This window comes from Chelatococcus sambhunathii, assembly GCF_001418005.1.
Lineage (GTDB): Bacteria > Pseudomonadota > Alphaproteobacteria > Rhizobiales > Beijerinckiaceae > Chelatococcus_A > Chelatococcus_A sambhunathii.
In genome coordinates this window covers 169508-393226 of sequence record NZ_LIOL01000002.1, presented here as the reverse complement: position 1 = coordinate 393226, position 223719 = coordinate 169508, and the positions used below count along the sequence as shown (strand labels likewise).

207 protein-coding genes, 1 tRNA gene and 3 pseudogenes (2 of these 211 only partly in view) are annotated in these 223719 nt (G+C 67.8%); 82 read left to right on the top strand and 129 right to left on the bottom strand.

The annotated features are described in order from the left end of the window. Positions 1-1123 carry the 3' portion of a Gfo/Idh/MocA family protein gene (locus ASC46_RS05400; RefSeq protein ID WP_055458260.1) on the top strand. Its footprint begins 53 nt before the window's first position, so the window shows 1123 of its 1176 coding nt (coding positions 54-1176); its start codon lies beyond the left edge, outside the window; the stop codon is at positions 1121-1123. Between the two features lie 31 nt (positions 1124-1154). Beyond that, the gene (locus tag ASC46_RS05395) at positions 1155-2153 is read left to right on the top strand and encodes a Gfo/Idh/MocA family protein (protein ID WP_055458259.1); all 999 of its coding nucleotides are present in this window, start codon (positions 1155-1157) and stop codon (positions 2151-2153) included. A 21-nt stretch (positions 2154-2174) separates the two neighbouring features. On the opposite strand, the gene ASC46_RS05390 is transcribed toward ASC46_RS05395, so the two are convergent. Beyond that, complete coding sequence (locus ASC46_RS05390) at positions 2175-3095, bottom strand: alpha/beta hydrolase family protein (RefSeq protein ID WP_055458258.1); 921 nt, start codon at positions 3093-3095, stop codon at positions 2175-2177. Positions 3096-3155: 60 nt separating this feature from the next. Between ASC46_RS05390 and ASC46_RS05385 the strand changes: the two genes are divergently transcribed. Further along, positions 3156-3824, top strand: coding sequence for a TetR/AcrR family transcriptional regulator (locus ASC46_RS05385; RefSeq protein ID WP_055458257.1), 669 nt, complete (start codon positions 3156-3158; stop codon positions 3822-3824). Positions 3825-4007: 183 nt separating this feature from the next. Beyond that, entirely contained in the window at positions 4008-4460 is a 453-nt protein-coding gene (locus ASC46_RS05380) for a pyridoxamine 5'-phosphate oxidase family protein (RefSeq protein WP_019404355.1), read from the top strand. A 23-nt stretch (positions 4461-4483) separates the two neighbouring features. On the opposite strand, the gene ASC46_RS05375 is transcribed toward ASC46_RS05380, so the two are convergent. The 11 genes from ASC46_RS05375 to ASC46_RS05330 form a co-directional block, all read right to left on the bottom strand. Next, positions 4484-4780: a hypothetical protein gene (locus tag ASC46_RS05375; protein ID WP_055458256.1), complete on the bottom strand. Its 297-nt coding sequence runs from the start codon at positions 4778-4780 to the stop codon at positions 4484-4486. Between the two features lie 128 nt (positions 4781-4908). Next, positions 4909-5691, bottom strand: a complete 783-nt coding sequence (gene soxA, locus ASC46_RS05370; protein WP_055458255.1) for a sulfur oxidation c-type cytochrome SoxA — start codon at positions 5689-5691, stop codon at positions 4909-4911. Next, the gene (gene soxZ, locus ASC46_RS05365) at positions 5688-6008 is read right to left on the bottom strand and encodes a thiosulfate oxidation carrier complex protein SoxZ (RefSeq protein WP_055458254.1); all 321 of its coding nucleotides are present in this window, start codon (positions 6006-6008) and stop codon (positions 5688-5690) included. Before soxZ ends, soxA begins: the two co-directional genes overlap by 4 nt. Continuing rightward, positions 6005-6478 (bottom strand): SoxY-related AACIE arm protein, encoded by a 474-nt coding sequence (locus ASC46_RS05360; RefSeq protein ID WP_055458253.1) that lies wholly within the window; start codon positions 6476-6478, stop codon positions 6005-6007. Before ASC46_RS05360 ends, soxZ begins: the two co-directional genes overlap by 4 nt. A 3-nt stretch (positions 6479-6481) precedes the next feature. After that, on the bottom strand, positions 6482-6922 hold the full coding sequence (soxX, locus tag ASC46_RS05355) for a sulfur oxidation c-type cytochrome SoxX (protein WP_245280473.1): 441 nt from the start codon (positions 6920-6922) through the stop codon (positions 6482-6484). Continuing rightward, on the bottom strand, positions 6919-8160 hold the full coding sequence (locus tag ASC46_RS05350; RefSeq protein ID WP_055458251.1) for an NAD(P)/FAD-dependent oxidoreductase: 1242 nt from the start codon (positions 8158-8160) through the stop codon (positions 6919-6921). Before ASC46_RS05350 ends, soxX begins: the two co-directional genes overlap by 4 nt. A 22-nt stretch (positions 8161-8182) precedes the next feature. Then, positions 8183-8473, bottom strand: coding sequence for a c-type cytochrome (locus ASC46_RS05345; RefSeq protein ID WP_055458491.1), 291 nt, complete (start codon positions 8471-8473; stop codon positions 8183-8185). Between the two features lie 39 nt (positions 8474-8512). Beyond that, entirely contained in the window at positions 8513-10678 is a 2166-nt protein-coding gene (locus ASC46_RS05340) for a xanthine dehydrogenase family protein molybdopterin-binding subunit (RefSeq protein ID WP_055458250.1), read from the bottom strand. 11 nt (positions 10679-10689) lie between these two features. Beyond that, positions 10690-11157: a (2Fe-2S)-binding protein gene (locus ASC46_RS05335; RefSeq protein WP_055458249.1), complete on the bottom strand. Its 468-nt coding sequence runs from the start codon at positions 11155-11157 to the stop codon at positions 10690-10692. Positions 11158-11237: 80 nt separating this feature from the next. Next, on the bottom strand, positions 11238-11402 hold the full coding sequence (locus ASC46_RS21200; RefSeq protein WP_019404345.1) for a hypothetical protein: 165 nt from the start codon (positions 11400-11402) through the stop codon (positions 11238-11240). A gap of 139 nt (positions 11403-11541) precedes the next feature. Further along, complete coding sequence (locus ASC46_RS05330) at positions 11542-11925, bottom strand: c-type cytochrome (protein ID WP_055458248.1); 384 nt, start codon at positions 11923-11925, stop codon at positions 11542-11544. Positions 11926-12257: 332 nt separating this feature from the next. On the opposite strand from ASC46_RS05330, the gene ASC46_RS05325 reads away from it, so the two are divergent. Together ASC46_RS05325 and ASC46_RS05320 are read left to right on the top strand one after the other, a co-directional pair. Beyond that, positions 12258-12980: a response regulator gene (locus tag ASC46_RS05325; protein WP_055458247.1), complete on the top strand. Its 723-nt coding sequence runs from the start codon at positions 12258-12260 to the stop codon at positions 12978-12980. Then, positions 12977-14398 (top strand): ATP-binding protein, encoded by a 1422-nt coding sequence (locus ASC46_RS05320; protein WP_055458246.1) that lies wholly within the window; start codon positions 12977-12979, stop codon positions 14396-14398. The genes ASC46_RS05325 and ASC46_RS05320 overlap by 4 nt, the downstream gene beginning before the upstream one ends. A gap of 11 nt (positions 14399-14409) precedes the next feature. Here the strand turns inward: ASC46_RS05320 and ASC46_RS05315 are convergent, their stop codons facing one another. After that, positions 14410-14904 carry an isoprenylcysteine carboxyl methyltransferase family protein gene (locus ASC46_RS05315; protein WP_055458245.1) on the bottom strand — a complete coding sequence of 165 codons (495 nt, stop codon included), beginning with the start codon at positions 14902-14904 and terminating at the stop codon, positions 14410-14412. Further along, positions 14901-15947 carry a type III polyketide synthase gene (locus ASC46_RS05310; protein WP_055458244.1) on the bottom strand — a complete coding sequence of 349 codons (1047 nt, stop codon included), beginning with the start codon at positions 15945-15947 and terminating at the stop codon, positions 14901-14903. The genes ASC46_RS05315 and ASC46_RS05310 overlap by 4 nt, the downstream gene beginning before the upstream one ends. Positions 15948-16286: 339 nt before the next feature. On the opposite strand from ASC46_RS05310, the pseudogene ASC46_RS05305 reads away from it, so the two are divergent. After that, positions 16287-16505 (top strand): annotated as a pseudogene (locus ASC46_RS05305) (hypothetical protein); the annotation flags it as partial. A 151-nt stretch (positions 16506-16656) separates the two neighbouring features. Further along, positions 16657-16995 carry a hypothetical protein gene (locus tag ASC46_RS05300; RefSeq protein WP_055458242.1) on the top strand — a complete coding sequence of 113 codons (339 nt, stop codon included), beginning with the start codon at positions 16657-16659 and terminating at the stop codon, positions 16993-16995. Here the strand turns inward: ASC46_RS05300 and ASC46_RS05295 are convergent. The 9 genes from ASC46_RS05295 to ASC46_RS05260 form a co-directional block, all read right to left on the bottom strand. After that, positions 16989-18797, bottom strand: a complete 1809-nt coding sequence (locus ASC46_RS05295) for a calcium-binding protein (RefSeq protein ID WP_055458241.1) — start codon at positions 18795-18797, stop codon at positions 16989-16991. The genes ASC46_RS05300 and ASC46_RS05295 overlap by 7 nt on opposite strands. Positions 18798-19207: 410 nt before the next feature. After that, a complete protein-coding gene (locus tag ASC46_RS05290) occupies positions 19208-19504 on the bottom strand; it encodes a copper-binding protein (protein ID WP_055458240.1) in 297 nt (98 codons plus the stop codon). Between the two features lie 26 nt (positions 19505-19530). Then, entirely contained in the window at positions 19531-20001 is a 471-nt protein-coding gene (locus ASC46_RS05285) for a cupredoxin domain-containing protein (RefSeq protein WP_055458239.1), read from the bottom strand. A 26-nt stretch (positions 20002-20027) separates the two neighbouring features. Beyond that, positions 20028-21413, bottom strand: coding sequence for a multicopper oxidase family protein (locus tag ASC46_RS05280; protein WP_055458238.1), 1386 nt, complete (start codon positions 21411-21413; stop codon positions 20028-20030). A gap of 14 nt (positions 21414-21427) precedes the next feature. Further along, positions 21428-22879: a TolC family protein gene (locus tag ASC46_RS05275; RefSeq protein ID WP_055458237.1), complete on the bottom strand. Its 1452-nt coding sequence runs from the start codon at positions 22877-22879 to the stop codon at positions 21428-21430. Beyond that, the gene (locus ASC46_RS20760; RefSeq protein ID WP_072249431.1) at positions 22876-23094 is read right to left on the bottom strand and encodes a hypothetical protein; all 219 of its coding nucleotides are present in this window, start codon (positions 23092-23094) and stop codon (positions 22876-22878) included. The genes ASC46_RS05275 and ASC46_RS20760 overlap by 4 nt, the downstream gene beginning before the upstream one ends. Before the next feature lie 160 nt (positions 23095-23254). Next, entirely contained in the window at positions 23255-23719 is a 465-nt protein-coding gene (locus tag ASC46_RS05270) for a hypothetical protein (protein ID WP_055458236.1), read from the bottom strand. 116 nt (positions 23720-23835) lie between these two features. Continuing rightward, positions 23836-24120, bottom strand: coding sequence for a heavy-metal-associated domain-containing protein (locus ASC46_RS05265; RefSeq protein ID WP_245280472.1), 285 nt, complete (start codon positions 24118-24120; stop codon positions 23836-23838). Between the two features lie 399 nt (positions 24121-24519). Further along, positions 24520-28269 (bottom strand): vitamin B12-dependent ribonucleotide reductase, encoded by a 3750-nt coding sequence (locus ASC46_RS05260; protein WP_055458235.1) that lies wholly within the window; start codon positions 28267-28269, stop codon positions 24520-24522. 828 nt (positions 28270-29097) lie between these two features. Here ASC46_RS05260 and ASC46_RS05255 point away from each other — a divergent pair. Both ASC46_RS05255 and ASC46_RS05250 read left to right on the top strand, forming a co-directional pair. Next, the gene (locus tag ASC46_RS05255) at positions 29098-29508 is read left to right on the top strand and encodes an NADH:ubiquinone oxidoreductase subunit NDUFA12 (RefSeq protein WP_055458234.1); all 411 of its coding nucleotides are present in this window, start codon (positions 29098-29100) and stop codon (positions 29506-29508) included. Positions 29509-29813: 305 nt separating this feature from the next. Beyond that, positions 29814-30245: pseudogene (locus ASC46_RS05250) on the top strand (DUF2155 domain-containing protein); the annotation flags it as partial. A 97-nt stretch (positions 30246-30342) separates the two neighbouring features. Here the strand turns inward: ASC46_RS05250 and aat are convergent. From aat to ASC46_RS05235, 3 genes are read right to left on the bottom strand one after another with little or no spacing between them, the layout of a single operon-like run. After that, positions 30343-31008 carry a leucyl/phenylalanyl-tRNA--protein transferase gene (gene aat, locus ASC46_RS05245; RefSeq protein ID WP_055458232.1) on the bottom strand — a complete coding sequence of 222 codons (666 nt, stop codon included), beginning with the start codon at positions 31006-31008 and terminating at the stop codon, positions 30343-30345. Between the two features lie 14 nt (positions 31009-31022). Further along, a complete protein-coding gene (gene mdoH, locus ASC46_RS05240; protein ID WP_096335335.1) occupies positions 31023-33176 on the bottom strand; it encodes a glucans biosynthesis glucosyltransferase MdoH in 2154 nt (717 codons plus the stop codon). Between the two features lie 23 nt (positions 33177-33199). Next, positions 33200-34792, bottom strand: coding sequence for an OpgD/OpgG family glucan biosynthesis protein (locus ASC46_RS05235; protein ID WP_055458231.1), 1593 nt, complete (start codon positions 34790-34792; stop codon positions 33200-33202). A gap of 239 nt (positions 34793-35031) precedes the next feature. Between ASC46_RS05235 and glmU the strand changes: the two genes are divergently transcribed. Together glmU and glmS are read left to right on the top strand one after the other, a co-directional pair. Further along, positions 35032-36411 carry a bifunctional UDP-N-acetylglucosamine diphosphorylase/glucosamine-1-phosphate N-acetyltransferase GlmU gene (gene glmU, locus ASC46_RS05230; protein WP_055458230.1) on the top strand — a complete coding sequence of 460 codons (1380 nt, stop codon included), beginning with the start codon at positions 35032-35034 and terminating at the stop codon, positions 36409-36411. Between the two features lie 138 nt (positions 36412-36549). Continuing rightward, complete coding sequence (gene glmS, locus ASC46_RS05225; RefSeq protein ID WP_055458229.1) at positions 36550-38376, top strand: glutamine--fructose-6-phosphate transaminase (isomerizing); 1827 nt, start codon at positions 36550-36552, stop codon at positions 38374-38376. 24 nt (positions 38377-38400) lie between these two features. Here the strand turns inward: glmS and ASC46_RS05220 are convergent, their stop codons facing one another. Next, entirely contained in the window at positions 38401-38847 is a 447-nt protein-coding gene (locus ASC46_RS05220; protein ID WP_245280471.1) for a YbaN family protein, read from the bottom strand. A gap of 153 nt (positions 38848-39000) precedes the next feature. Between ASC46_RS05220 and ASC46_RS05215 the strand changes: the two genes are divergently transcribed. After that, positions 39001-39780 (top strand): DUF502 domain-containing protein, encoded by a 780-nt coding sequence (locus ASC46_RS05215; protein ID WP_055458487.1) that lies wholly within the window; start codon positions 39001-39003, stop codon positions 39778-39780. A 2-nt stretch (positions 39781-39782) separates the two neighbouring features. Here the strand turns inward: ASC46_RS05215 and recG are convergent, their stop codons facing one another. Beyond that, positions 39783-41888, bottom strand: coding sequence for an ATP-dependent DNA helicase RecG (gene recG, locus ASC46_RS05210; protein ID WP_055458228.1), 2106 nt, complete (start codon positions 41886-41888; stop codon positions 39783-39785). A gap of 126 nt (positions 41889-42014) precedes the next feature. Between recG and ASC46_RS05205 the strand changes: the two genes are divergently transcribed. From ASC46_RS05205 to ASC46_RS05160, 10 genes are all read left to right on the top strand, one after another. Then, positions 42015-42311, top strand: a complete 297-nt coding sequence (locus tag ASC46_RS05205; protein ID WP_425349086.1) for an FAD assembly factor SdhE — start codon at positions 42015-42017, stop codon at positions 42309-42311. 68 nt (positions 42312-42379) lie between these two features. Then, positions 42380-45901, top strand: coding sequence for a transcription-repair coupling factor (mfd, locus tag ASC46_RS05200; RefSeq protein WP_245280470.1), 3522 nt, complete (start codon positions 42380-42382; stop codon positions 45899-45901). A 312-nt stretch (positions 45902-46213) separates the two neighbouring features. Continuing rightward, positions 46214-47470 carry an ROK family protein gene (locus tag ASC46_RS05195; RefSeq protein WP_055458226.1) on the top strand — a complete coding sequence of 419 codons (1257 nt, stop codon included), beginning with the start codon at positions 46214-46216 and terminating at the stop codon, positions 47468-47470. After that, complete coding sequence (locus ASC46_RS05190) at positions 47457-48989, top strand: sugar ABC transporter ATP-binding protein (protein WP_055458225.1); 1533 nt, start codon at positions 47457-47459, stop codon at positions 48987-48989. Before ASC46_RS05195 ends, ASC46_RS05190 begins: the two co-directional genes overlap by 14 nt. Positions 48990-49060: 71 nt before the next feature. Further along, a complete protein-coding gene (locus ASC46_RS05185; protein ID WP_425349095.1) occupies positions 49061-50032 on the top strand; it encodes an ABC transporter permease subunit in 972 nt (323 codons plus the stop codon). 80 nt (positions 50033-50112) lie between these two features. Beyond that, positions 50113-51045 carry an ABC transporter substrate-binding protein gene (locus ASC46_RS05180; RefSeq protein ID WP_055458223.1) on the top strand — a complete coding sequence of 311 codons (933 nt, stop codon included), beginning with the start codon at positions 50113-50115 and terminating at the stop codon, positions 51043-51045. 64 nt (positions 51046-51109) lie between these two features. After that, entirely contained in the window at positions 51110-52066 is a 957-nt protein-coding gene (locus ASC46_RS05175; RefSeq protein WP_055458222.1) for a carbohydrate kinase family protein, read from the top strand. Beyond that, complete coding sequence (gene zwf, locus ASC46_RS05170) at positions 52063-53544, top strand: glucose-6-phosphate dehydrogenase (RefSeq protein WP_055458221.1); 1482 nt, start codon at positions 52063-52065, stop codon at positions 53542-53544. The genes ASC46_RS05175 and zwf overlap by 4 nt, the downstream gene beginning before the upstream one ends. 25 nt (positions 53545-53569) lie before the next feature. After that, the gene (gene edd, locus ASC46_RS05165; RefSeq protein WP_055458220.1) at positions 53570-55390 is read left to right on the top strand and encodes a phosphogluconate dehydratase; all 1821 of its coding nucleotides are present in this window, start codon (positions 53570-53572) and stop codon (positions 55388-55390) included. A 56-nt stretch (positions 55391-55446) separates the two neighbouring features. After that, positions 55447-56163: a DUF1003 domain-containing protein gene (locus ASC46_RS05160; protein WP_245280469.1), complete on the top strand. Its 717-nt coding sequence runs from the start codon at positions 55447-55449 to the stop codon at positions 56161-56163. A 55-nt stretch (positions 56164-56218) separates the two neighbouring features. Here ASC46_RS05160 and xylB read toward each other — a convergent pair whose 3' ends face one another. The 5 genes from xylB to eda form a co-directional block, all read right to left on the bottom strand. Next, positions 56219-57688 (bottom strand): xylulokinase, encoded by a 1470-nt coding sequence (xylB, locus tag ASC46_RS05155; protein ID WP_055458219.1) that lies wholly within the window; start codon positions 57686-57688, stop codon positions 56219-56221. Between the two features lie 45 nt (positions 57689-57733). After that, positions 57734-58225, bottom strand: a complete 492-nt coding sequence (locus ASC46_RS05150) for a DUF192 domain-containing protein (RefSeq protein ID WP_055458218.1) — start codon at positions 58223-58225, stop codon at positions 57734-57736. Further along, positions 58206-58820 (bottom strand): cold-shock protein, encoded by a 615-nt coding sequence (locus tag ASC46_RS05145; protein ID WP_055458217.1) that lies wholly within the window; start codon positions 58818-58820, stop codon positions 58206-58208. Before ASC46_RS05145 ends, ASC46_RS05150 begins: the two co-directional genes overlap by 20 nt. Before the next feature lie 76 nt (positions 58821-58896). Further along, positions 58897-59700 (bottom strand): SIR2 family NAD-dependent protein deacylase, encoded by an 804-nt coding sequence (locus ASC46_RS05140; RefSeq protein ID WP_055458216.1) that lies wholly within the window; start codon positions 59698-59700, stop codon positions 58897-58899. A gap of 65 nt (positions 59701-59765) precedes the next feature. Then, a complete protein-coding gene (gene eda / locus ASC46_RS05135; RefSeq protein WP_055458215.1) occupies positions 59766-60410 on the bottom strand; it encodes a bifunctional 4-hydroxy-2-oxoglutarate aldolase/2-dehydro-3-deoxy-phosphogluconate aldolase in 645 nt (214 codons plus the stop codon). Positions 60411-60605: 195 nt separating this feature from the next. Between eda and ASC46_RS05130 the strand changes: the two genes are divergently transcribed. Beyond that, a complete protein-coding gene (locus ASC46_RS05130) occupies positions 60606-61619 on the top strand; it encodes a heparan-alpha-glucosaminide N-acetyltransferase (protein WP_082464729.1) in 1014 nt (337 codons plus the stop codon). A gap of 62 nt (positions 61620-61681) precedes the next feature. Here the strand turns inward: ASC46_RS05130 and ASC46_RS05125 are convergent, their stop codons facing one another. Next, complete coding sequence (locus ASC46_RS05125; RefSeq protein WP_055458213.1) at positions 61682-64087, bottom strand: Rne/Rng family ribonuclease; 2406 nt, start codon at positions 64085-64087, stop codon at positions 61682-61684. A 692-nt stretch (positions 64088-64779) separates the two neighbouring features. Between ASC46_RS05125 and ASC46_RS05120 the strand changes: the two genes are divergently transcribed. The 3 genes from ASC46_RS05120 (at position 64780) to prfB (ending at position 69884) form a co-directional block, all read left to right on the top strand. After that, the gene (locus tag ASC46_RS05120; protein WP_055458484.1) at positions 64780-66045 is read left to right on the top strand and encodes an N-acetylmuramoyl-L-alanine amidase; all 1266 of its coding nucleotides are present in this window, start codon (positions 64780-64782) and stop codon (positions 66043-66045) included. A gap of 169 nt (positions 66046-66214) precedes the next feature. Beyond that, on the top strand, positions 66215-68629 hold the full coding sequence (locus tag ASC46_RS05115; protein WP_055458212.1) for a penicillin-binding protein 1A: 2415 nt from the start codon (positions 66215-66217) through the stop codon (positions 68627-68629). A gap of 126 nt (positions 68630-68755) precedes the next feature. After that, positions 68756-69884, top strand: a protein-coding gene (gene prfB / locus ASC46_RS05110) for a peptide chain release factor 2 (RefSeq protein WP_096335199.1) whose coding sequence is annotated in 2 segments (ribosomal slippage) — positions 68756-68824 and positions 68826-69884 — 1128 coding nt in all. Because the reading frame shifts where the segments join, the coding sequence is not laid out codon by codon here. Here prfB and ASC46_RS05105 read toward each other — a convergent pair. After that, positions 69848-70963, bottom strand: coding sequence for a M23 family metallopeptidase (locus ASC46_RS05105; protein ID WP_141659655.1), 1116 nt, complete (start codon positions 70961-70963; stop codon positions 69848-69850). The two genes, prfB and ASC46_RS05105, sit on opposite strands and share 37 nt — an antisense overlap. A gap of 212 nt (positions 70964-71175) precedes the next feature. Then, entirely contained in the window at positions 71176-71637 is a 462-nt protein-coding gene (bcp, locus tag ASC46_RS05100) for a thioredoxin-dependent thiol peroxidase (protein WP_055458209.1), read from the bottom strand. A 254-nt stretch (positions 71638-71891) separates the two neighbouring features. Between bcp and ASC46_RS05095 the strand changes: the two genes are divergently transcribed. Continuing rightward, positions 71892-75332 carry a YhdP family protein gene (locus ASC46_RS05095; RefSeq protein ID WP_055458208.1) on the top strand — a complete coding sequence of 1147 codons (3441 nt, stop codon included), beginning with the start codon at positions 71892-71894 and terminating at the stop codon, positions 75330-75332. A gap of 126 nt (positions 75333-75458) precedes the next feature. On the opposite strand, the gene tyrS is transcribed toward ASC46_RS05095, so the two are convergent. Then, positions 75459-76712 (bottom strand): tyrosine--tRNA ligase, encoded by a 1254-nt coding sequence (gene tyrS, locus ASC46_RS05090; protein WP_055458207.1) that lies wholly within the window; start codon positions 76710-76712, stop codon positions 75459-75461. Positions 76713-76789: 77 nt separating this feature from the next. After that, positions 76790-77449, bottom strand: coding sequence for an alpha/beta hydrolase (locus ASC46_RS05085; RefSeq protein ID WP_055458206.1), 660 nt, complete (start codon positions 77447-77449; stop codon positions 76790-76792). Between the two features lie 260 nt (positions 77450-77709). Between ASC46_RS05085 and ASC46_RS05080 the strand changes: the two genes are divergently transcribed. The 9 genes from ASC46_RS05080 to ASC46_RS05040 all read left to right on the top strand — a co-directional run bounded on the left by ASC46_RS05080 (position 77710) and on the right by ASC46_RS05040 (position 85624). Next, positions 77710-78894, top strand: a complete 1185-nt coding sequence (locus ASC46_RS05080; protein WP_055458205.1) for a cysteine desulfurase family protein — start codon at positions 77710-77712, stop codon at positions 78892-78894. Between the two features lie 54 nt (positions 78895-78948). Next, positions 78949-80424, top strand: coding sequence for a Fe-S cluster assembly protein SufB (gene sufB / locus ASC46_RS05075; protein ID WP_055458204.1), 1476 nt, complete (start codon positions 78949-78951; stop codon positions 80422-80424). A 94-nt stretch (positions 80425-80518) separates the two neighbouring features. Then, positions 80519-81268, top strand: coding sequence for a Fe-S cluster assembly ATPase SufC (gene sufC, locus ASC46_RS05070; RefSeq protein ID WP_055458203.1), 750 nt, complete (start codon positions 80519-80521; stop codon positions 81266-81268). 10 nt (positions 81269-81278) lie between these two features. Next, positions 81279-82601, top strand: a complete 1323-nt coding sequence (gene sufD, locus ASC46_RS05065) for a Fe-S cluster assembly protein SufD (RefSeq protein ID WP_055458202.1) — start codon at positions 81279-81281, stop codon at positions 82599-82601. A gap of 87 nt (positions 82602-82688) precedes the next feature. After that, positions 82689-83933, top strand: coding sequence for a cysteine desulfurase (locus ASC46_RS05060; protein WP_055458201.1), 1245 nt, complete (start codon positions 82689-82691; stop codon positions 83931-83933). Positions 83934-83988: 55 nt separating this feature from the next. After that, complete coding sequence (locus ASC46_RS05055) at positions 83989-84327, top strand: SUF system Fe-S cluster assembly protein (RefSeq protein WP_055458483.1); 339 nt, start codon at positions 83989-83991, stop codon at positions 84325-84327. A 7-nt stretch (positions 84328-84334) separates the two neighbouring features. Next, positions 84335-84763 carry a VOC family protein gene (locus ASC46_RS05050; RefSeq protein ID WP_055458200.1) on the top strand — a complete coding sequence of 143 codons (429 nt, stop codon included), beginning with the start codon at positions 84335-84337 and terminating at the stop codon, positions 84761-84763. 159 nt (positions 84764-84922) lie between these two features. After that, positions 84923-85303: a HesB/IscA family protein gene (locus tag ASC46_RS05045; RefSeq protein WP_210165970.1), complete on the top strand. Its 381-nt coding sequence runs from the start codon at positions 84923-84925 to the stop codon at positions 85301-85303. Next, positions 85304-85624 carry a TfoX/Sxy family protein gene (locus tag ASC46_RS05040; RefSeq protein ID WP_071923821.1) on the top strand — a complete coding sequence of 107 codons (321 nt, stop codon included), beginning with the start codon at positions 85304-85306 and terminating at the stop codon, positions 85622-85624. Positions 85625-86466: 842 nt separating this feature from the next. On the opposite strand, the pseudogene ASC46_RS21680 reads toward ASC46_RS05040, so the two are convergent. Then, positions 86467-87909 (bottom strand): annotated as a pseudogene (locus tag ASC46_RS21680) (DEAD/DEAH box helicase); the annotation flags it as partial. 132 nt (positions 87910-88041) lie between these two features. Here ASC46_RS21680 and ASC46_RS05030 point away from each other — a divergent pair. Next, complete coding sequence (locus tag ASC46_RS05030; RefSeq protein WP_055458199.1) at positions 88042-88779, top strand: alpha/beta fold hydrolase; 738 nt, start codon at positions 88042-88044, stop codon at positions 88777-88779. Between the two features lie 11 nt (positions 88780-88790). Here the strand turns inward: ASC46_RS05030 and parE are convergent, their stop codons facing one another. Together parE and ASC46_RS05020 are read right to left on the bottom strand one after the other, a co-directional pair. Then, positions 88791-90851, bottom strand: coding sequence for a DNA topoisomerase IV subunit B (gene parE, locus ASC46_RS05025; protein WP_055458198.1), 2061 nt, complete (start codon positions 90849-90851; stop codon positions 88791-88793). Positions 90852-91003: 152 nt separating this feature from the next. Next, positions 91004-91423 carry a hypothetical protein gene (locus ASC46_RS05020; protein WP_055458197.1) on the bottom strand — a complete coding sequence of 140 codons (420 nt, stop codon included), beginning with the start codon at positions 91421-91423 and terminating at the stop codon, positions 91004-91006. Positions 91424-91555: 132 nt separating this feature from the next. Between ASC46_RS05020 and ASC46_RS05015 the strand changes: the two genes are divergently transcribed. Continuing rightward, a complete protein-coding gene (locus ASC46_RS05015; RefSeq protein ID WP_055458196.1) occupies positions 91556-91780 on the top strand; it encodes a hypothetical protein in 225 nt (74 codons plus the stop codon). Between the two features lie 28 nt (positions 91781-91808). On the opposite strand, the gene ASC46_RS05010 is transcribed toward ASC46_RS05015, so the two are convergent. After that, positions 91809-92408: a class I SAM-dependent DNA methyltransferase gene (locus ASC46_RS05010; RefSeq protein ID WP_055458195.1), complete on the bottom strand. Its 600-nt coding sequence runs from the start codon at positions 92406-92408 to the stop codon at positions 91809-91811. A gap of 130 nt (positions 92409-92538) precedes the next feature. Here ASC46_RS05010 and ASC46_RS05005 point away from each other — a divergent pair. After that, positions 92539-92628: transfer RNA gene (locus ASC46_RS05005), tRNA-Ser, on the top strand. A gap of 972 nt (positions 92629-93600) precedes the next feature. Here the strand turns inward: ASC46_RS05005 and ASC46_RS05000 are convergent. Then, the gene (locus ASC46_RS05000) at positions 93601-94305 is read right to left on the bottom strand and encodes a glutathione S-transferase family protein (protein WP_055458194.1); all 705 of its coding nucleotides are present in this window, start codon (positions 94303-94305) and stop codon (positions 93601-93603) included. Between the two features lie 107 nt (positions 94306-94412). On the opposite strand from ASC46_RS05000, the gene ASC46_RS04995 reads away from it, so the two are divergent. From ASC46_RS04995 to rimO, 5 genes are all read left to right on the top strand, one after another. After that, entirely contained in the window at positions 94413-94781 is a 369-nt protein-coding gene (locus tag ASC46_RS04995) for a winged helix-turn-helix transcriptional regulator (protein ID WP_055458193.1), read from the top strand. 133 nt (positions 94782-94914) lie between these two features. Continuing rightward, complete coding sequence (locus ASC46_RS04990; RefSeq protein ID WP_055458480.1) at positions 94915-95268, top strand: DUF1428 domain-containing protein; 354 nt, start codon at positions 94915-94917, stop codon at positions 95266-95268. 192 nt (positions 95269-95460) lie between these two features. Further along, positions 95461-96393: an SMP-30/gluconolactonase/LRE family protein gene (locus tag ASC46_RS04985; RefSeq protein ID WP_055458479.1), complete on the top strand. Its 933-nt coding sequence runs from the start codon at positions 95461-95463 to the stop codon at positions 96391-96393. Between the two features lie 19 nt (positions 96394-96412). Continuing rightward, positions 96413-97240 (top strand): glucose 1-dehydrogenase, encoded by an 828-nt coding sequence (locus ASC46_RS04980; RefSeq protein WP_055458192.1) that lies wholly within the window; start codon positions 96413-96415, stop codon positions 97238-97240. Positions 97241-97691: 451 nt separating this feature from the next. Then, positions 97692-99008: a 30S ribosomal protein S12 methylthiotransferase RimO gene (gene rimO / locus ASC46_RS04975; RefSeq protein ID WP_055458191.1), complete on the top strand. Its 1317-nt coding sequence runs from the start codon at positions 97692-97694 to the stop codon at positions 99006-99008. Positions 99009-99014: 6 nt separating this feature from the next. On the opposite strand, the gene ASC46_RS04970 is transcribed toward rimO, so the two are convergent. Continuing rightward, a complete protein-coding gene (locus ASC46_RS04970) occupies positions 99015-99626 on the bottom strand; it encodes a pyridoxamine 5'-phosphate oxidase family protein (protein ID WP_055458190.1) in 612 nt (203 codons plus the stop codon). A gap of 503 nt (positions 99627-100129) precedes the next feature. Between ASC46_RS04970 and ASC46_RS04965 the strand changes: the two genes are divergently transcribed. The 7 genes from ASC46_RS04965 (at position 100130) to ASC46_RS04935 (ending at position 107413) form a co-directional block, all read left to right on the top strand. Beyond that, positions 100130-101155 (top strand): septal ring lytic transglycosylase RlpA family protein, encoded by a 1026-nt coding sequence (locus ASC46_RS04965; RefSeq protein ID WP_342585596.1) that lies wholly within the window; start codon positions 100130-100132, stop codon positions 101153-101155. A gap of 70 nt (positions 101156-101225) precedes the next feature. Beyond that, positions 101226-102443, top strand: a complete 1218-nt coding sequence (locus ASC46_RS04960) for a D-alanyl-D-alanine carboxypeptidase family protein (protein ID WP_055458188.1) — start codon at positions 101226-101228, stop codon at positions 102441-102443. 9 nt (positions 102444-102452) lie between these two features. Further along, positions 102453-103139 carry a dTMP kinase gene (gene tmk, locus ASC46_RS04955; RefSeq protein WP_055458187.1) on the top strand — a complete coding sequence of 229 codons (687 nt, stop codon included), beginning with the start codon at positions 102453-102455 and terminating at the stop codon, positions 103137-103139. Then, positions 103129-104214, top strand: a complete 1086-nt coding sequence (locus ASC46_RS04950; RefSeq protein WP_082464702.1) for a DNA polymerase III subunit delta' — start codon at positions 103129-103131, stop codon at positions 104212-104214. Before tmk ends, ASC46_RS04950 begins: the two co-directional genes overlap by 11 nt. A 27-nt stretch (positions 104215-104241) precedes the next feature. Beyond that, positions 104242-105807, top strand: coding sequence for a methionine--tRNA ligase (gene metG / locus ASC46_RS04945; protein ID WP_055458186.1), 1566 nt, complete (start codon positions 104242-104244; stop codon positions 105805-105807). Continuing rightward, positions 105807-106610: a TatD family hydrolase gene (locus ASC46_RS04940; RefSeq protein ID WP_055458185.1), complete on the top strand. Its 804-nt coding sequence runs from the start codon at positions 105807-105809 to the stop codon at positions 106608-106610. Before metG ends, ASC46_RS04940 begins: the two co-directional genes overlap by 1 nt. Then, entirely contained in the window at positions 106607-107413 is an 807-nt protein-coding gene (locus ASC46_RS04935; protein ID WP_055458184.1) for an MBL fold metallo-hydrolase, read from the top strand. Before ASC46_RS04940 ends, ASC46_RS04935 begins: the two co-directional genes overlap by 4 nt. 13 nt (positions 107414-107426) lie before the next feature. Here the strand turns inward: ASC46_RS04935 and ASC46_RS21490 are convergent, their stop codons facing one another. The 9 genes from ASC46_RS21490 to ASC46_RS04895 form a co-directional block, all read right to left on the bottom strand. Then, positions 107427-107597, bottom strand: a complete 171-nt coding sequence (locus ASC46_RS21490) for a hypothetical protein (protein WP_169790085.1) — start codon at positions 107595-107597, stop codon at positions 107427-107429. A 130-nt stretch (positions 107598-107727) separates the two neighbouring features. Continuing rightward, complete coding sequence (locus ASC46_RS04930) at positions 107728-109920, bottom strand: malate synthase G (RefSeq protein ID WP_082464701.1); 2193 nt, start codon at positions 109918-109920, stop codon at positions 107728-107730. A 334-nt stretch (positions 109921-110254) separates the two neighbouring features. Then, positions 110255-111304: an ABC transporter substrate-binding protein gene (locus ASC46_RS04925; RefSeq protein WP_055458183.1), complete on the bottom strand. Its 1050-nt coding sequence runs from the start codon at positions 111302-111304 to the stop codon at positions 110255-110257. Positions 111305-111309: 5 nt separating this feature from the next. Further along, the gene (locus ASC46_RS04920) at positions 111310-112494 is read right to left on the bottom strand and encodes an NAD(P)/FAD-dependent oxidoreductase (protein ID WP_055458182.1); all 1185 of its coding nucleotides are present in this window, start codon (positions 112492-112494) and stop codon (positions 111310-111312) included. Further along, positions 112491-113864 (bottom strand): FAD/NAD(P)-dependent oxidoreductase, encoded by a 1374-nt coding sequence (locus ASC46_RS04915; protein ID WP_055458181.1) that lies wholly within the window; start codon positions 113862-113864, stop codon positions 112491-112493. The genes ASC46_RS04920 and ASC46_RS04915 overlap by 4 nt, the downstream gene beginning before the upstream one ends. Then, complete coding sequence (locus ASC46_RS04910) at positions 113861-114145, bottom strand: (2Fe-2S)-binding protein (protein ID WP_055458180.1); 285 nt, start codon at positions 114143-114145, stop codon at positions 113861-113863. Before ASC46_RS04910 ends, ASC46_RS04915 begins: the two co-directional genes overlap by 4 nt. Positions 114146-114153: 8 nt before the next feature. Next, entirely contained in the window at positions 114154-114948 is a 795-nt protein-coding gene (locus ASC46_RS04905; RefSeq protein ID WP_055458179.1) for an ABC transporter permease, read from the bottom strand. 4 nt (positions 114949-114952) lie between these two features. Next, entirely contained in the window at positions 114953-115804 is an 852-nt protein-coding gene (locus tag ASC46_RS04900) for an ABC transporter permease (RefSeq protein ID WP_055458178.1), read from the bottom strand. After that, a complete protein-coding gene (locus tag ASC46_RS04895) occupies positions 115801-116853 on the bottom strand; it encodes an ABC transporter ATP-binding protein (RefSeq protein ID WP_055458177.1) in 1053 nt (350 codons plus the stop codon). The genes ASC46_RS04900 and ASC46_RS04895 overlap by 4 nt, the downstream gene beginning before the upstream one ends. A gap of 155 nt (positions 116854-117008) precedes the next feature. Between ASC46_RS04895 and ASC46_RS04890 the strand changes: the two genes are divergently transcribed. Together ASC46_RS04890 and ASC46_RS04885 are read left to right on the top strand one after the other, a co-directional pair. Further along, on the top strand, positions 117009-117827 hold the full coding sequence (locus ASC46_RS04890) for an IclR family transcriptional regulator (RefSeq protein ID WP_055458476.1): 819 nt from the start codon (positions 117009-117011) through the stop codon (positions 117825-117827). A gap of 116 nt (positions 117828-117943) precedes the next feature. Then, positions 117944-118336, top strand: a complete 393-nt coding sequence (locus ASC46_RS04885) for a GFA family protein (RefSeq protein ID WP_055458176.1) — start codon at positions 117944-117946, stop codon at positions 118334-118336. 13 nt (positions 118337-118349) lie between these two features. Here the strand turns inward: ASC46_RS04885 and ASC46_RS04880 are convergent, their stop codons facing one another. From ASC46_RS04880 to ASC46_RS04850, 7 genes are all read right to left on the bottom strand, one after another. Beyond that, positions 118350-119711 (bottom strand): FGGY-family carbohydrate kinase, encoded by a 1362-nt coding sequence (locus tag ASC46_RS04880; protein WP_055458175.1) that lies wholly within the window; start codon positions 119709-119711, stop codon positions 118350-118352. Between the two features lie 3 nt (positions 119712-119714). Further along, the gene (gene rhaM, locus ASC46_RS04875; RefSeq protein WP_055458174.1) at positions 119715-120038 is read right to left on the bottom strand and encodes an L-rhamnose mutarotase; all 324 of its coding nucleotides are present in this window, start codon (positions 120036-120038) and stop codon (positions 119715-119717) included. Then, positions 120035-121075: an ABC transporter permease gene (locus tag ASC46_RS04870; protein WP_055458173.1), complete on the bottom strand. Its 1041-nt coding sequence runs from the start codon at positions 121073-121075 to the stop codon at positions 120035-120037. Before ASC46_RS04870 ends, rhaM begins: the two co-directional genes overlap by 4 nt. Beyond that, a complete protein-coding gene (locus ASC46_RS04865; protein WP_026015600.1) occupies positions 121072-122082 on the bottom strand; it encodes an ABC transporter permease in 1011 nt (336 codons plus the stop codon). The genes ASC46_RS04870 and ASC46_RS04865 overlap by 4 nt, the downstream gene beginning before the upstream one ends. Positions 122083-122262: 180 nt before the next feature. Beyond that, positions 122263-123780, bottom strand: a complete 1518-nt coding sequence (locus tag ASC46_RS04860; RefSeq protein WP_055458172.1) for a sugar ABC transporter ATP-binding protein — start codon at positions 123778-123780, stop codon at positions 122263-122265. A gap of 132 nt (positions 123781-123912) precedes the next feature. Continuing rightward, entirely contained in the window at positions 123913-124908 is a 996-nt protein-coding gene (gene rhaS / locus ASC46_RS04855) for a rhamnose ABC transporter substrate-binding protein (RefSeq protein WP_055458171.1), read from the bottom strand. Positions 124909-124946: 38 nt separating this feature from the next. Then, a complete protein-coding gene (locus ASC46_RS04850) occupies positions 124947-125759 on the bottom strand; it encodes a DeoR/GlpR family DNA-binding transcription regulator (protein ID WP_019404178.1) in 813 nt (270 codons plus the stop codon). A gap of 254 nt (positions 125760-126013) precedes the next feature. Between ASC46_RS04850 and ASC46_RS04845 the strand changes: the two genes are divergently transcribed. The 3 genes from ASC46_RS04845 (at position 126014) to yghX (ending at position 130647) form a co-directional block, all read left to right on the top strand. Further along, positions 126014-128110: a bifunctional rhamnulose-1-phosphate aldolase/short-chain dehydrogenase gene (locus ASC46_RS04845; protein ID WP_055458475.1), complete on the top strand. Its 2097-nt coding sequence runs from the start codon at positions 126014-126016 to the stop codon at positions 128108-128110. 133 nt (positions 128111-128243) lie between these two features. Beyond that, positions 128244-129539, top strand: coding sequence for an L-rhamnose catabolism isomerase (gene rhaI / locus ASC46_RS04840; RefSeq protein ID WP_055458170.1), 1296 nt, complete (start codon positions 128244-128246; stop codon positions 129537-129539). A gap of 223 nt (positions 129540-129762) precedes the next feature. Beyond that, the gene (yghX, locus tag ASC46_RS04835; protein WP_425349085.1) at positions 129763-130647 is read left to right on the top strand and encodes a YghX family hydrolase; all 885 of its coding nucleotides are present in this window, start codon (positions 129763-129765) and stop codon (positions 130645-130647) included. 98 nt (positions 130648-130745) lie between these two features. Here the strand turns inward: yghX and hmgA are convergent, their stop codons facing one another. Further along, complete coding sequence (hmgA, locus tag ASC46_RS04830) at positions 130746-132113, bottom strand: homogentisate 1,2-dioxygenase (protein ID WP_055458168.1); 1368 nt, start codon at positions 132111-132113, stop codon at positions 130746-130748. Positions 132114-132263: 150 nt separating this feature from the next. Between hmgA and ASC46_RS04825 the strand changes: the two genes are divergently transcribed. After that, entirely contained in the window at positions 132264-132689 is a 426-nt protein-coding gene (locus tag ASC46_RS04825) for a MarR family winged helix-turn-helix transcriptional regulator (protein WP_055458167.1), read from the top strand. 2 nt (positions 132690-132691) lie between these two features. Here ASC46_RS04825 and ASC46_RS04820 read toward each other — a convergent pair whose 3' ends face one another. The 7 genes from ASC46_RS04820 to ASC46_RS04790 all read right to left on the bottom strand — a co-directional run bounded on the left by ASC46_RS04820 (position 132692) and on the right by ASC46_RS04790 (position 138917). Continuing rightward, a complete protein-coding gene (locus ASC46_RS04820; RefSeq protein WP_055458166.1) occupies positions 132692-133183 on the bottom strand; it encodes a MarR family winged helix-turn-helix transcriptional regulator in 492 nt (163 codons plus the stop codon). 80 nt (positions 133184-133263) lie between these two features. Next, entirely contained in the window at positions 133264-134574 is a 1311-nt protein-coding gene (locus ASC46_RS04815; protein ID WP_055458165.1) for a TRAP transporter large permease, read from the bottom strand. Continuing rightward, positions 134571-135086 (bottom strand): TRAP transporter small permease, encoded by a 516-nt coding sequence (locus ASC46_RS04810; protein ID WP_245280468.1) that lies wholly within the window; start codon positions 135084-135086, stop codon positions 134571-134573. Before ASC46_RS04810 ends, ASC46_RS04815 begins: the two co-directional genes overlap by 4 nt. Continuing rightward, entirely contained in the window at positions 135083-136087 is a 1005-nt protein-coding gene (locus ASC46_RS04805; RefSeq protein ID WP_055458163.1) for a TRAP transporter substrate-binding protein, read from the bottom strand. Before ASC46_RS04805 ends, ASC46_RS04810 begins: the two co-directional genes overlap by 4 nt. Then, positions 136084-136761 carry a maleylacetoacetate isomerase gene (gene maiA, locus ASC46_RS04800; RefSeq protein ID WP_055458162.1) on the bottom strand — a complete coding sequence of 226 codons (678 nt, stop codon included), beginning with the start codon at positions 136759-136761 and terminating at the stop codon, positions 136084-136086. The genes ASC46_RS04805 and maiA overlap by 4 nt, the downstream gene beginning before the upstream one ends. 5 nt (positions 136762-136766) lie before the next feature. Beyond that, entirely contained in the window at positions 136767-137978 is a 1212-nt protein-coding gene (gene fahA, locus ASC46_RS04795) for a fumarylacetoacetase (protein WP_055458161.1), read from the bottom strand. A 201-nt stretch (positions 137979-138179) separates the two neighbouring features. Beyond that, the gene (locus ASC46_RS04790) at positions 138180-138917 is read right to left on the bottom strand and encodes a LuxR C-terminal-related transcriptional regulator (protein ID WP_055458160.1); all 738 of its coding nucleotides are present in this window, start codon (positions 138915-138917) and stop codon (positions 138180-138182) included. Positions 138918-139051: 134 nt separating this feature from the next. On the opposite strand from ASC46_RS04790, the gene ASC46_RS04785 reads away from it, so the two are divergent. From ASC46_RS04785 to ASC46_RS04775, 3 genes are read left to right on the top strand one after another with little or no spacing between them, the layout of a single operon-like run. Then, complete coding sequence (locus ASC46_RS04785) at positions 139052-140011, top strand: MBL fold metallo-hydrolase (RefSeq protein ID WP_055458474.1); 960 nt, start codon at positions 139052-139054, stop codon at positions 140009-140011. A 20-nt stretch (positions 140012-140031) separates the two neighbouring features. After that, entirely contained in the window at positions 140032-141633 is a 1602-nt protein-coding gene (locus tag ASC46_RS04780) for an FAD-dependent oxidoreductase (protein ID WP_055458159.1), read from the top strand. Continuing rightward, a complete protein-coding gene (locus tag ASC46_RS04775; protein ID WP_055458158.1) occupies positions 141621-141833 on the top strand; it encodes a DUF2783 domain-containing protein in 213 nt (70 codons plus the stop codon). The genes ASC46_RS04780 and ASC46_RS04775 overlap by 13 nt, the downstream gene beginning before the upstream one ends. Positions 141834-142058: 225 nt before the next feature. Here the strand turns inward: ASC46_RS04775 and ASC46_RS04770 are convergent, their stop codons facing one another. The 5 genes from ASC46_RS04770 to ku form a co-directional block, all read right to left on the bottom strand. Next, positions 142059-143135: a DNA topoisomerase IB gene (locus tag ASC46_RS04770; RefSeq protein ID WP_055458157.1), complete on the bottom strand. Its 1077-nt coding sequence runs from the start codon at positions 143133-143135 to the stop codon at positions 142059-142061. Between the two features lie 68 nt (positions 143136-143203). Then, on the bottom strand, positions 143204-143911 hold the full coding sequence (locus ASC46_RS20745) for a BON domain-containing protein (RefSeq protein ID WP_082464700.1): 708 nt from the start codon (positions 143909-143911) through the stop codon (positions 143204-143206). Positions 143912-144248: 337 nt separating this feature from the next. Continuing rightward, complete coding sequence (locus tag ASC46_RS04760) at positions 144249-144524, bottom strand: hypothetical protein (protein ID WP_055458156.1); 276 nt, start codon at positions 144522-144524, stop codon at positions 144249-144251. Between the two features lie 163 nt (positions 144525-144687). Beyond that, positions 144688-147228 carry a DNA ligase D gene (ligD, locus tag ASC46_RS04755; RefSeq protein ID WP_055458155.1) on the bottom strand — a complete coding sequence of 847 codons (2541 nt, stop codon included), beginning with the start codon at positions 147226-147228 and terminating at the stop codon, positions 144688-144690. A 7-nt stretch (positions 147229-147235) separates the two neighbouring features. Next, the gene (ku, locus tag ASC46_RS04750; protein WP_055458154.1) at positions 147236-148114 is read right to left on the bottom strand and encodes a non-homologous end joining protein Ku; all 879 of its coding nucleotides are present in this window, start codon (positions 148112-148114) and stop codon (positions 147236-147238) included. Positions 148115-148803: 689 nt separating this feature from the next. On the opposite strand from ku, the gene ASC46_RS04735 reads away from it, so the two are divergent. Then, positions 148804-148983 (top strand): hypothetical protein, encoded by a 180-nt coding sequence (locus ASC46_RS04735; protein ID WP_055458151.1) that lies wholly within the window; start codon positions 148804-148806, stop codon positions 148981-148983. A gap of 377 nt (positions 148984-149360) precedes the next feature. Next, on the top strand, positions 149361-149948 hold the full coding sequence (locus ASC46_RS04730) for a sigma-70 family RNA polymerase sigma factor (protein WP_055458150.1): 588 nt from the start codon (positions 149361-149363) through the stop codon (positions 149946-149948). 13 nt (positions 149949-149961) lie between these two features. On the opposite strand, the gene ASC46_RS04725 is transcribed toward ASC46_RS04730, so the two are convergent. The 6 genes from ASC46_RS04725 to ssb all read right to left on the bottom strand — a co-directional run bounded on the left by ASC46_RS04725 (position 149962) and on the right by ssb (position 155788). Continuing rightward, a complete protein-coding gene (locus ASC46_RS04725) occupies positions 149962-150378 on the bottom strand; it encodes a hypothetical protein (RefSeq protein WP_055458149.1) in 417 nt (138 codons plus the stop codon). A 12-nt stretch (positions 150379-150390) separates the two neighbouring features. After that, positions 150391-151233, bottom strand: coding sequence for a TIGR02587 family membrane protein (locus tag ASC46_RS04720; protein WP_055458148.1), 843 nt, complete (start codon positions 151231-151233; stop codon positions 150391-150393). Positions 151234-151426: 193 nt separating this feature from the next. Then, positions 151427-152437, bottom strand: coding sequence for a zinc-binding alcohol dehydrogenase family protein (locus ASC46_RS04715; RefSeq protein ID WP_055458147.1), 1011 nt, complete (start codon positions 152435-152437; stop codon positions 151427-151429). A 76-nt stretch (positions 152438-152513) separates the two neighbouring features. Further along, on the bottom strand, positions 152514-153908 hold the full coding sequence (locus ASC46_RS04710) for a globin-coupled sensor protein (RefSeq protein WP_055458146.1): 1395 nt from the start codon (positions 153906-153908) through the stop codon (positions 152514-152516). Between the two features lie 163 nt (positions 153909-154071). Then, positions 154072-155199: a M20 family metallopeptidase gene (locus ASC46_RS04705; RefSeq protein ID WP_055458145.1), complete on the bottom strand. Its 1128-nt coding sequence runs from the start codon at positions 155197-155199 to the stop codon at positions 154072-154074. Positions 155200-155284: 85 nt separating this feature from the next. Further along, the gene (ssb, locus tag ASC46_RS04700; protein WP_055458144.1) at positions 155285-155788 is read right to left on the bottom strand and encodes a single-stranded DNA-binding protein; all 504 of its coding nucleotides are present in this window, start codon (positions 155786-155788) and stop codon (positions 155285-155287) included. 415 nt (positions 155789-156203) lie between these two features. Here ssb and uvrA point away from each other — a divergent pair, with 415 nt between their 5' ends. The 3 genes from uvrA (at position 156204) to trmFO (ending at position 161053) form a co-directional block, all read left to right on the top strand. Continuing rightward, a complete protein-coding gene (uvrA, locus tag ASC46_RS04695; RefSeq protein ID WP_055458143.1) occupies positions 156204-159128 on the top strand; it encodes an excinuclease ABC subunit UvrA in 2925 nt (974 codons plus the stop codon). Positions 159129-159339: 211 nt separating this feature from the next. Continuing rightward, positions 159340-159495 carry a DUF1127 domain-containing protein gene (locus ASC46_RS20740; RefSeq protein WP_019401899.1) on the top strand — a complete coding sequence of 52 codons (156 nt, stop codon included), beginning with the start codon at positions 159340-159342 and terminating at the stop codon, positions 159493-159495. A gap of 142 nt (positions 159496-159637) precedes the next feature. After that, on the top strand, positions 159638-161053 hold the full coding sequence (gene trmFO, locus ASC46_RS04690; protein WP_055458142.1) for a methylenetetrahydrofolate--tRNA-(uracil(54)-C(5))-methyltransferase (FADH(2)-oxidizing) TrmFO: 1416 nt from the start codon (positions 159638-159640) through the stop codon (positions 161051-161053). Between the two features lie 63 nt (positions 161054-161116). Here the strand turns inward: trmFO and ASC46_RS04685 are convergent, their stop codons facing one another. From ASC46_RS04685 to yajC, 5 genes are all read right to left on the bottom strand, one after another. Next, entirely contained in the window at positions 161117-161959 is an 843-nt protein-coding gene (locus tag ASC46_RS04685) for a phytoene/squalene synthase family protein (protein WP_055458141.1), read from the bottom strand. 47 nt (positions 161960-162006) lie between these two features. After that, the gene (locus ASC46_RS04680; RefSeq protein WP_055458140.1) at positions 162007-162390 is read right to left on the bottom strand and encodes an Mth938-like domain-containing protein; all 384 of its coding nucleotides are present in this window, start codon (positions 162388-162390) and stop codon (positions 162007-162009) included. A 15-nt stretch (positions 162391-162405) separates the two neighbouring features. After that, on the bottom strand, positions 162406-163356 hold the full coding sequence (gene secF, locus ASC46_RS04675) for a protein translocase subunit SecF (RefSeq protein ID WP_055458139.1): 951 nt from the start codon (positions 163354-163356) through the stop codon (positions 162406-162408). Between the two features lie 26 nt (positions 163357-163382). Next, positions 163383-164993: a protein translocase subunit SecD gene (gene secD / locus ASC46_RS04670; protein ID WP_055458138.1), complete on the bottom strand. Its 1611-nt coding sequence runs from the start codon at positions 164991-164993 to the stop codon at positions 163383-163385. A 62-nt stretch (positions 164994-165055) separates the two neighbouring features. After that, positions 165056-165346 (bottom strand): preprotein translocase subunit YajC, encoded by a 291-nt coding sequence (yajC, locus tag ASC46_RS04665; protein WP_183316164.1) that lies wholly within the window; start codon positions 165344-165346, stop codon positions 165056-165058. 266 nt (positions 165347-165612) lie between these two features. On the opposite strand from yajC, the gene ASC46_RS04660 reads away from it, so the two are divergent. Beyond that, positions 165613-166518, top strand: coding sequence for an ATP-binding protein (locus ASC46_RS04660; RefSeq protein WP_055458136.1), 906 nt, complete (start codon positions 165613-165615; stop codon positions 166516-166518). A gap of 116 nt (positions 166519-166634) precedes the next feature. Here the strand turns inward: ASC46_RS04660 and ASC46_RS04655 are convergent, their stop codons facing one another. The 14 genes from ASC46_RS04655 to ASC46_RS04590 form a co-directional block, all read right to left on the bottom strand. Further along, the gene (locus tag ASC46_RS04655; RefSeq protein ID WP_055458135.1) at positions 166635-167810 is read right to left on the bottom strand and encodes a M23 family metallopeptidase; all 1176 of its coding nucleotides are present in this window, start codon (positions 167808-167810) and stop codon (positions 166635-166637) included. Positions 167811-167946: 136 nt separating this feature from the next. Continuing rightward, a complete protein-coding gene (locus ASC46_RS04650) occupies positions 167947-168648 on the bottom strand; it encodes a protein-L-isoaspartate O-methyltransferase family protein (RefSeq protein WP_082464698.1) in 702 nt (233 codons plus the stop codon). Continuing rightward, the gene (surE, locus tag ASC46_RS04645) at positions 168629-169390 is read right to left on the bottom strand and encodes a 5'/3'-nucleotidase SurE (protein WP_055458134.1); all 762 of its coding nucleotides are present in this window, start codon (positions 169388-169390) and stop codon (positions 168629-168631) included. The genes ASC46_RS04650 and surE overlap by 20 nt, the downstream gene beginning before the upstream one ends. 1 nt (position 169391) lies before the next feature. Further along, positions 169392-170675 carry a serine--tRNA ligase gene (gene serS, locus ASC46_RS04640; RefSeq protein WP_055458133.1) on the bottom strand — a complete coding sequence of 428 codons (1284 nt, stop codon included), beginning with the start codon at positions 170673-170675 and terminating at the stop codon, positions 169392-169394. A 55-nt stretch (positions 170676-170730) separates the two neighbouring features. Continuing rightward, on the bottom strand, positions 170731-171519 hold the full coding sequence (tatC, locus tag ASC46_RS04635) for a twin-arginine translocase subunit TatC (RefSeq protein ID WP_055458132.1): 789 nt from the start codon (positions 171517-171519) through the stop codon (positions 170731-170733). Continuing rightward, positions 171516-172172: a Sec-independent protein translocase protein TatB gene (gene tatB / locus ASC46_RS04630; protein WP_055458131.1), complete on the bottom strand. Its 657-nt coding sequence runs from the start codon at positions 172170-172172 to the stop codon at positions 171516-171518. The genes tatC and tatB overlap by 4 nt, the downstream gene beginning before the upstream one ends. Positions 172173-172255: 83 nt before the next feature. Then, entirely contained in the window at positions 172256-172507 is a 252-nt protein-coding gene (locus ASC46_RS04625; protein WP_055458130.1) for a twin-arginine translocase TatA/TatE family subunit, read from the bottom strand. A 71-nt stretch (positions 172508-172578) separates the two neighbouring features. After that, positions 172579-173700 (bottom strand): ABC transporter ATP-binding protein, encoded by a 1122-nt coding sequence (locus ASC46_RS04620; protein WP_210165969.1) that lies wholly within the window; start codon positions 173698-173700, stop codon positions 172579-172581. A gap of 10 nt (positions 173701-173710) precedes the next feature. Further along, the gene (gene scpB / locus ASC46_RS04615) at positions 173711-174415 is read right to left on the bottom strand and encodes an SMC-Scp complex subunit ScpB (protein WP_055458129.1); all 705 of its coding nucleotides are present in this window, start codon (positions 174413-174415) and stop codon (positions 173711-173713) included. Beyond that, positions 174412-175227 (bottom strand): segregation and condensation protein A, encoded by an 816-nt coding sequence (locus tag ASC46_RS04610; protein ID WP_055458128.1) that lies wholly within the window; start codon positions 175225-175227, stop codon positions 174412-174414. Before ASC46_RS04610 ends, scpB begins: the two co-directional genes overlap by 4 nt. A 36-nt stretch (positions 175228-175263) precedes the next feature. Next, positions 175264-176310 carry a beta-N-acetylhexosaminidase gene (gene nagZ, locus ASC46_RS04605; protein WP_096335326.1) on the bottom strand — a complete coding sequence of 349 codons (1047 nt, stop codon included), beginning with the start codon at positions 176308-176310 and terminating at the stop codon, positions 175264-175266. A 135-nt stretch (positions 176311-176445) separates the two neighbouring features. After that, positions 176446-177954, bottom strand: coding sequence for an SPOR domain-containing protein (locus ASC46_RS04600; RefSeq protein WP_055458127.1), 1509 nt, complete (start codon positions 177952-177954; stop codon positions 176446-176448). 128 nt (positions 177955-178082) lie between these two features. Beyond that, positions 178083-179843 (bottom strand): arginine--tRNA ligase, encoded by a 1761-nt coding sequence (gene argS / locus ASC46_RS04595; RefSeq protein ID WP_055458126.1) that lies wholly within the window; start codon positions 179841-179843, stop codon positions 178083-178085. Positions 179844-179902: 59 nt separating this feature from the next. Next, positions 179903-181111 carry a deoxyguanosinetriphosphate triphosphohydrolase gene (locus ASC46_RS04590; protein WP_055458125.1) on the bottom strand — a complete coding sequence of 403 codons (1209 nt, stop codon included), beginning with the start codon at positions 181109-181111 and terminating at the stop codon, positions 179903-179905. 98 nt (positions 181112-181209) lie between these two features. Between ASC46_RS04590 and erpA the strand changes: the two genes are divergently transcribed. After that, a complete protein-coding gene (gene erpA / locus ASC46_RS04585) occupies positions 181210-181536 on the top strand; it encodes an iron-sulfur cluster insertion protein ErpA (RefSeq protein ID WP_055458124.1) in 327 nt (108 codons plus the stop codon). Between the two features lie 136 nt (positions 181537-181672). Then, positions 181673-183694 carry a hypothetical protein gene (locus ASC46_RS04580; RefSeq protein ID WP_055458123.1) on the top strand — a complete coding sequence of 674 codons (2022 nt, stop codon included), beginning with the start codon at positions 181673-181675 and terminating at the stop codon, positions 183692-183694. A gap of 560 nt (positions 183695-184254) precedes the next feature. Here the strand turns inward: ASC46_RS04580 and ASC46_RS04575 are convergent. The 5 genes from ASC46_RS04575 to ASC46_RS04555 all read right to left on the bottom strand — a co-directional run bounded on the left by ASC46_RS04575 (position 184255) and on the right by ASC46_RS04555 (position 189223). Continuing rightward, entirely contained in the window at positions 184255-186558 is a 2304-nt protein-coding gene (locus tag ASC46_RS04575) for an NADP-dependent malic enzyme (protein ID WP_055458122.1), read from the bottom strand. A 43-nt stretch (positions 186559-186601) separates the two neighbouring features. Continuing rightward, on the bottom strand, positions 186602-187246 hold the full coding sequence (locus ASC46_RS04570; protein WP_055458121.1) for a class I SAM-dependent methyltransferase: 645 nt from the start codon (positions 187244-187246) through the stop codon (positions 186602-186604). Between the two features lie 63 nt (positions 187247-187309). Continuing rightward, positions 187310-187933, bottom strand: a complete 624-nt coding sequence (locus ASC46_RS04565) for a CatB-related O-acetyltransferase (protein WP_210165968.1) — start codon at positions 187931-187933, stop codon at positions 187310-187312. Between the two features lie 10 nt (positions 187934-187943). Beyond that, a complete protein-coding gene (locus ASC46_RS04560) occupies positions 187944-188822 on the bottom strand; it encodes a glycosyltransferase family 2 protein (protein WP_055458120.1) in 879 nt (292 codons plus the stop codon). A 140-nt stretch (positions 188823-188962) separates the two neighbouring features. After that, positions 188963-189223: a putative antibiotic biosynthesis monooxygenase gene (locus ASC46_RS04555; RefSeq protein ID WP_055458119.1), complete on the bottom strand. Its 261-nt coding sequence runs from the start codon at positions 189221-189223 to the stop codon at positions 188963-188965. A 123-nt stretch (positions 189224-189346) separates the two neighbouring features. On the opposite strand from ASC46_RS04555, the gene ASC46_RS04550 reads away from it, so the two are divergent. Further along, entirely contained in the window at positions 189347-190048 is a 702-nt protein-coding gene (locus ASC46_RS04550) for a TetR/AcrR family transcriptional regulator (protein WP_245280467.1), read from the top strand. A 1-nt stretch (position 190049) separates the two neighbouring features. On the opposite strand, the gene ASC46_RS04545 is transcribed toward ASC46_RS04550, so the two are convergent. Next, positions 190050-190463 carry a GFA family protein gene (locus ASC46_RS04545; RefSeq protein WP_055458118.1) on the bottom strand — a complete coding sequence of 138 codons (414 nt, stop codon included), beginning with the start codon at positions 190461-190463 and terminating at the stop codon, positions 190050-190052. Beyond that, positions 190453-191349 carry an NAD(P)-dependent oxidoreductase gene (locus ASC46_RS04540; RefSeq protein ID WP_072249429.1) on the bottom strand — a complete coding sequence of 299 codons (897 nt, stop codon included), beginning with the start codon at positions 191347-191349 and terminating at the stop codon, positions 190453-190455. The genes ASC46_RS04545 and ASC46_RS04540 overlap by 11 nt, the downstream gene beginning before the upstream one ends. Positions 191350-191475: 126 nt before the next feature. On the opposite strand from ASC46_RS04540, the gene ASC46_RS04535 reads away from it, so the two are divergent. Further along, positions 191476-191817, top strand: coding sequence for a winged helix-turn-helix transcriptional regulator (locus tag ASC46_RS04535; RefSeq protein WP_055458116.1), 342 nt, complete (start codon positions 191476-191478; stop codon positions 191815-191817). Between the two features lie 72 nt (positions 191818-191889). Here ASC46_RS04535 and aspS read toward each other — a convergent pair whose 3' ends face one another. Continuing rightward, positions 191890-193698 carry an aspartate--tRNA ligase gene (gene aspS / locus ASC46_RS04530; protein WP_055458115.1) on the bottom strand — a complete coding sequence of 603 codons (1809 nt, stop codon included), beginning with the start codon at positions 193696-193698 and terminating at the stop codon, positions 191890-191892. Positions 193699-193849: 151 nt separating this feature from the next. Here aspS and rnd point away from each other — a divergent pair, with 151 nt between their 5' ends. Further along, entirely contained in the window at positions 193850-194995 is a 1146-nt protein-coding gene (gene rnd, locus ASC46_RS04525; RefSeq protein ID WP_055458114.1) for a ribonuclease D, read from the top strand. Here the strand turns inward: rnd and ASC46_RS21190 are convergent, their stop codons facing one another. From ASC46_RS21190 to ASC46_RS04500, 6 genes are all read right to left on the bottom strand, one after another. Beyond that, entirely contained in the window at positions 194996-195160 is a 165-nt protein-coding gene (locus ASC46_RS21190; RefSeq protein ID WP_157672315.1) for a hypothetical protein, read from the bottom strand. Positions 195161-195287: 127 nt separating this feature from the next. Further along, positions 195288-196757 carry an exopolyphosphatase gene (gene ppx, locus ASC46_RS04520; RefSeq protein ID WP_096335163.1) on the bottom strand — a complete coding sequence of 490 codons (1470 nt, stop codon included), beginning with the start codon at positions 196755-196757 and terminating at the stop codon, positions 195288-195290. Between the two features lie 37 nt (positions 196758-196794). After that, on the bottom strand, positions 196795-199038 hold the full coding sequence (locus ASC46_RS04515) for an RNA degradosome polyphosphate kinase (RefSeq protein WP_072249428.1): 2244 nt from the start codon (positions 199036-199038) through the stop codon (positions 196795-196797). Between the two features lie 138 nt (positions 199039-199176). Next, positions 199177-199863 (bottom strand): P-loop NTPase family protein, encoded by a 687-nt coding sequence (locus ASC46_RS04510; RefSeq protein ID WP_055458112.1) that lies wholly within the window; start codon positions 199861-199863, stop codon positions 199177-199179. An 8-nt stretch (positions 199864-199871) separates the two neighbouring features. After that, complete coding sequence (locus ASC46_RS04505) at positions 199872-200966, bottom strand: AI-2E family transporter (protein WP_055458111.1); 1095 nt, start codon at positions 200964-200966, stop codon at positions 199872-199874. Positions 200967-201025: 59 nt separating this feature from the next. Continuing rightward, the gene (locus tag ASC46_RS04500; protein WP_055458110.1) at positions 201026-201556 is read right to left on the bottom strand and encodes a CDP-alcohol phosphatidyltransferase family protein; all 531 of its coding nucleotides are present in this window, start codon (positions 201554-201556) and stop codon (positions 201026-201028) included. A 163-nt stretch (positions 201557-201719) separates the two neighbouring features. On the opposite strand from ASC46_RS04500, the gene purM reads away from it, so the two are divergent. Next, positions 201720-202793 carry a phosphoribosylformylglycinamidine cyclo-ligase gene (purM, locus tag ASC46_RS04495; RefSeq protein WP_055458109.1) on the top strand — a complete coding sequence of 358 codons (1074 nt, stop codon included), beginning with the start codon at positions 201720-201722 and terminating at the stop codon, positions 202791-202793. Then, on the top strand, positions 202790-203470 hold the full coding sequence (purN, locus tag ASC46_RS04490) for a phosphoribosylglycinamide formyltransferase (protein WP_055458108.1): 681 nt from the start codon (positions 202790-202792) through the stop codon (positions 203468-203470). The genes purM and purN overlap by 4 nt, the downstream gene beginning before the upstream one ends. Before the next feature lie 237 nt (positions 203471-203707). Here the strand turns inward: purN and ASC46_RS04485 are convergent, their stop codons facing one another. The 3 genes from ASC46_RS04485 to ndk all read right to left on the bottom strand — a co-directional run bounded on the left by ASC46_RS04485 (position 203708) and on the right by ndk (position 206751). Then, positions 203708-204067, bottom strand: a complete 360-nt coding sequence (locus ASC46_RS04485; RefSeq protein WP_141659654.1) for a hypothetical protein — start codon at positions 204065-204067, stop codon at positions 203708-203710. Positions 204068-204092: 25 nt separating this feature from the next. Continuing rightward, positions 204093-206198 (bottom strand): molybdopterin-containing oxidoreductase family protein, encoded by a 2106-nt coding sequence (locus ASC46_RS04480; protein ID WP_055458106.1) that lies wholly within the window; start codon positions 206196-206198, stop codon positions 204093-204095. Positions 206199-206328: 130 nt separating this feature from the next. Beyond that, positions 206329-206751 carry a nucleoside-diphosphate kinase gene (gene ndk / locus ASC46_RS04475; RefSeq protein ID WP_055458105.1) on the bottom strand — a complete coding sequence of 141 codons (423 nt, stop codon included), beginning with the start codon at positions 206749-206751 and terminating at the stop codon, positions 206329-206331. 171 nt (positions 206752-206922) lie between these two features. Here ndk and ASC46_RS04470 point away from each other — a divergent pair, with 171 nt between their 5' ends. Continuing rightward, positions 206923-207378: a DUF2147 domain-containing protein gene (locus ASC46_RS04470; RefSeq protein ID WP_055458104.1), complete on the top strand. Its 456-nt coding sequence runs from the start codon at positions 206923-206925 to the stop codon at positions 207376-207378. Positions 207379-207487: 109 nt separating this feature from the next. Here ASC46_RS04470 and ASC46_RS04465 read toward each other — a convergent pair whose 3' ends face one another. Beyond that, on the bottom strand, positions 207488-208198 hold the full coding sequence (locus ASC46_RS04465) for a glutathione S-transferase N-terminal domain-containing protein (RefSeq protein WP_055458103.1): 711 nt from the start codon (positions 208196-208198) through the stop codon (positions 207488-207490). 317 nt (positions 208199-208515) lie between these two features. Between ASC46_RS04465 and ASC46_RS04460 the strand changes: the two genes are divergently transcribed. Next, positions 208516-208791 (top strand): hypothetical protein, encoded by a 276-nt coding sequence (locus ASC46_RS04460; RefSeq protein WP_055458102.1) that lies wholly within the window; start codon positions 208516-208518, stop codon positions 208789-208791. A 10-nt stretch (positions 208792-208801) separates the two neighbouring features. On the opposite strand, the gene ASC46_RS04455 is transcribed toward ASC46_RS04460, so the two are convergent. The 3 genes from ASC46_RS04455 to gatB form a co-directional block, all read right to left on the bottom strand. Continuing rightward, positions 208802-209260: a GNAT family N-acetyltransferase gene (locus ASC46_RS04455; RefSeq protein WP_055458101.1), complete on the bottom strand. Its 459-nt coding sequence runs from the start codon at positions 209258-209260 to the stop codon at positions 208802-208804. Positions 209261-209333: 73 nt separating this feature from the next. Beyond that, entirely contained in the window at positions 209334-210308 is a 975-nt protein-coding gene (locus ASC46_RS04450; protein WP_055458100.1) for a GNAT family N-acetyltransferase, read from the bottom strand. Continuing rightward, on the bottom strand, positions 210305-211789 hold the full coding sequence (gene gatB / locus ASC46_RS04445; protein WP_055458099.1) for an Asp-tRNA(Asn)/Glu-tRNA(Gln) amidotransferase subunit GatB: 1485 nt from the start codon (positions 211787-211789) through the stop codon (positions 210305-210307). Before gatB ends, ASC46_RS04450 begins: the two co-directional genes overlap by 4 nt. Positions 211790-212179: 390 nt before the next feature. On the opposite strand from gatB, the gene ASC46_RS04440 reads away from it, so the two are divergent. After that, on the top strand, positions 212180-212437 hold the full coding sequence (locus ASC46_RS04440) for a YjhX family toxin (RefSeq protein WP_055458098.1): 258 nt from the start codon (positions 212180-212182) through the stop codon (positions 212435-212437). 39 nt (positions 212438-212476) lie between these two features. Here ASC46_RS04440 and ASC46_RS04435 read toward each other — a convergent pair whose 3' ends face one another. The 5 genes from ASC46_RS04435 to ASC46_RS04415 form a co-directional block, all read right to left on the bottom strand. Next, positions 212477-212776 carry a chorismate mutase gene (locus tag ASC46_RS04435; RefSeq protein ID WP_055458468.1) on the bottom strand — a complete coding sequence of 100 codons (300 nt, stop codon included), beginning with the start codon at positions 212774-212776 and terminating at the stop codon, positions 212477-212479. 2 nt (positions 212777-212778) lie between these two features. Continuing rightward, positions 212779-214260 carry an Asp-tRNA(Asn)/Glu-tRNA(Gln) amidotransferase subunit GatA gene (gatA, locus tag ASC46_RS04430; RefSeq protein WP_055458097.1) on the bottom strand — a complete coding sequence of 494 codons (1482 nt, stop codon included), beginning with the start codon at positions 214258-214260 and terminating at the stop codon, positions 212779-212781. Positions 214261-214321: 61 nt separating this feature from the next. Then, positions 214322-214609 (bottom strand): Asp-tRNA(Asn)/Glu-tRNA(Gln) amidotransferase subunit GatC, encoded by a 288-nt coding sequence (gene gatC, locus ASC46_RS04425; RefSeq protein WP_055458096.1) that lies wholly within the window; start codon positions 214607-214609, stop codon positions 214322-214324. A 104-nt stretch (positions 214610-214713) separates the two neighbouring features. Then, positions 214714-215076, bottom strand: a complete 363-nt coding sequence (locus ASC46_RS04420; RefSeq protein ID WP_055458095.1) for a hypothetical protein — start codon at positions 215074-215076, stop codon at positions 214714-214716. Positions 215077-215224: 148 nt separating this feature from the next. Beyond that, positions 215225-215923, bottom strand: coding sequence for a metal-dependent hydrolase (locus ASC46_RS04415; RefSeq protein WP_055458094.1), 699 nt, complete (start codon positions 215921-215923; stop codon positions 215225-215227). A gap of 125 nt (positions 215924-216048) precedes the next feature. Between ASC46_RS04415 and ASC46_RS04410 the strand changes: the two genes are divergently transcribed. From ASC46_RS04410 to ASC46_RS21185, 3 genes are all read left to right on the top strand, one after another. After that, the gene (locus ASC46_RS04410) at positions 216049-216513 is read left to right on the top strand and encodes a hypothetical protein (RefSeq protein ID WP_055458093.1); all 465 of its coding nucleotides are present in this window, start codon (positions 216049-216051) and stop codon (positions 216511-216513) included. A 35-nt stretch (positions 216514-216548) separates the two neighbouring features. Next, on the top strand, positions 216549-217052 hold the full coding sequence (gene ruvX, locus ASC46_RS04405; protein WP_055458092.1) for a Holliday junction resolvase RuvX: 504 nt from the start codon (positions 216549-216551) through the stop codon (positions 217050-217052). Between the two features lie 157 nt (positions 217053-217209). Then, positions 217210-217488, top strand: a complete 279-nt coding sequence (locus ASC46_RS21185) for a hypothetical protein (RefSeq protein ID WP_141659653.1) — start codon at positions 217210-217212, stop codon at positions 217486-217488. Positions 217489-217500: 12 nt separating this feature from the next. On the opposite strand, the gene dprA is transcribed toward ASC46_RS21185, so the two are convergent. The 4 genes from dprA to ASC46_RS04385 form a co-directional block, all read right to left on the bottom strand. After that, positions 217501-218739: a DNA-processing protein DprA gene (gene dprA / locus ASC46_RS04400; protein ID WP_055458091.1), complete on the bottom strand. Its 1239-nt coding sequence runs from the start codon at positions 218737-218739 to the stop codon at positions 217501-217503. Positions 218740-218844: 105 nt separating this feature from the next. Continuing rightward, positions 218845-219459, bottom strand: a complete 615-nt coding sequence (gene plsY / locus ASC46_RS04395) for a glycerol-3-phosphate 1-O-acyltransferase PlsY (protein ID WP_055458090.1) — start codon at positions 219457-219459, stop codon at positions 218845-218847. Positions 219460-219544: 85 nt separating this feature from the next. Further along, positions 219545-220864 carry a dihydroorotase gene (locus tag ASC46_RS04390; RefSeq protein WP_055458089.1) on the bottom strand — a complete coding sequence of 440 codons (1320 nt, stop codon included), beginning with the start codon at positions 220862-220864 and terminating at the stop codon, positions 219545-219547. Positions 220865-220877: 13 nt separating this feature from the next. After that, the gene (locus ASC46_RS04385; protein ID WP_055458467.1) at positions 220878-221831 is read right to left on the bottom strand and encodes an aspartate carbamoyltransferase catalytic subunit; all 954 of its coding nucleotides are present in this window, start codon (positions 221829-221831) and stop codon (positions 220878-220880) included. Positions 221832-221978: 147 nt separating this feature from the next. Here ASC46_RS04385 and ASC46_RS20735 point away from each other — a divergent pair, with 147 nt between their 5' ends. Both ASC46_RS20735 and rpmG read left to right on the top strand, forming a co-directional pair. After that, positions 221979-222335 carry a DUF1236 domain-containing protein gene (locus ASC46_RS20735; protein ID WP_063185137.1) on the top strand — a complete coding sequence of 119 codons (357 nt, stop codon included), beginning with the start codon at positions 221979-221981 and terminating at the stop codon, positions 222333-222335. 232 nt (positions 222336-222567) lie between these two features. Continuing rightward, positions 222568-222735 (top strand): 50S ribosomal protein L33, encoded by a 168-nt coding sequence (rpmG, locus tag ASC46_RS04375; protein ID WP_055458087.1) that lies wholly within the window; start codon positions 222568-222570, stop codon positions 222733-222735. A 376-nt stretch (positions 222736-223111) separates the two neighbouring features. Here the strand turns inward: rpmG and ASC46_RS04370 are convergent, their stop codons facing one another. After that, positions 223112-223719: the 3' end of a PleD family two-component system response regulator gene (locus ASC46_RS04370; RefSeq protein ID WP_055458086.1), read on the bottom strand. 778 nt of this gene lie beyond the right edge of the window; only the last 608 of its 1386 coding nucleotides appear in the window; the start codon falls outside the window, past its right edge — the gene reads right to left on this strand; its stop codon occupies positions 223112-223114.

Genomic DNA, 223719 nt, shown 5'->3' with positions numbered 1-223719 from the left:
TCTGAAGAACATCCTCGCCTATCGCGGCCTCACCCTGCGCGCCTGCGCCGACATGCGGCCGGAGGTGGCGCAGGCGAAGGCCGCCTCCGCCGGCATCGAGGCGATGAGCGTGGACCAGCTCCTCGCCAGCGAGGATATCGACCTCGTCGTCAACCTCACCGTTCCCGCCGCCCATTTCGGCGTCTCGCTCGCGGCGCTCCAGGCCGGCAAGCACGTCTTCTCGGAAAAGCCGCTCGCGGTCGATTTCGAGCAGGGGCGCAAGCTCGTCGACGAAGCCGAGGCGCGGGGGCTCCTGCTCGGCTGTGCGCCCGACACCTTCCTCGGCGCGGGCGGGCGGCTCGCCCGCAAGCTGGTGGATGAAGGCGCGGTGGGGCGCATCCTGTCCGGCACCGCCTTCCTGATGTCGCACGGCATGGAGCACTGGCATCCGGACCCGGAGTTCTTCTTCAAGCCGGGCGGCGGGCCGATCCTCGACATGGCGCCCTATTACCTGTCGGCGCTCATCAATCTCATGGGGCCGGTGGCGCGGGTCTTCGCCATGGCGAGCATCGGCTTTCCCGAGCGGGTCGTGACGGCTGAATCGCCGCGCAAGGGCGAGCGCATCACCGTCGAGACGCCGACGAGCGTCATGGCGCTCATCGAATTCGCCTCCGGCGCCCAGGTGACCTTCACCATGAGCTGGGATGTGTGGAAGCACGGCCATCCCGCCATCGAGCTCTACGGCACGGAGGGCTCCATGCGCGTGCCGGACCCGAACTTCTTCGGAGGCGTAGTCGAGACCACCGAGCGGGGCGGCGAGTGGCGGGGCCACGATGCCGGCGCCCTGGCGCTCGGGGCACCCAACTGGCGCTCACCGAACTGGGCACCGGAGCTGCCGGACAGGGCGAACTACCGGGCGCTCGGCCTCGCCGATCTCGCCAGCGCCGCGCTCGCCGGCACGCCCCACCGCTCGACGGGACGGCTCGCGCTGCATGTGCTCGAGGTGATGCACCGCATCCTCGAATCCGCCGCGACCGGGCAGGCGATCGCCATCACCACGGCGCTGGACCGGCCGCCGGCCCTCGAGGAAGATGCCGCCGGCGCGCTGTGGAAGGGGCTGCCGGAGACGGCGAGCGCAGCCTGACGCGCGGGTGGCCAACAAGGGAGATGGGTCCGTGGAGCCTGTTCGCTGGGGCATCCTGAGCACGGCCAGGATCGGCCGGGAGAAGGTCGTGCCCGCCATGATGAAGAGCCCGTCATGCAAGGTGGTCGCGGTCGCTTCGCGCGATCTCGAGGCGGCCCGCGCCATGGCCTCGGCGCTCGGCATCGAGCGAGCCTACGGCTCCTACGAGGAGCTTCTGGCCGATCCGGAGATCGAGGCCGTCTACAACCCGCTGCCCAACCATCTGCACGTGCCGCTGACGCTCGCCGCGGCGGCGGCGGGCAAGCATGTGCTGTGCGAGAAGCCCATCGCGCTCGACGCCGCGGAGGCACGGCAGCTCGAGGCGGTGGCGGACAAGGTCCTCGTCGCCGAGGCCTTCATGATCCGCCATCACCCGCAGTGGCTCGCCGTGCACGACATGGTCCGCGCCGGCGAGATCGGCGAGCTACGCCTCGTCAACGTGCTCTTTTCCTATTTCAACGTCGACCCGGCCAATATCCGCAACATGCCGGAGATCGGCGGCGGCGCGCTCTACGACATCGGTTGCTATGCCGTTGTCAGCGGGCGCTTCCTGTTCGAGGCGGAGCCGCAGCGCGTCGTCAGCCTTCTCGAGCGCGACCCGACCTTCGGCACCGACCGTCTGTCGAGCGGCCTCGCCGATTTCGGCGGCGGACGCCAGCTCGTCTTCTCGGTCTCGACCCAGCTCGTGCCCTTCCAGCGCGTCGAGGTGCTCGGCACCAAGGGGCGCATCGAGATCCGCATTCCTTTCAATGCACCGCAGGGGGAGGGCACGCGCATCCTCGTCGACAGCGGCGCTGCGCATGACGATGCAGCGGCGCGTTTCGTGGCGATCGCGCCGTGCGACCAGTACACGCTGCAGGGCGAAGCCTTCTCCCGGGCCGTGCGGGGCGTCGCGCCGCTCGCGGCCGGCATCGAGGATGCCGTCACCAACATGCGCATCCTCGATGCGCTCTACCGGTCGGCGAAAAGCGGGGCCTGGGAAGGCGTCTGACGCGGGCTGGCAGCGCCCGGCTCAGACCGCGATGACGCGGCCGGGCCAGGGATTGCGGCCTTCGCGCAGCCACAGGAGCGTGTCGAGCCAGAAGCCCGAGGCGTGGCTGTCGTGGAACAGGCCGAAATGGCCGATGGCCTCGCGGCCGTAATCGGCGGGCGCGAGACGCACGGCGGTTCGTGCGGCGCCGGCATAATAGCCGAGCGCGCGGCGGATCGCCGGCACGGTGCCGAATTCGTCGTCCGCCATGGTGACGGCGAGGATAGGCGCCGTCACCGCCGCCATGCGGGCGAGGACGTCGGGCCGCTCGGACCGCGGATGGCTCAGCTCGAAACGCGGGCGGCGGAAGCTCCACTCGGTGGCAACGCCGGCCGGCAGGTCCTCCAGCCAGCCGAGGCGGCGGCCGGGGAAATAGCCGCAGGCGGCCGTCAGGGCCGGCATGGCGATATGCCATTTGAGGAACAGGGCCAGGCGCCGCTCCGGCGCATAATCGCCGCACCAGGCATATTGGGCGCCGACGGTCAGCATCCGGTCGATGAGCGGGGCGCTGCGCGCAAGGCCGGGCAGGAAGCCGCCGATGCTGTGGCCGACCACCATCAGCGGTCCCGTCCGCCGGCGGGCGTGCATCAGGCGAATGGCGGCATCCATGTCGCGCTCGCCCCAGTCGCGCCAGCGGTAGCCGCAGCCCTTCAGCTTCTGGGGCCGCGATGCGCCGATGCCGCGGTAGTCGTAGGTCAGCACCTCGAAGCCCTGCCCGGCGAGGAAGCGGGCATAGCGGTGGTAATAGCGCGCGAGGACACCCGTGGCCGGATTGATGATGACGCTTCCGGCGCTGTCCGCGCGCGCCGGCCAGAGGCGCGCGCCGAGCCGCACGCCGTCCGTGCAGACGATCTCGCAGGCCTCGCCGTCCTCGACAGAAGGAAAATGGGCTCGCTCGTTCATGCCGGGAGGATAGGGGGCGGGGCGCGTTGTGTATATTCACTGGCCGGTATACATTGGGCCATGGGCGAAAGGTCGGTGACGACGCGCGAGCGCATCATCAAGGCGGCGGTGAAGCTCTTCCACGGCGAAGGGATCCGCGCCGTCAGCGTCGATGCCGTCGCAGCGAAGGCCGGCGTCACCAAGCGCACGCTCTACTATCACTTCCGCAGCAAGGACAATCTGATCGCGGCCTATCTGGAGACCCGCGACCAGCCCAATCTCGTCGTGTTCAGGCAATGGTTCGACGAGGCCAAGGGCGATGTAGCCGACCGAGTGGAGGCGATCTTCCAGAACCTCGCCCGCTCGGCGCGCCACCCGAAGTGGAAGGGCTGCGGCTTCCTGCGCACGTCGGTGGAGCTCATCAACATGCCGGGCCACCCGGCCATCGTCGCCGGCCGGGCGCACAAGAAGCGGGTGGAGGACTGGCTGTGCGGCGTGTTCGTGGAGGCCGGCATCGAGGGACCGGATGCCCGGCAGCTCGCGCGGCAGGTCATCCTGCTCATCGACGGGGCCTTCTCCGTCGTGCTGCTCCACCGCGATCCCGGCTATATGGAGGCAGCCGGCGCGGCGGCGGCCAGCCTGGTTCGGGCAAGGCTCGCCACCGGCCGCGAGAAGGACAGGCCGAATGGCGCCCCGACGGCTACAGGAGACCAGGATAGCGAAGGCGACGCCCGCGACGAAGATGCTTGAAGAGGTGGGCATCGCCTTCACGCCGCACAGCTACGCCCACGATCCCTATGCCGAGTGCCCGCGTGGCGCGGGTGATCAGCTGATGCCGCGAGCCGCACGTTCCTGTTGATGCCGGTCAAGGCGGGAGGCGGCGCGGCCGTTACGCTCGTTCTCGCCGGTGCTCTTCAGCGCGGGAGGCGATCGATGGACGAAGCGATCAGGAAGACGATACTGGCCTTGCTCGACGAGCATCGCATCATGACGGTCGCCACGCTCAGGCCGGACGGCTGGCCCCAGGCGACGACGGTCGGCTATGTGAACGACGGCCTCACGCTCTATTTCCTCTGCGGACCCGACAGCCAGAAGGCGGCGAACCTCGCCGCCGACGACCGCGTGTCGCTGACGATCGACCACGACACGTCGGACCTGATGGCGATCTCGGGTCTCTCCATGGCGGCCCATGCCCATCCCGTGACGGATCGGGCCGAAGCCGAGAAGGTTCTCGGCCTCCTGCCGCTGAAATATCCCGAGCAGGGGCCATTGCCGTTTCCCATGCCGACGCCCGACGACGTGCGCATCTTCCGGCTGACGCCGACAGTCATCTCGGTGCTCGACTATTCCAGGGGCTTCGGGCACACGGACCTCGTCACCTGCTGACGGGGCCGGCGGGCGCAGTCTCCTCAGATCGTGAGCGGGGACCGGCCCTCGCACGACCATGACAGGAGTTCCTGCTTGTTCGGCGCCGGCCGCCAGCTCTCGTCGGTCTTGGCGGGGCCGAAGAAGCTCGCCGGCTCCGCGTGGGCCGGGCTCCAGTCGCTCTTGGGGCCCGCGAAGAGACCAACGACGAAGAGGACGGCGACGCTGAGGAGAACGAGCGTGTTGAGCACGGTGTCGACGGGATTGGCGGCGAGATGGTCGCTGATCTCGGACCAGCTCGCGAACGCCTCGTCGTCGTGAAAGGGCAGGCGGCTGCTCATGACGGCTCCTCGGTGATGAAGCGGCCGCATTGTCGGCGCCTGCCGTCGCAGAACTTTGCCCGTCAGGGGCCGATTTTGTCACAGGACGTGTCGGCTCCCGGGCTTGCGACATCTCGACAAACATTTCCTCAGGGGCGCACGCCCGGCGTCTCCAGGGGCAGGCCCGCCGCGCGCTCCATGAGATAGAGCTCGAGCTCGACGATCTCCGGCGCGCCGAAGGCGAAGGCTTCCGCGCGCACGCCGATCATACAGTTGCGCAGGCGCCGCTGCAGGGAGCCGACGGCCTGCCATTCCAGCCGGTAGAGCGGATAGGCCGTCGGGTGGCCCTGGGGCATGACGCTGCCGCCGAGCCGCTCGCCCGAGCGCGCGTCGTGGCAGGAGGCGCAGGAGAGGTCGAGCTGGCCGATGCGCCGTTCGTAGAGCCGGCGGCCGTTGTCGCGGAACGGGGCCAGCCGCTCGTCCTGCGGCGGGCTGATCGGCATGCCGCGCGACTGGTGGGCGACATAGGCCGTCAGCGCGATGAGTTCCGGGCTCTCGTGCGGCAGGGGCGATGCCTCCTGCCGCGTCCGGCGGCACTCGCCGATGCGGCCGGCAAGGTCGATGGGGCGTTCGCTTCTTTCGTCGAACGCAGGGTAGCGGGCGGCGACGCCGCGCATGCTTGTCGCCGCCTCGCCGTGGCAGCCGGCGCAGCTGCGCCCGTTCGCGCCTTCCGGGCGGTTCCACAGCTGTTCCCCGTCGAGGACGGCGAACATGCCGGGATTGCTCATGTCGTCCGCCTGCATGGCGCGGTTCTCGGGGCTCATGAAGTCGGCGCCCGAGCGCTTGTCGACCATGTCGCCGGCGGGCGCCGAGGAGCCGGCAAGGCAGGCGGCAAGGAGGCCGACGAGGAGACGCGGCGCGCGCCCCGTCATGTCACCGTGATCTCCGTCTCGGCCGTGCGCGTCTCGCCGTCATCGCCGGTCCAGGCGAAGGCGATGGTGCCGCTCTCGGTCGCAACCGCGGTGAAGGCGAGATAGGGATTGGCCGCGATCGCGGGGAAGAGGTCGGCGGAGAAGATCTCCTCGCCGTTCCAGGTGCAGACGAAGCGGTTGATGATATCGCGCGGGATCGCCTTGCCCATGGTGCCCGTGCGGAAGCCGGTCTCCATCGGATGGGCGAGCATGGCGCGGATCTCGACGATCTCGCCGCGGCGCGCCGTCTTCGGCGCATTGATGAGGGCGCGGGTCATAGGAGGTCCTCGACGCAGGCCGCCAACGTCACGATCACGTCGGCGCGATGCGACCAGAAGCTGCCGTCGCTCATCTCGGCGATGGCCGCCACGGTCTGGGAGGTGGCGAGGCGGATGCGCGTGGCGACTTCGGCTCGCCCCGTCCGTGGGCCGATGTGGAACACCGCGACATCCGCCTGCGGGTTCTTCTCGTTGAACAGGGCGATGCGCCGCACGTGGTCGGTCTCGCTCATCGGGCTCTCGACCTTGACCGAGAGACCGACCGCATTGCCGTTCTCGACGAGCGGCGGCACCGCGAGCTGCACCCGCCCAGTCTTCACGTCGGCACCGCCGGTGAAGGTGCGGATGGCCTCCTCCAGCGTCGGGCGGGCGCGGGCAGCGCGCGGCGCGACGAGCGTCAGGGCCAGCACGGCACTGCCGGCGACGAGATCGCGCCGGCGGAGGCCGCTGGTGGTCGCTTTGTCCCGCATGGCTCACTCCTTCAGCGTGACGAGGAAGGCGACGACGTCCTCGATCTCCTCGGCCGTCAGGATCGGCCGGTCGCGGAACGAGGCGGCGACCCGCGTGAGTCCGTCGGTGCGATAATAGGCCGGCATGATGCTGTCGGGGACGAGCCGTTTCATGTCGACGATGCGCAGGCGGATCTGCCCTTCGCTCAGGCGGCTGCCGGCGCCGGCGAGCGCCGGCGCCAGGGTTCCCTGCAGGTGCGGATCGGGCAGGGGAGCGGCATGGCAGAGCACGCACAGGCTCCTGTGCCGGTCCATGACGAGGCGCCGGCCGTTCTCCGCATCGCCGGGGCGGCCGGTGAGGGAGCGGGTGATGGCGTCCCCCTCCACCACGTAGGGCCGCAGCGGCTCGGCCGCCGCAGAGGGGGCGAGCATCGCAAGCACGCAGAGGCCGTTCCACCACCTCATCCGAAGACTTCGCCCGTGATGGTGTCGAACCAGGCTTCCGCATAGGCCGCCTCGCTGGCGCGGACATCGGCGGAGGCATCGAGCGGGCTCACGCCGCCGGCGCCCGCGACTTCGGCGAGAAGGCCCTCGCGCGGCTCGTAGACGCCGGCGATGGAGATGCCGTAGTCGGGCGCGGCGAGGCTGTAGCAGGTGTTGATGAGCTTCGGCGCAGCCGGCTGCCCGCCCGCAAGCAAGGTGGCAACGGCAGCGGCGCAGGCCTTGGCCTGGGCATTGGCCGAGAAGGCGGATTTCGGCATGGCGCCGGCGATGGCCGCATCGCCGATGACGTGGATGCCGGGCCGGAGCCGGGATTCGAAGGTGACGGAATCGATCGGGCACCAGCCGGTGCGGTCGGCGACGCCGGCGGCCGCGGCGATGGCGCCGGCGCGCTGGGGCGGGATGACGTTGGCGACGGCCGCCTGGTGGCTGCCGAACTCGGTCGTCAGCGTCTTCGTTGCGGCGTCGACCTCCGTCACCCGGCCGCCGAAGGACAGCGAGACCCATTCGATCAGGCCCGGATAGAGCTGCTCCCAGGCCTCCTCGAAGAGGCGCTGCTTGGAGAAGCTATCCTTGGCGTCGAGGATGAGGAGCTTGGAGCGTGGCTTGTGCGCCTTCAGGTAATGGGCGACGAGGCTCGCCCGCTCGTAGGGGCCGGGCGGACAGCGGAACGGATTGGCCGGCGCCGCGATGACGACGAGGCCGCCGTCGTCCATGGCTTCGAGCTGCCGGCGCAGCAGCGCCGTCTGCTCACCAGCCTGCCAGGCATGCGGCATCACCTCCGCGCCCGAGGCGCCATAGCCGGGGATCGCGTCGAGCATCAGGTCGATGCCGGGCGCGAGGATGAGGCGGTCGAAGGCGAGGCCGGAACCGTCGTCGAGCCGCAGCCGGCGGGCTTCGGCATCGATCGCGGTTGCGCTCGCGGCAACGACGTCGATGCCGTCGCGCTTCATGCCGTCATAGCCGAAATACTGGGCGTCGAGGTCGCGCAGGCCGGCGAGGACGGCGTTGCTGAATGGACAGGCGGTGTAGCGGGCCTTGGGTTCGACGAGCGTGACGCGGATATCCGCGCCCTGCCGTTTCAGCGCACGGGCCGCGCTCGCCCCCGCGAAGCCGCCGCCGACGACGGCCACATGGGGCGGGGCCTGGGCGAGAACGCGCGGGGCCGCGAGCGCGGCAGCGCCGGTGGCGAGCCCGGCCACAACGGTCCTGCGGCTGAGCGTGCTAAGGCCCGGCCGCGATCCACTCGGCGATGGCGCGCGCTTCCTCATCCGAAAAGCCCTTCGCAATTCGATCCATGACGGTGGCCGGCCGCTCGCCGTTGCGGAAGGCCGCCATGGCGTCCGCGATCTCGGCGGCGGGCCGGCCGGCAAGGCCCGGGACCGGGCCGTTGCCCGCGGGCGCGTGGCAGCCCGAACAGGCGGTGGCGCCGGCCGGTGCCGGCAGCGGCGCCCTCTGGGCCGCGTGGGGGCTTGCGGCCCAGAGGGCGGCGAGGAGGGCAAGCCCTCCACGCATCAGGCGGCGATGGCGCGTGGTGGCCACGGACGCCACCGCTCACACGAGCGAGTGGTTCTTCAGCGGCAACTGGCGGATGCGCTTGCCTGTGGCCGCGAAGATGGCGTTGAGCACGGCCGGCGCGGCGACCGCGATCGTCGGCTCGCCGACGCCGCCCCAGAAACCGCCGGAGGGCATGACGATGGTCTCCACCGCCGGCATGTCTGCCATGCGCATCACCTCGTAGGTGTCGAAGTTCTCCTGCTCGATGCGTCCGCCGTTCACGGTACATTCGCCATAGAGGCAGGCCGAGAGGCCGTAGACGAAGGAGCCTTCGACCTGGCGCTCGATCTGGGCCGGATTGACGGCGTGGCCGGGATCGGTCGCCGCGACGATGCGATGGATCCTGAGCCGGCCGTCCGTGACCGAGACCTCCGCCGCCGCCGCCACATAGCTGCCGAAGCCCATGATCTGGGCAAGGCCGCGGTGGCGACCCTCGGGCGCCGGCTCATCCCAGCCGATGCGCTCGGCCACCGCATTGAGCACGGCGAGATGCTTCGGATGGTTCGCCATCAGCTTGCGGCGGAAGGCGAGGGGGTCCTGCCCCGCCGCATGGGCGAGTTCGTCGAGGAAGCATTCGAGGTAGATGGCGTTCTGGTTCAGGTTGACGCCCCGCCAGAAGCCGGGTGGCACCGGCGGGTTGCGCATGGCGTGGTCGATGAGCAGGTTCGGGATGGTGTAGCCGAGATGCCCTTCCGGGCTGTCGACCGTGAGCCCCTGGAAGATGAGCGGATCCATACCGTCCTGCATGCGCTGGGGCATGACGGCCGCCAGGATCGATTGGCCCGAGATGCGCATGTGCAGCGCTGTCAGATTGCCATCGGCATCGAGCGCGCCGGTGAGCCTGCCCTGCGTGACGGGGTGGTAGCGCCCCTGCAGCATGTCCTCCTCGCGCGACCAGATGAGCTTCACCGGCGTGCCGGGGAACTCCTTGGCGATGTGGACGACCTGCGTGACGTAGTCCTGCATGCCGCGCCGGCCGAAGCCGCCGCCGAGGTGGATCTTGTAGACCTCGCACTGGTTGACCGGCAGGCCGGAGGCCTCGGCCGCCGCGGCGAGGCTCGCCTCGCCGTTCTGCGTCGGCACCCACACCTCGCATTTCTCGGGGGTGTAGAGAGCCGTGGCGTTCATCGGCTCCATGGTCGCGTGGTTCTGGTAGGGGAAGCCATAGACGGCCGAGACCATTCGCGCCGCGCCGGCAAGCGCCTCGCGCGCATTGCCGCGCTGGTGGCCGATAAAGGCCTCGTCCGCATCGAGCCCCTCTTCGAGCATGGCGGCGATGGTGGCGCTGGTGACGCCCGTGTTCGGGCCCTCGTCCCAGACGATCGGCAGGGCGTCGAGCGCCGTCTTGGCGCGCCACCAGGTGTCGGCGACGACAGCGAGCGCGGTCTCGCCAACCTGCACCACCTTGCGCACGCCGGGCATGTCGGCGACGGCCGCCGCGTCGAAGCTCTGGACTTTGCCACCGAAGACCGGGCAGGCCTTGATGGCGGCGTTCAGCATGCCGTCGAGCTGGAGATCGGTGCCGTAGATCTGCTTGCCGGTCAGCTTGTCGGCCGTGTCGAGCCGCGGCAGCGGCTGGCCGGCGATGGTCCAGTCCTTCGGGTCCTTCAGCGTCACCTCGGCGGGAGGCGTCATGCGGCCGGCCGCGTCCGCCACCTTGCCGTAGGTGGTCGAGCGGCCGCTCGCGGCATGGGTGATGGTGCCCTTGTCGGTCGTGCATTCGCCGGCCGGCACGCCCCAGTCGGCGGCTGCGGCGGCGATCAGCATCTGCCGGGCGGCGGCGCCGCCCTGGCGCACGTAGTCGTGCGATTCCCGGATGCCCCGGCTGCCGCCGGTCGAGAAGTTGCCCCAGACGCGGCTGCGGGCGAGGTTCTCGCCGGGCGTCGGATATTCGGTGGTCACCCGCGCCCAGTCGCAATCGAGCTCCTCGGCGACGAGCTGGGCGAGGCCGGTGAGGGTGCCCTGGCCCATCTCTGAGCGGGCGATGCGGATCACCACGGTCTCGTCCGGCTTCACCACCACCCAGGCGTTGATCTCGGGCGCGGCGTCGGCGGCGAGCGCTTTGCCGGGTAGGGGCAGGTGGAAGCCGAGGGAAAGGCCCCCGAGGGCGGCCGCAGAGCCGACGAGGAAATTGCGGCGCGATACGCTCTGAACGATCGTCATGGTTCGCCTCCTCAGCCGTTGCTCGTGGCGCTGCCGTCGGCCGCGGCCTTGATGGCGGCCCGCACGCGGTTGTAGGTGCCACAGCGGCAGATGTTGGTGATCTCGGCGTCGATGTCGGCGTCGGTCGGGCTCGGGTTCTGGGCGATGAGCGAGGCGGCGGCCATGATCATGCCCGCCTGGCAGTAGCCGCACTGCGGCACGTCGAGGGCGAGCCAGGCCTTCTGCACGGGGTGCGAGCCGTCGGGAGACAGGCCCTCGATGGTGACGATCTGCTGCTCGGGCTCGATCGCGCTCACCGGCATGACGCAGGAGCGGGTGGCGACGCCGTCGATATGGACCGTGCAGGCGCCGCACTGGGCAACGCCGCAGCCGTATTTGGTGCCGGTCAGCCCGGCCTGTTCCCTCAACACCCAGAGCAGGGGCGTATCGGGCTCGACGTCGATGTCACGCTGAGTGCCGTTGATGGTCAGGCGGGCCATGGAGGAACTCCTTCGGGCGAAAGGGCGGAGGGCGCCGGCACGCGCCGGTGGGCGACAAGCGCGTGCCGGCCGAGCCGCGATCAGCTCTTCTTGTCGGCCGTGGAGGCCGCGGCGGACTGGGCCGGCGCCTCCTTGTCCACGCCGGCGGACGCCTGCCAGGCGCAGCCCTGCCCCTGGGCAAGGGCTCCGGTGGCGAAGGCGGCGAGCCCGAGGGCGGCGACAGCCGCTGCGATGTGCTTCATCATGGGTTCCTCCAGGGTTGACGAGAGAAGCCTAGGGCGCAGCTGTCGCAGAACGTTGTCTCTGCCGACGGCTTTGTCGCGGCCTGTCACGGAATGGGCTCCTCGACACATTCCGTTACATTCAGCGGCCGCGTTCGCGGGTTCACTTCGCCGCCGGCAGGTCGCGCAGATAGGCGATGACGGCGGCGCGCTCGCTGTCGTTGCGCAGGGCGACCGTCATCGTGGTGCCGGGCACGCGCCCGCGCGGGTCCGCGAGATAGCTGTCGAGCGTGGCCTCGTCCCAGACGATGTCCGCCGCCTTGAGCGCCTGCGAATAGCGGGCGCCGTCGATGCTGCCCGCATCGCGGCCGAGGACGCCGGCGAGGTGCGGGCCGATGCGGTTCTGCCCGGGGTCGGTGCTGTGGCAGGAGGCGCAGCGGGTGCGGAACAGCCGCTCGCCGTCGGGGGCGGCCTGTTGCGCCGCGGCGGGAAGCGGCACGAGGAAAAAGGGAGTAAGGGTGGCGATGGCGATCCTTCGCGCGATCATCCGTTTCCTCTCGCGATTCATGCAGGTGCGCCCGGATACCGGGCTTGGGAGACGCGGCCGCGAGGGAAAGACTGGATGGCGGCCGCCGATCGATGGCCGCAGGATGGGCAGGGCTTGTCGCAGAACTTTGCCGCGGGCCCGCCCCTTTTGTCGCGAAATGTATCGCTGGCCACGGGTCGCAGGAGCTGCCCGGCACGCACAGCGGAGTGCCGGCTGATTGCTGCCGGCGCCTGGCCCGGATCCGCTGCCGGGCGCCTGCGGGTACATTCTGTTACACTTTTTTCGAGCGCGGCAGCAGCCGGCTAACGTATCTAGGGGGCGTGGAGCGCTCCATGGAACCGACACCGCACATCGCCGTCGTCGACGACCATCGCGACATCCGTGATCTCGTCGGCAAGTACCTCGCCCAGCACGGCTATCGCATCAGCGTGGCCGAGAACGCGACTGCGCTGCGCCGGCTGCTCGAACGCGGCGCGCCGGATCTTGTCGTGCTCGACATCATGATGCCGGGCGAGGACGGGCTCAGCGTCTGCCGGCATCTACGCAGCACCACCGACCTGCCGATCATCCTCCTCACGGCCATGGCAGAGGAGACGGACCGCATCATCGGCCTCGAGATCGGCGCCGACGACTATCTGACGAAGCCGTTCAACCCGCGCGAGCTGCTCGCCCGCATCAAGGCGGTGCTGCGGCGCGTCAACAGCCTGCCGCCGCAGCGGCGCGACCGGTTGCAGGCGCGCACGCTCCGTTTCGACCGGTGGGTCCTCAACGTCGGCCGGCGAGAGATCGTGGGCGAGGATGGCGTCGCGGTCGCCCTGAGCACGGCCGAGTTCCGCCTGCTCAAGGCTTTTCTCGATCATGTCGGCATGGTCTTGAGCCGTGACCAGCTGCTCGACCTCACCGTGGGACGCGCCGCGGAGAGCTTCGACCGCAGCATCGACAACCAGGTCAGCCGCCTGCGCAAGAAGATCGAGGCCGATCCGAAGAACCCTATGCTGATCAAGACCCATTGGGGGGGCGGCTACAGTTTCGCCGCCGAAGTGGAGGAGGCATGAGCCGCTTGTGGGCGCGCAGCCTCGCTGCCCAGATCATCGTCCTGATGCTGCTGGCGCTCGCCTTGTCGCAGGGGATCGGCTTCCTGATCTCCTGGGACGAGCGCAGCCAGGCGCTGAAGGCCGCGGCCAAGAGCGAGTTCCTGAGCCGTGCCGCCTCGCTCGCCCGCGTGCTCGAGGCAACGCCCGCTTCGCTCAAGGACGATATCCTGAGCGCCAGCGCCACGGCCTATACGCGCTTCTGGATCTCGGGCGACGAGCCGGCGGACACGCTCGCTTGGCAGCGCGACGCGCAGGTGCGGCTCGCCACGCCCTTGCCGACACTGATGCGCCGCCCGAAGGCGCTGCCGGCGCCGCAAGGCGTCGAGGAGGCGAGGGCGGGCAACATCGCCGCCATCGCCGCAGACGCGCCGGGCCCCTGGGTCAACCTGCCGGCCCATGCGTGGCCACTGTCGCGGCCGGCGAAGTTTCTCTATTTCGACGACGGCAATGGCATGGGGCTTGCCGTGGGGCTCGATACCGGCACCTGGCTCAACGCGGCCTACGCCAAGGCCATGCCGGGCTCGATCTGGACCTCGCAATCGATGGTCTCGCTCGCCATCACCGCCGGCGTGCTGTCGATCATCGCGATGTTCGTCGCGCGCGGCATCGCCCGGCCGATGCGCCGGCTCGCCGTTGCGGCGGAGGCTCTCGGGCGCGGGGAATCCGTGCCGCCGCTGCCGGAATCCGGGCCGGACGACATCCGCCAGACGGCGGTTGCCTTCAACCGCATGCAGGAGCGCCTGCAGCGCTTCGTCGAGGATCGCACGCGCATGCTCGCGGCCATCGGCCACGACCTGCGCACGCCTCTCACGTCGCTCAGGCTGCGCGCCGAATTCGTCTCCGACACCGAGGTGCAGGAGAAGATGCTGAACACGATCGGCGAGATGCAGACCATGACGGAGGCGACGCTCGCCTTCGCCCGCGAGGAGGCGACCGTCGAGGCGACGCGCACGGTCGATCTCTCGGCGCTGGTGGAAAGCCTGTGCGACGACCTCGCCGAGCTTGGCCAGGACGTCACCTTCGTCGACGGCGCGCGGATCCGCTATCGCTGCCGGCCCGACGCCCTGCGCCGCGCCATCCGCAACCTCGTCGAGAATGCCGTCCGCTACGGCGAGCGCGCGCGTGTCCACCTCGACCGCTCGGCCGAGAACATCGATATCGTCATCGAGGACGACGGGCCGGGCATCCCGCGCGAGGATGTCGAGCGCGTCTTCGCCCCCTTCTTCCGCATGGAGCGCTCGCGCAACCGCGAGACGGGCGGGGTCGGCCTCGGCCTGTCGATCGCCCGCGCCATCGCCCGCCATCACGGCGGTGACGTCGTGCTCACCAACCGCCAGCGCGGTCTCAGGGCGGTCATCAGCCTGCCGCGGGTCGGCTGAGGCAGCCGCCGTCAGGCGACCGAGCGCAGGGCGGCGTTCTCGGCCCGGATGCGGATGGCGAGAACGGCGGCGTTGAGCAGCGAGAAAACGAGCGCATACCAGCCGAGGCCAAAGACGAGCGGAAGTACGGCAATCTCGGCCGCGACCACCGCATAGTTCGGATGCGCCATGAAGCGGAAGGGCCCGGAGCGGACGAGCGGCTTCCCGGGGGGCAGGACGATGATGCGCGTCGTCCATCGCTCCCCGAGCGTCGCGATGATCCAGAGGCGCAGCCCCTGCAGGACAAGGAAGAGGGCAAGCAAGGGCAGTGCGACCGGGGCGTCGTGGGCGAGGAACCAGAGCCCCGCGAGCCAGGCGGCATGCAGCAGCACGATGAGCGGATAATGGCCGGCCGCGTGCTCCCGGCCGCCGCGGGCGAGGAGGCGGCGCGTGTTGCGCCGGGCGAGCCAGAGCTCTCCGAGCCGCTGGGCGGTGACGAGGGCGAGGATGATGATCGCCGGCGTCATGCGGCGCGCAGCGCGACGCAGCTTGCCGAAAAGCCCGGTCCCATGGAGGTGAGGGCGGCGCGCGACGGCAGGCCACGGGCGAGGATGCGCTCCAGCACGAAGAAGACGGTGGGGGCGGACATGTTGCCATAATCGGCGAGGACATCACGCTCCGCATCGAGGCTGCCGGGAGCGAGCCCGAGGGATGCTTCGAGCGCCGTGACAACCTTGGCGCCGCCCGGATGGCAAATGAATCGGTCGATGTCCGCAAGTGCCAGGCCGCCGCGCGCCAGGACGGCACCGATGGCGGCGGCGGCATTCTCCTCGGCGAAGGGCGGGATCGAGCGGTCGAAGATGACCCCGAGGCCCTCCGTCTCGACCTTCCAGCCCATGATGTCGAGCGTGTCCGGCCAGGTATGCTGGCCCGAGGCCTCGATGACAGCCAGGCCGTCCCGGTCCGCGGCGAGGACGCAGGCAGCCGCCCCGTCGCCGAAGAGGGCGGTGGCGACGATGTTTTCCTTCGTCAGCTTGTCGAGCCGGAAGGCGAGGCTGCAGAGCTCGACGGTCACCATGAGCACGATCTCGCCGGGGCGGGAGCCGGCAAGGCGTGCCGCCACCGATAGGCCCGAGGTGCCGCCGGCGCAGCCGAGACCGAAAAGTGGCACCCGTTCGATATCCGGCCGCAGCCCGAGCCGCCCGGCGACACGGGCCTCGAGCGTGGGCGTGGCGATGCCCGTCGAGGAGACGGTGACCACGGTGCCGACATCCTGTGGCGTGATTCCGGCCCTCGCGAGCGCGGTCGCCGCGGCTTCCACGAAAAGGTCGCAGGCCATGTCGAGATAGGCCGCATTACGCTCGGCCCAGCCGCGCGGTTCGAGGAACCACTGGAGGGGCCGCGTGACGTGGCGCTTGGTGATGCCCGCCGTGTGGAAGACTGCGGCGAGCGGCGCAAAGTCGGGCATCTGCGGGGCGAAGACCTCGCAGGCGGCGCGCGCGATCTCCTCCTGGGAGAGGGTGTAGGGCGGGACGGCGGTGGCGGTCGACAACAGGCTGACATTGGCCATGGCGGACTCCGGTCACCCGTTGCCGAGCGTTGATCGCGGCGAGGCTCGGCGCCTATTCGGCCGGATGTCCCTGGGGAGCTTCCCGGGAAGCTTACTGGGACAGCGCCGTGCGAGCCGGTGACGCCGACGGCCATCGCGAGGCAACCCGCGCGAATATAGACGTTCACGCCTGTCCGGACGAGGACGGCGAGATGGCCGGGGCCGCGCGCCCAGACGATGCATCCGACGTGCACGGCGCACCTCGGCAAGCTCCACCAGCCCGCAGCGCGGGCGAGGACCCCGATAACGCCACCGCCGACGAGCAGCCAATAGACCCTCGCGCCCAGAAGGGATCCTGGGTACATGGCCGACTACCTGATGCCGGTGAACCTCGACATCCCGCACCTGGAAGCGCATTTCGTCGACGAGGTCGACCCGCACGTCAATCCGCCCGGGGTCAAGGGGATCGGGGAGATCGCCTTCGTCGGCATGGCCCCGGCCATCGCCAATGCCATCTTCCACGCGACGGCATCCGTGCGCAACCTGCCGGTCCGCATCGAGGACGTTTTGGCCTCCTAGCGTGACAGGGGCCGGCATGCGCCGACCATGTCGGCTTCTTCAGGCGGCGGCGCTCCGGTTCCGCTCGGTAAAGAAAATGGCGCGCATTTGACTTGTTCTGCCGCCGGCAAAACGGCCTCCTAGGGTCAGCGGGCAAGCGGGAGGCGTGGCAATGCTGTTGACGATCAATATGCTGGACGGGGCCTTCAAGGGGGACATGCGACAGAAGATCGTCATCAAGGACCTCATCGCCCAGGTGATTGCGGCCCAGGCGCTGAGCGTGGCGGCCTACAGGCGCATCGAAGTGACGGTCGACAACGCACGCCAGCTGGTCGCGCTCGTGGCTGAAGAGCGGGTGTTCGAGACGCCGGAGATCGGCGAGGTCACCATCGGCCGACGGGCAGAGCAGATCCTGATGAACCTCGTCAGCCGGCCCCTGCCGACGAAGGTGCCGGTTCCGCCGGCGCGAGGACGCGGTGCCCCGACCGGCGGACCCGCCGGGAATCAATAGCCGAACAGGAAACCTCCGGCATCGAGGTCGGACAGCTCGATGCCGGCGATGAAGATGCCGCCATCGCCGAAGTCGATCGCCACGCCGCCGTCGACCTCGCGCGAGGCGGCGAGGACCTCGTCGACATTCGTGAGAGGTCCACCGAGGAAGCGGATCCGGTCGCTGCCGTCCTCGAAATCCTCGATGCGGTCGTAGCCGGTCTCGTTGCCGACGTAATTGAACACGTCCGCCCCGGTGCCGCCCCACAGCTGGTCGTCGCCGTCGCCGCCGTAAAAATGGTCGTTGCCGGCTTCACCATACAGCCGGTCATTGCCCGCTTCGCCGTCGAGGCGATCGCCCCCGGCGCCGCCATAGGCGACGTCATCGCCGTCGCCGAGGAGGAAATAGTCGCCCGTCAGCGTGACGCCGGCCAGGTTGCCGAGGCCGCTGTCGCCGTCGAGCCCGTAGACGGTATCGTTGCCGGATCCGGTCATGACGACGAGGTGCTCGAAACCGATCGCCGTCGCTCCGCCGGGGATGATGCCGGAGGCAACGTCGACGAGGAGGTCGTCGGTCGCATCGCGTTCGTCGATCATGAGCCGGTCGAAGCCCGTGCCGCCATCGAGGAAGTCGGCGCCGCCGCCGCCGCTGATGAAGTCGTTGCCCTCATGGCCGCGGATCACGTCGGCGCCCGGGGTGCCGATGAAGGAATCGCGGCCGGTCGAGCCTTCGATGGTCAGCTGCTCGAAACCGACCGCAGCTCCCGACTTGCCGACGCCGAGACTCGACAGGTAGATCTCGCCCGTATCGGCATTATGGGTGGCGCTGAAGCCGACGAACTCCCAATTGCCACCTGGGCCCGGCGCGAGCTGGGTCTGCGCGGCGCGGAAGTCGAGGACGAGGTGGTCGATGCCCTCGCCGCCGTCGGCGCGGCCTACACCGTTCAGCACCACGAGGTCGTCGCCGGTGCCGGCATTGATGTGATCGTAGCCCCAGCCGGTCCCGCCGATGATGACGTCGTTTCCGGCTCCACCGGACAGGCGGTTGGCGCCGGAATTGCCGGCAATGTAGTCGTCGTGCTCGGTGCCGTAGACGTTCTCGATGGAGATCAGCACGTCGCCCTGGGCATAGCCGCCGATCTGCGGGCCGCTGCGCGTCAGGTCGACGTTCACGCCCTTGGGCGAGCCGGTGTATTCCACCGTGTCGGAACCGCCGCGCCCGTCGATGATGTCGGCTCCGGCGCCGCCATTGATGACGTTGTCCCGGTTGTCGCCGGTCAGCCGGTCGTCATGGCTGGAGCCCGTCAGGTCCTCGATATTGTAAAGCATGTCGCCTTGGGCATCGCCGCCGATCTGCGGTCCCGGGCGGTCGAGGTTGACGTCGACGGCCTCAGGCGAGAAGGCGTAGCTCGCCCTGTCGCGCATGCCATCGCCGCCATCGATGATGTCCGCTCCAGCGCCGCCGCGCAGCGTGTTGTTCCCGGAATCGCCGATGAGGACGTCGTCGAAGCGCGAGCCGGTGATGTTCTCGATGCCGACAAGAACGTCGCCTGCGGCGTCGCCGGCGCTCCCCTGCGGTCCGGAGAGGCGCAGGTCGACCGTGACGCCGGCGAGCGAAGAGAGATAGACCGCCGTGTCGCGGCCGGCGCCGCCATCGAGCAGGTCGGCGCCGGGACCACCCCACAGGCGGTCGTTGCCATCCCCGCCGAAAAGGCTGTCGTCGCCGGCATAGCCGACGAGATCGTCATTGCCTCCAAGACCTTCAAGAACATCGGCAAACCTGGTTCCGTAAAGCCTGTCATCATCATCGGTTCCCACGGGCATGGCAGCCTCCTGTGCGGTGTGGCAGCGCAGGATTTCCGAAGGTTACATGGAAGGCAATACAAATATATGCTGTCGCTTTCGTTCGAAAATAACTCTACTTTACAACGGAATGATTGGTATGACCAATTCAAACATTTCCTGCGCATCTGTGTGCCGTTTACTCCTTAAGATGCACCCATGGCCTATGGCCTGAGCACTAACGAGGGGCTCCGGATTCGATTGCGGCCATGCCAGCCCCGCCTCGGTCGGGAACGCGCGACCATCAGCGTTCGCCGGCCGGATTGAAACTGCGCAAGGCGTCGCGCCGCCCGCGACTCGGGATCACTCGAAAGACACCACTCGCCCGGCATCCGCTCGACGACGTCTTCGCCGCGGAAAGGGGCGCGCCGGTAGCGCCCCTGATGGCGCGGTCACTTCGCCTGTTCGATCTTCGTGACGGTGATGCGGCCATTGATGCGGTCGGCCTCGAACCGGACCTTGTCGCCGACCTTGACGGTCTTGAGCATGGCGGGGTCGGCCACCACGAAGACCATGGTCATGGCATCCATGTCGAGGTTCTTGATCGGGCCGTGCTTGAGGGTGACCTTGTTCTGCGCCGGGTCGATCTTCGTCACCTGACCGTCGACAGGGGCAGCCTGCGCCAGCGCGAGGACAGGGGCGAGGGACAGGGACAGAAACGGGATTATGGCGATCGCGAATTTGCGCATCCTTGTCATCCTTCCTTCGGTTCTCGTCACTTGACGATGATCTTGCCGGTCATGCCGGCTTCGCGGTGGCCGGGAATGAGGCAGGAGAAGTCGAATTCGCCCGCCTTGGTGAACTTCCACACCATCTCGCCGGTCTTCCTGGGGGCGAGACGCCGGGCATTGGGATCCTCGTGCTCCATGTCAGGGTTCTTGCGCATCTCCTCGGCATGCTTGAGGTTTTCCGCGAGCGTCGCGACGACGATCTCGTGGTCGATCGCGCCGTTGTTGCGCAGCACGAACTTCACCTGCTCGCCCTTGCGCACCTCGATGGTGCGGGGCACGAACTCCATGCGGCCGTCAGCTTCGCGCATTGTCACCTGCACGATACGGGCGGGCTTCTTCGGATCGCCCGGCTGGCCGTAGGCGCGCTCGTCGCCACGGGAATGGCCGGCGTCGGCGAGCGCCGCGGCCGGTATGCAAAGGGCCGCAAGGGCGGCAAGGATCGTCTGGATCTTCATGTCTGCTCCGGGGTCGATGATCGGGGTCAGTGGTTGCCGTGGGAGGATGCGCCGCCGGGCTTCACGGCCCGGAATTCGGCAGCGCCTTCTGTCGGTGCGGGTGTGGCGCGCTCGGCACCGGGCGGCGCGCCCGTCCATTCGTAGGCGACGGTGCCGGGCGGGTGCTCGAACCAGCCCGGGTCCTTGTAGTCATCGCGCGCCAGCCCCTCGCGCACCTTCACCACCGAGAACATGCCGCCCATCTCGACGGCGCCGAACTGGGCGAAGCCCGTCATCATCGGCAGCGTGTTGTCGGGCAGCGGCATCTCCATCTCGCCCATGTCCGCCATGCCGGCCGTGCCCATGGGCATGTAGTCGGGCACGAGCTTCCTGATCTTCTTCGCCACCTCCCTCTTGTCGACGCCGATGAAGGTCCTGAGGTCGTGGCCCATGGCATTCATGGTGTGGTGCGACTTGTGGCAGTGGATGGCCCAGTCGCCCTCCTTGTCGGCGACGAAATCGAAGGCGCGCATCTGGCCCACCGCGCAGTCGATGGTCACCTCCGGCCAGGCGGCTTCCTCCGGCACCCAGCCGCCGTCCGTGCACGAGACCTTGAAGTCGTAGCCGTGCATGTGGATCGGGTGGTTGGTCATGGTGAGATTGCCGAAGCGGATGCGCACCTTGTCGCCCTTGGCCGCCACGATGTGGTCGATGCCGGGGAAGACGCGGCTGTTCCAGGTCCAGAGATTGAAGTCGGTCATCTCCGCCACCTTCGGCACATAGGCGCCCGGCTCGATGTCGTAGGCGGACATGAGGAAGACGAAGTCGCGGTCAACGCGGCGGAAGGCGGGATCCCGCGGGTGGACGACGAAGAAGCCCATCAGGCCCATGGCCATCTGCACCATCTCGTCGGCATGCGGGTGGTACATGAAGGTGCCGCTCTTCGTCAGCACGAACTCGTAGACGAAGGTCTTGCCCGGCTTGATGTGCGGCTGCGTCAGCCCGCCGACGCCGTCCATGCCGTTGGGCAGGATCTGTCCGTGCCAGTGGATCGTGGTGTGCTCGGGCAGCCTGTTGGTGACGAAGATGCGCACCTTGTCGCCTTCCACCGCCTCGATAGTCGGCCCGGGCGACTGGCCGTTGTACCCCCACAGATGCGCCACCATGCCCGGCGCGAGCTCGCGCACGACGGGCTCGGCGACGAGATGGAACTCCTTCCACTCGCCGTTCATGCGCCAGGGCAGCGTCCAGCCGTTGAGCGTGACGACCGGCTGGTAGTCCGGGCCGGTCGTCGGCACGAGCGGCGGCTGCGTCACCGCCTCCTTCATGGTGGGAGCCTCGGGGATGGAGGCGGCCGCGGCGCGGCCGGAGACGGCACCGGCGCTGACGAGCGCGGCCGAGGCACCGAGGAACGATCGACGGGAAACCGTCATGAGCTTTGCCTTTCTCAGTGTTCGCCGGCCTCGGCGGCCGCAAGCGCGACGGGGCCTTCTCCGGCTCCGCCGGAGGCGCCGCCGCCAATGATGGCGGTGTCGAAATCGACCGATGCGAGGAAGAAGTCGCGCCTGGCGCCGATCGCCGCGACGTTGCTGGCGATGCTCTCGCGCACGGTCGTCAAGAGCTCGAAGACGTCGATGAGCATGCCGTTGTATTGCAGCAGCGCCTCCTCGCTGACCGTCTTGCGCAGGGGCAGGATGCGGCTCTGATACTGGCGGGCGATGTCGTGGCGGCCGCGATAGGCGAGATAGGCCTCGCGCGCCTCGGACCGCACGTTGACGGCCTTCTCCAGCAGGCGGTTGACCGCCTGCATGTAGGTCTCGCGCGCCTGCCGCACCTTCACCTCGCCGAGGTCGAAGATGGGGATCTCGATCTCGAGCTCGAAGCCCTTCGGGTAGGCCTTCTCCTTGTGCCCGTCCTCGGTGACGCGCTCGTAGTTCCGCCGCAGGCTGCCATCGAGCATGGAAACGAAGCGCGTCGCCTCGCTCAGCCCGAGGCCCTTCGCCATGGCCTCGAGCTCGAGGCGGGCCGCGATGAGGTCGACGCGCCGGCGCACCGCCTCCTCCTCGACCTGTCTCGCCGTCCTCAGCCGCGGCAGGGGCGGCAGTTGCCCCGGCAGCCTGTAGTTGATGTCCGCGCCCCAGAGGCCGAGTTGGCGCGTCAGAGCTTCGCGCTGGGTCGCCGCCGCGAGGCGCGCCTCGGCCAGCTGGTTTGATATCTCCGCGTAGAAGGCGCCGGCCCGGGCCTGGTCGAGCTTGTTGGCGGCGCCCGTCTCGCCGAGCTTGCGGGTGAGGTCGGCGGCGGCGTCGGCCGAGGTGCGGGCCTCGTCGAGGAAAGCGACCGTCTGCCGCGCCGCGACAGTGCGATAATAGGCCCGCCGCGTCTCTGCCGCCATGCGGAAGGTCGCCTCGATGGCCCGCTGCCGGGCTGCCTCGAACTGGGTCTTCGCGATGTCGCTGCGCGCCGGCAGCGTGAGAAGCGCGAGGATATTGGCGACGAGGCGCCGTTCGATCTCGAGTTCGCCGCCCGTCGACAGGCGCTCGATGCCGATGACGGGGTTCGGCGGCAGGCTCGCCTGAACGAAGGCCGCTTCCGAGATGCCGAGAGTATTGTACGCCGCCTGCAGGCCACGGTTGTTGAGAAGCGCGACCTGCACGGCGCCATCTGCCGTCAGCGGCCGGGCGAGCAGTGCCTTGACGCGTTGCTGCGCCGCTGCGGCATCGGCTGCGGAGGCAATCTTGATCGTGTCCTTGCCGAGGTCGGCGGAGACCCGCGCCGCGACAGGCCCCATGCCGCCGTCTGGCGTGAAGGCGGCGCAGCCGCCGAGGGCGAAGGCGAGCGCGCCGGCCGCGGCGAGGCGCTTCATCGGCACGGCAGGATCGGGTTGGGCTACTGACGTCATTCGCTCCTCCCGCGGGGAGCGACGCTCTCGTTGCTCCTGGACCACGCCCGGGGTGCGACGGGCTGGTAATCGGCCGTGCCGGCCGTCACCGGCACGTAGCGCAGGGGCGGCACCCGCGCGCCGGGATCGGCCGGATCGGCACCCGCCGTGATGGGAGGGGGGCCGGAACATGCGGACAGGAGGACGGCGCAAGCCGTCGCAAAAAAGGCTTTCATGATTGGACCTCGGACAGGCCGACGAGGGCGCGGGTGGCGCGGGTGGCGCGGGCGCGCCACGAACCACTCGCTCAACGACAGCACGTGACACGGCTACCGGCGAAAGAGGTCGGCCAGGATCCGGGGAATGTGGTGGACCGCTTGTGGTCCGGTGCCGGAATCAGGCCGACGCTTGCGCGCTGCCCGATCGCGGCGGCCGCTCGAGGCGTGCCGCGAGGGCTTCCTTGATGCCGACGCGAAAGAAGGCCGGCTCGGTGGCGCCGACGATCCTGTGCGGAGACGACGTGCAAACGGCCGACGGTATGGCGAGATGACAGGCGAAGGCGCAGCAGTTCATGCCAGCGCCCTGGTGCCTCTCGGATTTGCACGAGCCATCGTTCGTGGCGGGGCAGGCCTGGCCGGCGGCCGGGCCGTGATCGCTGTCGGCATCCTGGCCATGGCCGTGATGAACGTGCGCATGCCGCGGCGTCTCCGCCACAGCGCCTCCTGCTGCAGGCATTTGTCCGGGCGTATTGGCATAGCCCCAGCCGACGCTCGTCGCCGAGAAGGCGAGGGCGGCGATGAGGATCACCAATCTGCGAAATGCTTGCAGCATCGGATGAACGATAAGTGCGATCTTGGTCATGGCAAGGCTGGACACTTCGTCCGACCGGAATTCTGGCGGCGGTGACGCGGTCGCCACAGCATATCAGGATTGAGGCGGCGGAGACGTGCGAGGCTCGCGACCGGGCAAGGACTGCCTCAGACCGTGGACGGGGTGTAGCCCGCCTTGATCACGAGCGCCTTGATCGCCGCGATGTCTGTTCCGCCTCGCACGGAAACGAGCTTGGAGGCCGGATCTACCGCAACCTGCGTCCCCGGCAGGCCCGTCTCGATCGCCTTGCTGATGGCAGCGGCACAGTGGCCGCACGTCATATCCTCCACCCGCAGGCTCAGGACCTCACGGCCGGGCTGCGGAACGACGTTTGTCTGCGACTGATGAGCATTGCACCCGCACATGGACTCGCTCTCCGTTTCAGGGACCATGCGCCATCTCTGCGCCTTCCCACCATGGGAAGGTCAAGAGCGCCTTTACCGGCCCGGCCGCAATTCTGGGTTAACGGTCATCCTCGTCGCCGTCGCCCGCGTCGCTGCCGCCCAACCAGCCGCCCATCGTCATATGGGCCATGCGGCGACGGCCGTTTCTCCACTATGGATGAATGAAAACCAGAACGCTCTCTCAAGCCGGAGGAAAATAGGGTCTCAGGTCGGTTCCACTGCCGACAGTTGCAGCCCCGACGCATGTGACCGCGGCGGACTGTTGCGTCAATGCGGCAATCTGAATGACAAATTTACAGCGTGGGGGGCGCTCATCGCGCCCCCCGACAGATCCGGAACTTTGGGTCCGAAAACGGAACCCCGAGGGTTCCACCAACCACCCACCGCTCACGAGCAACCCGTCGTGCCGCCGCACGTGTCGCATTTCATGCAAGTGCCGTTGCGGACGAGCGTGAAGTTACCGCATTCGGGGCAGGCTTCGCCCTCGTAGCCCTTCATGCGAGCTTCGGCGCGACGGTCAGCGAGGGAGCGCCCGGTGCCCGTCGCAGGCTGGGAGGGGGCGGCGAAGCCGAGCTCGGCCATCTGCGCCTCGCCCACGGTTTCCTCGTCCTCCTCGAAGGCGGGTTCGCCCTTCAGGGCCGTCGCGCCGGAGGCGAGAGCGACAACCGTGGAGCCACGGCCGGCAGTGGGAGCGGGGCGACTGTCGCCGCCACCGGCGATCGACAGGAAGTTCGTCGCCCGGCCGCGCACGAAGCCGCGCGAGACCACCTGCGGCGCCGTTGCCTGCGGGGCAGGGGCCTTGCCCTGGGCGACGCCGCCGCCGAGCACGTCGTGGCCGATCTCGCCCGGATCGATGTGGGCGAGGTCGTGGCGGCCGAGATAGGAAATGGCGAGCTCGCGGAAGACATAGTCGAGGATCGACGTCGCATTCTTGATCGACTGGTTGCCCTGCACGAAGCCGGCCGGCTCGAAGCGCGTGAAGGTGAACGCCTCGACATATTCCTCGAGCGGCACGCCGTACTGCAGGCCGAGCGACACGGCGATGGCGAAGTTGTTCATCATCGCCCGGAAGGCGGCGCCCTCCTTGTGCATGTCGATGAAGATCTCTCCGAGGCGACCGTCGGCATATTCGCCGGTGTGCAGATAGACCTTGTGGCCGCCGACGATGGCCTTCTGGGTATAGCCGGTGCGCCGGTCGGGCATCTTCTCGCGCTCGCGCACGCGCTCGACGCGCTCGATCACCTTCTCGACGATCCTTTCGGCCACCTGAGCCGCTCGCGCCACCGGAGCCTGGGCGACGAGCGTCTCGACCGCATCGTCCTCGTCCTCGTCCTCATCGGCGATGAGGGCAGCATTGAGGGGCTGTGACAGCTTGGAGCCGTCGCGGTAGAGGGCGTTGGCCTTCAGCGCCAGGCGCCAGGAGAGGAGATAGGCGCTCTTGCAGTCCTCGACCGTGGCATCGTTGGGCATGTTGATGGTCTTGGAGATGGCGCCCGAGATGAACGGCTGCGCCGCCGCCATCATGCGGATGTGGCTCTCTACCGAGAGGTAGCGCTTGCCGATGCGCCCGCACGGATTGGCGCAGTCGAAGACCGGATAGTGCTCCGCCTTCAGGTGCGGCGCGCCTTCGAGCGTCATCGCCCCGCAGACGTGGATGTTGGCGGCCTCGATCTCGGCCCTGGAGAAGCCGAGGAACGGCAGAAGCTCGAAAGCCGGATCGCTCAGCTTCTCGGCCGGCACCTTGAGTGTGTCGCGCAGGAAGTCCTCGCCGAGCGTCCACTTGTTGAAGACGAACTTGATGTCGAAGGCCGACTTCATGCCCGCCTCGACGGCAGCGATCTTCTCTTCCATGAAGCCCTTGGCACGCAGGGAGCCGTGATTTATGGCGGGCGCCTGGGCAATGGAGCCGTGGCCGACCGCATAGGCCTCGATCTCGGCGATCTCGGCCTCGGAATAGCCGAGAACGCGCAGGGCGTCGGGAACGGCGCGGTTGATGATCTTGAAATAGCCGCCGCCTGCGAGCTTTTTGAACTTCACGAGAGCGAAGTCGGGCTCGATGCCGGTGGTGTCGCAATCCATGACGAGGCCGATGGTGCCGGTCGGAGCGATCACGGTCGCCTGCGCGTTGCGGTAGCCGTGCTGCTCGCCAAGCTCGAGCGCCTTGTCCCAGGCGTGCTTGGCGCGGGTCACGAATTCCTCGCCCTGGGCGAGCCTCCCACATGAGGCGTGGTCGAGCGGCACCGGCGGCGTCGCCAGCTTCTCGTAGCCCTCGCTCTTGCCGTACGCCGCGCGGCGATGGTTGCGGATGACGCGCAGCATGTGCTGGGCGTTCTTCTTGTAGCCCGGAAAGGGCCCGAGCTCGCCCGCCATCTCGGCCGAGGTGGCGTAGGAGACGCCCGTCATGATGGCTGTCAGGGCGCCGCCGAGGGCGCGGCCCTCGTCGGAGTCATAGGACAGGCCCATGGTCATCAGGAGCCCGCCGATATTGGCATAGCCGAGGCCGAGCGTGCGGAACTCGTAGGACAGCTCCGCGATCTCCTTCGACGGGAACTGCGCCATCAGTACCGAGATCTCGAGCACGACGGTCCACAGCCGGCAGGCGTGCTCGTAGGAGCCGATGTCGAAGCGGCGCGAGGCACGGTCGTAGAACTGCAAGAGGTTCGCCGAGGCGAGGTTGCAGGCCGTGTCGTCGAGGAACATGTATTCCGAGCAGGGGTTCGAGGCGCGGATCGGTCCCGAAGCCGGACATGTGTGCCAGTCGTTGATGGTGGTGTGGAACTGGATGCCCGGATCGGCCGAGGCCCAGGCGGCATAGCCGATCTTCTCCCAGAGATCCCGGGCCTTCAGCGTCTTCGTGACGCGTCCGGTGAGGCGCGCTTTAAGCTGCCAGTCGCCGTCGGCCTCGACGGCAGTGAGAAATGCGTCGTCGACGCGGACAGAATTGTTGGAGTTCTGGCCGGCGACAGTCGCATAGGCCTCCGAATCCCAGTCGGTATCGTAGGTGTCGAAGGCGATGTCCGAATAGCCCTGGCGGGCGAACTGGATGACGCGCTTGATGTAGTTGTCGGGCACCATGGCGCGGCGGGCGAGCTTGATCTCGCGCTTGAGCGCCGGGTTCTTCTCCGGATCGAAGCATGCGTCACCCTCGGCCTCGCAGTTCACGCAGGCCTTCATCACGGCTTTCATATGCTTCTTGACGATCTTGGAGCCGGTGACGAGGCTCGCGACCTTCTGCTCCTCCTTCACCTTCCAGTCGATATAGGCCTCGATGTCGGGATGGTCGACGTCGACCACCACCATCTTGGCGGCGCGGCGCGTGGTGCCGCCCGACTTGATGGCGCCGGCCGCCCGGTCGCCGATCTTGAGGAAGGACATGAGGCCGGAGGACTTGCCGCCACCCGAGAGCTTCTCGCCCTCGCCGCGCAGGGCCGAGAAGTTGGAGCCGGTGCCGGAGCCGTATTTGAACAGGCGCGCCTCGCGAACCCACAGGTCCATTATGCCGCCCTCGTTGACGAGGTCGTCGGCGACGGACTGGATGAAGCAGGCGTGCGGCTGCGGGTGCTCGTAGGCCGACTTCGACTTCACCAGGCGGCCCGTGGTGTGGTCGACATAGTAGTGGCCCTGGCCCGGGCCGTCGATGCCATAGGCCCAGTGCAGGCCGGTGTTGAACCACTGCGGCGAGTTGGGCGCGACCATCTGGTTGGCGAGCATGTAGCGCAACTCGTCGAGGAAGGCGGAGGCGTCCTCTTCGCTCGAGAAATAGCCGCCCTTCCAGCCCCAGTAGGTCCAGCAGCCGGCAAGCCGGTCGAACACCTGAGTGGACGAGGTCTCCGAGCCGTAGCGCTCGTTCTCGGGCAGGGCGGCGAGGGCCTCATCATCTGGCACGGACCGCCAGAGGAAGGAGGGAACGTCGTTCTCCTCGAGCTTCTTCAGGCGCGCGGGCACGCCGGCCTTGCGGAAATATTTCTGCGCCAGCACGTCCGTCGCCACCTGACTCCAGGACGCGGGCACGCTGATGCCCTCGAGGCGAAAGACGACCGAGCCGTCGGGATTGCGGATCTCACTGGTCGCGAGCCGGAACTCGATGGTGGAATAAGGAGAATGGCCCGCCTTCGTGTATCGCCGCTCGATCCGCATTGTCGTCATCCCCATGAGCCGGGCGAAATCCGCCCTCGAAGCCGCCAACCGACGGCTCCCACCCGCAGCTCTGTTGTTGCCTCTAAACCTCGGGCAGGTTCGACCCGCCTCGATCGTGAACCGCCGCCGGCGACCGCATGTCCCGCGAGGGAAAAGACCGCTCCAGGGACGACCCGTGCGCCGCCCGGCTGCCTTCACCACCCCATGAGCGGTATTTGTTCCGGCCGGGTTTCGGCCGGTGCGACGCCGCCGCGACGTAACGCCTAAGCTAGTGCCAGAAAGCCTTATTCGTCAAGAATTAGTGCGAACAGGCCATCGCGCCCCCTATATCTTGTGACGAGGATGTGAACAACGGGGACGATGTGGTGCGTTCTGCGTAAGTATCGAAAACTGTGGCAGGATTTACCCCGCGTTGAAGTGATGCTTGAACGAGGCGCGGGTGCCGCAGCCACGCGCCGGGCGGCGATCAGCGCATGGCGGGGGCGGGCGACATGCATCTCAAGGGCGTTTATCGACGCAGCTTCCCGACCGGAAGTTGCGGCATGGCGGGAGCCTCAGTGGTGCTGAAAACAATGCCGGCCAACGAACGAATCGCGGTTGTGGGGTGAGGGGGAATGGCGCCGCCTCGCGCCGGCCGGTGTGAATGACTGCGAAGCTGGCCGGAGCAATGCCCTCTTGACGGACGGCCGGCACCAACGGCGGCGATTCTCCGCCGTCTCCTGCGGCAAGGCGTAGCTGGACATTGCGCGGCGAGACGGTCATATTCCGCGCGATTTCGCGGCGGCGCAGCCCGCGATCGCAGCCCATGCAACGAGATCGGGGTCAGCCTTGAAGACCTTCCTGCTTCAGTTCTTCACCTGGTGGAGCGGCCAGACGCTTGGCACGCGGTTCCATACCTGGCGCAATGGCGAATTCGTCGGCGAGGACGAGTTCGGGAACAAGTATTACCGGACCCGCGGCGGCAGGAAGGATCCGGCGCTCGGCATCGAGCGGCGCTGGGTCATCTACAACGGCGAAGCAGAAGCCTCAATGACCCCGCCCGGCTGGAATGGGTGGTTGCACCATACGGTGGACGTGCCGCCGACGCAGGAAGACTACAAGCCGCGCGACTGGCAGAAACCGCACAAGCCGAACTTCACCGGCACCCCGAAGGCTTACCGTCCCGCCGGCTCGACACTCGCGAGCGGCCGCCGGCCGCCGGCCACGGGCGACTATCAGGCGTGGTCGCCGGGCAGCTGAAGCGGCGGCGCATCCACAAGCTCGATTCTCTCATCCAGGGCCGCCATCGCGGCCCTGTTTCGTTTTTCCGGAAGCTTTTCTGGCGACGCCAGAGCACGGGGCGGCGCAGCGGGGCGCCGTCAGCGATCAGGAGCGCGAAACCGTCTGCCAGGTCGCGGCCATGCTTCGGACCAAACATCGCGGCTGCCGTCATTTTCTGTGCGCACGCCCTTTTTCCACCATCTCCGCCATGTTAACCGGGACACGGTGCCGAGAGGCAGTGGCGCCGGCGGGCACGCCGGTCTTCCGCGAACGAGGCTTGGTTGATGCGCTTGGCTGTGCCCCTCCTGTCCGCCCTGGTGCTGAGTACGCTGGCCGTCCCGCACGCCAGCGCAGACAAGATCAGCAACCCGACGGCTGTCTTCTCCGGCCTCGACAAGATCACGGGGCGCATCGTCTCGTTCGAGGTCGCCGTCGAGGAAACGGTGCAGTTCGGCGCCCTGCAGCTGACACCGCGCGTCTGCTACACGCGCCCCGACACCGAGACACCCAACACGACCGCTTTCATTGAGGTGGACGAGGTGACGGTAAACAACGAATACCGTCGCATTTTCACCGGCTGGGTGTTCGCGGCCTCGCCCGGCCTGCACGGCATCGAGCATCCGGTCTACGATGTCTGGCTGACGGGCTGCACCGGCGGCACCGAGATCATTCCCGATCCGCCCGCCCAGCCCGCGGCCGATGCCCCGGCGCCGGCGCGCGGCGGCTGAACCGCGCATGTGGTCCTGCCGCTCGACCCCATACCGGGGCTGCGACTGCCGCCCCCCGGTGGACGCGGCCGCCGCTGAAAAGCGGCTATCGGATTGCTGAGACGATGCAGCGGCCGAACTGATGGGCGTTGAGCGGAAGCCTGTCCCAGTCGGCTGCCGTGGTTATGCTCTTCTGCAACATCTGCAAGTACTTCTTCTTCGGCACCTCGGTCGCGCCGAACTGGCGCAGATGTTCGGTGACGAATTGTGTGTCGAGCAGCGTGAAGCCGCCGCTGCGCAGGCGCGCGACCAGATGGACGAGGGCGATCTTCGAGGCGTCGCGCGTGCGGTGGAACATGCTCTCGCCGAAGAACGCGCCGCCAAGCGCCACGCCGTAGAGTCCGCCAACCAGATTCCCGTCGTCCCACACCTCCACGGTGTGACAATGGCCGAGATCGAAGAGCTCGCCGTAGAGCGACCTGATGCGGCGGTTGATCCACGTGCGCTCGCGGCCCGGTGCCGCCGCGGCACAGCCAGCGATGACCGCTTCGAAGGCGCTGTCGATGCGGATCTCGTACCGGTCCGCGGCGACGCTCCGCGCGAGGCGGCGTGGCAAATGGAAGTCGTCGAGCGGCAGGATGCCACGCTCACGCGGCTCGACCCAGAACAGGCCCGGCTCGTCGGCGCTCTCGGCCATCGGGAATAGGCCGCAGGCGTAGGCCTTGAGCAGAAGCCCCGCCGTGATCTCGCCACTGCGCCCACCTTCGCTCATCGGTTGGGTGTCCGTTATTCCGCCGCCTCGTCGTAGGCCTGACGATCGGCCGGCGCCTCGCCCGGCAATCCGGCGAGCAGAGCCACCAACGCGCGGTCGTGCAACAGCACCATACGTTCCTTCGGCCGCAGCCAGGCTACAGCATCGTCGATGGACCGGGCGTCGACAAGCTTGGCCTGTGCCAGAGCGCGCTCCGCATCGATCGCACCGCGCCGGCGTGGTTCCGCGGGCGGCAGCATCGCCTCGTGCGCCGCCCGCAAGGCCGGGTCGGCATGAATGGCGCGCAGACCATCGGCCTCGTCGAAACCGTTCGCGGCGAGTTCCCTGGTGAGTTCGGCGGCGCGCAGCGCGATCGGCGGCGGCACCGCTTCCTCCGGTGTCAGCAGGAGGCCCCAGCGTTTGAGGGCGAGCCCCGCCGCCAGCGTGCCGCTGAGCCAGGAAAGAAGGATGGCGAGCACGAGACCGAGGATGGTCGGCGACATCCAGGCGAACAGCGAGGTCGAGATGAGGAAGGCCGAGACGCCCGTGACGATGCCGAGGAGCACATGCATGCGATGGCGGCGCACGATGTCGCGGAAGGGGACCGACCCGTCGTCCCGCCGCTGCGGCTGCCAGCCGGTGTCGCGCCCCGCGAGGATCTGGAACACCGCCCCGGACTGGATAAGCATCATCATCGGCGCCAGCATGGCCGACAGCAAGATCTCGATCAGGGCGGAAAGAACGAGCCGCAGGCCACCACCACTCGGGCGCCGGATGGAGCCCCTGAGCAGGGCGAGGGTGAGGCCGAAAACCTTCGGTGCCAGCAGCACGCCCATGGTCAGCGCGAAGAGCGCGAGCGCCCGCTCCGCGTCGAAACGTGGCCAGATCGGCGACAGGGCAAACTCGCTGGTGAAATATTCGGGCTTCACGTAGCGGGTCTGCAGCACGAGGACGAGGCCGACCACGAGTTGCATGAGCCAGAAGGGCGAGGCGAGATAGGACATGATGCCGGTCGCGAAATGCTGCCGGCTGGCGAGCTTCAGTCCCCGCGCACCGATGACGCGCATGTGCTGAAGATTGCCCTGGCACCAGCGGCGGTCGCGCGCGGCCACATCGATGAGCGAGGGTGGGCTCTCCTCGTAGCTGCCCTCCAGCTCCGGCAGCATGTAGACGGACCAGCCGGCGCGGCGGATGAGCGCCGCTTCGACGAAGTCATGGCTGAGAATGTGGCCACCGAACGGCGGCTTGCCCGGCAGGTCCGGCAAGCCGCAATGGGCCGCGAAGGCGGCGGTGCGGATGATTGCGTTGTGGCCCCAGTAGTTGCCGTCGCGCCCCATCCAGACCGCGAGGCCCTTGGCGATGACCGGACCGTAGATGCGCGCCGCGAACTGCTGCAGGCGCGCAAACAGCGTATTGCGGTTGATGACAAGTGGCAGGCTCTGGATGATGCCGGCATCCGGATCGGCTTCCATCGCCGCGGCAAGGCGCACGATGCAGTCGCCGGTCATCAGGCTGTCGGCGTCGAGCACCAGCATGTGATCGTAGCTGCCACCCCAGCGCGTCACGAAATCGGCGATATTGCCCGCCTTGCGGTGCGTATTCTTCGGCCGGTGGCGATAATAGAGGCGGGCATCGGGCCCGAGACGCTGGCGCAGGGCGAGGAAGGCCCGTTCCTCCGCGATCCAGACATCGGGATCGGTGGTGTCGGAAAGCAGAAAATAGTCGAAATGGGAACCAAGCCCGGTTTCCTCGATCGACTCGCGGATGGCCGCGACCGCGGCGAAGACCCGAGCGGTCGATTCGTTGTAGATCGGCATCACGACGGCGGTGCGCCGCGTGAGCGTCGTCGGTGCCTGCGAGGGACGCCGGCTCCACAGCAGGGCGATGAAACCGACGACGGCGGAACTGAAGGCCAGCGCGATCCACGAGAAATTAACGGAGAAGAGTGCGACCAGCACCCACTGCAGTACAGTGGTGCGGCTGACAGACACGACCTGAACCATCTCCCACACGCCATAGGCGGTGAGGGCGGCACCGCCGCCGAAGACGGCGAGCCGGGCGAGCCAGGGAACGGCAAAGCGCCGGATTGGCCGGCGCCGCTCCTTGCTCGGCTCGAAGCGCCGCAGCGATTGGGTCGGCATGGCGAGCGGCGCCTCGGGCGGCATCGCATCGGGAAGGATCGTCGTCATCGGGCGCGGATCAGCGTGGTCCGTCATGGCGTCCAACGATATAGCCACGTCTCGCTCGCGGCTTTGCCAGCCGCTTCCAGCAGCAGGCGCAGCTCGGAAGCCATCTCGTTTCCTGGATCAAGCTCGAAAGTCACGCGCAGTGTGCGCCTTTCCGGATAAGACCACAATCTGAGATCGAGAATCTGGCCGGGCGTAGCCGAAAGAGACGGCTTGATCTCGACAATGGCGGCAGGGTCGGCGAGGCGCTCGCCGACGAAGTCGATGGCGAAGCGCCGCCTGTTGCCGGAACCGCCACGGCCTGCGCGGGTATTGGCGACGGTGGCGAGCGGCGGGCGCTCCGGCGGCGTCCAGCACCAGAAGAGCCGATAGGAGATGCTCGCTTCCTCGCCGGCCTTGTAGGGCTCGGCCGGGCGCCAGTAGGCGATGACGTTGTCGTTGCGGTCCGAATCCGTCGGCACCTCGATGAGCTGCACGCTCCCCTTGCCCCATTCCCCGAAGGGTTCGAGCCACAGGCTCGGCCTCAGCTCGAAGCGACGCAGGTCGTCCTGGAAGGCCGAGAAGTCGCGATCGCGCTGCAACAGGCCGAAGCCGCGCGGGTTCTCGTCAATGAAGGCGGAGATCTGCAGCGTCTCGGGGTTGGACAGCGGGCGCCATATCCATTCGCCTTGGCCGTTCAGGATCTGCAGGCCCTTGACCTCGTAGGCGGCCACGCGCACGTCGTCAGCCGCGCCGTCGTTCGGCCCGAAGACATAGGTCGCGTTCATGGCGCCGATGCCGACGTGGTCGAGGTTCGTGCGGGGGAAGAGCGCCACTTCGACGTCGGTGATCGTCATGTCGCCGGGGCGCAGCGTGAAGCGCACTGCGCCGGCCGCACTCGGCGCATCGAGGAGCGCATGCACCGCGAGGCTGTCGGACCCGGGCGCGGGTCGCTCGATCCAGAAGGCGCGAAACAGCGGAAATTCCTCGCCGCGCGAGTCCGCCGGCTGCAATGCGAGTGTGCGCGCGGTAATGCCGTAGTTCTGGCCGGAGGCGATGGCGCGGAAGAAGGTCGCGCCCTGGAAGACGGCGACCTCGCGCTTGGGCTCGCGCCCGGAGCCGAAGAACACCTTAAAGCCAGAAAAATCCAGACTGCCGACATCGGCCGGCAGCTGCTGGGCGGCGCCGAACACGAAGCGGCTCGGATCATAGGCCACGCGGCGGATGGTGCCGTCCTCGACGACATAGATGGTCACCGCATTCGTGTAGATGAAGCCGCGATGCAGCGGCTCGATCGAGAAGCTGCGCCCTTCGCCGGCCCACACGCGCGCCGTCTCCCGCAGGCGGATGGCCGAATAGTCCTCGAAGGACAGGTTGGCCAGGGTGTCAGGAAGGGTCGTCGGTGGGGCGACGTAGGCCTTGCGCGCAATGGCGCTTGCCACCTCCGCCACGCGGGCGGGATTGAACGGCTGCCCCTCCGCCAGGACCGCCTCTATGGCCACCTGCGGAAAGGGCTTTTCCTGCGCGAGAACAGGCTTCGCCGGCAGGCCGAGCGCGGCCCCGCCGGCGAGACCAAGGCCGAGGCGCAATGCCTCCCGGCGATCAGGATGGCGGGAGGACGCGATGGAGCCGGAGGACATAGACGATTCGTTCGGCACTTTGGCAGACAACTCGACCTATTGGTGCGTTCGGGATACTGGTGTGAGCACCGGCGGCTTCTATCATGCTTTCGACGGCAGCGGCGAAATTTCGTTGAATCGCGAACAGCTTCCACGCCGAGCGCAGACACCTTTGACACTGGCAACGATTTGCGGTCGTAAAGAGGCCGAAATTGGGAAGCTGTCCGCTTCCACGCAGCGGATGAGATCCGGGAGATGGCATGGTGAAGGCATCGGATCCGGCGGCGGCACGTCGCTGCCTCGTCATCGTACTGGCCGCAGGAGAGGGTACGCGCATGAAATCGCGCACGCCCAAGGTTCTCCATGCGCTCGCCGGGCGCAGCCTCCTTGCCCACGTGCTCCACGCCGTCTCGGCGGCCGGGGCGGACGCGGTGTCCGTGGTCGTTGGCCCGGACCGCGACGACGTCGCCGCCGAGGCGCGCCGCGTGCGGGCCGATGCGACGATCCATGTCCAGGCACAGCGCCTGGGCACGGCCCATGCCGTGCTCGCAGCGCGCGACGAGATCGCGCAGGGCTATGACGACGTCCTCGTGGCCTTCGCCGACACGCCCCTCGTGACCGCAGAGACCTTCGGCCGCCTGCGGGCGGAGCTTGCCCGCGGCGCCGCCGTCGCCGTGCTCGGCTTCGAGGCCGCCGATCCCAACGGCTACGGGCGTCTTATCATCGAAGGCGAAGACCTCCTCGCCATCCGCGAACACAAGGACGCGAACGACGAGGAGCGGCGCGTCGGCCTGTGCAACGCGGGCCTGATGGCCCTTGACGGCGGCGAGGCGCTCGCGCTGCTCGACGCGATCGGCCAGGACAATGCCCAGCGGGAGTTCTACCTGACCGACGCGGTGGCGGTGGCGCGGGCGCGTGGCCTCAAGGCCCATGTCGTCGTTGCCGATGAAGCGGAAGTCCAGGGCATCAACGACCGCACCCAGCTTGCGCAGGCAGAGGCGACGCTGCAGGTGAGGCTGCGGCTTGCGGCGATGCGCGAGGGGGCGACGCTGCAGGCGCCGGAGACGGTCTTCCTCAGCGCCGACACACGCCTCGGCCGGGACGTGGTGGTGGAGCCGCATGTCGTCTTCGGGCCCGGCGCGATGGTGGAGGACGGGGCCGTCATCCACGCTTTCTCGCATCTCGAAGGGGCGCGGGTCCGCGCCGGCGCATCCGTCGGTCCCTATGCCCGCCTGCGTCCGGGCACCGATATCGGCGAGGGCGCGCGGGTCGGCAATTTCGTCGAGGTCAAGAACGCGACGCTCGGGGCCGGCGCCAAGGCCAATCATCTGAGCTATCTCGGCGATGCGACGATCGGCGCCAGGGCGAACATCGGCGCCGGCACCATCACCTGCAACTACGACGGCTTCCGCAAGCACCGCACGGAGGTCGGCGCCGGCGCCTTCGTCGGCTCCAATTCCTCCCTCGTCGCGCCGGTCACCATCGGAGATGGCGCCTTTGTCGGCTCCGGCTCGGTGGTGACCATGGACGTGCCGGCCGATGCGCTCGCTGTCGGCCGCGCGCGGCAGGTCACCAAGGACGGCTGGGCACAGAAATTCCGCGAAACGTTTAGTGGCGCTTCTACCAAAAAGACCGAATGAGGCGCATGCTCATCTGCGCCCTTACGTCACAAACGGATATCGAACGTGATTTGAACCTGCGCGTCGCGATCGGATACCACGTCGATCCGCCGTGATCGGCGATACGACTGTGCTGGCCTTTCGGGGAGTAGACCATCCATGTGCGGCATCGTGGGAATACTCGGGCGGCAGCCGGCCGCCCCGCTCGTGGTGGATGCGCTGAAGCGCCTCGAATACCGCGGCTACGACTCTGCCGGCGTCGCCACACTTGAGAACGGGCGGCTGGAGCGCCGCCGGGCCGAGGGCAAGTTGCGCAACCTCGAGGACAAGCTGGCGCGCTCGCCGCTGTCCGGTCCCGTCGGCATCGGCCACACCCGCTGGGCGACACATGGCCGCCCCAACGAAACCAACGCGCATCCGCATGCGACGGATCGTCTCGCCGTGGTCCACAACGGCATCATCGAGAATTTCCGCGCGCTCAAGGAGGAGCTGCAGGCCGGGGGCGTGGTCTTCGAGACCGAGACGGACACCGAGGTCGTCGCCCAGCTGGTGACGCGCGAGATGCGGGCGGGCAAGGCGCCGGCCGATGCTGTCGCCGCCGTCCTGCCGCAGCTGCGCGGCGCCTTCGCGCTCGCCTTCGTCTTCGCCGGCGAGGACGACCTTCTCATCGGTGCGCGCCACGGGGCGCCGCTCGCCATCGGCTATGGCGAAGGCGAGATGTATCTGGGCTCCGATGCGCTGGCACTGGCGCCGCTGACGGACGAGATCTCCTATCTCGACGATGGCGACTGGGCGGTGCTGTCGCACGACGGCGCCATCATCCGCGACGCTTCCGGCAAGGTGGTTCAGCGCGAGCGCCAGCGGTTCTCGCCAGGCGCCTTCATCGCTGACAAGGGCAACCACCGCCATTTCATGGCGAAGGAGATCCACGAGCAGCCGGAGGTGGTCGGCCGCACGGTCGCCCATTACGTCGACCTCGCGGCAGGTCGGGTGAAGATGCCGGCTGAACTCGCCGTCGATTTCCGCAAGGTGAACCGCATCGTCATCTCGGCCTGCGGCACGGCCTATTACGCGGGGCTCGTCGCGCGCTACTGGTTCGAGCGGCTGGCGCGCCTGCCGGTGGAGATCGACGTCGCCTCCGAGTTCCGCTACCGCGAGATGCCGCTGTTCGCGACGGACGTGGCGCTGTTCATCTCCCAGTCGGGCGAGACCGCCGACACGCTCGCCTCGCTGCGCTATGCCAAGGCGGGTGGTGCCTCGATCCTGTCCGTCGTCAACGTGCCAACCTCGACGATCGCCCGCGAAAGCACGGCCGTGCTGCCGACGCTCGCCGGCCCCGAGATCGGAGTGGCCTCGACCAAGGCCTTCACCTGCCAGCTCGCGGTGCTGCTGGCGCTGGCGATCGCCGCCGGGCGGGCGCGCGGCACCCTGAGCGAGCGGGACGAGGAGGGGCTCGTCTCCGCCCTCATCTCGGTGCCTGGCCTCATGGCCGAGGCGCTGAAGAGCGAGGCGGATATCGAGGGCCTGGCGCGCGAATTGTCCAAGGCGCGCGACGTGCTCTACCTCGGGCGCGGCATGGCCTATCCGCTCGCGCTCGAGGGCGCACTGAAGCTCAAGGAAATCTCCTACATCCATGCGGAGGGCTATGCCGCCGGCGAATTGAAGCACGGCCCCATCGCCCTCATCGACGAGACGGTGCCGGTCATTGTGTTGGCACCCAGCGATGCCGTCTTCGAGAAGACCGTGTCGAACATGCAGGAGGTGGCAGCGCGCGGCGGGCGCATCGTCCTCGTCGGCGAGGCGCATGCGGCACGCGAGGCGGCCGTGGAGACGATGGCGACCGTCGCCATGCCGGCCATGAACCCCATCATCGCGCCGCTGGTCTACGCCATACCGGCCCAGCTGATCGCCTATCACACGGCGCTCTTCATGGGGAAGGACGTGGACCAGCCGCGCAATCTCGCCAAGTCCGTGACCGTCGAATGAGCGCCGCGGGCTGTTGCCAGCCGCTCATACCTCCGCGACAGGCTCGGGCCGCGTGATGATATAGGCCGCCACGGCAATGAAGCAGGCGGCGGCCGCGATGCGGCCCACCATCGGCGCGGCCGAAGCCAGCACGATGCCGTAGCTGACGACGAGGCTGATACAGGCGATCCACTTCACCCGGCGGGGGATGGAGCCGTTCGCGCGCCAGGCGCGGACGGAGGGGCCAAGGTATCGGTGCTCGAGCAGCCATTGCTCGAAACGCGGTGAGGACCGGGCAAAGCATGCCGCCGCAAGAATGAGGAAGACCGTGCCCGGCAGGAGCGGGATGACGAGGCCGATGGCTCCGATGGGGACGAAGAGGCAGCCGAGCCCGAGATAGATGAAGCGCGCAGCCGGTGAGCGGGCCGCAATCCGCTGCCCCGCGTCGGTCGCCCTGCTGCGGCGATCCTGCTCGATCCTCCTGCCTTCCACGTGTCGTTCCGATTCGATTTGTCTGAAACGCCTGCGGTGATTGGCCTGCTTGCAAGGAAAATGGCAAAGCCCCATCAATTGTGAAAGGGCTTCGGGGTGGGGATGCGGCCGCATGACACGCCCCGGCAAGCCTCAGGGGACAGGTTGTATCGCATGGATGACAGGCACAAGCAGCCGGAGGATGACGAAACCGTTCCGACGGCGCATCAGATCGCCCAGGAGGTGGCCGCAGCCTCGGCCGTCCGGCCGCACACGGCCGGTTCCCGGTTGCGCAACTATTTCCTGACCGGCGTCGTCGTCGCCGGTCCGCTCGCCATCACGGCCTATATCGTCACCTGGATCATCGGCCTCATCGACGGCTGGGTGAAGCCGCTCATCCCCGCGGCCTACCTGCCGGACACCTATCTGCCCTTCGCCATCCCGGGCTTCGGTCTCGTCGTGGCCTTCATCGGCCTGACCCTGCTCGGTTTCCTGACGGCCAATCTCGTCGGGCGCTCGCTGCTCAATTTCGGCGAACGCATCCTGGCGCGCATGCCCGTGGTGCGCAGCCTCTACAAGGGCGTGAAGCAGGTCTTCGAGACGGTGTTCTCGGAGCAGGGCACCTCCTTCCGCTCCGTGGTGCTCATCCCCTATCCCTCGCGCGAGGTGTGGTCGATCGCCTTCCTCTCGGCGCCGCCGGCCAAAGCCATCGCCGAGCGCCTGCCGGATGCCGGCGACTATGTCGGCGTCTTCATGCCATGCACGCCCAATCCGACGACGGGGTTCTTCTTCTACCTGCCGCGCAAGGACGTCATCGAGGTTTCCCTGACGGTGGAGGAGGCGGCGAAGCTCATCATGTCCGGCGGCGTCATCCAGCCCGATAGTGCCAAGCCGGCGCCGGCGAAGGCGCTGCCGGCGCGCAAGCGCAAGGGGCTGGAGCCGGTTCAGCCTTAGTCTCAGCCGGCGCGCAGCAGGCGGATGGCCTCGTCGCGCTCGAAGAGATAGAGCAGCAGCCGCAAAGCCTCGCCGCGCGGGCTCCCGAGCCTGGGATCGCGCTCGATGACGAGCCGCGCATCGTCCCTGGCGGCGGCGATGAGGTCCGCATCGGTCTCGGTGCGCACCAGGCGGAAGTCGGGAGCGCCGGACTGGCGTGTGCCGAGGATCTCGCCCTCGCCGCGCAGCTTCAGGTCCTCCTCGGCGATGCGGAAGCCGTCCTCCGTCTCGCGCATGATCCTGAGGCGCGCCTCGGCCACCGGGCCGAGCGGCGCCTTGTAGAGGAGAAGGCAGGTGGAGGCGGCCGCCCCGCGGCCGATGCGCCCGCGCAGCTGGTGGAGCTGGGCGAGGCCGAATCGTTCCGCGTGCTCGATGACCATGACGGTCGCCTCGGGTACGTCGACGCCGACCTCGATGACCGTGGTGGCGACGAGAATCTTAAGGTCTCCCGCCGCGAAGCGCGCCATGACGGCGTCCTTCTCCCGTCCCGGCATCCTGCCGTGCAGGAGGCCGACGGCCTCGCTCCCGAAGACGGAGACGAGGCTCGCGTAGCGCTCCTCCGCCGCCGCGACGTCGAGCGTTTCCGATTCGGCGACGAGCGGGCAGACCCAATAGACGCGCGCGCCGCCGCGGATCGCCCGGCCGGTCGCGGCCACCACCTCGTCGAGCCGTTCGAGCGGTACGGTACGGGTGTCGATCGGCTTGCGGCCGACCGGCTTCTCCTTGAGGACCGACACGTCCATGTCGCCGAAATAGGTGAGCACCAGGGTGCGCGGGATGGGGGTCGCCGTCATGACAAGCACGTCGACGGCCACGCCCTTGGCGCCGAGGGCAAAGCGCTGGTGCACACCGAAGCGGTGCTGCTCGTCGACCACGGCCAGGCCGAGGTCCTGGAAGGCAACGTCTTCCTGGAACAGCGCATGGGTGCCGACCACGATGTCGAGCCCGCCCTCGGCAAGCGCCGCGAGCGTGCGCCGCCTTTCGGCGCCTTTGTCCCGGCCCGTGAAGAGGCCGAGCCGCAAACCGGCGGCTTCGGCGAGCGGCGCAAGGCGCTCGAAATGCTGGCGGGCGAGGATCTCCGTCGGCGCCATCATCGCCGCCTGCCGGCCGGCCTCGACGGCGCTCGCCATGGCCATCAGGGCAACGGCCGTCTTGCCGGAGCCGACGTCGCCCTGCAAGAGGCGCAGCATGCGCTGCGGCGCGGCGAGATCGCGGCGGATGTCGGCGATCGCCTGTTCCTGCGAGCCGGTGAGGGCGAAGGGCAGAGCCTCGCGCAGGCGGGCGACGAGGCGGCCATCGCCGACGTTCTCTCGCCCCGGTGCACGGCGCAGGCTCTTGCGCAGGAGCGCGAGGGCGAGCTGGGTCGCGAGCAGTTCGTCATAGGCGAGGCGGCGGCGGGCGGCACTGTCCGGCGCGAAGGCGGCCATGTCCTGCGGGGCGTGCAAGCGCTCGAGCGCGGTGCGGAAATCGGGAAAATCGTTGCGCGCCAGCCAGTTCTCATCCTGCCACTCGGGCAGTTCCGGCACGCGGGCGAGAGCGGCGCGGGCGACGCGGTTCACATACCGCGCCGTCAGGCCTTCGGTGAGGCCGTAGGTCGGCTCCACAACCGGCATGTCGGCAAGGCCGGCGGCATCGACGATGCGGTCGGGGTGGACCATCTGGCGCCGCCCGTCCCACAATTCGATCTTGCCAGAGACGAAGCGCTTCTCGCCGACGGGCAGCAGCTTGTCGAGCCGCCGCCGGTCGGCGTTGAAGAAGACGAGGGTGACGTCGCCCGTCTCGTCCTCCACGACGACGCGATAGGGCGCGCGCGAGCGGCCGGGCGGCGAGGGATGGTGCGAGACGACACGGACGGTGAGCGTCACGATCTCGCCGGGCACCGCCTCCGCCACGGTCGGTCGGGCGCGCCGATCGACGGCGCCATGGGGCAGGTGGAAGAGCAGGTCGAGCACGCGGGCGGGCTTGCCCGGCTCGCCCACGAGCCTGTCGAACAGCAGCCGCATGCGCGGGCCGACGCCGGGCAGCGAGGTCACTTCGGCGAAGAGTGGATCGAGGAGCGAGGGGCGCATCGCTGGGGCTGCTGGAGGTTCGAACGGAAATCGCGGGCGGGCTGACAGACATCCTGTCGGGCGCTATATACCCGCCCGAGCCTGGCGCGACGACTCTCGCGTGTTCGGCCGCGAAGGAGACAAACCGTGAACGACAATCAGCCGGACGACAGCGACCTCGCCATGCGCCGGCGGCGCATCCTCTACCGCGCCTGGCATCGCGGCATGCGCGAGATGGACCTGATCATGGGTCGCTTCGCCGATGCTCACTTGGCGCAGCTGGATGAAGAGGAGATCGCCGAGTTCGAGCGGCTGATCGAACTCGTCGACAAGGACCTCTTCTCCTGGATCAGCGGCAGCGAACCGGTACCGGCCGCCTACGACACGCCGCTCTTCCGCCGCATGCGGAACTTCCACGCAGACGGCGCACCCGCGCGATCATAAGGCTTGAGAACTCGCGGCGTTCCGACTGCTTCGGACAGTCGGCAGAGACATCCATCATCAGGGTTGCCATGCAGCTGAAACGCGCCATCGAGGCCCTGAAGCGGGCCGAAAGCCTCACCGTCGCGAGCGTGCCCGACGGGCTCGACGCCATCGTCGCGGCCGACCTCGCACGCGCCCTCGCCAAAGGCGAGGAAAGGGCGGCGACGCTCGTGCACGTGGCCCGAGACGGTCAGCGCATGGCCGCTATGGAAGCGGCGCTGTCCTTCGTCGCGCCGGAGATCGACGTCCTTTCCTTTCCCGCCTGGGACTGCCAGCCGTATGATCGGGTGTCGCCCAACGCCGCCGTAACCGCGCGACGCATGACGACGCTCGCCCGGCTCGCCCGCACGCGGGCCGGAGAGGACAAGCCGCGCATCCTCCTCACGACCGTCAACGCCATCCTGCAGCGCGTGCCGCCCATCGCCCGCATCGCCACCGAGACGCTCTCGGCCGCGCCCGGCAATGTCATGGACATGGAGGCGCTGGTCAGCTGGCTCGAGGTCAATGGCTTCCTGCGCACCGGCACCGTGCGTGACACGGGCGAATATGCGGTGCGCGGCGGCATCGTCGACCTCTATGCCCCTGGCATGCCGGAGCCGCTGCGCCTCGATTTCTTCGGCGACACGCTCGAATCGATCCGGGCCTTCGATCCCGAGACGCAGCGCACGACGCACCAGCTGCGCGCGCTCGACCTCGTGCCGATGAGCGAACTGCAGCTCACCACCGAGACGATGCGCCGCTTCCGCCAGGGCTATGTGGCGGCCTTCGGCACGGCGACGCGGGACGATACGCTCTACGAAGCGGTGAGCGAGGGGCGCCGCCATCCCGGTGTCGAACACTGGCTGCCGCTGTTCCACGACCATCTCGACACGCTGTTCACCTATCTGCCGGGCGTGCCCTTCGTCTTCGACGCGCTCGCCGACGACGCGGCGGGCGAGCGTCTCGCGCAGATCGCCGATTACTACGATGCCCGCAAGGCGGCCCTCGACCAGCCGGTCGTCGGTGGTGCGCCCTACAAGCCGCTGCCGCCGGATGCGCTCTACCTTGGTGTAAGCGAATGGGCACAACGAATTGAAAACGAATCGATTGTCCGCCTGACACCCTTCGCCCAGCCGGAGACGAGCGGACGGCTCGTGGTCGATGTCGGTGGCCGGCAGGGGCGCAGCTTTGCCGCCGAGCGGGCGGATGAGACGGTGAACGTCTTCGACGTCGCCGTGCGCCACGTGCGCGAGTTGCAGAAGGCGGGCAAGCACGTGGTGCTCGCCGCCTGGTCCGAGGGTTCGCGCGAGCGTCTTGGGCATGTGCTTGCCGACCATGGGCTGACGCAGGCGAAGCCGATTTCGCGCCTCGCCCATGTCTCGGCGCTTGCCCGCAACGAGGCGGCGCTCGCCGTCTGGGGACTGGAGCACGGCTTCGAGACCGATGACCTCGCCATCGTCGGCGAGCAGGACATCCTCGGCGACCGTCTCGTGCGCGCCAAGCGCAAGGCCAAGCGTGCGCAGGACTTCATCGCCGAGGTGTCGAGCCTCACGGCCGGCGATCTCGTGGTGCACGTCAACCACGGCATCGGCCGTTTCGTCGGGCTGAAGACCATCGACGCCGCCGGAGCGCCGCACGACTGCCTCGAGCTGCACTATGCCGGCGGCGACAAGCTGTTCCTGCCGGTGGAGAACATCGAGCTCCTGTCGCGCTACGGCTCGGAAGACACGGAGGCGGTGCTCGACAAGCTGGGCGGCGTCGCCTGGCAGGCGCGCAAGGCCAAGCTCAAGCAGCGCATCCGCGAGATGGCCGGGGCGCTGATCAAGATCGCGGCCGCGCGGGCGCTCAAGGAGGCGCCGCGCATTCAGCCGCCGGAAGGGCTCTACGACGAATTCTCGGCGCGCTTTCCCTACGACGAGACGGAGGACCAGCAGAACGCCATCGACGCGGTGCTCGACGACCTCGCCGCCGGGCGGCCCATGGACCGGCTCATCTGCGGCGATGTCGGCTTCGGCAAGACGGAAGTGGCGCTGCGCGCGGCCTTCGCGGTTGCCCTGTCGGGCCGCCAAGTGGCGGTCGTCGTGCCGACGACGCTGCTGGCGCGCCAGCACTACAAGGCCTTCGTCGAGCGTTTCCGGGGCCTGCCGGTCCGCATCGCCCAGGCGTCGCGCTTCGTCGCCGCGGGCGAGATAAAGAAGGTCAAGGAGGGGCTCGCCGACGGCACCGTCGACATCGTCGTCGGCACCCATGCCCTGCTCGGCAAGGCCATCCGCTTCAAGGACCTCGGCCTCATCGTCGTCGACGAGGAGCAGCACTTCGGCGTCGCCCACAAGGAGCGGCTGAAGGAGTTGCGCACCGAGGTGCACGTGCTGACTCTGTCGGCGACGCCCATTCCGCGCACGCTGCAACTCGCACTCACCGGCGTGCGTGAACTGTCGCTCATCGCGACGCCGCCGGTCGATCGCCTCGCCGTGCGCACCTTCATCACGCCCTTCGATCCGCTCGTCATCCGAGAGGCGCTGCTGCGCGAGCGCTACCGCGGCGGCCAGGCCTTCTACGTTTGCCCGCGCATCGAGGACCTCGCCGAGGTGAAGGCCTTCCTCGACGCCGAGGTGCCGGAGGCGCGCGTGGTCGTCGCCCACGGGCAGATGCCGGCCGGCCAGCTCGAAGACGCCATGACGGCCTTCTACGAGGGCAAGTTCGACATCCTGCTCTCGACGACCATCGTCGAATCGGGCCTCGACATTCCGCGCGCCAACACGCTCATCGTGCACCGGGCGGACATGTTCGGCCTTGCCCAGCTCTACCAGCTGCGCGGACGCGTTGGCCGCTCGAAGACGCGGGCCTATGCGCTCTTCACCGTGCCGGCCAACCGCTCGCTGACGGCCACGGCCGAGCGCCGGCTCAAGGTGCTGCAGTCGCTCGACACGCTCGGGGCCGGCTTCCAGCTTGCCAGCCACGACCTCGACATCCGCGGCGCGGGCAACCTCCTTGGCGAGGAGCAGTCGGGCCACATCAAGGAGGTCGGCTACGAGCTCTACCAGCAGATGTTGGAGGAGGCGGTGGCCCAGCTCAAGGCCGGGGTGACGGACGAGGAGGCCGAGGAGCAATGGTCGCCATCGATCACCATCGGCACCCCGGTGATGATCCCGGAGGGCTACGTGCCCGACCTGCAGCTGCGCCTCGGCCTCTACAAGCGCCTGTCGACGCTGGAGCGCGACGACGAGATCGACGCCTTCGGCGCCGAGCTCATCGACCGCTTCGGCCCGCTGCCGGAGGAAGTCGACCAACTCCTCAAGCTCGTCGCCATCAAGGCCCTGTGCCGGCGCGCGAATGTCGAGAAGGTCGAGGCGGGGCCGAAGGGTCTCATCGTCGCTTTCCGCGACAATTCCTTCGCCAATCCGGAAGGCCTCATCGCCTATGTCGCCGGCGAGGGCACGCTCGCCAAGGTGCGGCCGGACATGCGCATCGTCTTCATCCAGGACATGGACAGCGCCGAGGCGCGCCTGAAGGGCACGGCCCGCGTGCTGCGCGACCTCGTGCGCATCGCCGAACAGCGCAAGGCGGCGTGATTTTCGCAGCCGCAGAAAACCGGTCGCCGTCATGCCCGCGCCTGTCGCGGGCATCCACGTCTTGAGAAGAGCAGGGTTAAAAGCGCGGATGGCCGGGACGAGCCCGGCCATGACCAACTGGGAATGGGCGCAAAGATATCAGAGTAATCCATTGTCATATATAGATTTTGTCGCCTGTGCGGTCATTCCGCCCCGAGGCTCTCACCATCCTTTGCACGGCAAACTTGACAGCGGCGGCAGAACGCTCCTTAATAAGTCAACGTGATTTATAAAAAGGTCGCCAAAGCGGCCGGGGAACGACAGGGACGGGCCATGCGTGCCATGCGGGCCGGGCAGGGGACGAATTCCCTGCAGATCCGGCAGTACAACCAGCGTCTCGTCTTGCGCTGCCTGCGCCGTCTCGGCGAGGCGTCCAAGGCGGACCTTGCCCGCGCCGCGGACCTCACCAGCACGGCTGTCGGCCAGATCGTCGATGAACTCGACGCCCTCGGGCTCGTGGAGACCGTCGGCAAGCGCCACCGCGGCCAGCGCGGCCAGCCGGCGACGATTATGCGCCTCAACAGGGCAGGAGCCTACGGCATCGGTGTGCGGCTCGACCGCAGCCGCATCGAGACGGTGCTCGTCGACCTCGGCGGCCATCTCCTCGCCCAGTACACGCACGACATCGACTTGCCGTCGCCTGCCGTGGCGCTCGACATCGTCCAGCGCGACGTGGAGCAGTTGCGCGCCTTCTGCACGCCGGAGATGCGCGAGCGCATCACCGGCATCGGCATCGGCCGCCCCTACAATCTCGGCAGTTGGTTGCAGCAACTCGACCTCGTCGAGGTGCCCTCGCTGCACGAGTGGGACGAAACGGATTTCGCCGGCGACCTCGCCCGGGCCACGGGCCTCGCTACTGTGGAGGAGAACGACGGCGCTGCGGCGGCTATCGCCGAATTGTTCCACGGCCTCGGCCACGAGGCCGACAACTTCCTTTATCTTTTCATCGGGCCCTGCATCGGCGGCGGCCTCGCCATGGGCGGCGACTATCTGCGCGGCGAAACCGGAAACGCCGCCGACGTCGCGGTGATGCCCGCCGGGCCGAGCCGGCTGCCGTCGGCACCCCAAGGCCCGCATACGGATATTCTCCTGACGCGGGCCTCGCTCAATGCGCTCATCCGTCACCTGCGCCATCGCGGCGCGCATGTCACCGGCCTTGGCGACCTGCCGGGCGCGATGAACGGTCATCCCAAGGCGGTCGAGGAGTGGATGGACGACTGCGCCGATGCGCTGGCCGGGCCGCTGCTCGCCATGCGTGCCCTGCTCGACATCTCGCTCGTCGCCGTCGACAGCGACCTCGACCGGGTCTGGATCGACCGGCTGATCGCGCGGCTGGAGAAAGCGCTTGTGGCAGGTGTCGCCGAGGCGCGCACGCCGCCCGTCGTGCGGGCCGGGCACTTCGGCCCCTATGCCGGCGCGCTCGGTGCGGCGAGCCTGCCACTCTTCGTCCATTTCAGCCCGCGGACGGGCATCCTGACCGGCGAGGCAGCCGTCAGCGTCAAGGGAGGGAGCGAGCATGTATTCGCCTGAGCCCATTCTCGAAATGCGCGGCATCTCCAAGACCTTCCCGGGAGTCAAGGCGCTCAACGACGTCCAGCTGACGATCTATCCGGGCGAGATTCACGCGCTGATGGGCGAGAACGGCGCCGGCAAGTCGACACTCATGAAGGTGCTGTCCGGCGCCTATCAGGCGGATCCGGGAGGCGAGATCCGCATCGATGGCGAGCCCGTGGTGATCGACGGCCCGCTCGCCGCGAAGGCCTGCGGCATCGCCATCATCTACCAGGAGCTGGCGCTCGCCCCCAACCTGACGGTGGCCGAGAACATCCATCTCGGCATGGAGATTGGCCGCCGCGGCATGATCGACCGCCAGGCGATGGCCGAGGGCTGCGGCGAGATCCTCAAGCGCCTCGGCGCCACCTTCGGCCCGCGCACGCTGGTCGCGGACCTCTCGATCGCCGAGCGCCAGCTCGTCGAGATCGCTCGCGCGGTGCACGCCAGGTCGCGCATCCTCGTCATGGACGAGCCGACCACGGCGCTGTCCTCGCGCGAGACGGACCGGCTGTTCGCGCTCGTGCGCCAGCTGAGGGCCGAGGGGCTCGCCATCATCTACATCTCGCACCGCATGGCCGAGGTCTACGAATTGTCGGACCGGGTCTCGGTGCTGCGTGACGGCACCTATGTCGGCACGCTCGGCCGCGACGAGATCCGGCCGGAGACCATCGTGCGCATGATGGTGGGACGCGACCTGTCGTCCTTCTACAAGAAGGACCACGTGCCGGGCGTGCGCAACGCGCCCGTGCTCGAGGTGCGCAACGTGGGCGATGGCGCGCGCGTCAGGGGCTGTTCCTTCACGCTCCATGCCGGCGAGGTGCTCGGCCTTGCCGGCCTGGTCGGTGCGGGGCGGACGGAATTGGCTCGTCTCGTCTATGGCGCCGACACGCGCACGAGCGGGGAGATCGTCATCGCCGGCAAGCCGGCCGATATCCGCCGGCCGCAGGATGCCATCGACGCCGGGCTTGTCTATCTGACGGAGGACCGCAAGGCCCAGGGCGTCTTTCTCGACATGACGGTGGCCGAGAACCTGAACCTCGGGGTCATCGGCCGCGACGCCAGGGCGGGCATCCTCAACCGCGGCAAGGGCAGGTGGCGGGCGGCGAGGGCCATCAAGTCGCTCACCATCCGTGTCGCGAGCCCAGACGTGACGGTCGGCTCGCTCTCGGGCGGCAACCAGCAGAAGGTGCTGCTCTCGCGCCTCCTCGAGACGGAGCCCAAGGTACTCATCCTCGACGAACCGACGCGGGGCGTCGACATCGGCGCCAAGTCCGAAATCTACCGCATCATCGACCAGCTGGCGAAAACCGGCGTCGGCATCCTCGTCATCTCCTCGGAACTGCCCGAGATTGTCGGCATCGCCGACCGTGTCCTCGTCATGCGTGAGGGCGAGATCGCGGGCGAGGTCGGCGGGGAGACCGGCTACGCCATCACCCAGGAAAACATCATCGCGCTCGCAACCGGTGTTGACCGCTCGCTCATGGCGGCGGAATGAGCGACCAGACGAGAGGGAACGTCCCCATGTCCGCAGCCGAAGAAGCCGCGCTCGCCACACATCGGCGCATCATGTTGCAAGGGTTGTTGCGCACCGTCGGCATGCTGCCGGTGCTCGTCATCCTCTGCATCCTCATTCACGTGCTCACCCTCTATGTCACCGGGGAGGGGCGCTTCCTGACGGCGCAGAACCTGTCCATTGTCGCCCAGCAAGCGGCAATCAACACGGTGCTCGCCGCGGGCATGACCTTCGTCATCCTGACAGGCGGCATCGACCTGTCCGTCGGCTCGATACTCGCTGCCTCGGCGATGGTCGCCGTCATCGCCTCGCAGGACTTCGGCGTCCTCGGCGTGCCGGCCGCCATGGCCACCGGCCTCTTCTTCGGCCTCCTCAACGGCGCACTCATCGCCTTCGTGCGGCTGCCGCCCTTCATCGTCACGCTCGGCTCGCTCACGGCCGTACGCGGTGTTGCGCGCCTCCTCGGCAACGACACGACGGTGTTCAACCCGGAACTGCCCTTCGCCTTCATCGGCAACGGCTCGCTCGTCATCATTCCGGGCGTCCTCTCGATCCCGTGGCTCGCGGTCATCGCCATCGCGGTGATCCTCGCCTCCTGGTTCATCCTGCGGCGCACCGTGCTCGGCGTTCACATCTATGCCGTCGGCGGCAACGCCGATGCGGCGCGCCTGTCCGGCATCAAGGTCTGGGCCGTGCTGCTCTTCGTCTATGCCGTCTCCGGCCTCCTCGCCGGCCTTGGCGGAGCCATGTCGGCGGCGCGGCTCTATGCCGCCAACGGTCTGCAGCTCGGCCAGTCGTACGAGCTCGATGCCATCGCGGCGGTCATCCTCGGCGGCACGAGCTTCGTCGGCGGCATCGGCTCCATCTGGGGCACGCTCATCGGCGCGCTGATCATCGCCGTGCTGTCGAACGGCCTCATCCTGCTCGGCGTGTCCGACATCTGGCAGTTCATCATCAAGGGCCTCGTCATCATCGGTGCCGTGGCGCTCGACCGCTTCCGCCTGCAGGGCAGCGCCCGCACCTGACAGGCCGTCCGGCTCACGATCGGCGCCGTTCTGGTCCGGCGCCACGGACGCTCAACGACAGGACCAGGGAGGGAAATATCATGCTGAAACGCGTTCTGCTTGCCGGTGCCGCTCTCGCGCTCGCGACCTCCGTCGCCAGCGCCAAGGACCTCAAGGCGGTCGGCATCACGCTCGGCTCGCTCGGTAACCCGTTCTTCGTCACGCTGGCCAAGGGCGCCGAAGCCAAGGCCAAGGAGATCAACCCGGCCGTGCGCGTCACCGCGGTTTCGGCCGACTACGACCTCAACAAGCAGTTCACCCAGATCGACAATTTCATCGCCTCGGGCGTCGACCTCATCCTCCTCAATGCGGTCGATCCCAAGGCCATCGAGCCGGCGGTGAAGAAGGCGCAGGCAGCCGGCATCGTCGTGATGGCGGTGGACGTCGCAGCATCCGGCGCGGATGCGACAGTGCAGACCAACAATGTCCAAGCCGGCGAGATCGCCTGCCAATACATCGTCGACAAGCTCGGCGGCAAGGGCGACGTCATCATCCAGAACGGCCCGCAAGTTTCGGCCGTCATCGACCGTGTCAACGGCTGCAAGGCGGTGTTCGAGAAGGCACCGGGCATCAAGGTGCTGTCCTCGGATCAGGACGGCAAGGGCTCACGCGAGGGCGGCCTCAATGTCATGCAGGGGCATCTCACGCGCTTCCCGAAGATCGATGCCGTCTTCGCCATCAACGACCCGCAAGCGATCGGCACGGATCTCGCCGCCAAGCAGTTGAACCGCACGGGCATCGTCATCACGTCCGTGGACGGCGCGCCCGACATCGAGGCCGCCCTCAAGGGCAACACGATGGTCGAGGCCTCCGCCAGCCAGGATCCATATGCCATGGCGCAGCAGGCGGTCGAGGTTGGCTACGGCATCATGAACGGCAAGAAGCCGGAGCAGCCGATGGTGCTCATGCCCTCGACGCTCGTCACGCGCGACAACGTGAAGGACTACAAGGGCTGGTCGGCGCCGCGCAGCTGAGCCGTCTCACCCGGAGGCGGGCGCCGATAGCCGGCGCCCGCACAACAAGAGGCATGCCAGAGTCATGATTCTCGTTTGCGGCGAGGCGCTCGTCGATCTCTTCATCAAGGCGCGCGGTGCGGGGGGGCTCGATGCCGAAGCCGTCGTCGGTGGCTCGCCCTTCAACGTCGCGGTCGGCCTTGCGCGCCTCGGCTGCCCGGCCGCCTTCTGCGGCGCTATCGCCCGTGATCCACTTGGCGAGGAACTTGTCGCCACGCTGGTGCGCAACGGCATCGATGTCGCCCACGTGCGGCGCAGTGACCGGCCGACGACCTTGTCGGTGGCGACCGCGACCCAAGACGGCAGTGTGCATTACCGCTTCTATGGGGAGGAGGCGGCGGACCGCGACCTGCCGGCCGACGCGCTGCCGGACTGCAGCGGTTTTTCCGCCATCGCCGTCGGCTCCTACAGCCTCGGCGTGGAGCCGGTGGGTGCGACCATCGAGACGCTTCTGGCGCGCGAGGGCGCGCGCCGCGTCGTCAGCATCGATCCCAACCTGAGGCCGGACCTCATCAGCGACATGGGCGTCTGGCGGGAGCGCTTCGCACGGCTCGTCACCCATGCGACCATCGTCAAGGCGAGCGTCGAGGACATCGCCACTGCTTATGGTGAGGGGGTCGATGTCGACGAGATGGCAGCGTCCTGGCTCGCGGCAGGGGTGAAGCTCGTCGCGGTGACGCGGGGCGAGAAAGGCGCCAGCGCCTATCTCGCCGACGGCACCGTTCTCGACGTGCCGGCGCGGCCGATTCGGCTCGTCGATGCCGTCGGCGCGGGCGACACCTTCCATGCCGCGCTTCTTGCCTTCCTCGCCGGACGCGGCAAGCTCGACCGGCAGGCGATCGCGACGATCGACCACGAGACCGTCACGCAAGCGCTGCACTATGCCGTGAGCGCCGCCTCGATCACCTGCAGCCGACGCGGCGCCGATTTGCCCTCGCAGCAGGACGTGGAGGCAATTTTGCACGAAAGAACAATGGCATGACGAGCCGTGTTATTCCTGTTTCTCCGTTCGTGCTCGTGGTCTTCGGGGCAACGGGCGATCTCTCCCAGCGCAAGCTGCTGCCGGCGCTCTACCACCGCGACCAGGCCGGGCAGCTGCCGGACGAGGCACGGATCGTCGGCACCTCGCGCCGCAGCCTGAGCGAGGACGCGTTTCGTGCGCTGGCGAAGAAGGCGATCGAGGAACACGTCGCGGCGCGCGATATCGAACCCGTGGCGCTTGAGCGGTTCCTTGCCCGGTTAAGCTATGTCGCGGCAGATGCCGGCGGCAAGGAGGGCTGGGACGCCCTTGCTCGCGCCGCCGAGGCCGAAGAGCATTTCGTCCGCGTCTTCTATCTCGCGACCTCGCCCGATCTGTTCGGCCCGATCTGCGAGCGCATCGGCGCGCACGGCCTCGTCGACGGGCGCTCCCGTGTCGTGGTCGAGAAGCCGCTCGGCAAGGACCTTGCCTCGGCGCGGCGGCTGAACGAGGCCATCGGCCGCGTCTTCCCCGAGGAGAGCATCTACCGCATCGATCATTATCTCGGGAAAGAAACGGTCCAGAACCTGATGGCGCTGCGCTTCGCCAATGCGCTGTTCGAGCCGTTGTGGAACGCTGCGCACATCGACCATGTGCAGATCACGGTGGCCGAATCCCTCGGCGTCGAAGGGCGGGCGGGCTATTACGACACCGCCGGTGCCATGCGCGACATGGTGCAGAACCACATCCTGCAGTTGCTCTGCCTCGTCGCAATGGAGACGCCGACCTCGATCGCGGCCGATCCCGTCCGCGACGAGAAGCTCAAGGTTCTCAAGGCGCTGGTGCCGATCGGCCCGCACAATGCCGGTCAGCTCACGGTGCGCGGCCAGTACCGCGCCGGCGCGTCGGCCGGCGGCGCGGTGCCGGGCTATCTCGAGGAGCTCGGCGCCCATGTCAGCAACACGGAGACCTTCGTCGCCCTGAAGGCCGAGATCGCCAACTGGCGCTGGGCCGGCGTGCCGTTCTACCTGCGCACGGGCAAGAGGCTCGCCACGCGCGTATCGGAGATCGTCGTCACCTTCCGCGCCATTCCCCATTCGGTCTTCGATGCCGGCGCCGGGCCGATCACACCCAACCGCCTGGTCATCCGGCTGCAGCCGGACGAAGGCGTGAAGCTGTGGCTGATGATCAAGGATCCCGGCCCCGGCGGCATGCGCCTGCAGCACCTGCCGCTCGACATGAGCTTCGCCGAGGCCTTCGGCGTGCGCAATCCGGACGCCTACGAGCGCCTCATCCTCGACGTTGTGCGCGGCAACCAGACGCTGTTCATGCGCCGCGACGAGGTGGAGGCGGCCTGGACCTGGATCGACCCCATCATCGAGACCTGGCAGGAGACGCGCGACGCCCCCAAGTCCTACACGGCGGGCACGTGGGGCCCCTCCGCGTCGATCGCTCTCATCGAGCGCGACGGCCGCACCTGGTACGAAGACGGCGCGCTGTAGCGCAAGCGGATCAACGGAGATTGCCATGACCGTTCAAGCGCGCATCGGTGAAGTCACCGAACGCATCGCAAGGCGCAGCCGCGACGCGCGCACGCGCTATCTCGAACGCATCGCCGCCGCGGCCGAGGCCAAACCGCGGCGCGGCCATCTCGGCTGTGCCAATCTCGCGCACGGCTTTGCCGCCTGCGGGCCGCAGGACAAGGAGCGGCTCGCCGGCTCGGACGCGCCGAACCTCGGCATCGTCACCGCCTACAACGACATGCTCTCGGCGCACCAGCCGTTCGAGCGCTTCCCCGAGCTCATCCGCGCCGCCGTGCGCGAGGCGGGCGGCACTGCCCAGGTCGCCGGCGGCGTGCCGGCCATGTGCGACGGCGTCACCCAGGGCGAGGCCGGCATGGAACTGTCGCTGTTCTCGCGCGACGTCATCGCGCTGTCGACCGCGGTCGCCCTGTCGCACCAGATGTTCGACGCCGCCGTCTTCCTCGGCGTCTGCGACAAGATCGTGCCCGGGCTCGTCATCGGCGCCTTGTCCTTCGGCCATCTGCCGGCCGTCTTCGTGCCGGCGGGGCCGATGACCTCGGGCCTCTCCAACGACGAGAAGGCCAAGACCCGCCAGCTCTACGCCGAAGGCAAGGTGGGGCGCGACGCGCTGCTCGAATCCGAGATGAAGTCCTATCACGGGCCCGGCACCTGCACCTTCTACGGCACGGCCAATTCCAACCAGATGCTCATGGAGATCATGGGCCTGCACCTGCCCGGCGCGTCCTTCGTCAACCCGAACACCAGCCTGCGCGATGCCTTGACGCAGGCGGCCGCCAGGCGCGCCATCGCCATCACGGCGCTCGGCAACGAATACACGCCGGTCGGGCGCATCATCGACGAGAAGGCCGTGGTTAATGGCGTGGTCGGTCTGCACGCGACGGGCGGCTCGACCAACCACACCCTGCATCTTGTCGCCATGGCGGCGGCCGCCGGCATCACGCTCACCTGGGACGACTTCGCCGATCTCGCCGAGGTGACGCCGCTGCTGGCGCGCGTCTATCCGAACGGCAAGGCGGACGTGAACCATTTCCACGCCGCCGGCGGCATGGGCTTCCTCATTCGCGAGCTCCTCGGCGGCGGTCTGCTGCACCGGGACGTCACCACCGTCTGGGGCACGGGGCTCGACGGTTATCTTGTGGAGCCCGGCCTCGACGAGAACGGCGGCATCGCCTGGCGCGAAGCGGCGAGCGAGAGCGGCAACACCGACATCCTGCGCGGCGTCGGGGAGCCTTTCCAGCCCACGGGCGGGCTCAGGGTGCTGGATGGCCCGCTCGGCCGGGCCGTGATCAAGACCTCTGCGGTGGCGCCCGAGCGCCACGTGGTCGAGGCTCCGGCTCGGGTCTTCCACAGCCAGGAGGAACTGCAAGCCGCCTTCAGGGCGGGGGTGCTGACGGGCGACTTCGTCGCCGTGGTGCGTTACCAGGGGCCGAAGGCGAATGGCATGCCGGAGTTGCACAAGCTGACGCCGCCCCTCACCGTGCTGCAAGACCGCGGCCAGCGGGTCGCCCTCGTCACCGACGGGCGCATGTCGGGCGCTTCGGGCAAGGTGCCGGCTGCGATCCATGTCACGCCCGAAGCCGCTGACGGCGGCGCCATCGCAAGGATCCGCGACGGTGATATCATTCGTGTAGATGCCCTCAGCGGTCGCCTCGATGTTCTGGTCGATGCGACGGAGTTTGCAGCTCGCGCTCCGGTGGAGGCGGATCTGTCGGCCTCGCACGTCGGGGTCGGGCGGGAGCTTTTCGCCGGCTTCCGTCACCTGGTCGGCACAGCCGACAAGGGGGCAACCGTCTTCCCGGCTTGAGGGGACAGGCTGCGCACGGATAGTGTGACGGCGAATGGCTCCCGTGGAGGTGCAGCATGGCCGGGCGCAACGACCGCATGCGTGGGCAGGGGCTGCGGCGAGAACAGCGGGCGGCGAAGAAGGCCGACGCCGTGCCGCTCGACGTCGTCAGCCCCCAGTTGCTGCAGCGCGTGCTGCGCGAGCAGCCGCAGCTTGCCGAGACTGGTACCATCGATCGGCTGGACCTTGCGCGCCATCGCGCCGGCTATGTCGAGGACCTGCTCCGGCAGGAGCGGGGGGAGCTTTCGGATCTCGACCGGCGCGTCGCCGAAAGCATGACGAGCGAGACGACGCTTGCCGCCAATATCGAGCATGAATACAGCGGCCAGCGCACGTTTGGCGAGCGTATGGCCGACAATCTCGCACGCTTCGGCGGCAGCTGGACCTTCATCATCGTCTTCGGCATCATGCTCGCCGGCTGGATCACCATCAACGCGCGCTCGGCCGGCGGGGAAGCCTTCGATCCTTATCCCTTCATCCTGCTCAACCTGGTGCTGTCGTGCCTTGCCGCCGTGCAGGCGCCGATCATCATGATGAGCCAGAAGCGGCAGGAGGCGAAGGACCGGCTGCGGTCCCGCAACGACTATCTCATCAATCTCAAGGCCGAGCTCGAGATTCGCCACCTGCACGAGAAAATCGACCACCTTCTCACCCGGCAATGGCAGCGGCTGACCGAACTGCAGACACTGCAGATCGAGCTGATGGAGGAGATCAGCGCCCTTCGCCGCACATAGCCGGCCGCAGAGAAGATGGTTTAATTCGACCGCTCGATGCGCTGATAAATCTCATTTAATCCGTTCTGAATTCGCTCTTGAGCGCCTGATAGAGTCGCTTGAAACGCGCGAAGGCCGGCCGATAGGCCGCTGCGAGATTCCGGTCCGGCTCGATCATCTCAGCCACCGCCGGTGTCCGGCAAACGGCGGCCGGATCTTCGCCTGTCGTCGCGATCCGGGCGAGCCTGGCGGCGCCGAAGGCCGGGCCCTTCGCGCCACCGCTGTAGAGCGTGATGGGACGCTCGAGCGCGCTCGCCATCAGGCGCATCCAGAACCGGCTGCGCGAGCCGCCACCGATCGCGGCGACGGAGGCTGCGTGCGTCCCGGCATGGGCAAGGCATTCCTGCGCCTCGGCGAAGGAGAAGGCGACGCCTTCGAGCAACGCCTGGACCATTTCTTCGCGCGTCACGTCCGGCGCGAGGCCGAAGAACACGCCGCGGGCATGCGGATCGTTGTGCGGCGTGCGCTCGCCCGTGAGATAGGGAAGGAACAGGGGGCGGGCAGGGCGGCCCGAAAAGGCGGCTTCGGTGCGGGCAAGGAGAGCGCCGATATCGTCGGCTCCGAGGATCTTCGCCGCCCAGCCGAGCGCGCTCGCGCCGTTGAGCAGCGCCGCCATCTGGAACCAGCGGCCGGGCAGGGCGTGGCAGAAGGCATGCACATAGGCCTCCGGATAAGGCCGGAAGCTGCCGGTGGTGACGAAATACTGCCCCGAGGTGCCGAGCGAGAGGAAGGCATCGCCGTCATTGACGGCGCCAATGCCAATGCCTCCCGCTGCAGCATCGCCCGCGCCTCCGGCAACCGGCAGGCCGGCGGGCAGGCCGAGTGCCTGCGCCATAGTGGCCTGCAGGCTGCCGGCCAAGGCCGTGCCTTCGACGAGGCGCGGCATGTGCGCCCGCGTGAGGCCGGTCGCCGCAAGAATGTCGTCGGACCAGTCGCGCCGGGCTTCGTCGAGCCACAGCGTGCCGGCCGCGTCCGACATGTCGGTGACCGCCTCGCCCGTGAGCCGAAACCGAACATAGTCCTTGGGCAAAAGGATCCTGGCCACCCTGCGGAAGGTCTCGGGTTCGTTCGTTGCCAGCCACAGAAGCTTCGGCGCCGTGAAACCGGGCATGGCTGGCACTCCGGCGACGTGGCCAAGCGTCGGCAGGCGGCGGGCCAGCGCGGCGCATTCCGCATGGGCGCGACCGTCGTTCCAGAGGATGGCCGGGCGCAGCACATCGCCGGCCGCATCGAGCAGTACCGCCCCATGCATCTGGCCGGACAGGCCGAGGCCGCGGACAGCCGCGAAGGCGCGGGGTGCGGCGCACCGCAGCCGGCCCAGAACCGTTACCGTCGCCTGCCACCAGTCCTGCGGGTCCTGCTCGGCCCAGAGCGGGTGCGGACGCGCGATGGCGAGCGCCTCCTCCGCCTCGGCGAGGAGCGCTTCGTTCTCGCCGACCAGAACGGCCTTCACAGCCGATGTGCCGATGTCGATGCCGAGGTACATGCGTTCACCGGGCGCGGAACCGCCCGTCCTCGTCGCTGCCGCGTCCTACCGGCAGGAGAACAGCGGGTGTTCCACTTTATCCCCGGGCCTTGCACCGATACGCGCCGCCGTGCCGGCATTGAGCTCCAGCACCGACAGGACGGGCTCACCGGACGGCACGATGCGGGTCGACAGCGGTTCGGTGCGCTGGGCGATTCGCGCAATGGTGCCGTCGGCCCGGATAAACAGCATGTCGAGCGAGATATAGGTGTTCTTCATCCACATCGAGACCGGGGCTGCCTCGCCGAAGTCGAAGAGCATGCCGCGATCGGCCGGCAGGAACCGGCGGTTCATGAGGCCGATGGCCCGCTCCTCCGGCGTGCGCACAACCTCGACGGCGAAGGCGTGGCTGCCGCTCGCCGTCCGGATCGTCAGGTTCTCGAGGGATTGCGCCAACGCGGCCGTGGCCGAGGCGAGCCAAACGACAGCGGCCAGGCCGAGCCGAAGGCGCCGCCACGGGCTCTCGGCAGCACCGGCCTCAATGGGTGGCAGGCGCATGGCCCCCGTCCGCCGGGCGCACTTCTGCCGCCATGAGGCCCTTCGGCCCGTTGCCGAAGCGCACGAGCAGCTGCTGGCCGGGCTTCACCTCGGTGATGCCGAAGCGCCGCAGGGTTTCCATATGAATGAAGATGTCCGGGGTGCCTTCCCCGCGCGTGACGAAGCCGAAGCCGCGTAGCCGGTTAAACCACTTCACGGTGACGGCTTCGAGCGCGCTCGTCGGCACGACAGTGACGTGCGTGCGCGGCGGCGGCAGTTCGCTCGGATGCAGCGCCGTCGATTCGTCGAGCGAGATGATGCGCACCGCCTGCAGGCCACGTGCGCGGCGCGCCACCTCGCAGACCACGCGTGCACCTTCACTCGCGGTCTCGTAGCCCTCCCGCTTCAGGCATGTGACGTGCACCAGCACATCCGGCAGGCCGTTGTCGGGCACGATGAAGCCGAAGCCCTTGGCGACATCAAACCACTTGATGTGACCAGCGAGCTCGACGAGCGGCTCGGCCACCGTTTCCAGATCAGCACTGCCCGTCAGGCGCGCTTCAACGGCTGCGCCGACCTTGGAGCCGAAACCATTTGAAGAAAATTCGTCGGACATGAAACCACCAGCCGAATCGTAGAGAACGATTCCCCAGACAAGGATAACACTCACAGACGCAGCGCAAAGTCAGAATTCATGAATAATTAATGCTCCGCCCGGCGTCGCCGGACAGTTCGACGAGTCGCATGCAGATTGCGCCGATCTCGCCGTTGAAAACAAGGTCGGCAATGTCGTCGAGCGGTGTTGCCTCACGGTTGATGATGACGAGGCGAGCCCCATGCCGCTTCGCCAGCACCGGCAGACCCGCCGCCGGATGGACCAACAGCGACGAGCCGATGGCGATGAATAGATCGCTCGTGCGCGCCAGCGCCTGGGCCCGCTGCAGCGCCTGCTGCGGCAAGGCCTGACCGAAGGAGATGGTGGCGGATTTGACCATGCCGCCGCAATGCGGGCAGGTGGGCGGCAGCCCGCTCGCTTCGAAGACCGAGCGGATATCCGCCAGTTCCTGCCTCTCGGCACAGTCGAGGCAGGCTGCATAGGTTCCGTTGCCGTGAAGTTCGATCACCCGCTCCTCCGGCACGCCGGCGGCCTGCTGCAGGCCGTCGATGTTCTGGGTGATGATGGCCGGCGCCTTGCCAGCGGCGACGAGACCGGCAAGGAAATGATGCCCACGACCGGGAGTCGCACCCGCATAGAGATCGTCCATGGCGAACTTCCGCCGCCATGCCTCCCGCCGTGCCTCCGCACTCGCCAGGAAGGCATCGAAGGCAATGGGCCGGTTCGCGAGCCAGGGACTGCCCGGCGAGCGAAAATCGGGCACACCGCTCTCCGTCGAGATCCCCGCGCCGGTGAAGGGCGCGACGACCTCCGCCGAGGCCAGCCATTCGGCCAGAACCTCGAGATCCTCGTCGAGATTTGCAGGATCAGATGCAGTCATCGCCCACGGCCGCATTCACGCACGCGGGCTCATTGAAGCAGTCGGCGAGGGCAGCCGCAACCGGCTCAGGCTGCACGCAGTTCGTCGACCCTCCTGCGGGCCTTGGCGGCCTCGTCGCGGATCGCGGCCCAGTCGCCGGCCGAGACCGCCGCTGGCGGCGTCAGCCATGTCCCGCCGACGCACATCACCATCTTCTGGGAGAGGTAGTCGCCGAGATTGGCCGTGTTGACGCCGCCCGTCGGGCAGAAGACGACCTTGGGAAAGGGGCCGGCGAGCGCCTTGATCATGGCGATGCCGCCGGCCTGCTCGGCCGGGAAGAACTTCAGGGCCGTGCGGCCGCGCTCGCCCGCGCGCATCACTTCCGAGGCCGTGGCGACGCCGGGCAGCCAGGGCAGGCCGGCAGCCTTGGCCGCATCGTCCAGCGTCTCGCTGAACCCGGGGCTGACGACGGCCTTGGCGCCGGCATCGCGCACCTGAGCGAACTGGGCCGGCTGCACGACCGTGCCGGCAATGACGAACATCTGCGGGCATTCCCGGGCCACCGCCTCGATGGCGGCGAGGCCGGCCTCGGTGCGCAGCGTGAGCTCGATCACGTCGATGCCGCCGTCGAGGAGGGCGCGGGCCAGCGACACGGCGGCGGCCGCGTCCGGCACCGAGACGACCGGGATGACGCCGCAGGCCTTCATTCGCTCGATATGGATGTCGCTCATTGCTGGCTCCATGGCTCACCGGTCTTGCCCTTGCTTTTGACGCGAAGCGCAGACGGCCGCAAGTCCGTTTCAAACGATTTAGCAGAAAGGTTCGTCCGCGGCATTCACCGGTCGGCCCATTCTCGCTGAGGGCAAAAGGGGCTATGAGCGAGGAAACCCGCGCGGCAGATGCGCGAAGCAGCCGGAGGTGAATGCATGACGTCCGCCCGAGACGGGTCGTCCCTGTCCGCGACCTTGGAGGACGAGGCCTCCCCGGGCAACGCCGGCATCCATGGCCACGGCCGGCTTCTTGGCATCGACCTGGCGCGGGGCATCGCGCTCCTCGCCATGGCGGTCTATCACGGCGCATGGGACGCGAGCCATCTCGGTCTCACGAGCGTCGACGTCGTCAACGATCCAGGCTGGCGGCTCTTTGCCCGGGCCATCGCCGCCTCGTTCCTCCTGCTCGTCGGCTTCAGCCTCGTGCTCGCCCATGGAAGCAGGATTCGCTGGCAGGCCTTCCTGCGGCGGCTCGCGGTGATCGTCGCGGCGGCGGCGGCGATCACCATCGTGACCTTCTTCGCCTTTCCGCAGAGCTACATCTTCTTCGGCATCCTGCATTGCATCGCCCTCTCGAGCCTGCTTGCCCTGCCGTTCCTGCGGCTGCCGCCGGCCGTCGCTGCGGCCGCCGGCATCGCCGTCGTGGCGGCTCCGGGGCTCGTCGCATCGCCGCTGTTCGACCTGCCGGCGCTCGCCTTCGTCGGCCTCGGCACGCAGGTACCGGTGTCGAACGACTACGTGCCGCTCTTCCCGTGGTTCGGGCCGGTCCTGCTCGGCATGGCCGCCGGCCGCCTTGCGGTCGACCGAAATCTGACGGCATGGCTGCAGACCAGCCGGACGCCGGGCCTTGCCGGACGTCTCATTGCCTGGACAGGCCGGCACAGCCTGGCCTTCTATCTCGTTCACCAGCCCGTGCTGTTCGGCCTCATGTTCCTTGCCGCCCACGCACTCGGCATCACCCGCCAGCCCTCCGTGGCGGCAGGCTTCGTCCCCCAGTGCCGCGCGAGCTGCGAGCAGACCGGTGTCGCAGCGGCCGCGTGCAAGCGCTATTGCACCTGTGCCGACGCGGCGATCCGGCAAGAGCGTATCGATCTCGCGGACGCGTCGGCAGACACCCGGGGGCGTGTCACCGCCATCGTCAATCGCTGCCGGACAGGCGCGAGGCAGTAGCCAAGATGGCAGCGGCGGGCCTTGGCCCGCCGCTTCTTGATACCGACCCTTGCTCGTGGGGCTCAGCCACCGGTGAGGCTGGCCTTGGCGCGGGCCCACCAGCCCGTGCGCTTCGGCCGGTTGGCGTCCTCCTCCACCGGCTCCGGCTCGGCCGGCTTCTGCGGCGCCGGAGTGGGTGCCGCTTCCACGACGGGGAGGGGCTGCTCGGGCGGCACGGCCGCCGCTTGCTCTTCTACCGCATCGGCCGGAGACTCTGTCTCGGCCTCGACAGCAGCTTCCGCTGCGTTTCCGGCCTCGTCGGCCGCGCGCTTGCCCCGTGCGGGGCGGCGCGTGCGGCGTCGCTTGGCCGGCGCAGACCCCTCCGTCTCCTCGGCAGGTGTCTCGGTCGGCAGTCCGACGGCTGCTTCGGCCACGATCTGCGCGGGATCTTCGGTGCCGGCGGTCTGAGAACCCGATTCCTCATCGTCCTGAGATTCGAGCGCGGTCGCCGGCTCGGCACCGGCAGGCGCTGCCGCCTCGCGGCCCTCGCCACCGCGTCCACCGCGACGGCGACGGCGGCGGCGGCGGCGTTTGCCGTTACCGTCCTCGGTGCCATCCTGCGGGCCGCGGGCCTGCTGCGGCGCCTCCTCGGTCACCTCCTCGTCCTCGTCGGCGACCTCCGCCTCCTCCTCGATGGCCGGCGCGCTCTCGATGCGGATGCCTGTCGCAGGCGCGCGCGCTTCGCTGCGCAGGACGGCCTCGCCGCGCTCGATGGTGAAGTTCGTGGTGCCGGAAAGCGTATCGTCGCCGAAGATGGCGATTCCGACGTCGAAGCGGGTTTCGAGCTCACGCAGATGCACGCGCTTCTGATTGAGGATGTAAAGCGCAACTTCAGTCCGCGTCTTGACGACGACGTTGTGCGCGGCGCTCTTGAGCAGCGCCTCCTCGATGGAGCGCAGGATGTGCAACGCGACCGACGCCGTGGCGCGGACGAAGCCCGAGCCGCCGCAGTGGTGGCAGACTACGGTGGAACTTTCCAGCACGCCCGTGCGGATGCGTTGGCGCGACATCTCGAGCAGGCCGAAGGCCGATATGCGGCCGACCTGAATGCGAGCCCGGTCGTTCTTCAGGCACTCCTTCAGCTTCTTCTCGACGGCGCGGTTGTTGCGCTTTTCCTCCATGTCGATGAAGTCGATGACGATAAGGCCGGCAAGGTCGCGCAGGCGCAACTGGCGCGATATCTCCTCGGCCGCCTCCAGATTCGTCTTGAGCGCCGTGTCCTCGATGTTGTGCTCGCGCGTCGAGCGGCCCGAGTTCACGTCGATGGAGACGAGCGCTTCCGTCGGGTTGATGACGATGTAGCCGCCCGACTTCAGCGTGACCTGGTTGGAGAACATCGCGTCGAGCTGCGCCTCGACACCGAACTTGGCGAAAAGCGGCTGCGGATCCCTGTAGGGCTTCACGACCTTGGCATGGCTCGGCATGAGCATGCGCATGAAGTCCTTGGCCTCGCGATAGCCATCATCGCCGGAGACCTGAACCTCGTCGATGTCCTTGTTGTAGAGATCGCGGATGGCGCGCTTGATGAGCGAGCCTTCCTCATAGACAAGCGCCGGAGCGGTAGACTTCAGCGTCAGCTCGCGCACGCTCTCCCACATGCGTAGCAGATATTCGAAGTCCCGCTTGATCTCCGCCTTGGTGCGCGAAGCCCCCGCCGTGCGCAGGATGACGCCCATGCCCTCGGGCACATCGAGCTCCTGGGCGATGGTCTTGAGGCGCTTGCGGTCGGTGACGTTGGTGATCTTGCGCGAGATGCCGCCGCCGCGCGCGGTGTTGGGCATCAGCACAGAATAGCGCCCGGCGAGCGAGAGATAGGTCGTTAGCGCCGCGCCCTTGTTGCCGCGCTCTTCCTTGACCACCTGAACGAGCAATACCTGACGGCGCTTGATCACCTCCTGGATCTTGTACTGGCGACGCAGCGGACGGTGCCGGCGGTCCGGCACCTCCTCGCCGACGTCGGCGCCGCCGAGGTGCTCAATCACCTCTTCCTCGCCGTTCGCCTCAGCCCCTTCGCTGTCGTGGGCGGCTGCGCCGTCGTCCGCCCCGGGCTCGGCGCTCACGATCGCGTCGTCACCTTTGCGCGAGCGCTTGGCCTGGCGGCGGCGGGCGGCGCGCTCCTCGTCCTTTTCGGCCTCGCGCTCGGCCTGAGCCTCCTCGGCGAGCAAGGCCTGCCGATCGGCCACGGGAATCTGGTAATAGTCGGGATGGATCTCGCTGAAGGCGAGAAAGCCGTGACGATTGCCGCCGTACTCGACGAAGGCGGCCTGCAGGGACGGTTCGACCCGCGTGACTTTGGCGAGATAGATATTGCCGCGAAGCTGCTTGCGATTGGCGGATTCGAAGTCGAACTCTTCGACGCGGTTACCGCGGACGACCACCACCCGGGTTTCTTCCGGGTGGGAGGCGTCGATGAGCATCTTGTTTGCCATGTTGAACTCTCATACGGGCGACCTCCGGCGCATGCCGCTGGGCAATTCCGTGCGAAACAACGTCTGCTCCGCCAGCCGGAAGGCGGCAGGCGGCGTCCGTCGACAGGTCGCGGGCGCACCGCTGGATGCGGGCGCAGGGGGTGATGGGAATGCAGTGGTGTGGAAGAGCCGGAGCAGGCCGTACGAATATCCCCCGACCATCGCGCCGCGTCCTGCGGTCGGCGATGGAGCAAGCCGGGCGATCGCTGTCGGGCTGCCCATAGTCCTCCGATCCTTAGCCTCGAAACGCCGGCGTCGCGGAAAGAGCCGGGGCCGACGTGAAAGCGTTGCGGACGATACCGCAACGTGAATGACAACCGCCGCTCCGGCACGCCGCTTCAGGGCCGCGCCCGCCTGCCCATGGGGAGGGGGGACTGCCGCGGCACAGCCGCCCGGTTGAAAGAGGCGACCAACGGCGACGCCGAAAACAGAGTCGCCTTTTCATTACAGACGCATGCGGCTGTTTGGCAAGGGTCATGCGCGATTGTGGCAGGAAGGCCACGCATGGAATGCGAGCGTCGCTGCGCTGGTGAAGAAGTGTTAACCAAGGCCTTCCTATCTCTTAATGGATGGTTTCGTGAAGAATGGCGGTGGGACAGGGGCCGCTCCCAATGGCGCGCATCGGCATCGAGGCAGGCGGGAAGGGCAGGGCCATGAGGCACCGCGCCGCGCAGCCCTTCTTGGTCTGCCTGGCCGCCATCGGCCTGCTCCTCGCGCACCCGGCCACTGCCCGGGATTCTGCCCCCCAGGATGCCGTCGCGCAGGATCCTGCGACGCCCCCCGGAGCGGCCGTCGCCGTGGCTGCCGATGTCAGGGCCGAAGGCGCGGTGACCCGTCTCAGCCTGACCCTGTCGCGCCCCGTCGATGCCAAGGCCTTCCTGCTCGAGCGACCCGACCGGGTCATCGTCGACCTGCCCGAGGTGAATTTCCAACTGCCGGCCAATGCCGGCCGCAAGGGCGCGGGAGTCATCTCCTCCTATCGCTTCGGCCTCTTCGCGCCGGGCCGCTCGCGCATCGTCATCGATCTTGCGCAGCCGGCCCTCGTCGAGCGCATCGACAGCCGGGCCTTGGGAGAGGGCGCGCTGCTCGTCATCGAGCTGTCACGCACCGACCGGGCCAGCTACCGCAAGACGGCCCTCAAGCCGATGGTGGAGCCCGAACCGCTGCCTGCCAGCACGGCACAGCAGCCGGTTCCGCCCGTGGGCGACAAGCCACTGATCGTCATCGATCCCGGTCACGGCGGCGTCGACCCCGGCGCGATCGGCGTCAACGGCGTGGCCGAGAAGGACGTTGTCTTCGCCTTCGCCGAACGTTTCAGGCAGCGGTTGGAGGAGACGGGACGCTACAGGGTCATGCTGACGCGCACGAGCGACACCTTTGTCTCGCTCGGCGGGCGCTGGCGCATGGCCCAGAAGGCGGGGGCTTCGCTGTTCATCTCCATCCATGCCGACACGCTGTCCGACAGCAGCCGCGTTCGCGGGGCGACCATCTACACCGGCTCGGCCTTCGCCAGCGATGCCGAGGCCGAGCGCCTCGCCGCCAAGGAGAACCTGGCCGACCAGATCGCCGGCGTCGACGTGGTCGAGGATCCGAACGAGATTGCCGGCATCCTCGCCGAACTGACCAAGCGCGAGACGCGGGTCTTCTCGCTCGATTTTGCCAACAAGGTGGTGAACAGCCTGCGCGACGTCGTGGCGCTCAACAAGAACCCGCTACGCTCGGCCGGCTTCATCGTCCTCAAGGCGCCGGACATCCCCTCCGCGCTTATCGAACTCGGCTACCTGTCGAGCGCCAAGGACGCCGACCTCCTCGTGTCCGACGCCTGGCGCGACAAATCGAGCGCCGCGCTCGTGGAGGCCGTCGACCGCTTCTTTGCGACCCGCCTTGCGGCTCAGCCCGACGCCGCAGTTTCTCCATAGATGCGCGGGATAAGAACCGAATCGTTCGGCTTTCCGCCCCGTTCCCGCTTTCCGTTTCTGGTCACGTGGGGCCGGCTCATGTTAGGGAGGGAGCGCCGGCGCACCGGGGAACGACCACCGGCGCTGCTGCGGCGGCGGGAAGAAGCAACGGGCGACGGGCCTTCAACGGATGCGTTTGATAGTTCGCTTTCTTGGATTTCTGTTTGCTGCCGGGGCGATTCTTTTCGTCATCGGGGCTTCCATCGTCGGCTTCTTCGTCTGGAAATATTCCCAGGACCTGCCGGACCACAAGCAGCTCGCCAATTACGAGCCGCCGGTGATGACGCGCGTCCACGCCAGCGACGGCAGTCTGGTGGCCGAATATTCGCGCGAGAAGCGACTTTTCCTCCCCATCCAAGCCGTTCCCAATCTCGTCATCGAGGCCTTCCTGTCGGCTGAGGACAAGAACTTCTATCGGCACAACGGTGTCGATCCCGAAGGTATCGCCCGGGCGGTCGTTACCAATTTGCGCGCGTCCGGACGGCGCCAGCAGGGCGCCTCGACCATCACGCAGCAGGTCGCCAAGAACTTCCTGCTCACCAACGAGCAGACCTACGAGCGCAAGATCAAGGAAGCGCTGATCGCCCTGCGAATCGAGGCGGTCTATTCGAAGGACAAGATCCTCGAGCTCTATCTCAACGAGATCTACCTCGGCCTCGGCAACTACGGCATAGCGGCCGCCGCGCTGAACTATTTCGGCAAGTCGGTGCACGAACTGACGCTGCCGGAGATCGCCTATCTTGCGGCGCTGCCGAAGGCGCCGAACAACTATCACCCCTTCCGCCAGCGCGAGGCGGCCATCGAGCGGCGGAACTGGGTGCTCGACCGCATGCTCGACAACGGCTACATCACGCGCGCGGAGGCGGAGGCCGCCAAGCGCCAGCCGCTTGAGGTCAATCCCCGCACGCTCTCGCCCAACACCTATTCGGCCGGCTTCTTTGCCGAGGAGATCCGGCGCGAGATTGTCGAGCGCTACGGTGAGAAGGCGCTCTATGACGGCGGCCTGTCCGTGCGCTCGACCTTCGACCCGAAGATCCAGGCGATGGCGCGCAAGACCCTGGTGGACGGCCTCGTGCGCTACGACGAGGCGAGGGGGCTGCGTGATCCGGTCGACACGATCGACCTCGCCAGCGGTGAATGGGGGGCAGCCCTCGCGGACATTCCAGCGCTCGGAGACGTGCAGCCGTGGCGACTCGCCGTCGTGCTCGAGGTCAGCGACCGTGAGGCCACCATCGGGCTGCAGCCGGCACGCGAGATCTCGGGCAAGCTGTCGAGCGAGCGCCAAACCGGCAAGATCCTGCCGGACGGTATCAAGTGGACGCGCAAGGGCCGTCTCACGCAGGCGCTCAAGCCCGGCCATGTCGTCTATGTGGAACCCGTCGCCGACAAGCCCGGACAATATCGCTTGCGCCAGATCCCCGAGGTGTCCGGCGCCATGGTGGTGATGGACCCCAATACCGGGCGCGTCTTCGCCATGGTCGGCGGCTTCTCCTTCGACCAGAGCGAGTTCAACCGCGCAACGCAAGCGCTGCGCCAGCCGGGGTCCTCGTTCAAGCCATTTGTCTACGCGGCCGCGATCGACAATGGCTACACGCCGTCCTCCATCATCGTCGACGGTCCGATCGAGATCACGTCCGGCACCGAGGTCTGGCGGCCGAAGAACTATGACGGCAAGTCGACCGGACCGCACACCCTGCGCTATGGCATCGAGCGGTCGAAGAACCTGATGACCGTGCGCCTCGCGCGTGACGTCGGCATGCCGCTGATCGGCGAATACGCGAAGCGCTTCGGCATCTACGACGATCTTGCGCCCTACCTGCCGATGTCGCTGGGTGCCGGCGAGACCACCGTGCTGCGCATGACGACCGCCTATTCGATGTTCGTCAACGGCGGCAAGCGCATCAAGCCGACACTCATCGACCGCATCCAGGACCGGTGGGGCCACACCATCTACAAGCACGACGAGCGCATCTGCCAGGGATGCGACGCCGAGGAGTGGCGCAACCAGCCGGAGCCGCGGCTCATCGACAACCGGGAGCAGGTCATCGATCCGATGACCGCCTACCAGATGGTCTCGATCCTCGAAGGCGTCGTGCAGCGGGGCACCGCGACCGTGGTCAAGAGCGTCGGCAAGCCGCTTGCCGGCAAGACCGGCACGACGAACGAGGCCAAGGACGTCTGGTTCGTCGGTTTCTCGCCCGATCTGGCGGTGGGCATCTATCTCGGCTACGATCGTCCGCGCTCGCTCGGCAATTCGGCGACGGCCGGCCAGTATGCCGCGCCCATCTTCCGCGACTTCATGACGCTCGCGCTCGACGGCAAGCCGGCGACGCCATTCCGCGTGCCGCCGGGCATCAAACTCATCCGCGTCGATCTTGCCTCGGGCCAGCGCGCCGGATCAGGCGGACGCACCATCCTCGAAGCGTTCAAGCCCGGGACGGCGCCCCCGGACGGCTATCTTGTCGGCTACAGCGACACGGCCCCTGAAAGCTACGGCGCAGCCCCGCCCGCCGGCGTCGGCAGCGGTTCGGGCGGCCTCTATTGACGCCTGATCGATCCTTGTCGGCTTGCCCGGTTTACATCCGGGGCCGGGCTGGCTAAGAGCCTCCTGTGTCCGGCGTGAACGGCATGGCCGGGCCAATCTTCCATCGATTGCAGGACGAAGGCGGGCATGCGCGCCGAAATCGAGACGTTGGTTGATGCCGTCAAGCAGTCTGTCGGGCTGCTGAGGAGGCATCTTTGACTGGGATCAGGCCAAACGCCGGCTCGCCGAGCTGAACAGCCTCGCCGAGGATCCCTCGCTGTGGAACGACGCGGAAGCTGCGCAGAAGATCATGCGCGAACGCACCGCCCTCGAGGAGAACATCGCGGCCATCGAGCAGATCGAACGTGATCTTGCCGATGCCGTCGAACTCATCGCGCTCGGCGAGGCCGAAGGCGATGCTTCGGTCGTCGAGGAGGCGGAGGAGAGCATCCGGTCCCTGCAGGCGGAGGCCGCCAGGCGCCAGATCGAGGCCTTGCTGTCCGGCGAAGCGGACCAGAACGACACCTATATCGAGATCCACTCGGGCGCCGGCGGCACCGAGAGCCAGGACTGGGCGCAGATGCTCATGCGGATGTACATCCGCTGGGCCGAGCGGCGCCGGTTCAAGGTCGAGGTCATGGAAGTGACCGACGGTGAAGAGGCGGGCATCAAGTCGGCCACGCTCCTCATCAAGGGCCACAACGCCTATGGATGGGCGAAGACCGAATCGGGCGTCCACCGTCTCGTCCGTATCTCGCCGTTCGATTCGAATGCGCGTCGGCATACGAGCTTCGCCTCCGTCTGGGTCTATCCCGTCGTCGACGACCGTATCGATATCGCCGTCAACGAGTCGGAGTGTCGGATCGACACCTTCCGCGCTTCGGGCGCCGGTGGCCAGCACGTCAACACGACGGATTCGGCTGTCCGCATCACCCATATCCCGACCGGCATCGTCGTCGCGTGCCAGGCGGAACGGTCCCAACACAAGAACCGGGCTACCGCCTGGGCGATGCTGCGGGCCCGTCTTTACGAACTCGAACTGCAGAAGCGCGAGGAGAAGGCGATGGCTGAGGCGGCGTCGAAAACCGACATCGGCTGGGGCCATCAGATCCGCTCCTACGTGCTGCAACCCTACCAGCTGGTGAAGGACCTGCGCACGGGCGTCCAGTCGACGAACCCGCAGGAGGTTCTGGACGGCAGGCTCGATCCCTTCATCGAGGCGTCGCTCGCCCAGCGCGTCTATGGCGGCGAGGTGGAGGTCGAGGATATCGACTGAACGGGCGCGGGAGCCGGCCAGCGCATGCCGTGGAGGCGCGCGCCGGCTGCGATGAAGCGCTGCGGATCGACGGGATTGCCGTCGATCCGCGTTTCATAATGGATGTGCGGCCCCGTGGACCGACCCGTGCTGCCGGCGCGCCCCACGACGTCACCGGCGGCGATCGTATCGCCCTCCGTGACGGCGAAGGCGGAAAGGTGCGCATAGCGCGTCGTCACACCGCTGATGTGCTCGATCTCCACCATGTTGCCATAGCCGCCGCTGTAGCCTGCAAAGATGACGTTGCCTGCTCCTGTGGCGCGAACGGGCGCGCCGTAGGCGGCACGGAAGTCCAGGCCCGTGTGCAGGGCGGGCGCGCGCAGGAAAGGATCCATACGGATGCCGAAGGGGCTCGTCTCGTCCTCCTCCGCGGGCCGGCCGAGAGGCAGCCCGGCAACGACCTGCGCGGCGCGCGCGGAAAGGGTCAGGCTGTCTTTGATGCTATCCGCGAGACTACCGAAATGGAACGGCGCACCGGCCTGCGCCGGGACGTAGGGGCCGCCGACGCTCTCCGATGTCGCAGGACCAGGCAGGCGGGTGAGCGGCTCGGTCGGAAGGCCGACGGAGGCGACGATGTCGAGATAGCGGTCCAGCCGGTGCTGGGAGAGCGCAAGCATGGCGGAGAGGACCGACGTCTGCCGATGTGTCAGCCTCTCGAGTGCCTGGTCCATGCGGGCGAGGCGTTCCGCGACCGGCAGGTAGCGCAACGCGCCGAGCCGATCCCTCGCCGCCTCGCCGCGCCACGGCCGGTCTGTTGCGGACAAGGACGGCACTGGGCCGGCGCCTGCGGCGATCGGCAGTGCGATGCCGGTCGCCTGCTTCTGCAGCGCTTCGACCACCGATTGGCGGCGCTCGAGCTCGTCCTGGCGCTCAAGAACCTGCGCAACGCGCGCCTCCACGCGCTCCTGCTCGAGATATTGCCGGCTGGCGAGGAGGTCGACGTGCCGACGCACCGCTGCTATCTGATCCTCATAGGCGAGGGTGATGCGCTGGTGGCGCGCGAGGAGGCCGGCGACGACCTCGTCGCGAAAGAAGAGCATCCATGTCGCCGCGCCTGCCCAGGCGAGCACCGCCAAAAAGACGACAACAGCCGCGACCCGCAAATGGCCATGCGGCGTCCCGACATGACTTGGTTCGGAGCGACACTTCAGGCTGGGCAGAAAGAGGCGGTGTCGCAAGTCGAGGCTCTCCAGAGTGCCGGCACCCTGAAGATTAGGACCCGTTAGAGTTAAGCATTCGCAAACGGGCGCGTCTACAGTTCGCGTGCGGCCGCAAGGACGGTTTCCGCATGGCCGTCGACCTTCACCTGCCGCCAGACGCGGGCGATACGGCCGTCCGGTCCGATGAGGAAGGTGGTGCGCAGGATGCCCATGAACTTGCGGCCGTACATGGTCTTCTCGCCCCAGACGCCGTAGTCCTCGATCGCCTTGCGGTCCTCGTCGGAGGCGAGCGTGATCGCGAGATCGTGCTTGGCGCGGAACCTGTCGTGGCGGGCGACGCTGTCGGCGGAGATGCCGATGACATGCGTGTCGGTGGCCTCGAATTCCCGGCGCAGGCCATTGAAGGCAATGGCCTCCTTGGTGCAGCCGCTGGTGTCGTCCTTCGGATAGAAATAGACTACGACCTTCCTGCCGGCCAACGCCGACAGGCGCACTTCTGTGCCGCCAGCGCCGGGCAGGGTGAAATCGGGCGCCTTGTCGCCTTCCTGGACCATCGTCTCGCCTTCCTTTCGTCTGATTCTTTGCGCTAAGCCTTTCGTGAGGCGGCGAAGCGTCCGCCCGCCCGTCCACCGATTGCTTGCAGTGGAGCAGGCTGGTCGTTCTGTCCGCCTCGTCAAGGGCGGCACGGACAATGTCCACGCGATCACGAGGATGCCTATCCTTTTCGGCCGCGGCGGGACCGGGCCGGCGTTCCCGTGTCGCACGAATCGTGGGAGACGAATGGAACGCCCAAGGGGAACGGACCGGAGTGACCAAGCTGTTCGCCAGGAGACGTAACGAGGCCGGCGGCGGCGAAGGGCAGGTGCAACGTGCGCCCTCGCTCCGCCGCCGCAGAGCCCAGCGCGTGCTCATTGTGCTCGTCGCGCTCGTCCTCTTGCTCGTCGGCGGTCTTGCCGGGCGAATCGCCTGGTCGCCCGTCGAGATCGACGGATTGCCGGAGCGCATCGAAGCGGCGCTCTCGGAGCGCGTCGGCAGCGGCTGGAACGTCGGCATCGCCAGCGCCGCCATCGACTACACGCGCTATGGCCCGACCCTGCGCGTCTCCGGCATCGATATCCGCAATGCCGATGGCGCAAGCGTTCTGAAGGCACAGGCGGGCGAGATATCGGTCAGCGCCCTGGGGTTGATGGTCGGGCGGGTGAGCCCGAGTGCCGTTGTCTTCAGCGGGCTCGACCTGCGCCTCAACGTTTCGCCGACGGGTGAGCTGTCCTTCGCCGCGACCGACGAGGAGACCACCGTCTCGCCGGCGCAGCCGCAAGCGCAGCCTCCCGTGGTGGCGGAAGGGGCGGCGCAGGAGGATCTGCCGCTTGCGGCAGCCGTCGTCTCGCTCGTCGACCTCATCACCGACCGGGAGGGCCTCTTCGGCACGATCGACCATTTCGGCCTGAGCGATGCGCGGCTGACGATTGTCGATGCCCAGCGGCGGCCACGCGCGCGCTTCGCCGACGTGTCGCTGCAGTTCACCCGCGCCAAGGCGACACTGACCCATTTCAATTTCGGGCTGCGCGGCGAGCACGGGCCATGGAGCGTCTCGGGGGTCGTGCGCGGCGAGCAGAAGGGCGCCCGTCAGGCCCAGGTGCATCTGGCGCGCGCGCCGGTGTCGGACCTGCTCCTGTTCGGCGGGCTCAGCCATTCACTCGTGACGACGCGCATGCCGCTCTCGGGCGAGGTCTCGCTGTCGATCGATGGCGAAGGCCATCTCGAAGCGCTCGATGCGAGCTTGGCCGGCGACGCCGCCATCGTCTACATCGACGATCCGGACCAGCCGCCGATCGAGGTGGACGACATCGGCCTGCGCCTGAGCTGGAACCCCGCCACGCGGGCCTTCGATCTGCCCTCGGCATCCTTCACCGCAGGAGAGACCCGCATCAATCTCGCCGGCCGACTCTCCTCGGGCGAAGGGAAGGGGGTGCCATGGCGGCTTGAGCTTGCCGGCAAGGCTGCCGTGATCGAGCGCCTGACGGGCGACGAAGAGCCGCTCACCATCGATGACATCGCCGGCGAGATCGTCGGCGGGGAGGGCGGCGGTGTCATCGTGCGACGGTTCTCGGTGACCGGCGAGCGTCTGGCCGTCACGCTGTCCGGTAGCGCCGGCACGCCCGATGACCGCGGCGGCCTGCGCGTTGCGGTATCGAGCACGGAATCGGACGCTCGCGCACTTCTCAGGCTGTGGCCGGCCTTCGTCGCCTCCGGCGTCCGGCGCCACCTCATCGACAACCTGCAGGCCGGAACGGTCCATGATCTGTCGGTCAACGTCAATCTCGACGCCGAGGAACTCGCCGCCTCACGGCAGAAGAAGCCGCTGCCGCGCGAGACGGTCGATGTCCGGTTCCGGATGTCCGGCGCCGCGCTCCTGCCCGCGAAAGGCTTGCCGGTGCTGACGGATACGGCAGCGCGCGGAACCGTGGACGGCAACAGCGTCAGCATCTACCTGCCACGCTCCGAGGTATCCCTGGAAGGCGAGCGCAAGCTTTCCCTGTCGGAGGGCTTTTTTGCGGTCGATGATCTGCGCAAGCCGGCCCAGGCGCGCATCAGTCTGCGCATCCAAGGCGGTGCCGACGCGGTCCTCGCGCTCGCCCGCAGCGAGGCCGTGCGCGACCGGATGGCGATCGAACTCGACCCGGAGAAAGTGTCCGGCACTGCGGACATTCGCCTCGAACTGTCTCTCCCGCTCATCGACGAACTGACGATGCGTGACGTCACGGCGGAAGCGAGCGGCCAGTTGAGCAACCTTGTGGTGACCGGCATTGCGGGCGACAAGAGCATCGAGAAGGGCAGCTTCGCGCTCACGCTCGAAGGCGATCTCCTCACGCTCGACGGAGATGCGCGCCTCGCGGACCTGCCCGCGACCGTCTCGCTAAGGCAGCCCCTCACCGGAGCGGGCGGGCAGGCAGCCATCAAAGTCACCGCCGACGACGCGGCGCGTACGCGGCTCGGTTTCGATTTCGGGCGGAAGCTCACCGGCCCCATAACGGTTGCGGCCGACCTGTCGCTGAGCGAGGCGGCCAAGCGGCCGAAGAGCATCACCGTCGATCTCAGCAAGGCAGCGATCAACGAGCTGCTGCCCGGCTGGACGAAGGCCGCGGGGCGCGAGGCGGGCCTGTCGTTCGACCTGATCGAGAAGGGCGACGGCTATATCCTCGAGAAGTTCATGCTTGACGGCGCAGGCGCCTCGGCAAAGGGCGGCCGGGTCATCCTGCGCGGCGACGGCAGCTTCAGCGAGGCCGAGTTCTCGCAGATCAAACTGTCGCCGGGGGACGACGTGCGCCTGCAGGTAGCCCGTGCGCGGGACGGATTCAGGGTGACGGTGCGCGGCAACGTGCTTGATGCGCGGCCGTTCCTGCGCCAGGTTTTCGGCCGCGGCGGCGGAGACGACGCCACCGACGTCGATCTCGACGTCGCCGTGGACATCCTCGGCGGCTTCAACAACGAACTCGTCTCCAATGCGGCGCTGAAGCTCGCCATGCGCGGCGGCAACGTGTCCGGCCTCGCCTTCAACGGCTCGTTCGGCCGCTCGCCCGTCACGGCCTCCCTGTCACGCGGAAGCTCGGGCGAATCCTTCACCATCGTCCAGACGGCGGATGCGGGCGCCGCGCTGCGCTTCGTGGACATCTACCAGCGCATGGCCGGTGGTCAGCTCGTGCTGCAGCTACCACCGGCCAACGGCAGCGCAGCCGGCATCCTCAACATCCGGGACTTCTCGCTGGTGGACGAGCCGGCCCTGCGCCGCATCGTCTCGGCCCAGCCCCGCGAGGGCGAGCGGGTCACCATCAACGACGTGCCCTTCACCAAGCTCAAGGTGGACTTCACGCGCGCGAGCGGGCGCATCAACATGCGCGAGGCGGTGATCTGGGGGCCACAGGTCGGCATCAGCCTCGAGGGCCATCTCGACCTCGGCAACGAGACGCTCGACCTTTCCGGCACCTATGTGCCGGCCTATGCCCTCAACAACATCTTCAGCCAGTTGCCGGTGATCGGCCTGCTGCTCGGCGGCGGGCAATACGAGGGGCTCTTCGCCGTCAACTTCCGCGTGCGCGGCCCAATGGCGGGGCCGACCATGACCATCAACCCCCTGTCGGCCATCGCGCCCGGTTTCCTGCGCAAGTTCTTCGACGCGGGACGGGCAGACAGCGGGCAGGGCGGAGCGACCCCGCTTCCGCCAGCGCCGATCGGTCAGGGCCAGCGCTGAGTGGCGAGGGTCGGCAGCCTTCGGGCGGCTTTCACTGGCGTCAGACTGGATTTTTACGACGCCGGTCATCGCAGAAGGGGCCGACGATCATCATCGGCGACCGAAGAGCAGCCGCTCCGGACTGGCTCACTCAACCCGCAGCAGCACGTGCTTCTTCTTGCCGAGCGACAGCTTGACGACGCCGTCGGCCGTCAGGTTGCCGGCGTCGAGGACCGCCCGTTCGTCGCTCACGACCTCGTCGTTGACCTTGAGACCGCCGCCCTTGATCTGGCGCCGCGCCTCACTGGTGGAGGCGACGAGGCCGGCCTTGACGAAGGCGGCGAGCACGCCGAGCCCGGCCTGCAGCTCGGCCGCGGGCACGTCGATGCTCGGCAGGTTCTCGGCCAGCGCCCCTTCCTCGAAGGTCTTGCGTGCCGTCTCGGCCGCCGTCTCGGCCGCCGCGCGGCCGTGGACGAGCGCGGTGATCTCGGTGGCGAGGACCTTCTTGGCCTCGTTGAGCTCGGCGCCCTCGAGCCGCTCGAGCCGCGCGATCTCGTCGAGCGGCAGGTCCGTGAAGATCCTGAGGAAGCGGCCGACGTCGGCATCCTCCGAGTTGCGCCAGTACTGCCACAGCCCGTAGGGCGGCAGCATGTCCTCGTTGAGCCAGACGGCGCCGGCGGCCGACTTGCCCATCTTGGCGCCGGAGGCGGTGGTCAGCAGCGGGCAGGTGAGGGCGAAGACCTGGGTGGCGTCGACGCGGCGGGCGAGCTCGATGCCGTTGACGATGTTGCCCCACTGGTCGGAGCCGCCCATCTGCAGGCGGCAGCCGTAGCGGCGGCTGAGCTCCAGGAAGTCGTAGGCCTGGAGGATCATGTAGTTGAACTCGAGGAAGGAGAGCGGCTCCTCCTTGTCGAGGCGCGTCTTCACCGATTCGAAGCTCAGCATGCGGTTGACGGTGAAGTGCCGGCCGATGTCGCGCAGGAAGGGAATGTACTCGAGCTTGTCGAGCCATTCGGCATTGTCGACCATGATGGCGTCGCTCGGGCCGTCGCCGAAGGTGAGGAACTTCGAGAAGACCTTGCGGATGCCCTCCTTGTTGGCGGCGATCTGCGCATCGTCGAGCAGCGGGCGCGCCTCGTTGCGGAACGAGGGGTCGCCGATGCGCGTCGTGCCGCCGCCCATCAGCACGATGGGCTTGTGGCCGGCCTGCTGCAGGCGGCGCAGCATCATGATGTTGGTCATGTGCCCGACATGCAGGCTCGGCGCCGTCAGGTCATAGCCGATATAGGCGACGATCCGTTCCTTCACGGCGAGGTCGTCGAGCGCCTCGGCATCCGAGATCTGGTGGATGAGCCCGCGCGCGTCGAGCGTGCGCAGGAAATCGGAACGGTACGTCGTCATGTCGGTCAGTCTTGCGTTGGAATGGGACGGGGCGCCGTGAGGCGCCCCGCGATCTGAAGCCTGTTTGCGTCGTCGCGTCAGGCGGCATCTTCGTGCGGGGTGCCGATGCGCTTGTCGAGATAGGCATCGACCGTCTGCATCAGTTCCTCGATCTTGCCGTCGAAGAAGTGGTTGGCGCCGTCGATGACCGCGTGTTCCAACACGATGCCCTTCTGAGTCTTGACCTTCTCGATGACGCTGATGACGTCCTTCGCCGGCGCGACGCGATCCTCGGACCCGTGCACGAAGAGGCCCGAGGAGGGACAGGGCGCAAGGAAGGAGAAGTCGTAGCGATTGGCCATCGCCGCAATGGAGAGGAAGCCCTCGATCTCCGGCCGGCGCATGAGCAACTGCATGCCGATCCATGCCCCAAAGGACACGCCGGCGATCCAGCAGCTGCGCGCATCCGGATTGAGCGACTGCACCCAGTCGAGCGCCGCCGCCGCATCCGACAACTCACCGTGGCCGTGATCGAAGGAGCCCTGGCTGCGCCCGACACCACGGAAGTTGAAGCGCAGCACCGCAAACCCACGGTTCACATAGGTGTAGAACAGGCTGTACACGATCTGGTTGTTCATCGTGCCGCCGAACTGCGGATGCGGATGAAGAATGATCGCGATCGGCGCGCCCTTCTTCTTCGCAGGCTGGTAGCGGCCTTCGAGACGCCCGGCAGGGCCGTTGAAAATGACTTCAGGCATGATCCGGCACCGTTACCGCGATAAAGCCAGCGCCGCCGGAAGCCAAGCCAGTGGCCGTGCAAATCTTGACATGCCGGTCGCGCACTTCTAAATCACGGTTAGAACTGTTCTAAGAGCCAACTTTAGCGTGTATCGAGTTGCGTATGCAACCGTACGACGCGGATAGCGGCTCCGGTGATGTGGTCGCTCTTCTCTACCACATCAACAGGGGCAAAAAGCAAGGTTTGTGATCGGCAGGCGAGGAGGCCGGCGGAGACAGCATGGCGGGCATGCGTCATTACCTCGACTACAACGCCTCGGCGCCCCTGCGGCCGGCCGTGCGCGAGGTGGTCCTGCGTGCCTTCGAGGAGTTCGGCAATCCCTCGTCCGTGCATGCGGAAGGGCGCAGGGCTCACGCGCTGATCGAGGCGGCGCGGGAAGAGGTCGCGGCTCTTGCCGGCGCGCGCCCCCGCGATGTTGTCTTCACGAGCGGTGGCTCGGAGGCCAACAATACCGTGATGACGCCGTCGCTGCGACGCGAGCCATCCTTCACGACGCTGGCGCTCCATCTCATGGGCGCGGGCGAGCATGCGAGCGTCCTTTCGGGCAGCCGCTTCCCAGAGAATGCCCGCGAGACGATCCCCATCGACGGCAACGGCGTCGTGGATATCGATTTCATCGACGCGCGGCTGCGCCGCCTGGCGAACGAAAGTGGAGCGACGGCCCTCGTCAGCCTGCAGGCGGCCAACAGCGAGACCGGCGTCGTCCAACCGCTCGCCGGGGTGGCCGAGGTCGTGCATCGCCATGGCGGGCTGCTGCATGTCGACGCCGTGCAGGCGGCGGGCAAGCTGTCCGTCGACATGGCTGCCTGGGGCGCGGACGTTATCACCTTGTCCGCCCACAAGATCGGCGGGCCGAAGGGTGTCGGTGCCTTCGTCACCCGGCCCGGCGTCGAGGTACGCGAGCGGCTGGTTCGCGGCGGCGGCCAAGAGGGCGGCTACCGCGCCGGCACGGAGAATGTTGCGGGCATAGCAGGCTTCGGGAAGGCCTGCACGCTTGCGCGGGACGAACTTGCGGATTATGCCGCCTTGACGGGTGCCTTGCGCGACGGTCTCGAGGCCCGCCTTCGCCTGGTTGAGCCCGGGGTGGTGGTTTTCGGAGCCGGAGCATCGCGACTGCCGAACACGAGCGCCTTCGCAATCGACGGCCTGAAGGCGGAGACGTTGCTCATGATGCTCGATCTCGAGGGCATGGCCGTCTCGTCCGGTTCCGCCTGCTCGTCCGGTAAGGTGAGGCGCTCGCATGTGCTCACGGCGATGGGTATCGCGCCCTCGCTCGCCGAGGGGGCGCTGCGCGTGAGCTTCGGCTGGGGCTCGACCGAGGCGGACATGGAATCCTTTGCGACGGCCTTTCGGAAAGTGGTCGGCGCACTCATCTCTCGTCGCAAGGGGCTGAACGCCGCCTGAGGACGAGTAGGTCACCAACCCGCGGCCCTTGAAGCCGTGAGAGGAGGTCGTGCAATGCCTGCGGTGCAGGAAACGGTAGAACGTGTCAAGGCGATCGACGTCGAGCAGTACAAGTACGGCTTCGAGACGACGATCGAGATGGACAAGGCCCCCAAGGGCCTCAGCGAGGATATCGTCCGCCTCATTTCGTCCAAGAAGGGCGAACCGGAGTGGATGACGGAGTGGCGCCTCGAGGCGTTCCGCCGCTGGCAGACGATGCGCGAGCCCAAGTGGGCGCGCGTCAACTACCCGCCGATCGACTATCAGGAGCTCTACTACTATGCCGCGCCGAAGAAGAATCCGGCGCCGAAGTCGCTCGACGAGGTCGATCCGGAGATCCTCAAGACCTACGAGAAGCTCGGCATTCCGCTGCGCGAGCAGGAGATCCTCGCCGGCGTCGAGGGCGCTGGCTCGCGCGTGGCGGTCGACGCCGTGTTCGATTCCGTGTCGGTGGTGACGACCTTCAAGGAGGAGTTGAAGAAGGCCGGCGTTATCTTCTGCTCCATCTCCGAAGCGATCCGCGAATATCCGGATCTGGTGCGCAAGTACCTCGGCTCGGTCGTGCCGGTGTCGGACAACTTCTTCGCGACGCTCAACAGCGCCGTGTTCACGGACGGATCCTTCGTCTACGTACCGGAGGGCGTGCGCTGCCCGATGGAGCTGTCAACCTATTTCCGCATCAACGAGCGCAACACCGGCCAGTTCGAGCGCACGCTGATCATCGCGGACAAGGGCTCCTACGTCAGCTATCTCGAAGGCTGCACGGCGCCGGCACGTGACGAGAACCAGCTGCACGCGGCGGTGGTCGAGCTGATCGCGCTCGACGATGCGGAGATCAAGTACTCGACGGTCCAGAACTGGTATCCGGGCGACGCCGAGGGCAAGGGTGGTGTCTACAACTTCGTGACCAAACGCGGCGACTGCCGCGGCGCCAATTCGAAGATCTCGTGGACGCAGGTCGAGACGGGCTCGGCCATCACCTGGAAGTATCCATCCTGCATCCTGCGCGGCGACAACTCCCGCGGAGAGTTCTACTCGATCGCCATCTCCAACGGCTATCAGCAGGTCGACAGCGGCACCAAGATGATCCATCTCGGCAAGAACACGACGAGCCGGATCATCTCCAAGGGCATCGCCGCCGGACGCTCCGAGAACACCTATCGCGGGCTCGTCTCGGCACACCGCAAGGCGAGCGGGGCGCGCAACTTCACGAACTGCGATTCCCTGTTGATCGGCGACAAGTGCGGCGCGCACACGGTGCCTTACATCGAGTCGAAGAATGCCTCGGCGGTCTTCGAGCACGAGGCGACGACGTCGAAGATCTCGGACGACCAGATGTTTTACTGCCTGCAGCGGGGTCTCGACGAGGAGGAGGCGGTGGCGCTCATCGTCAACGGCTTCGTCAAGGATGTCCTGCAGCAGCTGCCGATGGAATTCGCGGTCGAGGCCCAGAAGCTCATATCCATCAGCCTCGAAGGCTCGGTGGGCTGACACGCAACGCAACCCGGGCCGGAAACAACGGGCGACGTGGAACGATCCTTCCCGCCCGCACCCCACCGGCGCCACGAACGGACGGAACAAAGACATGCTTCAGATCAACAACCTCGTCGTCGAAATCGAGGGCAAGCGCATCCTCAACGGGCTCGATCTTACCGTGAAGGCGGGCGAGGTCGCTGCCATCATGGGCCCGAACGGTTCGGGCAAGTCGACGCTGTCCTATGTCATCGCCGGCAAGGAGGAGTACGAGGTCCTCGACGGCGAGATCCTCGTCGACGGCGAGAACATCCTCGAGCTCGAGCCGAACGAGCGCGCGGCCAGGGGCGTGTTCCTCGCCTTCCAGTACCCGCTCGAGATCCCGGGCGTCTCGACCATGACCTTCCTCAAGGCGATCATGAACGCCCAGCGCAAGGCGCGCGAGGAGGCGGAACTGACGACGCCCGAGTTCATGAAGCGTGTCAGGGCCGCTGCCGAAAAGCTTCATATCGATCAGGAAATGCTGCGCCGCGGCCTCAACGTCGGTTTTTCGGGCGGCGAGAAGAAGCGCATGGAGATCCTGCAGATGGCTCTCCTTGAGCCGCGCTTCTGCATCCTCGACGAGACGGATTCGGGACTCGATATCGATGCGCTCAAGATCGTCGCCGAGGGCGTCAATACGCTGCGCGATCCGGCCCGCGCCTTCCTCGTCATCACCCACTACCAGCGCCTGCTCAACCACATCGTGCCCGACACGGTGCACGTGATGGCGAACGGCCGCATCGTGCGCTCCGGCGGCAAGGAGCTTGCCCTTGAGCTTGAGGCGAGCGGCTATGCGGATTACCGCGAGCAGGCGGCGTGAGGGCGGCACGATGGCTGAAGTCACACCGATCAGGACTGCCGCCGAGGTGGCACTCATAGAGCGTTTCGAAGGCCTTAAGAACAAGCTGCCGGGCTCGGGCGAGATCGCGCGCGGGCGCGACGAGGCCTTCGCCCTCATCGCCGCCGCCGGCCTTCCCAACCGGCGCGTGGAGGAGTGGAAGTACACCGATCTGCGCAACGCCGTGCGCGAGGCGGCCCCGCTTGCCGAGCGCCCCGCCGATGCGGCCGCGCTCGTCGACAAGGCCAGCGCCTTCGCCAAGGCCGATGCGGTGCGGCTGTCCTTCGCCAACGGCCATTTCGTGGCCGAGCGCTCGGACCTCGCCGCGCTGCCGGCCGGGATCGCGGTGACGCCGCTCGCGGCGGCGCTCGCCGAGGGACATCCGCTCCTCGCCGAGATGGGCAAGGTGGCGGTCGCCAAGGGCAACTTCGCCCTGGCACTGAACAGCGCCTTCATGATGGACGGCGCGCTCATCAGGGTTGCGGCCGGCACCGCCGTGGACAAGGCGCTTCACCTCAGGTTCGTCAACGGGGGCGCTAGCCCCTTCGCCACGGCGCCGCGCGTCGTGATCCTCGTCGAGGATGGCGCCTCGGTCACCGTCCACGAGAGCCACGAGGGCGTTGGCACGGCGGCCTACCAGGCCAATTCCGTGGTCGAAATCGTCGCCGGCAACGGCACGACGATCACCCATGCGCGCCTCAACGCCGAACAGGCCGATGCCATTGCGCTCTCGACGCTCGCCGTGACGCTGGGGGCCAAGGCGAAGCTGACCTCGCTCGGCGCGGTGACAGGCGGCAGCCTGTCACGGCATCAGGTGTTCCTTGCCTTCGCGGGCGAGCATTCCAGTCTGACTCTCGGCGGCGCGACCATGCTGCGCGGCCGCCAGCATGCGGACACGACGCTGGTCGTCGACCATGCGGTGCCGCATTGCGACAGCCGCGAGCTGTTCAAGACCGTGATCGACGGGGAGGCGACAGGCGTCTTCCAGGGCAAGATCATCGTGCGCCCGGATGCACAGAAGACCGACGGGCGCATGATGTCCGCCGCGCTGCTGCTCTCCGAGACGGCGACGATGAACAATAAGCCGGAGCTGGAGATCTTCGCCGACGACGTGCAGTGCGCCCATGGCGCCACCTGTGGCCAGCTCGACGAGGACCTCTTGTTCTACCTCACCGCCCGCGGCCTGCCGCGCGCGATGGCCGAGGCGCTCCTGGTGCAGGCCTTCCTCGGCGAAGCACTGGAACTCGTCGAGGACGAAGCCGTGCGCGAGGAACTCGTCGCGCGGGCGGAAGGCTGGCTCGGCGAGCGTGCGTGACAGACGGGCGCGGCGCAGGCCGCGCCCCTCACTCTTTCGAGGCGCCGACGTCCTGCGGCGGACGGAGCCAATGCGAGTGATGCGACCATGAACAGGATCGAACCGATCGGCACCCTGGACGTTGCGGCGGTGCGCCGCGAGTTCCCGATCCTCGCCCGCGAGGTCTACGGCAAGCCGCTCGTCTATCTCGACAGCGCCGCCTCGGCCCAGAAGCCCCGCGCGGTCATCGAGGCGATGACCTACAGCTTCGAGAACGCCTACGCCAACGTCCATCGTGGCCTGCACTACATGGCCAATGCGACGACCGAGGCCTTCGAGGATGCGCGCGAGGCGGTCCGCGGCTATCTCAATGCCGAGAGCACGGAGGAGATCGTCTTCACCCGCTCGGCGACGGAAGCCATCAATCTCGTCGCTGCCTCTTACGGACGCATGGCGGGGATCGGCGAGGGCGACGAGATCGTGATCTCCATCATGGAGCATCACTCCAACATTGTGCCGTGGCACTTCCACCGCGAGCGCAGCGGCGCCGTCATCAAATGGGCGCCGGTGGACGAGGAGGGCAACTTCCTCCTCGACGAATTCGAGAAGCTGCTCACCGAGCGCACGAAGATCGTCGCGATCACGCATATGTCGAACGTGCTCGGCACGGTGACGCCGGTGAAGGACATCGTGCGCATCGCCCATGCCCGCGGCATTCCCGTGCTCGTCGACGGCAGCCAGGGCGCCGTGCACCTGCCGGTTGACGTGCGCGACCTCGATGCCGACTTCTACGTCTTCACCGGGCACAAGGTGTACGGGCCGACGGGCATCGGCGTGCTCTACGGCAAGCGCAAGTGGCTCGAGGCAATGCCGCCGTTCAACGGCGGCGGCGAGATGATCGAGACCGTGACGACCGACACCGTCACCTACAACGCCCCGCCGCATCGCTTCGAGGCCGGTACGCCGCCGATCGTTGAGGCGATCGGCCTTGGTGCCGCGGTGCGCTTCGTCGAGAAGCTCGGGCGCACGGCGATCCTCGCCCATGAGGAGAGGCTGCGCGACTATGCCCATGAGCGGCTCGGCGCCCTGAACGCCCTGCGCATCATTGGCCGCGCGGCGCACAAGGGGGCCATCGTGTCCTTCGAGATGAAGGGGGCGCATGCACATGACGTCGCCACCGTCATCGATCGCGCCGGGGTTGCGGTTCGCGCAGGCACGCATTGCGCCATGCCGCTGCTCGCGCGCTTCGGGACGACGTCGACATGCCGCGCCTCATTTGCCCTGTACAATACGCTCGAGGAGGTCGATAACCTCGCCGACGCTTTGATGAAGGCCGAACGGCTGTTCGCCTGAGGAGGCATTCGTGACGCAAGCCGACAGCAGCGACGTGAAGCCGAACGCGCCCGAGATGGAGCTCGCCGACCAGTTGCCGCCCGACGAGGTGGACCGGCTGACCGACGACATCGTGGCGGCGCTGAAGACGGTGTACGACCCCGAGATCCCGGCCGACATCTACGAGCTCGGCCTGATCTATCGCGTCGATATCGATGACGGGCGCAATGTGACGATCGACATGACGCTGACGGCGCCGGGCTGCCCGGTAGCCGGCGAGATGCCGGGCTGGGTGGAGGGGGCGGTCGCGGCCGTGCCCGGCGTGCAGTCCGTCGTCGTCAACATGGTCTTCGATCCGCCGTGGGACCAGAGCCGCATGTCCGACGAGGCGCGCATCGCGCTCGACATGTGGTGAGGCCGATATGGCGGGCGAAGCAGAGCCGCGGATCACGGCGGTCGTCGAGACGGCGCTCTACGTGGACGATCTAGACCGGGCGCGCAGGTTCTACGAGAAAGTGCTGGGGCTCGAGGCTCAGGTAAGCGACCAGCGCTTCGCGGCCTATCCGCTCGGACCGGCGAGCGTCTTGCTGCTCTTCAAACGAGGCGAGACGCTGACGACCGTGACGCTTCCCGGCGGCACCATCCCGCCGCACGACGGGCAGGGGCCGCTCCACGTGGGCCTTGGTGTGCCTGCTGAACACTTGGCGGCCTGGGAAGCGCGGCTCGCGACTCACGGCGTCGCCATCGAAGGGCGGACGGAATGGCCGCGCGGCGGGCGCAGCATCTATTTCCGCGACCCGGACGGGCATCTCGTCGAACTGCTCACGCCCGGCGTCTGGACGGTCTACTGAGGCGCCTCGCCGCCATCCCGTCGAAGCAGGATGGGCGGTAGGCATGACGCCGGATGAGACCGGCGACGGGCGCCGTGCCCTCGACGTTGTGCCGCCCAATGACTATCTTTGGTGGGAATCTCGACCTCAGGGCCTTGAACCCTGCAAGGAGGAGCCGGAATGGGTGCAATTCGCTCCCTCAAGATCATGAGCATGAGCGACGCGGCCGCCGAGCGCGTCAAGGCGATCATCGCCAACGCCGACAGGCCGATCGTCGGCGTGCGCGTCGGCGTCAAGAACGGCGGCTGCGCCGGCATGGAATACACGATGGAATATGCCGAGGCGATCAAGCCCGGTGATGAGGTGATCGAGGACAATGGCGTCACCATCCTTGTGGATCCCAAGGCCGTCCTCTTCCTGCTCGGCACGCAGATGGACTACAAGGTCGACAAGCTGTCGGCTCAGTTCGTCTTCAACAATCCAAACCAGACCTCGGCCTGCGGATGCGGCGAATCCGTCGCCATCACCCCCGCGCGGCCGGAGCAACTCGCTGGCGCCTGATTGCGCGCCGCGGACGACATCGCCGAACTCTTCGCGCCTTTCCGCCCGGTCTGCATCAGGCGCATGTTCGGCGGTCTCGGCATCTATGCCGAAGGGAAGATGTTCGCGCTCGCGGTGGACGGCGAGGTCTATCTCAAGACGGACGCCGCCTTTGCCGAGGCCCTCAGGCATCTCGGCTCGCGGCCGTTCGCCTATGCGCGCAAGGACGGCCGGGTAGTGACCCTGTCCTACTGGCTGCTGCCGGACGCCGCCTATGACGAGCCGGACATGCTGGCGGATCTCTCCGCCCGTGCCTTGGGCATCGCCGGAGCGCAGCCTTAGCGCCGCGCTCCTGCATCGTACGCTCAGTCGCCCGCCTCGACGACCTCGGCCTTCTTGCTGCGCGGCTTCCTCGCAGCCGGCTTGCCGGCAGGCGCTTCCGCGTCCTTGGAAGCAGGCTTCTTGGCGGCAAGCTTTCTCGAAGCTGTCTTCTTCGCGTCCGTGGCCCCAGCCGCTGGTGCCTTCCTGGACGCCGTTTTGCCGGCAGGCGCGGCTTCGCTGGCCGCCTCTCCATCCGCAGCCTTGCGGGCGGCGGCCTTCTTCGGCTTGGCCGCCTCGGCCGGAGCCGCGGCGTCGGCCTTCTTCCGACGGGACGTTGTGGACGATCGCGCCGGAGCTTCGGCCGTCACCGCTTCAGCGGCGCCCGTGCGGGACGACTTTCGGCCGGCCGCCTTGGAAGGCGCGGGAGGCGCGGCTTCGGCTTCAGCTGCAGGCTCCGTCGTGGTCTTGCGGGCGCGCTTCTTCGGCGCCGGCTGCTCGTCCGCGACGTCCGGGCTCGCCGCAGCCTTGCGCGGCGCACGCTTGCGGGTCTTGCCAGCCGGATCAGCTTCCGTCGCCGGCTCCTCCTTCGCCATGCGACGCGAGGCGGCCTTGCGCGGGACAGGGGCTTCCTCGGGCTGCACGACCTCCGTCACGGGCGGCGCCAGCTCTTCGGCCTTACCGGGGGCTTCCGGCGTAGCGGAGGCCGGAACCTCGACCGGCTGCGCAGCCTCCGCCGCGGCGGGCCTGTCTTGCCTGCGGCCACGACGCCGGCGGCCCGACGTGCGCTCAGCCCTGGCTTCCGACACGGTCTCGACCGGCACCGCGGTCTCCTCGACCACCGGGGCAGCCGTGCCTTCGTCGTCGCTGCTGACCGAGATGACGACCGGCCGCAGGATGAAGCTCGGCACGTGCTCGCCGAAGCCGACGATCGTCTCGTCGTCCCTGTCGGCATAGCGCCGCTGTTGGTGCTGCCGATCGCCCCGCCGCTCTTCGGGACGCTGCGAGGGGCGTCCGTCCGGCGTGATCGGCGCGTGCTGCTGCGGAGCCTCGGCGGCTCGGCCGCGTTCGCCGCGTCCACGCCCCCTGTCACGGTCACGCTCGCGATCCCGGCCGCCCCGCCTGCCGCGGTGGCGATCGCCATCCTCCGGCGCATGGCCGACCGAGGCGATGAATTCGCTGAGGGTCGGCCCCTCCCAGGCAACAGTTTGGCCCGTCAGGGTTTCGATGGCGGCAAGGGCCTTCTCGTCGCCGGGGGCGACGATCGTGGTCGCATAGCCGGTGCGGCCGGCGCGGCCCGTGCGGCCGATGCGGTGCACGTAATCCTCGGCGTGATGGGGCACGTCGAAATTGAAGACGTGGCTCACGGCCGGAATGTCGAGGCCGCGCGCCGCGACGTCGCTCGCAACGAGCAGCTTGGTGCTGCCGTTACGGAAGCTGTCGAGCGCCTGCATGCGCGAGCGCTGGTCCATGTCGCCGTGCAGGGCGACGACGCTGAAACCGTGTCGCTCCAGCGAGCGCAGGACGATGGCCACGTCACGCTTGCGGTTGCAGAAGATGATCGCGTTCTGCAATTCGTCGCCGGCGCCGCGGATCAGCCGCCGCAGCGTCTCGCGCTTGTGGTGCGGCTCGCTGCCGGAGGCGACGAGGCGCTGGGTGATGGTCGCGGCCGTCGAGGCCGCGCGAGCCACTTCCACCTTCACGGGATTGTGCAGGAAGGTGTCCGTCAGGCGCTGGATCTCCGGCGGCATGGTGGCCGAGAAGAACAGGGTCTGGCGCGTGAAGGGGACGAGGCGGCAGATGCGCTCGATGTCCGGGATGAAGCCCATGTCGAGCATGCGGTCGGCCTCGTCGATGACGAGGATCTCGATGCCGGTGAGCAGCAGCTTGCCGCGCTCGAAATGGTCGAGCAGTCGTCCGGGCGTGGCGATCAGCACATCGACGCCCCGGGTGATCTTGGCGTCCTGATCGCCGAAGGAGACGCCGCCGATCAGCAGCGCCACCGACAGCTTGTGGTTGGTGCCGTACTTCTCGAAGCTCTCTTCCACCTGCGCCGCAAGCTCGCGCGTCGGCTCGAGGATGAGCGTGCGCGGCATGCGCGCCCGGGCCCGACCATGCTCCAGCAGCGTCAGCATCGGCAGCGTGAAAGCCGCCGTCTTGCCGGTGCCGGTCTGGGCGATGCCGAGGACGTCCCGGCGCTGCAACACATGCGGGATCGCTTTCGCCTGGATGGGAGTCGGCGTGTTGTAGCCTGCGGCCGCGACGGCTTGTTGAACCTTCTCGCTCAGGCCAAGATCAGAAAATGACATCGACGTCCGTGATTATGCGTCTGCGGATGGGGTTTAAGGCCAAGGGAGACCTCGTGACGCGTACGGCGCGTCAGTCGCCGCTCACTGCCCGCTACGCTTGCGCGGACCATAAGAGGATCACGGGCAAAGTCAATGTCGCAAAGGCCGGTTGTCGAACGATTGCATAGCATTGGCGGTGAGCCGCTGGTGCTTGTGCCTGGGCTCAACTGTACGGGGACGCTCTTCGCCCCGCAAATACGCGCTCTCTCCGGGAAACGCACCGTCACGGTGGCGGAAAACCGGCTCGACGACACGCTCGAAGGCATGGCACGACGCCTCCTCGCCGCAGCGCCGGAGCGCTTCGCCCTCGGCGGTCTGTCCATGGGCGGCTATGTGGCGCTTGCAGTCATGCGCCTGGCGCCTGAGCGCGTGACGCGGCTTGCATTGCTCGACACGACGGCGCGGCCGGACACCGAGGAAGCGAGCGCCAACCGTCGGCGCCTCATCGCGCTCGCGGAGCAGGGGCGCTTCGAGGAGGTGCATCCCGTGCTCTGGCAGCGCCTCGTCGCGCGGAGGCGGCTCGCGGACAAGCTTCTCGAAGGGGAGGTGCGGCGCATGATGGTCGAGACGGGCGCACAGGCCTTCATCCGCCAGCAGCGCGCCATCATGGCGCGGCCCGACGCGCGGCCCGACCTGCCGCTGATCACCGTACCGACGCTCGTTCTCGTCGGGGAGGAGGATGAGATCACGCCGCCATCGGTCGCAGAAGAGATGGCGACGGCCATCCCCGCGTCGTCGCTCGTCGTCGTGCCCGGCTGCGGTCATCTCTCGACGATGGAGCGGCCGGATGCGGTCAATGCGGCCCTCGCCGCCTGGCTGCAGCGCAACTGATCTTCCAGGGGTCAGATATCGAGTTCGCGCGCGAAAGCAGCGCGCTCCTGGATGAAGGCGAAGCGCGCCTCAGGCTTGTTGCCCATGAGCCGGTCGACTGTGTCCGTCGTGTCGCCTTTGGCCTCGGCCAGCACGACGACCTTGTAGAGGAGGCGCTTGGCCGGAGCCATGGTCGTCTCCTTGAGCTGCGCCGGCAGCATCTCGCCGAGGCCCTTGAAGCGCCCGATCTCGACCTTTTTGCCCCTGAACACGCTGTCCATCAGCTCCTGGCGATGGGCATCATCGCGGGCATAGACCGTCTTGCCGCCGTGCGTCAGCCGATAGAGGGGCGGCACGGCAAGATAGAGGTGGCCGTTGTCGATCAGCCGCGGCATCTGCTGCCAGAAGAAAGTGATGAGCAGCGATGCGATGTGGGCGCCGTCGACGTCGGCGTCCGTCATGATGATGATCTTTTCGTAGCGCAGGTCGTCGTCGCGGTAGTGCGAGCCGGTACCGCAGCCGAGCGCTTGCACGAGATCAGTGAGTTGCTGGTTCTGTGCCAGCTTTTCGCGGCCGGCCGAGGCGACGTTGAGGATCTTTCCGCGCAGCGGCAGGACGGCCTGGGTGGCGCGGTCGCGCGCCTGCTTGGCGCTGCCACCGGCCGAGTCGCCCTCGACGATGAAGAGCTCGGAGCCCGCCGCGCCGGCATTGGTGCAATCCGCGAGCTTGCCGGGCAGGCGTAGCTTGCGCGTCGCGGTCTTGCGCGCCACCTCCTTCTCGGCGCGGCGGCGCAGGCGCTCCTCGGCACGTTCGATGGTCCAGTCGAGAAGGCGTGAGGCCTGCTGGGGCGCTGCCGCCAGCCAGTGGTCGAAGGCATCGCGCACAGCGCCCTCGACGATGCGCGATGCTTCCAGCGTCGCCAGCTTGTCTTTCGTCTGGCCCTGGAATTCCGGCTCGCGGATGAAGACCGAGAGCATGCCGGCGCAGGTTGCCATCACGTCGTCGGTGGTAACCTGGCTGGCGCGCTTGGCCTGGCCGACACGCTCGGCATGGTCGCGCAGGCCGCGCAGCAGGGCCATGCGCAGGCCCGACTCATGCGTGCCCCCCTCAGGCGTGGGGATGGTGTTGCAATAGGAAGATACGAAGCCGTCGTCGCGTGACAGCCACGCCACCGCCCATTCGAGCGAGCCGTGCCCGCCCGGCTTGTCGACGCGGCCGGAGAAGATCTGGTCGCAGACAAGTTCGCTGCCGTCGATCTCGCGGGCGAGATAGTCCTTGAGGCCGCCGGGAAACTTGAAGGTCGCTTCGCTCGGCACGCCTTCCTGCTTCTCGGCGAGGGAGGGGGCGCAGCGCCAGCGGATCTCCACGCCGCCGAAGAGATAGGCCTTGGAGCGCGCCATCTTGAACAGGCGGCGCGGATTGAACGTCGCGCCTTCCTTGAAGATGGCCGCATCGGGCTTGAAGCGCACCGTGGTGCCGCGCCGGTTCTGCACCCGCCCGACGGTCTCCAGCGGCCCCATGGCGACGCCGCGCGCATAGACCTGGCGATAGAGCATCTGGCTGCGCGCCACCTCCACCTCGAGCCGCTCGGCCAGCGCGTTGACCACGGAGACGCCGACACCATGCAGGCCGCCGGAGGTTTCGTAGACCTTGGAGTCGAACTTGCCGCCTGCGTGCAGCGTCGTGAGGATGACCTCGAGCGCCGACTTCTCGGGGAACTTCGGGTGCGGATCGATGGGGATGCCGCGACCGTTGTCCGTCACGCGCAGGAAGCCGCTCTCCTCGAGCTCGACCTCGATGAAGGTCGCATGGCCGGCCACGGCCTCGTCCATTGCATTGTCGATAACCTCCGCGAAGAGGTGATGCAGTGCCTTCTCGTCCGTGCCGCCGATGTACATGCCGGGGCGCCGACGCACCGGCTCCAGCCCCTCGAGCACCTCGATGGAGGCGGCGGTGTAGCCGGCCTCGGTGGGCGTGCCGTTGGCACGGCCGGGCGAGGGCGCCTCGTCCACCGGGAGCTTCGCGGACGGGCGTGACTTGCGGGCCGCCACTGCGTTGCCGCCACCGCCGAACAGATCGCCCGAATCCGTCATTGCCGCCGTCCAAACCCTCGTGGAAAACCGATTCGCCCCGCCGGCAGTATCGCATGGCTGCCGCAGGGACGGGAACGGATCGGAAACACCACGTCGGCAGGGGCGCGGTCAAGGTTGTTTTTCCCAGAACGGCGCCAATCCCGCGGGGCCAGCTAGCCTGCGGCGGGATTCGCCGCCTCGCCGGCCGTGAAGACCACATAGGCGAAGAGCGCCATGGAAAACAGGGTCGCAAAGGACGCCAGGATCGCGACCGGCTCACCCCAGGGCAGCCCTAGGGCGATGCTGGGAAGGCCGACTGCGAACAGGATGAGCGCGCCGGTCGCCAACCCGTAATGGATCTTCGCCAGGCGGGTCGAAGCCGTTCCCAGCAGCGCGTAGAACAACCCGAACAGGAAGAGTGAGACCCAGCCGACGAGATTGATGTGCGCGTGCACGGTGCGGAAGGTGTGGTCGTGCGACGCGCCCATGAAGATGCCGAGGCTGAGGCCGGCCAGGCCGGCGACGACGGCGGTACGCAGGAACAGGCGCCCGACGGCTCGCGTCGGGGTCGTGGATGTGGTGCCGGCGATCATGGCTGTTGTCCCCTCGGTGCTGCCCGGTGACAGAATGACGCGCCGGCGGCCGTTTGGCCATGGGCGCGGGGGCGAGCGCCTTCAGGAAGCGTTAACCATGATGATCTCTCATGGCGACAGTCGGAGGGTGCCATGATCGCTGCCGCACTGCTCAAGGAGATGCACGAGGCCCACCTTGTCCGGGCCGCCGAGGCTGCCGGCCGCGCCTTCGGGCGCTGCTGCGACAGTGACGAGCCCTGGCTGCTCGCGCCGGACCCCGTCCCCGTCGTCTGGGGCCGGATCGTGGCTCCCGAGCCACGGCCGGAACCATTGAAGCATTCCGCCGTCCGCAGGCGCCCGGCTTCCAGGGCAGCCTGAAGCCATCCGCCGGCTTCGGCCGGACCGTTCAGCGCGCGGCGAGCCAGACGGTGTGGCCGCTGCAGAATGGATCGTCCACCACATGGTCGAGCACCCGGAAGCCGGCAGCGGCGAGGCGGGCCTCGTATTCCGCGCCGTCGAGGCTGGCGTGGTAGAGCGGCTCGCCCTCGAAGGTGCCGAGAACCTCGCCGCGCGCCGGGCCGCTCGTGAACATCAGCGCCGTGCCCTTGCGCGCATGCGCCGTGAAGACGCCGAACATGGCGCGCTTGTCGTCCGGCTGCAGGTGAAAGAAACGGTCACAGGCGAGAATGCCGCCGAATGTCCTGCCGAGGGCGAGGCAGCGCATGTCGGCGACGAGCCATTGCTGCGCAGGGAAGCGCGTGCGGCAGCGCCCGATGAGGCTCGGCGCGGAATCGACGCCGGTGACGGCGCAGCCGCTCGCCGCGGGATAGCAGGCCAGCGGCTCGCCCGCGCCGCAGCCGAGGTCGAGCACGCTCCGCTCCCCGCCGACGGCGGCGAGGCAGTGGTCGAGCCAGCCGCGCTCGAGGAGGCTGCGGCCGCGCGAGCGGTCGAAGGGGTGGGCATGGCGCTCGTAGAGGCTTGCGACAGCTTCGCCAGCATCGTCCATGCCGCCATCTTCCACGCCGCCCGCGGGCGGCAAGGCCGCGCCGGCGCGCCTTGCATGGATCGACCGACCCGGATGCGCCCTTGGCCCTTGTCAACGGCGGCCTCTGCCGTCAGAAGAATGCAGTCGGCGAGGATGGGTGGCCGAGTGGTTTAAGGCAGCGGTCTTGAAAACCGCCGTGCGGGCAACCGTACCGTGGGTTCGAATCCCACCCCATCCGCCAAATGACATTGATTTTATTGTCATTTTTCGGTTTTATGAAAATCCGGCTCACGGGCAACTATCAGGAACTCGGGCGGTAGGCTCCGGGCTTTATGCCCACGCTTGGCGGCGCGCACGGGTCTGACGATCACGCGGACGTGAACGGCCAGCGAGGCTCGCGGCGGACTCCTGAAAGCCTGCATCACCGAAAGTGCGGGCTGAACGAGATAGCGGATGCGGCGATTCACCGCCTAACTTCGCTACATGATCGGCTTTCCCGGCCCTGCGGCGCTGGGAAACTGCCAACCCATATGCGTCACGGTGTCGATGACGCTGCGAATCAATCCTACGACATGCCCCTGAACCTGCCTCAAACATGCAAGGTCAATTGCTGCATCAACTTTCTTTCGTTTGATTGATAGCGGCATGGACGCGCCGTTTACATCCGACATTCGCCATGAGACATGATAAAGCACGCTACGAATTAACGGTTAACTTCTTAATGTTTTCGCTCGGCTCGTCTATGTTTTCGGTTGCGGTATCCGGGGCTTATCGCGCGGCCCTTCCATAGTATTAAGCCAAATTCAAAATCTGATCCGTCAAGGATCGCTCAAGCTGCAGCAGCGAAGCTTTATAGGCCGTGTCTATTTCTTCGACGCCCTATTGTCGTGTTGCCGTAAACGCAAATATTTTTCCCCAATATTTCTTCCAGAAAGCTGAGTATGGTGATGGTGCGGCCAAGCTGTTCCCAAAACTGCGGCGAATGCCTATGTGTAGGGAACATGGGTGGCAAGTTAGCCCGATCAATAATTGCGCTTCACTTCGGCGTGGTTCATCCCAAGAACTTCCGAATCATTCGTCTTATCTTCCCTGAAACATGATACCTAAAAAACCCGCCAGCTTTTCTGGCTGGCGGGCAAGGAATGGCGTGCCCGATCGCGGGCAGGACCGGGCCGTAGACAGGGCGCCGCCTTTTCCCGGGCTGCGCGCTGGCCTACACGCCGAACCTCTCGATCACCTCGTCAAGCGGCATGTGGCCGAGGAGGGCGCCCGTGCCGGATGAGGCTTCGCCATTCTCCAGCTTCGTGGCGTGGATGACGGCGGGATCGCCTTCCAGCCGCTCGCGCAGGGCGGACAGCTTCGGCCAGCGTCCGCGGTCGGCGACTTTGTGGAAGTCGAGCCAGCGGGCGACGCCGACGAGGACGGCGTCCGCGAGGCTCGGCCGCTCACCGACGAGGAACGGGCCCTGCCCGATCATGCCTTCCAGCTTGTCGTGGCGCTCGATGACGGCGCGGCGGCCGAAGTCGCGCAGCGCCGTCTGCACGGCGGGGTCGGGATCTTCCATCTCGAGGGCGGCCCACAGCGGCGAGAAGGCGCCGGTAAAGCCCGTGTTCACGAAGGCCATCAGCTGGTGCATCCGGTCCGCCTCACGCGACAGGGGGGCGAAGCTGATGCGCCGGTCGCTATCCCGCGCCTCGAGCCAAGCGGCGATGGCCATGGTCTCCGTCAGCAACTCACCCTTGTCCGTGATGAAGACCGGGGTCTCATGGCGCGGATTGAGCCGGGCGTACGACGGCTCGCGCATGTCGCCGAGCATGTCCACCCGGCACAGCCGGTAGGGCTTGCCCAGCCATTCGAGCGCCGCGACAAGTCCCATGGAGCTTCCCGAGGGGAAGCCGTAAAGTAGGATCGGCTCCAAGATCGATCTCCCGTGATTTCTCGTGATCACGCTGCGCAGCGAGCCCGGACCCTACTCGACCAGTGAGCCGTGTAAATTACGCACTTTTTTGCAACCACGAGGCGCCGATGAAGGATCTTGTCTCCCGTTGCCCCATCGAGGAGGTGATGCAGGTGCTCAGCGGGCGCTGGCCGACCCTCCTGATCTACTACCTGAAGGATGGCACGAAGCGTTTCAGCGACCTGCGCCGGGACAACCCCACGATCTCGCACAAGATGCTGTCGTTCGAACTGCGCAAGCTCGAGGCGGCCGGCATCGTCAAGCGCACGGAGTTCGACGGCTATCCCCTGCGCGTCGAATATGACCTCACGCCCGCGGGGGAGAGGCTCGTGCCGCTGATCGATGCCCTCGGCGACTGGTGGGAGGCTGCCGCCGGCGCCGGCACGGAACCGGGCGCATCGAAAACCCGGAGCGTCGGCATGCTGCAAGGAGGGTAACGGCGGGCATCGCGCCCGACAATGCGCCGCCCACGTCCCTGACTTTGACAACGCCAGATTATGTTGATATCAACTGATTTATTGGTACGCTGCGGGCCGGATGGTCAGCGCTGCCACGAAGGAGGACATCGCGATGCCTTATGTGGAAGGATTCGTTGCGGCCGTGCCGGCCGAGAACAAGGAAATCTACCGCAAACATGCCGCGGAGGCGGCGGTGCTGTTCAAGGAGCTCGGCGCCACCCGTGTCGTCGAATGCTGGGGCGACGACGTGCCGGCGGGCAAGGTCACCGATTTCCGCCGGGCCGTGCAGGCCAAGGACAACGAGGTCGTGGTCTTCAGCTGGGTGGAATATCCCACGCGGGCGGCGCGCGATGCCGCCAATGAGAAGATCATGACGGATCCGCGCATGCGCGCCATGGGCGAGCAGATGCCTTTCGACGGCAAGCGTATGATCTTTGGCGGCTTTGAGGGGATCCTCGACAGCTAGCAGCTCATCTCCGGCCGCTCCTGCCTCCAAGTTCTGCCGGACGGAGCGGTCCGGAGCCGGCCTTGCATTCCGCCGGCAAGTCTCCCAATCTCGCCTCGTTCACGCCTCTTGCGTCCCGTGCGCCGATCGTCTGAGCCGATGGCGGGCCGGGCGCGCCTTCTCGAGAACAACGGCGATCGGGAGAAAATGCCCATGCTGAGCAATGATTTCGAGGTGATCGACCCGCGCTTCTTGCGCCTCGTCTTCGGCAATGTCCATCTCGAAAAGCTCTATACAGGATGCCGCTGGGCCGAGGGGCCGGCCTATTTCCCGGCGGGGCGCTATCTCATCTGGTCGGATATTCCCAACAACCGCATCATGCGCTGGGACGAGACGGACGGGTCCGTCTCCGTCTTCCGCCAACCGGCCCGAAACACCAACGGCCATACGGTGGACAGGGAAGGGCGCCTCGTTTCCTGCGAGCATCAGGGACGCTGCATCTCGCGCACCGAGCCGGACGGCTCCGTGCGGATCCTGGTCGACCGTTTCGAGGGCAAGCGGCTCAACTCGCCGAACGATGTGGTCGTGAAATCGGACGGCACGATCTGGTTCACGGACCCGACCTACGGCATCGATTCCGACTACGAGGGCGATGCGGCACCATCCGAGATCGGCGCATCATACGTCTATCGCTTCGATCCGGCGGACGGCACGATCGCTGCCGTGGCAACAGATTTCGTAAAGCCCAACGGCATCGCCTTCTCGCCGGATGAGCAGTTGCTCTATGTGGTCGACACCGGCGCGACCCACGTCGACGACGGTCCGCGTCACATCCGCCGCTTCAACGTTGGCGCGGGTGGGAGGCTCAGCGGCGGAGAGATCTTCGCCACCTGTAGCCACGGCCTCTTCGACGGCCTGCGCATCGACGTGCACGGCAATGTATGGACGAGCGCCGGCGACGGCGTCCATTGCTTTGACCCCGACGGCTCGCTTATCGGCAAGATCCGGGTACCGGAGGTGGTGGCCAATGTCTGCTTCGGCGGTCCTAAGCGTAACCGCCTCTTCATCTGCGGAACGACGTCGCTCTACGCGGTCTACCTCAACACGAGGGGCGCTTCCCGGCCCGGCGAGTCGCACGCGTTCTGACGCCAGGACCTGACGCATCATGACCTTTCACGCTCTCAATCCGCAGCGTCTCGAAGGGCGCACGGCCATCGTGACAGGCGGCGCGCGGGGCATTGGCCTCGCCGTCGCGCGCCGCTTCGCCGCCGAGGGAGCGACGGTCGCCGTCAACGACCTGGCGGATGCCGACGCGATGGCAGCAGCGCTGGCGGCGGTGCGGACCGCTGCGACGGATGCCGGGCACGGCGAGCGGCCGCATCTGGCACTTGCAGCGGACGTATCCCTGCCGCGCGCGGTCGACGCGATGGTCGAGGAGGCGGTCTCCGCCTGGGGGCATGTCGACATCCTCGTCAACAATGCCGGCATCCAGGCGCCGACGCCGGGGGACGCCTTCGAGGATGAACGGCTCGTGCGCATCCTCGCGGTCAACCTCGTCGGCGCGGCCAATTGCGCCCGCGCCGTGGCGCGTCATCTTCTCGCGCGCAAGGCTCCCGGCGCGATCATCAACACGACGAGCGTGCACGAGATCATCCCCAAGCCCGGCTATCTCGCCTATTCCATCAGCAAGGGCGGGCTCGCCAACCTGACGCGGACGCTGGCGCTGGAGTTCGCTGCCCGGGGGATCCGCGTCAATGCCGTCGGACCGGGCGCCACGGCGACCGAGCTGAACAGGGGCTGGGTCGAGGATCCGGCGTCGCGAGCGGCGGTCGAAAGTCACATCCCCATGGGTTTCGCCGCTGATGCCGATGATATGGCGCCCGTCTTCGCCTTTCTCGCCTCGGAGGAGGCCCGCTACATCACGGGTCAGACGATCTTTGCCTGCGGTGGCCTGACCCTTTATGCCGATTTCCAGCACAACTGGGCGTCGTAGCAGGTCGCAGAAGAATAAAATTGAATCGATCCTGAGGCACCGCGCAGTGCACGCGGGCGTTGCGAGGAAGCTGTCTTTCGGATGCGGTATTTTCGTGAGGCAAGAGCGGCGCGAATCTGTTATGAATATTGCATGTGATGAAGCCTTCGTCTGGCTGGCTGCTTCGGCAACGGGCCGATGTAGTCTTCTTCCACGCGGTCTTGGCAGGCTCCTCCCGAAGCCTTGAGCCCGGCAGTCAGGTACTGCCGGGCTTCTCTTGTGAAACCTTGCGGCATCAAGACCGTTGCGTCGGCGCCCTTTCCGTGCCAATCGAGGCCCCGGATTTTGGCTGGAGCCGTTTCAGGGTGGCGAAGGCCCGGCCCACGATCCGAGAATACGATCATTATCAAGGACATGATGCGTCGTCCGCGGCTCTCGTCGCGATGCCGGCGCTCAAGCGGTGGCGACAGGCATGGGCGAGCACGCTCCCAAGATCAGTTTCGTTTCCCTCGGCTGCCCGAAGGCGCTCGTCGATTCCGAGCGCATCGTCACGCGCCTCAGGGCCGAGGGCTATGAACTGACGAAGACGCACGAGGGCGCGGATGTCGTCATCGTCAACACCTGCGGTTTCCTCGATTCGGCCAAAGCGGAATCGCTCGGCGCCATCGGCGAGGCCATGGCCAAGAACGGCAAGGTCATCGTCACGGGCTGCATGGGCGCCGAGCCGGGCCAGATCCGCGATCAGTTCCCCGATGTCCTCGCCATCACCGGGCCGCAGCAATATGAGACCGTGGTCGATGCGGTGCACGAGGCTGTGCCGCCGGCGCATGATCCGTTCATCGATCTCGTCCCCGAGCAGGGCATCAAGTTCACGCCGCGCCACTATGCCTATCTGAAGATCTCCGAAGGCTGCAACAACCGCTGCACCTTCTGCATCATCCCGAAGCTGCGCGGCGACCTCGTCAGCCGTCCGGCCGCGGATGTGCTGCGGGAAGCCGAGCGCCTGGTGAAGGCCGGCGTGAAGGAACTGCTCGTCATTTCGCAGGACACGAGCGCCTATGGCCTCGATCTCAAATATGCGCCGAGCACCCATGGCGGCAGAGAGGTGAGGGCGCGTTTCCTCGACCTTTCGGCGGCCCTCGGCGAACTCGGCGTCTGGGTGCGACTGCACTATGTCTATCCCTATCCGCATGTCGACGAGGTCGTCGGCCTCATGGCGGAAGGCAAAGTGCTCCCCTACCTCGACATTCCTTTCCAGCACGCCGCCCCGGCGGTGCTGCGAAACATGCGCCGTCCGGCACATCAGGAGAAGACGCTCGACCGTATCCGCCGCTGGCGCGAGGAGTGCCCGGACCTTGCCATCCGCTCGACCTTCATCGTCGGCTTCCCGGGCGAGACGGACGAGGATTTCGACTTCCTGCTCGAATGGCTGCAGGAGGCCAAGCTCGACCGGGTCGGCTGCTTCCGCTACGAGCCGGTGACGGGGGCGCCCGCCAACGAGATCGCCGCGCCGGTGCCGGACGAGGTCAAGGAAGAGCGTTGGCACCGCTTCATGCAGGCCCAGGCCAAAGTCAGCGCCCAGCGCCTGAAGGGCCGCATCGGCCGGCGCATTCCCGTCATCATCGACGAGGCGGGACCAACGGTCGCCAAGGGGCGCTCCAAGTGGGATGCGCCGGAGATCGACGGCAATGTCTACGTCGCCTCGCGCCGTCCGCTGCGCATCGGCGACATCGTCACCGTGAAGGTCGAGCGCTCGGACGCCTACGACCTGCACGGCACCGCGGTCTGAGCCTTCTCACCACATCGATTGTCTGGCCCGCTCCGGCCAGGCCTTGTCGTATTCATCACCGCCGACACGGTCCTGCGACAGGGCGGCGAGGATGGCGCCCGGCGTTGGCAGCGCGTCCGGCGCCACGTGCCTGGACGGATCCCACAGGCCGGCGCGGATGATGGCGCGGGCGCACTGGAAATAGACCTCGCGCACCTCGATGACGACGACCGTCCGCGGCTGCTTTCCTTCGACGGCGAAGGAAGCGCGCAGAGTTTCGTCCACTGTCAGCCGGGCATGGCCATTGACGCGCAGCGTGTTGCCGGCACCGGGAATGAGGAAGAGCAGGGCCACGCGCGGGTCGCGCACGATGTTGCGCAGGGAATCGATGCGGTTGTTGCCGTGCCGGTCCGGCAGCATGAGGGTGCGCGGATCGTGGAGGCGCACGAAGCCGCGGCCGTCGCCGCGCGGCGAACAATCGAGCCCCTCCGGACCGACCGTCGCAAGGGCGACAAAGGGCGATGCCTCGATGAAGGCGGCATAATGGGGCGTGACATAATCGGTCACTTTGACGGTCGACGTCTCGCCGGGCTGTCCATAGATGGCCTCGAGTTCGGCGATGGTCACGATGGTCTTCATGAGGTCTCCCGGTTCGCCGATGCCCAAGACGGATGACGAGGCTATAGTCGATCAGACAGTCGCTACACGACAGCTTTACTGCTGAACGACGCGGCCGGCACGACACCCTGCAACGCACGACACGACGACAATGGGGCAGAGGCGCCGCAATTTCGTCGCATTCCGAAGGCTCGTTTCGCCTTCGGAATGTGGGTTGCACGTCGCATTGCAAGCTTGCTTTGTCGGATGTGAGGCCTTAACGCTCCATTCATCGGATTACAGCGACACTTCGGTGGTGTTCAAGTCCAAGGTCCGGCGCATCGGTCGCGCCCTTCCGACGGCAGCGTGCGGCCACCGACAGGCAAGAACGGAACGAGCCGATGCAGCAGATGGATCGTGCGACAACTGAGCTTGGCGCCACCAAAGCGAACGTTTCCCCGTCCATCTCATCGGCATTTTCCAGATCCGAAAGCTTCGACACGGGGCGGTCGCCCCTCCGCTTCGCGCTGCAGAGCGCTGGCATCGTGGTCTTGGCGCTCGGCCTCGCCAACTGCAGCAGCGCGACGCAGAAGGTGAACTCTGCCAAGATCGACCCGAAATACGGCGTCGCCCCCAGTCCGCGTGTCGTCGCCGACGGCAAGCCGGTCCCCAAGGGCGGTGGACGTGATCACACCGGCAAGCCCTACCAGGTGGCCGGCAAGACCTATGTCCCGAAGCTTAACGAGAAATACACGGCCACCGGCACGGCCTCCTGGTACGGCGCCGACTTCCACGGTCGTCTGACAGCGAATGGCGAGGTGTTCGACAAACACTCGATCGCCGCCGCCCATCCCACGCTGCCTCTGCCGAGCTACGTGCGCGTCACCAACCTTGCAAACAACCGATCGATGGTGGTGCGCGTCAACGATCGCGGCCCGTTCCACGGCGGCCGCATCATCGACGTCTCGCGCAGCGTCGCCGATGCGCTCGACTTCCGGCGTGCGGGCACGGCTCAGGTGAAGGTCGAATACGTGGGTCGGGCCTCGCTGCGCGGCAGCGACGACCGCAAACTGCTCGCCACCCTGCAGATCGATGGCCGGCCGGCCGTCGGCGGTGCCCCGACGGCGCCTGTGGCGACTCCTGTCATGGTCGCCTCGGCCGAACCGGCCCAGCCGGCGCCCCCGGTTGCCGCGCCGAGCATGGCTTATGCGCCTGCTGCGGCCGCGCCAGCGCCGGTCGCCACCGCCGCAAGCCGCGCCATTCCGATGCCCGTGCCACGGCCCGATTTCGGTCAGCAAGGCGTTGCGGTGGCTTCCGCGCCGCCTGCGCCGGCGGTTCACCTCCAGCGGGCGGAGGTCGCCACCATCGACGACCTCATCGACCTCAACACCATCCCCAACGCCGGCGTGCCGGTGGCGGTGGCCGTGCCGCCCGCCGGCAAGCCCGTCGTCGCCAGCCTCTTCTACGCGGCGCCGCAGAACGCCAACGCCCGCTTCGCGGCGGAGACCCCGTTCGCGCTCGTCAAGGAGCAGCGCTTCGTGTCGTTCCGCAAGGGAACGGCGGCCAACTGAGGGCAGCTTCGCCGCATCCGTTGATTTTGCGGCGCCGGCATCGCACATTCCCCCTCCATATGGGGGAGCGATGTCGGTTTCGTTGTCCGTATCGGGTCGCGGCCGGTGCATTTGCCGGCGTCTGTTTGCCGGCCTCGCGGCCTTTGCGTGGCTCGCCGTCGCAGCGGGAGCAGCCACGGCGCAGACTTTCCAGACCGCAGCCGATTTCGCCATCCTGATGGATGCGCGCACGCGCGGCATCCTGTTCGCCAAGGCGCCGGATGCACCGATGGTCCCGGCCAGCCTCGTCAAGATCATGACCGCAGCGGTGGTCTTCGAGGAGATCAAAGCCGGCCGGCTGTCGCTCGAGGACACATTCATCGTGTCCGAGAACGCCTGGCGACGCGGAGGTGCGCCGTCGGGCGGCTCGACCATGTTCGCCATCGTCAACAGCCGCGTCTCGGTCGCCGATCTGCTGCGCGGGCTCATTGTCCAGTCCGGCAACGACGCGGCCATTGCGCTGGCAGAGGGCATCGCCGGCACCGAGGAGAACTTTGCCCGCCTCATGAACGAGCGGGCGAGGGCGATCGGGCTGCGAAACAGCACGTTTCGCAACGCGACCGGCTATGCCGACCCCGAGCAGCGGACGACGGCGCGCGATCTTGCTCAACTCTCGCTCTACCTCGTCGAGAATTTCCCCGATCTTTACGCCATATTCGGCGAGCGGGAATTCACCTGGAACAAGATCCGTCAGCAGAACCGCAATCCGCTGCTCGCCATGGATATCGGTGCGGACGGGCTGAAGACAGGCAATCTCGCGGAATCCGGTTACGGACTGGTCGGTTCGGCGGTGCGCGACGGCCAGCGGCTGGTCGTCGTGCTCAACGGCCTGCCCAACGCGCGCGAGCGGGCCAACGAGGGGCGCAAACTGATCGACTGGGGCTTCAACAATTTCGAGACCCGCGAGCTCTTCAGGTCCGGCGAGGTGATCGACGAGGCCCAGGTCTACGGGGGCGCGAAGGGCCGCGTCCCGCTCCTCGCCCGAGAAGCGGTGCGCGTGCTGGTGCCGCGCGGCACAAGCGACCGCCTCGACGTGAAGGTCGTCTATCGCGGTCCGTTGCGGGCGCCGGTCGCCGCGGGGATGGAGGTCGGCCACCTGCGCGTCACGCGCGATGATGTCGACGCGCTCGTCGTCCCGCTATACACAGGCGAGGCGGTAGAGTCGGGCAGCCTGTCGCAGCGCGCCTTCGACGCGCTGTTTGAACTCAGCACCGGCGCCATTCGCGATGCGCTGAGCAAGCTATTGTAAGAGGCCGTCTTGCCGGGAGAAACGCGGTCGCGGGGCCGGTTCATCACCTTCGAAGGCGGCGAGGGGGCAGGCAAGTCCACCCAGGTGGAGCGCCTGCGCGGCCGCCTGTCGCAACACGGCATCGACGCCATCGCGACACGGGAGCCGGGCGGCGCGCCGCGGGCCGAGCGCATTCGCGACTTCCTGCTCGCCGGCAAGGCCAAGGCGCTCGGACCGGCGGCGGAAGCCATCCTTTTCTCGGCCGCCCGCAACGACCACCTTGAGACGACCATCCGCCCGGCACTGGCGCGCGGGCAATGGGTGCTGTGCGACCGCTTCTGCGATTCGACCCGCGCCTATCAGGGCGCGCTGGGCGATCTCGATCCGACCTTCCTCGCCCGCCTCGAGGAGGTCGTTGTCGGTCCCACGCGGCCGGACCTGACGTTCATTCTCGATCTACCCCCTGAATTAGGCCTCGCACGGGCCGATGCGCGCCGGCAGGCGCTCAGCGAGGCCACAGACCGCTTCGAGGCGGAGGACATTGGCTTTCATCAAGCGCTTCGCGCCGCCTTCCTCACGATAGCGCAGGAGGAGCCGGCGCGCTGCGTCGTCATCGACGCGAGCCGCGAGGCCGACGCCGTCGCGGCCGACATCTGGTCACATGTGGAAGCCCGGCTTCTCGGGGCCCCGGTCGGGGAGGCGGATGATGGCGCGTGAACCGGTGTCCACGCAGCAAGAAGGCGCCGAGCCGGACCGCTACGGCCTCACGCCGCACCCGCGCAAGCATTTCGATCTCGTTGGCCATGGCGAGGCCGAGCGCGCTTTTCTCGACGCCTGGCGGGCCGGCCGCCTGCACCATGCCTGGCTCATCGGCGGGCCGCGCGGCATCGGCAAGGCAACCTTCGCCTACAGGGCGGCGCGTTTCCTGCTCGCCAATCCCGATCCCGCCGTGGCGCCTGCGGTGCGGGACCTCGCCGTCGCGCCGGACCATCCGGTGGCGCGCAAGGTCGCGGCCCTGTCGCATCCCGACCTCGTCGTCCTGCGGCGGACGCCGGGCACCGACAAGAAAGGCCCGTCCAGCGTCATCGCTATCGAGTCCGTGCGCCGCGCCCTTGCCGTCTTCGGCTCCACCGCGGGGGCGGGGGGCTATCGCATCTGCATCGTCGACAGCGCCGAGGACCTCAATATCGCCAGCGCCAACGCGCTGCTCAAGGTCGTGGAGGAGCCGCCGCCGCGCTCGATCTTCCTCATCGTCACGCACAACCCCGGCCGCGTCATGGCCACGATCCGCTCGCGCTGCCGCAAGCTGGCGCTCGGAGAGCTGCTGCCGGACGAGATCGAGCGGGTGGTCGAGGGACTCGGGGCGCCCTGGGATGCGATCGAGCCCGGCCTCAGGGCGCGCGCGGCCGCCCTGGCACAGGGCTCGGTGCAAGGCGCGCTCGACCTCCTCGACGAGGAGCGCATCGCCGTCATCGAGCGGGTGCGGACCATGCTCGCCCGCCTGCCGGCGTTCGATATGGGCGAGGTGCTCGGTCTTGCCGAGACCTGCGCAGGCAGGGACGGCGAGGAGGCGTTTGCGGCCCTCATGGCGACCATCGACATGTTCGTCACGCAGACCATTCATGCCCGGGCGGGGGAAGGTGCAGCTCGCCTTGCGCCCTTGGTCGAGGTGTGGGAGAAGAGCCGCGGTGCGGCGCGTGAAGCGCAGGTGTTCCATCTCGACCGCCGCCCCCTGGTTCTGTCGATATTCAGCGACCTGGCAGGCGCCCTCCGTCACGGCGAAGCCGCCTGAGCCAGCGACATTCGGACACGATTGGGCATGGGCCATCCCGAGACCTTCTACATCACGACCGCCATCTCCTATCCGAATGGCGCGCCGCACATCGGCCACGCCTACGAGGCGGTGGCGGCCGACGCCATCGCCCGCTTCAAGCGGCTCGATGGCTACGACGTCTTCTTCATGACCGGCGTCGATGAGCACGGCCTCAAGATGACGCAGACGGCGGCGAAGGAAGGCATCGGCCCGCGCGAACTGTCCGACCGCAACACAGCGCTCTTCGAGAAGATGTGCGATACGCTCGCCGTCGCGCGCGACCGTTTCATCCGCACGACGGAACCTGCCCATTACGTGGCCTCGCAGGCACTGTGGAAGCGCATGGCGGATGCCGGCGACATCTATCTCGACACCTACGCGGGCTGGTACTCGGTCCGCGACGAGGCCTTCTACGACGAGAGCGAGACCACGCTGAACGCCGACGGCGTGCGCCTCGGCCCGCAAGGCACGCCGGTGGAATGGACGGAGGAGAAGACCTACTTCTTCCGCCTCTCGGCCTATCAGGACCGGCTCCTCGCGCTCTACGAGAGCAATCCCGACTTCATCGGCCCGGAAGGCCGGCGAAACGAGGTGATGAGCTTCGTCAGGGGCGGGCTGCAGGACCTCTCGATCTCGCGCACCACACTGACCTGGGGCGTGCCGGTGCCGGACGCGCCCGGCCACGTCATGTATGTGTGGGTCGACGCGCTCACCAACTACATCACCGGGCTCGGCTATCCCGACACCGAGGGCTCGCCGCGCTGGCGCTACTGGCCGGCGGACGTGCACATCATCGGCAAGGATATCGTGCGCTTCCACGCTGTCTACTGGCCTGCCTTCCTCATGTCGGCCGGGCTGCCTGTGCCGAAGCGCGTCTTCGGCCACGGCTTCCTGTTCAACCGCGGCGAGAAGATGTCGAAGTCGGTCGGCAATGTCATCGACCCCTTCGCGCTTGCCGGCACCTATGGCGTGGACCAGCTGCGCTACTTCTTCCTGCGCGAGGTGCCGTTCGGCCAGGACGGCAACTACAGCCATGAGGCCATCGTCAACCGCATCAACGCGGATCTCGCCAACGACCTCGGCAATCTCGCCCAGCGTTCCCTGTCGATGATCGCCAAGAACTGCGCCGGCAGGGTGCCCGAACCCGGCGCCTTCACCGCCGCGGACGAGGCGCTGCTCGGCGCAGCCGACGGGCTCCTCGCCAAGGCGCGGGCGGCAATGCAGAATTATGCCCTGCATACCGTTCTCGCCGACGTCTGGGCGGTGGTGAGCGAGGCGAATCGCTATTTCGCCGGCCAGGAACCCTGGGCGCTGCGCAAGAGCGATCCCACCCGCATGGCGACCGTGCTCTACGTGACGGCGGAGGTGCTGCGCAACGTCGCCATCCTCGCGCAGCCCGTCACGCCGACCGCCGCCGCGCGCCTGCTCGACCTTCTCGCCGTCGACGAAGATCGGCGTCGGTTCGACGCGCTCGGCCCCGCCGGTCGCCTTGTCGCGGGCAGCGTGCTGCCGGCCCCCGCGCCCATCTTCCCGCGTTTCGTGGAGGAGGAGCCGCAGGAGGCGAAGGCCTGATGCTGGTCGACAGTCACTGCCACCTCGACTTCCCGGATTTCGCCAGCGAGCTCGATGCCGTGGTGGCGCGGGCGCGTGCGGCCGGTGTCGGCCATCTCGTCACCATCTCGACGCGCGTCGGGCAGTTTCCCGCCTACGCGGCCCTTGCCGAGCGTTTTGCGGGCGTCTCCTGCACGGTCGGGACCCATCCGCACAATGCTGGCGAGGAGCCTGACGTCACGGCGGCCGAGCTCGTTGCGTTGTCGCGCCACCCGCGCTGCATCGCCATCGGCGAGGCGGGGCTCGACTACCACTACGATCGCAGCCCTCGGGACGTGCAGCAGGCGGTGTTCCGCACCCATATCGCTGCGGCGCGGGAGACGGGCCTGCCGCTCGTCATCCATGCGCGTGCCGCCGACGAGGACATGATCGCCATTCTCCGTGACGAGATGGGGAAGGGCGCATTCCAGGCCATCCTGCACTGCTTCTCGTCCGGGCCGGAGCTTGCCCGCGTCGGCGTCGAGCTCGGGCTCCATGTCTCCTTCTCCGGCATCCTGACCTTCAAGGGCTCGCAGGAGCTGCGCGACATCGCGGCGCGCGTGCCGCGCGAGCGGCTGCTCGTCGAGACGGATGCGCCCTATCTCGCCCCCGTTCCCAATCGCGGCAAGCGCAACGAGCCCGCCTTCGTTGTGCATACGGCCAAAGTGCTGGCCGAGGTGCACGGCGTGACGGCGGCCGAGATGGCCGCGATCACCACCGACAACTTCCGGCGCCTCTTCACCAAAGCCGATCTCGGCCAGGGGGCCGGGGAAAGCGCCGCATGACGCTGACCGTGACCATTCTCGGTTGCGGATCATCCGGCGGGGTGCCACGCGTCGGCATGGGATGGGGAGCCTGCGACCCTGCCGAGCCGCGCAACAGGCGCCGCCGCTGCTCGATTCTGGTCGAGAAGCGGCGCGAAGCGAGGGACGCGGCGACGACGGTGCTCGTCGACACCTCACCCGACCTGCGCGAGCAACTGCTCGACAGCGACGTGCGCCACCTCGATGCCGTCCTCTTCACGCACGAGCACGCCGACCATACCCACGGCATCGACGACCTGCGGCCGCTCGTCCTGACGATGCGCCGCTGCATCGACGTCTATCTCGACGAGCGCACCAGCGCGCAGGTGCGCACCCGGTTCGGCTATTGCTTCATCACGCCGCCCGGCAGCGACTATCCGCCCATCCTCGTCGAGCATCGCCTCACAAGCGGGCGCGAGGTGCACATCGACGGGCCGGGCGGCACGCTCGCTGCCTTGCCCTTTCGCATGGTACACGGGAATATCGACGCGCTCGGCTTCCGCTTCGGCGGGCTCGCCTATGCGAGCGACGTCAGCGCCATGCCGGAGGAGGCGAAGGCGCTGCTGCGCGGCCTCGACGTGCTGATCATCGACGCGCTGCGCTACACGCCGCACCCGAGCCATTTCAGCCTCGCAGAAGCGCTGGCGCTGATCGACGAGTTGGGGCCGCGGCGCGCCGTGCTCACCAATCTGCACACCGATCTCGACTACGCCACCCTGCGCCGGCAGGTTCCAGCCCATGTCGAGCCGGCCTATGACGGCATGACGATTACGACTTATGATTAAGAACAGTCTATAACTAGCTGCTCTTGCTATCTTTCTTATGCCTTGGTGTAGGCTGGGTCTGTGATGGCGGATCGCTGGCGGGGAAGGATTCCTCCAGCGCCTCGTCCAGCAGTTCGTCCTGATGCTGCTTCTTCTCAGCCTTGTCGCGCTCCTGCTCATTGCGGGTCTTGCGCGGATCGCCCATGCTTGGCTCCTTCGGTTTCGACGCAGTGCCAAAAGACCTCACTGGTCATATGGGAAGCAACGCCGCGCACCACCATGCGGTTCCGGCCGCACCCGCCCGGTAGCCCGGGCAGGCGGGGTGAGGGGATCGCTCAGGCCCGGTCCTTCTCCTTGCGCAGGCGGCGGAAGCGGTGAAGCAGCGGCTCGGTATAGCCGTTCGGCTGGCGCGTTCCCTCGAAGACGAGAGCGCAAGCCGCCTGGAAGGCCAGCGAAGCCTCGAAATCGGGTGCCATCGGTCGATAGGCGGGATCGCCCGCATTCTGACGGTCGACGACCGCCGCGAGCCGCTTCAAGGCCTCCATTACGTGATCGCGCGAGACAATGCCGTGGCGCAGCCAGTTGGCGAGATGCTGCGCCGAGATGCGCAGCGTGGCGCGGTCCTCCATCAGGCCGACGTCGTGAATGTCCGGTACCTTGGAGCAACCGACCCCCTGATCCACCCAGCGCACCACGTAGCCGAGAAGGCTCTGGACGTTCGTGTCGACCTCCTCTGCGATTTCTTCCGGCGACCAGTTCACGCGGTCGACCAGGGGCAGCGTGAGGAGATCCGACCGCCGGGCTTGGGGACGCTTGCGGATCTCCGCCTGCCGGGCGGCGACATCGACCGCCAGATAGTGGAGCGCGTGCAGGGTCGCCGCTGTGGGCGAGGGCACCCAGGCGGTGGTCGCGCCGGCGAGCGGATGGCTGAGCTTTTGCTCGAGCATGGCGTGCATCAGGTCGGGCATGGCCCACATGCCCTTGCCGATCTGGCCGTGGCCGTCGAGACCGACGGCAAGGCCGATATCGACATTGCCGTCCTCATACGCCTTGATCCAGGTGGATGCTTTCATGTCCGCCTTGCGGACCATGGGACCCGCCTCCATGGAGGTGTGAATCTCGTCACCCGTGCGGTCGAGGAAGCCCGTGTTGATGAAGCAGATGCGATCTCTGGCGGCGCGGATCGCAGCCTTGAGGTTGACGCTCGTGCGGCGCTCCTCATCCATCACACCCATCTTGAGCGTGTTGCGCGCAAGGCCCAGGGCATCCTCGAAGGCAGCGAAGAGTGCATCGGCGAAGGCAACCTCCTCGGGCCCATGCATCTTGGGCTTGACGATGTACATCTGGCCCTTGGCCGAATTCGCCCTCCGGCCAGCCGGGCCGATGTCGTGCAGGGCGATGGCCGCGGTCACCATGCCGTCGAGGATGCCTTCTGGGATCTCGCCGCCGTTGTCGTCCAGCACCGCATCCGTCGTCATCAGGTGGCCGACATTGCGCACGAGCATCAGGCTGCGCCCCTTGAGGCGCAGTTCCCCGCCATCCGGGCGCTTGTAGAGCCGATCCGCCGCCAGGCGGCGCGTCACGGTGCGGCCGCCTTTCACAAAGGTCTCGACAAGATCACCGCGCATCAGGCCGAGCCAGTTGCGATAAACGGCGACCTTGTCCTCCGCGTCCACGGCCGCGACGGAATCCTCGCAGTCCATGATGGTCGACAGCGCCGCCTCGAGCTCGATATCGCTGATGCCGGCCGCGTCGGTGCGGCCTATTGGGTGGCCGCGGTCGAAATGTACGACAAGGTGAAGGCCGTGCTTTGTGAAGACGAGCGCCTCCGGGGCTCCGTGCCCCCCGGCAAAGCCGACGAATTGCGCTGCATCTGCAAGACCCGTGATGCTGCCGTCCGCAAGCTGCACGGTGAGCGTGGCACCATCGACAGCGTAGCGCCGGGCTTCAGCATGCGAGCCGGAAGCCAGCGGCACGTGCTGGTCGAGCACCCGTCGGCCGAAAGCGATGACTCTGACGCCGCGCGCCGGATCGTAAGGGCCCGGCGGTGGCTTCGTGCCGTCGAGCCCATCGGTGCCGTAGAGCGCATCATAGAGGCTGCCCCAGCGGGCATTGGCGGCATTGAGCGCATAGCGCGCGTTCATCACCGGCACGACGAGCTGCGGCCCGGCGAGCTCGGCGATCTCCGGATCGGCGCTCGTGGTTCCTACGGAGAAATCTCCTTCATCATCAACGATGTAGCCGATTTCCTTCAAGAACAGCTCATAAGCCGCGGCTTCGTGTGGGGCACCGGCGCGGCTGCGGTGCCACGCGTCGATCTGCGCCTGTAGTGCGTCCCGTTTCGCCAGCAGCGCCCGATTTTGCGGCGCGAAGGTTGCGATGATCGATTCCAGTCTCTGCCAGAAATCGGCGGGCGCGATGCCCGTGCCCACCAGCGCTTCCTCGGCGATGAAGGCATGAAGCGGTGCAGCGACCCGGAGCTTGCCGCATGCGAAATATCCATTCGCCATCTGGCCGGAACCGCCCATCACAACCTCCAGGATCACAACCAAAACATGCGCTGCCGCATGACCGAGCTTTAAGCCAAGTCTAGCCCTGGGGCACCGCGGTGCAACGAGATGGACTTTCAACCAAAGGGAAAAAATGAAGACGACGCGATCGCCGGCCGCCCGGGATGGGAGATAGCGCTATACCACCGACAGAGACCTCGGCTCGTTCTAATAAGTTCCATAATCTTCCTTATGCGATTTTCGACGCTGTACATCGCCACCGGCGCGGACCGGCGTGACGGACCGACATGCCCGCCACGAGCGCGGGCATGTCACCAGCAACACCCCTCGATGGAGCGGGCGGCAGCGTGCCCTACTGCTCGATCGTCTTGTTCCAGCGGCTATTCCACTCCGGCCGCTTGGCGTTGATCACGTCCCAGTCGAGCGTCACGGCGGTCTTCATGTAGCCGTGGAAGACCTCGAGCTTCTTCTCCGCCTCTGGCGTGCGCGCCTTCGCCTTCGGGTTCGATGGCACGATATTGCCGGCGGCGAGCGCGTTCGACTGGGCCTCGGCCGACAAGAGATAGGCGGCGAGCTTCTGGGCGAGCTCGGGCTCCGAATTGCCGGCAATGACGCATTCGGCCACCATCAGTACCACCGAGCCTTCCTTCGGCTGGGCGTATTCGACGGGGATGCCCTTGTCCTTCAGCGTCGCGACGGAGGTCGGCGTCAGCGGGAAGATGGCGGCTTCGCCGGTCTGCACCATCTCCGAGATCTTCGACGAATTGGGGATGAATTCGATGACGTTCTTGCCAATGGTGTCGCGGAACTTCTCGAAGCCGGGCTCGACGTTGTCCTCGCTGCCGCCCTGGATGCGGTTGAACATGAGGAACGCGTGCAGGCCGAAGGACGAGGCGGCGGCGGACTGGAAGACGACCTTGCCCTGAAACTTCGGGTCGGCGAGGTCCATCCACGAGGTCGGCGCCGCCCAGCCGTTCTCGTCGAACAGCTTCTTGTTGTAGGCGAGGCCCGTCATGCCGAGGTCGACGCCCGCCGCCATGTCGCCCTTGAGCCGCGCGTTGGGCAGGATTTCGTCGAGCTCCGGGCTCGGCTTCAGCTTCTCGCACAGCCCTGCGCCGACGGCACGCACCATGACGCCGTCGTCAAGGAACATGACGTGCATCTGCGGCTTGTCCTTGGCCGCCGTCGCCTTGGCAAGGATGTCGGACGAGGTGCCCGGCACGACGACGATCTTGACGTCGTTGGCCTTCTCGAAGTCCGGGAAGACGGCCTGGGTGTAGGTGCGCTCGAAATTGCCGCCGTTCATGCCGACATAGAGCGTCTTCGTCTCAGCGGACACGGCGGTGGCGTGGCCGAGGGCGAGGGCCGCGGCCCCGGCCAAGAGGATGGTGCGGTTCGTCATCACTGTCAGGCTCCCCTTCTTTGCGGCTCTTGCTCCTTCCCCGCACCCGAGCCGAGGGTGGTGCGGTCGGTCGCTGTGCCCGCCACGAAGCGGGCGATGGAAAAGGCCTCGATCGGCGTGGTGGTCCGGCCGTCGCGGACGAGCTCCGCCAGCACCTCGCCGACGCCCGGTGCGATCTGGAAGCCGGCACCGGAGAAGCCGAAGGCGTGGATGAGGCCCGGCGTCGTCAGGCTCGGGCCGATGACCGGGTTCCTGTCCGGCATCTCGGCCTCGGTGCCGCTCCAGAAGCGGATGGCCTGGGCCTTCGCAAGGCCGGGAAAGAGCGCGGCGGCACGGCTCATGATGGCGAGCGCCCCATCCGAACGGGGGCGCGAGAAGTCCGCATCCGTCAGCGCTTCGGCCCGCTCGCCGCCGACGATGCAGTTGCCGCGCTCGACCTGCCGGGCGTAGATGCCGCCGCCCTCCATGCCAATGTTGACAGTGAGCACCGGCTCGAGCGGCTCCGTCACCACCATGGACGGATAGATGCGCCGGAGCGGCACCGGCTCGCCAAACTCGGCCGCGAAACGATCAGCCCAGGCGCCGGCGCTGTTGATGACGGTGCCGGCCGTGAGCTTCAGCCCCTCCCCCGCCTCCAGCGCAAAGCCCGCGCCATTGCGGGCAACGCCCGTGACGGGCGTGTTCTCGAGAACGTGGACGCCGGCGCGGCGGGCGGCGGCGGCAAAGCCGGTCGCCACGAGGCGCGGATTGGCATGACCGTCCCCCGCGCAGAAGGAGCCGCCGACTGCGTCGCCGAGCCACGGAAAGCGTCGGTGCAACTCGTTGTGACCGAGGAGTTCAAGATCGAGGCCGCAGTCGGCGACCTTCGCCGCATAGGCTTCGAGCGACGCCATGTCGGCCTCGCTCATCGCGAGCTTGAGATGGCCCGAGCGCAGAAACTCGCCGTCGATGCCGATGAGAGCCTTGAGCCGTGGCCAGACGGCATGGGCACGCTGGGACAGCGGCAACTGCTCGGGCGGCCGGCCCTGCCGCCGCACGCCGCCGTAATTGACCCCGCTCGCCTGCGCGCCGCAGTAACGCCGGTCGAGCAGCGCCACGCTCATGCCCATCTGGCTGAGGGCCAGAGCCGCCGAACTGCCGACGAGCCCGCCGCCGATCACGGCGACATCGACGTGAAGGCGCGTGCTCATTCCGCGGCCTCCCGCGGCATCAGCGTAAGCGGCACCGGCTTGACCGGCGGCTGGCTTCTGAGCCGGCCGACAGCCTCGACGCCGCGTCCTGTCTCGACAGCGAGAAGTTCGGCCGCCGCCGCGCCGCAGAAGCGGCCCTGGCAACGGCCCATGCCGATGCGGCTGACGGCCTTGAGGCGGTTGATCTCGTCGAGCGAAAAGTCGCGCACTGCGTTGCGCAGGGCGCCGGCGCTCACCTCCTCGCAGCGGCAGACGACGGTTTCGTCCTTCACGCGCGCCGCCCATTGGGCGGGAAAGGGGAAGGCAGCCTCCAGCACGTCGCGGAAACGGCCGATCCGGGCGAGCTTTCGTTCCAGGTCCGCCGCCCGCTCCGGCGCATGCGGCAGGCCGCGGTCCTCGAGGAGCGCGAGCGCCGCCCGCTCGCCGGCGAGCTCCGCCGCATCCGCCCCGGCAATGCCGGCGCCGTCGCCGGCGATATAGACGCCGCGGACACTGGTGCGGCCGGACGGGTCCCGTTGCGGCAGGAAGGCCCGGTCGCGCTGGTTGAACGCGAAGGCGCATCCGGCAAGATCGGCGAGTTGCGTCTCCGACCGGAGCGACAGGCCATAGCCGGCGCCATCGCAGAAGAGGTGCCGTTCACGCCTCCCCTCACGCCAGCGCACGCCGGCCACCCTGCCCTCCCCCTCGAAGGCGAGATCGCAGATGCCATGGCGCAGCATGACGCCGTTGAGTCGCAGTTCGGCGGCAAAGCGCATGCCGCGCAGGACGATATCGGGCGCGAGCGCCAGTCCCCGCAGCAGGTGGCGCTTGGCCGCGAGCGGCGCGGCATCGAGCACCGCGACCACCTTGACGCCTGCCTTCATGTACTGCCAGGCGACGAGATAGAGCAGCGGCCCGGAGCCGGCGAAAACGACGCGCTGGCCGATGGCGCAGCCCTGCGCCTTCAGGGCGACCTGCGCCCCGCCGAGGGTGAAGACTCCGGGCAGAGTCCAGCCTGGGACCGGCAGCACGCGGTCGCTCGCGCCCGTGGCGAGGATGAGCCCATCGTAGGCGACCGCACGGCTCTCGCCGGCGACGGCGATATCGGCGCGGCCGTCGCGCAGGTTCCAGACGAGCGCGCGGGGCCAGTGTTCGATGCGGCCCGCCAGAGCGGCGAAGGCGCCGTGCAGGCGCTGCGCCTTGCCGGCTTCCGACCCGTAGAGCGCGCGTGCATCGCGTTCGTCCTTCACGAGCGGACGGCGATAGATCTGGCCGCCACAGGCAGGCGCCTCGTCGACAACGAGCGGGCGAAGGCCCGCCTTCACGAGCGTCTCGGCGGCGCGCACGCCGGCGGGACCGGCACCGACGACGAGCGGCTGCGGGCGGCTCATGCGGCAGCTCCCGTCACGACAGACATGCCGGCCGTAAGCGGCGTCGTGCAGGCGCGCACGCGCTCTCCGTCCGCCAGCGTCACCCAGCAATCCTGGCAGACGCCTATCTGGCAGAAGCCGGCCCGCGGTGCGCCGGAGAAGTCGCTGACGCGCACCTTGTCGACATGGGTCAGGATGGCGGTGAGCAGGGTGTCGCCCTCGCGGCCCTCGCAGGGCACGCCGTCGAGCAGGAAGCGGACCGGCGCATGGTCGCTGCGGGCGATGCGGTGAAAGAGGGACATGCCGCGCCTCACTTCTCGCCGACGAGGATCTTGTCGAGACCGAAGACGCGGTCGAGCGCGAGCATGGCGAGGGCGGTGAGCGCGATCATCAGCGCCGAGACCGCGGCCATCATCGGGTCGATGGATTCGGTGGCGTACATGTACATGCGCACCGGCAGGGTCACGGTGGCGGGCGAGGTCACGAAGATCGACATCGTCAGTTCGTCGAAGCTGTTGATGAAGGCGATGAGCCAGCCGCCGCTGATGCCGGGCAGGATCATCGGCGCGGTGACGCGCCGGAAAACCGTGAAACGCGAGGCGCCCAGCGTCATCGCCGCCTGCTCGGCGCTGCGGTCGAGCCCCGACAGCGCCGCGAGCACGAGGCGCAGCACATAGGGCGTGACGATGATGACGTGGCTCAGCACGAGCCAGGCGAAGGAGCCGGTGGCGCCGATGAGGGCGAAGAGCCTCAGGAAGGCGACGCCGAGCACGAGGTGCGGGATGATGAGCGGCGAGAGAAAAAGCCCGTTGAGCGCATCGCGTCCGGGAAAGCGGTAGCGGTCGATGGCGAGGCCCGCCGGCACCGCGATCGCGACGGAGATGCTGGCGGCAATCGTGGCGAGCCACAGCGAGTTGCCGAAGGCGGTGACGAAATCGGGATGCTCGAACACGGCCCGGAACCAGCGCAGCGAGAACGCGGTGGTCGGCATCGTCAGCGTGTTCTCTGGCGTGAACGCCACGAGGCAGATGACGACGAGCGGCGCCAGGACGAAGGCGACGACGAGGGCGTGAAAGAGGAGCGCGACGGGGCCGTTCTTCTGCATGGCCTCACCCGAGCATGCGGCGGGCGCGCGCTTCGACGGCCCTGTTGTAGGCGAGCATGATGACGAGGTTGGCAACGAGCACGAGGATGGCGATGGCGGCACCCAGCGGCCAGTTGAGCTCGTGCATGTATTCGTCATAGACGAGCGTCGCCGCCATCTTGAGCCGCCGTCCGCCGAGCAGGCCCGGGATGGCGAAGGCGCTCGCCGACAGGCCGAAGACGATGAGGCTGCCGGAGAGAAGCCCCATGGACACCTGCGGCATGACCACGCGGCGCAGGGCGGAGAAGCGCGAGGCCCCCAGCGTCCAGGCCGCCGCCTCGACCATGGGGTCGAGCTTCTGCAGCGCCGTCCACACAGGGATGACCATGAACGGCAGCATGACGTGGACGAGGGCGATGACGATCGCCGTCTCGGTATAGAGCAGCCGCACCGGGCCGAGGCCGACGGCGGCGAGCGCCGCGTTCACGAGGCCGGTGGAGCCGAGCAGCATGCTCCAGCCGAAAGCCCGCACGACAACCGACACGAGCAATGGCCCGATGATGACGAGCAGGAAGACGGAGCGCCACGGGCTCCGCATGCGCGAGAGGATATAGGCCTCCGGTGCGCCGATGAGGGCGCAGATCAGCGTCGTCAGCGCCGCGAGCCGCAGCGTGCGCCAGAAGATGCCGAGATAGTAGCTGTCGGACAGCACGTGCATGTAATGCGCCAGCGTCCAGCTGTCCTTGATGCCGGTGCCGTGGTCATAGGCGAGGAAGGACAGGATCAGCGTCAGCACGAGCGGGACAATGACGAGCCCAGCGAACAGCACCGCGCCAGGCGACGCGAGCATCAGGGGCGTGGCGACCGACCGGTTCATGCGGCGGCCCCGGCGCCGGCTTCGACGCGCAGGCTGGCCGGCTCCCAGTCGAGACCGATCGGCTCGCCCTCGCGCGCCGGCTCCTCGCCCGTGTTCGGTACCGAGACCAGAATGTCGCCGGCCTCGGTCCCGACCGTGAGGAGCCAGTGCCCGCCGAGGAAGAAACGGCTCGCCACCCGCCCGGCGAGGCGCCCCTCGCCCATAGGGCGCAGGTGGAGCTTCTCGGGGCGGATCCAGGCCGTCACCGCCGTCCCGGCGGCGACATCGGCCGGCGCACTGGCCAGCACCGTGCCGGCGACCGCCACGCCGCCGTCACCCCAGACCCCGGCAAGCCGGTTCATCTTGCCGACGAAGGTCGAGATGAAAGCCGTCGCCGGCTGCTCGTAGAGACGATAGGGCGCGTCGATCTGCGTCATGCGCCCGGCTTCCATCACCACGACCCGGTCGCTGATGGACAAGGCCTCGGCCTGGTCGTGCGTCACCATGATGGTGGTGGTGCCGACGCTGCGCTGGATGCGCCGCAGCTCGAACTGCATTTCCTCGCGCAGCTTGGCGTCAAGGTTGGACAAGGGCTCGTCGAGCAGCAGCACGGGCGGGGCGATGACGAGGGCGCGCGCGATGGCGACGCGCTGGCGCTGGCCGCCGGAGAGCTGGCGCGGATAGCGCTCCGCCAGATTGGCGAGGTGGACGAGCGCGAGCATCTCGGCGACGCGCCTGTCGCGCTCGGCGCGCGGCACCTTGCGCATCTCGAGGCCGAAGGCGACGTTTTCAGCCACCGTCATGTGCGGAAAGAGCGCGTAACTCTGGAAGACGACGCCGAGGCCGCGGCGGTTCGGCTTCTCGCGGGTAATGTCGCGCCCGTCGAGGCCGATGCGCCCGGCCGTCGGCTCCACCAGCCCGGCGATCATCTGCAGGGTCGTCGTCTTGCCGCAGCCGGAAGGCCCGAGCAGCGAGACGAATTCGCCCCTGGCCACCGCCAGATCGACGTCGCGCACGGCGGCGAGCCCGCCGTAGACCTTGCTCACTCCTTCGAGCGTCAGGAAACCCATGCCCCGCCCTGCCTCACACCGTCACGCTGCCACAAGGAGGCGGCATGCGGCAGAGCCTGGTCAATGCCAAATTTCATTCATATGAATTTATCTTGACATAATTCTGATATATGAAATTTTTGCCATTCTTTTCCTTTGCTTTTTTCATTATGCGAATGATGGAAGACGCGCCGACCACCTCCAGCCTCCGCCGCGCGCTCGGTCTGCTGCGCATCGTCGCCACCAGCGATGCCGACGGGATGCGGCTGAAGGACATCGCCGAGGCGGCCCGCTGCAGCCAGCCGACGGCGCACCGGGCGCTGCAGGACCTGATGGCGGAGGGCTTCGTCGAGCAGGCGGCGGGCGGCAAGCGCTATCGCCTGTCGCTCGACTTCTTCGTCTTGGCGGCGAAGGCCGGGCAGGGCAGCGGCATCCGCGACCTCGCCCGGCCGGTGTTGCTGCGCCTCGCCGCCACCTTGAGCGACACGATCTTCCTCCTGGTTCGGCACGGCTATGATGCCGTCTGCCTCGACAGGGTGGAGGGCCCCTTCCCCATCCGTTCGTTCACCGGCGATATCGGCGGGCGGGTGCCGCTCGGCCTCGGCCAGGGCAGCCTCGCCATTCTCGCCCATCTGCCGGAGGCGGAGCAGGAGGAGGTGATCCGCTTCAACGTCCCCCGCCTTCTCGACCGCGGCTTTCTCGACGAGGCGGGACTCAGGACGGCGCTCGCCGAGGCGCGGCGCCAGGGCTGGGTCAATCTCAACACCGGCCTCATCCCCGGCATGGCGGGCGTCGGCGTGCCGGTCATCGACGCCCAGGGCCGGCCCGTGGCGGCGCTCAGCGTCGGCACGCTCGCCGAGCGGCTCGGGCCGCAGCGCCTGCCGAGCGTGGTGCACATCCTGCAGGCGGAGGCGGCCACGCTGGCCGCCGGCCTCAACCCGTTCGACGTGTCGCTGCGCTATCCCTCGCGCAGCCTGAGCAATGTCGAGACGTGAAGGGCGGCGGCCATTCCGCGCAAATCGTATCCTCGTCCCGGATGGAAGGCTCTTCATCGACGGCTGACCGCGCTCGTTGCAGACAGACGAGCCGTTCGATCTGAAGGAGACACGGCATGGACCGGTTCACCGGCGGTTGCCTGTGCGGCAATGTCCGAATTGTGGCATCAGGGCGCCCCTACCGCGTCGGCCTTTGCCACTGCCTTGACTGCCGCAAGCATCACGGGGCGCTTTTCCACGCGTCCGCCATATTCCCTCAAGATGCCGTGACGATCGACGGCGAAACGCGGGACTATGCCGGGCGGTTCTTCTGCCCCCGCTGCGGCTCGTCCGTTTTCGCGCGCACCGGTGATGAAGTCGAAGTGAACCTCGGATCGCTCGATGCCTCCGACCAGCTGACGCCGACCTACGAAAGCTGGATCATCCGCCGCGAGTCCTGGCTGCCCCCATTTCCGCTCAAGAGACGATATGAGCGCGACCGGGACAACTCGGGTCGCTTCGAGGAGTAGCCGAGAGGCTCATCTATCGTGCCTGCGCCGCCTTCTCCCACTCGGTTCGATAGGATGCGAACGCCGCCGGCAGCGAGCCGGGCGCGACGACGGCTTCGGGCACCGGTGGCGTCGTCGGCGCGCCTGTCGCCAGCAGCGCTGCGCCCACGCTCGTGCCCGTCGCCCCCGCCATCGGCATGACGGGACGGCCCGCCGCGTCGGCCAGCGCCTCGCAGAAGAGCCGGTTGCGGGCGAACGGCCCCTCCACGATGACCGGCCCGGCGGCACCGGTCAGATCGAGGCAGGTCTTCGTCATCATGGCCGCGTACAGCGAGGCCGCCACATGGGCCTCGTCCGCGTCGAGACCCTGCAGGGCCTCGGCGGGCCGGGCGGTCGCCCGTGGGAACGGCCCGCAGCCGGGCACCACCCCGGGCATGACGAGGATGGGCGCGCCGACGACGCGCGCCAGGGCGGCGGACGTCCCCTGCCCGCTTCCGCCGGTCAGGATTTCGAATTCACGCCCGCCCATGAAACGGGCGGAGGGCACGGCGCGGCCGAAGGCATCGACATTGGCCAGCGTGTCGCGCGCCGGATCGAGCCGGGCGAGATCGCCGCCGACGGCGAAGGTCACGACCCAGGTCCCCGTCGAGACAACAGCGAACGGCGGCTCGCGGCCGAGATGCGGCAGCAGCGATGCATTGGAATCGTGAATGCCGCAATGGACCGGCACCGGCCGATCGAGACCGATCTGCCGCGCGATGTCGGCCGCGACCGGGCCGAGGACGTCCGACGGCCGCCGCACGGGCGCGAGCCGGCCGGCGATGCCGAGCCGCTCGACGAGTGACGACAAGCGCCCTTCATGCGGCCGCCACAGGTCCGTGTGGCAGCCGAGCGAGGTGACGTCGCAGGCGGCGACACCCGTCAGCCGCCAGCCCCAGTATTGCGGCCAAGTGACGATGCTGCGCACTCGGGCGAAGGCCTCGGGAAAAGCGGATTTCAGGTAGTGGAGCTGGGCGCCGAGGTTGAGCCCGCCCGGCAGGCGCGGCGAGAAGGTTTCGGCAAAGGGCGGCCGGATCGCGTCATAGGCCGCCTCGATTTCGGCCGGATAGCGATGTTCGTAGTCGAGCACCGGCAGCGCCAAGCCTTCGTCGCTCAAGAGCGCGCCGCAGGCTCCGTGAGCGGTGAGCGAGATCGCCGCGAAGCCGAGCGTGGCGTAGAGCTCCCGCAGCGCCTCGATGAAGAAGGCGAAGATGCCCTCGACATCGAAATGGGGATAGGGCCCTTCCGTCAGCACCCGGTTGGGCCGGGTGCGCGCCGCAAGTTCACGGCCGGTCGCCGTGTCGACCACGACCGCCTTGACGTTCGTTTTGCCGACGTCGAGCACTGCAACGTACATGGATCAGGCCATGTGAAAGACGGTGACGAGGGGCTTCGCCACCGGCGAATGGTCGGGGTTCGTCACCATGAGGTCGGCCATGTGGGCCCACCAGCGCTGCATCACGGGGTGGTTCGGCAGGTCGTCCATGCCATGGTCCTCCCGCCGCCACAGCACGCCGAAGAGGATGTTCGTCTCCGGGTCGAGGTGGATGGAATAGTCCTCGATGCCAGCTTCCTTCAGGAGCGCCAGCAGCTCCGGCCAGATGGCGTCGTGCCGGCGGCGGTATTCCGCCTCCATGCCCGGGTTGAGCTGCATCTTGAAGGCGTATTTCTCTTTTCCGGTCATGACGAAGCCCTGAGGCGGCGGACGACGATGGGCAGCGCGATCACGAGGATGAGCAGAAGGCCCGTGAAGATCGACATGACGATGCCGGGCACGTTGAGCAGCCCGAGGCCGAAGGTGACGAGCCCCATGACGATGGCCGCGAGCACGACGCCGCCGATGCTGCCGGAGCCGCCGAGGATGCTGACGCCGCCGAGCACCGTCATGGTGATGATCTCGAGCTCCCAGCCTGCCGCGATCGAATGGCGCGTCGAGCCGAGGCGTGAGGTGAGGCACACGGCCGCGACCCCGCTCATGAGGCCCGTCAGAAGGAAGAGGACGAACTTGGTGCGCCTGACCGGGATGCCGGAGAACTCCGCAGCAAAGGCGTTGTTGCCGATGGCATAGATGCGCCGGCCGAAGGCGGTCATGTGCAGCAGGACGCCGAAGAGGAGCGCGAAGACGAGGAAGGCGACCATCTCGAAGGTCACCACCTCGAAGGCGTGCCATGACGGCCACCACGAGAGATCGGACATGTAGCCCTGGCCGAACCAGGCGAAGTCGGCCGGATAGCCGCCATAGGCCTTGTCGCCCAGCACGATCTGCGCAATGCCGCGGAAGAGGCTCATGGTGCCGATGGTGACGACGATCGACGGCAGGCCGATGCGTGCCACCAGCAGGCCGTTGAAAGCCCCGCACAGGAGCCCGGCGCCGAGCCCGATGCCCACGAGCGCCGGCGCGCCGAAGCCCATCTGTGCCGCCGCCCCCATCGCGGTCGAGGCGAGCGCGATGATGGCGGCAACCGACAGGTCGATCTCGCCGGAGATGATGAGCAGCGTCATCGCGAAGGCGATCATCGCCTTCTCGGTGAAGTTGTAGGTGGCGTCCGACAGGTTCCAAGGATCGAGAAAATGCGGCGACGCCAGCGAATTGGCGAAGAAGATCGCGATGGCCACGGCCGCGAGCAGGCTCTCCCAGCTGCCGAGAAGGCGCGCGGTGGGCGTCGACAGCTTGTCGGGAATGCGTCGCACGGTTGGCTTGTCGAGAGGCATGGTGCTCATGCGGCGGCTCCCTCCGCTGCGGCAGGCGCGGGACTGCGGGCCGCATCGCGCAGGATGAGCCGTCCCTTGCGCCGCTCCTGCCGGGCGTTGAAGAGCACGGCGATGATGATGACGAGGCCGGAGATGGCCATCTGCCAGAAGGGCGAGATGTCGATCACCGGCAGTGCGTTCTTGATGACGCCGAGGAAGAGCGCCCCGAGCACCGCCCCGGCCACGGAGCCGATGCCCCCGAGCGTCGAGATGCCGCCGATGACGCAGGCCGCCACCGTGTCGAGCTCGAAGCCGGCGGCGATGTCGACATAGGCGACGGCGTAGCGCGCCACCCAGAGATAGCCGCAGAGCCCGGCGAGCGTCCCCGACAGGACGAAGGCGAAGAAGCGCGTGCGCCCCACGTCGATGCCGGCATAGAGCGCCGCCGTCGGGTTGCCGCCCGAGGCGTAGAGCGCCCGGCCGAAGCCCGTGCGCATGAAGACGACGGCGATGACGGCGATGACGAGCAGCGCCGTCCAGCCGTTGAGCGGCAGGCCGAGGAGCGGAATGCGCGGCGTGTCGAGAAAGGCGCTCGTCATCTGCGTCTGGTTGACCCACGCCCCGCCGGAGAGGACGAAGGCAAGGCCGCGATAGATGGTGAGCGTGCCGAGCGTGGCGACGATCGGGGGAATGCCGATGATCCACACCATGAAGCCGTTGACGGCGCCGAGCACGGCGCCGATCGCCATCGCCGCCCCGATCAGCAGCGGCAGCGGGATGCCGGGATAGGCGGCGTTCAGCATCGCCACCGCCATGCCGGTGAAGGCGAGATTGGCCGCGACCGAGAGGTCGATCGACTTCGTCAGTATCACCGCCATCTGGCCGAGCGCCAGAATGATGAGGATCGAGGTGTCGTTGAAGATGCCGGCGAGGTTTCTCGGTGTTGCGAATCCGGGTGCGCGCAGGCTGAAGGCCGCGATGAGGGCGAGGATGATCGCCCCCAGCAGGAGCTCCCGGTATTTCAGGATGCGGCTCATCATCATGCCGTGCCTTCGTTTATCCTTCTCAAGCTGCGGCTCTCGTCATGGCCGCGCGTGTCGCGGCCGTCCACGCCGTTGATGTCGCGTGGCCCGGCGAGCCGTGGATGCCCGCGACGAGCGCGGGCATGACGCCTGAGAGGTACCGGCCGGTGCTTTGGGATCATGGCTGTCTCGCCCTCACGCATTACCCGTTGCCGCGCGCACCAGGGTCTCGGCGTCGAGCCCGTCACGCTCCCAGATGCCTGCCAGGCGGCCCTCGCGCATCACCATCACGCGGTCCGACATGCCGAGGATCTCGGGCAGTTCCGACGAGACCATGATGACCGACAGGCCCTCGGCTGCGAGCTCGCTCATGAAGGCGTGCACGGCGGCCTTGGAGCCGATGTCGATGCCCTTCGTCGGCTCGTCGAGGATGATGACCTTCGGCAATGTCGCCAGCCATTTGGCGATGACGACCTTCTGCTGGTTGCCGCCCGACAGCGTGCCGACCGGCACGGATAGAGCTGCCGCGCGCAGGTCGAGCCGCTCGGCATAGCGGCGGGCGAGCGTGAATTCCTCCGCAAGGCGCAGGAAGCCCGCCCGCGTGGTGCGGCCGAGCACGGCCATGGAAACGTTCTGGAAGATCGGCATCGGCAGCACGGCCCCGTGCCGCCCGCGCTCCTCCGGCACATAGACGATGCCGGCGGCGATCGCATCCTGCGGCGAGCGGATGGCGAGGGCCTTGCCCTCCAGCGTGAGGCGCCCGGCGCTCGGGCGGGTGATGCCGAACAGCGCCTGGCAGAATTCGGAGCGCCCGGCGCCGACGAGGCCGTAGAGGCCGAGGATCTCGCCGCGCCTCAGCGTGAAGGAGATGTCGGCGAATTCGGTGGGGTGCGAATAGCCGGCAACCTCGAGCACCGGCCCGCCGATGGCGACCTCCGCCTTCGGGAAGACGTGCTCGACCGAACGGCCGACCATCATGCGCACGATCTCGTCCTGCCCCGTCTCGGCGAGACGCCCTGCCCCGACCGAGCGGCCGTCGCGGAAGACCACGAAGCGCTCCGCGATCTCATAGATCTCCTCGAACTTGTGGCTGATGAAGAGGATCGCCTTTCCCTGCCCCTTCAGCCGCTCGATGATGCGGAAGAGGTCCTCCACCTCCTTGTGGGAGAGCGCCGCCGTCGGCTCGTCCATGATGACGACACGCGCCTCGACGGAGAGCGCCCGCGCGATGGCGACGAGATGGCGCTGGGCAATGGAAAGATCCTTCAGCCGCGCATAGGGGCTGATCGGCGCATCGATGGCGTGCAGCAGCGCCCCGGCACGCGCCCGCATCGCCGCCCAGTCGACGAGGCCGAGCCGTGACTTCGGCGCATGGCCGAGAAAGATGTTCTCGGCCACCGTCAGTTCGTCGAACAGCACCGTCTCCTGGTGGATGGCGGTGATGCCCGCGCGCATCGCCGCCTGGGCATCGGCAAAACGGACCGGCGCCCCGTCGACGAGAATGTCGCCGGCGTCCGGCTGGTAGATGCCGGTGAGAACCTTGACCAGCGTCGACTTGCCGGCGCCGTTCTCCCCGATGAGCGCGGTGACGGTGCCGGCGTAAAGAGCGACATCGACCCCGTCGAGCGCCTTGACGCCCGGGAAGGACTTCGAGATGCCACGCATCTCCAGGAGGGGATGGGCCGGCTCGGCGACCGCTTCAACGACCGACATGGACAGTCCTGCCGCGTAATGCGTGATCAGAGGAGCAAATGGAGCGCCGGTGGCTAGCTCCCTCTCCCCGCGTGCGGGGAGAGGGCTCCGGCCGGCTACGGCTTCGGCCGCCGGAGCCTCAGCCCCGCCCGATCAGAAGATCTTGGCGAACTCGTCGACGTTGCTCTTGTCGTAGACGAAGGGATCGGCCATGGCGGCCTCGCCGTCGGCGCCGATCTTGATCTTGCCCATGCGGCTGGCGTCGATCTCGGAGCCCGGCTTGCCGTCGCTCTCCTTCTTCACGAGGCGGTAGGCGATCTGCGTCGCCGAATAGCCGAGGTCGATCGGGTTCCAGATGGCGAATTCCTTCGTCGCGCCGGAATGCACAGCGCCCGCCATCTCCGACGGCAGGCCGAGGCCGGTGACGAAGACCTCGCCGATCTTGCCCGCATCCTTCACCGCCTGCGAGGCGGCGAGCACGCCGACCGTCGTCGGGGCGACGATGACCTTGACGTTGGGATGGGTGGAGAGGAGGCCCTGCGCCTCGCGGTAGCTCTTGTCGGCGAGGTCGTCGCCATAGACCGTGGTGACGAGGTTGAGGCCCGGATATTTCGGCAGCTGCTTCTTCATCTCGGCGATCCAGGTGTTCTGGTTCGTCGAGGTGGTGGTGGCCGAGAGAATGGCGAAGTCGCCCTTGCCGTCCGGCAGGTGCGCGGCGGCGAGCTTCAGGCACATGTTGCCGATGAGCTCGTTGGAGGACGGATTGAGGTGCAGGATGCGCCCGTCCTTGCCGACCGCCGAATCCCAGGAGATGACCTTGATGCCGCGCTGCATCGCCTTCTTCAGCGCCGGCACGACCGCGTCGGGGTCGTTGGCCGAGACGGCGATGGCATCGACCTTCTGGGCGATGAGGGCATTGATCACCTCGATCTGGCCCTCGGCCGTCGTGCTCGTCGGCCCGGTGTAGATCACCTCGACGTCGCCGAGCTCCTTGGCCGCTTCCTGCGCGCCCTTGTTGGCGGCCTCGAAGAAGCCGTTGCCGAGGGACTTGACCACGAGGCCGATCTTGACCGTCTCGGCGCTGGCCGCACCCGTGACGAGGGCGAGCCCGAGCGCCGTGCCGAGGGCGAGTCTGGCGAACAATTTCATCGTTTTCCTCCCAATTGGCTCTTGTTGTTTCGCCGGCGTCACGCCGCCGACGAGGGTTCCACCGCCTGTTCCGCCGCCGTCGTTGCGGCGACGATGAGCCTGATGCCCGCATCCTCGATCATGGCGCGGGCGGCATCCGGGATGCCGTCGTCTGTGATCAGCGTCGAGACGCGCTCGAGCGGGCAAAGAATGAGACTGGAGCGGCGCGAGAACTTGCTCGAATCGACCATCAGCACCAGTTCGTCCGCCTGGTTGATCAGCTTCTGCTCCGCCTGGATGATGAGCGCGTCCCGCTCCATCACGCCGATTGGCCCGACGCCCTGCGCGCCCATGAACATGCGCCGGGCGTAGAAGTTGCGCGTCACGTCATTGTCGAAGGGCGACAGGATGATGCTCTGGTCGCGGTAGATCGCCCCGCCCGGCAAGGTCACCTGGTTCTTCGAGTGCTTCACCAGATGCTCCGCGATAGCGAAGGAATTGGTGAAGACCTGCAGGCGCCGGCTCGTCAGATAATGCACCATCTGGAAGGTGGTGGTGCCGCCATTGAGGATGATGGGGTCGCCGTCCGTGCACAGGGCCACGGCCTCGCGGGCAATCGCCCGCTTCTGCGCCAGGTGCTCGCCCTCGGACACGCGGAAGGGCTTGGCAGCGAGGCTGCCGATATGCGCCGGATTGAGCGCCTCCGCCCCGCCGCGCACGCGCCTCAAGCGGCCCTGCACATGCAGCGCCGCGATGTCGCGGCGGATCGTTGCCTCCGAAGCGGAGGTGAGCTCGACGAGATCCTGAATGGTCGCCACCGGCTTCTCCTGAACCGCGCTCAGAATGATCCGGTGCCTCTCACGTTCGTGCATGGTGCCTCATGGATCTGCGCGGAAAGAGGGATGAGAACGGTCGAAGACCATTCAGCTTCGCGCAAGCCGGAGGCAAGGCTTGACCATTTTCGAGCCATCGTCAATCACAATCGATCTTGCTGCGTTGCAATATGATTGATTATGATCGTTCATGATCAAATCTGGTTGACAAGGCCGGAGGGCCTGTCGATGCTTCCGCCCGAATTCTGAGGCCGTTCGCCATCCCCGAGAAGGCACGAGGGACCCCCGTGGACATCGCACCGAAAACGAAGCTGCTGGACAATCTCTGGGACGATAGCGCGGCGGCCGGCCTCGACGAGCCGGGGCTGCTGCTCTACCGCTCCAACCTGCTCGGCGCCGACAAGCGGATCACCAACTACGGCGGCGGCAACACCTCGGCCAAGGTGATGGAGACGGACCCGCTGACGGGCGAAAAGGTCGAGGTACTGTGGGTCAAGGGGTCCGGCGGCGACGTCGGCACCATGAAGCGCGATGGCTTCGCCACGCTTTATCTCGACAAGCTCACGGCGCTGAAGAGCCTCTACAGAGGCATCGAGGACGAGGACCGCATGGTCGGCCTCCTGCCGCACGCCACCTTCAACCTCAACCCGCGCGCCGCCTCCATCGACACGCCGCTGCACGGCTTCCTGCCCTATCGGCACGTCGACCACATGCACCCGGACGCGATCATCGCCATCGCCGCATCGAAGGACTCGCGCGTCCTGACGCGGGAAATCTTCGGCGACGAGATTGGCTGGTTGCCGTGGCGGCGCCCAGGCTTCCAGCTCGGCCTCGATCTCGAAGCCTTCGCCCGCGCCAACCCGCGCGCCAAAGGCGTCGTGCTCGAAAGCCACGGCCTCTTCACCTGGGCGGACACGGCGAAGGACGTCTACGAACTGACGCTCAGCGTCATCAACAAGGCCATCGCCTGGTTCGCCGAGAGGACGGCAGACCGGCCCGCCTTCGGCGGCGCGGTTACGACGAGCCTGCCGCCGGCCGAGCGGCGGGCGATCGCGGCGCGGCTGATGCCCGAGATCCGCGGGCGCATCGGCAAGGGGGAGCGCAAGCTCGGCCATTTCGACGATCAGGAGGCGGTGCTCGACTTCGTCAATTCCGCCGCCCTGAAGCCCCTCGCCGCGCTCGGCACGAGCTGCCCGGACCATTTTTTGCGCACCAAGATCCGCCCGCTGGTGCTCGATTTCGATCCGCGGGCGCCCGACATCGACGCCGTCGTCGCCAAGCTCGACGCCGCGCTCGAGGCCTATCGCGCCGACTACACGCGCTATTACGAGGCCTGCAAGCGGCCGGACAGCCCGAAGGTGCGCGATCCCAACCCGGTGGTCTTCCTCGTGCCCGGCGTCGGCATGCTGTCCTTCGCGCGCGACAAGGCGACCGCCCGCATCGCCGGCGAGTTCTACGTCAACGCCATCAATGTCATGCGCGGCGCCTCGGCCGTGTCCGAATACCGGGGCCTGCCGGAGCAGGAGGCCTTCGACATCGAATACTGGCTGCTGGAGGAAGCGAAGCTCCAGCGCATGCCCAAGCCCAGGAGCCTCGCCGGCCGCGTCGCCTTCATCACCGGCGGCGCCGGCGGCATCGGCCGCGCCACGGCCGAGCGCCTCGCCGGCGAAGGCGCCTCGATCGTGCTCGCGGATATCGACGCGGCAGGTCTGAACGCGACGGTCGAGGAGTTTGCCGGCCGCTTCAGCCGCGATGCCGTGCGCGGCGTGACGCTGGACGTCACCCGCGAGGAGGAGGTGATCGCCGCCTTCCGCAGCGCCTGCATCGAATTCGGTGGCGTCGACATCCTCGTCTCGAATGCCGGCATCGCCTCCTCCGCCCCGGTGGAGGAGACGGACCTTGCCATGTGGAACCGCAACATCGACATCCTGGCGACGGGCTATTTCCTCGTCTCGCGCGAAGCCTTCCGCCTCTTCCGCCGCCAGGGGCTCGGCGGCACCGTCGTCTTCGTCTCGTCGAAGAACGGCCTCGCCTCCTCGCCCAATGCTGCGGCCTATTGCACGGCGAAGGCGGCCGAGATCCACCTTGCCCGCTGCCTGGCGCTGGAAGGGGCCGAAGCCGGCATCCGGGTCAATACGGTCAATCCGGATGCGGTGCTGCGCGGCTCCAAGATCTGGTCGGGCGAATGGCGCGAGCAGCGCGCCGCCTCCTCCAACCTCGCCGTGGATGAACTGGAGGAGCACTATCGCAAGCGCTCGCTCCTGAAGCTCAACGTCTTTCCCGAGGATATCGCCGAGGCGATCTACTTCCTCGCCTCGGACGCCTCGGCGAAGTCGACCGGCAACATCATCAACGTGGATGCGGGCAACGCGACCTCATTCACGCGGTGAGAAAACGGTTGGGAGCGTTAGCCCCAAAACGCAGACGCCGTAACTCCCTCTCCCTGCCTGGGCGGACAGGGAGTGGCGGCGATCTGGCCAAGTTGCCACCCTTTAAGACACCAAAGGCACGCGGGAGCACATCATGACGGAACAGCGCATCGCGGCCGACGTGGTCGCCGCCGACAACGACAGACGCGCCGCTGCGCTGAACGCCGATTACGCGACGCTCGGCGAGAAGCTCGACCGCGACGGCATCGACATCGAGGTCATCACGCAGAAGGTCGCCAGCTTCCACGTCGCCGTGCCCTCCTGGGGCGTCGGCACCGGCGGCACGCGCTTTGCACGTTTTCCCGCTCCGGGCGAGCCGCATGACATCTTCGACAAGCTCGACGATTGCGCCGTCATTCATCAGCTGACCCGTGCCACGCCCACGGTCTCCCTGCACATCCCGTGGGACAAGGTGGACGATCCGCGCCGCCTCAAGGCCCATGCGGATGCCCTTGGACTCGGCTTCGACGCCATGAATTCCAATACCTTCTCCGACGCGCCGGGACAGGAGAAGAGCTACAAGTTCGGCTCCCTCAGCCACACCGACGCGGCGACACGCCGGCAGGCGGTCGAACACAACATCGAATGTATCGAAATCGGCCGTGCGCTCGGCTCCAAGGCTCTGACGGTGTGGATCGGCGACGGGTCGAACTTCCCGGGCCAGTCGCATTTCACCCGGAGCTTCGAACGCTATCTCGATTCCATGAAAGCCATCTATCAGCATCTGCCCGCGAACTGGCGTCTGTTCACCGAACACAAGATGTACGAGCCGGCCTTCTATTCGACGGTCGTGCAGGACTGGGGCACCAACTATCTCATCGCCACCGAGCTCGGGGAGAAGGCCTTCTGCCTCGTCGACCTCGGCCACCATGCGCCGAACGTCAACATCGAGATGATCGTCGCCCGCCTCATCCAGTTCGGGAAGCTGGGTGGTTTCCACTTCAACGATTCGAAATACGGCGACGACGACCTCGACACCGGATCCGTCGACCCGTTCCGGCTCTTCCTCGTCTTCAACGAGCTGGTCGATGCGGAGGAGCGGCGCTCCGAAGGCTTCGCCCCGGCGCATATGATCGACCAGTCGCACAATGTCACCGATCCGGTGGAAAGTCTGATGCGCAGCGCCAATGAGATCCGGCGCGCTTATGCCCAGGCGCTGATCGTCGACCGGGCGGCGCTTGATACATTCCAGGAGGACAACGACGCGCTCATGGCGTCCGAGACGCTGAAGGCCGCCTTCCGCACCGATGTCGAGCCTATCCTGGCCCAGGCACGGTTGAGGACCGGCGGCGCCATCGATCCGATCGCCGCCTATCGAGCGAGCGGCTATCGCCGCAAGGTGGCTGAACAGCGCCCGGCCATCGCGTCGGGCGGCGGCGGCATCGTCTGACCGCGGGATCGCCGGGCGCGTCCCGTCAGGACGGAGGGCCCGCGGTCACGGCCCATGAGCTTCCGCGGCCTTGACGCCGGTGACACTGCTGCCGCTCATTTCGCCGGCCTTCTATCATCGCAGGCCTTCATGCCGGTGGGCAGCCGTGACGATAGCGCAAGCGTGACCTCCCGCTTGTCCGGAACGCTCTATCATGCGCCGGCAATTTCAGGGAGGCACGACGGTGAGACTGACAGCCAAAGACTTTCCGCAGGAACTGCTCGAGCTCTACGACTTCTATGCTCACGGGCGGATCACCAAGCGCGAATTCCTCGACAGGGCGGGCAAGTTTGCGGTCGGGGGAATGACGGCCGCGACGCTTCTTGCCATGCTCAGCCCGGACTATGCCCTGGCCCAGCAGGTGGCCTTCACCGATCCCGACATCGTCGCGGAATATATCACCTATCCCTCCCCCAACGGGCACGGAGAGGTACGCGGCTATCTGGTGCGGCCGTCAAAGGCCACGGGCCCAGTGCCGGGGGTGGTCGTGGTACACGAGAATCGCGGCCTCAATCCCTATATCGAGGATGTTGCCCGCCGGCTGGCCAAGGCGGGGTTCGTGGCGCTCGCGCCCGATGGGCTGACGTCAGTCGGCGGCTATCCCGGCAACGACGAGAAGGGGCGCGAACTGCAACGTCAGGTCGACCCGACGAAGCTGATGAACGACTTCTTCGCGGCGATCGAATTTCTGGACGACCATGAACTGACCACCGGCAAGATCGGCATCGTCGGCTTCTGCTACGGAGGCGGCGTGTCGAATGCGGCCGCCGTGGCCTATCCAGAACTCGCGGCGGCGGTCCCCTTCTATGGGCGGCAGGCGCCGGTGGAGGATGTACCCAGGATCAAGGCGCCGCTCCTGCTGCACTTCGCCGAGCACGACGACAATGTCAACGCCGGCTGGCCGGCCTACGAGGCGGCGCTGAAGCAGCACGGCAAGATCTATGAGGCACATGTCTATCCGGGCACGAACCACGGATTCCACAACGATTCGACACCACGCTACGACGAAGCGGCGGCCAAGCTGGCGTGGGAACGCACCATCGACTGGTTCAACCGTCACCTGAACTGAGCCCCGCCCCGGCGCACGTCTTTCGGCTCGGCGCCGGGTGCTGATCCCGGCTTCAAGAGATCATTGGCGGCGACGAGAGTAGAGTGATCCGCTCGCCGTCACTTCACGCCTGGCGTGCCGTCGAACTTCTTCTCGAGCTGCTGCCAGACCTCGATGTAGTCCTGCTGCATCGGGGCCTCCTTCGCGGCGAATTCCGTCAGATGCTGCGGAAAGCGGGTCTCGAACATGAAGCTCATGGTCTCGTCCAGCTTCTCGGGCTTCAATTCGGCATTGGTGGCCCCCTCGAACGCGTTGCGATCCGGCCCGTGCGGCAGCATGCAGTTGTGCAGACTCATGCCGCCCGGCGCGAAGCCCTGTGGCTTGGCGTCGTAGATGCCGTAGATGTTGCCCATCAGCTCGGACATGATGTTCTTGTGATACCAGGGCGGGCGGAAGCTGTGCTCGGCCACCATCCAGCGCTCGCGGAACAGCACGAAGTCGATGTTGGCCGTCCCCTCCTGCCCCGAAGGCGCCGTGAGTACCGTGAAAATCGACGGGTCCGGATGGTCGAACAGGATGGCGCCGACCGGGCTGTAGGTGCGCAGGTCGTATTTGCAGGGGCAGTAGTTGCCGTGCCAGGCGACTACATCGAGCGGTGAATGGTCGATCCAGGTCTCGTGGAAGCGCCCGCACCACTTGATGATGACCCGCGAGCGCGCCTCGCGGTCCTCGAAGGCCGCCACGGGCGTCTTGAAATCACGCGGGTTCGCCAGGCAGTTGGCGCCGATTGGGCCACGGTTCGGCAGGTCGAACTTCTGGCCGTAGTTCTCGCATACGAAGCCGCGCGCCGGCCCCTCCAGCACCTCGACGCGGTAGACGAGACCGCGCGGGATGATGGCGATCTCCTTGGGCTCGAGATCGATGACGCCCAGCTCGGTACAGAAGCGCAACCGGCCCTCCTGGGGCACCACCAGGAGCTCGCCGTCGGCCGAGAAGAAATATTCGTCCTCCATCGAGCGGGTGACGAGATAGATGTGGCTCGCCATGCCGACCTGGGTGTTCACGTCGCCCGCCGTCGTCATGGTGCGCATCCCGGTGATCCAGGTCAGGTCCTCGTCCGCCGCGGGCAGCGGCACCGGATCCCAGCGATACTGGCCAAGGCTGACGACGCCGGGCAGGATATTCGGCGCTGTCTTCCAGTAAGGCACCGAAATCTCGGCGAAGGCGCCGGTATGCCGGACGGAGGGGCGGATGCGATAGCACCAGGTTCGCTCGTTCTGGCCGCGCGGGGCGGTGAAGGCGGTGCCCGACAATTGCTCTGCATAGAGCCCGTAGTTGCATTTCTGCGGCGAGTTCTGCCCCTGTGGCAGCGCGCCCGGCAGCGCCTCGGTCTCGAAGTCGTTGCCGAAGCCGGGCATGTAGCCCTCGTGCGTGCCGGTGGTGATCGTTGCCCGGACCATGCCGCGCGGCAACTCATGCTTCGTCATCGTTTCTCTCCCAGCGCGATCCACGCTCGTTGCATTTACAACGGATTATCGTTGCTATTGCAACGATGTCAACTGCCCCTCCCGACCGGGCCGCCCTTTGTTGTCGCCGCAACAAATTTCCGCTCATATTCGGTGAAAGAGGAGCAGCGCATGTCGTTCGATCTGGAGGGATTTCTGCCCTATCGCCTGTCAGTCGCCGCGACCCTGGTCAGCCGTCGCTTCGCCGCGCTGTATGGCGCCGAAGCGGGGCTGACCATCCCGGAGTGGCGGGTGCTGGCACATCTCAACCGCTCGGGCGCGGTCAGCGTGCGCGACATCAATGTGCGGGTGAATCTCGACAAGTCGATCGTCAGCCGGGCCGCATCGCGCCTCGAACAGGCTGGGCTCGTACGCAAGGCCGGTCACTCAGGAGACCGGCGGCTGATCGCGCTGGAACTGACGCCGAAAGGGCAGGAGCTGATGGGCCGCCTCGGCCGTATCGCCGATGCCTTCCAGGCCGAACTCCTCGCCGAACTCGGCCCCGACGCGGCGGGGCTGGACAGAGCCCTCGACCGCCTGATCGCGCGAGGCGTCTGACCTCATTCCTTGCGGGGCGATGGCCCCGGGCGCGGGAAACTGGCACCGCGTCCCTTTTCGGGCTCCGTTACCGCGGCGATCGCCTGGTCCAATGCCGTGATGCCCCGCTCCAGCGCAGCGCGATCTTGAGCCGACATGGCGTTAAGGATTTCCTGCGCGCGGGCCTCGACGCCGCCGAAGGCCCGCTGGAACAGATCCCGCCCCACATCGGTGATGGCATAGTTTCGCAACCGCCGGTCCGATCCCAGCACTTCGCGCGTGATCAACCCCTTCTCTTCGAGCCGCGAAGCCGCGCGACTGACCTGCACCTTTCCGAGTGACGTGCGCTGCGACAGCTGTAGCGAATCGAGCACCCCGGCGTCCTCCAGGAGGAAGAGCAGGCGCCATTCCTCCCGGGAGAGCCCGTGCTCACGGCCGTAGACGGCGGCGAGCTGGCGCGAGAAGGCCTCGGCGACGACCGCAAGGCGATAGGGAAAGAAGAGCTCGATGCGCATGAGGACCGCCGGAAGAGACAGATAGTTCGGATGGTAGGGATGCTTGGCGCCTTGCCCGAAATCAACCGCCCTGCCCCGCGTCAGGTGACGAGATAGAGCGACAGCGCCGGCAGGCCGATGATCAGCGCCAGGCGGACGATGTCGGCCATCCAGAAGACGTAGACCCCGCGGAAGATGGTGCGTAGCGGCACGTCGGGCAGAACCGAGCGCAGCACGAATACATTCATGCCGATCGGGGGCGTGATCAGGCTGATCTCGGTCACCACGACGACAATGATGGCGAACCAGATGAGGACCGCTTCCCGATCCTGCAGGATGGCGAGCCCGAAATCGAGTTCCGAGACGAGCGGATAGAAGACTGGCACCGTCAGCAGGATCATCGACAGGCTTTCGAGAAAGCAGCCGAGGACGATGTAGATCAGCACGATTGCGAGAAGCACCGCCCATGGTGACAGGCCGAGATTTTCGACCATGGTCGAGAGGCTGTCGGGCAGGCCCGCAAAGGTCACGAAATTGCTGAAGATCTCGGCGCCGATGATGATGGCGAAGATCATCGCCGAGGCGGTGGCGCTGTCGAGGAAGGCGCGCCACAGCGCGGCACGGGCAAGGCCACCCGTTGCGAAGGCGATCGCCAGAGCGGCGGCAGCGCCCATGCCGGCCGCCTCGATGGGCGTGAAGAGCCCGCCATAGATGCCTGTCATGATGAAGGCGAAGAGCCCAAGCACCGCGGCCACGCTGACGGCGTCGCGCCGCGTCATCGGATGCACCTCGCGCACTGGCGGCGCCTGTTCCGGGTTGAGCCGCACCGCGACCATCACGGCGAGCAGGTAGCCGACGATGCCGACGATACCGGGGATGATGCCCGCGAGGAACAGCTTGCCGATATCGGCCTCGGTCAGGAGGCCGAAGATGATCAGCACGACCGAGGGCGGGATCAGGATGCCGAGCGTGCCGCCCGCGGCGATGGCACCGGTCGCCAGGCTGTCGGCATAGCCGAAGCGGCGCATCGACGGCATCGTCACCTTGGACATCGTCGCCGCTGTGGCGAGCGACGATCCGCACACCGCCGAAAAGCCGCCGCAGGACAGGACCGTGGCCATGGCGAGCCCGCCGCGCATCCGCCCGAAGACCCGGTCCGCGGCGGAGAACAGGCCCTGGGCGATGCCTGATCCGGCCAGCACGTTGCCCATGAAGATGAACAGCGGCACCACGGACAGCGAATAGTTGAGCCCGGTCTCGAAGACCGCGTTGCCCACCATGGCCCCCGCCGGGCCCCAGCCGCGCAGCAGCGCGAAGCCAACGCCGCCCACGATGGCCATCGCGAAGGCTATGGGGATGCGAGCGAAGACCATGACGAGCAGGATGGCGAAGGCGATCAGGGAAATGGTCATGGCTCCTCCCGCCGCAAGACCATGACGAGGGCCGAGACCGCGCAGCTCACCGCCGCCAGGAAGGCGAGCGGCGCCATCGGCACGGCAAGCGAGGCACTGCGTGTGCCCTCGCGCAGCTGATCCATGCCGATTGCAATCAGCCGCCAGGCGAAATAGGCGAGCACCACCGCCGCGACGAGGCCGGCGAGCCGGCCCAGCAGGCGCTGGAAACCGCGCGGGACGAGATGCAGCGCAAGGTCCACTTCGACGTGGCCGCCGTCGGCACTTGTCAGCGGCAGCGCCATGAAGACGAGCGCCGCGAGCAGCATCTGCGTCAGTTCATAGGCACCGCCGAAGGGCCGGTTCAGCAGATAGCGGCCGACAACATCGATACAGGTGACGCCGATCAGCATCAGGATCAGCAGGGCCGCGATGCCTGCGAGCAGACGGTACCAGCCCGCCTGCCGATGCTGGCTCCGCCCCGGGATCATGTCCGGGGGCGGATCGTCGGCCATGGGGCCGGAACGGCTCATTCGCTTCCGACCCCGGTCATCTCGCGGAACTCGGCCAAGGCGGCGGCGCCGTCATAGTCGTTGCCGAGGCTGTCCGCCCACGCCTTTTCCAGCTTGGCGGCCGCCTCGCGCAGGGCCGCGACCACCTCGGGGCTGGCCTTGTAGAAGAGAACCTTGTCCCCGACCTTCTTTTCGGCCACGACGTCGGCATCGTTCCAAGCCCGACCGACGCGCTCGGCGAAGGCTTCACCGGAAATCGCATCGATGGCGGCGCGGTCCTTCTCCGACAGGCCGTTCCACTTGGCTTCGTTGATGACAAAGAACCAGGTGGTGTTGTAGATGCCGCCCGGCACGGTCATGGAATATTTGATGTAGTCGACGAGGTTGAACGCCGTCATCGCCTCGTAGGTGAAAGCCACCCCGTCGATCACGCCGCGCGACAGCTTCTCGTAGACCTCCGGCGAGGACATGAAGAGCGGTGTCGCCTTCAACGCCGAGACGAGATCGCCGACATAGCCGCCCGGCACACGCAGCTTCAGGCCGGCCATGTCCTCGGGCTTCTCGATCTTGCGCTTGTTGTTGTGCAGCAGGCCGGGGCCGTGCATGAAGAGGCCGAGGAGATGTGTGCCCTTGTGCTCGCTCGCCGCATCCAGCTTGCCGCCGTAGATCGTCCAGTAGGCCTTGGAATTGGCGATGGCGTCGTCGCCGAGGAAACTGAACTGCCCCAGGCGGGCGCGCTTGAAGCGGTCGTCCTCGGTAAAGGAATGCAGCCCGTAGGTGATGTCGGCGATGCCGTCGCGCGCCATGTCGAAATGCGCCGGCGGGCTGCCGAGCGGCTTACCCATGATCCGCACGCTCACGCGGCCCTCGGTGACCTTCTCCACCTCCTTGGCCCAGGGCTCGAAGGCATTCACGACGATGGGGTGCTTGGGCGGCAGCCACGATGACATGATGAGCTCTTCCGCCATCAGCGGTGCCGACGACAGGATGAGCCCGGTGAGAGCCAGCTTCAGCGATTTCATGGTTTCTCTCCCTGAATGCCCTTCGTCTCCCGCGAAGGGTCGAATTTGTCCGGATGGGCTTCGGCGAAGGCGGGCACGGTCTCGCAGGCGCGCGCCACGACCGAGACGCGCGGCAAATGGCCGAAAGCGACGCCCCAGCGCGCAGCGTTGTAGAGTTGCGGGATGAGCACGCAGTCGGCGAGGCCCGGCTGCTCGCCGTGACAGAAGCGGCCGGCGAAGCCCGGATGGTCAAGCATCTGCTCGAAGGCGGCGAGACCCTCGGCGATGTTGTCGCGGTTCCAGGCTGCCCGGGCCTCGCTCCCTGCCAGCCGCTCCACCCGCGCCAGCACGGCAAGGTTCGAAACCGGGTGGATCTCGCAAGCGATCGCCAGGGCCAGTGCCCGCACATGCGCGCGTGCGCCTGCGTCCCGCGGCAGCAGCGGCGGCTCGGGCCGGGTCTCCTCGAGATATTCGAGGATCGCCAGCGACTGTGTCAGCCGGAGGCCGTCGATCTCCAGCACGGGCACCAGCCCCTGCGGGTTCAGCGCCCGATGCGCTGCACCATGCTGCACCCCCGCGACCAGATCCACCGGTGCGCGTTCATAGGCGATGCCCTTGAGCGCGAGGGCGATTCGCACCCGGAAGGAGGCGGAAGAGCGCCAGTAGTCGTGCAGTAGCACCCGTGCGGCCGCCATCGCACTCACTCCTGCGCCGGCAGGATGCGCCCCGTGCAGGGGCCAAAACCGATGCGGTAGCCATCGCCCCGAGCATAGGCATAGAGCCCGATCTCGTCGCCATCCTCAATGAAGGTGCGCTCCTCGCCGTTGACAACGACAGGGTTCTTGCCGCCCTGCGTCATCTCCAGCAGCGCCCCTGTCTCGCCGAGGGTCGGCCCCGAGATCGTGCCGGAGCCGATGAGGTCGCCCACCCGCATCGGACAGCCCGATACCGTGTGATGCGCCAGTTGCTGGGCGCTCGAATAGTACATGACGTTGTAGTTCGTCCTTCCCATCGCCTGGCCATTCATGGTCCAGCCGACGATGAGGTCATAGAAGCCGGGGCGCTCCTCACGCAGATAGGGCAACAGCGGTGCAACCCGCTCGGCCCCCTGGCAGCGGAACGGCTCGAGCGCGGCCTGCGTCACCACCCATGCGCCGATGGTGGTCCCGAGCGCCTTCGACTGGAACGGGCCGAGGGGCTGGTATTCCCAGGCCTGGATGTCGCGGGCCGACCAGTCGTTCAGCAGCACATAGCCGAAGATCATCGCCTCGGCCTCCTCGACGCTGACACGCTCGCCCATGCGGCTGTCGGCGCCGACGATGGCGCCGAGCTCCAGCTCGAGGTCCAGCCGCCGGCAGCGGCTCCAGACCGGCCCGTCCTCTCCCCTGACCTGTCCCATCGGCCGCCGGATCGGCGTGCCCGAGACCACGACCGAGGACGCCCGCCCGTTGTAGCCGATTGGCATGTGCGTCCATTGCGGCGGCAGCGCATTCTCGGGCCCGCGGAACAGCACGCCCACGTTGAAGGCGTGGTTCTTCGAGGCATAGAAATCGGTGAACTCGGTCACCCGGATCGGCAGATGCATCCGCGCTGCCGCCATCGGCACGAGCGGCAGGCTCTCGTCGCCGCCTTCAGCGAGGAGCGCCGTCAGTCTGGCGCGCACCTCGTCCCACTTGCCGCGCCCCAGAGCGATGAACTCGTTCAACTGCGGCTGCGCAAAGGTGCCGCCGGCATCAACAAGACCCCGCGCCTCGCACGCCGCCATATCGACGATCATGTCGCCGATGGCGACACCGCAGCGCGGCGCCCCGCCCCGCGTGGAAAACACGCCATAGGGCAGGTTCTGGATGGGAAAATCGCAATCGTCCGCATTCGCTGCCGGCACCCAGCTGCGCAACGGCTTCCCGGCCATCGGCGTCGTATCTCCCTGGTGTGTCTGCGCTCGCAGGCACGCCTCGGCGGCGCGGCGGCAGATCGTCGTGGTGCGACTCTCCTACCTCACTTTTCGTTTCATTTGCAACAACACTCTTGCCGAGGCGCGGCGACAAGCGGCAACGATGGACCGGGCGAAAATGCACAACCACTTGAAAAACCGGGCGATCCGCGCCCGCCGTCACTCGATGACGGCGGCGAGCAGATCGTTCGCCTTCGATACGCCGAGCTTCTGATAGGCGCGCTGGCGATAGGTCAGCACCGTCCCGACCCCCAGCCCCAGTTCCTCGCCGATCTCACGCGCCGTCCGGCCGGCGAGCGTGCGGGCGCAGACCTCGCGCTCGCGCGGGGTCAGCCTGCGATGGGCTTCGGCCAGGCGGCGCTCCACCTGCTGCACGAGCGGAGCGCCCTCGGCACGCTGTCGCATCAGGCGCGTCAGTCCGGTGATGGCGACCTGCGCCAGCGCGCCGAGCTGCGCCATGTCCACCTCGGCCCCTGTCCGGCGCAGGTAGAAGTTCACCACGAGGCTGTGCGCGGGCGCGCGCCAGCCGAAGCAGATCTTCTCCGAGAAGCGCGGGCGCTCGAAACAGAGCCTGCGGTAGGTGCCGAGCGCGATCGCAGCGGCGGGAATGCGGCAGACGAAGCCGGTTCCCTGGCGTGCCGCGAGGCGCGCGGAAACGGCGGGGTCGCTGCGATGAAAGCGTCGCGCATAGGCCCCCGCCCGCTCGGGTGCTTCGGCCAGCTCGCTGGACAAGGCCAGCGTCTCGGGCGCACCCTCGCCGACGCGAAAGGCGAAGAGCTCCTCGATCCCGGCGACCGTGTGCGCGGCCTCGAGCAGGCGGTCCGAAAACACCGCCGGATCGCGCGTATCGAGCAAGGCCGCGGCGCGGTCCGGGTCGATCAAGCCGGCCGAAGACATGGGTCCCTTCTCTTCCCTCGCCGTCGCAAGGCGCCGGTCGCTGTCGTCAGACCTAATGACATACAGCCCGCGATCGTTTCATTAGAAATTATTTCGAAGACATTCCAGCCGGAAGCATGGAAGAGGAGACAACCATGGGCAAGCCGTTCGCATCCTCAGCCGACACCGCCCGCAAGACCGACACGCTCGAGATTCTCGCCGACGGCGTCTATGCGCTGACTGCCGAGGGCGATCCCAATGTCGGCGCCGTCGAGGGGGAGGATTTCGTCGTCGCCATCGAGTCGCGCGCCACGCCGGCGGCCTCGCGCGACTGGCTGAAGATCCTGCGCGAGCATACCGACAAGCCGGTCCGCTACCTCATCCTCACCCACTATCATGCCGTGCGTGTGCTGGGCGCCAGCGCCTTCGAAGCACAGGACATCATCATGTCCCGCGCCTCCCGCGATCTGGTGGCGGAGCGCGGCGAGGAGGACTGGAAGAGCGAGTTCGGCCGCATGCCGCGCCTCGCCAAGAATGCCGAAGAGGTGCCTGGCCTGACCTGGCCGACGATCACCTTCGAGAGCGAATACGACATCGAGCTCGGCGGCGGGCGCGGCCGGCTCGCGCTGCGCTTCCTGGGCCGCGGTCATACCGGCGGCGACATCACCGTATGGCACGATAAGACGCGCACGCTCTATGCGGGCGACCTCGTCGAAGCAAAGGCCGCGCTCTACACGGGCGATGCCTATCATTTCGACTGGGTCGGCAAGACGCTCGACAACGTCAAGGCCTACCGCGCCGAGAACCTGATCGGCGGGCGCGGCGCCGTGGCGCGCGGCGTCGCGGAGACCGATGCGGCGGTCGAACAGACCCGCAAGTTCCTGAACGGCATGATCGAGAACGTCGGGCGCGTCCACAAGGCGGGCGGCAGTTTGAAGGAAGCCTTCGAGGCCACCCGCGACGCCCTCGCGCCCGAATTCGGCTCGTGGCCGATCTTCGAACATTGCCTGCCCTTCGACGTGCAGCGCCTGTGGGACGAATACGACGGCATCGAGCATCCGCGCATCTGGACGGCCGAGCGCGATCGCGAGGTCTGGGCCAAGCTGCAGGGCTGACCGGTGGTCGGGAGGACATCATGGTGAATGCTCAGGGCATCCCCGTGTACAAGAAGATCGGCGCCACCCCTGCCCCCGCCGCACCAGAGGATCGCGCCCGCGTCGTGATCGTTGGGGCCGGGCCGGTGGGCCTTGCCATGGCGCTCGACCTCGGCCGCCGCGGCCATCCGGTGACGGTCGTGACCAAGCTGGACTACATCGCGCATTGCTCGAAAGCGATCTGCTTCTCAAAGCGCTCGCTGGACATTCTAGACCGCCTCGGCGTGGGCGACCCGGTCGTGGAAAAGGGCGTGACCTGGAATGTCGGCAAGGTCTTCTGGGGCGCGAACGATACCCCCGTCTACCAGTTCGACATGCTGCCGGTGAAGGACCAGAAGCGTCCCGGCTTCATCAATCTCCAGCAGTACTATCTCGAGGAATATCTGCTCGACGAGCTCAGCGCCTTGCCCAATGTCGAGATCCGCTGGGGCCACACGGTCGAGGGCGTTAAGCCCGCGAACGACGGTGTCGCGCTGGAGATCGCGACCGCCGACGGTCGCTACAGGCTCCGGACGGAATGGCTGATCGCCTGCGACGGCTCGCGCTCGACCGTGCGCGATCGGCTGGGGCTCGATTTCGAGGGGCGCGTCTTCGAGGACAACTTCCTGATCGCCGACATCCGCATGAAGAACCGCGAGATGCCTTGCGAGCGCTGGTTCTGGTTCGATCCGCCCTTCAACCCCGGCAAGTCGGCACTGATGCACCGCCAGCCCGACGACGTCTGGCGGCTCGACTTCCAGCTCGGCTGGAACATCGACCGCGAGGCGGCCATCCGCCCCGAGAACGTGGAGCCCTATATCCGCGCCATGCTCGGTGAGGACGTCGCCTTCGAGCGAGAATGGTACAGCGTCTACACCTTCCAGTGCCGCCGCATGGCACGCTTCGTCCACGGCCGGACCATCTTCGCCGGCGACGCAGCCCATCTCGTCTCGCCCTTCGGGGCCCGGGGCTGCAACGGCGGCTTCGCCGATATCGACAACCTCGGCTGGAAGCTCGATCTCGTCCTGCGCGGCAAGGCCGGCGAGGAACTGATCGAGACCTATAACGAGGAGGCGACCGTCACGGCGGACGAGAACATCCTGAACTCGACCCGATCGACCGATTTCCTGACGCCGAAATCGACGGCGAGCCGGGCGCTGCGCGATGCGGTGCTGGAACTGGCGCATGACCATGCCTTCGCCCGCCCCTTCGTGAACTCCGGCCGGCTGTCGACGCCGGTGAGCTATCCCGCAAGCCGGCTCTCGACCCAGGACGAGGACGACTGGCGAGGCGGCGTGCCCCCCGGCAGCCCGATGCTGGACGCCCCCCACGGCGACGGCTGGCTGCTAGATCAGCTGGGCGACGACTTTGTACTCCTGACCCGCGGCTGGCGGGGCGACGTACCGGCCGGGCTGCGGGTCGTGCCCGTCACCGGGATGGCCGCCGACCGCCTGTCGCTTGAGGAGGGAGCCGCCTGCCTGGTGCGTCCCGACCAGTATGTCGCGGCCCGCTGGAAACGGCCGGATGCGACGAAGATCGCAGCAGCACTCGCCCGCGCCATGGGTCGCGCGGCAGACATGGGACGAGAGACATGGCGCAACTGATCACCGCCCCCAACCTGTCCAACCCGGACGACATCTACGAACGGCTCGTGCGTCTGCACGATGGCTTGAGCGAGGCTGAAAGCCTGAAGACCTGGTCCCGCCTGGTCCTGGCGCTCATCAACCATATCGGCGATCCCGAGGTCATCGGCGAGGCCATTGCCATCAGCCGGCAGACTGGCCCTCAAAGCCGCCAGTCGTGAGGCCGACGCTTCCGCCCCAAGCGGCGTACCGGCACTTGCGACCCATGGAGCCGGCGTCTGCGCCGGGCAAGGTTCGTTTCACGCCAATGTCATTGGCGCCGTGGCACGTGATCGCGAAAGCGGCAACGCCGGCAGCCAGCGCGCAGGATGTGATCGCGCGTACCGCATTGCCGTGCCCGTCGTGCCGTTGGCGGGCCCCTCCTCATGTAGCTCGCTTGAGGCCGTCTATCCCTCTTGCCGATCGAGCCAGGCGAGGACCGCCGCCTCGTCGCGTGCCAACCCCGCGGGTGTGCGGCCGAGCCCGGCGCGCGCATTCGCGAGTTCCTCGGCGAGCCGGCCGTCCTCCCACGCGCTGATCAGCCCGGGATGGATGTAGCAGCGCCGGCAGATCGCCCGCGTGTTGCCGAGCTGGGCGGCCACGGCGTCGATCACCTCGTTGAGGCTCCGCGCCCTTTCACGTTTCGTTACCGGAAGCGGCGTCCCCGAGAGGAGGCGGGCAGCCAGCACCGTACCGCCCCATGTGCGGAACTGCTTGGAGCTGAAGGGCTCGCCGCCGCTCGCGGCGCGGATGTAGTCGTTCACGTCCTGAGAAGAGACCGGGCGACGGCTGCCGTCCTCGTCGCGATACTGGAAGAGATGCTGCCCCGGCAGGTCCTGGACGCTGCGGATCACCTTGGCGATGCGCCGGTCCTCGATCCCGAGATTCCATTCCTTGCCGGACTTGCCGCGGAAGGCGAAGCGCAGCGACGCGCCGCGCACCGCGACATGGCGCGCCCGCAGCGTGGTCAGGCCGAAGCTCTTGTTCTGGCGCCGATAGGTCTCGTTGCCGATCCTGATCATGGCGCGGTCGAGCAGCCATACGACCGCGGCCAGCACCCGCTCGCGCGGCACCCCCTTCAGCGCGAGGTCGCGCCGCACCCGCCGGCGCATCCGCGGCAGGGCGCGGGCGAAGGCGGCGAGCGTCGCGTATTTCACCTCGTCGCGGCAGGCTGTCCAGAGCGGATGATAGCGATATTGCTTGCGGCCGCGCTGGTCCCGCCCCGTCGCCTGGATATGGCCGCGGCCCGTCGGGGCGATCCACACGTCGGTCCATGCGGGCGGAATGGCGAGGCTACGGATGCGCGCCATCGTCGCCTCGTCCTCGACACGCCGGCCGGCGGCATCGACATAAAAGAAGCCGCGCCCGGCGCGCCTGCGCCGGATGCCCGGCTCCCCGTCGTTGATGTAGAGAAGATCGGCGGCCTCCGCGCTCGCAGGCGGATCGGGCGGGAGGACGGAAGCCGTTTGCGCATGGGCGAGCATGGCGTCTCACGAAAGCGCCGGCCGCGAGCCGGCCGGCGCAGGACGGCGGGCTGCCGATCCGGAAAGTGTCAGAAGGTCGTGTTCACGCCCGTGTCCGGGCCCGTCGCTCTGGCGTTCACCCTCAGATTGTTCTGGACATGGGTGACGCCCGACACGTCCTCGGCGATATCTTCGGCCCGCCGCTTGTCGTAACGGCTGTAGACCTCGCCGGAGAGGGTCACCTCATGCGATTCGACACTCACCTCGATGCCCGATGCATCGAGCGAGGGGTCGTCGCTCAAGCGGTCGCTCACATCCTCCTTGATGCGTTCGTCCGAGCGGGTGTAGCCCTTCGGGCCGTGACCGCGGTACTGGTCCTGCCGCCGCCGCCTCTCGGCCTCCTCGTCGCCGAACCAGGACGAGATCTCGTCACTCGCCTTGTCCCAGAAGTCGCGCTCCTCGGGCCGGCGGGCATGATAGTCGCGCGCGTAGTGTTCCCGTCCGCCGTAGGGCTGGCGCTGGCGGCGCCCGCCGGTGCCGTAGGTGCCCTCATAGAGGGCCGAATAGCGCCCGGCCCCGGTCGGGGCGAGGTCATAGCGCGGGTCGCGGCGCGGCCACTCGTTGTAGCCACGGCCGTAGCGGCGCTCGTAATAGTCCTCGTAGGGGTTGTTGCGGCGCACCTGCCGCGCCCATTCATCCTCGCTCATCGGCCCGTAGTCACGGTCGCGATAGCGCAGGTCGTCGGTTTCGAAATACTCCCGGTCGTCGCCGTACCAGGGGGATCGTTCTCTCGGCATTGTCCGTACCCTTCTTGGTCTCCTTGAGGTCCGGCACAGCCCGCTCTGCACGCTGTCGCGGGCCGCCACCGTGAATGCCCCCGAACCTTGACGGGGCCGGAAAGGTTCCGAAGCCCAGAGAGCCTGCCGCCGGGCGACCCGCAGAAATTTTTATGCGATTTTTAGTCGCGGAGCGGAACAATGCCCGTCATCGATCGTTGGTTGACGTCCAGCCGGCGGTGGTGCGTCGCCCCCATCCCCTTCCCCTGGTCTGCGATGTAGCGGACGCCGGCTGGGCCCCTTTTTCCGGCGCCTGCTGTCTCGAAGTACGGCGGTGCCGGCCTGAAGCGACACCCAATCACGCCCCGCCCACGGCCTGTCGCGGCTCCTCACCCGAGGGCCGCGACAGCATGATGAAGACGACCGCCGCGCCCGCGATCCCGGCCGCGACGATGATGGCGCGGCGGCTGTGCGGCTGCGGCGTCAACGTGCGACTCTCCGAGTGCACTTCCGCAGCCGTGGTGGGCGTTCCGGCCGCCTCGTCGTCGGTGCCGAGCGGCGCGGCTGCGGGGTCGGGAAAGGGCACCTTGTCCCCCGTCTTTCCGAGGTCGATGTAGCGCCGCAGACGCTCCACGGTCCCGGCGCTTCGGGCGGCAGCACCTGCGTCGGTCGTGCCCGTTTCATGGGACTCACCTTGCTTGCGGGCCGTTGCGAAAGGGCGCCCGGAGACGCGCGTGTGCCCCCCAACCACTCCCCAAGCGGACTGTCCCCGGCCCGATGACGCGGCCCGGACCTTCTCAGCCCTCCTCGGCACCCACCTTCCCGAGCATGGTCTTCGTGATCGCCTGGCGCCCCTCGGCTTCACCCGCCCAGGGATCCGGCATCGACAGGCGTCTCTCCATGTCGGCAATGGTGAAGGCCTGGGCGGTGTCGATGGTCCGCAACTCGTCCCAGCCCACAGGGGTCGCGACCGGCGCGTTCTTCTTCGCCCGCGTCGAATAGGGCGCGATGGCGGTGGAGCCGCGCTCGTTGCGCAGCCAGTCGACGAAGATGCGGCCGGCGCGCTTGGCCTTCGAGGCCTGGGCGACATAGCGGTCCGGCTCTTCCCCGGCGATGAGCCGGGCGAAGCCGCGGGCGAAGGCCTTGACCATCGGCCAGTCCGCCCGGCGCACGAGGGGGGCGATGACATGGATGCCCTTGCCGCCGGTCAGCAGCGGCACGGTCTGAAGGCCGAGCGTCGCGAGCCGCTCGCGCAGGTCGAAGGCGGCGGCGCGCACGGCGGCGAAGTCGAGCCCCTCGTCGGGATCGAGATCGAAGACCAGCCGGTCCGGCTGGTCGAGGCGATCGATGCGCGAGCCCCAGATGTGATATTCGAGCGTCCCCATCTGCACGCCGGCGACGAGACCCGCGAGGTCGTCGACATAGAGATAGACGCCGCGCTCGCCGTCGCTCTCGGTGATCTCGCGGCGCTTGAGCTCGCGGGCCACGGTCTTGTTGCCGTGCTTCTGGAAGAAGCACTGTGTGCCGGCCCCCTCGGGGCAGCGCACGAGGCTGAGAAGACGTTCCGAGACGAAGGGCAGGATCCGCCCGGCCACGCGCTCGTAATGGGCCGCCAGATCGGCCTTCGTCACGCCCTGCTCGGCGAAGAGCACCTTGTCCGGGTTGGACAGCCTGATGCCGGCGATGACATCCCGCGCTTCGTGCTCCTGCATGGCCGTCCCCCTGGGTGTCTCCAACACCACCTCGCGCGCCGGCTTGTCCTCGCGGATGCCCTTCAGAACGCCGTGGCGGACGGCGCCTTCGCGCGTGAATTCAGTAAAGCCGACTTCGACGACGATGTCCGGCCGCACGAAGCGAGCCCGTCGAGCGATATCGCGCGGCAGCTCGGCGAAGGGCGAGGTCTTGCGGCCGCGGCTGGCGAGGAGCTGCTCCAGCCGCGCCAGATGGTCGCCCTCGAAGGCCCCCACCCGTCCTTTGTAGACGAGCTTGCCTCCCTCGTTGACGCCGATCAGCAGCGAGGCGACGGTGCGGCCCTTCTTGTCGCTCGGCCTATAGCCGCCGATGACGAACTCCTGGCGCGCTCCGCATTTCACCTTCAGCCAGCTGCGCCCGCGGCCGGAGCGGTAGGCGTCCTCCGCCCGCTTGGCGACGATTCCCTCGTGCCCGGCCGCGCACAGCCGCCGGTTCACCTCGGACGCGTTGCCGACGACATGCGTCGAATAGATGAGCGGCGGCCCGGCCTCGCCGAGGAGCTGCTGCAGCAGGTCCTTGCGCTCGGTGAGGGGACGCCCGCGGACGTCCTCGCCGTCGAGCCACAGGAGATCGAAGGCGAAGAACGTCAGTCCTCTCCTGCCCTCCTGCAACGCCGCCTGCAGGGTGGAAAAGTCGGTCTTGCCCTTCTCGTCGAAGGCGACGATCTCGCCATCGATCAGGGTGCCCGACGTGTCGAGACGGCCGGCCGCCTGCGCGACCTCGGGGAAGCGATCGGTCCAGTCCTTGCCGTTGCGGGTATAGACGCGGCAGGTGCCGCCGCCGATGGCGACCAGGGCGCGGTAGCCGTCGTATTTCATCTCCGACAGCCATTGCCCGCCCTCGGGCGCGGCGTCGACCAGCGTAGCGAGCTGCGGCTCCACCCAGCGCGGCAGCGCATGCCCGCCCCGGCCGCCCTTGCGGGCCTTTTTCTCCGCAGCCTTCGCCGCCGGCCGCCGGGCGCGTCGCTCCGGCGCCACATCCTCGGGGGCGATCGTGCGCCCCTCAGCGGCGATTTCCTCCATCGTGTGCCCGGAGGCGACGCTGCGGGTATGGCGCGTCAGAATGTCCGGCGGGCGGCGCCGGCCGGAGGTTTCCTCCTGATGCTTGATCAGCAGCCAGTTCTCGCGCTTGTCGCCCGGCTTCGGCGCCATGCGCACGAGGGCCCATTCGCCCGACAGCCGCTCGCCGTGAAGGCGAAAGGTCAGCTTGCCGCGGCGCAGGCCCTCGTCAGGGTCGCCGACAGGCTCCCAGGTGCCGCGGTCCCACAGCATGACCGTGCCGCCGCCGTACTGGCCCTTGGGAATGATGCCCTCGAAGTCGCCATAGGCGAGCGGATGGTCCTCGGTCCGCACCGCGAGCCGCTTGTCGGCAGGGTCGAGGCTCGGGCCGCGCGTCACCGCCCAGCTCTTCAGAACACCCTGCCATTCGAGGCGGAAATCGTAGTGGAGGCGCGTCGCGGCATGTTTCTGCACGACGAAGAGCAGCCCCTCGCCGGTGCGGGCCTCGGCCGTGACGTCGGGTTCGGCTGTCCTGGTGAAATCCCGCCGCTCCCGGTATTCCCTGAGCAGATGCCGCACCTCGGCCATGGGCCCCTCACGCCGACTTCTTGCGCCGCGAGGCCGGGGCCGCCTTCCCGGCCGGCTTCTTCTGCGCCGGCCGCTTCTTCGGCGACGACGGCTGCGTGCCGGATTTCTCGAGGCTCTCCTTGAGGGCCGACATCAGGTCGACGACATTGCCGCCGCGCGGCCGGGCCTCCTCCTCGGCCCTCACGCGCTTCGGCTTGCGCCCCTTGACCTTCTCGTCGATCAGGGTCCGGATGGCCTCGGCATAGCGGTCCTCGAAGGCGCTCGCGTCGAAGGGGCCGCTCTTGCGGTCAATCAACTGCTTGGCGACCTCGAGCAGGTCCTTCTCGGCGGCCTTGCGCGAGATCGAGGAGAAGAAGGCGTCGGTCTTGCGAATCTCTTCCTCGTAGTGGAGCGTCTCCGCCAAAAGGCCGCTGCCGCACGGCCGCACGGCGACGAGATATTCCCGGCCGCGCATGGCGAGCTGGCCGAGCCCCGCCTTGCGCGTCTCCGCGAGCGCGTCACGCACCACCCGGAAGGCGTCTTCCGCCAGTTCGTCGGTGGGGGCGAGGAAATACGGACGGTCGAAGTAGAGCGGAGGGATCTCGCAGACATCAACGAAATGCACGAGCTCGAGCGTCTTCTTCGTCTCGAGCCTGATGGCGTCGATCTCATCCGGATCGATCAGCACATATTCGTCGTCCTCGACCTCGTAGCCCTTCCAGACATCGTCGTTCTTCACCGGTCCGACGCCGGGCACGACTTTCTGGTACTGCACGCGCTTGCCCGAGGGCTTGTGTATCTGGCGGAAGGAGATGCGCGCCGACGTGTTCGTCGCCGAATACATCTCCACCGGAATGGAGACGAGCGACAAACGCAGCTGGCCCTTCCAGACCGGGCGCTCGGCCATGGCCTGCTCCTCGGCTGATCCCTGCTAAATGGTCCTTTCCCTCAACGGCTTCGCGGCGCGGATGTTCCTTCTCCCGCCCCTTCGGCGCCGGCTACGAGACGGGCGAGACGCTACGGGCGCAGCGATCGCCGGCCGGCGGCCAGTCGACACGGATGACCGGCGCAGCCACGGCTCGCTCGGGACGGATACAGGCGACTGCCTCATAGCCTGCGCCCGTCCCGCAACCGAGGCTGGAACAGGCCGCCGCGTCGACGGTTAGGGCCGCGAGCTTCTCCGCGCCGACACGCGCCGCCGCCACGATCGTGAAGGAAGCGAAGCATGCCAATGCATCATACCTTCGTCTGCCTGTCCCGGAGATCCGCCCCCGCGAGATGGGCCCATCCCCGCCCGGGCTCGGCCTCCGCACCCCAGTCGCCCACTCCGATTCCCCGCCCACTGCCCATCCGCCTGTGGAGGAGCCGAAGCCCCATAGCCTGCTGGGCGGCGGGCTTGGTCGCAATTCCGACGAAACGGACGGTCCGGCCCTCTGGCACCGGGCGATCCGCCGATCCAGAACCCGCGGCGCGCCTTCTCCTGATACCAGCCGACAGATCGGAACACCTTGAAATCTCTGTCAAATGGTGATGTTTCGCTTGCAATCGCGACGGCAAGGGGCGAGGCTCATGTGATTAACAATTGTTAGGGCCGTCATGGGCGAGAATATCGGCAAGCACATGAAGGAACCGACTGCCTCGGCGACGTGCGCGAGAGACATCCGGTTGCTGCTCGACGAAATCGAGCGCGAACCGGTGCCCGAGCGACTGCTCGTGCTTGCCCTCGAGCTCCAGGAGGCGCTGACGAGGCAGCGGCGCGAGAAGGACCAGGGTTGACGAGATTACGGCGGTGTCGACTGCCGTCAGGGCGGCCAAGACAGCGGCCGTTCGGTCGCGTCGTGCCGTTGACCGCGCCTTGAAGAGATAACGCCGCTCCAGCGGGTCGGTGATGACGAAGCTGGCGCTGCGCAACACGGCTTCGACCGCAGCCGGTTCGTCATGAACCAGTTCCCCGGATCGATCGTATAGCGCGGCGACGACCGGCTCGCCTTGCCCCGCCGGCCCAACCCGCCCCCAGCCCGAGACCAGCGCCTCGGCGGCATCGATTTTTCCCCGAGATCGCGGAACTATCGGACGGGGCGAACATTGTCCCAAGAGGACGGGCCGGAGGGGCGGCTCGGATGCCAGCACACGATTCTGCGGAGGCAATCGCCATGCAGCCTGACCGAAGGCTCGAGAAAGGACACGCCTCGCACCAACAATCTAGCTCCGAGATCGTCGCGCTCATTCCTGCCCTGCGTGCCTTCGCGCGCACGTTCTGCCGCAACACCAGCGATGCTGACGACCTCGTACAGGAGACTTTGACCAAGGCTCTCGCCAAGATCGAGCAGTTCGAAGCCGGCACCAGCCTGAAATCGTGGCTGTTCACCATCATGCGCAACACGTTCTACACGCAGGCGAAGCTTGCCCGACGGGAGGCCCCGGGGGTGAGCGACTGCGCGTCGACGCGCCTGCGCGTCGACGCGACGCAGGAATGGTCGACCCGCGGGCGCGAGCTTTATGAAGCCATCCAGCGCCTGCCGCCCCAGCACCGCGAGATCATCGTGCTCGTGGGCGTTCTCGGCATGAGCTACGAAGAAGCGGGCGAGATCTGCGGCTGTGCCCTCGGCACGGTGAAGAGCCGACTCAGCCGTGCGCGGCTGCGGCTGCTGGAAGAGCTCGACGAGCAGTCGGCCTCGAGCTGCATCGAGCGGACCGAGACTTTTCCGACAGCGTCCCTGCCCAAATCCGTTCCACGGTGACCGGCACCCCATCTCACGGCTCGACATAGCTGGTCACGGACAAGTCCACCGTCACGCCGCTGCGCGGATCCCGTTCGAAGACGAAGGCGCCGCGCCGCTGCGACCGCTGCGGCAGGTAGTCGAAGCGCAGCTCCCTCGCCTCGTCCGGACCCACGTCCTGGTGCAGCACCGCGCGCAGCCTCACGTCCGATGCGGTGACGTCTCCCTCGTTAGTTACCACCACCTGCATCTGATAGACGTTGCCGATCTGCTCGACGTTCTCCACCATGATCGCGAAGCGCGGCGGCTGCCCGTCCACCCAGGCGCCGAGACCGAAGAGATAGCCCAGCAGCACGACGACAAAGAAGAAAGCGACGCCGCCGACGACCCATTCGAGCGCCTTCTCGTAGCTCGCGGTAGCGCCGGCCTTGCCCTTTCCGTTCGTCCGCATCAGCCTGCCCTCCTAAAGGATGAGCCGGGCAGCCGCGGCGCCGGCGGAAGAGGGAAAGCCGAGCACGATCGTCGCGGTGATGACCTGTTCGAGCGAGGTGTCGTCGGTGCGGCCGAAGGTCCACAGGATGTACAGGCTGACCAACATGGCGAGCATGTAGCCTGGCAGCGTGAAACGGACAAAGGCGCTCCACCAGGGCGTCTGCGGTGTGAGCTCGGTGCCGCCCCTGAAGCCCACGGCGAAGATGAAGCCATGCATGACGAACAGCGAGAGCAGGACAAGCGCCACCGCGTGCCAGGGCGTCATCCGGTAGGAAATGACGATCATCTCCTCCGTCGGGGCCACGTTGAAGCCCAGGAACAGGGCACCCACCGCCATGAGGAACATCTCGCCCCAGTAACTCTCTTGCCGGTCTTCCTCCCCCCGCCTCTCGGAGCCGAACTGGCTGCGCGCTAGGAGCGCCCCGATGCTCGCGGGCGCCACCTGGATGGCGATCTTGCCGGCGATCTCATGAACGGACATGCCCGGGCCGATGGCGCCGAACACAACGAGGGCGACGGCGCTCGTCACCATGCCGATGCCGAGCGCAAAGAGGGCATCGGCCACATCCTCGCGCCAGGCGCGGGTCGTCTCGAAGCCGATCCGCCGCGACAGGAGGATGAGCAGCGGCAGGCAGACGACCAGCAGGAGAGCGAGGCGCAGCCGGTCCATGGCAAAGCCGAGCCACCACATCTCCATCGTCATGAGCATTGGCAGGGAGAAGATCAACGCGCCGCCGAGCGCGCGGCCCGTGTCGCGCAGCGCCTTGCTGCGAGCGGGTGCACTCGTTGCACGGTCGAGGCCGACTGTTCCCATCGGTGCATCACCTCGGGCGAGGCCGGCCCGGCCGGATCCGAACCTGCTCGCAGCGATACAACGCGCTGGTGCGCCTTTGGTTCGGATCGCCCGTGAAGCGGCCTTTGCCCAGGCCCTCTGCGGCCTGCACGGCGCCATCTCGACGCGGATGACGACCGCGGCCGGCCACGAGGCCGCGGCCTTACGGGGCGCGTCAGATCTCGATGAGTCCCTTGATGACACCGGCCTCCGGCTTCGACCAGGCGCGCACCAGCTGCGGCGCCTCGTCGAGGCTGCCCCGGTGGCTTGCGAGGGCGCGGGTCGGCACCTTGCCGGCGCGCATGGTCGCAAGCACCGTCTCGAAATCCTCCCGCGTCGCGTTGCGGCTGCCGAGCAGCGTCGTCTCGCGCTTGTGGAACGCGGGATCGTTGAAGGTGATGTCGGCATTGACGATGGAGAGCAGCACATAGCTGCCTCCGTGTCCGACGAGGGAAAAGCCCTTCATCATCGCCGCGGGGCTGCCGGTCGCGTCGAAGACGACGTCGAAGAACTCGCCGTCCGTCGCGGCATCGAGACGCTCGTCGAGATCCGCCGACACCTCGTAGACGCTGTCGACGCCGATCTCGTCGGCACAGAAGGCGAGCCGCCGGGCATTCATGTCGATCACCGACACGTCCGCGCCGCGCGCCTTGGCAAAGATCGCCGCCGCGATGCCGATGGGGCCGGCGCCGACCACGGCCACGCGGCTCTGCGCACCGGCGCCGGAGCGGCGCACCCCATGGGCGCCGATGGCGAGGAACTCGACCATCGCCGCCTCGTCGAGCCCGAGTCCGCCGGCGGGGACGACATTGCGCACCGGCACGGCGATGTGGTCGCAGGCGCCGCCGTCGCGGTGCACGCCGAGCACCTCGAGCCGCTGGCAACAGTTGGTGCGCCCCAGGCGGCAGGCCCGGCACGCGCCGCAATAAAGATAGGGTTCGATGGAGACGATCTCGCCGGCCCGGAGCGCGCTGCCCTCCGGCGCCGTCACGATCTCGCCGGAGAGCTCGTGGCCGATCACGCGCGGATAGCTGAAATAGGGCTGGTTGCCGTGAAAGATATGATAGTCGGTGCCGCAGATGCCCGCCCGGCGGATGCGCACCAGCGCCTCGCCTTCGCCGGCAACCGGCTCGTCCCGCTCGATGATGCTGAGCTTTCCCGGCTCGTCACAACGCAACGCTCTCATCGACGCCTCCTCCCTCTCCGCTGTCGATAACGCAGCATGGCGCCGCGGTCGAGGCCCCGTTGGTGCGCATGATCGCTCAGGCGGCCCGCAGCTGCGACAGAAGACGGGCAGCCTCTCCCCTGAAGCCGTCCGCACGGGCGAGAAGCGCGCGCGAGGCCTCGGCAACCTCCTGCGCCAGACGCCCGGCCGTATTGGCATCGGCCACCAGTTGCGATAGCTCGTCTTTCGCCCGGTGCACGCCTTCGCTGGCGCGGCCCGTGTGTGTGCCGATGGCAGCCGCGCCGACGCTCTGTTGCTCGACGGCAGAAAAGATTGAGGCGGAGGCCGTATTGACCCCCTCGATGCAGGCGCTCACCGCCCCGATATCGTCCACGGCGCGACCGACGACGGCCTGGATATCGCGGATGTGGCCAGCGATATCGTCCGTCGCACGCGCCGTCTGTTGGGCGAGTTGCTTGACCTCGGCCGCCACGACGGCGAAGCCACGCCCCGCTTCGCCCGCCCGCGCTGCCTCGATGGTGGCGTTGAGGGCGAGCAGGTTGGTCTGCTTGGCGACCGCCTCGATGACGCCGAGGATCTCGCCGATGCGCCGCGCGGCCTCCGACAGGGCGCCGACCGTCTCGCTCGTGCGCCCGGCCTGCCCGCTCGCCTCGCTGGCCGATTGGGCGGCTTCGCCCGCGCGCCGTGTCACCTCCGCGATCGCCTGCCGCAGGATATCGGCCGCCTCGTTGACCGCGGAAGCACCCGCGCCGGCGTCCTCGACCACCGCCGCCACCTGATGGGAGCGCTGGCTCGTCTGCCCGGCTGCGGCAACGAGCCTCTCGGCCGCAGCCGCCACGTCGCTTGAGGCGAGTGACACAGCTTCGGCCAGACCTGAAGCCATAGTTTCAAATTCCGCTGCAAGTGTCTCGCGCTGCGTCATTTCCGCGCTCTTCCGGCGCGCTTCCATGGCAGCCATGCACTGGTCGAGATCGAACATCGCGGCCTTGATCAGCGCGTCGAGCGCCAGGTCGAGATTGGCGCCGAGACTATTGTGGCCCCAGATATGCCGGGAGCGCAGGATCGCCCGGGTAACAGAGCGGGTCAGGGCGCTCGTGGTACGGGCATAGCCGGCAAGACAGAGGCGCGGACACAGGCCGAGGCTGGCATACATCTCCGCCACCGCTCCAACCGACTGGCGATAGCCGTCGTCGAAGCGGGCATCGCAGACGCGCAACCAGTGCGCGATGAGGACGGTGCGGATGTTGCGGCGCACGTCCTTGCGCGTGAAGAGCTCACCCGCCACGCCGCTGGTGCCGAGATGATCGACGAGCGCGTCGAGAATCGCCGGCAGTTCCTCCGCCACCACGGGCTTCAGTTGCCGCAGCCGCTCCCGGTCCTTGCGGTCGAAACCGACGAAGGCAAGTTCGTCCTCCAGCCGTTGGCGGGCCGCCTGCCCGGCCGTGCGCTTCGATGCCCGTTCCACGTCCATGCTCAGACGTCTCGTCCCAAGCTTTGCCGGTGAGCCGACCCGCCTCCGGCAAGCACGCCACAAGAACCCGCCGGCCGGACGCCGACGGGAGTGAAGCCGCATCGGAGACGAAATTGCGGGGCGAGGCTTGCCCGGAGCCTGCCGGGCAGGCGCAACGGTGCCTTCAGGCGAGCGTTTCGAGCAGGCGCTGCATCAACTGCCCGCGCGGTGCGAGCGAGGAAATGAGGCCGTATTCGTGGAGCGTATGCGCCCCCTCGCCGTCGATGCCGAGGCCGTCAAGGGTCGGCACGCCGAGCGCCGCCGTGAAATTGCCGTCGCTGCCGCCGCCGGTCATGGGCGAATCGGCGAGCTCGAAACCGATGTCGGCGGCGAGATGCTGCGCATGGGCGAGCAGCCGGCCGATCTCGTCGGTCTTCACATAGGCCGGGCGGTTCATGCCGCCCGTGATCGTCAGCTTCACATCCGGATCGTAGGGCTTGAGGGCGAGGATCTTCTCGCTCGCCGATACACCGTCGGCATCCTCGATCACCCTGAGGTCGACGGAGAAATAGGTGAAGTGCGGGATGACGTTGGCCGCCGTGCCGCCGGAGACGAGGCCGACCGTGGTGGTGATGCCGCGCCCGTAGTCGGTCATCGCCTCGATGTCGAGGATCTGCCGCGCCGCCTCGCGGATGGCGCTGCGGCCGAGCTGGTGGCTCGTGCCGGAATGGGCCGGCCGCCCCTCGATGCGCACGTCGAAGCGCCCCACCCCCTTGCGGGCGGTAACGATCTTGCCGCCGTCGCGCGCCGGCTCCGTCACCAGCGCATAGGAGGCCCGGCGGGCCTGATCCTCGATGATCTCGCGCGTCGTGGGGCTGCCTATTTCTTCGTCGGGCGTGAACAGGAAGGTGATCGGCAGCAGTGCCGATCCCGCCGCGGCCACACGCTTGAAGGCCTCAAGGGCGAGATAGGCGCCGCCCTTCATGTCATAGATGCCCGGCCCGTAGAGCTTGTCCTCGTCGCGCCGCAGCGGCAGCGGCCCGTCGATGGTCCCCATGGGATGCACGGTGTCGACATGAGACATGATGAGGATGCCCTTGGCATCCGTGCGCGGGCCAGCGCGCATGACGAGTGTGTCGCCGAGCCCCTGCTTGCCGGGCAGCCGCTCCACCGCGATCGGCAGCCCCTGCGCCTCCGCGGCTACGATGTCGATCATGCGGTTGACGGCCGCCGCATCGCGGGTCGGACTTTCCTCCAGCACCCAGCGCGACAGGCCCGCTACCATCGCATCCGTATCGTACTCGCTCGCCATCGCCGCCCGGTCCTTCGTCTCTCACGCACTTCGGGCGACGTCGGCGGATGCCTGCGTCGCCCGAGCATCGGTGAAACCCTTGCTATCAGAAGGGGATATCGTCGTCGAGATCGCCAGAGTAGCCGCCTGTGCTGCCCGAGGCGGCCGGCTTGCGCTCCATCGGCGAGGCGCGGCCGAAATCCGAGCCGCGCGAGCCGCCGAAGCCGCCGCCGTCTTCACCCATCTCGCCGCCGCCGCCGCGGCTGTCGAGAATGGTCAGTTCGCCGCGGAACGGGCGCAGCACAACCTCGGTGAAATAGCGTTCCCCGCCCGAGGCATCGGTCGCCTTGCGGGTTTCGAGCTGACCTTCGATATAGACCTTCGAGCCCTTCTTGAGATACTGCTCGGCCACGCGCAGCAGGTTCTCGTTGAAGATGACGACCGTGTGCCATTCGGTTTTCTCGCGCCGCTCGCCGCTCGTCTTGTCCCGCCACGTCTCTGAGGTCGCGATGCGCAGGTTGCAGACGCGGTTGCCGTTCTGGAACGTGCGCACTTCCGGGTCGCGTCCCAGATTGCCGATGAGGATCACCTTGTTGACGCTGCCCGCCATACCTCCACCTCCGCTCGTTTCGACACCGACCTTAAACCAGAGCCGCCCCGGCGCCTGATAGCGGCGGGCGGACGGGATGACGGCTTGTCCACAGTTGCATGTCTCATCGTTCTTGCTATGTTCTTATCGCTCCGACTCGCAATGTGCAAGCCGCCCTTTGCAACGGCGTGCCGAGCAACGCGGGCAGGAATGCCGGCCGCGCCTGCCGGCGGCGACCCGGTTCCAGTGGGCAATCGCCGTGAGGCGCATTATATCGGGTTCGCTTGCGGGCCCGATTGCCGTTTCGGAAGGGATGCGGCCGTGCATGCCCTGCAGGACGGCGTTTCCTGGGTTCTCAGGAACCCGCATGTGGTGCGGTGACTGCTCTTCTTCTGCAGCGTCGAGTCTTCGGCGCGGCTCAGCCGGTTTGTGATCCATGGCTCCCATCGACGATCTCTTCGACCATGCCGCCGAGGCGGCCGCCACCCGCACCATCACCATCCGTGGTGCGCGCGAGCACAATCTCAAGAACGTCGACCTCACCATCCCGCGCGACAAGCTCGTCGTCTTCACGGGCCTGTCCGGCTCCGGCAAGTCGTCGCTCGCCTTCGACACCATCTATGCCGAAGGCCAGCGCCGCTATGTCGAGTCGCTCTCCGCCTACGCCCGTCAGTTCCTGGAGATGATGCAGAAGCCGGACGTCGACCAGATCGACGGGCTCTCCCCCGCCATCTCCATCGAGCAGAAGACCACCTCGAAGAACCCTCGCTCCACCGTCGGCACGGTCACGGAGATCTACGACTACATGCGCCTCCTGTGGGCGCGCGCGGGCGTACCCTATTCGCCGGCCACCGGCCTGCCGATCGAGAGCCAGACGGTCAGCCAGATGGTCGACCGCGTGCTCGCCCTGCCGGAGAAGAGCCGTCTCTATCTCCTCGCCCCCGTGGTGCGGGGTCGCAAGGGCGAGTACCGCAAGGAGCTCGCCGATTTCATGAAGCGCGGCTTCCAGCGCGTGAAGATCGACGGTCAGTTCTACGAGATCGCCGAGGCCCCAGCGCTCGACAAGAAGCTCAAGCACGACATCGACGTGGTGGTCGACCGCCTCGTCGTGCGGCCCGACATCGCCGCGCGCCTGTCGGAATCGCTTGAGACGGCGCTCGAGCTCGCCGACGGCATCGCCGTGATGGAATTCGCGGACGAGAAGGACGACAAGGGCGAGGCGCGGCGCCTCGTCTTCTCCTCGCGTTTCGCCTGCCCTGTCTCGGGCTTCACCATCCCCGAGATCGAGCCGCGCCTTTTCTCCTTCAACAATCCCTTCGGCGCCTGCCCGGTCTGCGGTGGCCTCGGCCACGAGATGCAGATCGACCCCGACCTCGTGGTGCCGGACGGGCGGCTGACCCTGCGCGGCGGCGCCATCGCACCCTGGGCGAAGTCCACCTCGCCCTATTACGGCCAGACGCTCGAGGCGCTGGGGAGGCACTTCGACTTCCCGGTCTCGAAGCCGTGGGACGAGTTGCCCGAGAAGGCGCGCGACATCATCCTCTACGGCACCGGCGACGAGGCCGTGCGCTTCGCCTATGACGACGGCCTGCGCTCCTACGAGGTGAAGAAGCCCTTCGAGGGCGTCGTCAACAACCTGCAGCGCCGCTGGAAGGAGACCGAGAGCGACTGGGCCCGCGAGGAGATCGGCCGGTTCATGTCGGAGACGCCCTGCGGCGCCTGCGGCGGCCACCGCCTCAAGCCCGAGGCGCTGGCGGTGAAGATCGACGGCCGGCACATCGGCGAGGTGGCGCAGATGTCGGTCGCCGAGGCCAGGAGGTGGTTCGAGACGCTGCCCGACCGGCTAAGCGACAAGCAGAACGAGATCGCCGGGCGCATCCTCAAGGAGATCCGCGAGCGCCTCACCTTCCTGCTCGACGTCGGGCTCGACTATCTCACCCTCTCGCGCGGCTCGGGCTCGCTGTCGGGCGGCGAGAGCCAGCGCATCCGCCTCGCCTCGCAGATCGGCTCCGGCCTCACGGGCGTGCTCTACGTGCTGGACGAGCCCTCCATCGGCCTGCACCAGCGCGACAACGAGCGCCTGCTCGGCACGCTGCGCCGCCTGCGCGACCTCGGCAATTCGGTCATCGTCGTGGAGCACGACGAGGACGCGATCCTGACGGCGGATCATGTCGTCGACGTCGGCCCCGGCGCCGGCATCCATGGCGGCGAGATCGTCGCCCAGGGCAAGCCCGAGGACATCATCACCGATCCGAATTCGCTGACCGGGCAATATCTGAGCGGGCGTCTCTCGGTGCCCGTGCCGCCGAAGCGGCGCAAGCCGCAGAAGAGCCGCATGCTCAAGCTCGCCGGCGCCCGCGGCAACAACCTCAAGAACGTCACGGCCAACGTGCCGCTCGGCCTCTTCACCTGCGTCACGGGCGTGTCCGGCGGCGGCAAGTCGACCCTCGTCATCGACACGCTCTACAAGGCGGTGGCGCGGCGCCTCAACGGCGCCATCGAGCATCCCGCCCCCTTCGATGCGATCGAGGGGCTGGAGCATCTCGACAAGGTCATCGACATCGACCAGTCGCCGATCGGCCGCACGCCGCGCTCCAACCCGGCGACCTATACCGGCGCCTTCACGCCGATCCGCGAATGGTTCGCAGGCCTGCCGGAGGCGAAGGCCCGCGGCTACCAGCCGGGGCGCTTCTCCTTCAACGTCAAGGGCGGCCGCTGCGAAGCGTGCCAGGGCGACGGTGTCATCAAGATCGAGATGCACTTCCTGCCCGACGTCTACGTGACCTGCGACGTCTGCAAGGGCAAGCGCTACGACCGCGAGACGCTGGAGGTGAAGTACCGCGAGAAGTCCATCGCCGACGTGCTCGACATGACGGTCGAGGAGGCGAAGGAGCTGTTCAAGGCGGTGCCCGCCATCCGTGACAAGATGGAGACGCTGGCACGCGTCGGGCTCGACTACGTGAAGGTCGGCCAGCAGGCGACGACCCTGTCGGGCGGCGAGGCCCAGCGCGTCAAGCTGTCGAAGGAATTGTCGAAACGCGCCACGGGCCGCACGCTCTACATCCTCGACGAGCCGACGACGGGCCTGCATTTCCACGACGTCGCCAAGCTGCTCGAGGTGCTGCACGAGCTCGTCGACCAGGGCAACACCGTCGTCGTCATCGAACACAATCTCGAGGTCATCAAGACCGCCGACTGGGTGATCGACATGGGCCCGGAGGGTGGCGACGGCGGTGGCACCATCGTGGCCGAGGGCCCGCCGGAGGCGATCTGCAAGGTTGCGGCGAGCCATACCGGCCGCTTCCTCGCCGAGGTGCTGGAGCGCCGGCCTCTTCGCAGCCGCAAACAAGCTGCCGAATAGGCTCGAATCGGCCAGTTGCCCACGCAGAGGGCATAACGGTGCCTGAATCTTGACAGGTTTGCCGCACCGTTATGCAGGCGGCGCGGGTCTGTCATACGAACTTGCCTCTCCTCAATGTGCGTTGCCGCACTTATATGCTGCATCGCAACAACTAGTGTGTGTCCAGTTCGGCGCAACAAGCAGTTCGCGACCGCAAGAATAGGAGAGCCCCATGTTCGTTTCTTACATCCTCGCCAAGATCAAGGCGTACATTCGCTACCGCGAGACCGTCCGTGAGCTGTCGCGTCTGACCGACCGCGAGCTTAACGACCTCGGCATCTCGCGCTGGGACATTCCCTTCGTCGCGAAGAAGCACGCTGCCGTCTGAGGATGAGCACCGCGGCGGCTTCGCCAGCTGCGCCCATCCACCGGACCGTCTGTTCGGAACGCCCGCCACGAGCGGGCGTTCGTGTTTTCGAGGCCTCGGCGCGCGCCTTGACGCGGGCCCGGCCTGCGGACACATAGGCGGCATGACCACGATCACACCCATTCACGTCATCGGCGGCGGCCTCGCCGGTTCGGAGGCCGCTTGGCAGATCGCCTCGCGCGGCGTGCCCGTCGTCCTGCACGAGATGCGCCCCGTACGCATGACGCCGGCGCACAAGACCGACGGCCTCGCCGAACTCGTCTGCTCCAACTCCTTCCGCTCCGACGATGCCGAGAGCAATGCCGTGGGTCTCCTGCACCAGGAGATGCGGACGCTCGGCTCCCTCATCATGGCCAAGGGCGATGCGCACCAGGTCCCGGCTGGCGGCGCGCTCGCCGTTGATCGCGACGGCTTCTCACGGGCTGTGAGCGAGGCTCTTGCCGGGCATCCGCTTGTCACCCTCGCCCGCGAGGAGATCGCCGGCCTGCCTCCGGCCGATTGGGACAGCGTCATCGTCGCGACCGGCCCCCTCACCTCGCCGGCGCTCGCCGAGGCCGTGCGCGCCCTCACCGGCGAGGGCGAACTCGCCTTCTTCGACGCGATCGCGCCGATCGTCTACCGCGACAGCATCGACATGTCGGTCGCCTGGGCGCAGTCGCGCTACGACAAGGCCGGCCCCGGCGGCACCGGCGCCGACTATCTTAACTGCCCCATGACACGCGAGGAATACGAGGCCTTCGTCGATGCGCTGCTGGCCGGCGAGAAGACCGATTTTCGCGAGTGGGAGAAGGACACGCCCTATTTCGACGGCTGCCTGCCCGTCGAGGTGATGGCCGAGCGCGGCCGCGAGACGTTGCGCTACGGGCCCATGAAGCCGGTCGGCCTCACCAACCCGCACAAACCGGACGAGCGCCCCTATGCGGTGGTGCAGCTGCGGCAGGACAATGCGCTCGGCACCCTGTTCAACATGGTCGGTTTCCAGACGAAGCTGAAATATGCCGAACAGACACGCATCTTTCGCATGATTCCGGGCCTCGAGAACGCGGAATTCGCCCGCCTCGGCGGCCTGCACCGCAACACCTTCATCAATTCGCCTCGGCTGCTCGACGGCACATTGCGCCTCAAGGCGGAGCCGCGCCTGCGCTTCGCCGGCCAGATCACCGGCTGCGAGGGCTATGTCGAAAGCGCCGCCATCGGCCTTCTCGCCGGCCGCTTCGCCGCCGCCGAGCGGCTCGGCGAGGCACTCAACCCGCCGCCGGCGACCACGGCGCTGGGCGCCCTCGTCAACCACATCACCGGTGGCCACATCGCCACCATCGACGGCGGCCCGCAGTCCTACCAGCCGATGAACATCAACTTCGGCCTCTTCCCGCCGCTCGATACCGCGCCGAAGGGCACGGACGGACGGCGCCTGCGCGGCAAAGACAAGGCGGTCGCCAAGAAGAAGGCGCTGACCGACCGCGCGCGGACGGACCTTGCCGCCTGGCTTGACGGGCGAGACCGTCAGGCCGCCGAATAGGATCCTTTGTGGAGTTTGGGCCGGATTCGTCGATCAGGTCGACCAGTCTGGTCGGATCCGGCTCTAGCCGAGCCGCCGCGCCAGGCGCCACAGCGCCCACTGGCGGCGCCATTGCGGCACCTCGACAAGGTCGCGGAAGGGATCGTAGGGCCGCTCCATCCGCGCGAGATACGGCGCGACCACGGCCAGCGGCAGGAAGGCGGGGCGCACGGCACCCGGCACCTCGGCGATGAAGGCGAGCGCCTTCCGCCAGTGGTCCTCGGCGAGCGCCCGCATCTCGGCGAGAACCGGCATGAGCCGCGCCGCCTCGTCACGCGCCAGAGCCTCCATGCGGGAAAGGCCGTGACGGGCAAGGACATCCGCCGGCAGATAAAGCTGGCCGCGCGCCGCATGCCAGGGGAAGGCGCGCAGCAGCATGGTGATGCCGTAGGCGACGCCGGCATGGCCCGCCGCATCGGCCGGCCCGGCCTCGCCGCCATCGGCGAGGATGAGCGATGCGAGGCGGAACAGCGCCGATGCGGTTTCGCCGCAATAGCCCTCGAGGTCGCCGAGGCTTGGCATGGGGTCTTCGTAGAGGTCGAAGCTGCGCGCGTCGATGAGTGCAACGAGCGCTTCGACGGGCAGCCGGAAGCGGGCCACGGTTTCCCGCAGCGCCGCGGCGACCGGATGGCCCTCGGCATCGCCCCGCGCCTGTCCCGCGAGCTCGTCCCGCCACCATTGCAGGCGCACCTCGCCGGGCATCGGGTCGCTCACCACCTCCCGCACGCGGGCAATCTCGAGATTGAAGGCGTAAAGGGCGTGGAGATAGGGCCGCTTCCCGGCCGGCGCGAACAAGCTGGCGAAGAACCGGTCCGGATCGTGACCGCGGACCTCCTCGGCGCAATGCGCGAAGGCGACGTTCGGCATGGCGGCGTCATTCACGGCTGGGCCCTTTCTGGCTGCAGCGCGGTGGCTCAGGCGACGGCGACGAGCGCCGCAGCGACCTTGCGCCCTTCGGCCACCAGCACGTTGTAGGTGCGTGCCGCCGCACCGGTCGGCATCACCTCGACAGCGATGCGCAGCTCGCGCAGGTGCCAGCGCACGGCCTCGCTGAGGGGCACGAGCTCGACGCCCGTGCCGACGATGAGCAGCTCGATGTCATCCGCTTCTGCACGCACGGCCAGGAAGTCGGCCGGGGCGAGCCCCTGACCCGATGTCGCCTCCCATGCCTTGACGCCGGAAGGCAGCGCCAGGACCGAGCCCTTGTGCGACATGTCCGCAAAACGGAAGCCGCCGTTGCCATAGGCATCGATCTGGTGCCGGCCGGGTACGAAGCCCTCGTATCGCCGCTCGGCCATCGTGCTCAATTCCCGTCAGGGCGCCGCCTGCGGCGCGGAGGCCTGCGTCTTCTCGCCGGCCTCCCCCTCGCCACCGACCTTCGCCCCCAGATAGATGAGCACCGGGGCGGCAATGAAGATCGATGAATAGGTGCCCATCACGACTCCGAAGATCATCGCGAGCGAGAAGCTCTCGATGACCGCCCCGCCGAAGACGGCAAGCGCCAGGAGGGCGAGGAAGGTCGTCGTCGCCGTCATGATCGTGCGCGAGAGCGTCGAATTGATGGCGATGTCGATGATGTCTGGCAGCGACAGGCGTTTGTATTTGCGCAGCATCTCGCGGATGCGATCGTAGACCACCACCGTGTCGTTTAGCGAATAGCCGACGATGGTCAGGATGGCCGCGATCGAGGTCATGTTGAACTCGAGCTGCGTGATCGAAAAGAAGCCGATGGTCAGGACGAGATCGTGCAGCGTGGCGATGACCGCGCCGACGGCGAACTGCCACTCGAAACGGAACCACAAATAGATGAGAACGCCAAGGACCGCCACCACGACACCGAGCGTGCCGGACTGAACGAGTTCGCCCGAGACGCGCGGCCCGACCACTTCGACCCGACGGAATTCATAGTCGGCCTCGAAGGCGCCGCGCACGGCGCTGACCAAGGATTGCTGCGCCTGCTCGCTGTCGCCCTGCAGGCCGAAGCGCATCAGCACTTCGTCGGGGCCGCCGAAGGTCTGCACCTCGACGTCGCCGAAGCCCAGCCCGCCCGCCGTCTGGCGGATGGAGCCGGGGTCAGCCACGCCGTTCCGCGCCTGCATCTCAATGAGCGTGCCGCCGCGGAAGTCGATGCCGAAATTCATGCCCACGGCAAAGAAGAGCACGATCGTCAGGACCGACAGCACCGCCGACAGCGGAAAGCTGATCCGGCGATACTGCATGAAGCCGAACTTGGTGTCGTCCGGTATATAGCGCAGGAGACGCATGGTTTTCGTTCACTCGGTCCAGCAGATCAAAGCGGAATGGTGGTCGGGCGCAGGGTGCGGAACCACAACGCCACCATCAGCCGCGTCAGGGTGAAGGCCGTGAAGACCGTCGTCACGATGCCGACAGAGAGGGTGACGGCGAAGCCGCGCACCGGCCCGGAGCCGAGCAGGAACAAGACGACCGCCGCAATCAGCGTCGTGATGTTGGAATCGACGATGGTGGACAGGGCTCGGCTGAAGCCCGCATCGAGCGCCGAGATGACCGAGCGCCCCATCCGGCGCTCTTCGCGGATGCGTTCGTAGATGAGCACGTTCGCGTCGACCGCCATGCCAACCGTCAGCACGATGCCGGCGATGCCCGGCAGCGTCAGCGTGGCTCCCAACGCCGACAGAAGCCCCAGGATCATGATGACGTTGATGAGCACCGCGATATTGGCCATCACGCCGAACAGGCCGTAGCAGGCAATCATGTAGATGGCGACGAGGATCGTGCCGACGATGGCCGCGAGCCTGCCGGCCTCAATCGAATCCTGGCCGAGCCCCGGCCCCACCGTACGCTCTTCGACAATGGTCAGCTTCGCCGGCAGCGCGCCGGCGCGCAGAAGGATGGCGAGGTTGTTCGCCTGCTCCACCGTGAAGTTGCCCGAGATCTGGCCCGAACCACCGGTGATCGGCTGCAGGATGCGCGGCGCGGAGATGATCTCGTTGTCGAGCACGATGGCGAGCGGGCGGCCGACGTTCTCGCTCGTCGCCTGGCCGAAGCGCTGGGCGCCGCGCACATTGAAACGGAAATTGACGATGGGCTCGCCGGTGCGCTGGTCGAAGGCCGGCTGCGCATCGGTGAGGTCCTCGCCCTCGACGATGACGCGGCGCTCGACCGGCATCATCTGGCCGCCGCTGTCGCGCGACGGCATCATCTCGACCTCCGATGGGCTCGCCCCACCTTCGGCCATGAAGCGGAACTGCAACTTGGCCGTGCGGCCGAGGATTTCCTTCAGCCGCTGCGGATCCTGCAGGCCCGGCACCTGCACCAGGATGCGGTCCGCGCCCTGGCGCTGGATATTCGGCTCGGTCGTACCGAGGGCGTCGACGCGCCGGCGTAGCACCTCGATGGCCTGATCAACGGCGCGCCGCACGCGCTCGTCGACGCCGGCCTGGCTCAGCGTGAGCTGGATGGAATCGCCGTTCGTCGTGATGTCGATATTGCGCTCGCCCGTCTGGCCGATGATCGCGTTGCTGATCGGCTGCGACAGCTCCCGCAGCCGCGGCATCACCTTCTCGACGTCCGCCGCGTCTGCGAGGCGCAGCTGCACGCCGCGCGGCATCGCCACGATGCCGCCCTGCGGCGCAACCCGCGTCTCCCGCAGGACGCGCCGCACGTCGTCGCGCAGCGTCGCCACCTGCGAGCGCACGAGGTCGTTCGAATCGACTTCGAGCAGCACGTGCGAGCCGCCCTGCAGATCGAGACCGAGCACGATGGCCTGCGTCGGCACAAGCCACGACGGCACCCAGCCCGGAACGGCCTGGCGGATCGCGGTGCGGGTATCGGGCGCCATCAGGTTCGGCACTGCCAGAAGGCAGACGAAAGCCGTGACGGCGAGCATGATGACGACCTTGGTGGTCGAAAAGCGCAGCATGGGACAGCCTTGACGCAGGGCAAGGCGCGGCAACGGCTGGCCGTCGCCGCGCGCGGTATCGATCAGCTCTTCGTTGCCTCGGCCTTGACCGGCTCGGACTTGGAGCGAACCTCAGAGATCATGCCACGGACGAGCCGCGCCTTGACGCCCTCGGCGATCTCCACCTCGATCTCGCCGTCGTCGACCACCTTGGTCACCTTGGCGACGAGGCCGCCCGAGGTGACGATGGTGTCGCCGCGCCGCACATTCTTGATCATCTCCTGGTGGGCCTTCACCCGCCGCTGCTGCGGCCGGATGATGAGGAACCACATGATGACGAAGATCAGAATGAACGGAACGAGCTGAATGAGCATGTCGCCCCCGCCGGCGGATCCGGCGGACTGAGCGAAGGCTGGCGTGATCACTGACTGACCTCCGGCGAAAAACCGCATCGCTGGCATGCATGCGGCGCAAAGGGTTATTAGAGCGCGCGGACTATAACGATGAGCCCGCCGAAAGCAAACCGCCCGCACGTCGGTGCGCACGGCTCGTCGCAGGACCGCTCCGGTGCGAATATCGCCACCGTCCTCGCGCCGGGCACGCGCGACGACAAGTCCAACGAGGAAAGACAGGCCGAGGAATGCCCCCACAACCGCCCGCCCCAACAAGCGCCGACAGGGACGCGCTCCTGTCGACGCTGACGCGCATCGCCGACGCCCTCGAGCGGATCGCTCCGCGCGCAGCGACGGCCCCCGACCTCAATGCGGCCGACGCCTTCGTCTGGCATCCTTCCCCGGCCCGGCTCGATCCCGTGCCGAAGGTCAACCGGGTGGACCTCGTTCTCCTGCGCGGCATCGACCGCATGCGTGACGTCCTGGCGGAGAATACCGAGCGCTTCGCCCGCGGCCTGCCGGCCAACAACGCGCTGCTCTGGGGGGCGCGCGGCATGGGCAAGTCCTCGCTCGTCAAGGCCATCCACGCCGAAACCAACGAGCGGCTCGCGCGGCGGGAGGGCGAGCGGTCGCTGAAGCTCGTCGAGATCCACCGCGAGGACATCGAGAGTCTGCCGGCCCTGATGAGCTTGCTCAAGGCGGACCCGCACCGTTTCATCGTCTTCTGCGACGATCTGTCCTTCGACAGCGACGACACGTCCTACAAGTCCCTGAAGGCCGTCCTCGAGGGCGGCATCGAGGGGCGCCCGCAGAACGTCATCTTCTACGCCACCTCCAACCGCCGCCACCTCCTGCCGCGCGACATGATGGAGAACGAGCGTTCGACCGCCATCAACCCCGGCGAAGCCGTGGAGGAGAAGGTGTCGCTGTCCGACCGCTTCGGCCTATGGCTCGGCTTCCACAAGTGCAGCCAGGACGAATACCTCGACATGATCAACGGCTATGCCGCGCATTTCGGCCTCGCTTACGACCGCGAGCGCCTGCGCGCCGAAGCGCTCGAATGGGCGACGACGCGCGGCGCCCGGTCCGGCCGCACGGCTTGGCAGTTCGTCCAGGATCTTGCGGGCCGTCTCGGCATCAGGCTCGAGGCCTGAACCAAAGAAAACGGGCCCGATGCGCACCGGGCCCGCCTCCTGTGATCGGCGCGGGGTCTCACGCGCACCGATCATTTGCCTCGATCATCATCGCCGCATCCGGCGCCGCGTCCGCCTCACAATCCCGCGAGATGCGGCATCGGATCGACGGGGCTCGACCCGCGCCGCAGTTCGAAGTGCAGCTGGGGCGAGGAGACATTGCCCGTCTGCCCGGACTTGGCGATGGTCTGGCCGCGCCGCACGCTCTCCCCGCGCTTGACGAGAAGCTCGCTGTTGTGAGCGTAGGCACTCACCCAGCCGTTGTCGTGGCGAATAAGGATGAGATTGCCGTATCCCTTGAGTTCGCTGCCGGCGTAGGCCACCGTGCCGCTCTCGGCGGCCTTGACGGGCGTGCCCTCGGGCAGTGCGATATTGATGCCCTCGTTGCCGCCCTTGCCGCCGAAGCCGGCAATGACGCGGCCGCGCGCCGGCCAGCGGAATTCGAGCCCGCCGGCAACCTCGGCTGGATTGAGGCTCGCCGTGCGGGTCGGCTCCGACGCCTTTTCTTCCGGCTTGGCCGCCTCGGCCGGGAGCGGTGACGGCACCGTCTTGATCTCCTGCGACTTCGGCTCGGCCTTCGGTTCGAGCTTTGCGACCTGCACAGGCTTCTCGGCCAACGGCTCGGCCGCCTTGACAGACGCTGCGGGGCGAGCCGCCCGCGGCGGAGCCGGAACCGCCACCGGCGCGGCGACGGGCACGGAATTGGCGGCGGAGGCGACCCTCACCGGCTGCGGGGCAGCGGCGACGGATGACGCTCCGGGATTGTAAACGGGGATGATGATCTGGCGCCCCGGGGTGATCTGCGATGCGCTGGTCAGGCCGTTGGCAGCCAGGATGGCGGCCGTCGGCACGCCATAGCGGCCGGAGATGCTCGCGAGCGTATCGCCGGTGCCGACATAGATGGCGCTGCCGCCCTGTGCGGTCCAGCCATTGGCGCTGCCCGTGACGGCCTGGGGCGCGCCGGTCGCCCGCACCGGCTGGGACGGCGGCACATAAGCCGCCGGCTGCACAGGCTGCGTCGGCCGGTAGGTGGAGGCCATGCCGGGAGAGGAAAGCGGCTGGCTGGCGACGGGGGCAGGCGGCGAGGCCTGCACGCTGCCGGTCACGCCGGGGTCCTTGAAGGGGTTCGAGAACGGATCTTCCGTAAAGCGCATCACGTCCGAGCTGCAGCCGGCCACAACGCCCGCAACCAGGCTGACAGCAGCGAGGCGCACCAGGAGCCATGACTGCTCGTTGACAACGCTCTGACCCATTGAACCACCCACGAGAACGCAACGCATCTGGGGTGATTAAAAGGGATTCAGGTTAAGCAACCGTTTCGATGTCGGCCGCGGCAGCGCCATCGTCGGTCATCCTAAAGCCGCCGGAACAGCTCTGGGGACGCGCCCGTCACAACGCCCGTGCCAGCCCGCGCGCCAGCGGCGGCATGCGCGCCGGCTGCAGCGACGTCTCGACCAGTTCCCCGTCGGCTCCGCGCTCGATCATGACGATGCGCGAGACCCCCTCTACGATCCGCGCCGTCACGAGGCGTCCACCCGGCGGCAGGGTCGACGTGAGCGTGGCCGGTGCAGCCGGCACAAGGCCATTGAGGATGATACGGTCGAAGGTACCTCCGAGATTGCCGATGCCGAGGCCGTCGCCGGGCATGATGCGCACGTGCGACAGGCCGAGCGAAGCGATGCGCTCGGCCGCCGCAAGCGCCAGCGTGCGGAACCGCTCGATCGAAATGACCTCGCGCCCGAGATGGCCGAGCACGGCCGATAGATAGCCCGAGCCGGTGCCGATCTCGAGCACGCGGTGATGCCGCTGAACGGCGAGCGCCTTCAGCATGGCGGCGATGATGCCGGGCGCCGTCATCGTCTGGCCGCACGGCAGCGGCAGCGACACGTCGGCCCGCGCGAGATCGGCGAAGCGCCGTGGCGCGAACATGTCGCGCGGCACGACCTCCATCGCTCTCAGCACCGCCGTGTCGCGGATGCCCTTCGCCCTGAGGCTCAACAGGAAGGCGACCGTCTCCTCCGCGCCGGTCACCGGCCCGGCGTCGGCATCGGCTTCGTCGAGGGCGTCGGGATTACCCGAAAAGTCGCGCATAGCGCGTCATGGTCGGCTCGTGCGTCAGGTCGAGCTCGAGCGGGGTGATGGAGATGCGGTTTTCGGCGATGGCGCGCAGGTCCGTGCCGGCGCCCGCCTCTCTCTTATCGCGGGCGAAGACAAGCCAGTAATAGGGATTGCCGCGCCCGTCCCGGCGCTCCTCTATGTTGAGAAGGGCCTGGTCGCGCCGTCCCTGTACCGTGACGGCCGTGCCCCTCACCTCCTGCGGCTCGCAGGCGGGGAAGTTGACGTTGACGAGGATGCCCGGCTCGATGCCTGCCTCGATCAGCCGGCGGATGATGCCGGGAGCATGCGCCCGGGCGCAGTCCCAGGGAATGGCCGCGCGCCCGTAGGAGCCGTAGGCCTGCGACAGCGCGATCGACGGCACGCCGAGCAGCGTGCCCTCCATCGCCCCGGCGATGGTGCCGGAATAGGTCACGTCCTCGGCCACGTTCTGGCCGCGGTTGACGCCGGACAGGATCAGATCCGGCGGATTGTCCTTCATCACGTGGCGCAGGCCCATGATGACGCAATCCGTCGGCGTGCCGCGCACGGCATAGTGGCGCTCGTTGACCATGCGCAGGCGCAGCGGGTCGTTGAGCGACAGCGAATGCGAGACGCCGCTCTGGTCCGTCTCCGGCGCGAAGATCCACAGGTCGTCGGAGAGGGCGCGGGCAATCTCCTCCAGCACCTTGAGGCCGGGAGCGTGAATGCCGTCGTCGTTCGTCAAAAGGATGCGCATGTCAGCCCGTCTTCTCGATTCGCGTGATCCCGCCCATGTAGCCCGCAAGGGCGGGAGGGACGGTGATGGAGCCGTCCTCGTTCTGCCATGTCTCCATGACGGCGATGAGCGCGCGCCCGACAGCCGTGCCCGAACCGTTGAGCGTGTGGACGAAGCGCGGCTCCTTCACGTCCCTCGGCCGGTAGCGGGCGCGCATGCGCCGGGCCTGGAAATCGCCGCAGACCGAGCAGGACGAAATCTCGCGATAGGCGCCCTGCCCCGGCAGCCACACCTCGATGTCGTAGGTCTTCTGCGAGGCGAAGCCCATGTCGCCGGTGCATAGCGTCACGACGCGGTAGTGCAGGTCGAGCTTCTTCAGCACGGCCTCGGCCGCGGCGAGCATGCGCTCGTGCTCCTCGGCGGAGGCCTCCGGCGTCGTGATCGAGACGAGCTCAACCTTCTCAAATTGATGCTGACGCAGCATGCCGCGCGTGTCGCGCCCGGCCGATCCGGCCTCCGAGCGGAAGCAAGGCGTCAGCGCCGTAAAGCGCTGGGGCAACTCCTCCTCGGAAAGAATTGATTCGCGCACGAGATTCGTCAGCGGCACCTCGGCCGTCGAAATCAGCCAACGATCGTCCGTGGTGCGGAAAAGATCCTCCTCGAACTTAGGCAGTTGACCGACGCCATAGACCGCCTCGTCCCGCACCAGGAGCGGCGGGCTGACCTCGGTGTAGCCGTGCTCTGTTGTGTGCAAGTCGATCATGAACTGGCCGAGGGCGCGCTCAAGCCGGGCGAGTTGCCCCTTGAGCACCACGAAGCGCGCGCCCGAGAGCTTGGCCGCAGCCTCGAAATCCATCTGGCCGAGCGCCTCCCCGAGGTCGAAATGCTCTTTCGGCTGAAAGCCATAGGTGCGCTTGTCGCCATGGCGGTGGCGCTCGACATTGGCGCTCTCGTCCGGCCCGTCCGGGACATCCGCCTTGGGCAGGTTGGGGATGGCGGCGAGCGCGGCATCGAGCTCGGCGATAGCGGCGCGCTCGGCCGTCTCGCCGGCCTGCATCGCATCCTTGAGCGCGGCGACCTCCGCCATCAGCGCTTCGGCCCGCGCCTCGTCCTTCGCCTTCTTCGCCTCGCCGATCTCGCGCGAAAGGGCGTTGCGCCGCTCCTGCGCGGCCTGCAGCCCGGTGATGACGGACCGGCGCTTTTCGTCGAGCGCGATCAGGGCCTCGGCCTGGGCCGGGAGGCCGCGGCGGGCAAGGCCGGCGTCGAAGGCTTGCGGGTTCTCGCGAATGAAACGGATATCGTGCATGGCAATCCGGATCGGCCGATGGACGAGGCAGCGGCCGCTCCGGCGGGGATTGCCGTCAGGCCGCCTCGCGCGCGGCCTCGGCTTCCGCGCGCTTCTTCTCGACCATGCGGACGGAGAAGATGGAAGCCTCGTAAAGGAGCAGCGTCGGCAGGGCAAGGGCGAGCTGGCTGATGACGTCGGGCGGTGTCAAAAGCGCGGCCAGCACGAAGACGAGCACGATGGCGTAGCGCCGCTTGTCCTTCAGGAAGGCGCTGTCGATGAGCCCGGCCCGCGCAAGCAGCGTCAGGATGACAGGTAACTGGAAGCAGATACCGAAGGCGAAGATCAGCGTCATGATGAGCGAGAGGTATTCGCTCACCTTCGGCAGCAGCGTGATCGCGGCCTGGCCGGCCTCGGCGAGTTGTTGCTGGCCGATGGAGAAACGCATCACGATCGGCATGGCGATGAAGAAGACCACCGCCGCACCGAGCAGAAAGAAGATCGGTGTCGCAACGAGATAGGGCAGGAAGGCCTCGCGCTCGTTCTTGTAGAGGCCCGGCGCCACGAACATGTAGATCTGCGCCGCCACCACGGGGAAGGACAGGAAGGCGGCGCCGAACAGCGCGATCTTGATCTGCGTGAACAGATATTCGAGTGGCGCGGTGTAGATGAGCTGGATCTGCGCCTCCGGCCCGGCCGCGAACATGTAAGGCCAGATCAGGACGTTGTAGATCTGCTTCGCGAACAGGAAGCTGAGGAAAAACGTCGCGAGGAAGGCGATGAGCGACTTGATGAGGCGCGAGCGCAGCTCGATCAGATGCTCGATGAGCGGTGCGCGCGTTGCGTCGATGTCTTCCTGACTCATGCGCCGCCCCCGTCAGCCGGAGACGCGACGGTCTTCTTCTTCGTTGTGGTGCGCCGGGCCTTCGATGCCGCCGGCCTAGCGGTTGTCACCTCGGCCTTGGGCGCCGCGGCAACCGTCTTGCTTGTCCGCGGCTTCGCGGCAGCCTTGGCTTCGACGGCCTTGGGCGCCGCGGTCGCGGCGGCCTTCGTCGCGCGCCTCGGCCTGGGCGCCGGCTCGGCCAGTGGTGCAGCCGCCATCGCCTTGGTGGGATCCGGCGCGGCCGGCAGGTCCGGCGGCGGCAGATCGACCAGTTCCGGGCCGGCAGCGGCGCCGGCCTTGCCCGTGCCTTGCTTGGCGGCCGCGTCTTCCTTGGCGACGGTGCCCGCGCCCTCGATGGCGCTCTTGATCTCGTTGCGCGCCGTCTCGATGGGGTTGAAAGGCTTGTCGAAGGCCGAGGTCACGTCCTTGAAGCTCTCGACGTTGCGCCGGATCTCGTCGAGCTCGGCCTCGCGCATGGCCTCATTGAACTGGCCCTGGAATTCGCCGGCCATGCGGCGGATCTTCGCCGTCATCTGCCCGATGGCGCGCAGCGTGCGCGGCAGGTCGCGCGGACCGATGACGATGAGCGCGATCGCCCCGACGATGAGAAGCTCGCTCCAACCGATGTCGAACATGGCGCGCTCAACTGCCTGCGTCACGAAGCCAGCGGGATGCTCGCGGCATCCCGACCGGACCTGTTACACGCGATTGTCCCGGATCAACCGGCCTTGCGCTCGCTCGCCTTCGCGTCGACCTCGGCCGTCGGCGTCGCCTTATGCTCAATGACCTTGCCCTTGTCGGACGCCGGCGAAGCCGCAGGCTCGCTGGTGTCGTCCTCGGCCATGCCCTTCTTGAAGGCTTTGATACCCTTCGCGACGTCACCCATCATCTCTGAAATCTTGCCGCGCCCGAAGAGCAGCAGAACGACCAGACCGACGACAATCCAATGCCAGATGCTTGCGCCACCCATAACCTGCTTCTCCACGCGCCGTTCCGGCGTCTTCACGCGCCACGCAGCGCTCTCCCGTCTTCGCCCCGAAACTAGGCTCCCCCCGCGGCGAAAACAAGAACTTCGTCAGGCATGATCGTCACACCCACGTCCTGCCCTTCGTGGAACGGCCCGCCGTTGCGTAACCGGGCCTGCAACGGCCGTTCGAGGCCGTGGAGCGAAATGTGCAGAAGATCGACCTCCCCAAGGAAACACCGCATCGTGATCCGCCCCGGTATGCCTTCCCCGGGGGTACCGACAACGATGCCCTGCGGCCGCACGCAGACGACGGCCTGTCCCTCGGGCTCTCCAGGCGCCGGGAAGACGCCGAGCGGCGTCATGACCCTTCCTGCTTTCACGTCGCCCGGCAGCTCGTTGAAATCGCAAAAGAAGCGTGCTGCGAACAGGGACTGCGGCCGGCGGTAGAGTTCTTCCGCCGTACCGATCTGCTCCACCTTGCCGCCGCGCATGAGCACGATGCGGTCGGCGATGCGCATCGCCTCCTCCGGATCGTGCGTCACGACGATGGCCGTTGCCCCCGTCTCGCGCATCAAGGCCACCGTCTCGTCACGGATCGCGTCGCGCATGCGCCGGTCGAGGTTTGAGAATGGCTCGTCCATGAGCAGGATGCCGGGACGCGGCGCCACGGCCCGCGCGAGCGCCACGCGCTGCTGCTCGCCGCCCGACAGCATGTGCGGATAATCCTCCGCATAACGGTCGAGCCCGACGCGGGCAAGCGCACGGCGCGCCACCTTTTCCGCCTCTGCTGGCGGCAGGCGGCGCAGCCCGAACATGACATTGCGCAGGTTCGTCAGGTGCGGGAACAGCGCATAGTCCTGAAACATCAAGCCGACGCCGCGCGCCTCCGGCTCCACGAAGGCGTTCGGCCCCGCAACCTCCTGCCCGTCGAGCACCACCCGGCCGGCCGTCGGCCGCTCGATGCCGGCGGCGATGCGCAGCAGCGTCGTCTTGCCGCAACCCGAATGGCCGAGCAGCCCGACGATCTCGCCGGGGTCGGCCGACAGCGACACGCCCGACAACGCCGCCACCTCGCCATAGGCCTGGTGCACATCCTCGATGCTGAGCGAGGACGGGAAGGCCGCCCCCGCCGTGCCGCGCGGCCCCCATTCCCGCCAGGGCCACCGCACCGGCTCACGCATCACGCTGTCGCTCATCACCCATCCGTCACTGGTCACTGTCCGTCAGCGGCTCGTCCACGTCCGGCTCCCGCAGGAAGAAGAGATCCTCCTCCAGCGGATCCTCGTCATCGCGAAGCCCCGGCGCGTCGCTCGGTACCGGCACGGAGAAGCCGGACGGCAGACGCCCCTCGAAGAAACCTGCCCCCTTGAGCTCGTCAAGCCCAGGCAGATCATCGATGCCCTCGAGCCCGAAATGCGCGAGGAAGGCAGGCGTCGTGCCGTAGGTCACCGGCCGGCCGGGCGTGCGGCGCCGGCCGCGCAGACGCACCCATCCGGTTTCGAGCAGCAGGTCGAGCGTGCCGCGCGAGGTGGCGACGCCCCGGATGTCCTCGATCTCGGCCCGCGTCACGGGCTGGTGATAGGCGATGATCGCGAGCGTCTCGAGCGCCGCGCGCGAGAGCTTCTTCGGCTCGGCCAGCTCGCGCGCCAGCAGATAGGACAGGTCCGAGGCGGTGCGGAACATCCAGCCCTGCGCCACCCGCCGCAGGTTGACCCCGCGCCCGGCATAGAGATGCTGCAGCCGGTCGAGCACGGCGGCGACCTCGGCTCCCTTCGGCAGCCGCTCGGCGATGGCCGCCTCGCTCACCGGCTCGCGCGAGGCGAAGAGCAGCGCCTCGGCGATGCGCAGCGCCTGGACGAAGGCTTCGGCAGCCTCGTCGTGCCGGTCGAAGCGCTCGACATTGGCGCTCATGCCACCCCGCCTTCCCCGCTGTCGGATTGCCCCAGGCCAGCACGCCGGCGGATCCACAGCGGCGCGAAGGCGCCGTCCTGGCGCAGGTCGAGCACGCCTTCGCGCACCATCTCGAGGGTGGCCGACAGGGCCGAGGCGCGCACCGTGGCCTGCATGCCGGGCGCCGCGACATAGGCGATGAGGTACTCGTCCAGCGCCGTCCAGTCCTGTGCGCTGCCGACGAGCCGCTCCAGCGCCTCGCGCGCCTCCACCAGCGACCAGACGAAGCGCTTGCGCAACGTCACACGCGCATTCGCCGCCTTCTGGCGCTGGCGGGCATAGGCGTCGAGCAGGTCGTAGAGCGTCGCATCCCAGGTCGGCCGCGCCACCACCGACATCGGCTCGGGCGCCCCGCGGGCGAAGACGTCGCGGCCGAGCTGGTCGAGGTCCGACAGCCGGCGCGCGGCGGCGCGGATGGCTTCGAGCCGCTGCAGACGCAGGGTCAGGGCGCTCGCGAGGTCGGATGCACTCGGCTCGTCGCCCTTCGGCTTCTCGGGCAGCAGCAGGCGGGACTTGAGATAGGCGAGCCAGGCGGCCATGACGAGGTAATCCGCCGCGAGTTCCAGGCGAAGGCGTCGCGCCTCCTCGATAAAGACGATGTACTGCTCCGCAAGGGCGAGAATCGAGATGCGCGCGAGATCGACCTTCTGCCGGCGCGCAAGCTCGAGCAGCAGATCGAGCGGGCCCTCGAAACCATCGACATCGACGATCAGGGCAGGCTCGCTCGTGCCGCGCTCGGCAACCTCCTCGAAGGGCAGTTCGACAACAGACATCAATCAACCGTTGTGCGGGCGATTCTCCAGCCCGAATCAAGTTTCGGCGCCGACGCTACCCATGGCAAGCGCGGACTTCAGCCGCTCGCGGCCCTCCGCCGCATCGAAAGGTTCCGGCTCGTGCGCGAGGCGCGCGAGTGCCGCCGCGGCCCGCGCCCGCGCCATCCCTGCAAGGGTTGGAACCACTTCGGCTACTGTTTTCATCTCCTCGAGCCTGCCGTTGCAATGCAGAACGATATCGCAACCGGCGCGGCTCGCGGCGCGCGCGCGCTCGCCGATGGTGCCGGCGAGCGCATTCATGGAGATGTCGTCGCTCATCAGCAGGCCGCCGAAACCGATCTCCCCGCGGATCACCTCGCCGATCACGCGGCGCGAGACCGTCGCCGGCCGGCGCGGGTCGAGCGCGCGGTAGATGATGTGCGCCGACATGGCGAGCGGCATGTCCGCCAGCACCCGGAAGGGCAGGAAGTCGCTCGCCGCCAGATCCTCTCGCACCGCCTCGACCACCGGCAGTGCGTGGTGGCTGTCCGCATTGCCGCGGCCGTGGCCGGGAACGTGCTTGACGACCGGCAGCACGCCGCCGGCAAGAAGCCCCTCCGCGCAGGCGCGGCCGAGCACGGCGACCTCTCGCGCGTCGCGCCCGTACGCCCGGTCGCCGATGACGCTGTCGGCCCCGGGCACCGGCACGTCGAGCACAGGCATGCAATCAACGGTGATGCCGACGGCCCGGAGGTCGTGCGCGATGAGCCGCGCCCCGAGCCGCGCCACCTCGCGCCTGAGCAGGAAGTCGTTGGCCGGCAGGCGGCCGTAGGCCGCGGCGGGCGGATAGGCCGGCCAGTGCGGCGGGGCAAGCCTTTGCACGCGCCCGCCCTCCTGGTCGACGAGCACCGGCGCATCGGCGCGCCCGACGCTCTCGCGCAGGGTGTCCGTCAACCGCCGCACCTGGTCCGGCGTGTCGACATTGCGCCGAAAGAGGATGAAGCCCCAGGGCTGCGCCTCGCGGAAGAAGGCCGCCTCGTCCGGGCTGAGCACATGGCCGGCACAGCCGGCGATAAAGGCCTTGATCGCCGTCATGTCCGGCATCTCGTCACAGCAGGGATGGTCATGCCGCCGGATCTAGACCAATCCGATCGGCCGAAAAAGTGCGACCATCCGCAACGCGATGCGGCGGCCACCGGGGAGGCGCCGCCGCATGGATGCCGATGATCGGCCGCCCCGTCAGTTGCGGGCCACGAAGCAGTCACCGCCCTGGGACTGGAGCGAAGAGCACAGGTTCGCCGCCTCGTCGCGGCTCATCGGGCCGACGCGCAGGCGATAAACGGTGCGCTCGCCCACCTGCGCCCGCCGGATCATCGGCTCGAAGCTGCCGAGATCGCTGTAGCGGCGCTGCAGCTGGGCGAAGGATTCGCGCGCCGCGGCCTCGCTGGGCCGGGCCGCGAGTTGCACCGCGAAATCGCCGCCTCGCGGCGCGACCGCAGCCGCCGGGCGTGTATCGGGTGCCGGCACGGCCGGCTCAGCGGCAGCAACGCGCGCGGGCTGCGCCGGTTGTGGCTGGGATGCCTGCGGCACGATCGACAGCGGCGCGGTGCGCTGTGCCGGCTGTCGGGGCGGCTCGGCCGCCTGAGGCACGGGCTCCGGCGTGGAAGGCGTCACGACTGCTGCCTCCGGCGCCGGAACGGTCATCGGCGGCCGCTCCGTGGCCTGCGCCCGCGCCGGAGCAGGCTGCCCGCCGCCGATCACGCTGCCGTCGGGCCGCACGGCGACCGTCTTCACGCGCCTGGGATCGCCCAGGCCGGGGATCGACTGGCTGGCCGCCTCGAACCCCTCGGGCATCGTCAGGCGCAGGTCGTCGAGGGCGGGCTGCGCATCGGGTGCGCCACCCCCATTGGCGTTCAGCAACGCATTGACGTCGACCGGCTGCTCCGACTGGCGAACGACATTCGCGTCCGTCGGCTTCTTGGCCGCATCGGCGCGCTCGTAGATCTGCTTGTTCTGGTTGGGGATTTCGACACCGCCGGGGTTCTGCGGCGCGATCTTCGCCGGCTCGGCGGCAGCCTTGATCAGGGGCGGCTCTCCGCCGGCGCCGCCCTCCCCGCCCGTATAATTGAGCGCCAGGGCGACGCCCGCGGCCGCCATGGCCAGGACCGAAGCGACCGCGATCAGGCCCTTGCGGCCGCGCCGCGGCCGGGCGCGCTCCTCGTCGCCCTCGCCGGCATAGCCTTCCTCGACGTAGCCCTGGTCGATGTCGAACGAGCGCGGATCATAGGCACTGACCTGGGCCGGCTGGTACTCGCCATCGTCTGCCTGCTGGGGCATATGTACGGCGGATCGGCCGGCTGGCGCGCCCCAGTCATCGTCCCGGTAGCCGTTGAAACCGCCGGCGGCGGCGTTCTGCGGCGGCAACGTGGAAGCATCTCCGAGCAGCGCCTTTTCGAAGGCTGCCTCGAAGGGATCGGCCACCGGCATGGCGGCGGCAGCGGCCTCCTGCTGCATTCCGCGCAGCGGCACGTCGCCGAAGTCGAAGGCCGGCTCGGCCCGTTGCGGCACTGGCCGCTGCGGCGGGGCGTTGAGGAGATCGCGAAAGGGATCGTCCTGCCCCACGATGCGCGCGAGTTCTGCGAGCGGATCATCCGCGCGGGAGCCGCGCTCATCCTTGGGCGACTGGCGCAGTTGACGCTCCAGGTCGTCGAGATCGAGCAGGAAGCGTGATTTCGCTGTTTCGTTCATGGGCCTTGTCCGCACTCCATGCGCCGACCGCCCATGCAGCCGCACGCAGACCATGACCAGCGCGCCGATCAATCGACCAGCTGACGCGCACCGGCCCCATGCCTACGGCAGCGCGACGCAGGTCGCCTTCAGCGCATCTCTTCGGGCGCGGCCACACCCAGCACCGCAAGACCCGACGCAAGGATCGACCGCACCGCATGCACGAGCGCCAGCCTCGCCAGGGTCGACTTTCGATCGGTTTGATTAACAAACCGTAATTGGGGCGACTCCTTGCCGCGGTTCCATAGACTATGGAACGCGCTGGCGAGATCGTGCAGGTAGAACGCCACCCGGTGCGGTTCATGCGATGCCGCCGCACTCTCGATCATGCGCGGATACTGCGCGATCTGCCTGACGAGATCAATCTCCGCCGCATCGTCGAGAATGGTGAGATCCGCACGCGACAGCGCCACGCCGTTCATGTCGAGATCGGGAAAGGCCTCGGCCGCCTGGCGGAAGACCGATGCGCAGCGCGCGTGGGCATACTGCACGTAGAATACGGGGTTGTCCTTCGACTGCTCGACCACCTTGGCGAGGTCGAAGTCGAGCGGCGCATCGTTCTTGCGGAACAGCATCATGAAGCGCACCGCGTCGCGGCCGACCTCGTCGATGACCTCGCGCAGGGTGACGAAGTCACCCGCCCGCTTCGACATCTTCACCGGCTCGCCGGCGCGCAGCAGCTTGACGAGCTGGCACAGGAGCACGATGACCGCGAGATCCTCGCCACCGATGGCCCGGCCGACCGCCTGAAGGCGCTTCACATAGCCGCCGTGATCGGCGCCGAGCACATAGATGAGCTCGCGGAAGCCCCGCTCGTACTTGTCGCGCATATAGGCAACGTCAGCGGCGAAATAGGTGTAGCTGCCGTCGGACTTCATGAGCGGCCGGTCGATATCGTCGCCGACATCGGTCGCGCGGAAGAGCAACTGCTCGCGGTCTTCCCAGTCCTCCGGCAGTTGGCCCTTCGGTGGCGGCACGCGCCCGCGGTAGACATAGCCGCGCCCTTCGAGGCTCGCGATCGTCTCGGCGATGGCACCGCCGTTCTTGCCGTGCAGGGCGCGCTCGGAAAAGAAGACGTCGTGCACGACGCCGAGCGCGGCGAGGTCGTCGCGGATCATCGCCATCATCGCGTCGATGGCCGCATCGCGCACGATCGGCAGCCACGCGGCCTCGTCCATGTCGACGAGGCTCGCCCCGTGGCGCTCCTTCAGCGCCTCGCCGACCGGCTTGAGGTAATCGCCCGGGTAGAGCCCTTCGGGAATGGCGCCAATGTCCTCGCCGAGCGCCTCGCGATAGCGCAGGAAGGCGGAACGGGCGAGGACCTCGATCTGCGCGCCGGCGTCGTTGATGTAATATTCGCGCGTCACCTCGTGCCCGGCGAAGGCCAGGAGCCCGGCGAGCGCATCGCCGAAGACGGCGCCGCGACCATGGCCGACATGCATGGGCCCGGTGGGGTTGGCCGAGACATATTCGACGTTGACCGGCTTGCCGGTCCTCGCAGCGCCGCGGCCGAAATCGGTGCCGAGGCCGGCGACCGCCCGCAGCACGTCCTGATAGACGGCGGGCGCGAGGCGCAGGTTGATGAAGCCCGGCCCCGCGATCTCGACGGCGGTGACGCCCTCCTCCCGCTGCAGCTCCTCGGCGACGAGGGCCGCGAGCGCGCGCGGATTGGTGCCGGCCGGCTTGGCGAGCACCATGGCGGCATTGGTGGCGAGGTCGCCGTGGGCGGGATCGCGCGGCGGCTCGACGACGACGCGCGACAGATCGAGCCCCTCAGGCAGCTTGCCCGCGGCGACGAGCCGCTCGATCGCGCCGGCGAGGCGGCGCTGGTACGCGTCGAAGATGTTCATGGCCGTCCTTGAGACAACATAAGCCGCGCCGACAGGGGCGCCCTTCCGAAGGCGGCGCCCTAGCGCAATTCCGGTGTTGCGTCAAACAGGCGGCGGTGCTCCTGCAGGGCATAGCCGTCCGTCATGCCGGCGATATAGTCCGCGACGCGCCGGGCGACGCGCGGCTCCTCCTCCCGGGCTCGGTCGAGCCGCCATTCCTCCGGCATCAGCTGCGGCTCGCGCACGAATTTGCCGAAGAGATCGCGCACCACCGCCTCCGCCTCCCGCCGCACGCGCATGACGCGCTGATGGCGGTACATGTTCGGGTAGAGGAAGCCCTTGATGGCCTCGTCGGCCGCCGCCATGGCCGGCGAGAAGGCGACGACCTGCAAGCCCGCCCGGCGGATGGCATCCGCATCGGCCGGGGCGAGGCGCGCCAGGCGCCGGCCGCTCTCGGCGATCACATCCTCGACAAAACGGGTGATCACCCGGCGCACGAGTTCGTGAATGACGCGCGGGCGTTCGAGCCCCGGATAGCGGCGGGCGATGTCGTCGAGCAGCTCGGCGAGGAACGGCACCGCCCTGAGGTCGTCGAGCGCGAAGAGCTCGGCCCTGAGGCCGTCGTCGATATCGTGTGCGTCATAGGCGATGTCGTCGGCGATGGCGGCGGCCTGCGCCTCGCCGCCGGCATGGGTCGCGAGCCACAGGTCGTCGCGCTCGTTGTATTCCGTGATGGCGCCCGGCACGCCGCGCTCACCATAGCGGCCGAAGGGCCGGCCGTCCGCATCGACGAGCGGGCCGTTGTGCTTGACGAGCCCCTCGAGCGTCTCCCAGGTCAGGTTGAGGCCGTCGAAGGTGGCGTAGCGCCGCTCGAGCCGGGTGACGATGCGCAGGGCCTGGGCGTTGTGGTCGAAACCGCCGAAACCCTCCATGCAGGCATCGAGCGCGTCCTCGCCCGTATGGCCGAAGGGCGTATGGCCGAGGTCGTGCGAGAGGGCGAGCGCCTCGGCGAGATCCTCGTCGAGCCCCAGCGAGCGGGCGATGGCGCGGGCGATCTGGCTCACCTCGATGGAGTGGGTGAGCCGCGTGCGGTAGTGGTCGCCCTCGTGATAGACGAAGACCTGCGTCTTGTGCTTCAGACGCCGGAAGGCGGTGGAATGGATGATGCGGTCGCGGTCGCGCTGGAACTCGCTGCGCGTCGGCGACGTCTCTTCCCGGATCAGCCGGCCGCGGCTCGCCGCCGGATCGCAGGCATAGGGTGCGCGCCAACGCTCGCCGTGCGCTTGCATGTCTGGCTCCCTGTTGCGGCGGACGCCGACCGCACTTACCTTTTCAGTGAATGGCGAGGCAAGCCTCGCGGCACGGATATGAACGGATCTTGCCTGAGATGTCGGCAATTACTGTGACGGAGCGCGCCGCCAGGCGCATCAAGGAGGTGCTGAAGGGGGAACCCGAAGGCAGCATGCTGCGCATCAGCGTCAACGGCGGCGGCTGCTCGGGCTTTCAGTACGCCTTCGATATCGAGCGCAACAGCAGCGACGACGACGTGATCGTGGAGCGCGACGGCGCGGCCGTCGTCGTCGATTCCGTCTCCCTGCAATATATCGACGGCTCGGTGGTCGATTTCGTCGACGACCTCATCGGCCAGTCCTTCAAGATCGAGAACCCGCACGCCACCGCCTCCTGCGGCTGCGGCACGTCCTTCTCGCTCTGATCCGACGTCCCCTGCCGGCGGGCGGACAATCTCGACGCGAGCCGGACAGCGGCGCGCGCCGACGCTGCGCTGGCGCACATCGAATGGTAACCTCGCTCCTCTAGATGAACGGGCAATCGTTGATCAGGAGCTCCCTATGACATCCGCAGTTCGCCCCGCCCGGCCCGTTTTCAGCGCACGCAGGCGCCGGAACATCCTTCTTGCCGGCGCGGCGGCGATCGCGCTCGTCGGCGCCTTGCCGGTGGCGGACGAATTCACCGCATGGCGGCTGTCGCGGATCCTGGCGCCCGCCGGAACGGTCGATGCCGTTTCCGGTGCGCTGTTCGGCCCCCTCGCCGTCGACGGCCTCCGTCTCGCCACGCCGGGCGCGACGATCTCGATCGACCGCATCGTGCTGCCGGGCCGGGGCCTTTTCGGCAGCTCCGCTCTTGCCGCGGGCGACGTGACGCTCGAAGGCGTCTCTGTCGTGCTCGACGGCCTGACCCTCCGCATGCCGCGCATCCTCGTCTCGGGGACGGACCTCGACCAGGCGACGATTGCCCGCATCTTCGACAAGGCGGCGACGCAGCCCCTATCCGAGCGGCTCGCTGCCCTGACCGCAAGCGCGGTGCGCATCCCCGAGCTGACGATGGAGCAGACCGTCGGCGACATGCAGCAGACGTTGACCTATCACGACATCGAGATGCGCGACATCAGGGCAGGCGTCATCTCTGCCATCGCCGTCCCGCGCGCCACGATGCGGATTGACGGGAAGAAGGAGGGGCTGACCACCAGCTCCATGGGTCCGATCACCATCGACGATTTCGACACGGTGCAGACAGCCCGCGTCTATGGCGAGAAGGCCGGCCCGGGCGACACCGAGCCGAAGCGGCTTTACGGCGCCTTCAGCGTCGAGAACTTCAGCATGCGCGATGCGAAGGGCAACGAGGTCGGTGTCGCGCGCATCTCCGGCCGCGACTTCAAGGCGCGCCCGACGGCCGATTCCTGGCTCGGCACCATCGACGCGCTCGGCAAGGTGGACGACTTCGAGAAGCTGTCATCCGCGGAGCGCAAGGCCTTCTTCATGCGCCTCGTCGACATGATGACGGCTTTCGAGATCGGCGGCTTCGAGGCTTCCGGGTTCACCTTCAAGGGCAAGGACGAGAAGAAGGGCGAGCCGATCGACGGCGAGATGGAGCGCATCGCCATGAGCGCCGATGCGACCGGCCCCAGCTTCTCGGTCACCGGCATGCGCTTCGTCACGCCGGATGCCGAAATGCGCTTCGGCGGCATGAGCTTCTCCGAAATCGTCTGGCGCCCGATGCTGGAGCGGCTGAAAGAGGCGCTCGCCGCACCCGATACGGATTTCGAGGATCTCGACGCCCGGAAATTCGTGCCCCTGATCGGCCATGCCCGCATCGAGGCCATCGACATCGACATCCCGGCCGACGAGGACGAGCCGCGCCGCGGCAAGGACAAGCGGGCCGTGAAGGCCGGCGAGCGGATCAAGATGGCGATCGGCGCCATCGACCTCAAGGCCGGCAATATCGTCGACGACATCCCGACCGAACTCGGCGCGCGCGTTGACCATTTCGCCATGGCCCTGCCCGCGGGCACCGACAAGGACGGGCTCAAGGAGCTGCGCGCCATGGGCTATGAGGCGCTCGACCTGTCGTTCGCCCTCGATGCCGCCTGGGCGCCGGACAAGCAGGAACTCGCCGTCAAGACTTTGTCGTTCAACGGCAAGGACATGGGTGCCGTGACGCTCTCGGCCCTCCTCGGCAATGTCACGAAGGACATCTTTTCGTCGGACGAGGCCATCCAGCAGGTCGCCCTCATGTCGGCGACGGCGAAGCGCCTGTCATTCGCCGTCGAGAATGGCGGCATCTTCGAGCGCTTCCTGGAGCAGGAGGCGAAGAAGCAGAAGCGCAAGCCGGACGACCTGCGCAAGGAATACGGCATGGGCGCCGCCATCGTCGTGCCGGCCTTCCTCGGCAATTCCGAGGGCGCACGGACGCTCGCCAATGCCGTGGCGCGCTTCGTCGCCAAGCCCGGCGCGCTCAACGTCACGGCAACCGCCAACAACGCGGGCGGCCTCGGCCTCGCCGACTTCGCCGCCGCTGGCGGCGAACCCGCGACATTGTTCGAGCAGGTGACGATCGAGGCCAAGGCAGAATAGGCCTCGGCAGCGCCGGGCACAGCGGCGCGATGCCATCTGCGAACGGCAGCGACGCGGGATGGTAAGCGCAACTTCTCCCTCGTCATGGCCGGGCTTGTCCAACGCAAGTCGGGCTTGCCCAACTTGCGTCACTGCAAAGAGACGCGAGGCGCGCTGCTGTTGCCATCCACGTCTTGTACGCTCGTGCCAGCCTCGCGGCGGGGATGCCCGCGACAAGCGCGGGCATGACGTGGGTGGGTTTGCGTCTTCCCTACTCGGGCCAACGTCCGGTAGATGTCCTGCCAGTCGGGATGTGTATCGAGGATGCTCGCGCCGCGCGTCTCTTCAGAACGCCGGAATAAGTTCGTCCCGCTACTCCTGCCAGGACAGAACTGCCATTATCCACCGTCATGCCCGCGCTCGTCGCGGGCATCCACGCCGCGGTGCTGCCGCGAGGCTGGAAACCCGGTGGTCCAGCAACTCACGCTTTGGCGGTGACGAGCCCCAGCCATAGCAGGGAGAGCCGTCGTCCCCTGCTGCGCTACGCGCTTCTCTCACGGCTGGCAGCAGGCACGCAACGACTACCCAACCACCACCTGCTCGCGGTGCGCCGCCTGGGCCTCGACGACGGCGACCGCCGTCATGTTGACGATGCCGCGCGCGGTTACCGTCGGCGTCAGCACATGCGCGGGCTTGGCCGGCCCGAGCAGAATGGGTCCGACGGGCAGCGCATCGGCCAGCACCTTGGTGAGCTGGAAGGCGATGTTGGCGGCGTCGAGGTTGGGCATGACGAGCACGTTGGCCTCGCCCTTCAGCCGCGAAGACGGCAGCTTGCGGTCGCGAACCATCTGCGAGATCGCCGTGTCCGCCTGCATCTCGCCGTCGACCTCGAGATGCGGCGCCCTGTCGCGCAGGAGGCCGAGGGCTTCACGCATCTTGAGCGCCGAGCGCGTATCCGCCGAGCCGAAATCCGAATGCGATAGCAAGGCGATGTGCGGCTCGATGCCGAAGCGCGTCACGTGCTCGGCGCACAGCATCGTCATCTCGGCGATCTCTTCGGCGCTCGGGTCCGGCCGCACATGCGTGTCGGCGAGGAAGTAGTGCCCCTTTGAGGTGATGACGAGGCTCATGGCCGAGAATTCGCGCACGCCGGGCGTCAGGCCGATGATGTCGCGGATGTGCTTGAGGCGGGACTGGAAGCGCCCCTCGAGCCCGCACAGCATGGCATCCGCATCGCCGCGCGCGAGCGCGACCGCCGCGATGACGGTGGTGTTGGTGCGCACCAGTGTTTTGGCCGCATCCGGCGTGATGCCCTTGCGCCCGGCGACGTCGAGATAGGTCGCGACATAGTCGCGGTAGCGCGGATCGTCCTCGGGGTTGATGAGCTCGAAATCCTTGCCGGGCCGGATCGAGAGGCCGAAGCGCTTCAGCCGCGTCTCGACGACGGCCGGGCGGCCGATGAGGATCGGCTGGGCGATGCCGTCCTCGATCACCGCCTGGGCCGCCCTGAGCACGCGCTCGTCCTCGCCCTCGGCATAGATGACGCGCTTGGGCTCGGCCTTCGCCTGGGTAAAGACCGGCTTCATGATGAAGCCCGAGCGGAAGACGAAACGCCCGAGCGATTCCCGATAGGCCTCAAGGTCCTCGATCGGCTTGCGCGCCACGCCCGTGTCCATGGCGGCCTTCGCCACGGCCGGCGCGATGCGCAGGATGAGCCGCGGATCGAACGGGCTCGGGATGAGCGAATCGGCGCCGAAGGTGCGCGCCTCCCCTCCATAGGCACGGGCGACGACCTCCGACGGGGCCTCGCGCGCGAGGGCGGCGATCGCTTCCACCGCCGCGGCCTTCATGGCCTCGTTGATGGTCGAGGCATGCACGTCGAGCGCGCCGCGGAAGATGTAGGGGAAGCACAGGACGTTGTTGACCTGGTTCGGATAGTCCGAGCGGCCGGTGCAGATCATGGCGTCCGGCCGCACCGCCACGGCGTCCTCCGGCATGATCTCCGGGTTCGGGTTGGCGAGCGCCAGGATGAGCGGCTTGTCCGCCATCTTCGCCACCATCTCCGGCTTCAGCACGCTGGCGGCGGACAGGCCGAGGAAAACATCCGCCCCGCCGATCACCTCGTCGAGCTTGCGCGCGTCGGTCTTCTGGGCATAGGCCGCCTTCCAGCGATCCATCAGCGCCTCGCGCCCCTCGTAGACGACGCCCTCGATGTCCGTGACCCAGATGTTCTCGCGCCGGGCGCCGAGCGAGACGAGCAGGTTGAGGCAGGCAAGCGCCGCCGCGCCCGCGCCGGAAGCCACGATCTTGACGTCGCCGATCGCCTTGCCCGCAAGCTCCAGCGCATTGGTCACGGCCGCGCCGACGATGATCGCCGTGCCGTGCTGGTCGTCGTGGAAGACGGGAATGCCCATGCGGGCCTTCAGCTGCTCCTCCACCTCGAAACACTCGGGCGCCTTGATGTCCTCGAGGTTGATGCCGCCGAAGGTGGGCTCGAGCGCCGCCACGACGTCGACCAGCTTGTCGACCGCCGTCTCGGCGAGCTCGATGTCGAACACGTCGATGCCGGCGAACTTCTTGAAGAGGACCGCCTTGCCCTCCATCACAGGCTTCGAGGCGAGCGGCCCGATGTTGCCGAGGCCGAGCACCGCCGTGCCGTTGGAGACGACGGCGACGAGGTTCTGCCGTGCCGTGACGGTGGCAGCCTCGGCCGGGTCGGCGACGATCTCGAGGCAGGCGGCGGCAACGCCCGGCGAATAGGCGAGCGCGAGATCGCGCTGGTTGCCGAGGGGCTTGGTGGGCTGGATCTCGAGCTTACCGGGCCGTGGATTGCGGTGATAGAACAGCGCGCCCGATTTCAGATCCTGCGAGATATTGTCCGCCATACCATCCCTCCCCGGACCGCCCTTGCCGACGGTCCCGACCCCATCACGATTTTCGCTCGGCCACCACCAGCCATTGCTTGGCGAGCAGCGTCTCCAGCCGGCCGAAGCTCAGCGCCATCAGGAGCCAGCGCGCATCGGGAAAGCGGAACCGCTGCACCGAATGCACGCCGACCAGCGTCAGGCCGCCGACCGTCGCCAGCTCCGCCGCCGTCTCCTTGACGAAGAAGCGCAGATGCGTGCGATCGAGCAGCCCTGCGTCGCGATAGCGGAAATCGCCCTTCATCAGCAACCGCCAGATGAACTTCCAGTGCCGGATATTGGGCACCGAGACGATAAGCCGCCCTCCCGGCGCAAGCAGCGCCGACAGGCGCTTCACCATCGTCCAGGGGTCGGCCATGTGCTCGAGCACGTCGAGGCACAGCACGAGGTCGAGCGAGCCGGGCGCGATCTCGGCCTCCAGCGCCGCCGCCTGGGCATCGCCGCGCCACAGCCGGTCGAAATGCGGCTCGGCCTGCGCCGCCACGGCATCGACATACTCGATGCCGCCCTTCCACACCACGGCATGGCGAGCCGCCACGGCCCGCGTGGTCGCGCCGGCGCCGCAGCCGACGTCGAGCAGGCGCGTGACGCGCGCGGGCAGGAAGGGCAGTACCTCGGTGCGGGCGGTGTCGTAATAGCGGTCGAGCATCGTCAGCCGGTCGATCAGGGCCTTCCGCCTAGCAGGTCGTGCCGCCGCAGGCCAGCCTCAATCTCAGCCTCGCCCCCCGTCTCCAGCGCCCCTGAGAGCGGCAAGGACGGCGGCCGTATCGCCGGACAGGAGGAGCGCCATGAGCGGCACCAGCTCGGCCCGCGGGCGCTCCCACCAACGGGCGGCGACGAGCGCCTCGACCGTCGCCTCGTCGAAGCGGCGGCGCACCACGCGCGCCGGATTGCCGACGACGACCGCATAGGCCGGCACGTCGCGCGCCACCACCGCCCGCGCGCCGATGACGGCGCCGGGCCCGATGGTGACGCCGGACAGGATGGTCGCGCCCGAGCCCACCCACACGTCCGCGCCGATGACGACATCGCCGCGCGTCGCCTCGGGCGTCGGCAACCCTCGCGCCTCCGGCCACAGCTCCAGCAGGCCCGAGAAGGGATAGGTCGTCACCCAGTCGGTGCGGTGGTTGCCGCCGAGGAAGACGGTGACGTCATCGGCGAAGGAACAGTAGGGGCCGATGACGAGGCACCCGCCCTCGCCCCAGCGTCGCACGCGCAGCCGGCCATAGCTGTAGTCGCCGATCTGCCAGCCGAAGCGGGCGGCCTCGCGCGCATGGAAGAGGCGCGTGAGGTTGTGGGGATTGGTCCAGCGCCGCCACAGCTTCTCGATCCACATGGCTGTCTCCCTAGTCCAGCCCTTCGCGCGCCAGCGCGCCGCGCCCCGTCAGCCATGCCCACGCGCCGGCGGCCGAGCCGCCGTAGCGCTCGATGAGCCGCCGGTTGAAGGTGAGGCAGGCACCCGCCGCCTTGAGCGCGTTGACGGCGAACATGCCAAACGCCGGATCCGGCAGGCCGTACTTGCGCGACACATAGGCGCGCGACCACGCCTGGTGCCAGCGGGACCGGAAGATGCGGCCCGGCTCCGGCGCGCTGGAGCGGCCGCGCCCGTGCATGGCCCGCGCCGCATCGACATGGATCAGCGCCCGGCCGGAATCGGCCATGCGCCGGCACAGGTCGTCATCCTCGTAGAAGAGGAAGATCGCCTCGTCGAAGCCGCCGAGCGCGAGGAAGACGTCCCGCCGGCAGAACAGCGCCGCCCCGGACAGGAAAGGCGCGCAGCAGTCCCCCTCCGGCAGCACGAGGCGCCCGGAAGGATTGTGGAGATAGGGCGAGAGCAGCGAGCGCGGCTGGAAGAAGAAGCGCCCGTCCGCCTCCTCGATGCGCGGGGCGAGGAGCCCGGCATCGGGATAGCGCTCGGCCGCGGCGAGAAGCGCTTTGACCGCACCGGCATCGAGCACGAGGTCCGGATTGACGATGAGGACGAATTCGCTCGCGGCGGCCCGCACGCCGATGTTGCTGGCGCGGCCGTAGCCCTCGTTGCGGGCGCTGCGGATCACCCGCGCGCCGAGATGCTCGGCAAGCGCGGTCGAGCCGTCGCGGCTCGCATTATCGACGACGATCGCCGCGGCGCCGCAGGCCGCGACGGCCGCCAGGCAGGCCGGCAGGCAATGGGCCGAATCGTGGGTGACGACGACCGCCGTGACGGCCGAGGCATCGAGCGGCAAGACAGAACCCGTCGAAGAAGGGCCCGGAGCCCGGAAAACAGGCGAAGGGCCGGCGGCGGCCGGCCCTTCGTCGCTTTGACGCAAATCAGGCTGCAAGACAAGTCGAGCGGACGAATGGCCGGCGTGAGGGCCGACGCGCCTCAGCCGCCGCGCCGCCCGCTCATTGCCCGCCGCACGAGCGGGATGACGGCATAGACCATGCCGAAGACCATGAGCGGCACGATGGCGAGTGTGCGCAGGAAGACCGGCCAGTCCTCCATCAGCGGCCCGAGACCGTAGAGGATGGCGGTGATCAGCACATAGGCCCCGGGAATGAGGGCGAGCGAGAAGCGCAGGCGCGACGGCTGCGCTGCAGGAGAGGCGGCGGGGGAAGGAGAAGAAGGGGAAACAGCGGAAGGCATGGGGAACCGTCTCCGTAGAAAACGAAACGATCCGTATCGTTTCGGCCATGGATATAAACGGGCCGTTTCGTTATGTTAAGGGGCGGAGCGAAAAAAAAACCTGCAGGAAACCGGAGGAGCCCCATGTCCCGCCCCCCTCGTCCGCCGGCGGGCGTCCCGCCGAGCGAGCCGGCCGACAGGTCGATCCCGCCCGACGCGGACGATGACGACGGAGCCCCCTCCCCGTCCGGCATGGCAGACGGGCGCGGCCGCCGCACCTCGATCGGCGCCCGGCGCAATCCGGCGAGCGAGGCGGCGGTCATCGCCGCCGCACGATCCTTGTTGCAGGAAAAAGGTTACGCGGGCTTTTCCATCGACGAGGTGGCGCGCCGCGCGGGCGCGGGCAAGCCGACGATCTACCGCTGGTGGCCGACGAAGGCCGACCTCTTCATCGCCATCTACCAGGCGGACAAGGCGGCCGCCATCGCCATGCCCGACACGGGCTCGCTGGCGCGGGACCTGCGCACGCTCGTCAACGCACTCTGGACCTTCTGGCGCACGACGCCCTCGGGTGGCGCCTTCCGCGCCCTCATCGCCGAGGCGCAGACCAACCCCGTCTCCCTCGCCGCCTTGCGCGACCGCTTCGTCCCCCAGCACATGTGCCGCCTGCGGGAAGTCTTCGACCGGGCCGTGGAGCGCGGCGAGATCGCGCCCGACAATGTCGAGGCGCTCGTCGAGCTCTATTTCGGCTTCAACTGGTTCCGCCTCCTGATGAACCGCATCGACGACGACCCGGACCACGTGGCGCGGGCCGTGCAGATGATGGTCGAGGGGGCGCGGCGGTAGGCTATTCCACGAGCGGGATCGCCTCGCCGAGGGTCAGCCAGTCGGGCCGACGACCGGCATTGAAGAGGGCGGCCGGCGGGCCGACGTCCGCTTGCTCGAAACACCCGGCCGACACGACGAGCCCGTCAGAGATCACCTCCGCCTCCATGTAGAGCTGCGTCCCGCAGACTGGGCAGAAGATCTGCTCCACCCAGCGCCCCGCATCGCTGCCACGCCGGAAGCGGCGATGCTCGCCAGTGGTGCGCACCACGGCGCTCTTGCCGTAGCGCGCCCGCCAGCCGAAGGCCGAGCCCGTCGCCCGCTGGCATTCGCGGCAACCACAGGCATAGACCCGGTCCGGCGGCCCGGCGAGCGTGAGGCTCAGCTGCCCGCAGGTGCAGCGGGCGGTGCGCTCCCGCTCCGCTTCAGGCGGCATGGCGCACCCCGCCCCGCTCGATGAAACGCATCAGCGCCGCGAAATCGTCCGCCGCGTGGCCGGCCGCGAGCGCGGCCTTGAACAGCCCGTCGAGTGCCGCCGGAAGCGCGCGGTCCAGCCCGTGCTCGTCGCCGATGGCCAGGAGATGATGGAAGGCGCTGTAATGCGCCTCGATGGTCGCGAGCGTCGCGGCGTCGCCGCGCCAGCGCCCCTCGCCCACCCGCGCGATGAGATCGTCGGTCGCCGCATCGACCACCAGCTGGAAGTCCCGCATGTATCGGGCATAGGCCTCCAGGCCGAAGCCCTCTGCGCGGACCACCGCCAGCGCCTGCAGGGTGCCGAAGAGCTTGCCCCACATCTGCGTCAGCAGCCCCGTGTCGAGCGCGGACGCATGGCCCGCATCCTCGCCGACGAACACGCCGTTGCCGCCGAACACGCGCAGCACGTCGCGATGGCGTTCGAACGCCTGCCGCATGCCGGAGTAGAGTATCGTCGTCTCCGCCCCGCCGATGAAGTTCGGCGTCGCCATGATGGCGCCGTCGAGATAGGCGATGTCCCGCTCCGCCGCCCATCGGCCGGCCTCGCGCGCCTGCCGGGGCGAACCGGACGTGAGCTGCACCACCACCTTGCCGGCGAGCGCGCGTTCCACCGCCAGCATGCGCAGCAGCGCGTCCGCCGCCGCATAATCGATGACATTGACGATGACGACATCCGATGCGGCCACCGCTTCTGCCAGTGATTCAGGGGCGTGCGCGCCCGCCGCGACGAGGGGAGCGACCTTCTCCGGCGAGCGGTTCCATACGCGCGTTTCGATGCCCTCTGCGAGCAAGGCTCTCGCGAACGCCGAGCCCATGCGGCCGGCGCCGACGACACAAGTCTTTGTCATGACGGGAAACCCCACCTATCTTGGCGAGCAGCACCCGCCGGGTTGCCGATTGATAGGCGCGGCCTGGCGACAGTGTAAATTACGCACTTTCAAGTAAGCGCTCACCCCAAGGTAAGTGGTTTTGCAATGAAACGCCTCGAAACCGACGAATGCGGCTTCGCCAGCGCCCTCAATGCCATCTCGGGCAAGTGGAAGATGGGCATCCTGTGGGAAGTGACGCTCCGGCCCCGCCGTTTCGGCGAGCTGCGCCGGCTGCTGCCGGGCGTGAGCGAGAAGGTTCTGGCGCAGCAACTGCGCGAGATGGAGGCCGACGACCTCATCCGCCGCGAGGTCTTCCCCGGCGCCGTGCAGAAGGTGGAATATTCCGCGACCGACTTCGGCCGCAGCCTCAACGAGGCCGTCGACGCGCTGTCGCGCTGGGGCAAGGCGTTCGAGAAGCGGCAGGAGCGCAAAGCGATGGTGGCCTGACGCCTCAAGGGACCGTCGTCGCCCCCCAAAGAAAGGGCGCCCGCTGGGCGCCCTCGACCTTGCCAGTCGGGCTCACTTCTCCGGCAGGTTCAGCCGGATGTGCAGCTCTCTCAGCTGCTTCATCGTCACCTCGGACGGCGCGCCCATCATCAGGTCCTCCGCCCGCTGGTTCATGGGGAAGAGGACGACCTCGCGCAGGTTCTGCTCGTTGCAGAGCAGCATGACGATGCGGTCGACGCCCGGGGCGATGCCACCGTGCGGCGGGGCGCCGTAGCTGAGGGCGCGCAGCATGCCGCCGAACTTCGCCTCCAGCACGTCCTCGCCGTAGCCGGCGATGGCGAAGGCCTTGCGCATGATGTCCGGCCGGTGGTTACGGATGGCGCCCGACGACAGCTCCACGCCGTTGCAGACGATGTCGTACTGGAAGGCCGTGATGCCGAGGATCGTCTTCTCGTCGGCCGGGTCGAGCGCCAGGAAGGCGTCGTGGTCGAAGTTCGGCATGGAGAACGGGTTGTGGGAGAAGTCGATCTTCTTCTCCTCCTCGTTCCACTCGAACATCGGGAAGTCGGTGATCCAGCACAGGTCGAAGCGCTCGCGGTCGATGAGGTCGAGCTCCTCGCCGATGCGCGTGCGCGCCTTGCCGGCGAGCCCGGCCGCCTTGGCCTCCTCCCCCGCCGAGAAGAACACGGCGTCGCCCGCTCGCACGCCGGCGGTAATGGCGATGGCCGCCTGCGCCTCGGCCGGCACGAACTTGGCGATCGGCCCCCTGCCGACGAGCTCGCCGCCCTCGTCCTCAAAGACGATGTAGCCGAGCCCCGGCGCGCCCTCGCCCCGCGCCCAGTCGTTGAGCTTGTCGAAGAACGAGCGCGGCTGGCCCGCCGCCCCCGGCGCGGGGATGGCGCGCACCACGCCGCCGGCCTTGATGACGTTCTTGAAGGCGTTGAACGTCACGTCCTCGCGCAGGAACTCGGCGGTGACGTCGGCGATGATGATGGGGTTGCGCAGGTCAGGCTTGTCGACGCCGTACTTCAGCATCGCCTCGGCGTAGGGAATGCGCGGGAAGACGGGCGTCACCGGCCGGCCCTCGCCGAATTCCTCGAAGACGCCGCGCAGCACCGGCTCCACCGCCTGGAACACGTCCTCCTGCGTGACGAAGCTCATCTCGATATCGAGCTGGTAGAACTCGCCCGGCGAGCGGTCGGCACGCGCGTCCTCGTCGCGGAAGCAGGGCGCGATCTGGAAATAGCGGTCGAAGCCGGCGATCATCGTCAGCTGCTTGAACTGCTGCGGCGCCTGCGGAAGGGCGTAGAACTTGCCCGGATGCAGGCGGCTCGGCACCAGGAAGTCGCGCGCCCCCTCCGGCGAGGAGGCGGTGAGGATCGGCGTCTGGAACTCGAAGAAGCCGCCCTCCTTCATGCGGCGGCGCAGCGAATCGATGATCTGGCCGCGCTTGACGATGTTCTGGTGCAGCTTCTCGCGCCGAAGGTCGAGGAAGCGGTACTTGAGCCGCGTCTCCTCGGGGAAGTTCTGGTCGCCGAAGACCTGCATCGGCAGTTCGCCCGCCGGGCCCAGCACCTCGATCTCCGTGATGTAGAGCTCGACGTTGCCTGTCGGCAGCTCCGGGTTCTCGGTGCCGGCCGGGCGGTTGCGCACCTTGCCGTCGACGCGCACCACCCATTCCGAGCGCAGGGTCTCGGCCACCTTGAAGGCCGGCGAATCCGGATCGACGACGCATTGCGTCAGCCCGTAATGATCGCGCAGATCGATGAACAGCACGCCGCCGTGGTCGCGAATGCGATGGCACCAGCCCGAGAGGCGAACGGTCTCGCCGACATGGGTTTCGCGGAGCGCGCCGCAGGTATGTGAACGGTAGCGATGCATGGGCACGGTGTTCCGGCTCGACGATCGGACGAAGGGTGAATGAGCGCCCGCGCGCGGCAACGGCGCGGCCGCGGGAGAAGCCCACGAGACGGCACGAATGTCAAGGATAGGCCGCGACAAGCGGCCAAGTCTGAGTTATAGCGCGAATACCATGGACTTGATTGCTACGACCGACGCCCTCGCCGCCGCCTGTGCCCGCCTCGCCAAATTCCCCTTCGTCACCGTGGATACGGAATTTCTGCGGGAGACGACGTATTATGCCAAGCTCTGCCTGATCCAGATGGCGAGCCCGGCCGAGGCCGTGCTCGTCGATCCCCTGGCGGAGGACATGGACCTTGCGCCCTTCTATGCGCTGATGGCCGATACCAACGTGGTCAAGGTCTTCCACTCGGCGCGGCAGGACATCGAGATCATCTGGCAGGGCGGCAGCGTCATCCCGACCCCGCTCTTCGACACGCAGGTCGCCGCCATGGTCTGCGGCTATGGCGACTCGGTGTCCTACGAGCAACTGGTCAACGACCTCGCCAAGGCACGCATCGACAAGTCTTCCCGCTTCACGGACTGGTCGCGCCGCCCGCTCAGCGAGCAGCAGCTCGCCTATGCCCTCTCGGACGTGACGCATCTGCGCACCGTCTATGCGGCGCTGCATGCGGACCTGGCCGAGAGCGGGCGCGAAAGCTGGCTCGACGAGGAGATGGCGGTGCTCACCGCGCCCGCCACCTACGACACCCATCCCGAGGATGCCTGGCAGCGCCTCAAGGGGCGCATCAAGAAGCCGAAGGAAGCCGCGGTGCTGATGGAGATCGCGGCCTGGCGCGAGCGCGAGGCTCGCAGCCGCAACGTGCCGCGGTCGCGCATCATGAAGGACGACGCCCTCATCGACATCGCCGTGCACGCGCCGACGACGCCGGAGGCGCTCGGCGCGCTGCGCTCCGTCCCCAACGGCTTCGAGCGCTCGCGCCCGGCCGGCGACATCCTCGCCGCCGTCGCACGCGGCGTGGCGCGCGATCCGAAGTCCGTCAGCCTCGGCGAGCGCGGCCGCAAGGCCGGCACCAACGGCGCCACCATCGAGATGCTCAAGGTGCTGTTGAAGGCCGTGGCGGAGAACGAGCGGGTCGCCCCGAAGATCCTCGCCACGGTGGATGACCTCGAGGCCATCGCCCTCGACGACGAGGCGGACGTGCCGGCGCTCACCGGCTGGCGGCGCCAGCTCTTCGGCGAGAAGGCACTCGCCCTGAAGGCCGGGCGCCTGGCGCTCACCGTGGACCGCGGGCGCGTGCGCCTCATTGAATATTGATCAGGCCGCCTCGCTGAGGAACTCGTCGAGGGCACCGACGAGGAACTGGGCCGATGGGGTGAAGTCCTGCGACAGGGCGGCGAGGCTCTGCGCGGCATCGCGCGTTTTGGCCACCGTCCCACCCATGGCCGACAGGCTCTCGTTCAACAGCGATAACGTCGCCACGCCTGCCCCCGAATCCCTATTGTGCAACGCGCACGTTGTGGAGACCCGGCATTGCGGAACCGTTACCCTTGCGTGAAACTTCTGCGACAGACCTTTGTAGTAAAATCCGTTTCCAGTCCCACGAGGCCTACCTGCCATTCTGGATGAGGGGCTCGCGGCCGACGAGGCGTGCGAGCTGTTTGACCCGGTTCAAGAGCCGGTCGCTCGCGAGCGCAGCGAGGTCGCCGGGCAGCGCCAGCACCAGCTTGCCGCCGTGCCCCGTGATCGGCGCCCGCGGCAGGACCCCCGGCATGGCCGCCGAGACGAGATAGGCGACCCGCATGGCACCGCCGAGGATGCGCGCCCGGTCGATCATCCGGGTCGTCACCAGTTCCCGGATGCGCGGGCTGATGTCGTCCACCGACAGGCCGACATGGCGGAAGAAGACCGACAGGGCCAGGAAGGCGCGGCCGGGATGGTCGACGCCGACGAAGGCGGCATGGGCGATGATGTTGAGCCCCTGCTCGCCGCGATAGTCGGGATGCGCGCGCCAGCCGATGTCGGCGAGGAGGCACGCGGCATGGCGCAGGCGGCGTTCCTCCCCCGTCTCGTCGAGGTGGAGCGAGGCAACGAGCTTGTCCGTCCAGCCGATCAGTTCCTCGCCGTGCATCGGCGCGCGCGAGCGCAGCAGGTTGAGCTCGCGCGCCGCGGAGAGCAGCGGATCCGTCCGCCGCTCCTCGTTGGACAACTTCTCGTAGAGCAGCCCTTCGCGCACCCCCTGCGCCGAGATGACGACCTTCTTGGGTTTGCCCTTGCGGATGATCTCTTCCAGCAGCAGCGCCCCGTAGCCGAGCAAGGGCCGGCGGGCCGCCGAGACCGCCTCGATCGATTCGAGCGTGTCGGCATCGACGCGCTCGACGATCTTGGCGAAGTCCGTGACGTCCTTCGGCGCCACCGTATAGCCGTGCATCACGTGCAGCGGATAGCCTTTCTGCGTCATGTGCAGGCGCGCCAGGGCGCGCCACGTGCCGCCGACGGCATAGAAGGTGCGCCCCTTCAGGCGCTCCAGCGGCTCAGCCTTGGCGAAGGCGTCGCGCACCACCTTCGAGGCCTTGCGTATGTTGCCGCCGGTCGTGTCCTGCAGCGCGAGGCCCCCGAGCGGCAGCGAGACACCCTTGCCGAGTTCGAAACCGCGCACGTCGATGAGCTCGAGGCTGCCGCCACCCATGTCGCCGACGACGCCGTCGGCATCGTGGAAGCCGGACATGACGCCGAGCGCCGAGAGCTGCGCCTCCCGGCTGCCCGAGATGAGCTCGATGGGATGGCCGATCGCCGCCTCGGCCCGGGCGAGGAAGTCCGGCCCGTTCTCGGCGTCGCGCGCCGCCGCCGTCGCCAGCACGTGCACCGAGCCGACCTGCATGAGCCCGCACAGGACGCGAAAGCGCGCCAGCGCCCTGAGCGCCTTCTCGACGGCATCGTCGTGCAGCCGCTTCGTCGTCGCCACACTGCGGCCGAGGCCGCAGAGGACCTTTTCGTTGAAGATCGGCGTCGGCGCCCGCGTCATGCCCTCGTAGGCGACGAGGCGGACCGAGTTGGAGCCGATATCAACGATGGCCACCGGTGAGCCGACGTCGAGTCGGCCCGGGGCACGCAGTTCAGGCAGAGGATCCCTTGGCGAGGGTCCTGGGGCGCGAATCCTTGAGAGACTTTCCACGTCCAGACAGACTCGGGTTCGTCATGAAGTACTGATGAGCGTTGAAGGACTGCTCCCCCTTGCCCGGGATGATGCGCTTGCTCGTCCCATCGGGCAATACAGTCCAGCTCTGCTCGTTGTCCAGCAGATTGGCGAGCATGATCTGCTCGAGGATCTGCTCGTGCACGGTCGGATTAGAGATCGGCAGCAGCGCCTCGACCCGCCGATCGAGGTTTCGCTGCATCAGGTCGGCGGAGGAAATGTAGAGATGCGCCTTGGCATGCGGCAGCCCGTGCCCGTTGCCGAAGGCGTAGATGCGGCTGTGCTCGAGGAAGCGGCCGACGATGGACTTGACGCGGATGTTCTCCGACAGGCCCGGAATGCCGGGCCTGAGGCAGCAGATGCCGCGCACGATGAAGTCGACCTGCACGCCGGCTCGGCTCGCCTCGTAGAGCGCGTCGATGATCGTCGAATCGACCAGCGAGTTGCACTTGCCCCAGATCTGGGCCGGGCGGCCGGCCTTCGCATGGGCGATTTCCTCCTCAATATGCTTGAGGAGGCGCGCCTTCAGCGTCACGGGAGACACGGCCATGCGCTCAAGCTCGGCCGGCTCGGCATAGCCGGTGATGAAGTTGAAGATGCGCGCAACGTCCCGCGCGATGACGGGGTCGGCCGTGAAGAACGACAGGTCGGTGTAGATGCGCGCCGTGATCGGGTGGTAGTTGCCCGTGCCGACATGGCAATAGGTGACGAGTTGCCCGCCTTCGCGGCGCACCACCGACGACAGCTTGGCGTGGGTCTTGAGCTCGATGAAGCCGAAGACCACCTGCGCTCCTGCCCGTTCGAGGTCCCGCGCCCAGCGGATGTTGGCCTCCTCGTCGAATCGCGCCTTGAGCTCGACGAGCGCCGTCACGGACTTGCCGGCCTCGGCCGCCTCCGCGAGCGCCTTGACGATGGGCGAGTCCGACGAGGTGCGGTAGAGCGTCTGCTTGATGGCCACCACATTGGGATCGCGTGCCGCCTGCTGCAGGAACTGCACCACCACGTCGAAGGATTCGTAGGGGTGGTGGACGACGATGTCCTTCTGGCGGATGGCGGCGAAGCAATCGCCCCCGTGCTCGCGGATGCGTTCGGGAAAGCGCGGGTTGTAGGGCTTGAACTTGAGGTCGGGCCGGTCGAGCCCGACGAGCTGGCTGAGCTCGTTGAGCGCCAGCATGCCCTCGACCACGAAGATCTCGTCCGTTGTCACATTGAGTTCGTCGGCGACGAAGGCACGCAGCCCCTCGGGCATGGCCGCCTCGACCTCGAGTCGGATGACGCTGCCGCGGCGACGCTGCTTGAGGGCCGATTCGAACAGGCGCACCAGGTCTTCCGCCTCTTCCTCGATTTCGAGGTCGCTGTCGCGGATGACGCGGAAGCCCCCCTGTCCCTTCACCGTGTAGCCGGGGAAGAGCTTGGCCGTGAATAGGACGATGAGTTGTTCGAGCGCGATGAAGCGCTGGGCCCCCGTCTCGGCGAAATCCGGCAGGCGTACGAAGCGCTCCACCCGACTCGGCACGCGGATCAGCGCATTGAGCGAGCGGTTGTCGCTCTGGCGGAAGAGTGCCAGCGCCAGCGTGAAGCCGAGGTTGGAGATGAACGGGAACGGATGGGCCGGATCGACGGCGAGCGGTGTCAGCACCGGGAAAACGTGGTGAAGGAAATAATCGTCGAGCCACAGCCGCTCGGCCCTCGTCAGTTGTCCGGCATCGACGAGGACGATGCCGTTCTCGAGCAGTTCGTCCCTGAGCTCGCGCCAGCGGCGCTGCTGGTCGCTGGCGAGCACCGACACCTCGGCGCCGATGCGCATCAGCTGCTCGGCCGGCGTCAGCCCGTCCTGCGACTGGGTCATGACGCCCGAACGCACCTGGCCCCGCAGGCCCGCGACACGCACCATGAAGAACTCGTCGAGATTGTTGGCGGAGATCGACAGGAAACGCAGTTGCTCCAGCAGCGGATGGCGCTTGTTGGAGGCCTCCTCCAGCACCCGGCGGTTGAACTGCAGCCAGGATAGTTCGCGGTTGATGAAGCGTTCGGGCGACTGGCGCAGCGCCTCGACAGCGGCCGCCTCGGCCGCAACGGCCTCGCCCTGATCGAGCTTCACCGCCTCGCTCGGCCCGCCCGCCGGCTTGATCGCCTCGAGGTTCACCGTCCGCTCCCTTGTCATGTCGTTGCCGCCCTGGCTCGTCCTTGTGCGTCCATTCCAAGACAGACGCATGACGGCCCGGAAGCGGCGCCCGGCGGCTTACCACGCCGCACCTCAGCCTCCCACCGGCACGGCCGGGATGCAACCTTCGCGGAGGCGTCAGCTTTCGCCCATGGCGAGCGTGTCGAGGACAGCAAGGGCGAGCGGCCGCGTGATGCGCCGGCCGCGGCTCAAGGCCTCCCGGTCGAGGGCGGCAACGAGGCGCTGGGCAGCGGCGAGCGACCGCTCCATGCGCGGCAGGATGGACTCGACCACATTGGTATCGACGACGAGCTGCCGGTCGACGAAAAGCTTGACGAGGACGGCGCGCAGGAGCGCCTCGTCCGGCGCGCCGATGTCGACCGCCGGCGATTGCCGCAGGCGCGAGAGGAGGTCCGGCGTGGCAAGGCCCCAGGCCTCCGGCGCCGTCCGCGCTGTCAAGAGCAGGCTGCTGCCGGTGCTGCGCAGGGCGTTGAGGAGGTGGAAGAAGGCATGCTCGTCGAGCGGGCTGCGGTCGCAATCCTCCACTACCAGAGCCGGTGCGCCGGCAAGCTCCGGCACGGCCGGAAGCGTCACGGCGGCGGCATCGGCGACAGTCGCACCGGCGCGCTCGGCCCACATGACGGCAAGATGCGTCTTGCCCGCCCCCTCCGGTCCGACGAGGCGCAGGACGGGATGCGGCCAGTCGGGCCAACGCTCGATCAGGGCATAAGCGGCCTCGTTGCACGGGCTGACGAGGAAATCCTCCGCCCCGTAGCGTGGCATCAGCGCCAGATCGAGCGGCAGTTGCCGGGGCTTGTCCGCCATGGGCCGGCTCACGCGTCCGTCTCCGGCCGGGGCGGTGGCGGCAGGCCCTCGTCATAGAGCGAGCTTGCCAGATACTGCCGCACGGCAAAGCGCGCGAGGACGCCGAGCGCCGCGGCGATCGGCACGGCAAGGAGAAGGCCGACGAAGCCGAACAGCGAGCCGAAGGCGAAAAGCGCGAACATCAGCCAGACCGGGTGCAGCCCCACCGCATGACCGACGAGCTTGGGCGACAGGATGTTGCCCTCGAGGAACTGGCCGGCGAAGAAGATGGCGAGGGTCGCGCCGATCATGATGTAGTCGGGCCAGAACTGCACGATGGCGACGCCGACGGAGAGCACGAGGCCAGTCAGCGAGCCGACATAGGGGATGAAGCTGATGAGCCCGGCCCCAAGCCCGATGAGCGCCCCGAAGTTGAGGCCGATGAGCGAGAGGCCGACGGCATAGAACGTGCCGAGGATGATGCACACCAGCGCCTGGCCGCGGATGAAGCCGGCGATTGCCCCGTCCATCTCGCGGGCGAGCTGGCGGATGGTCGGCGCGTGCCGACGCGGCAACCAGTTGTCGAGGGTCGCGATCATCCGGTCCCAGTCGACGAGCAGGTAGAAGGCGACGACCGGCGTCACGACGAGCAGGGCGAAGACGTTGACGATGGCCTGCCCGCCCGACCACAGCGATTGCAGGAAGGCGCCGAGCCAGCGCGCCCCCTCCGAGACGACGTTGCCGAGGGACTGCTGCACGTCCTGCAGCACGGCAGGGCCGCCGAGCCGCTCCAGCAGCGTGCCCCCCTGCTCGGCGGCCAGCTGCTGCAGGCGCGACACCGTCTCCGGCAGCTTGCCGATGAAGGCAGCGAGCTGGTTGGCGACAATGGGGACGAGCAGGACGAGCGCGACAATGAAGAGGAGGATGAAGATGCCGAGGATGAGGAGCGTCGCCCACAACCGGCCGAGGCCGATCCGCTCCAGCCGGTCCGCCAGCGGATCGAGCAGATAGGCCAGCGCCAGACCCGCCACGAAGGGCAGCAGCATGTCGCGCAGCACGTAGAGTCCCGTGACGACGAGGATCAGAGCCACCAACCAGAAGACGACCTGCCGCTGCGCGATCATGCGATATCCCGAGCTGCCGGCGGCAGCGCCTGTTCCTTGCGGACCCTTACCGGGCGCGGTTACGTGGCCATATGCCGCAGCCACAGAGCGAGATAGGCGCCCGCCGACAGCAGCGTCAAGAGCGCCACGGCCGCGAGCGCAAGATCGTGGACAACGGCGAGATCGAGCCCCAAGGCCCTTGCGCCGAGCACGAGGCCGGCAAAGCCGATCTGCGCGACGGTCGTCATCTTGCTGACCCACAGCGGCCGGATGGCGAGCGGCCGCGCCATGAGCCACGAGAGGACGATCGCCATCAGGATCATGATGTCGCGGAAGACGACGAGGATCGCAACCCACCCCGGCAGGACGCCGACGACGGCGAGGCTCACGTAGATCGAGATGAGCAGCGCCTTGTCGGCGAGCGGGTCGAGATAGGCGCCGAGTTCGCTCTGCAGGCCGAAGCGCCGCGCGAGGAAGCCGTCGACCGCGTCGGAAAGGCCGGCGACGGCGAAGAGCACGAAGGCCGCGAGCCACTGTCCCGAACCGATCATGGCGATGACGACGGGCACGAGGATGAGGCGGGCGATCGTGATGAGATTGGGCAGGGTCATGTCGGTGGGTCGGGACGAGGATGCCCCCAATCTAGGCAGCGCGGCCGCGCTGTGCGAGCCCCGGAAGCACCAAGGGCCCGTGTCGGGTCTTGCACAGCGGCGCCCGGCATCGTACTGCCCGGACTTAAAGAGCGTGCGGCGCGCGCCCCGGAGCCTGGTCACGATGCAGAAGCCCCCGAAGAACGGTCTCACCTATGCCCAGTCCGGCGTCGACATCGATGCCGGCAACGCCATGGTCGAGGCCATAAAGCCGCTCGTGCGCGCCACGAAGCGCCCCGGCGCCGACACCGAGATCGGCGGCTTCGGCGGCCTCTTCGATCTGAAGGCGGCAGGCTTTCGCGATCCGATCCTCGTTGCGGCCAACGACGGCGTCGGCACAAAGGTGAAGATCGCCATCGACACCGGCATCCACGACACCGTCGGCATCGATCTCGTCGCCATGTGCGTCAATGACCTCGTGGTGCAGGGTGCCGAACCGCTCTTCTTCCTCGACTATTACGCCACCGGCAAGCTCGAGCCGGAGGCGGGCGTCGCCATCGTCAAGGGCATCGCCGAGGGCTGCCGCATCGCCGGCTGCGCGCTGATCGGCGGCGAGACGGCCGAGATGCCCGGCCTCTATGCGCAGGGCGACTACGATCTTGCCGGCTTCGCCGTCGGCGCCGCCGAGCGCGGCATGCTCCTGCCCCGGCCCGATATCGGCGCGGGCGACGTCGTGCTCGGCCTCGCCTCCTCGGGCGTTCACTCGAACGGCTTCTCGCTGGTGCGCAAGGTGGTCGAGACCACTGGCCTCGGCTGGGAGGACGATGCCCCCTTCGCGCCCGGGACGCCGCTCGGCCGGGCGCTGCTGGCACCGACGCGCATTTATGTGCGCTCCGTCCTCGCCGCGCTGAAGGCCGGCGCCGCCGTCAAGGGTCTCGCCCACATCACCGGCGGCGGCTTTCCGGACAACATCCCGCGCGTCCTGCCCAAAGGGCTCGGCGTCAGGCTCGACCTCTCCGCCATCGCGGCTCCGCCGGTCTTCGGCTGGCTGGCCCACGCGGGCGGCATTGCCGAGGCGGAGATGCTGCGCACCTTCAACTGCGGTATCGGCATGGTCGTCATCGCCGCGGCGGACGAGGCCGATGCTGTCGTCGGCCACCTCGCCGACGCCGGCGAGACGGTCTGCCGGCTCGGCGAGGTCGTCATGGCCGCCGAGGGCACCGAGCGGGTGGCGACAACGGGACATCTCGTCCTGTGACCGCCGCCCCGACCAAGAAGCGCGTGGCCGTGCTCATCTCCGGTCGCGGCTCCAACATGACGGCGCTGATCGCGGCAGCCGCCGATCCGGCCTTTCCGGCAACGATCGCGCTCGTCCTGTCCAACCGGCCCGATGCAGCCGGGCTCGCCGTGGCCGTGGAGGCGAACGTCCCGACGGCGGTCGTCGACCATAAGCCACACGGCAAGGACCGGGCGGCCTTCGAACGCATTCTGGACGAGACCCTGCGCGCGGCCGGCATCGACATCGTCTGCCTCGCCGGCTTCATGCGCGTGCTGACGCCGTGGTTCGTCGAGCGCTGGACGGGGCGGATGCTCAACATCCACCCTTCCCTGCTGCCCGCCTTCCGCGGCCTCGACACTCACGCCCGCGCGCTCGCCGAGGGCGTGCGCCTGCACGGCTGCACCGTGCATTTCGTGGTGCCGGAGCTTGACGCCGGCCCGGCCGTCATGCAGGCAGCCGTGCCGGTGGTGCCGGGCGACACGCCCACGAGCCTCGCCACGCGCGTTCTCACGCAGGAGCACCGCATCTACCCGGCCGCCCTCGCGCTCGTCGCCTCGGGCGCCGTCGCGCTCGACGCTGACGGCCGCATCGCCGGCCCGCCGGCAGCGGAATTCACCACCCACGAGGCGCTTGTCAGCCCGCCGATTCCGGGGTGAACTCCAGGAACGACGAGCGTGCCGGCCTTCCCCACGTCATGGCCGGGCACGCCCCGGCCATCCGCGCCTTCAGCGTCGCACGACGTCAGGGCGTGGATGCCCGCAACAGGCGCGGGCATGACGGCGAGGACGGTTGATCGTCGCAGTGCACGTCCGCATATCGGAACCTGAACAGAGTCCTGAACGATCCAAGACGGCCGGCTGCGGCGCCGGCGAGCCGGAGCGCACCGACCGGGATCAGATAGGCCGTCTGAGATTGCAGGCGTCGAGCGCTTCGAGCGCCTTTCCACGCGCGCTGTCGTTGAAGTAGCCGGTCTGGCGGAAAGCGGCGATTTCGTCCTGCGTCATCGCCGCGATGGTGCGGCGGGCATAGCAGCGGCAGGGCTCACGCAGCGTCTCGCGCGGCGTGGCCATGATCTTCGCCTGGGTGACGAGGCAGGCGTCATAGGCCCGTTCGCGGATCTGCGCCGGCGAGAGATTGGCGGCCGTCGGGTCGGGCGGCGGCAAGGGTGCCGTCGTTCCGGAAGCAAGCGCTGGCAAGGCGGCGGTCATCGCGACCGCGAACACGAATGCACCCGAAACAGTCGCAAGACGCACGATCAACCTCCTTCTAGTCGAGACCTTACGCCCGAATCTGCTCCGCCCGTCGGAGCCAGACGCGGTTGTCGTGGAAGGCCGCGCCGCCGTAGGGCGCCACCTGGTCGGCGCCGGTCAGCGTGTTGATGCCCCTGCCGTCCACGAAGCTGGCGTTGGGCCAGATCGATTCCGCGATGAGCACGCCGCGCCGCACCCCGTCATAGAGGCGCGCATGGAGCCGCACCGTGCCGCGCGAATTGCCGATCGCAACGAGCATGCCATCTTCGATGCCGCTCGCCGCCGCGTCCTGCGGATGAATGAACAGCTCCGGCCGGCCGCCCTCCTTCTGCGCCGAGGTCGGCGTCTCGGTGAAGGAGGAGTTGAGAAAGTTGCGCGCCGGGCTCGTGGCGAGGCGAAAGGGATGGCGCTCGTCCGCCGTCTCGATGGCCGTCCAGTGATCCGGCAGGGCCGGCATAGTCTCATGCGGGCCGAAGAGGCCGCTGCGCGGCGCGGGCACCTTCGTCCAGTCCGGCTTGAAGCGGAACTTGCCGTCGGGCCAGTTGAAGCCGTCGAGGAAGTGCGCGCGCCGAAACGGCGGCTGGATGTCGATCCACCGGTTCTCCTCGAGCTCGGCGAGCTTGCCGCGCTTCGAGTTCTCCAGCGTCCAGTCGATCAATTCGCGCGGGCTCATCGCGAAGCCCGGATGCTCGGCGCCGAGCCGTTCGGCCAGCGCGGCAATGACCTCGTGGTTGGAGCGGCACTCGCCCGGCGGCTCGACCAGCTTCGGCCCGAGCAGGATGTGCTGCTGGCCGCCCGCCTGGTAGAGGTCGTCGTGCTCGAGGAACATCGTCGCCGGCAGCACGATGTCCGCCATCAGCGCCGTCTCGGTCATGAACTGCTCATGCACGCAGACGAACAGGTCCTCGCGGGCGAAGCCGCGCTTCACCAGCTCCTGCTCGGGCGCCACCGAGACAGGATTGGTGTTCTGGATGAGGAGCGCCTTCACCGGCCCGCCGCCGCGCAGCGCTTCCGCATCCCCCGTCAGCACGCGCCCGATCTGCGACTGGTCGAGCTGGCGCACCGAGCGATCGAGGGCATCGAGCCCCTCGATCATGGTCTTGCGCCACCCATAGACGCCGCTGTTGCTGTGGAAGGCGCCGCCGCCCTCGTACTGCCAGGCGCCGAGCACCGCGGGCACCGAGAGCGCGGCATGCATGTTGACCGAGCCGTTGCGCTGGCGCGCGAAGCCGTAGCCGAGGCGGAAATAGGCCCGCGGCCGCTCGCCGAGGAGCCTGGCGAAGGCCTCGATCTCCTCGACCGCAAGGCCCGTGACGGCCGCGGCCCATTCGGGCGTGCGCGTCTTGAGATGCGCCTCGAGCTCCTCGGGGCAGTCGGTATATTGCGCGAGATAGGCCCGGTCCGCATGACTGTCGCGGAAGAGCACGTGCATGACGGCGCAGGCGAGCGCCCCGTCCGTGCCGGGCTTGACCAGCAGCGCCATGTCGGCCTGCTTCATCGTCGCATTCATGTAGATGTCGATGGCGACGATCTTCGCCCCCCGCTCCTTGCGGGCGCGCAGGGCGTGGGTCATCACGTTGACCTGGGTGTGCACCGCATTGGTGCCCCAGATGACGACGCAGTCGGACTTCGCCATCTCACGCGGATCGGCGCCGGCGAGCAGCCCCGTGCCGGCGATGTAGCCCGTCCAGGCCGAGGTGGTGCAGATGGTCGAGAACTGGCCGGAGTATTTCTTGACGTGGCGCAGGCGGTTGATGCCGTCCCGCATCACGAGGCCCATGGTGCCGGCATAGTAATAGGGCCAGACCGCCTCCGGCCCATGCTCGGCCTCTACGGCGCGGAAGCGCTCGGCCACCGTGTCGAGGGCCTCGTCCCAGGAGATGCGCTCGAACCGGCCTGATCCTTTCGGGCCGGTGCGCTTCAAAGGGTGAAGCAGCCGGTCGGGATGGTGGATGCGCTCGGCATAGCGGGCCACCTTGGCGCAGATGACACCGGCCGTGTAGCTGTTGTCGCGCGAGCCATGGATGCGGCCGATTGTCTTGCCGTCGATCACCTCCACGTCGAGCGCGCAGGTGGAGGGGCAGTCGTGCGGACAGGCGGAATGCCCGCGGGTGATCTTCGGCTGGACGGTCATCGTTCCACGAAAGCTGCGTTACGGCCTGCGATCATGCCGGGAGCACCCCGGCCCTGTCGAGTGCGCGCCCCATGAAAAAAGGCGAGCCGAGGCCCGCCTTTTCGTCATGGCATCACGCGCGACTGAGGTGTCAGCCGACGATCTCGTTGCCGGCGAAGAACTGGGCGATCTCCACCGCCGCCGTCTCCGGCGCATCCGAGCCATGCACCGAGTTCTCGCCGACGGACTTGGCGAAGAGCTTGCGGATGGTGCCCTCGGCGGCGTTGGCCGGGTTGGTTGCACCCATCACCTCGCGGTACTTGGCGATGGCGCCCTCACCCTCGAGCACCTGCACGACGACCGGGCCGGAGACCATGAAGTCGACGAGTTCGCCGAAGAAGGGGCGCTCCCTGTGCACGGCGTAGAAGGTCTCGGCCTGCTCCCGGGTCATGCGGATGCGCTTCTGGGCGACGATGCGCAGGCCCGCCTTCTCGATGACGGCGTTGATGGCGCCGGTCAGGTTGCGCTCGGTCGCGTCGGGCTTGATGATGGAAAAGGTACGCTCGAGGGCCATCGGTCGCTCGTTTCGCTCGCTGGAGGTTGAATGAGGTGCGGGGCTTATAGCCGCCGACGCCGCAGTGCACAAGCCGCCCCACGGTTGCGCTGCCTGCGTCAATAGAGCGAAAGGCGCACTTGGCCGGAGCGGCCGACTGTCCGTAAGCTCGCCTTCCCCAGGGAGGACAGAATGAAGCACGCAGCAAGGAGCCTCGGAACGACCGTTGCGTCTCTCGCCGGCCTGATCGGCCTCACCCTCGCTGCGCCTGCCGCATCGGCGCAGGAGGTCAACGGCCAGTGGCTCACCCAAGGCGGCAAGGCGCGTGTCAACATCGCCAGTTGCGGCGCCAAGCTGTGCGGCACCATCGTCTGGCTGCGCGAGCCGAACGACGAAGCCGGCCAGCCGAAGCGCGACGAGCGCAACGTCGATGCGAGCAAGCGCAACCGCCCGCTCATCGGCGTGCCGGTCCTGCTCGGCATGAGCCGTGAGGACTCCGGCCGCTGGAAGGGCGAGATCTACAACGCCGAGGACGGCAAGACCTACACCGCCTTCCTCACCCCCGTGAGCGCCACCGAGGTCAAGGTGGAAGGCTGCGTCATGGGCGGCCTCATCTGCAAGGAGCAGCGCTGGACCCGCGCGCGCTGACGCCCCCAATGAGGAGCATGGCGGAAGCAGCACCCGCTTCCGCCTCCCGCCATCGTGCGGTGCCCTCCGCGCCGCGGCGTAGTCCGGAAGAAAAAAGGGATGTCGCGCCTCAGCGCGCGCGCTGGCCGAAAAGGATGGCCTGCGCCTCCTTGTCCTTGGATAGGTCGACCTTGCCACGATCCTCGGAATTGACGGCGAGGCCCTTCTGCACGGCAGGACGGGCCAGCACCGTATCGAGCCAGCGCTTCAGGTGCGGGAACTCGGCGATGTCCTGTCCCTGCCGGTCCCAGAGCTTCGCCCATCCGACGCAAGCGATGTCAGCGATCGAATACTCGCCGGCAAGGAATTCGCGGTCCGCGAGGCGCTTGTTCATGACGCCGTAGAGACGGTTGGTCTCGTTGGTGTAGCGATCGATGGCGTAGGGGATCTTCTCCGGCGCATAGATGCGGAAATGGTGCGTCTGCCCGGCCATGGGCCCGAGGCCTGCCATCTGCCAGAACAGCCACTGCTCCACCTCGACGCGCTTGCGCTCGTCGGTTGGATAGAACTGGCCGGTCTTGCGCCCGAGATATTGCAGGATTGCGCCGGACTCGAAGACCGATATGGGCTCGCCGCCGGGCCCGTCGTGATCGACAATGGCGGGCATCTTGTTGTTCGGCGAAATGGCGAGGAACTCCGGCTTGAACTGGTCGCCCTTGCCGATGTTCACGGAATGCACGACATAGGGCAACCCGCATTCCTCGAGCATGATCGAAATCTTCCAGCCGTTCGGCGTCGGCCAGTAGTAGAGGTCAATCGGCTTGCTCTGTGCGATGGTCATCAGACCCAGGCTCCTCTTTCGTGAACGAGCGTTCCATTATTCGTCTAGGCCGACGCTGCGGCCAGGCCAAGTGCGCTGGCGCACATCAGAGTCGATAAGGCGCTGGCGCACATCCGTGTCAAGGCTCCACCGCGGAAGCGAGCGGCGCCGCCGCCTGGGCCGGCGTCAATGGCGTGCCGCGGAAAATCGATCGATCCGGGCTCATCGGGGCTTGCATAAATCGCGGCTCTGGTGCGCAATCTGGCATGCGGCCGTTTGGCCGTAACGTTGTCAGCCTTCCGATTGTTTCCGACCCTCTTTTTCAGGAGTTCATTGCCATGGCGACCTTCGCCCGCCTTGCCCGTGCCTGCCTTGCCGCCACTTGCCTCGCGCTGTCGATCGTCATCGTTGCCACCCCCTCGCCCGCCGGCGCCGTCGAGGCGAAGGAGACCGCGACGAAGGAAAAGCGTGCGCCCACGCCCGGCCAGCTCGCCGCACGCGAGCGCATGAAGACCTGCGGCGCCGAGTGGCGCGCTCTGAAGGCCGCCGGCAATACCGGCAGCCGCACGTGGCGGGAGTTCTCCAGCGCCTGCATGAAGCAGGCCAAGCGCTGACGCGGCGCGCCTATAGGATCTTCTTGAAACCCTCGTGGCTTCGCTTGTAGCCGAGCCGCTCGTAAAAGCGGTGGGCGTCGAGCCGCCGCTTGTTGGAGGTGAGCTGCACGATGCCGGCGCCGCGCGCCCGCGCGCGGCCCTCGGCGAAGGCGACCATCATGGCGCCGACGCCACGCGAGCGCTGGTCACCCCTGACCTGCACGGCCTCGAGCACACAACGCAAGGTGCCGCGGTTGGTGATCGCCGGCACGAAGGTCAGCTGGAAGGAGCCGATGACCTCGGCATCGCTCACTGTGACGTAGAGCTCGTTGTCGGGGCTGTCGGCGATGCGACGCAGCGCCTCGCGATAGGCCGGTTGCGTCGCCGCCGTCCACTGGTCCCCATGGCCGCCGAGTTCGTCGGCCGCGTGCAAGCCCACGATCGCCTCGAGGTCGGCCTCCGAAGCCCGGCGAATCAGGATCTCAGACACGATTGCGTCTCCGCATTGACGCGAGCGGGGCCGTCCTTCCCGCTCGACGGGGAAGAAAGGGACGGGATCCGTCTCAGACAAGGGGTTTCTCGAAGAAAAATTCGCTGCTGTTGGAGATGTCGCCCAGCGCACGGATCTCGCCGGCCCGCCGGTAGCCGAGCCGCTCGTAGAGCCGATGTGCAGTGGTGAAGCGCGTGTCGGACCATAGCATCATCCGCTGAGCGCCGAGCGCGGCCGCATGGGCCTCGACATGGTCCACGAGCCGGCGGCCGAGGCCACTGCCGCGCAAATCGGGCCGCACGTAGAGCCGGTGCAGCTCGGCGGTTCCGGCGGCCGGGAAATCGACGCCCACGCAGGCGCCGACACGCCCGGCGGGGTCTTCGACCACCCAGTAGGCGCCGCCCTTGTCGGCGAAGCTGCGGGCCGGATGGACGAGATCCGGCAGGTCCCCGTGCGGATCGACGAAACAGCCCGGATATTCGGCGAAGCACAGGGAGAGCAGCCCGAAAAGGTCCTGCGCATCCCCGTCGCGCACCGGCCGCAGCACGAGCCCGCCACGCAATGCGGCGACGCCGCGGCCCTCATAGACGATGGCGTTGCCGCAGCCGCCGCAGTCGGCGGGATGACCTATCGCGGACAGGCCACGCTTTTCATAGAACCGGCAAGCCCTTGCGTTCTTCTCCTCAACCTCCAGCCGAATGACGGAAGCTTTGGGGAAGGCCCGCACGGCGGCGCTGAAGAGCGCCCGCCCGATGCCCTGGCCCTGCGCTTCCGGGGCGACGTAGAGCCGGTCGATCGAGACGATCCCGTCGCCGCGATCCGTGACGCTCGCCGTGCCGGCGAGCGCCCCGGCCGTCTCGGCGACGAAGAAGGCGTGGCCGGGCCGGCCGATCTCGTCCGCCAGCCGGTCTGGCGCATGCCACTCGCGGGTGATGGCCGCGACGCTGTCCGCGCCGAGGATCGCGTCGTAGGTGTCGTGCCACGTCCGCGCCAGGAGCGCGCTGACGGCCGCGATGTCGCCGCGGCTGGCAGGACGGACGAGGATCACTCCGCAATCCCGAGCTTGGCCTTGAGGATGTCGTTCACCGCCTGCGGGTTGGCCTTGCCGCCGGTTGCGCGCATCACCTGGCCGACGAACCAGCCGAGCATGGTGGGCTTGGCCTTGACCTGCTCCACCTTGTCCGGATTGGCGGCGATCACGGCGTCGATCGCCGCCTCGATGGCGCCGGTATCGGTCACCTGCTTCAGGCCGCGCTCCTCGACGATCTTACGCGGGTCGCCACCCTCGCTCCAGACGATCTCGAAGAGGTCCTTGGCGATCTTGCCGGAGATGACGCCCTCGCCGATGAGCTCCACGATGGCGCCGAGCTGCTCGGCCGAGACCGGCGAGCGCGCCACGTCGAGCCCCTCCTTGTTGAGGCGGCCGAAGAGCTCGTTGATCACCCAGTTGGCGGCCGTCTTGCCGTCGCGCCCCCTGGCCACCGCCTCGAAGAAATCGGCCGTCTCCCGCTCGGCCACGAGCACGCCCGCATCATAGGCCGACAGGCCGTAGTCCTTGATGAAGCGGGCCTTCTTCTCGTCGGGCAGTTCAGGCAGGTGCTGCGCGAGATCATCCACGTAGGGCTGGTCGAAGGAGAGCGGCAGCAGGTCCGGATCGGGGAAATAGCGGTAGTCGTGCGCCTCCTCCTTCGAGCGCATGGACCGCGTCTCGCCCTTGTTCGCGTCGAAAAGGCGCGTCTCCTGGTCGATGACGCCGCCATCCTCGAGGATGGCGATCTGGCGGCGCGCCTCATATTCGATGGCCTGGCCGATGAAGCGGATGGAATTGACGTTCTTGATCTCGCAGCGCGTGCCGAAGGGCTCGCCCGGCCGGCGCACGGAGACGTTGACATCCGCCCGGAGCGAGCCCTTCTCCATGTCGCCGTCGCAAGTGCCCAGATAGCGCAGGATGGTCCTGAGCTTCGTCACATAGGCCTTGGCTTCCTCGGACGAGCGCAGGTCGGGCTTCGACACGATCTCCATCAGCGCCACCCCCGAGCGGTTGAGATCGACGAAGCTCATGCTCGGATGCTGATCGTGCAGCGACTTGCCGGCATCCTGCTCGAGATGAAGGCGCTCGATGCCGACGCTGATCTGCTCGCCGTCGGGCATATCCACCAAGACCTCGCCCTCGCCCACGATGGGGCTCTTGTACTGGCTGATCTGATAGCCCTGCGGCAGGTCGGGATAGAAGTAGTTCTTGCGGTCGAAGACAGATGTCAGGTTGATCCGCGCCTTCAGGCCGAGGCCGGTGCGGATCGCCTGCTTGACGCATTCCTCGTTGATGACCGGCAGCATGCCGGGCATCGCCGCATCGACGAGCGAGACGTGATCGTTGGGCTCACCGCCGAACGCGGTCGAGGCGCCGGAGAAGAGCTTCGACTGCGATGACACCTGCGCATGGATCTCCATGCCGATGATGACCTCCCAGTCGCCGGTGGCGCCCTTGATCAGCTTCTTCGCATCTGCCGGTCGCGCGTGCGCGTTCATCGCGTCGTAAACCTCGTCCTGACTTCTCGCCCTTCGCTTGGCCCGCCGCAGCCGCCACGTCAAGTGCCGAAGCCGCGCCAAACGCCTGCATCGTTGACCAGACGCCTCCCGGCGGCTAAGAACCGGCCGTCACTGGAGAGTGTATGCGCAGGAACGCCGAGACCCGCTGAGGCCCGCTCCACGAGAGCGGGCGACCGGTCAACCGACCGGATGCCGACGTGCGTCCGGTTCCCTGCTGTCCTGCCGACGGTCTTTCACACCCCCGTCATAGCCGGGCTTGTCCCGGCCATCCACGCCTTTCAGCCCGGCGCAACGGCGAGGCGTGGATGCCCGCGACAAGCGCGGGCATGACGGCTGAGGGGGCCGCCGGCATCACGCCAGAGTTTTCCAGTGAACGTCTCACGCACCGAGCAGCGCGTGCTGCATACGCTCGCACAGGGCGGCCAGATCCGCCATTACAAGGACGACGACGGGCGGCTCGTCGAGATCGAATGTCTCACCCGCGAGGGCTGGCTGATGAGCGCCTGCACGCTCGACATGTTCAAGAGCCTGCGACGGCGGCGCCTCATCGCGTCGGCCGGCGGCGGTCCCTACCGCATCACGCGGCTCGGCCTTACGGCTGTGCGCAGCCGCCCCGACAACAGATGAAAAAGCCCCGGGACGGATCACGGCGGTCCTGGGGCAGCCTCATTGTCCGAGCTTCTCGTCTTCGTAGGTGATGATCCAGTCCATCATCGCGCGCCAAACGGTCTCGGCGAGGTCCGGCGGGGCGCCGAGCGCTGCGGCCCTGTGGCGCACGTGGGCAGCCACCTCCTCCACCCGGTCGTTGAGCAGCGCCGGGATGCCCGCGGCGCGCTTGACGGCGATGACGCGCTCGACGACTGCCATGCGCTTGGCGATGAGCGCCACGAGATCGGCGTCGATGGCATCGATCTCGGCCCTGAGCGGGGCAAGCGCCGTTGCGGCCCGTGCCTCGTCCGCAGCCATGCTCACGCCCACCACGCCTCCGGCAGCGCCATGCGGCCGGCCGCATCCTCGATCACCTGGCCGGCGGCGAAGAGCGTCTCCTCGTCGAAGGGCCGGCCGATCAGTTGCAGCCCGAGTGGCAAGCCCTGCGCGTCCAGCCCCGCCGGCACGGCGATGCCCGGCAGGCCGGCCATGTTCACCGTCACGGTGAAGACGTCGTTGAGATACATCTCCACGGGCGAAGCATCCGCCTTCTCACCGAGGCCGAAGGCCGATGAGGGTGTTGCCGGCGCGAGGATGGCGTCGACGCCGCTGGCATAGGCCTGCTCGAAGTCGCGCTTGATCAGCGTGCGCACCTTCTGGGCGCGCAGGTAATAGGCGTCGTAATAGCCGGCCGAGAGCACGTAGGTGCCGATCATGATGCGGCGCTTGACCTCGCGGCCGAAGCCGGCGGCGCGGGTCTTCTCGTACATCTCGACGATATCCTTGCCCGGCACGCGCAGGCCGTAGCGCACGCCGTCGTAGCGGGCTAGGTTCGACGAGGCCTCCGCCGGCGCCACGATGTAATAGGCCGGCAGCGCATATCTGGTGTGCGGCAGCGACACCTCGACGATCTCCGCGCCGGCCGCCTTCAGCCACTCGGCGCCCTTCTGCCACAGCGCCTCGATCTCGGCCGGCATGCCGTCGAGGCGATATTCCTTCGGGATGCCGATCCTGAGGCCCTTGACGCCGCGCGTCACCGCCGCCTCAAAATCTGGCACCGGCAGGTCGGCGGAGGTCGTATCCTTCGGGTCGTGGCCGGCCATGGAGCGCAGCAGGATGGCGCTGTCGCGCACCGTCTTGGCGATCGGGCCCGCCTGGTCGAGCGACGAGGCGAAGGCAACGATGCCCCAGCGCGAGCAGCGGCCGTAGGTCGGCTTGATACCGACGGTGCCGGTGAAGGCTGCCGGCTGGCGGATGGAGCCACCCGTATCGGTTGCCGTGGCACCCAGGCACAGGCGCGCCGCAACGGCCGCTGCCGATCCGCCGGAGGAGCCGCCGGGCACGAGCTTCACGTTCGATCCCTTGCGGCGCCATGGGTTTACCACCGGGCCGAAGGCCGATGTCTCGTTCGACGAGCCCATGGCGAACTCGTCGTTGTTGAGCTTGCCGAGCATCACCGCGCCGTCGCGCCAGAGCTGGTGCGTCACCGTCGATTCGTACGGTGGGTGGAAGTTGTCGAGGATCGCGCTGCAGGCTGTCGTGCGCACGCCCTCGGTGGCGAACAGATCCTTGACGCCGAGCGGAATGCCCTCGAGCGGCCCTGCCTCGCCGGCCGCGATGCGCCGGTCGCTCTCGGCCGCCATGGCGAGCGCCTTGTCCGGCGTTGCCAGCACATAGGCGTTGAGCGCCTCGGCCTTCTCCATGGCGGCAAGATGCGCCCGGGTCAGCTCGGTGGCGGAAAAGCGCCTGCCCTTAAGCCCCTCGCGCGCCTCGGCGAGGGAAAGATCGGTGAGATCGGTCACGTTATCGCTCTCTCGTCGTCGTGGCCACGCGGCGGCCACCCGCTCAACATTCGGCTGCGGCCTATTCGACCACCTTCGGCACCATGAAGAAGTTGTCTTCACTCATGGGCGCATTGGCCACGATCTTCTCCGGATAGCCGCCGTCGGTCACGGCATCGGCCCGCTTCTTCATGACCATCGGCGTCACCGATGTCATCGGCTCGACACCCTCGACATCGACCTCGCCGAGTTGCTCGACGAAAGCGAGGATGGCGTTGAGTTCGCCCTGCAGATGAGGCACCTCCGCGTCGGTGACGGCGATGCGTGCAAGGTGCGCGATGCGGCGCACGGTCTTCTCGTCGACGGACATGGGACCGGACCTGAATGGATTGCGGGAGGACGGTGCGGAACACCGCCATTGCGCCGGGCTATAGCACCCTGCCCTTCGCCCCGGCAACCCGCTGCCCGGCGGGCTCAGGGCCTCGCGAACATCTCCGCGAAGCCCGACCAGCCGGAGGCATGGAGCCGAGCCACCAGGGCGCCGACGCCAAGGACCGCGATGGCGCCGATGGCGAGACTCGTCCAGTCGCGCCGGCCGAAATAAGGCGGCCGCCGGCGCGGTTCGAGATGGGTGACGTTGTCGTCCCGCCGGTCCTTGTCGCTAAGCGTCCCGGCCGCAATGGCGTGCGGTGTGTCTCGCTCGCCGGGTGGGACGACAACGGCAGGTGCCGGATCGGCGACGGGCATTTGGGACACAGGCACTGACACCATCGGTTGCAGCAGGCTGCGCGGCAGACGCACCACCGCCTCTGCCGGAATCGGCTCAAAACCGCTCATCGCACGATCATCGGGCATCGCTTGCGACCGCCTCTTCATCGCCTGCGGCGCGGCGGCACCCGACCTTGACGGGCACCGCGAACCGCTTTGCCACCATAGCCGAATGCCGTTCGTCACGCGACTGCCGCATCAAGGCGAACCCGAGCCCCTACACTGCGAAGGCCACGTTGCGCTGGGGGACGATAACGCGCGTCGCATGCCCCTGCATCGCCGCGACGAACTTGTCCGCCGTCTGCTCGATGATGGGGAAGGAGCCGTAGTGGCAGGGAATGACGGCATCGAGCTTGAAGAAGCGGCGCACGGCGAGCGCGGCGGTCGTGGGCGACATGGTGAAACGGTCGCCGATCGGCACCATGGCGATCTTCGGCGCGTGGATCTCGGCGATGAGTTGCATGTCACCGAAGATGTCCGTGTCGCCCATGTGATAGACGACCGGCCCGCCCTCCGGCTTGACGACGAGGCCGTTGGGGCTGCCGAGCGGGACGTTGACGCCCGCCTCACCCATGCCCGCCGAATGGTCGGCGCGCACGAGGGTGACGGAAAATCCCTGCTGGTGGGTGGTGCCGCCGGTGTTCATCGGATCGAACTTTTCGAGCCCCTGCGAGGCGAGCCACATGCACAGGTCGTAGTTCGTGACCACCGTCGCGCCCGTGCGCTGGGCGATGGCGAGCGTGTCACCCACATGATCACCGTGCCCGTGGGTGAGCAGGATGTGCGACACGCCCGCGATGATCTCGTCGACGTTGCCGGTGAAGGCCGGGTTGCCCGTGAAGAAGGGATCGATGAGCACGCCCCTGCCGCCGAAGTCGAGGCGGAAGGCCGAATGCCCGTACCAGGTGATCTTCATCGTCTGCTCCGTTGTCCTTCAGTTGCTTTTCCCATCCCGTGGCGCATTCTCGGCACCTCCTGGCGGAACATGCGCATCTGCCCCCTGTTGTGGAAGGACTGCCGGCCGCCGGACGGGAGAATCCAATGCGATATCCAACAGCTCATGATGTCGTCTTCTTCGTTGCGATGCTAGCGACGGCGCTCGCCCTCGGCCCCGCCATGGCGCATCTCCTCGAGCTGCCCAACAAGATCGGTCTGCCGGCCGCGGACTATTTCGTCGTGCAGCAGGCTTACAGGGGCTGGAGCCTCCTGGGCTTCCTGATCCTCGTCGAACTGCTCTCCATGGCGGCCCTCGCCGTCATGGCGCGCCGCGAGCCGCGTGTTCTGTCGCCGGTGCTGGTCGCGATCGCCTCTGTCATCGGCGCTCAGGCCGTCTTCTGGACCTGGACCTATCCGGCCAATGCAGCGACGCGGAACTGGACATTCGTGCCAGAGAACTGGGAAATCCTGCGCCGCCAGTGGGAATTCTCCCACGCTGCCGGCGCGTTCCTCCAGGTGCTCGCCATGGCTGCGCTCATCCTCGCCGTCCTGCGGCGCTCGCGGGCCTGATGACCCCGGGTCCCCGCCATGCTACCAGACCGGCGATGAGCACCCTGATCGTTCCCCTGGCCGACCTCGACGCCCTGCCCGTGGGGCAGCGCCTCATCGGCGTCGACCTCGGCACCCGGACGATCGGCCTCGCGCTGTCCGACGTCGGCCGCAGCATCGCCTCGCCCCTCGAGACGATCAAGCGCACCAAGTTCTCCACGGACGTGAAGCGGCTCGTGGAACTCGCCACCAGGCACGGCGTCGGCGGCCTCGTCCTCGGCCTGCCGCTCAACATGGACGGATCGGAAGGACCGCGCGCCCAGGCGACGCGCGCCTTCGTCCGCAACCTCGCGGCGCATCTTCCCCTGCCCGTCGCCCTGTGGGACGAGCGCCTGACGACGGCCGCCGTCACCCGCACCTTGCTCGAGGCCGATGCCTCACGCGCCCGTCGCTCCGATCTCGTCGACAAGATGGCGGCGAGCTACATCCTGCAGGGCGCGCTCGATCGGTTGGCGATGGCGCGCCGCACGGCCATGACGGAACGCGACGGCGACGCCTGAACGACCCTCGCGCGCTGCAGCGGCTGCCCCGGCCGCTGCGTGAAAGGCGAGCATGCGCAGCGTTTTACCCATCGCCTTCGTATATCAGCTGTGGTAAGGATGCATTCACTGGTTGCATATAATCAATTCATGCTAACGTCGGTTGCAGATCGTGCATATGACAAGCGATATCAAACGCAACAGGTCCGAACTTTCCATCGTCCACACCGGCGGCCGGCGCCAGCCGGAACGGTCTGGCACCGCAAGTCGCGCGTCTCGGCCCGCCGCCCAGCCGCTCCGGGATGACCGTCAGGAGCTTCTAAGCTACGTGGCACAACTCAGTGGCGAACTGGCGATGATGTCGCGCGCGGCACGGCTCGACACCCTGGGCTATTTTCTCGAAATGGCCCGGATCGAGGCACTCGGCGCGCTGAGCCGGCTGGAAGCTGTCGACTGACTGGTATCGCCTTCAGGCGAGCGATACGGCGTTGCCGCCGTGGCGCACGAGCTTGCCGGCAAGCTCGAGCTCGAACAGCACGAGCTGGACCGAGCGGATCGACAGCCCGGATGCCCGCACGAGGTCGTCGACCGAGACGGGCGTGGCGCCCAGGAGCCCGACGACGCGCCCCATGTCGTCCCTCGCCGTCTCGCCGCCATTGAACGACGCGGCATAGTTGCCGGCCGGCCGATCCGCGGTCATGTCCAAGACTATCCCCCCCTCCGGACGGAGAGGTTCGCCATCCAGCGCGTCGAGGTCCAGTTCGTCCCACAGCGGATCCTGATCCGCCCGCTCGCGAGTCGCGTCCATCAGCCCTAGGTCGCCCGAGGGTGGCTTCGCGACGAGCGGCGCAAGCCCCCGCACAACGTCCTCAGCGCTCGCGCAGAGCGTCGCCCCCTCGCGGATGAGATCATTGGTACCCTCGGCTCGCAGGTCGAGCGGCGAGCCGGGGACGGCGAACACCTCCCGCCCCTGCTCCAGCGCGAACCGGGCGGTGATGAGCGAGCCGGAGCGCCGCGCCGCCTCGACCACGACGACGCCGAGCGACAGGCCCGAAACGATCCGGTTGCGGCGCGGAAAATCCCGCCCGCGCGGCTCCCACCCCATCGGCATTTCCGACACGACGACGCCGCGCGCGACGATCTCGTCGAGCAGTGATGCGTTCTCGGCCGGGTAGAGCCGGTCATGCCCACCGGCGAGGACGGCGACCGTCCCGGTGGCGAGGCTCGCGTTGTGGGCGCTCGTGTCGATGCCGCGGGCAAGCCCCGACACCACGACGAACCCCGCCTCCCCCAGTTCGCGCGCAAGGCGCTGGGTGAACTTGAGGCCGGCCGCGGAGGCATTGCGCGAGCCGACGATGGAGACCATCGGCCGCGCGAACAGGGCAGCGTTGCCGCGCAGGCCGATGAGCGGCGGCGCCGTGTCGATGGCCCTCAGCGTCAGCGGATAATCCGGCTCGGACGGCGCCACGAAACGCACGCCCAACCGCTGCGCCTGCGCCATCTCCCGCTCGGCTTCGGCGCGCGACGCCATGCGGATGGGATGACCGCGGCGGCGGCCGAGCTCCGGCAGGGCCTGAAGAACGGCGGCGGCAGTGCCATAGCGGCCGATGAGCGTGCGGAAGGTGCGCGGCCCGATGCCCTCGCTGCGCAGCAGCTGCAGCCAGTCGAGGCGCTGCTCGTCGTCGAGGCGAAATCCGCTCATGCCCATCTCCTTGAGGCCACGCCGGCACGCGGCGCCGCTGAACGGAGTGAGACTGCCCGGCGGCTGCGCCGGACGCAAGCCAAGGTTGCAGCGCCCGGGGCGATGCAGCCTTCAGCCCTTCTGACCGATCTTGCCCTCGGTGCCCTTGACCAGCCGCACGATGTTGCCCCGGTGCGCCCACCACAGCAGCACGACGAGGACGATCGCGAGTTCGCCCATCTGCCGCTCGCCGATGAGGAAGAAGGCCGCGACGGTCGCGAGGCTCGCCAGCAGCGCGGACAGCGAGGAATAGCGGGTCAAAAAGGCGCTCGCCAGCCACACGAGTGCGAAGACGAGCGCCACGAGCGGCTTGAGGCCGAGCGCGCAGCCGAGAAAGGTGGCGACCCCCTTGCCGCCGCGAAAACGCAGCCAGACGGGATAGAGATGGCCGAGGAAGGCGCCGAGCGCGGCGAGGAGCGCCGTGTTAGGCCCCCATTGCGCGGCCACTACCACGGCGGCGGTGCCCTTGAGCATGTCGCCGAGGAGCGTCGCCGCCGCAAGGCCCTTGCGCCCCGTGCGCAGCACGTTGGTCGCGCCGATATTGCCCGAGCCGATGCTGCGCAGGTCACCGGCGCCGGTCAGGCGCGTGAGCAGGACACCGAACGGGATCGATCCCAGCAGGTAGCCGAAGACGAGCGCAGCGAGAAAATAGGGCCAGGCGAGCGACCAGTTCATCGCTTCGGGCATGGGGCAGCCTCGGTTGTGGTTCCGTCGATTCCGATGTTGCACGCGGGCGGGCAGCGCGAAAAGGCCGCAAGCCCTGCCGCGGACATCAGGAAGCGGGCGATGCGTCGTGGACCTTGCGACCGGCGACGAAGGTCTGCAGCACGCGCCCCTCGAGCCTCGCCTCGTCGAAGGGCGAGTTCTTGGAGCGCGAGTGCAGGGCCGCCTTGTCGAGCACATAGGGCTCGTCGGGGTCGATGAGGATGAGATCGGCCGGCGCCCCTGCCGCGAGGTGCCCGGCCGGCAAGCCGAGCAGCGCGGCTGGCTGGCTCGCCATGGCCGCGAGCAGGCGGGCAAGGCCGATATGGCCGGCATGGACGAGCCTCAGCCCCGCCGACAGCATGGTCTCGAGGCCGATCGCCCCGTCCGCCGCCTCGGCGAAGGGTAGCCGCTTCGTCTCCACGTCCTGCGGGTTGTGGTCGGAGACGACGACGTCGATGACGCCGCGTGCCAGCGCGTCGACCACGGCGAGCCTGTCCTCCTCCGAGCGCAGCGGCGGCGAGAGCTTGAGGAAGGTGCGGTAGTCGCCGATGTCGCTCTCGTTGAGGGTGAGATTGTTGATCGACACGCCGCAGGTGACCGGCAGTCCCTCGGCCTTCGCCCGCTCGATGAGCGCGATGGAGGTAGCGCAGGACACCATGGCGGCGTGATATCGCGCGCCTGTCAGCTGCACGAGCCTCAGGTCCCGCTCCAGCATGATGATCTCGGCCTCCCGCGGCACGCCCGGCAGGCCGAGGCGGCTCGCGAGCTCGCCCTCGTTCATGACGCCGCTGCCGACGAGGTCGGGATCCTCCGTGTGGTGGAGGATGAGCGCACCGAAATCGCGCGCATAGGTGAGCGCGCGGCGCATCACCTGGGCATTGGTGACGGAGCGCGCGCCATCCGTGAAGGCCACGGCCCCGGCCTCCATGAGGAGGCCGAACTCGGTCATCTCCCGGCCTTCGAGGCCCTTGGTCAAAGCGGCGGCGGGGTGAATGTTGACGACGGCCGTGTCGCGCGCGCGGCGCAGCAGGAAATCGACGATCGACGGCTCGTCGACCACGGGGTCCGTATCGGGCATGCAGACGACAGTGGTGACGCCGCCGGCCGCCGCAGCCTCGCTCGCCGTCTTCAGCGTCTCGCGGTGCTCGGCCCCCGGCTCGCCGACGAAGGCGCGCATGTCGACGAGGCCCGGCGCCAGCACACGCCCGCCGCAGTCGACCACCTCGGCCTCCGCCGGGCCGGCGCGGCCGGGCTCGTCCCAGGCGACGTCCGCGATGACGCCGTTCTCGACGAGAAGCGCCCCTGCCGCCTCGCGCCCGCTCGCGGGATCGACGAGGCGGGCATTGGTGAAAACGAGGGCCCGCGCTTGTGTCGTGGGGGTCTTCATCGGTCCTGCCCCCTCATCCGTTCGGAAGGTTGCGCGCCAGCGCCTCGAGCGTCGCCATGCGCACGGCGACCCCCATCTCCACCTGCTCGCGGATGAGCGACTGGGCGCCGTCGGCCACCTCCGAATCGATTTCGACGCCCCGGTTCATGGGCCCCGGATGCATGACAAGGGCGTCGGGCTTCGCATAGGCGAGCTTCTCGCGGTCGAGGCCGAAGAAGCGGAAATATTCCTTCACCGACGGCACGAAGGAGCCGTTCATGCGCTCCCGCTGCAGGCGCAGCATCATCACGATGTCGGCATCCGCCAGCCCCTTGCGCATGTCCGTGAAGACCTCGACGCCGAAGCGTTCGAGCCCGGACGGCAGCAGCGTCGAGGGCCCGACGCAGCGCACGCGCGCGCCGAGCGCCTGCAGCAGGATGATGTTGGAGCGCGCCACGCGCGAATGCAGCACGTCCCCGCAGATGGCAACGATCAGCCCCTCGATCCGCCCCTTGTTGCGGCGGATGGTGAGCGCGTCGAGCAGCGCCTGCGTCGGATGTTCATGGGCGCCGTCGCCGGCATTGATGACGGCGCAATCGACCTTGCGCGCGAGGAGATGCACCGCCCCGGCGGCATGGTGGCGCACGACGATGATGTCCGGCCGCATGGCATTCAGCGTCGCGGCCGTGTCGATCAGCGTCTCGCCCTTCTTCACCGAGGAGGAGGAGACCGACATGTTCATCACGTCGGCGCCGAGGCGCTTGCCCGCGAGCTCGAAGGACGACTGCGTGCGCGTCGAGGGCTCGAAGAAGAGGTTGATCTGCGTGCGCCCGCGCAAGGTGGTGCGCTTCTTCTCGACCTGCCGACTCACCTCCACGGCCTCATCGGCCATGTCGAGCAGGGCGGTGATGTCGAGCGGCGAAAGACCCTCGATCCCCAGCAGATGCCGGTGGGGAAAGCTCGGGCGGGGAGCGGCTGTGGCTGTCATCTTGAAGCCACCGCTATAGGCGGAGTCGGGCCATTCGGCAACACGCTCTCGCCACACCCTCATCCTGCGCCTCGCCCGCACCCGAGCGGCCCGGGAACCAGCCGCGGCCCGGGGCGTTTGTTCACGGGGCGAAAAGGAGAGTTAAGAATGACACGCCTACCTTATCTGCTCGCGTCCGCACTCCTTGCTGCGGGCATGACAGCAGCCATGGCGCAGACGACCGTCATCGAGACGACAGGACCGACGATCGAGATCGCGCCGGAACAGGAGACAGTCGTTCGCCGCTACGTGATCGAGCGCCGTCCGGCGCCGATCGTTCTTGAGCGTCAGATCACCGTTGGTGCCGAATTGCCGCCGGACGTCGTGCTCCACGACTTCTCACCCGAGATTATTGAGACGGCTCCCAGCCTGCGCGACTACGAGTACGTGACCACTGAGAACGAGATTCTCGTGGTCGACCCCTCGACCCGTCGGGTCGTGCGCGTCCTGGAAGCGGCCGACTGACACGCCGGCCGGCGTCGGATGACACCCGATGCCCCGGCTGCCCGCCAGGAACGCCGCAACGCGAGAGAGGACCGGCGACCCCTGTCGCCGGTCCCATCGTTTGCGGCAGCCGGCAGCCTTGACTTCCGCTGCGGAATGCTGCATCTCCCGAGCCGAACGGCCGGGCGACTCCGGCCCTTTTGGTTTTTCGCGACGGGCTTGCCACAGCAGCCCCGCCTGAAGAGGTGCCGCCATGGCCAAGGCTACGACGATCAAGATCAAGCTCGTCTCGACCGCCGACACGGGCTATTTCTACGTGACGAAGAAGAATACCCGCACGATGACCGACAAGTTCGCCATCAAGAAGTACGACCCGGTGGCGCGCAAGCACGTCGAGTTCAAGGAACACAAGATCAAGTGAACCGGGCGAGGCCGGCGCCGGAGGCGGCAGGGCTCGCCCCGCCTGCGGCGCCACGAAAGTCTGCTCCTGATAAAAAGGCGCCCGTCGGGCGCCTTTCTGATTCCGGCCGGCACGACCGCAAAACCGGCATGCAAGTCCGGAGCAATCAGGTGGCCGGCCGGAAGCGGGTTCGAGGAGGCCACGTAACCGCTTCCGTGCCGGCCGAACCCCACGGGACCCAGGAGATGCGGCGGACCTGAGCATCCGTAGGGAAACTTTCTGCGGGCCAGCGGCCTCGCATGCCGACAACCTACATCCGCGGCGCCAGAATGCAATCGCGGAATTGGCTCAACGGGTGCAAACCTGCGCGCACGGTTAAGCGCTCCGAGCGAGCGTCCTACGCTGCCTCTCCCGCAGCGGCCACCACGCGGTTGCGGCCTGCGGCCTTCGCCCGGTAGAGGGCCATGTCGGCCCGCTTGAAGAGCGCCTGGATCGAGCCGTCGCCGGGCAGAAGGCTGGCGACACCGATGGAGACGGTCACGTCGAGCGCGATCTTGCCGCGCTGCACGATGAAGGGCTCTCCCTCGACCCGTATCCGGACCCGCTCGGCGACGGCCTCGGCAGCTTCGAGCGGCGTTCCCGGCACGATGACGACGATCTCCTCGCCTCCGAAGCGGCAGACCGTATCGATGCCGCGGGTATGGGTCTGCACACGCCGGGCGAATTCGCGCAGGACCTCGTCGCCGACGTCGTGGCCGAAGCCGTCGTTGATCAGCTTGAAGCGGTCGATGTCGAGCAGCAGCAGCGACAGGTCGTCGCCACTCTCCCGCGCCTGGGTGAAAGCGGTGCGCAGCTTCCCGTCGAGATACCGGCGATTGTACAGACCCGTCAGCGGATCGAGCACCGCCAGCGCGAGCGAAGCCTGCACGCTGGCCCGCAGGCTGTCGGCATAGCGCTTGCGGCGCACCTGGGTGCGCACGCGCGCCACGAGTTCGCTGTGCTCCA

Bases quoted from the DNA above. Each gene is read 5' to 3' on its own strand.
- ASC46_RS05390 (WP_055458258.1), bottom strand. From the start codon at position 3,095: ATGAACGAGCGAGCCCATTTTCCTTCTGTCGAGGACGGCGAGGCCTGC.
- ASC46_RS05385 (WP_055458257.1), top strand. From the start codon at position 3,156: ATGGGCGAAAGGTCGGTGACGACGCGCGAGCGCATCATCAAGGCGGCG.
- ASC46_RS05380 (WP_019404355.1), top strand. From the start codon at position 4,008: ATGGACGAAGCGATCAGGAAGACGATACTGGCCTTGCTCGACGAGCAT.
- ASC46_RS05375 (WP_055458256.1), bottom strand. From the start codon at position 4,780: ATGAGCAGCCGCCTGCCCTTTCACGACGACGAGGCGTTCGCGAGCTGG.
- soxA (WP_055458255.1), bottom strand. From the start codon at position 5,691: ATGACGGGGCGCGCGCCGCGTCTCCTCGTCGGCCTCCTTGCCGCCTGC.
- soxZ (WP_055458254.1), bottom strand. From the start codon at position 6,008: ATGACCCGCGCCCTCATCAATGCGCCGAAGACGGCGCGCCGCGGCGAG.
- ASC46_RS05360 (WP_055458253.1), bottom strand. From the start codon at position 6,478: ATGCGGGACAAAGCGACCACCAGCGGCCTCCGCCGGCGCGATCTCGTC.
- soxX (WP_245280473.1), bottom strand. From the start codon at position 6,922: ATGAGGTGGTGGAACGGCCTCTGCGTGCTTGCGATGCTCGCCCCCTCT.
- ASC46_RS05345 (WP_055458491.1), bottom strand. From the start codon at position 8,473: ATGCGTGGAGGGCTTGCCCTCCTCGCCGCCCTCTGGGCCGCAAGCCCC.
- ASC46_RS05340 (WP_055458250.1), bottom strand. From the start codon at position 10,678: ATGACGATCGTTCAGAGCGTATCGCGCCGCAATTTCCTCGTCGGCTCT.
- ASC46_RS05335 (WP_055458249.1), bottom strand. From the start codon at position 11,157: ATGGCCCGCCTGACCATCAACGGCACTCAGCGTGACATCGACGTCGAG.
- ASC46_RS21200 (WP_019404345.1), bottom strand. From the start codon at position 11,402: ATGATGAAGCACATCGCAGCGGCTGTCGCCGCCCTCGGGCTCGCCGCC.
- ASC46_RS05330 (WP_055458248.1), bottom strand. From the start codon at position 11,925: ATGATCGCGCGAAGGATCGCCATCGCCACCCTTACTCCCTTTTTCCTC.
- ASC46_RS05325 (WP_055458247.1), top strand. From the start codon at position 12,258: ATGGAACCGACACCGCACATCGCCGTCGTCGACGACCATCGCGACATC.
- ASC46_RS05320 (WP_055458246.1), top strand. From the start codon at position 12,977: ATGAGCCGCTTGTGGGCGCGCAGCCTCGCTGCCCAGATCATCGTCCTG.
- ASC46_RS05315 (WP_055458245.1), bottom strand. From the start codon at position 14,904: ATGACGCCGGCGATCATCATCCTCGCCCTCGTCACCGCCCAGCGGCTC.
- ASC46_RS05310 (WP_055458244.1), bottom strand. From the start codon at position 15,947: ATGGCCAATGTCAGCCTGTTGTCGACCGCCACCGCCGTCCCGCCCTAC.
- ASC46_RS05300 (WP_055458242.1), top strand. From the start codon at position 16,657: ATGCTGTTGACGATCAATATGCTGGACGGGGCCTTCAAGGGGGACATG.
- ASC46_RS05295 (WP_055458241.1), bottom strand. From the start codon at position 18,797: ATGCCCGTGGGAACCGATGATGATGACAGGCTTTACGGAACCAGGTTT.
- ASC46_RS05290 (WP_055458240.1), bottom strand. From the start codon at position 19,504: ATGCGCAAATTCGCGATCGCCATAATCCCGTTTCTGTCCCTGTCCCTC.
- ASC46_RS05285 (WP_055458239.1), bottom strand. From the start codon at position 20,001: ATGAAGATCCAGACGATCCTTGCCGCCCTTGCGGCCCTTTGCATACCG.
- ASC46_RS05280 (WP_055458238.1), bottom strand. From the start codon at position 21,413: ATGACGGTTTCCCGTCGATCGTTCCTCGGTGCCTCGGCCGCGCTCGTC.
- ASC46_RS05275 (WP_055458237.1), bottom strand. From the start codon at position 22,879: ATGACGTCAGTAGCCCAACCCGATCCTGCCGTGCCGATGAAGCGCCTC.
- ASC46_RS20760 (WP_072249431.1), bottom strand. From the start codon at position 23,094: ATGAAAGCCTTTTTTGCGACGGCTTGCGCCGTCCTCCTGTCCGCATGT.
- ASC46_RS05270 (WP_055458236.1), bottom strand. From the start codon at position 23,719: ATGACCAAGATCGCACTTATCGTTCATCCGATGCTGCAAGCATTTCGC.
- ASC46_RS05265 (WP_245280472.1), bottom strand. From the start codon at position 24,120: ATGGTCCCTGAAACGGAGAGCGAGTCCATGTGCGGGTGCAATGCTCAT.
- ASC46_RS05260 (WP_055458235.1), bottom strand. From the start codon at position 28,269: ATGCGGATCGAGCGGCGATACACGAAGGCGGGCCATTCTCCTTATTCC.
- aat (WP_055458232.1), bottom strand. From the start codon at position 31,008: ATGAGCGAAGGTGGGCGCAGTGGCGAGATCACGGCGGGGCTTCTGCTC.
- mdoH (WP_096335335.1), bottom strand. From the start codon at position 33,176: ATGACGACGATCCTTCCCGATGCGATGCCGCCCGAGGCGCCGCTCGCC.
- ASC46_RS05235 (WP_055458231.1), bottom strand. From the start codon at position 34,792: ATGTCCTCCGGCTCCATCGCGTCCTCCCGCCATCCTGATCGCCGGGAG.
- glmU (WP_055458230.1), top strand. From the start codon at position 35,032: ATGGTGAAGGCATCGGATCCGGCGGCGGCACGTCGCTGCCTCGTCATC.
- glmS (WP_055458229.1), top strand. From the start codon at position 36,550: ATGTGCGGCATCGTGGGAATACTCGGGCGGCAGCCGGCCGCCCCGCTC.
- ASC46_RS05215 (WP_055458487.1), top strand. From the start codon at position 39,001: ATGGATGACAGGCACAAGCAGCCGGAGGATGACGAAACCGTTCCGACG.
- recG (WP_055458228.1), bottom strand. From the start codon at position 41,888: ATGCGCCCCTCGCTCCTCGATCCACTCTTCGCCGAAGTGACCTCGCTG.
- mfd (WP_245280470.1), top strand. From the start codon at position 42,380: ATGCAGCTGAAACGCGCCATCGAGGCCCTGAAGCGGGCCGAAAGCCTC.
- ASC46_RS05195 (WP_055458226.1), top strand. From the start codon at position 46,214: ATGCGTGCCATGCGGGCCGGGCAGGGGACGAATTCCCTGCAGATCCGG.
- ASC46_RS05190 (WP_055458225.1), top strand. From the start codon at position 47,457: ATGTATTCGCCTGAGCCCATTCTCGAAATGCGCGGCATCTCCAAGACC.
- ASC46_RS05185 (WP_425349095.1), top strand. From the start codon at position 49,061: ATGTTGCAAGGGTTGTTGCGCACCGTCGGCATGCTGCCGGTGCTCGTC.
- ASC46_RS05180 (WP_055458223.1), top strand. From the start codon at position 50,113: ATGCTGAAACGCGTTCTGCTTGCCGGTGCCGCTCTCGCGCTCGCGACC.
- ASC46_RS05175 (WP_055458222.1), top strand. From the start codon at position 51,110: ATGATTCTCGTTTGCGGCGAGGCGCTCGTCGATCTCTTCATCAAGGCG.
- zwf (WP_055458221.1), top strand. From the start codon at position 52,063: ATGACGAGCCGTGTTATTCCTGTTTCTCCGTTCGTGCTCGTGGTCTTC.
- edd (WP_055458220.1), top strand. From the start codon at position 53,570: ATGACCGTTCAAGCGCGCATCGGTGAAGTCACCGAACGCATCGCAAGG.
- ASC46_RS05160 (WP_245280469.1), top strand. From the start codon at position 55,447: ATGGCCGGGCGCAACGACCGCATGCGTGGGCAGGGGCTGCGGCGAGAA.
- xylB (WP_055458219.1), bottom strand. From the start codon at position 57,688: ATGTACCTCGGCATCGACATCGGCACATCGGCTGTGAAGGCCGTTCTG.
- ASC46_RS05150 (WP_055458218.1), bottom strand. From the start codon at position 58,225: ATGCGCCTGCCACCCATTGAGGCCGGTGCTGCCGAGAGCCCGTGGCGG.
- ASC46_RS05145 (WP_055458217.1), bottom strand. From the start codon at position 58,820: ATGTCCGACGAATTTTCTTCAAATGGTTTCGGCTCCAAGGTCGGCGCA.
- ASC46_RS05140 (WP_055458216.1), bottom strand. From the start codon at position 59,700: ATGACTGCATCTGATCCTGCAAATCTCGACGAGGATCTCGAGGTTCTG.
- eda (WP_055458215.1), bottom strand. From the start codon at position 60,410: ATGAGCGACATCCATATCGAGCGAATGAAGGCCTGCGGCGTCATCCCG.
- ASC46_RS05130 (WP_082464729.1), top strand. From the start codon at position 60,606: ATGACGTCCGCCCGAGACGGGTCGTCCCTGTCCGCGACCTTGGAGGAC.
- ASC46_RS05125 (WP_055458213.1), bottom strand. From the start codon at position 64,087: ATGGCAAACAAGATGCTCATCGACGCCTCCCACCCGGAAGAAACCCGG.
- ASC46_RS05120 (WP_055458484.1), top strand. From the start codon at position 64,780: ATGAGGCACCGCGCCGCGCAGCCCTTCTTGGTCTGCCTGGCCGCCATC.
- ASC46_RS05115 (WP_055458212.1), top strand. From the start codon at position 66,215: ATGCGTTTGATAGTTCGCTTTCTTGGATTTCTGTTTGCTGCCGGGGCG.
- ASC46_RS05105 (WP_141659655.1), bottom strand. From the start codon at position 70,963: ATGCTCTTCTTTCGCGACGAGGTCGTCGCCGGCCTCCTCGCGCGCCAC.
- bcp (WP_055458209.1), bottom strand. From the start codon at position 71,637: ATGGTCCAGGAAGGCGACAAGGCGCCCGATTTCACCCTGCCCGGCGCT.
- tyrS (WP_055458207.1), bottom strand. From the start codon at position 76,712: ATGACGACGTACCGTTCCGATTTCCTGCGCACGCTCGACGCGCGCGGG.
- ASC46_RS05085 (WP_055458206.1), bottom strand. From the start codon at position 77,449: ATGCCTGAAGTCATTTTCAACGGCCCTGCCGGGCGTCTCGAAGGCCGC.
- ASC46_RS05080 (WP_055458205.1), top strand. From the start codon at position 77,710: ATGGCGGGCATGCGTCATTACCTCGACTACAACGCCTCGGCGCCCCTG.
- sufB (WP_055458204.1), top strand. From the start codon at position 78,949: ATGCCTGCGGTGCAGGAAACGGTAGAACGTGTCAAGGCGATCGACGTC.
- sufC (WP_055458203.1), top strand. From the start codon at position 80,519: ATGCTTCAGATCAACAACCTCGTCGTCGAAATCGAGGGCAAGCGCATC.
- sufD (WP_055458202.1), top strand. From the start codon at position 81,279: ATGGCTGAAGTCACACCGATCAGGACTGCCGCCGAGGTGGCACTCATA.
- ASC46_RS05060 (WP_055458201.1), top strand. From the start codon at position 82,689: ATGAACAGGATCGAACCGATCGGCACCCTGGACGTTGCGGCGGTGCGC.
- ASC46_RS05055 (WP_055458483.1), top strand. From the start codon at position 83,989: ATGGAGCTCGCCGACCAGTTGCCGCCCGACGAGGTGGACCGGCTGACC.
- ASC46_RS05050 (WP_055458200.1), top strand. From the start codon at position 84,335: ATGGCGGGCGAAGCAGAGCCGCGGATCACGGCGGTCGTCGAGACGGCG.
- ASC46_RS05045 (WP_210165970.1), top strand. From the start codon at position 84,923: ATGGGTGCAATTCGCTCCCTCAAGATCATGAGCATGAGCGACGCGGCC.
- ASC46_RS05030 (WP_055458199.1), top strand. From the start codon at position 88,042: ATGTCGCAAAGGCCGGTTGTCGAACGATTGCATAGCATTGGCGGTGAG.
- parE (WP_055458198.1), bottom strand. From the start codon at position 90,851: ATGACGGATTCGGGCGATCTGTTCGGCGGTGGCGGCAACGCAGTGGCG.
- ASC46_RS05020 (WP_055458197.1), bottom strand. From the start codon at position 91,423: ATGATCGCCGGCACCACATCCACGACCCCGACGCGAGCCGTCGGGCGC.
- ASC46_RS05015 (WP_055458196.1), top strand. From the start codon at position 91,556: ATGATCGCTGCCGCACTGCTCAAGGAGATGCACGAGGCCCACCTTGTC.
- ASC46_RS05010 (WP_055458195.1), bottom strand. From the start codon at position 92,408: ATGGACGATGCTGGCGAAGCTGTCGCAAGCCTCTACGAGCGCCATGCC.
- ASC46_RS04995 (WP_055458193.1), top strand. From the start codon at position 94,413: ATGAAGGATCTTGTCTCCCGTTGCCCCATCGAGGAGGTGATGCAGGTG.
- ASC46_RS04990 (WP_055458480.1), top strand. From the start codon at position 94,915: ATGCCTTATGTGGAAGGATTCGTTGCGGCCGTGCCGGCCGAGAACAAG.
- ASC46_RS04985 (WP_055458479.1), top strand. From the start codon at position 95,461: ATGCTGAGCAATGATTTCGAGGTGATCGACCCGCGCTTCTTGCGCCTC.
- ASC46_RS04980 (WP_055458192.1), top strand. From the start codon at position 96,413: ATGACCTTTCACGCTCTCAATCCGCAGCGTCTCGAAGGGCGCACGGCC.
- rimO (WP_055458191.1), top strand. From the start codon at position 97,692: ATGGGCGAGCACGCTCCCAAGATCAGTTTCGTTTCCCTCGGCTGCCCG.
- ASC46_RS04970 (WP_055458190.1), bottom strand. From the start codon at position 99,626: ATGAAGACCATCGTGACCATCGCCGAACTCGAGGCCATCTATGGACAG.
- ASC46_RS04960 (WP_055458188.1), top strand. From the start codon at position 101,226: ATGTCGGTTTCGTTGTCCGTATCGGGTCGCGGCCGGTGCATTTGCCGG.
- ASC46_RS04950 (WP_082464702.1), top strand. From the start codon at position 103,129: ATGGCGCGTGAACCGGTGTCCACGCAGCAAGAAGGCGCCGAGCCGGAC.
- metG (WP_055458186.1), top strand. From the start codon at position 104,242: ATGGGCCATCCCGAGACCTTCTACATCACGACCGCCATCTCCTATCCG.
- ASC46_RS04940 (WP_055458185.1), top strand. From the start codon at position 105,807: ATGCTGGTCGACAGTCACTGCCACCTCGACTTCCCGGATTTCGCCAGC.
- ASC46_RS04935 (WP_055458184.1), top strand. From the start codon at position 106,607: ATGACGCTGACCGTGACCATTCTCGGTTGCGGATCATCCGGCGGGGTG.
- ASC46_RS21490 (WP_169790085.1), bottom strand. From the start codon at position 107,597: ATGGGCGATCCGCGCAAGACCCGCAATGAGCAGGAGCGCGACAAGGCT.
- ASC46_RS04930 (WP_082464701.1), bottom strand. From the start codon at position 109,920: ATGGGCGGTTCCGGCCAGATGGCGAATGGATATTTCGCATGCGGCAAG.
- ASC46_RS04925 (WP_055458183.1), bottom strand. From the start codon at position 111,304: ATGACGAACCGCACCATCCTCTTGGCCGGGGCCGCGGCCCTCGCCCTC.
- ASC46_RS04920 (WP_055458182.1), bottom strand. From the start codon at position 112,494: ATGAGCACGCGCCTTCACGTCGATGTCGCCGTGATCGGCGGCGGGCTC.
- ASC46_RS04915 (WP_055458181.1), bottom strand. From the start codon at position 113,864: ATGAGCCGCCCGCAGCCGCTCGTCGTCGGTGCCGGTCCCGCCGGCGTG.
- ASC46_RS04910 (WP_055458180.1), bottom strand. From the start codon at position 114,145: ATGTCCCTCTTTCACCGCATCGCCCGCAGCGACCATGCGCCGGTCCGC.
- ASC46_RS04905 (WP_055458179.1), bottom strand. From the start codon at position 114,948: ATGCAGAAGAACGGCCCCGTCGCGCTCCTCTTTCACGCCCTCGTCGTC.
- ASC46_RS04900 (WP_055458178.1), bottom strand. From the start codon at position 115,804: ATGAACCGGTCGGTCGCCACGCCCCTGATGCTCGCGTCGCCTGGCGCG.
- ASC46_RS04895 (WP_055458177.1), bottom strand. From the start codon at position 116,853: ATGGGTTTCCTGACGCTCGAAGGAGTGAGCAAGGTCTACGGCGGGCTC.
- ASC46_RS04890 (WP_055458476.1), top strand. From the start codon at position 117,009: ATGATGGAAGACGCGCCGACCACCTCCAGCCTCCGCCGCGCGCTCGGT.
- ASC46_RS04885 (WP_055458176.1), top strand. From the start codon at position 117,944: ATGGACCGGTTCACCGGCGGTTGCCTGTGCGGCAATGTCCGAATTGTG.
- ASC46_RS04880 (WP_055458175.1), bottom strand. From the start codon at position 119,711: ATGTACGTTGCAGTGCTCGACGTCGGCAAAACGAACGTCAAGGCGGTC.
- rhaM (WP_055458174.1), bottom strand. From the start codon at position 120,038: ATGACCGGAAAAGAGAAATACGCCTTCAAGATGCAGCTCAACCCGGGC.
- ASC46_RS04870 (WP_055458173.1), bottom strand. From the start codon at position 121,075: ATGAGCACCATGCCTCTCGACAAGCCAACCGTGCGACGCATTCCCGAC.
- ASC46_RS04865 (WP_026015600.1), bottom strand. From the start codon at position 122,082: ATGAGCCGCATCCTGAAATACCGGGAGCTCCTGCTGGGGGCGATCATC.
- ASC46_RS04860 (WP_055458172.1), bottom strand. From the start codon at position 123,780: ATGTCGGTCGTTGAAGCGGTCGCCGAGCCGGCCCATCCCCTCCTGGAG.
- rhaS (WP_055458171.1), bottom strand. From the start codon at position 124,908: ATGAAATTGTTCGCCAGACTCGCCCTCGGCACGGCGCTCGGGCTCGCC.
- ASC46_RS04850 (WP_019404178.1), bottom strand. From the start codon at position 125,759: ATGCACGAACGTGAGAGGCACCGGATCATTCTGAGCGCGGTTCAGGAG.
- rhaI (WP_055458170.1), top strand. From the start codon at position 128,244: ATGACGGAACAGCGCATCGCGGCCGACGTGGTCGCCGCCGACAACGAC.
- hmgA (WP_055458168.1), bottom strand. From the start codon at position 132,113: ATGACGAAGCATGAGTTGCCGCGCGGCATGGTCCGGGCAACGATCACC.
- ASC46_RS04825 (WP_055458167.1), top strand. From the start codon at position 132,264: ATGTCGTTCGATCTGGAGGGATTTCTGCCCTATCGCCTGTCAGTCGCC.
- ASC46_RS04820 (WP_055458166.1), bottom strand. From the start codon at position 133,183: ATGCGCATCGAGCTCTTCTTTCCCTATCGCCTTGCGGTCGTCGCCGAG.
- ASC46_RS04815 (WP_055458165.1), bottom strand. From the start codon at position 134,574: ATGACCATTTCCCTGATCGCCTTCGCCATCCTGCTCGTCATGGTCTTC.
- ASC46_RS04810 (WP_245280468.1), bottom strand. From the start codon at position 135,086: ATGAGCCGTTCCGGCCCCATGGCCGACGATCCGCCCCCGGACATGATC.
- ASC46_RS04805 (WP_055458163.1), bottom strand. From the start codon at position 136,087: ATGAAATCGCTGAAGCTGGCTCTCACCGGGCTCATCCTGTCGTCGGCA.
- maiA (WP_055458162.1), bottom strand. From the start codon at position 136,761: ATGGCGGCCGCACGGGTGCTACTGCACGACTACTGGCGCTCTTCCGCC.
- fahA (WP_055458161.1), bottom strand. From the start codon at position 137,978: ATGGCCGGGAAGCCGTTGCGCAGCTGGGTGCCGGCAGCGAATGCGGAC.
- ASC46_RS04790 (WP_055458160.1), bottom strand. From the start codon at position 138,917: ATGTCTTCGGCCGGCTTGATCGACCCGGACCGCGCCGCGGCCTTGCTC.
- ASC46_RS04785 (WP_055458474.1), top strand. From the start codon at position 139,052: ATGGGCAAGCCGTTCGCATCCTCAGCCGACACCGCCCGCAAGACCGAC.
- ASC46_RS04780 (WP_055458159.1), top strand. From the start codon at position 140,032: ATGGTGAATGCTCAGGGCATCCCCGTGTACAAGAAGATCGGCGCCACC.
- ASC46_RS04775 (WP_055458158.1), top strand. From the start codon at position 141,621: ATGGCGCAACTGATCACCGCCCCCAACCTGTCCAACCCGGACGACATC.
- ASC46_RS04770 (WP_055458157.1), bottom strand. From the start codon at position 143,135: ATGCTCGCCCATGCGCAAACGGCTTCCGTCCTCCCGCCCGATCCGCCT.
- ASC46_RS20745 (WP_082464700.1), bottom strand. From the start codon at position 143,911: ATGCCGAGAGAACGATCCCCCTGGTACGGCGACGACCGGGAGTATTTC.
- ligD (WP_055458155.1), bottom strand. From the start codon at position 147,228: ATGGCCGAGGTGCGGCATCTGCTCAGGGAATACCGGGAGCGGCGGGAT.
- ku (WP_055458154.1), bottom strand. From the start codon at position 148,114: ATGGCCGAGCGCCCGGTCTGGAAGGGCCAGCTGCGTTTGTCGCTCGTC.
- ASC46_RS04735 (WP_055458151.1), top strand. From the start codon at position 148,804: ATGGGCGAGAATATCGGCAAGCACATGAAGGAACCGACTGCCTCGGCG.
- ASC46_RS04730 (WP_055458150.1), top strand. From the start codon at position 149,361: ATGCAGCCTGACCGAAGGCTCGAGAAAGGACACGCCTCGCACCAACAA.
- ASC46_RS04725 (WP_055458149.1), bottom strand. From the start codon at position 150,378: ATGCGGACGAACGGAAAGGGCAAGGCCGGCGCTACCGCGAGCTACGAG.
- ASC46_RS04720 (WP_055458148.1), bottom strand. From the start codon at position 151,233: ATGGGAACAGTCGGCCTCGACCGTGCAACGAGTGCACCCGCTCGCAGC.
- ASC46_RS04715 (WP_055458147.1), bottom strand. From the start codon at position 152,437: ATGAGAGCGTTGCGTTGTGACGAGCCGGGAAAGCTCAGCATCATCGAG.
- ASC46_RS04710 (WP_055458146.1), bottom strand. From the start codon at position 153,908: ATGGACGTGGAACGGGCATCGAAGCGCACGGCCGGGCAGGCGGCCCGC.
- ASC46_RS04705 (WP_055458145.1), bottom strand. From the start codon at position 155,199: ATGGCGAGCGAGTACGATACGGATGCGATGGTAGCGGGCCTGTCGCGC.
- ssb (WP_055458144.1), bottom strand. From the start codon at position 155,788: ATGGCGGGCAGCGTCAACAAGGTGATCCTCATCGGCAATCTGGGACGC.
- uvrA (WP_055458143.1), top strand. From the start codon at position 156,204: ATGGCTCCCATCGACGATCTCTTCGACCATGCCGCCGAGGCGGCCGCC.
- ASC46_RS20740 (WP_019401899.1), top strand. From the start codon at position 159,340: ATGTTCGTTTCTTACATCCTCGCCAAGATCAAGGCGTACATTCGCTAC.
- trmFO (WP_055458142.1), top strand. From the start codon at position 159,638: ATGACCACGATCACACCCATTCACGTCATCGGCGGCGGCCTCGCCGGT.
- ASC46_RS04685 (WP_055458141.1), bottom strand. From the start codon at position 161,959: ATGCCGAACGTCGCCTTCGCGCATTGCGCCGAGGAGGTCCGCGGTCAC.
- ASC46_RS04680 (WP_055458140.1), bottom strand. From the start codon at position 162,390: ATGGCCGAGCGGCGATACGAGGGCTTCGTACCCGGCCGGCACCAGATC.
- secF (WP_055458139.1), bottom strand. From the start codon at position 163,356: ATGCGTCTCCTGCGCTATATACCGGACGACACCAAGTTCGGCTTCATG.
- secD (WP_055458138.1), bottom strand. From the start codon at position 164,993: ATGCTGCGCTTTTCGACCACCAAGGTCGTCATCATGCTCGCCGTCACG.
- yajC (WP_183316164.1), bottom strand. From the start codon at position 165,346: ATGCTCATTCAGCTCGTTCCGTTCATTCTGATCTTCGTCATCATGTGG.
- ASC46_RS04660 (WP_055458136.1), top strand. From the start codon at position 165,613: ATGCCCCCACAACCGCCCGCCCCAACAAGCGCCGACAGGGACGCGCTC.
- ASC46_RS04655 (WP_055458135.1), bottom strand. From the start codon at position 167,810: ATGGGTCAGAGCGTTGTCAACGAGCAGTCATGGCTCCTGGTGCGCCTC.
- ASC46_RS04650 (WP_082464698.1), bottom strand. From the start codon at position 168,648: ATGCGCGACTTTTCGGGTAATCCCGACGCCCTCGACGAAGCCGATGCC.
- surE (WP_055458134.1), bottom strand. From the start codon at position 169,390: ATGCGCATCCTTTTGACGAACGACGACGGCATTCACGCTCCCGGCCTC.
- serS (WP_055458133.1), bottom strand. From the start codon at position 170,675: ATGCACGATATCCGTTTCATTCGCGAGAACCCGCAAGCCTTCGACGCC.
- tatC (WP_055458132.1), bottom strand. From the start codon at position 171,519: ATGAGTCAGGAAGACATCGACGCAACGCGCGCACCGCTCATCGAGCAT.
- tatB (WP_055458131.1), bottom strand. From the start codon at position 172,172: ATGTTCGACATCGGTTGGAGCGAGCTTCTCATCGTCGGGGCGATCGCG.
- ASC46_RS04625 (WP_055458130.1), bottom strand. From the start codon at position 172,507: ATGGGTGGCGCAAGCATCTGGCATTGGATTGTCGTCGGTCTGGTCGTT.
- ASC46_RS04620 (WP_210165969.1), bottom strand. From the start codon at position 173,700: ATGAGCGACAGCGTGATGCGTGAGCCGGTGCGGTGGCCCTGGCGGGAA.
- scpB (WP_055458129.1), bottom strand. From the start codon at position 174,415: ATGAGCGCCAATGTCGAGCGCTTCGACCGGCACGACGAGGCTGCCGAA.
- ASC46_RS04610 (WP_055458128.1), bottom strand. From the start codon at position 175,227: ATGTCTGTTGTCGAACTGCCCTTCGAGGAGGTTGCCGAGCGCGGCACG.
- nagZ (WP_096335326.1), bottom strand. From the start codon at position 176,310: ATGCCGGACATGACGGCGATCAAGGCCTTTATCGCCGGCTGTGCCGGC.
- ASC46_RS04600 (WP_055458127.1), bottom strand. From the start codon at position 177,954: ATGAACGAAACAGCGAAATCACGCTTCCTGCTCGATCTCGACGACCTG.
- argS (WP_055458126.1), bottom strand. From the start codon at position 179,843: ATGAACATCTTCGACGCGTACCAGCGCCGCCTCGCCGGCGCGATCGAG.
- ASC46_RS04590 (WP_055458125.1), bottom strand. From the start codon at position 181,111: ATGCAAGCGCACGGCGAGCGTTGGCGCGCACCCTATGCCTGCGATCCG.
- erpA (WP_055458124.1), top strand. From the start codon at position 181,210: ATGTCGGCAATTACTGTGACGGAGCGCGCCGCCAGGCGCATCAAGGAG.
- ASC46_RS04580 (WP_055458123.1), top strand. From the start codon at position 181,673: ATGACATCCGCAGTTCGCCCCGCCCGGCCCGTTTTCAGCGCACGCAGG.
- ASC46_RS04575 (WP_055458122.1), bottom strand. From the start codon at position 186,558: ATGGCGGACAATATCTCGCAGGATCTGAAATCGGGCGCGCTGTTCTAT.
- ASC46_RS04570 (WP_055458121.1), bottom strand. From the start codon at position 187,246: ATGCTCGACCGCTATTACGACACCGCCCGCACCGAGGTACTGCCCTTC.
- ASC46_RS04565 (WP_210165968.1), bottom strand. From the start codon at position 187,933: ATGTGGATCGAGAAGCTGTGGCGGCGCTGGACCAATCCCCACAACCTC.
- ASC46_RS04555 (WP_055458119.1), bottom strand. From the start codon at position 189,223: ATGCCTTCCGCTGTTTCCCCTTCTTCTCCTTCCCCCGCCGCCTCTCCT.
- ASC46_RS04550 (WP_245280467.1), top strand. From the start codon at position 189,347: ATGTCCCGCCCCCCTCGTCCGCCGGCGGGCGTCCCGCCGAGCGAGCCG.
- ASC46_RS04545 (WP_055458118.1), bottom strand. From the start codon at position 190,463: ATGCCGCCTGAAGCGGAGCGGGAGCGCACCGCCCGCTGCACCTGCGGG.
- ASC46_RS04540 (WP_072249429.1), bottom strand. From the start codon at position 191,349: ATGACAAAGACTTGTGTCGTCGGCGCCGGCCGCATGGGCTCGGCGTTC.
- ASC46_RS04535 (WP_055458116.1), top strand. From the start codon at position 191,476: ATGAAACGCCTCGAAACCGACGAATGCGGCTTCGCCAGCGCCCTCAAT.
- aspS (WP_055458115.1), bottom strand. From the start codon at position 193,698: ATGCATCGCTACCGTTCACATACCTGCGGCGCGCTCCGCGAAACCCAT.
- rnd (WP_055458114.1), top strand. From the start codon at position 193,850: ATGGACTTGATTGCTACGACCGACGCCCTCGCCGCCGCCTGTGCCCGC.
- ASC46_RS04515 (WP_072249428.1), bottom strand. From the start codon at position 199,038: ATGACAAGGGAGCGGACGGTGAACCTCGAGGCGATCAAGCCGGCGGGC.
- ASC46_RS04510 (WP_055458112.1), bottom strand. From the start codon at position 199,863: ATGGCGGACAAGCCCCGGCAACTGCCGCTCGATCTGGCGCTGATGCCA.
- ASC46_RS04505 (WP_055458111.1), bottom strand. From the start codon at position 200,966: ATGATCGCGCAGCGGCAGGTCGTCTTCTGGTTGGTGGCTCTGATCCTC.
- ASC46_RS04500 (WP_055458110.1), bottom strand. From the start codon at position 201,556: ATGACCCTGCCCAATCTCATCACGATCGCCCGCCTCATCCTCGTGCCC.
- purM (WP_055458109.1), top strand. From the start codon at position 201,720: ATGCAGAAGCCCCCGAAGAACGGTCTCACCTATGCCCAGTCCGGCGTC.
- ASC46_RS04480 (WP_055458106.1), bottom strand. From the start codon at position 206,198: ATGACCGTCCAGCCGAAGATCACCCGCGGGCATTCCGCCTGTCCGCAC.
- ndk (WP_055458105.1), bottom strand. From the start codon at position 206,751: ATGGCCCTCGAGCGTACCTTTTCCATCATCAAGCCCGACGCGACCGAG.
- ASC46_RS04470 (WP_055458104.1), top strand. From the start codon at position 206,923: ATGAAGCACGCAGCAAGGAGCCTCGGAACGACCGTTGCGTCTCTCGCC.
- ASC46_RS04465 (WP_055458103.1), bottom strand. From the start codon at position 208,198: ATGACCATCGCACAGAGCAAGCCGATTGACCTCTACTACTGGCCGACG.
- ASC46_RS04460 (WP_055458102.1), top strand. From the start codon at position 208,516: ATGGCGACCTTCGCCCGCCTTGCCCGTGCCTGCCTTGCCGCCACTTGC.
- gatB (WP_055458099.1), bottom strand. From the start codon at position 211,789: ATGAACGCGCACGCGCGACCGGCAGATGCGAAGAAGCTGATCAAGGGC.
- ASC46_RS04435 (WP_055458468.1), bottom strand. From the start codon at position 212,776: ATGGCTGCGGACGAGGCACGGGCCGCAACGGCGCTTGCCCCGCTCAGG.
- gatC (WP_055458096.1), bottom strand. From the start codon at position 214,609: ATGTCCGTCGACGAGAAGACCGTGCGCCGCATCGCGCACCTTGCACGC.
- ASC46_RS04420 (WP_055458095.1), bottom strand. From the start codon at position 215,076: ATGAGCGGTTTTGAGCCGATTCCGGCAGAGGCGGTGGTGCGTCTGCCG.
- ASC46_RS04415 (WP_055458094.1), bottom strand. From the start codon at position 215,923: ATGAAGATCACCTGGTACGGGCATTCGGCCTTCCGCCTCGACTTCGGC.
- ASC46_RS04410 (WP_055458093.1), top strand. From the start codon at position 216,049: ATGCGATATCCAACAGCTCATGATGTCGTCTTCTTCGTTGCGATGCTA.
- ruvX (WP_055458092.1), top strand. From the start codon at position 216,549: ATGAGCACCCTGATCGTTCCCCTGGCCGACCTCGACGCCCTGCCCGTG.
- ASC46_RS21185 (WP_141659653.1), top strand. From the start codon at position 217,210: ATGACAAGCGATATCAAACGCAACAGGTCCGAACTTTCCATCGTCCAC.
- dprA (WP_055458091.1), bottom strand. From the start codon at position 218,739: ATGGGCATGAGCGGATTTCGCCTCGACGACGAGCAGCGCCTCGACTGG.
- plsY (WP_055458090.1), bottom strand. From the start codon at position 219,459: ATGCCCGAAGCGATGAACTGGTCGCTCGCCTGGCCCTATTTTCTCGCT.
- ASC46_RS04390 (WP_055458089.1), bottom strand. From the start codon at position 220,864: ATGAAGACCCCCACGACACAAGCGCGGGCCCTCGTTTTCACCAATGCC.
- ASC46_RS04385 (WP_055458467.1), bottom strand. From the start codon at position 221,831: ATGACAGCCACAGCCGCTCCCCGCCCGAGCTTTCCCCACCGGCATCTG.
- ASC46_RS20735 (WP_063185137.1), top strand. From the start codon at position 221,979: ATGACACGCCTACCTTATCTGCTCGCGTCCGCACTCCTTGCTGCGGGC.
- rpmG (WP_055458087.1), top strand. From the start codon at position 222,568: ATGGCCAAGGCTACGACGATCAAGATCAAGCTCGTCTCGACCGCCGAC.